Here is a 228,554-nt window from a genome sequence, read left to right as displayed (position 1 = left end):
TTCAGTCGCAGCAGTCGCAACAGCACTTGCACGGGTTGCAGCAGCCCCCGCCACCGCAGCAGCCGTCACCCGAGCCACCACCGGAACCACCCGACCCCCGACCGCCCCCGCCCGAACCGCCGGAGGCGCCGCCCGAATTGCCGCCGCTTGGTCCGCCGAACCAGCCGTCACCCCCGGAACCGTCCTGGCGAGAGCCGCCGTTACGGTTGCCGTCGCCGAACTGCCAGGGCTCTCCGTCATCCTGGCCGGCGTCCTCGTTGCAGGAGCAGCAGTTGAAGCACAACCTGCAATCGCGGCACAACTGGCGCCACTGGCCACACCGCCGGCACTGCCCCTCCGAGGGCCGGCCCGACGCCATCGAGGCGCCCGCCGGGGCCGCGCCCGTGAGCGCCCCGACGCCGCAGTCCGTGCCCGTGCCGGTCCCCGAGAGCGTTTCCGTCGCCGTACGGCGTCCCAGCCAGGGCAGCATGCGCGGGCCCTGTGCCTGGTGGCGGTGGTGGTGACGATGCCGGGGGTCGAAGACGCGGTCGACAGCACGCTCCAACTCGCCGCCCAGCAGCGCCCGTGCCAGCCGCCCGTCGACGAACTCGGCGTCGGACAAGGCGAGTCGGATCCCATGGACTGCGTCGTCGCAGAGCCGACGCACCTCGGTGCGGTCGGCGCCGGTCACGGTGATCGGGTTCCACGCGCCGGTCGCCTCGTCCGCGTCCAGATCCTCCACCGCGTCGAGCAGATGCGCCAGCCGACCGAACAGACGGCCGGCCTCCGCCAGCGGCTCGGCGTTTCCCGGGCGGTCGGCGAGCACCGCGGTGTGCGCGAAGGCGGCGGCGGTCGCCGTCTCCGTAGGTTCCGTGACCGTCAGCAGCGAGTCGCCGGGGCCGGTCAGCCGTTCGATCTCCGACTGCCGTTCGACCGCGCCGAGCAGCACCGCGGTGTCGAAGCCGAGCCGTTCGCCGCCCGCGGCACCCGCACGGTCCCAGCCGTGGGCGATCCGCCGCGCCGCCAGCGTTACCGGGCGGCGGCCCAACAGGCCGTCGCCGTCGGCGACATGGTCACGTACTTTCGCCGCGGCCAGCACCAGCGACACCGTCGCCGCCAGCCGGGCGCCCTCGCCCTGCGCCACGTCCGCCGACCGCATCCCGCGCAGCGGACACGGACCGGCGCCTCGCCGCCAGTCGCCGGTACGCTCCGACTGCGCCTCGGTCAGCACCGAGACGATCAGGCCGTCGTAGTTGGTGGCCACCCGTGCGAACTGCCCGTACTCGCCACGCAGCGCCAGACACAGCCCGCACAGATGCGCCATCCACTCGGTACGCATGCCCTCGCCCAAGCGATGACGGCATGGCCTGATGATTCCGAACATCGAAGTTCTCCCCCGTAGACACAGCTGCCAAGACACACAGCCCGACGGGCGGCAACGCCGCACACGAGGCACGACCGCACATGACGCACGACCGCCCGTCACCCAACGGGCGACATGCTAAAGCCTGTCCCGACCAAACGCGTGACCTGCGGCCTCGCCGACAGTACGTTCACGGGGTGAGGTCCAACCTGCCGCCGCATCCACACCGGTGAACGGTCCGGCCTGACGCCCTGGGGCAGCAACGGTCCCAGCCGGCCCACACCGGCCCCACGGCGCCATGGCGGGACGCATCGAATGCTCCGGCGATACCGGGCGATGATGCCGGCCACCACCGCGAGGAGCAGCACAACGACCCCCGCCATCACGATCCGGAGGAACTGACCAAGAAGCACGCGGCAGTTCGTCCAGTGGGGCAGCCCATCCCTCCCGCAAGAGGGCGGTAAGGGTGGAGCCTTCAGTGGCGCGTCCCGGGCACCGGGGCCCGGGACGGACCGCCGATCCGGGCCGGCCCGCCCGGGCCGGTGTACTGACCGCCCGCGCGATGCGGAGTCCGACAAGACACTCAACCAGATCCACCGGGCACCACCCGGCGCCGGTCACCTCAAACGCCTGGATGCACCCGACCCCGGCACGCCCCGTCGAGGCCGGCGCCCACCGCATGGCCCTGCTCAAACGGCACGCCGACCTGAAGAACGAGCTGTACCAGCGCGTCCGCACCGAAACCGCACAGGTCCCGGAGTCCGGCGGGTCACGCCCAGCTCATCCCGATAGCGGACAGCCGCTCCACACCCTCGGCGAGAGCGTCGCGGCCCTGCACCGCTGGCTGCAGATCCAGGCACCGAGCTTGATGGGCCGCTCCATAGTTGGCCAGCGGCTGCTGCCCGGAACCGCGGGTCGGGCACAATCAGTAGCTGTGTCCATACCTCCTGAGCCTGCCGTCCTTTATCCCGACGTTGCGGCCTGCGGCAGTCTCGCCGTAGCGCTCCGGGTCGCGGCGGAAGGCTGCCTTGACTCCGTCCCCGTCGAGTCGCCCGGCTCCGGTTCGCTGCTCCACGAAAGCGTCGCGAGCACCCTGCCGCACCGCGAGCCGCTGCAGATCAGCGCATGGACACACGAGCGGCGGTGGTCGATCCGCGGCGAGGAGCCGTTCCAGAGCTCATGCCTCATCGACGGCGAGACGGACGACCTGGCCCAGGTCGCCAAGGCGGCCCGGGCCTGGCACGACGGAGAGTCCCTCGGCGACATCCGCCGGGCGGCCCCGTTCGTGCACCTGACCGGCCGCTTCGAGGTGCCCGACCTCGATCCCGTGCGTCTGGTGGAATCCGAATGGCAGAGCATGCTCCAGCAGGCGCGTGAACTGGAGTACTCCTGGCAGGAGCAGTACCAAGCCCTGATCGAGGCGGCATACGCCGAGCCGGCCCTGCGCGCCCTCTACCCGTTCACGAGCCACTGGGCGCTGCGCTTCTCGATCACCACCCGCCCGCGCCTGACTCTCGGCAGCCCGTGCCTGACCGCGGGCGGCGACGGCACGTACGGGGTGGGAAACGGCTTCGTCACTCCGAACCTCGGCGCGTTCACCACGCCGCACGAAGCCGTAGCACTGGCCGTACGCCATCTACCGCCCGGCCTCTGCCCGATCTCGCTCGGCCTGCCGCTCTAGAAGATTGCTGAAAATCTCGGGCCGGCGGACAGGCGAGGCAGACCGGCCGGGTCCTCGATCCCTGGGTATCGGTGGACCTTTCGCCTCGCCTGCGGCGCACGCCCGTGGTGCGATGAAACAGGGGGTCGGGAAGGAGAGAGCGATGGCCCCACCGGTAGGGGAGCGCAAGAGTGGCACGGGCCCGTTGTCGGTCCGCCCGCTGGGTGAGGCGGACCTGGATCGGGCCGACGAGATCTTCAGGGTCGCCTTCGGGACGTTCCTCGGGGCTCCCGAGCCGAAGACGTTCTTCGGGACCGCCGACTACGTCCGCACCCGCTGGGCGGCGGATCCGCAGGCGGCCTTCGCAGCGACGGTCGAGGGCGAAGTCGCCGGATCGAACTTCGCCGCCAACTGGGGCAGCGTCGGGTACTTCGGCCCGCTGACCGTGCGTCCGGACCTGTGGGACCAGGGCGTCGGCAGGCGCCTCATGGAGCCGGTCATGGACTGCTTCGACACCTGGGAGAACCGCCACCTGGGCCTGTTCACCTTCTCGCACAGTCCGAAGCACCTTGAGCTCTACCGCCGGTACGGTTTCTGGCCCCGATTCCTCACAGCCATCATGAGGAAGCAGGTCGCAGGCAGTGCCGCGGTCCCCCGCCGAGTGCTGTACGGCCAGCTGCCCGCCGCCGAGCAGCCCGACGCCCTGAGCCTCTGTCGCGCACTGACCGGGGCCGTGTACGAGGGCCTGAGCCTGGAACGCGAGATCGTGGCCACGCACGCGCAGGGACTCGGTGACACCATCCTGCTCCAGGGCGCCGGCTCAGAGCTCGATGGCCTGGCCGTCTGCCACTGCGGAGCCGGGTCGGAGGCCGGCGAGGACGTGTGCTTCGTCAAGTTCGGCGCCGTACGCCCTGGCCCGGAGGCCGCCGACCGGTTCGAACGACTTCTTGACGCGTGCGAGCAGCTGGCCGCCGAGCGCGGACTGGGCCAACTGGACGCCGGGATGAACCTGGCCCGCCAGGATGCCTACCGGCGAATGGTCGACCGCGGTTTCCGCACCTGGTTGCAGGGCGTGACCATGCACAGGCCCAACGAACCCGGCTACAGCCACCCCGACGCCTACGTGATCGACGACTGGCGCTGAGACCCCGCCACACTCGGCCTGCGAGGAAGGCCCGGTGCTGCCCGAACCCGTGAACATTCCGCGTTGGCTTTGTTCACGGGACCGAACAGCAGTTGTTCAGCACTTCCGACAGCACCCGGTGCCGTCACTGTTCGATTTGAGGGTGATGGCAGACAGGCACAGCCGACTGGGCAGGTCACTTGGTGAAAAGGCCATGGCTGAGGGGGGAGGCGGAGGCAGACGTCTGTAGATGCGAATCTTGCATCTCTCCGACACCCATCTCGACCGGTCCGCCGGACCCGACGCCGACGGGGCCGACGGCACGGCAGCGCTTCAGCGCGTGCTGGCTGAGCTGGGCCATCTGCATGACCTCGACGCCGTGGTGGTCACCGGCGATGTCGCGGACGACGGCTCACGCGAGGCATACGTGCGGGCGCGTGATCTCCTGTCCCGCTACGCCGGAGGAAGGGGGGCAAGCATCTTCTACGCGACCGGCAACCACGACGATCGGGCCGCGTTCGCCGATGTACTCGGCAGCGGCCATGCTCAGCCTGAGGCGGTGTACGAGGGCACTGCGGGTGAACGTGCGGCGGCGAGCACCATCGGCGGATGGCGGCTGCTCACACTCGACACGCTCGTACCGGGCAAGGGACACGGTCAGCTGGGGCGCGGCCAACTCCACTGGCTCGGGGAACAACTGGCTTCGCCGGCACCGCTGGGCACCGTCCTGGCCTTCCACCACCCACCGGTCGCCATGGACGTGGACGTCCAGCGCGCGCTGGGTCTCCAGAACAGCGCGGAACTGGCCGAGACGATTCGCGGAACGGATGTGCAACTCATCCTGTGCGGGCACTTCCACCTCCAGATACTGGCACGTCTGGAACAGGCGACCGTATGGGTCACGCCCGGCGTGGTCAGCCGCATTGACCTGACTGCGCCCCCCGGCACCGAGCGTGCCGTTCACGGCCCGTCGGCGTCCCTGGTCGACCTCGGAGCACCCCACGGGCCACTCATCCACACCCTTCACGCCCGAGACCCGCGTATGGGCGAGACGGTCTACGAGGCCGATGAGGAGGAGATGCGCGAGGTCATCGAAAGGCTCGGTCCATCGCCAGTGAGCTCGAACTGAGCCAGCCATCGCTGCTCGGCGCCCATGCCATCGCGGGTGCCGGGCGGCGCACCGGCGCTGACTGTTCGAATCGAAAACTCGCCGGGGTGCTGTCGGAAGTGCTGAACAACTGCTGGCGGTCCCGTGAACAAAGCCACTGCGCCAACCGGACGAGCAGCACCCCGCCGACGGCAAGCTTCCCACGCGTGCGTGCGCGGACCTGCGCAAGTTGAGCAATCCGGCGGCGACGTGTCCGAGTCGGTCTCTGCCACACGCAGCCCTGCCGGGCGAGCTTCCCGGTACGCGAGCCGACGCCCTGATCTACGAGGGCGGCGACCTGGTCGCACAGGTCAGGCTGCGTGGTCTGCTCGTCAAGATCGGCAGCAATGGGTGGACCGTGCGCCTGACCTGCGCGAGCATCACCGTCGCGGCGTTCGTGACCGGGTTCGGTCTCCTCGCCGCGTACCTCGGCGCACCGGTCTGGGGGTCACTGCTGGCCTGCGGGGTCGGGCGCGCCAAATGTTCTGCCGCGCACCCCCCTTTGACCCGGGAGCCGGCGGCGGATCGGTACGGGCGCCGGCGGCATGCTGATGCGCCCGCACGATGGTGGATACGACCGAGATGTCCCAGTCGATCTCACCCGCCGCGTCACCCTCGGCCTGGACCTGCTGGAGCAAGCGTTCCCAAGTTCCGTCAGCCGACCACAGCCGATGCGTTCGTGGACCGCCTTCCACGGCCCGAACCGTTCGGGTAGATCACGCCACTGCACGCCGGTCCGAACCCGGTGCAGAATCCTGTCGATCACCTGCCGACGATCCCGCCACCGGCCACAACACCCGTTACCCACCGGCAGGAACGGCCGCAGCCGTTCCCACTCAGCATCAGTCAGATCACCCCGCGCCCCATGCCCCTGCTCAACGAGCAGCCAGGCATCGCACCCGCTCAGCCGGCCGAAGTGTTCTGTGTCGCCTCGCGTGCCTCGGTGAGGGCTCGCTGCCTGAGGTTGCCGCTGAACAACTGAATCGTGGTGGCGGCCAGGATGTCATCCCTGCCGATGGTCCGCCCGTCCCCCCTGCGGGCCCGGAGGGAATCCTTGAGGAACGGGGGTGGGGCCGGTTCGCCCGACATCACTAGGGTGACCGTACCGAAACGTTTGACCCCGCCCTCGCGGACGACCATGGCCGCGTCCCGGGCGAGGTCCGTCAGGAACACGCTCGCGATTCCGTCCAGATCGCGGACCATCGCCGGGACGGCCGTCGCGCCCTGGCTCCACAGCAGCTTCTTGACCCCGGCCTCGAACCTGTGGGCGCCGACCACAGCACTCGGTTTGCGCGACCTGCTGCGCTTACGAGAAGGCACGATGACACCCTCGGCGTCGTACAGGACACCGGTCAGGCCTTGAAACGTCGGGCTGTGGTCATACCACTTGTCCCCCACCTCGAGCTCGACGTTCCGCTCGATCGCCGAGAGAAGGTCCCCGGGAATCAGCTTCTTCCGGGCCTCCGCCGCCGCCGCTCTCCTCGCGCCGTCGATGATCTCCGTCAGCACTGTCCGCGTCACCGACGCGGCGGCCCACGCGGCCGACCGAGAGACGTGCATCGGGGTCACGTCCCTGAACACCGCTTTGACGAGAGAAGGCTTGAACGGCGAGACGTCCATGACCGAGGCGGTCTCGGGACCGCTGCGCTCAGGGCGTGCGGGCTGTGCGGTCATCGGAAGAAACGCTCCCTGCTGTCGGAGTTATCAGAGGCCCACACTTCACCACGCAGACCCGCTCTCTTCCCCCATCCTCCGTCGAAGCGGCACCCGGTCAAGGGCCTGACGGGCACATCCGACGGCCGGGCCGATGATTAGTCACCTCCCGCACGCCCTCGTACCGTGGCACCTGCGTCCCCCGTCCGGCTGTACCCCGTTCTCCCTAGGGCCTGTGTGATGTCGTGATCAATTTTGTCGATCCGGGTCGGTCGGGAAAGCGGATCCGGTAGGAAGACGGTCGTGACGCGTAGGCAACTCGCCGACGAGCAGTGGAATTTGATTGAGCCGTTCCTGCCGATAGGCGAGTACGGCCCGTACCCCGAGCGGCTGCGGGATCAGTTCGAGGGGGTGATCTGGCGGTTCAGGACGGGCGCGCAGTGGCGGGAGATGCCGGGAGAGTTCGGTCCCTGGCCGACCGTCTACGGGCGCTTCAGGGTCTGGCGGAACGCCGGTGTCTTCACCGCCTTGCAGGAGGGCCTGATCGCCGATGCCGCCCGCCAGGGCAAGGCAGACTTATCCCTGGTCAGCGTGGACTCCACGACCGTCCGTGCTCACCACGACGCCGCCGGGGTGATCGTCGGCAAGGACGTCATGGAGGCTCTCGAGGAAGCCGCCGCCGAGCAGGACCAGGTCCGGCAAAAAGGGGCGACGAGGCGGAACAGAACGGGCCAGACGCCAAAACGGACCTGAGCGGGCCGAACGGCGACGCGTCCGCCGCCGGCACAGACTCCGTCTGAAGCAAGCCCTGCTCGGAAGGTCCCGCGGCGGACTCACCAGCAAGATTCACCTCGCCGCCGACCGCAAGCGCCGGCCGCTGTCGTTCGTCCTGACCGCCGGACAGGCCGCGGACAGCCCCCAGTTCATCGTGCTGAAGAAGATCCGTGTCCGTGTGCCGGTCGGCCGGCCCCGCACCCGGCCGGGCGCGGTCGCCGCGGACAAGGCGTACTCGTCCCGCGCCAACCGCGCCCACCTGCGCAAACGCCGCATCAAGGCAGTCATCCCGGAGAAGAAGGACCAGGCCGCCAACCGCAAGAAGAAGGGCAGCCGGGGCGGCCGTCCGGTCACGTTCGACGCCGATCTCTACCGTGACCGCAACACCGTCGAGCGACTGATCAACCGGCTGAAGGACTGGCGCGGCATCGCCACACGCTTCGACAAGACGCCCGAGAGCTACCTCGCCGGCCTCGAACTCCGCGCCTCGATGATCTGGCTCGGAGACCTCTTGCAAGCAGCCGATTGATCACGACATCACACAGGCCCTAAGGGCACCCTTGCCCTGAACCAGCTGATCGCGGCGAGGCCGGCGGCGGCGAGCCGGCGGAGCCGGTGCCGGCGGTGGACCTGATGGCCGCGCTGGAGGCGAGCGTACGAACAGCACGGGCCGAACAGAATCACAGTTGAGGCGCCCTGGGCCAGGCACGGAATCCGGCTCGGACACCAGGCCCGACGTCACACGCGCGCCCCGACCGCCTGGCCGATCCCACCCATCGACGCCGGGCAAGCCTCCGTTCGGGCGGCTGGGCAAGCCTCGCCCGGTGCCCGCTCGTCGGGCTGGTCATGATGCAGTCGCAGCAGTACGGAGTTCTCGTGCACGCCGGATCCGTACAGGCCGTCCAGGTCTCCCGTAAGTGGGAACGTGTGCCGTTCGGGACGTATCTCCTGCCGGAGCTGCAGCGAGAGTTCACGGCGCGCTGTGCACTGCTCGGCATGGAGACGCAGGACAGCATCGAGCAGGCGATCCGGTCCTGGCTGGGGCGGAAGCAGGCATGACTGAGGCGGTGCCGCCCGCACCGTCCCGGCACGACAACCGTCCAGGCCTGTTCCCGTACAGCCACCGCCAGGTGACGTCTGTGCCCATCCGCCCTGATCAGGAGGAAGAACGCCCGAGGCTCCGGCTCCTGACCGCCGCAGCCCCCGGACCAGCACCTGGCTCCCGGCCGGCTACCGGCAGAACCTCTGGAGAGCCGCTCAGACAGCTCTCGGATCAAGGTCCCGGGAGACGTACGGTAGGAGAGTGAAGCTGCGTCGGGCCGACGGCGGGGTGATCGCGGTCGAGGTGGTGGGGGAGCCGGACGCGCCTGCGGTGCTGTTCTGCCACGGGTTGGCCGACTCCCGGCTGGCCGCGTACGGCTTCGCGGGCGCGGCTCACGCGCTCGGACTGCGCCTCATCGCCCCGGATCGCCCCGGCATCGGCGACACCGACGCCCGTCGCCTGCCGCGGGTCGTGGACTGGGCTGCGGAAGCCACCGTGGTCCTGGACGCGTTGGGCGTCGGCTCGGTGGCACTGCTCGGCGTCTCGGGCGGCGGAGCGTTCGCGACCGCATGCGCGTCCGAGCTGCCTGACCGCGTCCGCAGCCTGGTGCTCATCGCGCCCCTTGGCCCGCCTGCCTGGCCCACCCTCGGGATGGCAGCCGGGCAGCGCGCGTCCTTGCAGATCGCCCGGCACACTCCGGCCTTCGGTGGCTGGTTCCTGGGCCGCCTGGCCACGCTGGCGCGCCGGGCACCAGGGCTGTTCATTCGCCTGGCGACCAGCGAGATGCCCGCCAGCGACCGGCGTGCCCTCGCCCGGTCGGACGCGCGCGCGGCCTTCCTGACCAACTACCTGCGAGCGTTCCAGCGCGGCAGCTGGGGAGTCGCGCAGGATCTGCGCGTACTGACCCGACCCTGGGGTTTCGACCTCGAGTCGATCACAGTGCCCACGTCGATCCACCAGGGGGACGCCGACACCACCGTCCCGCTCGCCCACGCCCGCCGCTTCGCCGCGGCGATACCCGCTGCACGCCTTCACATCCATCCCGGCCAAGGCCACTTCTCGATCCTCACCGCGCCGGAACGGACGCTGGCGACACTCGCCGTATAGCCGGTCGAGGTTGCCGCCGGAGATCACGGCGACGGCGCGTCCGGTACCCGGAGGCCGTTGAAACGGCGCATGCCGACTTCGCTGCCCTCCAGCACGCGACTGCAGCCCCAAGTAGTTGCTCAGCACTACACGCCACCTGGCGGTAGCCATACGAGAACAGGGCCGTGAGCCTTGCCGAGCTCGGGAGCCGGAGGGCGTGGTGGTGTCCGTTGCGCAGCGCCCTGGCGGCGGGCCCGCGGCCACGGCGTGCTGCGACGCGCTGAACTTCTTCGCGTCCAACGTCTCCGCCCAGGCTTGGACGGAGGACCACCAGGCTATTCCTGGTCGTGTCGCCGGCCAGAGGCAGGCCGAGGAGATCGCGGCGCAGACCTTCGGCCTCTTGCTCGCCCTTTGAGCCGGTGCTGTTGCAGGTCAGGCCGCGCCGGCGTGCGGCAGGCACGCACGCTCGCCGCGCTGCGTGCGCTTCGGGGCGTTGACTCATCACCTTCTCCGCGTCAGTCCCGCAGGACCGCTGCTACGGATGGAGGCCCGCCTCGCCCTCGATGCGGACGCCCGTCTTCTCCCCGGGCCGGAACGGCAGCGGGCCTACTACGCGGATGCCGACGGGGGTGTCGTAGCCTTCGACTGCCACGGTGACCATGGCATCGTGGCCGAAGTACGAGACGTCGGTGACCGTACCTGTGACCGCGCCCTTGGAGTCCGCATCGGTGAGGCGGAGTTGTTCGGGGCGGAGCAGGACCGTGCCGGCGCGCAGGCCTTTGGGCGGGGCGGCGAGGGGTACGGCGCCCAGGGCGGTCAAGGCCGTGCCGTCGCCTGCGAGGGTGCCGGGGAGCAGGACGGCGTCGCCGACGAAGCCGGCGATCCAGGGGTCGGCGGGGTGCCGGTAGAGGTCCTGCGGGGTGGCGCACTGGGCGACCTGTCCGTCTCGAACGACGGCGACGAGGTCGGCGGTGGACAGGGCCTCCTGCTGGTCGTGGGTGACGAGGACGGCCGTGGCGCCGGTCGCCCGGAGCGCGGCCCGTACGTCCGCCCGCACTCCTGCCCGCAGTGCGCTGTCGAGGGCGTTGAAGGGCTCGTCGAGCAGCACGAGTTGGGGTCGCGGGGCGAGTGCGCGGGCCAGGGCGACGCGCTGTTGCTGGCCGCCTGACAGCTCGTGCGGCATGCGGTCGCCGTAGTCGGCGAGGCCGACCAGTTCGAGCATCTCCGCGGTGATATGCAGCCGTTCGGCCCGGTCGACGCCGATGAGTCCGAAGGCGACGTTGCGGGCCACGCTCAGGTGCGGGAAGAGGGCGCCTTCCTGGGGCATGATGCCGATGCGGCGCCGCTCCGGGGTGAGGTGGACGCCGGGCCCCGTCAGGAGCCGGTCGCCAAGTCGGACGGCGCCCGCGTCGGCACGCAGGAATCCGGCGACGATCCGCAGCATGGTGGTTTTGCCGCAGCCGGAGGGGCCGAGGAGCGCCGCCAACGCGCCTGCGGGGACGGCGAGTTCGAGGCCACGCAGGACCGGCTCTCCAGCTCCGTAGGACTTGGTGAGCCCCTCGACGTGCAGTGCGTTCGTGTCGTTCATGTCCGGTGCCTGCCTAGGAGGTAGGAGGGGACTGCGGCGAGCAGGATCAGCGCGGAGGCGTAGGGGGCGGCTGCCGCGAAGGATCCGGCGCCGGTCTCGGTCCACAGTCGGGTGGCGAGGGTGTCCATGCCAGTGGGGCGCAGGAGGAGGGTCGCGGGGAGTTCCTTCATGCAGACCACGAAGGTGAGCGCGGCCCCGGCGGCCACGCCGGGCGCGGCCAGCGGCACGGTGACCTCGTGCAGCACCTGCCACGGCCGTCGTCCGAGCGAGCGGGCCACGTCCTCCAGGAGGGGCGGCGCCTGGAGCACGGCCGCGCGGGTGGCGGCCACCGCGACCGGCAGGAAGAGGACCGCGTATGCGCAGACCAGCAAGGGGAGTTGCTGGTACAGCGGGTACGCGTAACGCACGGCGAAGAAGACCAAGGCGAGCGCGACCGTGATGCCGGGCAGTGCGTGCCCCGCGTACGCTGCCTGCTCCAGCAGGCGGGCGCCGCGGCCCCGGTGCCGGGCGGCGATCACCCCGACCGGTAGGGCGAGGAGCGTAGTGAGTCCGGCGCCCGCCGCCGCGACCCCGAAGGTAGCCCAGGCCGTCTCCGCGAGCCCGCCCAGATCCCAGGTGGCCGAGCTCCCGACGGCCAGCCAGTACCCGAGGGTGCCCAGCGGGAAGGCGACGGCGACGGCCGCCACCGCCCCGCACCACAGCAGGGCGAGTGGCCGCCATCGACCGAGGGCGACCGGGACCGCCGTTCGGGCGGTGCCCGTTCCGGTCCTGGTGTGCCCGGCGCGTCCGCGCGTACGAGCCTCGGCGGCCACCAGCGCGATGGTCATCACGACCAGGACGACGCTGAGGGCGGCGGCCGGAGTACGGTCGAAGGAGGCACGGTACGACGTGTGGATGGCCCGGGTGAGAGTGTCGTACCGCATCAGTGAGACGGCGCCGAAGTCGGAGAGCACGTACAGCGCGACGAGCAGCGCCCCGCCCGCGGCCGCCGGTCTCAGCTGTGGGAGCGTGACACGGGCGAAGGTCCGCAGCGGGCCGTGGCCGAGGGAGCGCGCGGCCTCCTCCTGCGCCGGGTCGATGCCCCGCAGCGCGGCGGCGACCGGCAGTTGCACATAGGGGAAGCTGACCAGCGTCAGCGCGAGGGCGGCACCGCCGAAGCCGGCGAGGCCCGGCTCGGCCGACAGCCAGGCGAACGCGGCCACATAACTCGGCACTGCCAGCGGCAGCGTCGCCAGCACCGACCAGACGCGGGCCCCGGGCAGCGCGGTGCGCACTGTCAGCCAGGCCAGCGAGACACCCAGCACAAGACACGCTGCCACGACCACGGCGGTCAGGCCAAGGCTGCGGCCGAGGAGGTCGAGCGTCCGCTCGTCGGCGACGACCTCCCAGGCGAAGGCCGGGCCCCGTTCCAAGGCGCGAACAGCGAGGTAGCCGAGGGGAAGCAGGGCGAAGAGGGCGGCGACGCAGGCGGGGATCAGCAGGATCAGGGGCGGTCTGCGATCGGGCCTGCGGGCCTTGACCGAGGTACGGAATGCCCTGACCTGCGTACGGAGAGAGCGTGCCGTACGGCCCCCGCTTGCCTCGCGCCCGGGCGAGGCCGGGGCTCCGGTCGGGCGCGAGGTGGACGGCGATGTGTGCACGTTGGTCAGACCAGTCCGACGTCCTGGAGCATGGCCAGCGTCTCCTGTAGGGACTCCAGCTTGCCGAGGTCGATGTCAGGGGACTCGAGCGACTCGAACGCAGGCAGGCCCTCCACGGTGCTGGTGATGCCGGCGGCCAGCGGGTACTCCTTCGTGTTGTCCGCGAAGTAGGTCTGTGCCTCCTTCGACAGCAGGTAGCCCACGGCCTTCTGGGCGGTGGCGCTCTGCCCGCTGTCCTTGAGGATGCCGGCACCGGCGACGTTAATCAGCGCACCGGGGTCCTTGCCGGGCAGGAAGTGCAGCTTGGAGTTGACCTTGTCCTCGCCCTTCTCGGCGACCCGCTCGTACCAGTAGTAGTGGTTGACCAGGCCGAGGGAGACCTCGCCGGCCTCAACGGCGTCCAGGGTGGCGAGGTTGTGGGCGTAGGTCTTGGCACCGCTCGCCTTCAGGTCCTTGAGCCACTTGCGGGTGACGTCGTCACCCTTGAGGACCCGCATGCCGGTGACGAACGCCTGGAAGGAGGCGTTGGTGGGCGCGAAGCCGACCTTGCCCTTCCACTCCGGCTTGACCACGTCGAAGACGCTGTCCGGGACCTTGTCCTCGGCGACCTTGTCCGGGTTGTAGGCGATCACGCGGACGCGCCCTGAGAGACCCACCCAGTCACTCTCGGAGCCGCGGTACGCCTCGTCGACCTTGTCGAGCGTGGCCGTGGGCAGCTTCTGCAGCATGCCCTCCCTGGACAGGGCGCCCAGTGCTCCGGCGTCCTGGGAGAAGAACAGCCCGGCCTTGGTGCGGTCGCCCTCCTCCAGGATCTGCGCGGCCAGCTCGGCACTGTCGCCGTAGCGCACCTCGACCTTGGTGCCGACGGCCTTCTCCAGCTTGTCCAGAAGAGGCTTGACCAGCTTCTCGTTGCGGCCGGAGTAGATGACGAGGGAAGAGTCGCCGCCCTCGCCCCCGCCGTCCTTGCCATCGGAGCCGCACGCTGTGAGGGCGGGGAGCAACAGGCCAGCCGCGACCAGCGCAGTGATCCGGCGAACCGAGGGGCGTCGCATGGTGTGTGCCTTCCTGCGGGGCTCGCCTTTACGCCGCCGCCGTCACGGCGGTGCAGAGCGAGGGGCGAAGCGATCTTGTGGCTTTGCTGTGGCTTGATTATGACCATGCTATGAATAAGGTAAAGCTTGCCTAATCGTCAAGGGCTCACAGCGGACGTTGCCGCGGAAAGGGCGCGCCCCGTGATCCACCTCTCCGGATCCCTCCCGGCACCTGCCGTCCCGAACTCACCATCAGTACCGTGGCCGAAAACCGTGCCCTTCGCGCGCGGCCTCGCGGCGTACGGCGACCGCGTCGCACTCATCACGCCGGACGAAGAGCTGACGTATCACCAGCTGGCCGAGCGGGTCGCCGCCACCACCGAGCGCCTCGGGCCCGTACGGAGGCTGGTGCTGCTGGCCGGTGCCAATCGCGCCGACGCGCTCGTCACGCACCTGGCGGCCCTGTCCGCCGGCCACCCCGTCCTGCTCGTCCCCGGCGACAGCGAGAGCACGCTCCGCTCGCTGACCGAGGCGTACGCCCCAGACGTAGTGGCCCGCCCGAACACCGACGGGACGTGGGCCCTCGACGAACGACACCCCGAGAGCGCCCACACACTTCACCCGGACCTCGCCCTGCTGCTGAGCACCTCCGGCTCGACCGGCTCGCCCAAGCTGGTGCGCCTCTCCCACGACAACCTCCAGGCCAACGCCGAGTCGATCGCCACGTATCTCGGCATCGACGACACCGACCGTGCGGCCACCACGCTCCCCATGCACTACTGCTACGGCCTCTCCGTCATCCACAGCCACCTGCTCCGCGGCGCCGGCGTGATCCTCACCGAACGATCGGTGTCCGACGCCTCCTTCTGGGAAGAATTCCGTGCAGGGCACGGCACGTCGCTCGCCGGAGTGCCGTATACGTTCGACCTGCTCGACCGGATCGGCTTCAAGCAGATGGAGCTGCCGCACCTGCGCCGCGTCACCCAGGCCGGCGGCCGACTGGCACCCGAACGTGTCGCCCGGTACGCCGAGTTGGGGCGCCGCTCCGGTTGGGAGCTGTTCGTCATGTACGGCCAGACCGAGGCCACGGCCCGCATGGCCTACCTCCCGCCGCGCCTTGCCGCCGAGCGCCCCGAGGCCGTCGGTGTGCCGATACCCGGCGGCTCCTTCCGGCTGCAGCCGACCGACGGCCACGGTCCGGACGTAGGTGCACTGGTCTACTCGGGGCCGAACGTGATGCTCGGATACGCCGAGAGCCCGGCCGACCTCGCTATGGGCCGGACCGTGCAGGAACTGCACACCGGGGACCTCGCCCGGCGCGCTTCTGACGGGCTGTACGAGATCGTGGGCCGCGGCAGCCGCTTCGCGAAGATCCTCGGACTGCGGATCGACCCGCAGCAAGTCGAGACCCTGCTGGAGGGGCACGGGGTCACCGCGTTCTGCACGGGGGACGGGGAGGCGCTGGCGATGACCGCACTCGGTGGTGGCGACGGCGAGGAGACACGGATCCGGCGGCTGGTCGCAGAGGAGTGCGGGCTCCCGGCACACGCGATACGGGTCCGGGTCGTCTCCGAACTCCCCCGACTGGCTACGGGAAAGCCCGACTACGAGGCCGTAAGACACCTGACGCGCCCAAACCTGGAGGAGGCGCCCGGCGCCAGTGAGGATCTCCGCCGCCTCTTTGCGGAGATCCTCGATCGCGCCGACGTCACCGAGGACAGCAGCTTCGTCCGCTTGGGCGGCGACTCCCTGTGCTATGTGGAGATGTCCCTGCGCCTGGAGGAGGCGCTGGGCTACCTGCCCACCGACTGGCACACGAGGTCCATCCGCGAACTGCGGGCCTTGGCGGCACCTGTGACAGGGAGTCCGGAGGGACAGGACGGGCGGCCGGAGCCCCGGCGGGCCCGCGCGGCGCCGGGACTCCGCGGGGCGCTGGGCTCCTGGACCACCCCGCAGTCCTGGCGGACGCGCCGCACCTTGGAGACCGGCATTGCGCTGCGCGCGGTCGGCATCGTCCTCATCGTCGGCTCGCACGTGCAGGTCTTCGAGATCAAGGGCTTCGCCCACATCCTCATCGGCATCGCGGGCTACAACTTCGCCCGCTTCCAACTGACCAACGCCGCACGCCGCGAGCGCGTCCGGCACCTGTGGCGCAGCATCGCCCGCATCGCGATACCGAGCATGGTGTGGATCACCGGCGCGGTGGTCTTGACCGACTTCTACGACCCGGCCAACGCAGTGCTGCTCAACAGCCTGCTCTCCCAGGGGAACGACCGCTTCGACTGGGCTTACTGGTTCGTGGAGGCCCTGGTCTACTACCTCGTCGTCCTCGCCGCAATCATGGCCGTACCGCTGCTGGACCGCCTGGAGCGGCGATACGTCTTCGGCGTGCCGCTGGCGCTCATGGCCGTCGGCCTCGTCGGCCGCTACGACCTGCTGGGGCTGGCATCCGCCCGTCCCCAGCTGAGCCCCTCAGTGGTCTTCTGGCTGTTCGCACTCGGGTGGGCGGCCGCACGAGCCGGCAGCGTGCGGCAACGGGCCCTGCTCACAGCCGTGCTGCTGCTCACGCTGCCCGGCCTGTTCCAGGACCAGCCCCTGCGCACGGCACTCGTGATCGCCGGGCTGGGGCTGCTGATCTGGGTGCCGACCCTGCCCAGCATCAGCCCGCTCAGCGCGCTCGCCGGCGTCCTCGCAAGCAGTTCCCTCTACATCTACCTGACGCACTACCAGGTCTACCCCTACCTCCAGGAGGACTTCCCACTCACGGCCCTGTTTGCCTCTCTCGTGCTCGGCGTCGGCTACGCGGCGGTCGTGACCCGGGCTGCGCGCATGGTCCGGTGGCTGTGACTGCGGCCCTCCGGCACGAACAGCCCGGCGTTGAACAGGCTCTTCCGATGACTCATCAGCGCCGGCCATTAGGGCCACCTGGCCAGTGAGGGCGGCTACCACCCACTGGTTGTCCCACCCCCATGCAGCCTTCGGGTCAAGCAGCGGGCGCGAGCGGGGCTGGTGCGGGTGTGCTGAAGGTGATTACCCCTTCGTCTTATGGGCTACCGGGCTTCATCTATCGGAGGCCGGCTGTCAGGTCATCGAACCCGAAAGAAGGCTCCGGCGCCTGTTTGCTGCCTCGAGGTCTCCACGGCCTGGCGGTGGTGGGGGATCATCCCCTGGGCGAAGGCGACGTCAGCAGCATTGTGCTGGCTCTGCGAGGCCGGCGCCGAGGCGGACGGGGACTTCGTGACGTGGCCGTCGTGTCCGGCCGAGCTGTCGCCGCCGTCGCCGCAGGCGGCTAGGACGAGCCCCGCCGCCGCTGCGGCAGCCACGGCGGCAGTACGGCGGATGAGGGAACGCGTGTTGTGCATGATGGTGCAACTCCTTCACGCGCAGCCACGACTGGGCGGCGCGGACTTCGCAGACATGAGGGCGTGCGAAAGCGCGGCACCACTCACCGGAACATCCGGGCAAGGGAGTGCCGTGCGGGCCGCTCTATATCCGCAGAAGCTGCAGCTCAGAAAGGTCGGGCGGTGCCCGCCCGCTCTCGGCGGCCGCCGCAACCCTCGCCGCCGGAGCAGAAGCGAAGGGCGTATCCAGCACAGCGCTGGTCAGCGCGGGCGGAGCGTACGGGGAGCCGATACCGGCCGCCGCGCACGCCTCATCCGCGTGATCAAGATGACCCGGCCCGCCATCGGTGTGCGAGCATCCCTCGCTCGCATGCGGTGCGCCCGCCATCTGCGCCATCACCATGTCGTGTCCGGCGTTCCGCTGCGCGGACGGCGTCCCGAGGGGACCCAGGGCGTGCATGCCCAGCATGCCGGTAAGCACCGCCATCACCAGCAGCACGAACAACGGCCCCGCGGGGCGGCGACTCCCTGTGGTGCTGCTGGTCATGGGCTCATCGTACGGGCCGCTCACGGGATCTTGGCCGGGCTGCTTTCGAGCTGGTGCGGGACGGCGCCGCGCGCAGTTCCCTCAAGTCCGGGATGTGGTTGCAGAGGGTGCCCGGGGAGACGCCCAGCAGCTTCGCGATTGAGGTGATCGAGCGGCCGGGATCGGGCAGCAGGTCGCGGGCGATGGCCCGCATCCTCATGAACGCTGACCGGGACCCCAGTCCCGGGCATCGCCCGTCAACGCCCCTCACCGCCCCGGCCTCCACGCACGCAAGACGGCTACTCAGTCGCGTCGGAGAAGCTCACCCGAACCGCGACCACAGCACCCGACGCATCCAGGTCGGCCGACACGGGAAAGTAGCCGTCGCCCCAGCTCGTCATCGCGCAAAGCAGTCGGGCGTCGCCGACATCCACAGTTCCGGCCTCGACTTCAGAGGCGCGAACCTGCCGCATGACCTGCCAATGATGGGAATGAGGCCGGAAGTCCACCATCATGCGGCGCCCGGTTTCCTCCTTCCAGCTCTGCATAGCGAGAGCCTTCTCCATCGCCTCCACCACGGCCAGCCCGGTCCACCCGCGGACACCGTCCTCGCCGGGTTCGCCCAGTTCCGGTGCTGCGAACGTCGCGGCGGCTTCCTCTGCGGCAGCACCCCAGAACGCGACGTCGGCCAAGCCGTCCACAGGCTCGTCGTGCTGCCAGGCGTTTAGGGCATCGGCATCGCCGAAGAGCACTCGGGCCCAGTCGACGCGGATGTCGCCCAGCAGCACGGATGACTCCGCTTCGACTGCGCTCATGCGAACCGATATCTCAGACCAGCGCGGTCCGACACCGTCTCCGAAGTCGGCCCGCGAAGCAAGCACCGGCAGATGACGATCGCTGGGCACCCCTCCCACCACAACGACAGGCACCCCGAACATCAGGAAACTGCCGCCGTCTTCAACGGCAGTACGACGCGCGCGTTGTGCATGTGGTTCGCGGTTCGGCAACGCTTCCAAGCGAGCGTCCAGACCAGCGGCCAGACAGTGCTCTGCGAACATCCTCCCAAGCTCCACTGCCCGAGAAACCGGGATGTCGTAGAGCATGACACCTGGCTGCCGGTCGAAGCTGCGGGCCGCTGACAATGCGTCCGGGCCGACCACGGCAAAGTCGACCGAGGTGTGCACTTCGGCAGCCATCGCCGGGTTGTCAACGCCAAGCAGAGCAGGATCGATCTCCGCCGGCGACCGCTCTCCGCTCCACAACCCCAGATGACCGCCGTCAACGATGACCAGGGTCCCCGATGGGCAGCTGATCTCTCCGAGCCTGAAGATCTCTTCCATGGCGCGCGAGTCTACGATCGCCCCTCCGGCCGCCGACATGCGCACCAGGACGATCCCGAGACACGAATGCCCGGGCTTGAGTGAGACGCATCGGCTCTCAGCGTCTCGGCCGAGTCCGGGCACTGCGGTTCAGGGACCTGTCAATGCCCGGACTTACCTGAGGACGGGACAACCACCTATGAAACGCCACGTCCGGGCCGAGTCGCGCGGTCACGGACCGGTCTTCACGCTCGGGCGCTGGGTGAAGGCGCCGCGGTAGGCTGCCGGGGTCATGCCGATCTGGCGACTCAGGTGCTGGCGGAGCGACTCGCCGGAGCCGAGACCACTGCGCCGGGCCACATGGTCGATGGTGAGATCGGTGGTCTCCAGCAGCTCGCGGGCCCGCAGCAGCCGCTGCTGGAGCAGCCATTGGAACGGGGTCACACCAGTCTCGGCTGTGAAGCGGCGGGTCAGGGTCCGCACACTGACCTTGGCCTGACCGGCCAGGTCGTGCAGAGAGATTGGCCGGTCCAGGTGCTGCAGTGCCCAGATGCGGGCCGCATCCAATGAGGAATCGGTCTCGGCCGGTAGTGGGGTCTGCACGAACTGCGCCTGCCCGCCGTGGCGCACCGGGGTGACGACAGCTGCGCGGGCCGCCGTACTGGCCACGGCCGCGCCGTAGTCGGAGCTGATCAGGTGCAGGCACAGGTCGATCCCGGCGGCCGAGCCTGCACCGGTGAGGATCCGTCCGTCCTCGGCGAACAGCCGGTCGGCGTCCACGCGTACCGCAGGGAAGGCGCGCTGCAGTTCCTCGGCCAAGGCCCAGTGGGTAGTGGCGACACGGCCGTCGAGGAGCCCGGCCTGGGCGAGGACGAAGGCACCGCTGCAGATCGAGGCAACACGCTTTCCCGCGGCGGCCGCCTCCCGCAAGGCGTCCAGCGCGGCCGGCTCCGCGTCGTGCCGGCTCGCGGTCGAGGGAACGATCACCGTGTCCGCCGCCGCGACCATCTGAAGGCCGTGCCGGATCACCACCTCGATACCACCGGAGGCGGCGACCGTACCGGGCATGGCGGTGCACACCGTCACCTCATAGCCGGGGCGTCCGCCGAGTTCGGCGGCGCCGAGCAGCGTCGACGGCATGGACAAGTCGAAGGGCTTGACCGCAGGGACGGCCAGGACGGCGACACGATGCATGGCTAGATCCTTGGATCTCGTGGCTTTCAGGCCACTGACCCTACCGCGCGTCCGCACGGCACAGTTGGGCGAGCGGTCGGGCCCCCGCGAACCACGTTTCCCTTCCAAGGAAGCGTTCCATTCTTGAGGAAAACGGAGACAACGTCATGGCTGAAACAGTCGTCATCGGGGCAGGCGCGACCGGGGTCGCGACCGCCAGGCAACTGGCCGACAGCGGCAAGCGGGTCCGCCTCATCACCCGCAGCGGCAGTGGCCCTGACCACCCCGGCATCGAACGGATCGCCCTGGACGCGGGCCACACCGGCGAGCTCGCCGAGGCACTGGCCGGAGCGACCACGGTCTTCAACGCCGCCATGACCGCCTACCAGACCTGGCCAGAGACCATGCCGCCGTTGTTCGCCTCGATCCTCGCCGCGACCGAGCGGGCCGGGGCCGACTACGTGATGCTCGGCAACCTCTACGGTTATCAGCAGACCACCGGGCCGGTCACCGAGCGCACCCCGATGGCCCCGCACACCCGAAAGGGCCGGGTGAGGGCCCAGCTGTGGCAGCAGGCAAAGGATGCCCACGACGAAGGGCGGCTGCGGGCCACCGAAGTGCGAGCCGGCCAGTACCTGGGCCCAGGCGCAGTCTCAGCGTTCACGCTGCTGGTCGCGCCCCGGGTCCGCGAGGGTGAACTGGCTCTCGTCCACGGCAACCCCGATGCGGCACACTCGTTTTCGTACACCGAGGACGTCGCAGCGGCGCTGGTGGCGGTCAGCGGCGACGAGCGGGCCTGGGGACGGGGCTGGCACGCCCCGGTCATCACCACGACCCTGCGCCAGGCCGCGACCGACCTCGCCGAACTCCACGGAGCGCCCGAACCGCGGTTGGAGCCGCTCACCGAACGGGATACGGCGCTGCTGTCCTTCACCGACCCACTGTGGCGGGAGTTCGCCGAGATGAGCTACATGTCCGAGCGTCCGTTCCTCGTGGACGACAGCGATCTCCGCGACACCTTCGGACTCAAGCCCTCAACACTCCGCGAAGCGCTGGCGGCCTGATGCCGCGGTGGGCGGGCCGGGGCTCCCGGCCCGCCCACGCCGGACATGAGGTGCGCGAGGTGCTCGACGATCGCCGCACGGTCCCGTGCTGCGTAGGCGCGAATCAGGCCGAGGGCCCGCGTCGCGGCCACGTTCGTCCGAGGTCGGTGAGACTGGAAACCCTGAATAGCTTCTCCGTCCACGACGTCGCTGCCGCGCTGAGGACCAGCTGACCGACCAGCCCTGGCAAGTACGAGGGCTCGGTCGGGCTCAGGTGACGGTAACCCGAAGCTCGTACGGCTCCCCCGCGCAAACCAAGCCCTCTTCACCTGCCGGAACTGCGGGGTCGTTGCCCACGCTGACCGGAACGCTTCCCGCAACATCGCCCGCAAGGGCGAGGCTGCGTGGACTGCGGGGCGTGAGTCACGCGTCCCTGCCACCCCACAGGGGTGTCTGGACGGAGGAGGCCACGTCACCGCCAGTGGCGCCCTACCTCCAAACCCGGCCCTTCAGGGCTGGGTCAAGTTGACTCGAGAAGCGGCCAATCCGACTCCGGGAGTTCATCCTCCGGCCAGAAGAACTGAATCGTGGGCGCGAGGCCCAGGTGCAGGAGCGCAGTCTCCAACGCGGACGCTCGGGCCGCCGGTGCCACTTCTTCCTGCCGAAAGGCGATCGTGCACTCTTCGGGGCCCAGCAGGAACGTCTGCTCCACCACCAATTCCTCGCCGGCGCCGGCCAGCCAACTGAACGCGTAGTACAAATCATCGCCGCGTTCCATGTCGTGGTAGTACGCAACCGGATGCTCACAGTCGGCCAATGTGCGCAGCAACCCGAGGCACACAGCTGGCGGCCAGATGTCATGCAACCAGCCGAACCGCGACCATGCCGCGGAGAAGTCGGCACCAGGACGTGCCCTCCCCCACGCGTCCACATGTTCGAAGACCGGGTCCCGTCGGCGGCCGCCGTCCACCCCTGCAGGGGAAGCCCACGCCTCGTCCGGCAACCGTGCGACGAACAAACCCCCTTGCGGCAGCGCGAGGCCCCGTACCTCCTCGAACCGGTGCACACGCCCGGACAGCGCCGGCGTGTCGGCCAACGCCCGAGCAATCGTCTCGGACAGGGTGAAAATTCGTGCTCGCTCCGGCATAGACGGACCGTACGGCACACCCCGGCCGGTCCTCACATGAATTTCCGCCCCCTCGACCACGCTTCCACCACCGCCGACAGGGCCGAGGCAGCTCAAAGGTCCGGGGCGTCCTTCCGCGCCGCAAGGCGCATGAGCTGTCGTGCCCCTGCGGGGCGCGACCACGGGCCCGGTGCCCGGCGGTGCCGGCCGCAGCGAAGCGAGGACCGGGCACGGCGGAAACGCGGCCACCGTCGACCGGCTGACTTTCGACGGCGCCATCATCCAGACCGGCACCGAGTCCTACCGCCTGGCCCACACCAAGGCACAGGTTGAACGCGCCGCGGTCGGCTGACCAGAGCGGAGCAACGGGCTCTCACTTCCCTGACCTTGACGTGCTGGACAGGGCCCGCTGGACCTCAGCCGCGGGGAAGGGAGCGTGCTTGCTCTGAGTCAGCAGTCGATGATGGAAGCCGTCCAGGACGATTGCGTGCGGAGCGTGACGGTCGATGATCGCGCCGATGTCGAACGGAACGTGGGCGGGGCGACGGCCATCGACCCATGCACGCAGAAAGGCCCCGTGTTCGGTACCACCACGCACGCCGTCCGGCAGGTGGTGGCGAAGCAGGTGGTTCGGCGCGTAGGAGGGTCGTACACGAGGTGATCAGCGAGGAAATCGCACTCCTCCGCCGAGAGTTCGAAGCCGCGGCTCAACGCGAGCCCGAAGTCCGCAAAGTCCACCGGCTGGCCGTCGGCGAGCAGATTGGCGAAGTGCGCGTGGAAGTGGACCAGTCCGCGCGCGCTCATGAACTCTGTTCCCCGCAGCAGCGCATTCTCCGCTCACCCGGCCCGACGCCGCATCAGCCCACCAAGGGGAGGAGAGAATTGATGTCCGACGAACAGACGACGGCATTCCACCGGATCAAGATCCGTGTCGCCGCGCTGATCTTCGACGGCGACGACGTGGCACTCATCCGCAGAACGAACGACCGCGGCGTGGACCACTACTCACTGCCCCGCGGCAACGTCGAACCCAACGAGTGGCTGTGATCAGCACGTGTCGCTACAGCTCGTAGTCCTGGGCCAGCTCCTCCCAGTGAATGCTGCGAAGAGCAAGATCAGCGTCCTCGCCCGACGGCACATCCGGGACGGGCTGGAACCAGGCGACGGTGAGGGCGGAATGGTGCAGTACCGGGTCGAGCTCAGGAGCGAGTGTTGTCGAGCGGAAGACGCCAATGCAAGCCACGGAAGGCAGCACCTCAACAGGGCCGAAGGGGCCGGCGGTCTGGTCCGGGTACTCGCGATAGGGCGGAACGAGATGGACCGGCGCGAAGGAAAACGCGCGTTCGGCCTCCCGCTGGAGGCCAGTGACCTTCATGTCGTTGATGCGCTTGCACGGGTAGCCCTCCAGCATCCCCCCATAGGTCGAAGACATCCGCAGCTCGGTGAGCTCGATCGAACGACCAGACGAGAGGACTATGTGGCTCAGCGACATGCCGACACCCTATGCGCACGATTGACTTCCGATACACGCCCGTACGCCCATTGCGGCGCGCAGCGCGGGCTCTCCCCCGGGCCGGCGCGGAATGGGCCGGCCCGCCCCGAGGCGCGAAGCGGCCGGCCAAAGCTCGCCCGCGCCGGGCAGGAGACCGGTGATCCGCGTCCGGACCGTCCTGGCGTCCACGCCGACGAAGCGGCCCGGCGGGAGGCCCAGCCCTCCCGACCCCTGCAGCAACAGTTGGCCCGCGGGCGCCCCGGGGCGCCCGCGGGGCGGACGGCGCCCTGGGAGGTGGGAAGTGCCTGCTGTGGTCGGGCTCCTGGCTAGTCGGCGATGATGCCGCGGGCGCGGAGGGTGTCCTGCAACTCCGCGCCCAGGAACTCCGAGCCGACTACGCGGCGGAGGTTCGGGAGCAGTTCCAGGTCATCGAGTGAGGCGATGTCGTACAGGTCGTCCTCGCCGTCCCAGATCGGCGAGCACTCGGTGTACACCTCGTTTCCGCCGTCCATGACCAGCTCTTCGACGGTGGCCAGGAGTTCGTCGCCGATCTCCAGCGACTCGAAGTGGCTGCGGGCCTCCGGCACCACCTTGTACGCCAGCCCGTGCCGGTAGGCGTAGTCCCAGGGATCGTCGCCGAGTCCCTTCTCCCGCAGGAGGTCGGCGAGGTGGAACCGAGGCGTCAGCCTCTCGTCGGTGTACATCAGCTGCTCGACGACGACGAGCTTGAAGTTGAAGTCCTTGAAGTCGGCCATGGGGGCAACCTAGATCACAGCACTGACACGAGCGGCGCCGCGATCCGCTCATGGCCTGCCCGTACTCCCAGTACTCCAGCCGAAGATCGTGATTTTGCGTAGTGGGTGTGACTCAGTGGTGGACGGGCGCTCCGGTTGGCGGGTCATGCGCTCAGCGCACGGGGTGAGGGGGCAGAGACGGTGGCCGCCGGCCCCGCCCGGGCGGGCCTGTGGTTCGAGTTCTGGTGGGCCGAGGGAATGGTTGACCGATGCAGCCCTCTCCTCGCTGTTCCTCGATGTCATCATTGCGGGTGTGAGCTCCCCCGACGCGACACCCAACGCCGACCTGGTGCATGACCGTTGGCGTGCCCGGGAGGCGCCCCACGGCGACTTCATCATGTTCTCCGACGGATCCCTGTCGGTAATGGAACTCGTGCGGTTCTCCCCCGCAGGTCGGCTCCATGACATGCGGGCCGAGGACTGGCAGTGGTGGGAGGTCCTACGGGCCACCGCGTGGACCCCCGGCAAATGGATGGACGTCGATACGACGTTTGCCTCATGCACCTACGCCGGAAGCCGTGCCCTGGCAGGTGAATCATCGGACCACGGCAGTATCGGCTGGGTTGCCCTGACTCGGGACGATGACCACAACACCTTGGAATGGATCGCGGTCTCCTGCTCGTCCAATCCGTTCACCGAAGTCACCTTGGACGCAACCACGGTGACCGCCACCAGCACCCTGGGCCGCATCTGGACCTTCCCTAGAGTCACCCCCCAATTGGTGAAGATCACTGGGGATCCGACCTGTCCCTGACCCTCGCCATCTCGGACAGTCGGTAGCATCGAGAAGGGGAGCCGCAGCCGGTCGACCACCTCCTTCTGGTAGAAGGTGTCCTGGCTGGACAGGCCGAACACGCGGGCCACGCGCCGGCGGTGAGGTCGTCATGGTGATTGCGGAAGTCGCATGCCTGGCTGGTGCACCCGCGCGCTCCGGGGATGTTGTCCCAGCCTTCGGGCAGGTCTGCGTCGGGGCGGCCGGTGAGCGGGTAGCAGTAGACGATCGACCGGCCCCCGCCCAGGGCATGCAATGCGATGGTGTCGTCCGCGGTGCTGGGCAGCTCGATGTCCGGCACCCGCCGACCCGGGACATGAGCGGCCGCGCCGTCGTCCTCGGGGACAGGCAGGTCCTGCGGGGAGGCGGGTCAGTGGCTCATGGTGCTCCCTTCAGCACCGGGCCGGTCGGCGCGGCTGTGGCGGCGGCATGGTGCAGATGCCGGATCAGCACCGCCCGACGGGCGGTGAGCTCCTCGATCCGCAGGGCCAGGTCGTCAATGGCCTCGCGGTAGCCGGCCAGCGAGGACGGACAGTCGTCCGCGTGCTCCCGGCCGTCGGCCAGGCATTCGAGGAGCGGACGTGTCCGCTCGGCCGGAATCCCCAATCGGTTCAACTCCCGGGCCTCGCGCACCATCCGCGCTTCGTGCTCGGAGTACTCGCGGTAGCCGTTGGCGAGCCGAGCAGGAGTGATCAACCCCAACGACTCGTATAGCGAACCGTCTTCGTCGTCACACCCGCGCGTCGAGCGACTTCACTGATCATCATGGTGCGATCAACCTGAACCTTGCCCCCAGGGGCAACGTCAAGCCACATCTGGCACCACCACGTCACGACGCCGAAGGAAGGCCGCTCCCGCCCACCCCTTCGTCAACCACCCGACCGACCGGGCAAGCAGAGCGACCTCGGGGAACTCCACGAAGCCCCATCAGGTGACGGCGCTCGGTACGCCGGCTGTGGTGGAGATCCGCAGAGACCGGTCTACCGTTGCGCTTGTAACCCGGGCGGACCTGGGCCGGGTGACGGTCAAGCCTTCGCCCGGACTCCGCGCCCGCAAGCGTGTGGGGGACGCCGACGCCGGGCCAGCAGCTCCTCCGTGACCGTCACACATGCACGCCCCAACCCTGAAACCCCTCACTCAGTTGAACGCCGGAGCGAGTGGGGCGACGGGCGGCACCGGCCGATCTCGTCATCACCAGAACGGCATATCGCGCGGCAGCGATCGGGGGCTGCCTCGTTCGGCCCAGACTGCGGCCGTGTTCACGGTGTCCCGGCCGGCGACAGGGCAGCGTGGGGAACGGAGTCCGCCCGGGAGTCCTTCGCACGTCGACCGGGCGGACCGCTCTTCGTGGTCCTCACACAGTGCGCAGGACGGCGGCCACCTTGTCGAGGACGGCCGCGTCCGGCCACGACAGCGGCACGCCAATATCGGCGGCAATTCTCGGGCTGGAGGCCTGCATGGACGCCACAGCGGTACTCGCATGGGCACCGGGGCTACGACCTACCCGACCGGGCGTCTGGAACAGGGAGAGGTGCCACTCTCGCAGGGCCGGCAGCGTGCTCATCAGGGGTGCAGCTCTGCCCAGCGGGTGGCGCCGCCTGCGTGTGTAACCGTGCCGTGGCGAATCGCCATGGCGGCCACGATCTGCATGCCACGACCATGTTCCCCTTGCTCGTCGACTCTGGGCGGTGGATCGGGTTGCGGGCCGCCGTCAGTGACTTCGATTCGCAGGACTTGTCGCTGGATGCAGCGCACTCGCAGAGCAGTCGGTGGCAGGGCGTGGAGTACCGCATTGGTGACGAGCTCGGAGATGATGAGGAGAGCGTCGTCGCGTGCCGCAGGCGACAGTTTCAGGTCGGTAAGGAATTCCTTCGCAAGGCGTCGCAGCCGGCTGACGTCCCGGGCACCGGCACTCACCAGTGCGAGGTGGGGGTCGCGCGGGTCGCCTGCCGCGTTCCCGTGACTTTCGCAGAAGAGCTGGTCGGTCCTTGTGGCCCCGCAATCCGGGTTCAGTGCGTGCAGTTCGACCGGCCCTACTGGTTCAGGGGGTGCTTGAGCAGTCATCACAACCTCGGGTTTCCGCGGATGCGACGAGCGGTCGTCGCGGCCGCCGAGCGATGGCCCATAAACTGGTAATTACCAGATATGACCAGTTTGGGCCGCGGTGGCGGGGTTGTCAATTTCGATTTCGCGGAAATCGGCCCGAATCTTGTGCGTAATTCGTGGCGGAGCGGGCACGTCGCTGCCGATCCTGTTGCGCCTTGCGGCAGCACCGTGGGTGGACTTCCCGGGAAGGACCGTTGCGGTGTCCCGGGCTGCGTATGCCGAGTCACCGTGGTGAGCGCCTGTTCCTGGCCCTGAACGCCCGAGAGTGCCATTCCTGGACCTCTTGCAGGGGGGCGCCGTCCAGTTCCCAGGGCCAGGAGGCGGCGACCGCTGCGGTTGCCTCGAAGACCGGCCATGCTTCCTGCAGGCGTGCGGCTTTCGCCAGCACGTAGGCGAGAAGGTTCAGGTCGAGAAGGGCTGTTGCATGCCTGAGAAAGCCGGGCTGTATCCAGCTGGCCAGGGCATCGTCGACGAGGGCGCGTTCGTGGGGCTGGTCCCAGTGTCGGCGTGCGGCGAGTGCCGTGATGCCTCCTGCTGACAGAGCCCTTCGGTACCGGCTCAGGCCGGCAGTGAGGCCTACGGCTGCTACGGGAGAGCCCGCGGGAGCGGAGACAGCCACTGAGTCCGTGAACTGAACGGTCAGAACATGGGACCCGCACTCCTCCGGGGAGACGTATTGCAGCATCTGCCAGTGAGCTTCCCGGTTCCATGGATCGCGCGATTTCACGGCGTTCCATATGGGCTGCACTTGGGCCCCGGGCGCCCGCACCAGCCGGTAGTAGCTCAGCATGGCCACCCATGGGGCAGGGTCCTCAGGTGCCAGTTCAGCGGCATCCCTGCACAGGGCGATCGTGGTGCTGAGATCGCCGGTGGGGCCGCCTGAACGGGCCTGGGCGATGCCGGCGAGGGCCTGCAGGAGCATGGCGTCGGCACTGGCGGGATTCCAGGTGCGCCAGTGGCCGGCCAGGACGTGCGCTTCGGGGAGGTTGCTGAAAACGAGCAGGCGGTGCATCCGCCGGTCCCAGTCCTTCCCCGGGTCGCGCAGTGCTTGCTCTATCGGATAGGTGAGGGCGCCGCGGTCGTTGCATTCGGCCAAGTTGTTGCCCTGGGCCGCTATCTGGGCTCCCAGATGTGTCAGGGCGCGGGCGAGGGGCTCGTCGTCGAGCTCGGGCTGCAGCCTCCGGGGAGGTCGGTGGCTGCGTTTTCGGGGCCACACGGGTGACGTGCTCCTTTCATGCGGGGCAGGCGTACAGCTGCGATGTCGGCACTGCCGGAACCGGCGGTCGCACCGGGCGGGACCGGCCGCGGGCCGGGCTCAGCATGTGCTCCGTAGGAATGAGCGTGCGCCTGCAGCCTCGGCGGCCCGTAGAGCCGCGCCGAGGAGTCCCGCGTCCGCGCCCAGCGGCGAGATGTCGACCGCGGGGGCGGTGCGCCAGGCGAGTCCGCTCTGCAGGGAGTGCCGGACGGGCTCCGCGAGCGCATCTCCGGCAGCGGTCATGCCGCCGGCCAGGACGATGCGCTGCGGGTCCAGCAGGACTGTCGCGGTGACGAGCGCTCTTCCCAGAGCGTCGGTTCCCTCGGCCCAGAGCCGTGCGGCCTCGGGATCGGTGTCCCTTTGTGCGGTGATGTCGGCGGCGTTGTCGGCGGTGCCTCCGGTGCGGCGGTAGCGGCGGACCAGGGCGCCGGCTGCTGCGTACGCCTCTACGCAACCGTGTTGACCGCAGGCGCAGAGCTCACCGTCGGGGTGGACAGGGATGTGGCCGAATTCGCCGGCGAAGCCGTGGGCACCCTCCACGAGTCGTCCGTTGCTGACGATCCCTGCGGCGATGCCGGTGCCGAGTACGACGACGAGCAGGTCCTGTACGTCGGCGCCGAGTCCGAGCCGCTGCTCGGCGAGGCAGGCTGCCCGCACATCGTGTTCGAGTGTGACGGGGATACGGAGCTTGTCTGCGACCGCCGCGGCAAGGGAGGTGTCGCGCAGTCCCAGATTCGCGGCGTACCGGACGACGCCGGCGCGGGCGTCGATGAGCCCTGGGGCGCACAGGCCGACGGCTGCGGTACGGGCACGCACGAGAGCAGTGGCCGCCCGCACGACCGCCGCGACCACCGCTTGAGGCCCTTGGCTGGACGGGGTGGCCAGCCGGAGGGTCTCCTCGGTCACCCCTTGCGCGTCGAACCGCGCGGCTTTGATGGTGGTGCCGCCGAGATCGACGGCGACCACATCGGCGGGGCGGCTCATCAGTACCCCTGGCCGGCGGGCTTGCAGCGGGCGACCTCACGGTAGTAGGGCTGTTGTTCCAGTCGGGCTGCGGCGAGCTCGTCCACGACCACCGTGACATGCGGATGCAATTGAAGGACGGAAGCGGGGCACATCGCGCTGACGGGTCCTTCGACGGCGGCGGCCACCGCGTGGGACTTGTGCGGGCCGGTGGCGATCAGTACGAGGTGGGATGCCGCGCCGATCGTGGCCAGCCCCTGGGTGATGACATGCCTTGGCACCTCGTCGATTCCGCCGAAGAAGCGTGCGTTGTCGCGGCGGGTGGCGTCGGTGAGGGTCTTGATCCGGGTGCATGAGACGAGCGAGGAGCCCGGCTCGTTGAATCCGATATGGCCGTTGACGCCGATCCCGAGGATCTGCACGCCGACCGGGCCCGCTGCCGTGAGGGCGCGCTCGAAGCGGCGGGCCTCCTGGCGCGGGTCCGATGCCGTTCCCTGGGGGGCGTGGACCCGGGCGGGATCGAGGTCGACGTGGTCGGCCAGTTCGCGGCGGATCACCTCGAGGAAGGACTGCGGGTGGGCGGGTCGGAGCCCTATGTACTCGTCGAGCAGGAAGGCGTCGACGCCGGCGAAGCTGAGGGCCTCGTGGCGGTGGCGGCGGACCAGGTCGCGGTAGATGCCCAGGGGTGAGGAACCCGTGGCCAGCCCCAGGGTCCTGGTACCTGCGACGATCGCGCGGTGGATGATGCCGGCGACGGTGCGGCCTGCGTCTTCGGCGTCGGGGCGGATCACCACCTCCACGTCAGGCCTCCTGCCGTTCGCTCGCTGCGCCGAGGAAGGTGCCACTCATCCGCCGTGCTGTGCGGGGTTCCCCGGCGCTGAGCGCGCCCGTGGCCAGCTCTTTGCACTCGTGCAACGTGAGCCGGGCGAGCGCATCGCGCACGGCGGCAACAGCCGGGGCGGCCATGGAGAGGCTGCTCACGCCCAGCCCGGCCAGGACGGGGGCGAGGAGCGGGTCGGCGGCCGCTTCACCGCAGACACCGACGGGGCGGCCGAGTGCCCTTGCGGCGCTGCACACCTGGGAGATGAGGGTGAGAAGGGCCGGCTGCCAGGGGTCCAGAAGGTGGGCGAGGGTGTGAGCCGTGCGGTCTGCGGCGAGGGTGTACTGGGCCAGGTCGTTTGTGCCGATACTGGCGAAGTCGACGTGCCGCAGAACCTCGTGCGCGAGAAGGGCTGCCGACGGTACTTCGATCATGATGCCGACGGTCTGTACTCCGTGGCCGCGGGCCAGGTCGGCGAACTGTGCGGCTTCCTGCGCGGTGGAGACCATGGGTGCCATGACCTTCATCTGCACGCCGGTCCTTTGCTGTGCCGCCACGAGTGCCTTGAGCTGGGTTTCGAGGATGCCGGGCTCGATCGTCGAGGTGCGCAGGCCCCGGACGCCCAGGGCGGGGTTGTCCTCGGCAGGAAGCCGCAGGAAGGGCAGGGGCTTGTCGGAGCCGGCGTCCAGGGTGCGGACGGTCACGACGCGGCCCGTGAAGGCCGTGAAGACCTGGGTGTAGGCGTGGATCTGCTCGTCGACGGTGGGCGCCTCGCGGCGGTCCAGGAAGAGGAATTCGGTACGGAACAGGCCCACGCCTTCGTTGTCGGCCCTGGCTGCCCGGGAGGCATCGCGGGGCGTGCCGATGTTGGCGAGGAGCGCGATGGCGTGCTGGTCCGCGGTGCGTCCGGGGCCGTGTGTACGAGGTTGCTGTCGGGAGCGCGCGTGTTCCAGGGCTTGCTGCCGGCGTTCGGACGAGGGGTGTGCTTCGACGGTACCGGCTTCGCCGTCGAGGATGACGGGAGTGCCGTCGGACAGAGTGGCGGCTTCGCAGCAGCCCACGACGGCGGGTAGTCCCAGGCTGCGGGCGAGGATGGCTGTGTGACTGGTCGGGCCTCCCCTTTCGGTGAGCAGCCCCACCGCTTCGCTGTCGGCCAGGCCCGCGGTGTCGGCCGGGGAGAGGTCTTCGGCGGCCAGGATGAAGGGGTGGCCCGGTCGTGGGATGCCGGGCATGGGCACACCCAGCAGGAGCGCGACGGCGCGGTTGCGTATGTCGCGGAGGTCGGTGGCTCGTTCGGCCATGTAGCCGCCGAGGCTCTCCAGTTGACTGCAGTAGCCGTCGACGGCGAGGGAGAGGCTGTGCGCGGTGGGCAGGCCCTGGCCGATGTGGTCGGCGGCGGCCTGGACCAGGGCGGGGTCGCCGGCCATGGCGGCGCCGGCCTCCAGGATGGCGCCGGTCGTTCCGCTCGCCTCGATCGCGGCCAGCTGTTCGGCGACCTGGGCCAAGGCTTGCCGCACACGCTGCACTTCGTGCTCGGGGTCGTCGCCCGGGGTCCCGCAGGGGTCGGTGATGACCGGCGGCGTCATACGGATCAAAGGTGCCGACGCCAGTCCCGTGCTGACGCCGTAGCCGGTCATCGTGGTGGAGGCGCTCACGCGTCGAGCTCCTTGCTCAGCAGGGCTGCCAGCTCTTCCAGTACAGCCTCCGCGCCGTCACCCTCTGCGGTCAGGGTGACCTGGTCGCCGTAAGCTGCGCCGAGCGTCATGACGCCCAGCATGCTGTCGGCGGCCACCGGGGGCTTGCCGTCGACAGCCACGGTCACGCGGACCGTTTTGTGGGCGGCGGCCTGGACGAAGGTAGCGGCGGGGCGGGCGTGCAGGCCGCTGCGTGAGCCGAGGATGACGACGCGCTGTGCCATGGACGGTTCCTTTCGACGGGTGGTTCGGGGACGTGGCGGTCAGATTGCGGGTTCGGGACGGCGCTCCTCGGCTGCGTCCGGGTTTTCTTCCTCACGGCCTGGGGTGCGCAGGTTCCAGCGGCGGATGACGAAACGGAACAGGACGTAGTAGAGGGCGGCGTAGGCCAGGCCGATCGGGATGAGCAGCAGGGGGTTCGTGGCCTTGCCCCAGTTGAGGACGTAGTCGATGAGTCCGGAGGAGAAGGTGAATCCGTGGTGGATGTCGAGGGCGTTGACCAGGGCGAGGGAGGTGCCGGTCAGCACGGCGTGCACGAGGTAGAGGGGCCAGGCGACAAAGAGGAAGGCGAACTCGATCGGCTCGGTGATGCCGGTGAGGAAGCTGGTGAGTCCGGCCGAGAGCATGATGCCGCCGACGGCTTTGCGGTGCTCGGGGCGGGCTTCGCGCCAGATGGCCAGGGCTGCGGCCGGGAGGGCGAACATCATGATCGGGAAGAAGCCGGTCATGAAGATGCCGGCTTCGGGGTCGCCTGCGAAGAAGCGGTTCAGGTCGCCGTGTGCACCGTTGTAGTCGCCGATGATGAACCACACGACGGAGTTGAGGATGTGGTGCAGTCCAAGGGGGATGAGCAGCTTGTTCGCGGTTCCGTAGATGCCGCCGCCGACGATGCTGTTCTCGTCGACGGCCTCGCCGACGGCGGTGAGGCCGTTGTTGAACAACGGGTAGACCAGGCTCATCAGGACGCCGACGACGAGTGCGGTCACCGCGGTGAGGATGGGGACGAGTCTGCGTCCGCTGAAGAAGCCCAGATAGGGCGGGAGTGCGGTGCGATAGAAGCGCTGCCACAGCATCGCCGAGAGCAGCCCGATGACGATGCCGCCCAGGACCCCGAAGTTGACCAGCGCCTGCTCCCCGGCCAGGTCCTTCTGACCTTCCAGGACGACCGGAGACATGGCCTTGAAAACGCCTTCCAGCACGAGATATCCCACCACCGCGGCCAGGGCGGTGGAGCCGTCGGCCTTCTTCGCGAATCCGATGGCGATGCCGACGGCGAAGATCAGCGGCAGATGTGTGAAGAGCGCTCCACCGGCGGCGGAGATGACGTGTGCGGTGTCCTGCAGTGCGGGGAAGCGGCCCAGGACGTCGTCCTGCCCCAGCCGGAGCAGCAGGCCTGCTGCGGGGAGCGTGGCGATCGGCAGCATCAGGCTGCGGCCGAGTTTCTGCAGGCCTGCCAGGCCCGGGCGGCGGCCGATGGATGGGGATGTGCTGGTGCTCATGACGACCTCAAAGGTGTGCAGGAGGGGGCAGGAGAGCAAAGACGAGCCGGGCGGGGACACAGCCCGGGGACGGCTTCAAGAGAAGCCAGTGGACAGGACCGGTACTATCTGGTCATGACCAGTTGGCCCTCAATATGGTCCCGCCGTCACGCAGGTGTCAATGCCTATGGCGTCAGACATGGGAAAACCCTCACCTGCAGGCCGCCACCAACCCCCCGGGCGACCATCCCGCCCCGGCGAAAGGACGCGTGAGGCATACTGGTCATAACCAGTGGGGTCGCAGACACACCCCCGGATCGAGATTGGGGCCGCAGTGACCGCACAGCAGATTGCCGCCAAGGGCATGGTGCCCAAACATGCACAGCTCCGCGCGATCCTGGTCGACATGTGCACCAACCAGCTCTCCCCGGGCGACGCGCTGCCCAGCGAGCGCCAGCTGTGCCTCGACCACGGAGTCAGCCGCGTGACGGTACGCGAGGCGCTCGGCCAGCTCGTGGCCGACGGCCTGGCGGTCCGCGTCCACGGGCGCGGGACGTTCGTGGCCGAGCGGGCGCACCGTTCGGAACTCCGCCTGGCCTCGTTCCACGAGGACATGCGCCGCCTGGGCCTGGAGCCGGGCACCGTGGTGCTGTCCATCAACCAGGACGCCCCGCCACCCGCCACCGCCACCGCGCTGCAGATGAACGAGAAGCAGCAGGCATGGCATGTGCGCCGCCTGCGGCTGGCCGACGGGACCCCCATCTGCGTCGAGGACGCGTGGTACAGCGCCGACCTCCTACCGGAGCTGGACAGCGTGGACTTCACGATCTCGGTCTACGACACTCTCGCCTCGCGCTTCGGTCATCCCATCGACCGTGCGGAGCAGACGGTCGGGGCCGGGCCGGCCTCCTCGGAGACCGCCGCACTGCTGGGCATCCGCCCAGGCGCCTCCGTCATGATCTTCGACCGCATCGCCTACAGCGGGGACCAGCCCATCGAGCACGCCTACTCGTGGTTCCGCGCCGACCGCTACCAGCTGCACATGACCCTGACCGACCAGTGACGGAGCCGCCCCCGGGAAACCGAGGGCGGAGGTTGCAGAATTGACATGCACATGGCATTCAGTCATTGCACGCCGGCGCGGGAGTGAGGTATCTTGTGGTCATGACTGGTAATAACCAGTAGCACTGAGTCGCAACGTGATCCATTCGGAGGGGCACCCATGTCCAAAGCGCAGCTGATCGTCGAGGGGCTCGGCGGGGCCGGCAACATCGCCGATATCGAGGCCTGCATCACCAGGCTCCGCACCGAGGTGAACGACACGGGCGCCGTCGACGTCGATGCCCTCAAAAAGGCAGGAGCTCTCGGGGTGCTCGTTTCGGCCGGCGTCGTGCAGGTCGTCGTCGGCGCCGAGGCGGACGCTCTGGCCGAGGACATCAAGGAGATCCTGTGAGCCTCGCCGTATACGCCCCGCTGACCGGTGATCTTGCAGCACTCGGCAAGGTGCCCGACCCGGCCTTCGCAGCTCAGATGCTCGGCTCAGGACTGGCGATCGAACCTTCCCAGGAGCCCGGGCCCCTCGATGTCGCGGCACCCGTCGCCGGCGTAGTGGCCAAAGTGCACCCGCATGCGTTCGTGATCAAAACCCGCTGCGGCACAGGTGTTCTGGTGCACGTGGGCATCGACACCGTTCGACTGAACGGAGAAGGCTTCCGCACGCATGCGACCGAAGGAGAGCAGGTCGAGGTAGGCCATGCCATGCTCACCTTCGACCCCGCCGTGGTCCGAGCACATGGCCTGTCCGCGATATGCCCTGTCGTCGTGCTCGACAGCCGGCCCGGCTCGTCGCAGCCGCCCGCCGTCACCGGCCCGATCCGCGCAGGCGCACTCTTGTTCAGTTGGACCGCGTCGTGACGGGCGTGCGCAGCGGCCTGCGAAAAGGGCTCGCCGGCACGGCCTGCAAGGCAGTCCTGATGGATCTGGACGGGACGTTGGTGCTCAGCGAGGACGTGCACCGGCGTGCCTGGCAGGCATTCTTCGACGCATGGGCAGTGAAGATCACCGAAGCCGAGTACGAGCAGCACTACATGGGGCGACGCCCCGCTGACGTCATCACGGGCGTGCCAGGACCTTGGACGGGGACAGACTCGGTCGCCGCGCTGGCCACCATGACAGCCTTCACACTGGATCACGCCGACAGCGTTCAGGTGGTGCCCGGCGCCACAGAGCTCATCCGGCAGCTGCGCACGAAATACCTCCTGTCCGTGGTCACCAGCGCCGGAGCCCAGTGGGCCCGGCGCATCCTCGAAAACGTCCTCGACGTGCGCGGCCTGGTCGACGTCGTCGTCACCTCCGAGGACATCACCTGCGGCAAGCCGTCGCCGGAGGGCTACCTGAGGGCCTGCGCTGCCCTGCGGGTCCGGCCTGAACAGTGCCTCGCCTTCGAGGACTCGCCCTCGGGGGTCCGCTCGCTTGTAGCTGCCGGAGTACGGGACATCGTCGGTGTCACAACGACCGCCACCGCGGCCGACCTCACCCACGCCGGAGCGCGCTGGACCGTTGCCGATCTCACCCCCCGCAGCATGCAGCACATACGCGGCTCCATCAGTACGAGGACAGGGGCCCCGGCAAGCAGTGACACGGAGGCCGAAGCGTGAACAGACTCGACGTGGCCGTGATCGGTGCCGGCTTCATCGCACGCACCCACCTGCCCGCCTGGATCGCCCTCGGGGCACGGGTGCGCATCTTCTCGACCGACGGCCAAGCCGCCCAGCTCGCCGAAGAGTTCGCAGCCACCGAGGCTTCCACTTTGGACGAGGCACTGGAGTGGGCCACGGTCGTCGACATCTGCACTCCCACCACCACCCACCGCGACATCGCTCTGGCCGCCTTCGAGGCGGGAGCGGACGTACTGTGCGAGAAACCCCTGGCGCTCGCCCCAGCTGACGCCCTGGAGATGGCGTATGCCGCACAAAAGGCAGGCCGTCAGCTGTACCCCGGACACGTCGTCCGGTTCTTCCCCGCCTACGTACGGCTCCGCCACGCCCTCAACTCCGGTGCGCTGGGCCGTGTCGCGATGGCCCGCTTCACCCGCACCGGCCGCTATCCGACATGGAGCCCCTGGTTCGCCGACCCCACACTCTCCGGAGGCATCGTCACCGACCAGATGCTCCACGACATGGACATCGCCAGGTGGCTGTTCGGAGAGGTGGTCAGCATCCACGCCACCCAGCGCGGACACCTCAACGCCCAGGCGCCCGAGAGCCCCGTGGCCACCGGCAGCGCCACCCTCACCCACGCATCCGGCGCCATCACCCAGGTTCTGGGCGTATGGGGCCCACCTGCCACACCCTTCCGCTACACCTTCCATGTCGCCGGCTCCAACGGCACCCTCACCCACGACTCCCTCGCCCACCCGTCACTGCGCCTGGTCGGGCAGCAAGGCACCGAAGCCGACGGGGTACCCACCGGCGACTTCGGTGAAGACCCGTTCACCACCCAGATACGCGAGTTCGCAGCCGCCTTCAAGGGCGGGCCCGCCCCAAGGGTCGACGCATCGGACGGAGTGGCGGCCGTCCGACTCGCCGCAGCCGCCCGCCAGTCCGTAGCAACCGGCCTGGCCGTTGCAGTCGAAGGCTCGTGTCAGCAAGAGCCCCTGGAAGGAAACCGCCCATGAAGGTCGCCGTCCTGTCCTTCGCCCACGTCCACGCCGCAACCTACATCGAGCTGCTGCGCGACCGCACAGACATCGAACTCGTCACCACCGACCCCGATGCCCCGCCCGGCGACCCGGCCCGCGGCAAGACCCTGGCCGATCAACTCGCCGTCACCTACCGGGCAGGATATGAAGAGGTCTTCGCAGAGCGCCCCCAGGCGGTCATCGTCACCAGCGAGAACGCCCGGCACCGGCAACTCGTCGAACAGGCCGCCGCCGCCGGCGCACACATCCTGTGCGAAAAGCCCCTGGCCACCACGGAAGAAGACGCACGAGCCATGATCGACGCCTGCGAGCAGGCCGGCGTCAGCCTCATGACCGCCTACCCCGTGCGCTTCCACCCGGCCTTCACAGCCCTGCGGCACACCCTCACCGACGGCACCCTCGGCCGGCTCCTCAGTGTCCACGGCGTCAACAACTCCAGCCCCCCGAGCCTGGAACGGCCCTGGTTCGCCGACCCGGCCCTCGCGGGTGGCGGCGCCATCATGGACCACACCGTCCACATCGCAGACCTCCTCGACGTCCTCCTCGACGGCGAACAGCCCACCCAGGTCTACGCCGTCGCCAACACCCACCTCACCCCTGACGGCGCCGACGAACCGGCTGTGGAATCAGCCGGTCTGCTCACCCTCACCTACGCCCGCGGACTCGTCGCCACCATCGACTGCAGCTGGAGCCACCCGTCCTCACACCCCACCTGGGGCGGCCTCACCCTCACCTGCATCGGCGAACGCGCCCTGGCCGAATTCGACGCCTTCCCACCACTGCTCACCGGCTACGACACCACCCAAGCCACCACCCGCTGGGAACCCGCCGCCACCGACCTCAACGCCGCCATGCTCGACAGCTTCCTCACCGCCGCCCGCACCGGCCAAAGAGCCCACCCCGACGGACACACCGGACTACGCACTCTTCGAAACGTCCTGGCCGCCTACGAATCGCTCCGCACCGGCCAACCCACCACCCTCACACCATCCTGACCGGTCCACGAAGGACCGCCACCCCCACCGTCCAGGCCGGCAGCGCATGTCCCCACATGCTGGCGCGCCGGCCACTACAACCACCCTCGCAAACCAGCAGTCACCACGCCCACAGGACGGGGAAGCTCTGGGACGGCACGGTCCGGATGTGGGACCTCGCCACCCGCCGGCAGACAGGCGAACCCCTGAACGGTCACACGGACGCGGTGGGAGCGGTGGCAACAGGCGTGGTGGACGGCCGGCCCATCGCCGTCACCGGCAGCTTCGACGCGACGGTCCAGGTGTGGGACCTAACCACCGGCCGGCAGGCAGGCCGTGAGCTGGTGTTCCCCTCGGCGGTGCAGGCGATGGCGGTGGCCTCGGATGGGCGGCTTGTGGTCGGCTTCGGCTGGGAGGTCGCTGTTCTGTCCTCCCGCTGACCTCACGACAAGTCCCCCCGCGACATCGCGAACCAGATCAAGGACGAGAGACTGGATCGCGCGTCACCGGCCTGTCCGGCGGTGAGAACAAAGACCAGGGGCCGGCAATGGGGATCGGACGCGAGATGGATCTTCGTCGTCGGTCCGCCGCGGGACCGGCCGATGGCGTGGTCGTCCGGCTCACCGGCCGGAGCCCCCTTTCCTTCAAGCCGGTCACCGCCTCGAGCAGGCGGCAGCCGCCGACACCATGCATGAGTACGAGACATAGCCGGATCCTTCTGTTTGGTCACCTGCGCTCAGACACCTCCTGGCGGCCGGCCATGAACAACCGCAGTGGGAAGGAGATACAGCGTGTGGAAAACAGTCGGGTTCGCCATCGGCGCCGTCCTCTTGGCGGCCGTGGTGGTGTCTATTCTCGTTCTGATTGACCTCATACGTGAGCGGATCGTCGACAACGCGGCATGGCAGGGGGCCGGAACGAGGCGGCCGGCTGCCCCCGACGAGCCGGAGCGGCCGGAGTGAAGACCGCGTCCCCCGACGGAGCTCTCCGGGGCGTACCGTCCGTGCCCCGTGACGGCTGTGTCCCGGGTACGTGACATCAGGTTGTGCGGAGCTGCGTCGCGACCGGGCCGCTGCTACGTTCCCGGTCCGGGGTGCGGCCGGTGTGCGGCCGCCTGTGAACAGGGGGAAGTCCAGATGCACGCCGATCGTTTCAGACCCGCCGTCATCGCTCTCGCAGCCGTCGCACTGGCCGCGGTGCTCACCGGATGCCAGGAGGACGGTTCCGCTGCCGGCGCCGAAACACCGAGCGTCGGCACCACGGCCGTCGCGACGCCCGGCGGTAGCACCCCTGCCGGGAAGCCGGGCACCAAGCCGACCGGCACGCCTGCCGGTAAGCCGGGCACCAAGCCGACCGGCACGCCCGCCGGATCGGCCGCGCCCAGCGAGCCCGCCACCAAGTGCGCCAGCGAGCCGCCGGCCCCGGACGACTACGACCCGGACGAGATCGCCCTCTACCGTATCGAGGAACTCGACGGCAGCACCGGGAAGGTGAACCTCGTCCTGCAGCACGGGGCTTGGGGATGCCCTGAGAAGGACACGGACGGCGCGCCCTTCGTCGTGAGCGGGGAGGAGAGCCGCTGGGCCCTCGACCAGGCCGCCTACGTCACCGCCACCACGCCCATCGTCCACAGCACCGAGAACCAGCGGATCGGCGTGCAGGAGTTGATCGACTGGATCGACGCGCATCCCGACTCCGGCCTGGTGTTCAAGTACGAGACCGGTGACGACGGCGCCATCCACCGCCTGGAACAGGTCTTCACCCCGTAGGAGACGGTGCACGACACCGACGGAGACCGGGACTGCTGCACGGACGGTTGCCTCGATACCCATTAAGAGCCCCGGTACGGCAAGGAGGGAACGTCTGAGGGGCGCCGGCAGATCAGACGGCCCCGTCCGGCAGTTGGCCATTGAGCCAGCGGCGGTGACGATGTGTTCCCGCACCTCAGGTGCCCACAGGACCAGGTCGTGCACCCCTCGTCCTGAGCACGCACGGTTGTGTGGCCCGCGAGCCCTGGCGCGGGGCGAGGCGGGCGATGTCGTCGGCGGCACACCTTCCACGGGATCCCGTCGACAACCCGCCTCCGGTCCGGGACGGGACGACCCGCCGGGGTGGGGCAGGAGACGGCTCGATCACCGCTCACCCCTGTTCAGTCCCGCAGGACGACGCGCAACGAAGAGGGCAGCGGCCGACCGACGTTGCGGACACGGCCTATGACGGACTGGGCGCAGGCCTGTCCGCCGTTCCGGCGTCGCTCGTCGCGCCGTTCGTCCCGGAGGGCCCCGCGCCCCGCGACCGCACGGCCTGTCTGACGTTCCAGGCCCCGACGAGGAGACAGACCAGACCCGTGGCGCCCGGTATCAGCCAGACGCCGTTCTCGTTCTTGACGGCCCCGGCCGCCGAAGGTCCGTCAACGGTGACGGCCACCGGCTCCGTCGGCTTCTCGTCGAAGGTGGTGTCGACCTCCACCTCCGCGATCCGGAAGGAACCGTCCTCGGCCTCGAACGGACCGGAGCACGTCAGACCGTCGTCGTCACCGTCGGTGTCGTAGATCTCGCAGTGCTCGGCCCGGAAATGACCGGGCGTTCCCGTCAGCTGTGTCTCCAACCGCAGCAGGCTGCCGCCCAGCAGGAACATCCCGCCGCCCAAAGCCACGACAGTGGTGAGAATCCGTCCCGGTTTCATTCGTCCCATCCCCCCCGCTCCCCATGCACCACGCATGTGGTCGGCGGGCAGCGTAGCGCCTCACCTTCGGGGGCCGGAGGCCGGGGCCGTCGGCGACCCAGGTGGCTCGCCGACCGCAGACCGCCGTCGTGTGCGGGGGCATCAGGGGCTCGGGACGGAGGACCCGCCCGAGGCGATCCAGTGACACTCGTGGACGACAACCGGGTCGCTACCGCTCGGTCCCGAAACGGCAGGCATGCCGCGAGCGCCGGGCGGAGCTGGGGCTGTCCGCAGACGACGACAAAGACCGCGCCAAGGCACAGATGCTCACCGGCGCGGCCGTCTTCATCCTCGTACACCGGTTGCGCGCCACACGCACAACGTCGTCACGGAACTCTTGGGGATACGGGACAGGCACAGCAACATCCTTCCAGGCCGCCCCAAGGGCAAGCCAGATCAAGATGTCACCAGACCGTGCAGCAGTCCCATTCCATTTTGCGGCCCAGTCCGTGGGCTTCGCTGTTACCGGGCAGTGCCCGCTTTACTGTGAGCGGCTGAGTGGTCGTTGCTCCAGGACAGGCCGCCGATGTCGAGGCGGGCTTGGGCTCGGGTTACGGCTACGTAGGCGAGGCGTGCTTCGGTGTCTTCGATGGGTCCTGGGACGGGGCGGCCGTCGGCGTCTCGTTCGTCGGTGTCCTTGGGTGGGGTGAAGGGCCTGCGGGGTCGGTGTCCGCGTATGCCTGGAGTTCGCCCCAGGTGGGGAACAGGATGAGTTCGGGGTGCCAGGTGCGGCGTCCTTCTTGGAGGTCACGGCCGGCAGCACGACGCAACAAGGCGCGCAGGACGGCATCGGTCAACTCGTCGGTCAGGCGACGACCACCCGGCCGGCGTACCGGCGTACCGCCGCGCCGGGCCGACGCGCACCCAGCAGCCAGTCACGCCACCAACACCGTCGACCCGACAATCGGCCGCCAACCAAGCCCCCTGTGACCGACCATGCAACCCGGGCTCGATCCGTTTCCACGGACATCGGAGATCAGCGGTTCTGCCCCGGGTGGCCGGACATTTCTGCCGCATCGCGTTCCGCAAGCCTCTTCAGCGTCAGCAGCTGCTTGCGCATCATGACGACATCACCCCAGGCCAGTAGCCGGCGCTGCATCCTGTGAACCGGTCCGGGCCGTTTCTCGACATCGACGGCAACGACCAACCGGCAACCCCGCGGCGCCGCTTCGAGGAGATAGGTGACGGCCATCTGCCCGTATCGCCGTGCGGGCTCCTCCGGCAGTACCCCTGTGATGTGCCGACCGGCCTCGAACCGGGCGATACGGAACGGCATGAAGGGCTGACCGGCCTCGAGGGGAACCACGTGGTCGGGCAGCCGGTCCGGACTCCTGTTCCCCCGGAAGTCGATCCAGTCGTAACTGTAGGGCGCCTGGCGCAGCTGCTCGACCCAGCGGAAGACAAGCTCCGGCGATGCGGCCACGTGCACGGCCCGCGTCCAGCGCTCGTGCGGACCGTCCATGAACTCGTCACAGGGGTAACGCGCGTGCCGCTCTTCAGGGGAGGCGCCCCACACCATTCCGGTCAACTCCATGTCCCCGAGCGTACGCTGCCCCTGACCGCCACCCCTCAGGGGGCAGGGGAATCGACACAACCCCGGCCCGAAGCCCCTCGCAGGACCAAAGAGCATTTCGTCCCGGCGCGAGTGTCACGGGGGGTGGTGTTCCTGGCCGGAGCGTTGCCGGGGGCGGCCGCCGCCACGGCGGCTTTCGACCACGGGGACAGGCAGAAGGTGCGGCACTCCGCCCGAGCACGGTCCCCGGCGTCGTCATCACCACCGCAACGAGTGCCACGCTCCCGATCCTGCAACGGGAAACTGCCTACCTCCAGAGGTGGTTCCGGGCCGTGGCCGGCCCCCGTGGTCCGCTCCGGTCGGGCGATAGGGCACCTCAACACGCACAAGGCGCGGCAGGCAGTCGCCCACCCGAGGAGCCTCAGTGATGGCCGGCCCGGGAACAGGCTTGGTGGCGGCGATTCCCGGGACATCAGGCAAGCGGCTCACGCAACTTGTGGATCTCGGGGCGGGCCAGGTCCACGAGGTCGTCTCTCAGCATCGTGTTGAAAGCCCGACGAGCGGCCAGCGCTTGCTCATCGACTTCCAGGCCGCCCCGCAGCTGACGCACGTAGGTCTGCCGCACCAGGTGCTCCGCCGGAAGGTAGGCGTCCTTCAACCACCGGTACAGGTCGTCCGAGGCCAAGAGCAGCAACCGCCGATACGCTTCGTCGCGATCAGCTTCGGACCAGCGCGCTGCCTGCTCTTCGAGGTTCGCCCGGATCAGGTCTTGGGCGCGAGGGCAGACGGGTGGGCCGCAGCGTGGGCGTGACGAGCTCATGTGGGGCCTGGCGTGCGCTCTTCATCGGCCCCTGGCTGGTCGGTCCCGAACGCCCGGGTGCCTGCGCCGTCACTCCCGCCGTGCCCGGCCTCCACAAGGAAGGTCGCCCGCGACGGCGGCCCAGCCTGTTGAATGGCAGGCCGAACCTTCAAGGCACGCGGTGACGGAGGAGTCATGGGCGAGACCGAGAACACTCGACTGATGCAGCACATCTTCGCCGGGCTGGCGGAAGGGAACGGCCGCCCCCTCGCCGAGAGCCTCGCCGACGACTTCCGCTGGACGATCATCGGTACGACGAAATGGTCTGGGACCTATGAGGGTAAACAGGCCGTCCTCAACGAACTCTTTCGGCCGCTGCTCGCCCAGTTCGCGGACACATACACGAACACCCCACAACGTTTCATCGCCGCCGGCGATTGCGTGGTCGTGGAGTGTAGAGGTCGCGCCACAACCACGGAAGGGGAGCCCTATCACAATACGTACTGCTGGGTTTGCCACATCAAAGAGGGAAAGCTGCAGTCACTGACCGAGTACTGCGATACCGACCTGATAGCAAGAACACTTGGGGAACCGGGCGAGGCCAAGCCCCGATAGCCACGGCGGCCGAGTGGGGAGCCGGCTTTCACCGGCTCCCCACCCCGAGCAGTTACTTCACGCCAGAAAAGCGCTCACATTACTGGCGCAGAGCACTCATTCCCGGCTTGCGCCATTCCCCCGGCGCGCGGCCGACCGTTACGAAATACCCGAAATGCCCTCAGCTTGAGTGCTGGTGCCACGGCGTCGGCGAGCCATGTCAGTCGAGCATCCTCAACATCGAGACCCTCCCGCGCCATGTCGCACCAGTCCCCCTGTTCGAGCAGGGCGAGGTGTGACAACCGGATCTGCTCCCAACACACCTTGAGGCCGGGCTCGTCGGATCGGACAGGAGTGTCCTTGGTCAGGTACTGGGCGATCGTCGCCGCGGCGACGCAGCGCTCGGCTGTCGGCCCAGGATGCCCGAGCTCGCGGACGTGCGCCTCCAGCACCGTGATCGCGTCCGGGTAGCGGCGGAGAGAAGTACCCATGCCTTCGCAGTACGTCATCGCGTGGAGAAGTCGGGTCGTGCGGTCGACCAGTTCTGCATCGGCGATCGGAACACCACCGCGTCGGCGGGGCGGACTGCCTCAGGACGGGAGCAGCGCAGCAGTCTTGGGAGTGTCCCGGGTGGGTCCGAATCAGGTTCCGGCGTCGTCATGTCCCATGGCGCGGACGTATGCGCCGGGACGGCCGCGTGCCGGTCGTCGCTGCCGGCCCGCGTCAGGCCGTGTCGTACGGGACGACCGCCGCCGAGTCGTCGTCGGCGGGCGAGATGTCCAGGCGGCCGCGGGCGAAGTGGAAGGCGAACTCGACGGCGCTGCCTTCGAGTACCAGCGTAGTGACGGGCTCCTCGGCGTACGGCGGCGTGTCCGGGCCGATGCGGTAGGCGGTGCGGATCACCTCGTCGTCGGGGTCCGTGCTGTCCACGGTGGCGAAGCCCGAGGTCTTCGAGTCCCAGGTGCCGCTGATCCGCAGCCCGTAGCGGATCTCCAGCAGGCCCGGCCCGGGGCAGCTCCAGCGGAAGCGGCCGATGCTGAGGACCGAGGTGATGCTGTCGAAGCGGCTCCACCCCCGCCCGTCGGGGAGGAAGTCCAGCTCGCTGGTCTCCATGGCCCCCACGTCGAAGGGGCTGCTGCACCAGTGGCCGAACAGACGCTCGTCGATCATGTGTGTCACACGCCGATTGTCCCCCGCTCACAGCGCGTACTCCGCAGCCTCGACGAGGACGGGCCCGACGCAGTCCATCAGGCACCGGCAGACCTCGCGGGCGGCGTCCTTGACGACGAACAGGATCACGGGGGGGAGAGAGAACCGCCACCGGCAGAGTCTCCGACTCCCTGAGACGCAACACCCCCGCGCCGGCAGGGAGCACCAAGCCGCGTCGGCGCCGGGGAGGGCTGGGCGGCACGGGGTCTCGCGCAGCGGCGCACGCGGACTCGGGGCCTCCGCGAACGGACCGGCGTCCTGCCTGGACCAGCTCGGGAACCGTTCCCCCGGATCCTGCGTGACCTCTTGACGTGTCGTCGGCTGGTGATGGGGGACCCGAATGAAAGCTCGGACGATGGTGAGCGTGGCGGTATCGGCCTGTGTGGCGCTGGTGGCGTGCGCGTGCGGTCCGGAGAAATCGAAGGAGGACACGGACGCGAAGCCTTCGCAGCCGTCCGCGTCCACGCACGCCGAAGAGCCGTCGGCCACGCCGTCCGTGTCCGCTCGGACCGAGAAGCCGTCGGCCCAGCCGACCGGCGACCAGCCCGCACCCAGGACGAAGGAGGGCGCGATCCAGCGGTACGAGCAGTACCTCCACGCCCTGGGCCGTGAGGACATCGACACGGTCTGCGAAGTGGCCGGGCCCGCCGCGAAGAAGGCACAGGACCAGGGGGCCGGCCCGTGCACGTCGACGTACACCGTCGTCTTCCAGATGATCTCGCCCGCGCAGAAGAAGGCCCTGCAAACCGCGACGGTCGACCCGCAGCGCATCGTCGTGCGCACGCCCGACAAGATCGAGATGCCCGTCGAAGCGGTCAGGGCCTCCGCAACCTTCTCCGAGAGCGACCTCGGCAGCTACACCCTGGAATACCTCAAGAACGATTGGTACATCACCGACTGAACCCGACGCGCCGTACGCGGAGCCGCCCGACGTTCCCCGCGCACGCAACCCGGTGGCCGGTCGTCCGGCCACCGGCGAGCCCAGTGGTCGCCGATTACCGTTCCCCGAACACCCTCCTACCGAGTGAGCCTTCCACCGAGCCCGTGCACCACACGAGTTGCACCGTCATGGACGTTCTGACCGCTCGCCCTGGCGACCACATCGCAGGGGAAGAACGGCAGCGGAGGCAACTCAGGGGATTCGACGGTCGGCGACAGCCAGCAGATCGCCACCGTGCCCCTCACTGACGCCACCAGCGCGGTTACCTCGGCCAAGGGCGTCGACCTACCCGGCGTCAGGCAACTCCTCCGGTGGCTTTGGCGGCTCCGGACCTGTCTGCCGAGCCGCCCACCGCGCATTCTCATCCCGCAGCGTCGTCAACCACGGCCACAGATCCGGCAGCGACCGAGCCGGGCACGCCAACCGATGCTCGATCCGACACGGTTGCGACGGATCCGGCGGGCAAACCCCGTACACCGTCACTCGGCCATCCGCCAAGGCGATCCACCGGTGCTCTGCAGGCACCGTGTGCGCCAGCGGCACCATGTCCGGCTCCAACAACACCCAATCCTGCTCCAGCGTCGCCACCCGATCCGCCAGCATCCCGCAGAACGGGCAACGCGACCGACCGCCCCCTAATCGCCGCGGGCCCTCGTTGAAATCCCCCATACCGTAAGGGTCGGCGGCGTGACGGCACATGCGTAGAGCACGAACCAGTCGGGACGAAGGGGGAGCCGGCGTCAGACGAGACCGGAGACAACACGGCAGGTGACATCAGCAACCACCGACAGGCATCGCACGGCCGAAACACGACGACACTGCCCACTCGGGGGCCAGGATCGGCCCGTGTCACCCCCACACCGACGGAGTCCGCTGCCCCGCCTGCTCCACCAGTAGTGACGCACGGGCCCTGAAGCCGCGACACTGGTCAGGGACGCCCGACGGGCTGTGCAGGTGATGTTCCGGTGCAGCGCAGGCTTTCCGCCGTGACAGGCGCGCCTTCGGCGACATTGCGGTCGTAGGTGACGGTCTTGATCACGACGGGTTGCGAACCTACGGCGACGTCGAACGCGGCGTTGCGGTCGTTCACGACCCGTAGGCGCGAGCCCGGCAGTGCGGCGGCAAGGGTGGACGCGTCCGCTTCCCGGCCAACGGGGTAACTGATGACCGGGGGGCCAGCGGGGCGGACGGGCGGGGCGGAAGCCGAAGTGTCCGTCACAACGAAGCCGCTGCGCCGCAGACCCTCGGCGAGAGTGGCATCGTCCACGCGCACGTGGATGGCGGCAGGATTGGTGAGGGCGGGTGTTTCCGGGACGGGCTGGATCCGCGGATCGCCGGTGATCGGGCGGTCTGCGCGCAGAGCTTCCCACAGCGCGCGGGAGCGGGCTTCATGCCAGACGAGTGTGGAGCCCACGCCGGGTACGCGGTGGTCGAAGTCGGCGATCGGGACAGTACTGAACTCGGTCCGGTCCGCCGACAGCCTGCCCAGCGCCCAGCCGATGCGCACGAGGTCGTCCAGTCCGGTCCGGTCGTCGGTGCGAACGGACTTCAGCAACTCCTGCACCGTGCGTACCGTGTTGACCGGGTCGGCGAAGGCCCCTTCGCTGCTGAGCTGCGCAAGCATGCCGGACACCATGCGCTGCTGGCGTCGGACACGACCGAGGTCCCCCGCCCGGTTGATGTGGCGGGCCCGGACGTAGCGCAGGGTCGCGTTTCCGTCGGTGCGGTGGGTGCCGGCGGAGATGTCGAGACCTGAGTTCTCGTCCTTGAGCGGCTTATCGGTGCACACGGTCGCCCCGCCGAGGTTGTCGACGGCTTGCTCGAAGCCGGTGAACCCGGTCTCGAGGTAGTGGTCGATGCGAAGGCCAGTCGCCTTTTCGACGGTGCGTACGGTCAGCGGACCCCGGCCGATCTTGTAGGCGCCATTGATCTTGCCGCGGCTGGCAGGGCCGACGGCGTCACCCGGCACGGCGTACTCGACGTACGAGTCACGCGGGATGGAGACGATACTGGCGCGCCGCTGGTCCTCGGACAGGTGAACCAGCATCATCACGTCCGTGCAGTCGCATCCTTCGCCTCCCACATGAAGCCGTCGCTTCTCGGCAGCCGACAGACCGGTGCGGCTGTCGACCCCGACGACCAGGATGTTCGTACCGCGACCGCTGGTGCGGCCCGACGGTTGACTCTCGGCCGAGACAGTCTGGCTGCCCAGGTACGAGCCGGAGGTGAGGGTGACGATCAGGGTGAGCCCCAGGACAAGACGACGCATCACGAACCTCTGGATAGGAACGGATCTGATCATTTCCGACGCTATCCGGCTCTGATGTCCCTGGTGGCGTTACGCGCCGGTCGTGGACGTGCCTTCCTCCCTTGGGCGGCAGGGAAGCACTCCCCGAACGGCACCTGGGCGGGTGATCCTTTGCGCGGCAGTGGTGCTGGCGGGACAGGCCGGCGGGGCGCCGTTCTCGTACACGGTGACACGGACCTCGGGGCCCTGCTTGGTCAGGGGCGCGGCCCGTGTGCCCCGGGACGGCCGGCGCAGCACCTCGGGACGGGTCAGCTGTTCAGCCCGCGCTCTGGATGACGTATCCCCAGGTGCCGCAGCGGCCCGCGCGTACCAGCGGCCGACTGGCCGCCCAGATGCTGGGCGTCGACTCCTTGGCCGGCTCATGGGTGCGCTCGCGGACCGTCTGCTGCACAACTCCCCGACGCAGAAGGAGATCGTGAGAATCGATGCCCGATACGAAGACCAGATCGGGCTGTTCGGGCACGTGACCCCCTCCAATCTGACCGGGCGAGGCATGGTGCGGCCGCGCCCCCGTCCCGTCCAGTTCCCGGGGGCGCCGCACAGCCCAGCAGCGTGACGATGGAAGTCGTCCGGCACGCGGTCGCCGAAGAGGAACACCTGTATCCGGCAGTGCGCGACCAGGGTGGGGCAGCCCCGAGGCCGGGATGGAACAGATGCCTCCAATGGGGGCATCTTGACAGGCGCATCGGTAGGTTCTATGCCGGTAGTGGAGGAGGTTAGTTCCATCTCAGCAGGTGAGGGCGCTGCGCGGTGAGGCCCGGCGGGCCCCGCCTCTCCCTTCCGGGCGCTCGGTCCAGGGTTCGGGACCTGCTGTGGAAGTGGACCGCAGGCTGAGGAGTGGACCATGACACGTGCAGTGGGGATCGACCTCGGTACAACGAACTCCGTCGTCAGCGTTCTGGAGGCCGGCGAGCCCACCGTCATCACCAACACCGAGGGTGCACGGACCACCCCGTCGGTGGTCGGTTTCGCGAAGAGCGGGGACGTGCTGGTCGGTGAGGTTGCCAAACGGCAGGCCGTGACGAACATCGACCGCACGGCGCGGTCGGTCAAGCGGCACATGGGCGAGGCGGAGTGGCGTTTCCCGGACAGCGGCGCCATCGACGGCAAGCACTACGCCGCGCAGGAGATCTCCGCGCGGGTGCTGCAGAAGCTGAAGCGCGACGCCGAGTCCTACCTGGGCGAGGACGTGACGGACGCGGTGATCACCGTCCCGGCGTACTTCAACGACTCGCAGCGCACCGCGACCAAGGAAGCCGGGAAGATCGCAGGTCTGAACGTCCTGCGCATCGTCAACGAGCCGACGGCCGCGGCGCTCGCGTACGGACTGGACAAGGAGAACGAACAGACGATCCTCGTGTTCGACCTCGGCGGCGGCACCTTCGACGTGTCGCTGCTGGAGATCGGCGAGGGCGTGGTCGAGGTGAAGGCCACCAACGGCGACACGCACCTGGGCGGGGACGACTGGGACCAGCGCGTCGTCGACCACATGGTGAAGCAGTTCAAGAACGCGTACGGCGTCGACCTGTCCAAGGACAAGATGGCCACGCAGAGGCTGAGCGAGGCCGCGGAGAAGGCGAAGGTCGAGCTGTCGTCCTCGACCGAGACGACGATCAACCTGCCGTACATCACGGCCTCCGCCGAGGGCCCGCTGCACCTGGACGAGAAGCTCACTCGCGCCCAGTTCCAGCAGCTGACCGCGGACCTGCTCGAGCGCTGCAAGCACCCGTTCCACAACGCGATCAATGACGCGGGCATCAAGCTCTCCGGCATCGACCATGTGATCCTGGTCGGCGGTTCCACCCGTATGCCCGCGGTGACCGAGCTGGTCAAGGAGCTGACCGGCAAGGATCCGCACAGAGGTGTGAACCCGGACGAGGTCGTCGCCATCGGCGCCGCGCTGCAGGCCGGTGTCCTCAAGGGTGAGGTCAAGGACGTCCTGCTCCTCGACGTGACCCCGCTGTCCCTGGGTATCGAGACCAAGGGCGGCATCATGACCAAGCTCATCGAGCGCAACACCACGATCCCGACCAAGCGGTCCGAGATCTTCACGACGGCCGAGGACAACCAGCCGTCCGTGCAGATCCAGGTCTACCAGGGCGAGCGTGAGATCGCGGCGTACAACAAGAAGCTCGGGATGTTCGAGCTGACCGGTCTGCCGCCGGCCCCGCGCGGGGTCCCGCAGATCGAGGTCGCCTTCGACATCGACGCCAATGGCATCATGCACGTGACCGCGAAGGACCTGGGCACGGGCAAGGAGCAGAAGATGACCGTCACCGGCGGCTCCTCGCTGCCGAAGGACGAGGTCGACCGGATGCGCCAGGAGGCCGAGCGCCATGCCGAGGAGGACCGCCGCAGGCGTGAGGCCGCCGAGACCCGCAACCAGGGCGAGCAGCTCGTCTACCAGACCGAGAAGTTCCTCAAGGACAACGAGGACAAGGTCCCGGGCGATGTGAAGACCGAGGTCCAGAGCGCCGTCGGCGAGCTGAAGGAGAAGCTCAAGGGCGAGGACACGGCCGAGATCCGCACCGCCACCGAGAAGCTCGCGGCCGTCTCGCAGAAGCTCGGCCAGGCCATGTATGCCAAGGCGCAGACCCAGCAGACCGCGGGCGGTTCCGCTGACGCCGGTACGACGAAACGAGAGTCCACGGACAGCGCCGACGACGTGGTGGACGCCGAGATCGTGGACGACGACAAACAGGAGGGAGGCACGGGATGAACCGCCTGACTGATGTCCGCAGCCGGGCCGATTCCCCGCTGATGATCGCCCCGGCCGAGCCGGTCGGTCGGACCGGCCCGGCCGCCGTCACGCCCTCCGCCTTCGCGCAGGCGACCGCACAGCCGCCGGCTGAACCCGGGCTCCGGACGGAACTTCAGGAACGCACGGCTGACCTGCAACGTCTCAAGGCCGAGTACGACAACTACCGCAAGCGGGTACGCCGTGACCGTCTTGCGGTCCGTGAGATCGCAGTTGCCAATGTGCTCCGCCGGCTGTTGCCGGTCCTCGACTCCCTCGCCGAAGCGGAACCGGGCGAGGCAGGCGGCTTCCAGCGCGTGGCCCAATCGCTGCGGACAGAACTCGCGGGCCTGGGTTTGCACCCCGTCGGCTCGGTGGGCGACCCCTTCGACCCGGTTGTGCACGAGGCCGTCTCATACGACGTGTCCGACCGGTTCGAGCGGCCCACGTGCACCGTGATCGTGCGCCCGGGCTACCGGGTCGGCGGCCACCTGCTGCGTCCGGCGCAGGTGATTGTCGGCGAACGGCCGACTGATGAGGGAGGCATCCACTGACCTCGCAGCACACTGGGGCCGGCATCGCAGCGGACCGGAGCCCGACAGGAGTGCCATGACGACGCGCCCGAGATCTGCCACGACATCCGCCTGGGTGGTCGAACGCCCGGCTCCGATCGCCTCGGGTCCGCTGCGGCTGGTGCGGCGGACCACGCCCGAGCCCGGCCTGCACGAGCTGCTGCTGACCGTCCGTGCGTGCGGTGTGTGCCGCACGGACCTGCATCTCGCCGAGGGGGACCTGGCACCGCGCACACCACGCTGCACGCCTGGCCATGAGGTGGTCGGCGAGGTGCTCGCCGCCGGGCCGGACGTCGAGGGCCTGCGCATCGGTGACCGGGTGGGAGCCGCCTGGCTGGCGCGCACGTGCGGCCATTGCCGCCACTGCCGTACGGCACGGGAGAACCTGTGCCGCGACTCCCGCTACACCGGCTGGGACATCCACGGCGGATTCGCCGAACACATGCTCGTGGACGCCAGATTCGCCTACCGCCTCCCGGAAGGGTGGGACGACGAGGACGCCGCTCCACTGCTGTGCGCAGGCATCATCGGCTATCGGGCGCTTCAGCGGGCCGACGTGCCGCCGGGTGGTCGGCTCGGCATCTACGGGTTCGGAGCCTCTGCGCACCTGACCGCCCAACTGGCGATCGCCCGGGGTGCCGAGGTCCATGTCGTCACCCGCTCGTCGCAGGCACAGCGGCTGGCGCTGGAGCTCGGCGCGGCGTCCGCATCGGCCGGTGTGCCCCCGCAGCCGCTCGACTCGGCGATCCTGTTCGCACCGGCCGGGAGCCTGGTGCCGGCGGCACTCGATGCCCTGGACCGGGGCGGGACTCTGGCGATCGCCGGGATCCACCTGAGTGCAATACCCCCACTCGACTACGACCGGCACCTGTTCCAGGAACGGACGGTACGCAGCGTCACCGCCAACACCCGTGAGGACGGGCGCGCTTACCTCGCGGAGGCGGCCCGACTACGGCCCGCCGTACGGGTCTTGCGCTACGGGATGCAGCGGGCCGACCAGGCCCTGACGGATCTGGCGGGCGGACGGATCAACGGGGTGGCTGTGCTCATCATGCAGTGACTGCGTCGTGGTGCGGTGAGGGATGCCCGGCTATTCGTGGCAGACCTGTTTCTGCGCAGCCTCATGTCGATCGACAGACTCTCGCGGGCGCCGCCGGTGCACTCGGAAGCTGGTTGCCCGCCCGGCGTCACATCGATTTCTCGAGCCGTCGTCGGGCGGCGCGGATCGAGCAGGGGTGCTGGAGTACGTTTCCCCACGGGTCGGCGTCCAGGCGCCCGGCAATCGAGTCGGTGGTGAAGCTTCGGGCATCGATGCCCGGATCCTTGACCTCGGACCAGGCGAGGGGAGCCGCGACCGGGGCACCCCGGCGTGCGCGGACCGCGTAGGGCGCAACTGCGGTCTGAGCGTATGCGTTCCCGGTGCCCGGTCCGTGCGCCGACTTGCCACAGTGTTGACTCATGCTGGTGCGCGAGGTTGCGCCGGGTCACGCTGAGATTCGGTGCCGGGGGAGCCGGGGCGTGAGCGGTGGGCCTGACGGTCCCAGTCAGCAGGCGCCGGGCCGCGCAAACACTGTGATGCGGGCCTGGCCCACCTCACGCCTCCCCTCGCACTCCTCGAAGTAGCTGTGCAGCACCGCACGCTTCATCTCCTCACCCGACGCCGTGTCCAGCGGCTGCCCGGCCAGGTCGCGCACCACCACGATCCGGCGGCTCGCCAGCATCCGAGCCCGGATCTCCGCAGGTCGCGCCTCCCTGCCGAACAGCGTGTCCGAAGCGCGCGGAGCGCCGTCCAGCGACAGGTCCGTCAGCTCCCGGAAGGCGGCCGGCTCGACCAGCGTCCATACCCGCCGCCGTGCGGGCGTGAACAGCAGCCCGTCGCCGGGGTCGGCCGTGTCCCGTATGGCGTGGGCGACCGCCCTCACATCGTTCTTGCGGCTGTCCGGCGAGCGCAGAAACGGGCCGTGGGCGACGAGAGTGAGCATTGCTGCCGCGGCCGCGGACAGCGCCAGCGCCCTGCTCCAGTACTGGTCGAGAACAGCGCCCAGAAGGAGGGCGAGGCCGATGACGTACGGCAGTACATAGCGGTCCACGAACAACGGATGCACGAACGAGACCGCCATCAGCAGCCCCATGGGCAGGATCAGCAGCGGCAATGCGACGGACCGAACGGCCTGCCCGGACGGCGTCCGGGCGCACGCCCACCCCAGCAGCGCCAGCGCACCGAACACCGCAAGCTGCCCGGCGCCGGGCCGACCGATCCATTCCACCTGCCCCGCCTGCGTGGTGCTGAAGGCGGCGAGCGGCGCGAGCCCGACGGCCACAGCCCCTGCCGCAACAGTCCAGCCCCGGGCGCGTGTCTTGCCCAGCCCGAGTCCCACGCGGCGACCTGAGCGCGCCGTCCCCCGCCGGTCCGGGACCACCTCCGCGCAGGGCCATCGGCCGAGCACCGTGACCCCGTGCGCGAGCAGGGCCAGCACCGCGAATTCGTGCAGCAGGCACGCCACCAGCATCACCGCCCCGTAGACCGCCCAGCGCCGTTCCAGCAGCAGCCATGTCCCGCAGGTGACCAGCCCGCACACCAGCGCGTACGACCGGCCTTCCTGGGCGAACCGCTGCACCGTCGGCAGCAGAGGCAGCAGCAGACCAGCAAGCAGTCCCGCGCGCGGTCCCGCAAGGCGGGCGCCGATCAGCGTCACACCGGCGGCCGTCACCGTCATCCCCACGGCGGACGGCAGACGCAGCGCCACCAACCCGCCCTCCCACACGGTGAACAGGGCATGCATCAGCAGGTAGTACAGGCCGTGCACGGCATCGACGGAGCCGAGCGTGCGCCAGATCTCGGGCACGGTGCGGTGCGCGATCTCATAGGTGACCGCCTCGTCGCCCCACAGCGTGCCATCGCGCCGTATCCCCCACAGCCCGAGGGCCAGTGTCAGCGCTACGGGCCCGAGGATGAGCAGGACCGGCGACAGGCGCGATGCGGTGCGTGCAGGGGGCGATTCAACAACCGTGTCGATCATGGAGCGAGTCCACCGGCCGGCGCATTGATGGGCAGGCCCCTCGCCCCGCACCAATCAATTACTCTCCGGGCCAGGGGAACGGAGACATCAAATGGGACGCCGTGAAAAGCCGTTGGACCCGGCCGCCGGGCCGGTGCAGCGCTTCGCACACGAACTGCGCCAGCTACGTCGCGCGTCGGGCAGCCCCACGTACCGGGATATGGCCAGGCACAGCGACTACTCCGCGCCCACCCTGTCCGGCGCCGCCGCCGGCGAGCGCCTGCCGTCGCTGCCCGTGTCCCTCGCCTATGTGAAAGCCTGCGGCGCCGGCCCGGACGGCTGGGAGAAACGCTGGCGGGCCGCATCGGCCGAGCTGGCCGAACAGCCCATGGCCCCCGACGACGCCCTCGCGGCTCCGCCCTATCCGGGCCTCGCCCGGTACGGCCCCGAGGACCACGCTCACTTCTTCGGGCGCGACGAACTCGTCGCCGACCTCTTGGAGCTCACCTCCCGCCGCCCGTTCGCGGCGGTCGTCGGCGCGTCCGGCAGCGGCAAGTCGTCCCTGCTGCGGGCGGGGCTGGTGCCTGCGCTGCGGGACGAGTCAGCGGCCTGTCCCGTGCCCCGGCCATCGGTGATCCGCATCCTCACGCCCGGCCCACGCCCCGCCCGTACGCACAAGGATCTGCTGACCGAGGGGGTACTGGTCGTGGTCGACCAGTTCGAGGAGGTCTTCACTCTCTGCCGTGACACTGCCGAACGCGACGAGTTCATCGGTTTGTTGCTGCACTCGGGGGCACGTGTGGTCATCGCCGTACGCGCGGACTTCTACGGGCACTGCGCCGAACATCCCGGCCTGGCCTCGGCGCTGAAGGACGCGGCGCTGCTCGTCGGCCCCATGAACGCGGCACAGCTGCGGGAAGCCGTGGTCGGACCCGCGTCGGCACAGCGGCTGATCGTGGAGCGTGCGCTCACCGCCCGTGTCGTCGCCGACGTCGCGGACGAGCCGGGCGGGCTGCCGCTGATGTCCCACGCCCTGCTGGAGGTGTGGCGCAGACGGCGCGGCCGGACGCTGACGGAGTCGGCGTACGACGCGATCGGCGGTGTGCAGGGTGCCATCGCCCACACTGCGGAGAAGATCTACGCCGGCCTGAGCGAGCCGGAAGCGCGGGCGGCCAGGGCGCTGCTGCTCCGGCTGATCTCCCCCGGCGACGGCACCCCGGACACCCGCCGGCCCGCCGAGCACGCGGAGCTGGTCGCCTCGGCGCGCGCCGGCCGGGTGCTGGAGCGGCTGGTACGGGCCCGCCTGCTGACCGCCGACGACGGCGCCGTAAACCTTGCCCACGAGGCACTGATCACGGCCTGGCCCCGGCTGCGTACCTGGGTCGACGAGGACCGCGATCGGCTGCACCTGCACCGCAGGCTCACCGAGGCGGCCCGCGTCTGGGAGGACCTGAACCGCGACACGGGCGCGCTGTACCGGGGTATGCAACTCGAGGCGGCACGCGAGGTGTTCAAAGACGGTACGGACGATGGTCTGACCTCCTGCGAGCAGGACTTTCTCGATGCGTCCTTCGCCGCACACGTTCAGGCTCAGCACGCCGCCGCCGGCACCACCCGGCGGCTGCGGACTCTGGCCGTCGCCCTCTCCGTGCTGCTCTGCCTCGCCGCTGTCGCCGGACTGACCGCCTGGCAGCAGGGCCGGGTGAGTGACCGGCGGGCGACCGAGGCCGAGGCGAGGCGGATCGCAGGCGTCGCGGACACACTGCGCTCTTCCGAACCGCGGACCGCGATGCAGCTCGCCCTCGCCGGGTGGCGCGTCGCCGATCTGCCCGAGACGCGGGCCGCTCTGTTCGGGGCTGCGGCGCAGCGGGAGCTGGACAGCTTCACGGCGCCGCCTCTGGTCGCGTTCGAGGAGGACAAGAACGACTCCTGGCGCCGTCTCGACCGCACCGGCAGAACGCTGACGAAGACCGGGCCGGAACGGGTGGAGCGCTGGGATCTGGTCACGCGTCGCCGCCTGTCGCCGTATCCGGGGCTGGGACGGCTGGCCACGGCTGTGCAGGACATCAGCCCCGACGGACGTACGGTCGCCGTCGGAACCGGGGACGGTGTACGGCTGTGGGACCTGGCCAAGGGGCGGCTGACGGGGAGCCCGATCGCCGACGGCGACGCCATGGAGGGCATCTTCGGGCCGAGCGGCCGCACGTTCGTCGTGCGGCGCCGCACGGGAGCCGACAACGGCTTCGCCGGCCTACAGGTCTGGGACGCAGCCCGGGCGCGGCTGCTGCTGAACATCCCCCTGTCGCGGTACGGCGCCCGCCACGCCGCGGTCGGACCGGACGACCGGCTGTTCGCGTATTGCCCCGCAACCGGCCCTCTCCAGGTGTGGGACATACGGGAGCACCGCAGGCTGCCCGTCGACTGGCCGGGCAGCGCCGAGAGGGACCTCTGCACCGATTCCACCTGGGCGTTCACGCCGGACGGCCGGGGGATCTATTACCCGGCGGAGTCCGGCATCCGCAGCTGGGACGTGCGCACGGGCCGGGAGCGGCCCCCGATACCGGTGCCGTCCGCGTGGGAGGTGACGTTCAGCGACGACGGCATGTTTGTGGCGACCGCATCGCAATCCGCCGTACAGCTGTGGCGGACCGACGACCTGTCGGCGCCAGTCCTGAACCATCCGGTGACCGGCGTGGGCCTGTCCAACCTGCGGCTGGATCTTGCGGTCGGCGTGCTCCGCTACCAGGAGGGCTCCGACCCTGCGGCAGTCCTGCGGACGCTGTCCCTGGACGGAGTTGTGCCCCGACAATGGCAGCAACAGCCGTACGCTGCAGCTCGGTTCGCCCCGGGCGGCGCCATGCTCGCCACGGTGACAGGGCGCCGCATCCAGATCCGGGACGGCGGCAGTGGTGAGCTCAGGAGCACGCTGCCAGAGTCGGTGTGCGAAGACTGTCCGCCACTGGTGTCGTTCAGCGCCGACGGCAGGGCCTTCGCCCATCTCACCGGCCGCGACCGGGAGACCGCCACAGCAACGGTGCGGCGGCTGAACTCCTGGGGCCGCGCGGTGACTGTCGGGAAAGGCGTCAACGGCATCGTGTTCGGACCGGACGGCCGGTCCATGGTCCTCACCCAGTCCGTCACCGAAACCGACCGGTGGACGCTCGACGGGGAGAGTCGTACCGCGGTACGCAGGGCTCCCGACGGCGATGCCCTCGCCATGTCCCCCGACGGCCATGTCCTCACCACCGACCGGCAGTTGATCCATGTGCCCTCCGGCCGGTCCAGGCGCGTCATGACCGCAGAGAGCCTGGGCGTGACGGCCGTGTTCAGTGCGGACGGTCGGTTCCTCGCGATGGGCGACATGGACGGCCGGGTCACTCTCTGGGACGGCAAGGGGCAGCGGCGCCTCGCCGTACTCGTGGCCGGCTCGAGCAACAGAGGCGACCTGCACCGGCCTCCTCCCGCACTCGCCTTCTCGGCGGACGGCACCACGGTCGCGGTCGGCGGCGCGGACGGTTCACTGCGCCTGTGGCAAACCGGGGCGCCCGCCGGACCCTCCGCACCGCTCACCTCGGTGGACGGCCCGGTGCTGGCCGTGGCCTTCGCCGAGCACGACACCCGGCTGCGCATCACGACGCGGCATGTCACGGTCCATTCGTACGGCCTGGAGCCGCGGCGGACCGCTGAAGCGGTGTGCCGCCGGACGGGCAGTGGGCTGTCCCGGGCAGCCTGGGAAAGGTACCTCCCCGCCGTCCCGTACCGCGCTACCTGCTGACTGGCTGCCCCGAACGCGCCTGGAGTCCACGGAACTGCAGCTCAGGAGTCTCATCGCATGCAGTCGAAGCCGAGAATGCACAATGACACAGTGTCGGTGTCCGCCACAGACGGCGGTGGAGGCATGTACGCCTCAGTCACACCACCGAATGCGTCTACCACCTCACCGCGGGCGCCTCACCGGCACCGCCTACGACCTCGACCGAGAGGGGCTACCGCATCGGCGCCGAGTGGACCGCCCGGGTCACCGACGTGCGGCGCTGGTTCGTTTTCTCCGCCAGCAAGCTCAATCGCCAGAACGACAGCGAGCACGATCGGCGGCGGTGGCGTTCGACTCGGGTGTTCTGGCCCGTCCGCCGCACGGCGAAGTACCGGTGTGCGCACTGGACTTCGGCACTACTGTCAACGGCTGGGGACCGGTCAAGCAAAACGCCAGCAACGGCAGATGGCACCCCGACGCCTGAGGCTCAGGGTCACTGACAGCGGCGACGGATGGGGGCACGAGCAGGCCGATCGGGCGGCGGCCACGGTGCACTGCGAGGAGCGATGACTCGTCGGCCGCTGTCTGTGACGCGCTGTGTGCGCCTTCTCGTCAGACGCGCGGCAGCCGGGTGGAGAGGCGCTGCTCCAGCCGGCCAGGTCCTGGAGGGCACTGGGGCGCGCAGTCGGGGCAGACGTACACCGCCCTGGCGGGACCGGAGGGGGACTCGATGATGCGCACGAGGACCGGCGCCTCGGTGCTGCGCTCGCAACGGCAGCAGTTGAGTGCAAGCGGGCGGGACAGCGTGGTCGCGGCCAGCGCCGAGTGCAACCGCTCGGTGCTCGTCCAGTACCCCTCTCGCGTCGCCAGAACGTGCCAGTGGAGCCCCGGCCCGGACGTGCGATGCTGAGGCGGAATCGCCACATGGCAGTTCTGTCCGAGCACTTGGACCTGCGGCAACTGCCAGTGGTCGGCGCTCCCTTTCCGGATCAGCCAGTAGAGGATGCTGCCGTAGTCGTCCTTGATCACAGCCCTCGCATCGCCTCCGAGGTACTCGAGGGCACGGACTCCGAGGCTGAGCGGCACGCGTACGGCGTCCCACCACTGCCCTGCGGGCAGTGCCTGTACCTCCCGGTCACACCGTTGCACCCATTGCGGGACTCTGTTGATCATCATGGGTCCTCACCGGTCTCTCCTGTCGGATGCCCATGACAGTAGGACCGTACGAGAAGGGTCACTTGTGTGCACGCGTAGGGAAGTTGTCGTCGCACGCAGCATGCGGGAGGCGTTCTCGCTCCGCGCTGCTACCACGACGTAGCGTGATGCCACCGGAGTTGTATCGGAGTTCGAACCAGGGAGTCTCAAATGGCAGCCCAGCACCCTGCGGTGATAGACCCGACCGGTCGCGACATCCATGGCGAAGCCACCCGCATACGTGAGCTGGGCCCGGTGACACGTGTGGAGCTCCCCGGCGGGGTGGAGGCGTGGGCAGTCAGCAGTCCCGGCCTGCTGAAAGGACTGCTCACCGATCCGCGGGTCTCCAAGGACCCCCGCCGGCACTGGCCCGCCTGGATCAATGGGGAGATCTCCCCGGAGTGGCCGCTGTTCACCTGGGTCGCGGTCCGGAACATGTTCACCGCGTACGGCGGCGAGCACAAGCGGCTGCGGACGCTGGTCGCCAGGGCGTTCACCGCGCGCCGGACCACCGCCATGCGGCCGCGCATCGAAGAGATCACCGCAGGTCTGCTGGACCGCCTCGCTGCGGACGGGCGGCAGCGAGGTGTGGTGGACCTGCGGGAGCAATTCGCCTATCCGCTGCCGATCAACGTGATCAGTGAGCTCTTCGGCCTCCCCGAGGAAAGCGGGGAAGAACTGCGGCACCTCGTCGACAGCATCTTCCACACCTCCGCGGATCCTACGGAGGTCACCGCCACCTATTCACGGCTCTACGCCGTCCTGGGCGACCTCGTCGCCGCAAAGCGAAAGGCGCCCGCCGATGACCTGACCACCGAGCTGATTGCCGCACGTGACGACGAGAGCAACACCCGGCTGAGCGAGCAGGAACTCCTCGACACGCTGGTGCTCATGATCAGCGCCGGTCACGAAACCACCGTCAATCTCATCGACAACGCCATCCACGCCATGCTCACCCACCCGGAACAACTCGCGCAGGTACGTGCCGGCCGTGCCTCGTGGGACGACGTGATCGAGGAGACACTGCGCTTCGACGCCCCGGTCGCCAGTCTGCCCCTGCGGTACGCCGTGGAGGACATCGCGCTGGACGGGATGGTGATCCGCAAGGGCGAAGCGATCCTGGCCGCGTACGCCGCCGCCGGCCGTTGTCCCGAGCGGTACGGGAAGGACGCCGACCGCTTCCGCGTCAGCCGCGCGGACAAGGAGCATCTCGCCTTCGGCCACGGGGTGCACTTCTGCCTCGGCGCTCCCCTGGGCCGTCTGGAGGCGTCCATCGCGCTCCCGGCACTCTTCGAGCGGTTCCCCGGTCTCGCCCTTGCCGTGCCGCAGGAGGATTTGGAGCCTGTGGACTCCTTCATCTCCAACGGTCACCGCGCCCTGCCCGTACGCCTCTTCTGACTGCTCCACGGGCCGCGTCGCGGCACCGGTTGCCAGCTGCGGAGAATCCTGCGGGGTCCTGGGACTTCGGCAGGCCCCTCGATCCCCGGGCGGCTGGGGGCAGGAACCGTCCGGCAGGGCGTGGCATGGCGCGCATGGTGGAAGGGGCCGGGCTGTCGGGCCCGGTTCGTCGAGGTGGCCCGCCGGCTCCCTGCCCGGAAGCGGCCGAGCAGCTTCCCGAATGTCACTTGCGGTTAGCAGGCCGGCCGCCTGGCGTATTGCCCCCACACGCAAGGAAATTGCTGCAAAGCGCAGAGCCGGCAACGACGCACAAACATGTGCGGTTCACGAAGTCTGCGGAGATCAGGAGCCCTGTATTACACTCCGCACTCAGGCAACTACCGGAATTTCCGGCTTAGTTGAGGATTCGCACATCGCTGACGTCAGGAAGCGGACACAGCGGAGGGGGTCTGGGTGCCCGGGGGAACGTACAGCGTGGAGTCGTTGTCGACCGGGGAAGTGGAGCCTCGTGAGCGCGCCGAGTTCTGGCGCGAGCACATCGCGTCCTATCAGTCCAGGATGGACTACAGATACGCACGTACGGACAACTTCCGTGGGGAGACGGTTCGCCAGCACACGGAGACCTATCAGCTCGTCCGCTTCCGGTCGGACGAGATCGAGTACACCCGGACGGCACGTCAGGTCCGGCAGGACCCGGACGAGGACTACCGGTTCCTGCTTCCGCTCAGCGGAGCGATCGTGCTGCGGCAGGATGACCAGGAGGCACGGATGACGCCGGGGACCGGGACTCTGGTCACCTTCGGATCACCCTTCGAGTGCATCCAGGAGCAGGCGAGCGATGCGTTCATCCTCACGATCCCCGCCCGCGAGGTGGACGGCCCGCTGAACCGGAAGTCGCCGCTGGCCGTCGGGCTGGATCTGAGCAAGGGCCTGGGCAACGTACTGAGCGCCATGCTGAACAGCCTGTTCAAGGAGCGCGACAGCCTCACCGACCCCCAGTTCAACGCTGTGTCCGACCGTATCGTCGAGCTGCTGTGCATGCTCGCGATCGGTGATGACCGCCCGGACGCGCCGGAGCATCTGGTCGAGGTGGAAGCCATGGTGCGCCGCTTCGTACGCGGACACGCGGCCGATCCGGAGCTGACCGGGGCGTCGATGGCACAGGCGCTGGGCTGGTCACTACGGCAGGTGCAGCTGGCACTGCAGCGGGTGGGGACCACCCCCCGGGACCTGATCAGGGAGGAGCGGCTGCGGCTCGTGCGGGACCGGCTGCAGTGCCCCGGGTTCGAGCACATGACGATCACGGATCTGGCGTACGCGTCGGGCTTCTCCTCCGCGAGCGTGCTCAGCACCGCGTTCCGGCAGCGCTTCGGGGTAAGTCCCCGGGAGATGCGGTACCGCAGCCGCTTACCTGTTGACCGCTCCGCGGACCCGGACCAAGGCTGACGGGCGTCTGTCAGCCCTGCCTTCATGCGCGTACAGCCGGAAGATCACCCGACCAGGACCTCCGTTCGACCCACATCCCCCTAGCTGCCGACCACCAGGTGGACCGGGCGGTCGCGCAGCGAGTGGAAGGGCGAGGGCCCCAGCCGACGACCGCTTCCGGCGCGGCGTACTCGACCGCCCCGGGGTACGCACCTTGATCATCCACACGAGACGAACGACATCGACGCCCCCGAGATGGGCGACCGCATGGGATCAGCACCCCGCGTGACCGCACGTCAGCTCATCGAGGTCCACGAGAAGCCGACCGTGCGGCCCACGCGCGCGGCATCAAGACCGTCGGGGATACCATCCTGCCCCTCCGCCGTGGACCTGGATGCCCTCCGAGGCGGTGAAGCGGGGTGTTCGCCGGGACGCCGGATGTGTCGGGGGCCGGACGCCGAGGGGGCGGTGTCAGGTCGTGTACTGGTATGCCGGGTAGGTCAGATACCCCGCATCGCCGCCCTGGTAGTACGTGGCCTCGTCGACGGGAGCGAGCGGCACTCCGGTGCGCAGCCTCTCGACCAGGTCGGGGTTGGAGATGAAGGCGCGGCCGAAGCTGATGAGCTCGGCCCCCAGGTCGAGCCAGTGGTCGGCCTCGTCCCGGCCGGTGTGCTTCGGTCCCATCGGGAGCACAGGGTTCATGATCAGGGTGCCCTGCCATGCGCGGCGCAGGCCGGCCAGCACCTCCTCCTCGGCGGTGGCTTCGAGGTGGATGTAGGCCAGTCCGAGGCGGGACAGTTCGGTCAGTAGCGCGGTGTAGAGCTCGGGGACGTCGGTCTCCTCGACTCCCCAGAAGGTTACGCCTGGGGACAGGCGGATTCCCGTCCTGGCCGCGCCGACGGCCTCGGCGGTTGCGGACACCGCCTCGACGGCGAAGCGGATCCGGTTGCTCACCGAGCCTCCATAGCGGTCGGTGCGCAGGTTGGCGTTGGACGAGAGGAACTGCGAGATGAGATAGCCGTTGGCGCCGTGCAGCTCCACGCCGTCGAAGCCGGCGTCGATGGCGCGGCGGGCGGCCTGGGCGTACGACTCGGCGTGCTCGGACACCTCGGCGGTGTCCAGAGCGCGCGGGATCGGCGCCGGCTGGAGCCCGGTCGGGGTGAACACCTTCCACCCTTCGGCCGCGACTGCCGAGGGACCGACCGGCTGAATACCGGTGGTGTCGGGGTGCGAAACGCGTCCGCCGTGCATGATCTGGGCGAAGATCCGTCCTCCGTTGGCGTGCACCGCATCAGTGACCGGGCGCCACGAGGAGACCTGCTCGTCGGTGTGCAGTCCCGGCGTGCCGGGGTTGGATTGCCCGACCACGCTCGGCTGCACCCCCTCGCTGACGATCAGTCCAGCCGTGGCCCGCTGCGCGTAGTAGGTCGCCATCGACGGCGTCGCCAGACCGCCCGCGGCGGCCCGGACCCGTGTCATCGGGGCCATCACCACCCGGTTGGGCAGCGACAGGTCCCCCAGCGGGTACTTGGTGAACAAGGTCGTCATGTCATGGCTCCTTCGTGATCGGCGCCGGACAACCGGGCGCGGCGGCTACGCTAGAACCTGACACTGACGTCAGAGGCAAGGGTTGTGCCTCAGCTCACAGCACAGAGGGAGACGGCGTGCGCATCGGGGAGCTGGCCTCACGGGCCGGAGTCAGCGTCCGGTCCCTGCGCTACTACGAGGAGCAGGGACTGCTCACCAGCACCCGCAGCCCCAGCGGACAGCGGCACTACACGGAACACGAGGTCGAGCGGGTCATGTTCATCCAGCGGCTGTTCGCCGCAGGACTGTCCAGCCGCACCATCACCGAACTGCTGCCGTGCGTCGATTCTCCCAGCGAGGAGAACTCCGACGCCGCGCTGGAACGCATGGCGCAGGAGCGCGACCGGCTGTCCGAGCGTATCGCCGACCTTGTACGCACCCGTGACGCCCTCGCCAGGCTGATGACCATGGCGCGGGAACATCGGGAGCGCGTGCGGTCGGCGGTCGCCGACTGATGTCTGCGGCGCGGCAGCGAAGTCCTCGGTGTCGAGCATGAGATGGAGGCCGCTGGGCAGGTCGCAGGCGGCGTGGGTGGGCATGAGTTCGTCGATTTGGAAGGTGAGGCCGAGCCGGCCGTAGATGGCGCGGGCGGCACCCATGTCGGCGACGACGACGCCAAGGGCGCTCATCCGGGGCCGGGGGGATCCACTGCCGGTCCACCCGCCACAGTCGAGGCGCGGAGGCACGGAAGGGGTTCCGTGGCCGCAAGGCTTGGAAATTAACTAAGCGACTGCTTAGTATCTAGTCGGGGCCTGCCCGTGCCGCCCCTCCCCCCTTAGGAGTCCACCGTGAGCTCTCTGTTCTCCCTCTCCGGCAAAACCGCCCTTGTGACCGGCGGTTCCCGCGGCATCGGCCTGATGATCGCCCGGGGCCTGGTCGAAGCGGGAGCCAAGGTCTACGTCAGCTCCCGCAAGGCGGAAGCCTGCGAGGAGGCCGTGCGCGGGCTTTCCGGTCCCGGCCAGGCGGTCGCGCTGCCCGCCGACCTGTCGCGCGAGGAGGAGTGCCACCGACTCGCCGAAGACATCGGCGAGCGGGAGGAGCGGCTGCACATCCTGGTGAACAACGCCGGCGCCACCTGGGGCGCGCCCCTGGACGAGTTCCCGGTCAGCGGCTGGGACAAGGTGATGGACCTCAACCTGCGCAGCCCCTTCCTGCTCACCCAAGCCCTCCTGCCGAAGCTGCGCGCCGGCGGGTCGACGGAGGACCCTGCGCGGATCATCAACGTCGGATCCATCGACGGCCTGCACGTCAGCCCGGTCTCGGCCTACTCCTACGCGGCCAGCAAGGCGGGCCTGCACCACCTGACCCGCGTGCTGGCCAAGGAGCTCGGGCCGCAGGGCATCACGGTGAACGCCATCGCGCCCGGCCCCTTCGAGTCGAAGATGATGGCCGCGACCCTGGACGCCATGGGCGAGGCGATCGCGGAGGCGGCTCCGCTGCGCCGGATCGGGCGGCCGGACGACATGGCGGGCGTCGCCGTCTATCTGGCCAGCCGTGCGGGCGCCTACGTCACCGGCGCCGTCATCCCCGTCGACGGCGGCCTCGGCACCACGGTCTGACCGGTCGGCGACAGCTCCCCTCCCCCGCACAAGCAACCCGAACCCGAGAAGAAGAGGACCATGGCCTCCCTCCTGCTCTCCCGCCGAGACCTCGACTTCCTGCTGCACGAGTGGCTCGACGTTGAATCCCTGACCGCCCGCCCCCGCTTCGCCGACCACTCACGCGAAACCTTCGATGCCGTACTGGACCTCAGCGAGACGATCGCCGCCCGGCACTTCGCCCCGCACAACAAGAAGAACGACACCCAGGAGCCGCACTTCGACGGCGAGCGGGTGCACATCATCCCCGAAGTCGAAGAGGCCCTGAAGGTCTTCGCCGGGGCCGGGCTGATCGGCGGGGGCATGGACCACGAGGTGGGCGGCATGCAGTTGCCCAGCGTGGTGGCCAACGCCTGCTTCGCCTGGTTCCAGGCAGCCAACGTGGGAACGGCCGCCTACCCCTTCCTCACCATCGGCAACGCAAACCTGCTGCTGGCCCACGGCACCCCCGGACAGATCGACACCTATGTCCGCCCGATGGTCGAGGGCCGCTTCTCCGGGACCATGTGTCTGTCGGAGCCACAGGCGGGCTCCTCGCTGGCTGATGTGCGCACCCGCGCGGAACAGGCCGACGACGGCACCTACCGCCTGTTCGGTAACAAGATGTGGATCTCGGGTGGCGACCACGAACTGACAGAGAACATCGTCCACCTGGTCCTGGCCAGGATCCCCGGCGGCCCGCCCGGAGTGAAGGGACTCTCGCTCTTCATCGTCCCCAAGGTCCTGGTGGGCTCCGACGGGACGCTCGGCGAGCGCAACGATGTCGCCCTGGCCGGCCTCAATCACAAGATGGGGTATCGAGGGACGACCAACACGCTGCTGAACTTCGGTGAGGGCGCCTTCCGGCCCGGCGGGGCCCCCGGTGCCGTCGGCTTCGTGGTCGGGGAGCCCCACCACGGACTGTCCTACATGTTCCACATGATGAACGAGGCCCGCATCGGTGTCGGACTCGGTGCCACAGCACTCGGTTACACCGGCTACCTCCACGCCCTGGACTACGCGCGCACCCGGCCCCAGGGGCGCCCGCTCATGGCCAGGGACGCCACCACCCCCCAGATCCCGATCGTCGGGCATCCCGATGTCCGGCGCATGCTCCTCGCCCAGAAGTCGTACGTCGAAGGCGCGCTGGCCCTCATCCTGTACTGCGGGCGGCTGCTGGACGACGAGCGCACCGCCACGACGGCCGACGAGCGGGCCAGGGCCGGGCTTCTGCTGGACATGCTCACCCCGATCGCCAAGAGCTGGCCCTCCCAGTGGTGCCTGGAGGCCAACAACCTTGCCATCCAGGTCCACGGCGGCTACGGCTACACCCGCGAGTACAACGTCGAACAGTTCTACCGGGACAACCGCCTCAACCCCATCCACGAGGGGACACACGGCGTCCACGGCCTCGACCTGCTGGGCCGAAAGGTCGTCATGGACGGCGGCGCGGGGCTCCGCCTGCTCATCGAGACCGTCTCCATGACGACCGCCCGCGCGGCCGCCGCGGAGAAGCAGGTAGCCGGCTTCGGACGGCAGCTGGACGCCTCCGTCGCCCGCGTCGCCGCCGTGACGCAGCGCCTGTGGGAGGCCGGGGACGCCGAGACCGCCCTCGCCAACGCCTCGGTCTACCTGGAGGCCGTGGGACACGTCGTGGTTGCCTGGATGTGGCTGGAGCAGATGCTGGCCGCCGCCGGACGCAGCGGCGCCTTCTACGAGGGCAAGCGCCGGGCGGGTCAGTACTTCTTCCGGTACGAACTGCCCAGGACGGAGGCGCAGTTCGCACTGCTGGAAAGCCTCGACCGCACCACCCTCGACATGCCCGCGGACTGCTTCTGAGCTTGCCCTACCTTCCAAGCGTGGGTCCGATCCGGTCATTCGTAAGACCGGCGACCCCAGGGGTTCTGGGTACGGCTGTGAGCTTGTCGCCGTTGGATGCTCAAGGAACTCGGCCGCCCGGAGCCCCGCGACGACTCGACCGCTCACTGGGACACGCGAATCGATCGCTGTGTAGGACAACGTCGGCGAGGTCGTCTGCGGGACCGTGTGCGACGACGAGCTGGCGAAGGTGACCCGTGCCCCCGGATCTGGGCCGGAATGGACATCGGCAAGCCGGGCCGATCACGGCGATAGCAGAAGAAGTCCATGACCACAGACTCTTCCCCGACATAGGGCACCATCTCAACCGGCGTTGGCGACGATGACCACGCGTGGCCGTTGTCTTCTCGGCTGTTGCCCTTTCGCCGGTGCAGCCCTCGGTCTCAGCGATGCGCGAGAAAGGGGAAGCGCGTTACCCCTCCATCCAAGTCCTGGTTCCCTGGCAACTCTCAGGCGTCAGGGATAGCCTGACGACATGAACGAAGAACACGACGAGCGTCCGCGCCCGCGGGCGCTCGCACCGCTCGACGAGGCGTACGTCGCCCACGCGGACGCCCTCAGCCGCCTCGCTGCCGACGCATTGCGTGACGTCCCGCTGGAGCTGCGCTCCCGCGACCGTGAGCACGGCGGCTTTCTGCGCGCTGCCCTGCACCTGCGCCACCTGTCAGATGCCCTGGTGGAGAAGGCCGTCGTCGTCGAGAAGGAACGCGGCGCCAGCTGGAGCGACATCGGCACAGCCGCAGGAATGACCAAGCAGTCCGCACACGAGAAGTGGGGCACCCTGATCGCGGACTGGACAGTGACCAACCAACGCCGCCACCCCACCAAGCTCGGCGCCGCCCACATCGCCCGCAGCATCGACGCGTGGTACGCCGAGATGCACCCGGACGAAGAGCACGCCGTCACCGCGGGGCTCACCTCGACCAAGCCCATGAGCAAAGTCGCCGAGGCCCGGTCCGCCGCCGCCCACCGAGTCGCTGCCCGGCTGCTGTACGCCCGGCTGGAAGAGCTGCAGAAGGAGAACACCCAGGCGTTCAACGCCGCATTCGCAGCCGCGGGAACCGACGGCCATGCCGCCGCCCGCCGGCGCTGGGCGAACACACACACGGCTCAGGCCGAGGTCTATGACCAACTGGCCGTCGCTGAGCCCACGATCGCCGACAAGCACCGTGCAGGCGCCGAGAAGCAGCGGGAGCTGGCTGCCTCTGTCCCCACCCCTGGACCGAGCAGGTCCACCGACGAGCAGACCGGCCAGTGAATGCCTGCTTTCGGATGCCGGGATTTGGAGGGTGCGGGAACCGCGGAGGGAAGCGGCTCGCAGTTCTTGAACTGCTCCGCACCTGATGGTCGCGGGTGGGAACCAAGGTGCCGTCCAAGACGAGCACGGTGTCCTTGCCGAACCGCCTACGTTGCTGGAGAGCGAGCGACGGCCCGAGGTGGTCAATGATGCGGTCGGCTGCTGACTCGGACACGCCGAACAGGGGCGCCAGTTGGCGCAGGGGCAGGTTCGTGCGCCAGTAGGCGGCGACCAGCAGCACTCGATCCTCCGGTGGCAGGCTCCAGGGCCGGCCCTTGCGCACTGGGGCCACGCCCTTCGCGCGGCAGCGCGGTGATGAGTTTGCTGAACTGGCGTGGGCTCGGCCCGTTGAACGGGACTGTCCAGGACGGCTCCGAAGCCGTGATCACACCAGTCACTGCGAGATGGTTGCACGGGCCTCACAAGTGGCTGGCCTGCGGTGTTCAGGAGGGGTCTCGCTGCGGTTCCACAGACTTGAGCAGGCACTCGCGGTCGTCTGCGCCAATCAGTCCATCCGGAAGGGTCTCGTCCTCCAGCAACGCGCGCAGCGCGGAGGCGTGTGCGGCGAACGCGGCCCTGCACCATTCGCGTTCCGGGTGATCGCAGTCGTCGCCGAGTAGCAGCACCTGGCGTTCGTTGTCCGCGTCGACAGGTTGAGACAGCTCTGCGGCAATGACCAGGAGGTCGACCAGGCCGGGGCGCATCGCGATGTCAGGGGCGTCTGCCAGGCGATCAGGACGGGCAAGGCAGCCGACATCGCCACGCTCGCGTGAAAGACGCTGTCCATCAAGCCCGACACCCACGATGCCCGCGAACCCAACGCGAAGCTCCGGGCCGACGGGCTCTGGTGAAGCACCGTCACGGCCAGGACCGCCACGACCAGTGGCTGCGCCGCACTCAGCGTGGCGGCCACCCCGCCGGGGAGCCGTGCGGCGGCGACGAACAGCGGCGGGAAGAACAGGCGACCACCGCCGCTAGCCGAACGGCCCTGCTGCCACAGGAGCCAGGCAGTGCGGCGGTGACGGGCTGCGGCATGGCAGGCATGCCGGCCGAGATGGCAGCGCGGCGGTGGCCAGTGCGGTGATGCGCCGTGTGAGTGAGGCTGTTTCCCGCTTCGCCCTTCGTGCGGAGGGGGCTGGGCACATGATGGTTGTGGATGAGTGCGGCGGCCTGCTGGTGGCTGCGGGACGTGATCCTGTCCTCGCAGCCGTATCACCTGTGCAGTAGCGGTCGGCATGTTGGGGGGAGCATGGAATACGCGGGAAGCATCGGTGAATTGACGGCGGGGCAGGAGACCGTTCTTGGTGAGGTGAGGAAGCACTGGGCAGCGGTCGGCGGGGCCACCGGGCCGGGCGACACAGCGGCTGCGCAGGAGGGGGTCCGGGCGGCTTACCGCGCCGTAGGACTGTCACCGCCGCGGTTCATCGTCTGGCTCGAATCCCCTTGGGCCGGTGTGATCGGGCAGGCGATCCTCCCCACCGTCATCGCCCAGGTCACCGGAGGTCTGCCTGCCCGGGTGCGTGCCCGGTTCCGTCGCCGGCTGCGCGGGCAGCTGCCTGCCGACGCCCGAGGTCTGATCTGGCCCGGGATCGACTCCCGGATCGAGGCGCAGGTGACCGATGCGGTCAAGGAGCGGGTGGACGAGGCGGTGCTTGCGCCGGAGCTGTGGCAGAGCGGTTGGCGGCGGCTGACACACCAGCACATGCAGAGCCAGGTGAACGCGCAGCGCCTCGGAGCCTTCGAGGAACTGATCCAGAACGGCGATCCGCCGGCCCGGCTCGACCTGGAGGTGCTGCCGCGCGTCCACGCCGAACTGACTGCTCAGGTGGCCGCCCAGGCAGGCGTGTGCGGCACTGCCAGGGAGGTTGCGGTCAGGCTGCCCCGGCGCTGGTGGCGCGGGACCCCCCTGGCCCACTGGAGCGTGGCGCCCCATGCGCGGGCTGACGCCATGGAACGCATCGGCGTGACCGGCATGGCCGCCGTGCACGGTGAGCAGCAGGTCGCACAGCACGCCGGATGGTGGTGGGCCTTCCGCGACTACGCGATCCTCACCCCCCGTCCCGATGCCTTCCGGCGGGATGCACAAGGGCGGCCCCACTGCCCCGACGGACCGGCGGCGGTATGGCCCGACGGCTGGGCTGTCCATGTCTGGCACGGCACGAGGGTCCCCGCTTCCCTGATCCGGGGCGACTGGGACACCGACCGGATCCTGCGGGAGCCCAATACCGAGGTGCGCCGCTGCGCGATCGAGAGAATGGGCTGGCCGGAATTCATCACCGCGGCAGGCCTTCGGCAGGTCGGGGACAGCGCGCCCGACCCGGGCAACCCGGGACAACGGCTCACCCTGTACGACCTTCCCACCGCGATCTACAACGTCCCCGTACGCGTCCTGCTGTGCACCAACGGCACACCCGAGCGCGACGGCACTCGCCGCTCCTACGGGCTCACCGTGCCCGCCCAAACCCCAGACCCTGTCAGCGCGGCAGCCGGCCTCCTCGGTCTGACCCGCGAGCAGTACCTCACTCTGTCCCGTGCCACCTGAAACGGAGAGTCCATGGCCAAGCAGCAGCCCACGCTCCAAGACGTCACCGCACTCGCCGGCGTCGACGTCCTCGAACACCTCGACCGGCAGGCGGCCATCCCTGTGTCCTCGGGCCTCCAGCGCCAGGGTGACGTCGGACTCATCCCGGTCGGCCTCATCGGTTTCGACCCGCCGCAGGGCGGCCAGCCGGTCCCCGCCACCGGAATCGCCCTGGTGACCTCAGGCGAAGGTGGCCACGTCCACCTCCTCGTGGCCGACGGCCCGGTCACCTGGACACCGATCGACACCGACGGCGCCGACGTCGGCTGCTTCACCGTCCACGAAGGTGCCACGGCCTACGTACTGCATCCCGAACACGGAGCCATGGGCCATGCCTCCGGCACCTACCTCGTGCGCCGCCAGACCGAACAGGCCCACGACAAGCGGCTCGTCATCGATTGACCGTGAGCCGCCCCGCGCTCGTCGTGGTGCCAGTGGCAGTACCGTCCCGCTTCCACAGCCCCCGAGGAGTGATCCCGTACTTCGAGCCCTTCCGACGGGCACCCTTGGCGAGTGCTGAACGGTGCAGTCCAGGTCTTCGTCGTCATGACCGTAGCTGTCCGGCACCGAACTGCGCTGGAGGGTGCCGAAGCTGATCGCCGAGCGCGCGGAGCTGGCCGCAGTTGACGCTATCTGCACCTGCGGGGCGAACACGGCCCGGCAAGGGGGCTGCTGGAACAGGCCCTCGATGTGGAGTCGTCGCGGGCGGAACCAGACCGGCTGGCGAGCGCCATGGTGCTCGCCGCGCTCGGCCGCGTCTACTACCACCAGGCAGAACTGGCGGATGCGCGCCGGGTTACCGAGCAGGCCATCGCGGCGGCGGTCGGCGAACTCGGCGAGCAGGACCACTTCGTGGGCAGGCTGCGACTCCATCTGAGCCGCGTTCTCAGGGAGTTGACCGCATTCGAGGAGGCCGAGCAGCTCGCCGTGAGGTACTGGAGCACGTGCTGCAGTCGGACGGCGAGCGGCATCCGGATACAACGGCGCGACCGTCGACCGGGCGCTCCTTGCGCCAACCCCATTCCGAGCCAAATCGAATTCAGCGCGTTCGGCAACAAGAGCTTCAGCTTCTCCCACAGCCTGGAGAACCCCGCCGGCAACGTCCGAACCGACATATAGCATCGGCGCAGAACTGCCTTGGAGGACTTGCGTGACCCGCACGACGCCACCGCGCCCTGTCGACGTCGAGGGGGTCTTCCCCGCACTCGCCGCCCACCGGCGGACCGCGACACGGCTGCACCCTCGCCCTGGTACGCCGAAGGCGGAGGAGAGTTCGGTCGCCGGGCCGCTGCTGTGGCCGGCCGACGAACCGTGGCCGGTCTGCACCGCGGTCCACCCCAAGGGCACCGGCCGCCTCCTGTCCGACGTGCACCTGCGGCGGCGCATCCAGGACGAGGCGCGAGGACGGGACTACACCGACGAGGAGCAGCTGCTCCTGGAGGGCATGACGTCCGGACTCCACGTCCCGGATCTGGGCGACGCCGCCCCGTTGCCGCTTCTGGCCGTGGCCCAGCTCTGCACACGCGACGTGCCGGACCTCGTCGGGCCCGACGGATGCGACCTGCTCCAGGTGTTCTGGTGCCCCTTCGAGGTACACGGCCCGGACCGCACGATCGACGTGGTCCTCAAGTGGCGGCGTGCAGAGGATGTCGGCACCGTACTGACGCCGCAGCCCGAACCGCCGGTTGCCGGCCGCGAGGAGTGCGTCCCGACCACGTGCGTCCTCCACCCGGAGCAGGTCGTGGAGCACGAGTACCTCGGCCTGCTGGGTGAGGACCTCCAGGAGGAGATCGCCGAGTGGGAAGAGGGCCTCCTCGACGAGGAAGACGCTGAGGACGCCTACGACTCCTCAGCACCGGCGAGCTATGCCACCTACGAGGAGTACGAAGCGGCCATGGCCGCCGCCCGCGCCGAGGAACTGGACGAGATCGACTACATGAGCGACCTCTCCATCGCTCCCGGCTGGAAAGTCGGCGGCTACGCCTCCTGGCACCTGACCGACCCCGCCCCCGTCGACTGCCCCCGGTGCGGGACCCCGATGCCGCCGCTGCTCACCGTCGACAAATGGGAGTGCGACGGCGGCTCACGGAGCTGGCTGCCTGTCGAGGAGGGCGCCGACGATGACCCGGGAGTCATCGATCCCGTCGGTGTCCATCTCGGCCGCGGCCAGATGCGCGTCCACACCTGCCCGACCGACCCAACCCACCCGCACCGTCTCAGTTTCCAGTGAGCCCCCATCAGGCCGCATGGCAGCAAACGGACGCTTGACCCCGGCCAGAAAGAGGTGGAAGGGCCCGACAGCCGCCGTCCCCGCCGAAGGTGCTCAGCCGACGTCCCGACGGCCCTGCCCACAGGCACTGTCCCGGACTCGCCCCGGGTGGGGGTCCATTACGCCCCCTCATCCGCAGGCGCCAATGTGCCCGGAAGAGATCATGCCGATGGAGGCAGGCCTGTCGTGGCATCAGTGAGAGCAGTGCCGATTTGGTCGGCGTTGTGCCCCTTGGCTTCGCGTAGATCGGCGCCGCGCAGGTCCGTGTCTTGCAGCCGAGCGTCGGCGAGCACGGCGCCACAGAAGGTTGCCTCTCGCAGATTGGCTCTGCTGAGAACGGCCCTCGTGAGAACTGAGTTGGTCAGGTCAGCCCCAGGGAGCCAAGCGTTCTCCAGGTTGACGTCTCGCAGATCAGCTTGACTGAGGTCGCAGCCGGCCAGGCGGGCGCGACTGAGGCGGGCGTTGGTGAGATCCGCGCCTCGAAGGATCGTGCGGCGGAGGTCCAGCCTGGTGGGCTCTGCCCGTGCTGGGCGTCTGCCCAGCACCGTAAGGGCAGCTTGGATCTCCTCGGCGAGGGGCTGGGGGTCCGGTGTGCCGCCCTCCGGTCGGTGCGCGTGCTGCCTTATGAATCCGGCGAGCACCGCGACAACCGTCGTATGGTCCTTCTCCGAGTCCCGCATGATCCGTTCAAGGCTGTAGATGCCGCCGAGGCGCTGGGTTGGGTGGTCAGCACTCAGCAGCTTGATGGCTTCAACGTATCGGTCCGTTACTTGACCTTCGCGAGCGAGTTCGGCCTGCTCTTGATCTCTCGCGCGCGTGTGCTGAAACGAGTGGTGCGTGTAGTACAGGCCCAGGCAGGCTATGACTCCAGCCCCGATTGCGACCAGGGTGGTCCTGAAGCCGGTGACGATCACACCGTCGGCCGGTTGGAGATCACGTGTGCGCAAGTGGCTGCCGTCGATCATCCATGGGCCGCGCCACATCAGGAGCATGTAGCCAGCCGCGACGATGACGAGGGCGGCTATCTGGAGGGTGCGCTTCATGCGGCGAATCATGTCCACGCACGCCGGAGCCAAAGCGTGGCCGAAGCCACGGTGCTCTGCGGGGGTAGTCACGCAGTTGGTCACACACAACGACGCAGGGCCGGTTACCACGGAAGGAAACCGGCCCTGACCTCCTACTACAGCATCGGGGTGGCGGGATTTGAACCCACGGCCCCTTCATCCCGAATAGTGTGCGGAAAGATCGCTGGTCAGGAGCACTTGACTCCTGCGCAGTGACCTGCGCCGAGTTTTGTAGCGGCCGATCTTGCATCACACGCCGTGCGCGCGCAGTCCGTCGGCGTCGGTGAAGCGTAACTGGGTGCCGGGATGGGGTCGTTCCTTGCGTACGCGCGGCCCTGCTGCATCTGTGCGGCGTACGCGGCTGAGCCGATTCGGGCAACCGCTCAGGCGTTCAGGGGGTTTTCGCGTCTTCGCTGAGGTGACCACCGCAGAATCCTCCGCGAAAGCCGCAGACGCCACAGACGCCACACAGTCCGCAGAGACCACAGGCACAGCATCGCCCGCAGACGCCACTGGCCTCGAGAAGCCGCCCGTCAGACTGCCCATCCGGGAGACCTGGCGGGCGTTGTACGCGCATTTTCGCCCGCACCGCTGGGTCGTCGCTCTCGGCGCCACCCTGACCCTTGTCGGCACGGTCACCGGTCTTGCCCAGCCGCTCGCCGCCAAGACACTGGTCGACCGGCTCGGCGACGATCAGTCCATCACCGGGATACTGGCGCTGCTCACCGCGCTGGTGGTGTTCGGCACCGCGATCGAGGCCGTCGGCGCGTACATCCTGGAGCGCACCGCCGAGTCCGTGGTGCTGGCCGCCCGCCGCAGCCTGATCGGGCGGCTGCTGCGGCTGCGGCTGCCGGAGGTGGAGCGGACCCAGCCCGGCGATCTGATGTCCCGGGTCACCTCCGACACCACTCTGCTGCGTGCGGTGACCACCCAATCGATCGTCTCGGCGGCGACCGGCGGGCTCGCCTTCGTCGCCACGATCGTGATGATGGGCCTGATGGACCCGGTGCTGCTCGGTGTGACGCTCGGCGTGATCGTGTTGGTCGGCGGCTGTGTCGGGCTGCTGATGCCGAAGATCGCGCAGGCGACGCAGCGCTCGCAGGAGGCGGTCGGCGAGATCTCCACCGTGCTGGAGAGGGCCTTCGGGGCCTTCCGTACGGTCAAGGCATCGGGGGCCGAGGAGCGCGAGACGGCGATCGTGTCGAGGGCGGCGCGGGAGGCGTGGCGGCACGGCATACGGTCCGCGAAGTGGCAGTCGGCGGCCTGGTCGTCGGTGGGCCTGGCCGTGCAGGTGTCGTTCCTGGCGGTGCTGGGGATCGGCGGGGCGCGGGTCGCCTCCGGCGCGATCTCCGTATCCACGCTGGTGGCCTTTCTGCTCTTCCTCTTCTATCTCATCGACCCGGTGTCGAGGCTCGTGGAGGCGGCCTCGCAGTACCAGGTGGGCTCGGCGGCGATCGCGCGGATCGTGGAAGCGGAGCGGCTGGAAACGGAGACGCTGACGACGCTGCGGGGGGAGGCGGGCACGGGTCCGGCGTCGGTGGTTTTCGAGGACGTCACCTTCCGCTACCGCGACGATCTTCCGTACGTCCATCACGGAGTCTCCTTCGAGGTTCTCGGCGCCGGGATGACGGCCTTCGTCGGCCCGTCCGGGGCCGGCAAAACGACCGTCTTCGGGCTGATCGAGCGGTTCTACGAGGCGAGTGGCGGACGGATCCTCGTCGACGGCAAGGACGTACGGGACTGGCCGCTGGCCGATCTGCGCGCCGCGATCGGCTATGTCGAGCAGGACGCTCCGGTGCTGGCGGGGACAGTGCGGGAGAACCTGGTGTTTGCCGCGCCGGACGCGAGCGAGGAACAGCTCCGGGACGTGCTCGTACGCGCCAGGCTCGACGCGGTCGTGGAGCGGCTGCCGGACGGCCTGGAGACGGTGGTCGGGCACCGCGGCTCCAAACTCTCGGGCGGCGAGCGGCAGCGGGTCGCGATCGCCCGTGCGCTGCTGCGGCGGCCACGGCTGCTCCTCCTGGACGAGGCGACCTCGCAACTGGACGCGGTCAATGAGATGGCGCTGCGCGATGTGGTCGCGGAGGTGGCCCGGGATGTGACGGTGCTGGTGGTGGCGCACCGGCTGTCGACGGTGACGCTGGCGGACCAGATCGTGGTCATGGACGCGGGGAAGGTACGGGCGGTGGGCACGCACGGCGAGCTGGTGGCAGCGGATCCGCTGTATGGGGAGCTGGCGGCGACTCAGTTCCTGGCGTCGGCCCCCTGATCGGATGCCCAACGCAGGCCAGGCCCTTGGGAACACGGCTTGAAGGCGGGGACGCCCGGGACCCGCGGTCCCGGACGCCCAGGAGCCGGCCCGGGCGGACCCGGTGCGTGCCCGCTACCCCCTGCGAAACCGCAAGTCGGCGACATTGCGCACGAACCGGCGGACCGGTCCCTTGTCACGGGTCTCCAGATAGCGCTCGTCGCCACTGGCCTTTCAGCGTCCCCTGGTTGCCGAAGCCGCGTGCCCTTGGTTCGACGGGAGGGCCTGCTGCACAGTGCGCGGCCGCAGGGCCTGCTGCCCGGGCTGGTGTGCCCGGCCCAGCGGGAGCAGAATCGGGCGGGTGGACGCGGGGGTAGCAGCAATCCTGGGCTCGACGGTCGGCGTCGCGGGGACAACGGTCGCGGCGGTTGTGGCAGCGTGGTCTACTCGCTGGCAGGTGCGGTCACAGGCTCACTTCGATCACCATCGATGGCGCCGGGAGGTTCGCCAGGCCGCGTACAGCACGCTTATCAGCGAGGCGGTAGCGGCCGAAGAAGGCTTCCAGAAGGCTTGGAGCGCATTGGGCGACGGCGGTCACGCTCCGAACCTCGACGAGGCGATGGAACAAGTGAGGGTGGCCGAGAACCTGGTGAGAGCTGCTCGGCGTGCCGCCTCCACCGTGGCGGTGGAGGGGCCCGCCGCGGTCGTAGAGGCCGCCGACACTCTGATGACAGCTCTTGGCGCGGCTCTGTCGGATCTCTACTTCTGGCACGCGGACCGCCTACGGGAAATCGAAACCGACACGTGGAAAGACAGGCACGCGACGCATGTGCTGGCAGCCAGGGCGCGGTTGAAAGAGTTCTCCGGGGCAGCGCGAGAGGCTCTCGACGACGAAACCCATTTGTCGGTCAACTGACGCGCGGTCATTGGTTCTCGTTCTGAACTGCCTGCTTCAAACCAGGCACTATCTGTTCGATCGTGGTGTAGCCGGACCCGTCAGTGAAAACCAGTCCCTTGTCCTCCTCCATCGGCTTGACCCCGTACACCTCGTACACCGTCTCGCCGTCCAAAGATACGGCGAAGTCCAGGTCCTCCACCCGGGCGAATTCGTATCGGGATGTTTCGTAAGTGAGGAATCGGGCCCGCCTGACGACCAGTCGGGCGAGCAGACGGGCCCGGATGAGGCGGCCGGTCCTCGGTTCGGACGCCGCGAATTCGCCGCGGAAGGCCAACAGGACACCAGGCGTCACCCACTCGCCCTGGTACGTGGCCCTTGAGCGGAACTGCAGGCACCGCCTCGGCGCTCGGAGGTCGACTGACAACCGCAGTGGGTACTTTTCGGGGCTGAAGCCGCATAGTTTCCCCTGGATCAGGAACGGCCCGGTCAGATCCAGCGACTGGCGAGCAGCGCCAGACCCAGAAGCAGCAGGATGACGGCGGTAAGCGCTGTGGGAACCGTCGCTGCCCGCCACCGGGCTTTTGGGATGCCGGCGACGACCTCCGGACGCAGCTTTGGAAGTGCCTCGGCCCGCATCGCGGGGTCGCCGACCATGCCGCCTTCGACGAGTACGGCAAGTGGCCCGGGTCCCGGGGGCAGCGTGGTGATGTCCTCCGCGGAGGAGACCAGGTTGAGCAGATGTGCCTGCCCGTCCTCGTCGGACAGCAGCGAGGACAGCCGAGCCAGGAAGGCCGCGTTGGCGCCCGGTGCCGTCCGGCCGGCGATCCAGCGCTCCCCCAGAAGGGCGGGGACGCCGCTGTGCTGTGCAGGCGGGGCGGGGTTCAGGGATGCCAGCGCGGTGGCGAGCCGGGCGGTGAGCTCCTTGCGCTCGGTGGTGAGTTCCGAGGGGCGGGCGGCCAGCAGGCGGTCCACCTCAGTGCTGGAACAGATACCGTCCAGGACATCGGCCAGCACCCCGCGGCCCTCCGGGTGACCGGCGACGTCGTCCAGCCAGCGGGACGCGAGCGCCAGCACCGCGGGCCGGTCCTGCCCGGCCCCCACCGTGCCCCTCGGGCCGGGGGAGCCTTCGAGGACCAGGGTGTAATAGATAAGGGTGCCCACGGAGTCGGTTCGGGTGGAGGGCACCCCGCTGATCAGTATTCGCCAGCGGCCGTTCGACGTGACGGCGAGCAGGCAGGGCCGCTCGGTGGCGGTGTACTCCGAGTATGCGTCCCACCAGCGGCTTTCTGGTGCGGGGCCGAGGAAGCCGTAGTCCAGCCTGCGCGGGGCACCCCGGGTACGAAGATAAATCTGCACGGCAGTCCCTTCGGCGGTCAGCTCAGATGGTGCAGACGGGGTCCGCTCTCCCGCCCGGCCAGGGCGGTGAGCACGTCGAAAAGCGACTGGGTGGTGCGCTGCGACTCGGCGAACAGCCTCTCGTCGCTGTCGGCGGCGCGCTTGCGACGGTCGCGTTCGCCGTTGAAGTTCAGCCACAGGTCGCGGAAAAAGCCCTCCCTCAACTCCGCGTAGCTTCGGGAGTGCAGGGCAACCGTCTGCCTTGTGGCCGTCGTCCGCTCGCTCTGCGCCCGCGCGGTGTCGACCAGTTGCCGGCACAGCAGGGCGATGAGGTCGTCCAGTCCCTTCCGGACGATCTGGCCCGGTGGCCGGACCCGGTACTTGGGCACGAGGATCTCGCCGCCGGGAGATGCCTGGGCGTGGAGCCAGCGGGCCGAGACCAGCTCCACACAGCCGAAGGTGTCGATCGGGAGGTAGCGGACCGCCGCGTGCGGGGCGGCGTCCCGGACCGTCTTGAGCACATCGCTGAACTGGTCGACCACCTTCTCCCGGAGCGCGCCCGCGTGATCCTGGAGACTGCCGCTGTCCGACAGATACGTCTCGCACTTGACCGGGCAGAACACGATCATGGCGGGCTCACCCGCCAGCTCCCGCCGGTTCTTCGCCCATCTGAGGACGGCCTGGTTGATCTGGAATACGGAGAGGTGAGAGGCGAGCAAATGCGCGTGGTCGTCACCGGCGTCCATGAGCAGCACCGAGTCGATCGGGAGGATGAGCACGGAGCTGTCGGCGAGGAACGCTTCGCATTCGTACCACTTCTGCTCGTCCTCGGTGCCTTCGCCGGCTCCCTCCAGCCATGCGCCCGGATAGTCGAGGATGTTGAACCGGATCTGCAGGCCTTGTCCCCGCGCTTCCAGCAGCAGCCGGAACCAGGAGGGATCGCTGGTACTGGGCACCAGGCCCGGCTGGAACACCCGGGCCTTGAGCGCTCCGGAGACCAGGTTGTAGGTGGAGGCCAGCCGGTGAGCGGTAGGCCGGTCCGCGGTGAGCAGGTGTACTGAGGAGTCCTGTGCCAGCAGCTGCTGGCCCTCGGTGAGCAGGCTGGCGATCAGCGTGCTCTTGCCCACGCGGCTGGGGGCAAGCAGGCCGATTTTGTAATCGAAGACCGGGCGGTCGTCCGTCACAGCTGCTCCTCCTCGATGACGCTCGAGATGTCCTGTGCAACGCGGACCACGCGTGCGAAGCGGCTGTTGGCCTCGTCGATCCCCTGAAACTCCTCCGGCCACAGGTCGTTGCGGTACGAACGGACGAACCGCCGGAATTCCGGAACCGAGGTGCCGGATCGGATCAGGGTGTCCTCGAACTGCTCCACCAGCGCGTAAATCACGGCCGCCGGAACCGCGGCTTCCTGCGACAGCGACTTCTGGATCCGGAACGCAGCCTGCTCGGCGAGACCGCTGAACAGCTCGTGCAGGTCCTCGGCGCCCTCCTCGGTCAGAGGGACCGCCACCTGCTGCATCTGCTCGCCGGTGTCCGGGTGGGTGACCTGGAGATTCAGCGGGGCGAGGTCGGGGCGTACCCGGGGGTAGAGCAGGGTGCGGTACTCCAGCCGTACGTCCAGCAGGCTGTTGACTGCGGAGGCCAGGCCCGGGCAGGGCTGGGAGGAACGGGCGAACAGTTCGGCCAGCTCGGCGAGGACATCGCGTCCGGGCCGGGCGACGGGAGAGACGGTGGTGCCGTCGGAGCCGGAGGCACTGTCCGCATGCCTGCCCTCGTCCGGTTTGAAGAGCGCCCCGCACTCGGCCTCGAGTACCGAGGCTGTACGGTCCCAGGCAGCGGTGAGCCGTGCCGTGAAGAAGTCGTCCAGCGCCGCGAACCGGCGGCTGATCTCGACCCGGATCCTGCTGAATTCCGGCCCTGCGAACGCCGCCGCATGGCCTTCGGTGATCATGCAGGTCAGCGCCTCCTCCCGCCATGCGTCAGCGCCCTTGCCGAAGCCGTCCTGGATCCATTCGAGTACGCCCTCGTAAGCCTTCTCAACGGCCTCGCTGAAGCCCGGATCCACCATTGAGCCGTGCGCCTCCGCCGCCAGCTCGGCAACCAGCCCGCGCAGCCGCCTGGCGATCGCGCTGCGCAGCTGCGCGGCCTTGGCGTCGTTGACTTCCTCCGGCACTCCGGCCCGCCGTGCCACCTGGTCGAGCGCCCGGCGCAGATCGGTGAGCTGCAGGCGGGTACGGTCACGCACGGCCGAGGCTTGGGTCCGGGTGCCGGCGAGCACCTCGGTGTCCATGACCGGAAGCCCCTCCGCCATTCGCTTCAGCAGGGGGCTGAGCAGCTCCCTGCCGACCCGCTCCGGGTCGCGCACGTCGGTCTCGAAGACGGTGAAGAAGCGGTCCGGTTCGCCCCCGTTGACATTGCGCAGCAGGTCGCCGCGGAGGTTCTCTGCGAGATGAGGCTTGTCCGGATCGACGTTGTGCACCAGGTAGGTGAATTCTCCGGTGCTACGCACGAACCCTCGTACCTCGTCGAGAAGGCTGAGTCCGGCGGTGTCCGTCTCGTCGAAGAACGAGGAGGTGTCGGAGGACCGCTTGACCACCAGCACCGCGTCAACCTCGTTGCGCAGACCCGCCACATGCCGCCGGTCGGCGTCAGCGGCCACCTCGCCCAGGCCCGGCAGGTCCACGATGCCGATCCTGGCCACGTGCTCGTGCGGGAAGGCGCACTCGATGCGGGCCTCGCGCACGGCGGCATAGGCCCGCCCCACCCGCCCGGCCGCCTTGGTGATCTCTTCATGGGTCGGATAGGCCACGAACGGCCGTACCTCCTCCAGCGGCACCGTCTTGACCCCCCCGGTCAGCAGCGGCTTGTACGACTCCAGGGCACTGTGAAGTTCACGCAGCCGGGTCAGCAGCACCCGGTCCCGGGTGTCCGGCAGAGCTTCCGGGTAGACCCAACGGCCGAATTCGGCGACCGTGCGCGGCGCGGGGGAGAGATCGAGCGCCACGTGCAACGGGGAGATCACCTCGGCGAGGAAACTCTCCGGAGTGTGCATCTCCAACTCGGCCCGCCGCACCGCAGGTGAGTGGAAGATCCGGCTGCGGACCGCGGTGACCGGGATGCCGTGACCGGTCGGGATCTGGTTGTCGTCGAGGCCTGAGATCGACTGCAGCAGGGTGCTTTTGCCCATGCGCGCCGCGCCGCTCACACCGATGTTGACTGTTGTCCGGGTGAAGCGGGAGGCGATCACTCGGAATGAGTCCGCTGCTTCCGCCACAGCCAGCCGGATCTCTGGCAGTTGAGGAAGTGTCAGGGCCGCTGCCAGATCGGCGTCCATGGTCGTGTGCACCCGCAGATCGGCGAGTGCGCCCTCCAGCTCGTCCAGGCGCTCGCCGAGCGTGCGCCAGCGCGTACTCTCACGTTCCACCTCGGGTAACTGCTGCAGCCGGGCTCGCAGTAAAGCGTCAATCACCGTCGATATTTCTGACATGTACCCCCCAATCGCACAGTGGCATTATTCGTCCCCATGCACACGGGTTCGGTACTGCCACTCCCCATCTGGCAGGCAACGTACCGGTGCGAACATGCCTCCGTCCGGCGTTCCCCGATTACCGCACGAAACAGAACAACTACACCCGGTCCAGCATCCACGCCCAGCGCTGTGGAACGGCGGGCTTCAGCCGCCCTCGCGCCCAGCCGGCCTCCTACTCGGGAGCGCCGGCAGCCAGGGAACCACCAACGTCACCATCTGCGCCGTCAGTATCTGCGTCTGCCCCGAACGCACCCGCAGACGGTCCACCCGGGACACTCCCCCGGGCGGGCCGTCCCGCACCGAGGGCAGCGCGATCCTGGGCATAGCGACAGTGACCAAACCGGGGTCCTGTGCCTACATCGCGATCCGGGTCCGTCGTCGGCGCCGTGACCGACGACGGACCGGCGCGAATCTCGTCAGGAAGTGATGCAGACGTTGCCCGCCGACGGGTTGAGCATGCCGATGACGTTGACGGAGTTACCGCACACGTTGACCGGGACATGGACCGGCACCTGAACGACATTGCCCGACAGCACTCCCGGCGAGCTCACCGCCACGCCATAGGCCCATGAGCCGGCCGACGCACTGCCGGTTGATTCCCCGTTGGCGCAGACGTTGCCCACTGACGGGTTGAGCATGCCGATGGCGTTGACGGAATTACCGCACACGTTGACCGGGACATGGACCGGCACCTGAACGACATTGCCCGACAGCACTCCCGGCGAGCTCACCGCCACGCCTTCGGCGCCGGCGTCGGCCGCCGCGGACGAGGCACCGCCGATCACTGCCACCCCGACGGCCAGCGCCACCCCTGCGCTATTGATGAGACGGAACATCGCTACCTCCACAGTGCCTGATCCGCCGACCGCGGCTCTCACGTTCGGCTACAGCCCGCAGTTGGGCTGTCACCACTATTTCGGCATGACAACAAAAGAGGATTGCACCAGAAACCGGAATTCCCCTGATCGGACCATCGATGGATGCCGTGCCTGAAGCCGGGTTGCGACAACACTGGAATCCCGGTTCATGGGCAGCTGGCAGGCCCAGGCCGACGGGCGGGGACCGGTCACCATCACGCTGTCCCGTTCGAATCAGCGACGTCACTTTGAGTAGCAAGAATGTCGGCAACTGATGCGAATGCGGCAATACGGAAGAGGCAGGTGGACGACGGATGCGTGGGACACGACGCGCGGCGCGGGTGCTCGGAGCGTGCGCGGCGGCGCTGACGCTGGCGCTGACGGCGCCGGGCACTGCGCAGGCGGCCAACGGCGTGCTGATCGTCGACGGGGCGCTGCACACCGACCCATCGGGTTGCCACCCGCTCGGGGATTTCGCGCCCTCGGAGGTCGCCAACCGCACGGACGAAGTGGCCTTCGTATGGTCGGGGCCCTTCTGCAACGGGCACGTGACGGGCGCCATCCTGCCGGGTCAGTTCGTGCGACCGGCCCCCGGCATGAGCCTGTTCATCGCCTGACGACGCGGCGCCGCCCCCCGGACCGCCGTGCGCCGGGAGGGGGCCGCTCCGTGACGGGCCTACGCGGTTGCGGGAGACGGTGTGGCCGACCCCGCGCCGTAGCCGACCGGGATACTTCCTGAGCCACGCAATGGACTCCCGGATGCCGACGGTCGACTCGGCCTGCTCGGTCCGTCCCTGCGTCTCCTCCCGAGCAACGAGGATGTCGTCGGCGAAGTCGTCGACCATGCGCGATTCGTCCCCTCCCCGCAGTGACGAGAGCTGTTCCGGGCAAGTTGCCGCCGTTGTGGCGATATGCGATATGTGGTGAGAAGCCTTTCACCGCTCGCCGGGGAAGCCTGCTGGCCGTCCTGGAAGAGGGAGCGCCATGACAGGAGCGAACGAGGGCGCCGGGCGTGTGATCGCCGGGCGCTACCGGCTCCTACGTCGGCTCGGCGCTGGCGGCATGGGACGGGTGTGGTTGGCCTACGACCAGGAACTCGCGTGCGAGGTTGCTCTCAAGGAGATCATCCTGCCGACCGTCGTCCCGGAACGCGTGGTCGGCACCCGGATCGCGAGGGCCCGCGGTGAAGCGCGGCACGCTGCCCGACTGCGCAACAACCCCCATGTCGTGACCGTGCACGACATCGTGGAGGACGACAGTCTGCCGTGGATCGTCATGGACTTCGTCCCCGACGCCATGGACCTGGAGTCGGTGGTGCGCGAGCAGGGGCCGCTGCCACCAGGCGACGTCGCCCGGATCGGGCTCGCCGTGCTCGACGCCCTGCTGGAGGGCCACCGGCTCGGCGTCCTGCACCGGGACGTCAAGCCGGCCAACATCCTGCTGACCCAGCCCGGCCCGCAGTTCTCCAGCCCTGCGGAGGGCAGCGGCGGCCACGTGCTGCTGACCGACTACGGCATCGCGCTGGAGCCGAGCTCCGGAGAGGCCCGGCTGACCGCCAGCAGGGAGATCCTCGGGACCCCACGCTTCATGCCCCCGGAACGGACCCGCAGCGTGGCGCCCACCCCGGCCGGCGACCTGTTCTCGCTCGGCGCCACCCTGTACTTCGCCCTCGAGGGGACCGGCCCCTTCGACCGCAACTCCGCCCTCACGACGTTGAGCGCTCTGTTGTTCGAGCCTCCCACGCCGCCGCGCCGGGCGGGGGAGCTGACCCCGGTCCTTCTCGGGCTGCTGGCCAAGGACCCCGAGGAGAGGATGGGCGGCGACGAGGTCGCCCAGCGGCTCACGTCCATCGTCGGCCAGCCACTGCCCCCACTCCCTCCTTCGCGCCAACCGGCCCTTCCGCCAGTGGTGCCGTCGAGCGAGCGACCCACCGCCTCGGAGCCGCCGCAGACTCGGGAAACGACCCCACCGACCGAAGACGTGCCACACTCCGAGGCTGAGAAGCCGTCCGGCCCACCGCTGGGCCCCCTGCCGACGTCAGTGGGCGAGGCACCGCCGCGGCCCGCCCTGCGGCCCGGACGCCGACGAGTCGGGCTCATCGTGGGGGCGGTGCTGGTGGCGCTGGCCGCACTGGGTAGCGGCATCTACCTGGCACAGCGCGGCCCTCCGGGCGCGGAAACGCCCGCACCGACGTCCGTGGTCTCGATCAAGGTCGGGGACTCCCCGCAGGGGATGGCCGTTTCCCCGGACGGGCGCCGGGGCTACGTCGCCAACTTCAACTCGGGCTCGGTGTCGGTCATCGACACCGCGACGAACCGCACGGTGGGCAGCCCCATCCCCGTCGGCGCCACCCCCGAGGGAATCGACGTCACTCCGGACGGCCGACGGATCTACGTGTCGAACAGCTCCTCGGGTTCGGTGTCCGTCATCGACACCACGAGTAACCGCACAGTGGGCAGCCCTATCCCCGTCGGCGCCACCCCCGAGGGAGTCGACATCACTCCGAACGGGCGCCGCGTCTATGTGGCCAACGGAGGCTCGGGATCCGTGTCCGTGATCGACACCGCCACCAACCGCACCGTGGGCAGCCCCATCCCCGTCGCCCCCTTCCCGGAAGGAGTGGCGATCACCCCCGATGGCCGCCGCGTCTACGTCACCAGCCTGGGCTCCGACTCCGTGTCCGTGATCGACACCGCCACCAACCGCACGGTGGGCAGCCCCATCCCCGTCGGCCGCTCCCCGGAGGGGGTGGCGGTTTCGCCCGACGGCCGCCGCGTCTACGTGACGAACGCAGGCTCCGTGTCCGTGATCGACACCGCGACGAACCGCACGGTGGGCAGCCCCATCCCCGTCGGCTCCCGCCCGGTCGGGACGGCTGTGTCGCCCGACGGCCGCCAGGTCTACGTGGCCAACAGGAACTCCGACTCGGTCTCGGTGATCGACACCGCGACGAATCGCACGGTGGGCAGCCCCATCCCCGTCGGCTCCCGCCCGGCCGGGGTGGCGGTCTCCCCGGACGGGCGTCAGGTCTACGTGGCCAACGGGAACTCGAGGTCGGCGTCGGTGATCATCCTTTAGGTGCACACGGTCATGGCGGGGTGCAGCCCGGCGGATCCCAAACGCGGTTGTGGTTCTCGTCGTAGTGGTACCCCGTACAGGGATCGTGCGGTGCCGCGCTCGACGACTCCGTGACGTCCTGCGTCGTCCGAGGTGCCGCTGCGGCGCCCGCCACTCCCATCGGTCCGGCGAGCAGCGCAGCAGCGCAGGACGCGCCGGCCAGAAGCCAGATGCTCTTCCGGGTGCATACCGACATGATGATCTCCCTTTGGGTGAATGGAGCCACATATCCCACCAGCGTGGGATTCAGACATAGCGGTGTCAAACGGCTGTCACGGACTTTTAGATCAAAGGCCCAGGTCAAAACAGTCGCGAGGTGGTGTCGGACGTCGGGCCCGACGGCGGGGTGCACCTGGGCGAGCGGGCGGGTGCCGGGGCGGTCCGGTGGTCCGCCGTCAGCGGGGCGTACGTGGCGTGGCCGCGTCACGCCACGTACGAACACGGCAGCGTCCGTGTCGGCGGTGAACTCGGCGGCCGTCATGATGTCCGCCGAGAGTTCGTCGGCGTCGACCCCGGCGGCCATCGCCCCGCCCGCACCGTCCTCCCCGCCGACGCGGGGGTGTTCCGACGAACGCCCCCGGTCCAGTGACCTCTCGCAGGACGAGGTCGGTCGTGGCCAAGCCATGCCCGCTCCGACCGGCGGGTTGCGCGGGCCTACTCGCGGGCGAGGCCGATCGCGATGAGGACGTGGGAGGGTTCGCCGCCTCCGGTGTTGCAGGCCGAGCCGGTGGAGGCGGCGATGCCGGGGAGGCGGTCGAGGAGGTCGGTGGCCTCGATGCCGGGAAGGGTGAGGCTGAGGTTCCCGGGCAGTCGCCGGTGTGGGTGGCCGTTGAGGCTGGCGCCGGGGATCGCTGCCAGGGCGGATCCCTGTCACGGGCAGCGTGTCGACCAGGTTCAGGATCCCGAGGTGACCGAGATCATTCTCGCGAGCAGCACTGTGGACTGGGGGGCTGGCATCGGCAACCCCGCTGCACTGCAGCGCCACTGGGACCGCCTGCTGCTCCCACTCGGTTGCACCCTGGCCAACGGCTGAGGCTCCGGCCCGGAAACCAAGCCCGAAGTCAACATCTTCGGAGTCCTAGCGATTCTTCGGAGCCGGTGTGAGGGCGGGAGAGCCCCCCTCACCTCGTCCACCTTCCCGACGGACGAGCCCACAACTGGTCCGCGATCTGCTGCTCGCCGCCATTTCAAGACCTGCCGACGCAACTCAAATGATCCCTGACCTGGGACCAGGGCGCTGAGATGAGGCGCCGTCACGAGTTCGCCACGGCGGCGGTGCAGTTGTGGCACGGGCTGACCTCGCGATGCGAACCATCGGCAGGACTCCGCCAGCCTGCCCGGCCAGCTCCTCAGGTGCCTGAAGGTCTGCCGCGGCCGGCGGGCTTGCTGTACTCCGCTGCTGAACTGCACGCCCAACGCCCCCGCCTTGGGGGCGCGGTGGAGCCAACTGGTCCTCTCGCTGCGAGCTATGGCCGTGGGGCTGCAGATAGTGGTTGGTGGTGAAAATGAACCCGTTGCCAGCCGATCATTGCCGTTGTCGCGGCCCCGGCGAGGCGGTCGGACTCGATCAGCGCGCGGAGACGGACTGGCGCACTACGCTGCCGGACTCGCGAACCATTCGGTGGTCACCAGCAGTTCGAATGGCTTTCGAAGTCCAACTCGGATGCGCGTGCGAGGACAGCTCCGCCAACGCACTGCTGATCCTCCGTGCCCGCGGCACGTGCGCGCTCTTGGCGAGCGACTGCCGCCGAGCTCAAGAAGTGATGCGATGACCCACCTCCCCACGTCACGCTCAGCCCCAGCTGCATGGTCCCCTCGCCCGCACTGCATGCGTTCGCAACGGGATCTGAAACACCGATGAGAAAACCGGACAGCGCCTCGTCCGGGCTTCACGACAGCGGGATGAGGGCACCTACCAGCACCACTGCCGACACGATCGTGAACCCAACGACCACGCCACGCAGCTGAGAATCGGGGGAAGGCTTGTCCCGCACTTCTTTGCGGGCCTTCGCGAGTGCTGACGGTGGGCGGTCAGCGCCTCTCCACCAGTGTCGAGTAGGCCCTCTCAAGGCCCCGGGCGTAGTCGGCCCCCAATTCGACGTAGACGTGCCCGCTGGCCGCACAGGCTTCACGCAGGGCAGTGCTTTGTTCCCTGACCCACGCGGCGATCTCCCGATAGGTGGTGTCATCGGCTCCGTCGAGCCAGTCCGGGGCGGCCCTCAAGTGTTCGGTGGTCAGCTCCGCGTTCCCAAGGAAGACGCAGCTCAGTGGCATCCCGAGACCAGCGGCGGCTGTGGCCGCCGCCGGCGTGACGATGTCGCCCTCGACCACATAGCCGTCCAGGGGATCAGAGTCGTCGAGGCTCTCCGCGGTGGCTCGGATGAACTCAACGAGGAAGGGCTGCGCCGGTACGGCCTTGTCCGGGTGCGTGCCGTGGCGCACGCCATGCTGAGGCGCGGCGCGCTGCAGCATCGAAACCAGAGCATCGGTCGGGCATCCCGGGATGCCGTCCCGTTCCAGCAGCATCCACGCGAGGGAGCTCTTGCCCACCCGTGGCGGGCCACCTATCAGGTAGATCACGTGCAGACCGTACCCCGGGCGGCAGTTCGGGTGATCTCGCGGTGGCAGAGTCGTGACCACACCTCCAGATCGGGCAGGTGAACGCGCCATGGGACGATCTCGGCCGTGGCTGGTGTGATCACGGCGTCGCAGCCGTCCTGGACAGCCCCGTTCACCGGGCTGAGCCCCGGCTGTTTCGGCAAGTTGGAAAATCCTCCGCCATTGCCGTTTGAGGGGCGATGGCGTACACCACGCCATGAGCGGCATCGCCCGACTGCACAACCTGGCCCTCGCCGAATAGGCGAACAGCCGTGCGGGCCAGCGGTGCTCGCGACCCTCAAAAGATCATGCGGGACAAGCCTTAGGCAGACAGGGGTTCCTTTCACGACCACGAGATGGTGAACGGACCGTCCGCTCCGGGTGGTTGCCGAGTGGCGTCATGGGGGATCGTGTTCGACTGTGGTGACTGCGCGGCTGTGGTGTGCAGTCGGATGTGCCTTCATTCGTCGGGTCAAGGTCCGTCTGCAACTGCAGTCCAGGATCCGTGACTCCATTGGCAAGGAAGACAGTTCGTCTGCAGTGGATCAGCAAATCCGCAGCGTCCTTAGCAATGACTACGAGCAGTAGCGGTCGGTTGTACGGCACTTCCGTCAGCCTGCGGGTCGCCGGTTCGACACGATGGTTCGGCGGTGGCGGCGAGCAGGGCGGTGTCGTCGTCGACCCGGTCGGGGGTGTTCAGCAGCTCCAGCGCCCGTTCGGTGATCTGCTGGGGGTCGGTGCGGGCGGCGGCGGGCAGCGCGCCGCAGGTCTGGCACAGGGCCGCCAAGCAGCCGTCGAGGGACAGCGCCCGGTTTTCCACCAGGCCGTCGGTGTACAGCAGCAGGCTGGTGCCGGGCGGGAACGCCACCTCGCGGTCGACCGGCGTGCTGCCCAGTCCCAGCGGCAGCGCAGGGGGCAGCTCCAGGTAGGCGGTGTCGGCGGCTACCAGCAGGGGCGGCAGGTGCCCGCTGGCGGCGTAGCGCAGGCTGTGGCGGTGTGGGTTGTAGACCGCGTACAGGCAGGTGGCGAAGCGTTCGGTGGCGAGCGACTGCAGGTAGGCGTCCAGCCTGGCCAGCACCTGGGCCGGGCCGGCGCCCTCCATCGCGAGGCTGTGCAGGGCGGAGCGGAGTTGGCCCATCACGATGGCGGCTTCCACGTCGTGGCCCATGACGTCGCCGATGGCCAGCCCCACGGCACCGTCGGGCAGTGCGAGCACGTCGTACCAGTCGCCGCCGACCTCGGCGCCGCGGTTGCTGGCCCGGTAGTGGGAGGCCAGGCGCACCCCGGGCACCTGGGGCAGGCGGTGGGGCAGCAGGGCGCGCTGCAGGGTCAGGGCGAGGCGGCGCTCGTTGTGGTACCGGGTGGCGTTGTCGTAGGCCAGGGCCAGGCGGTGGGCGAGGTTCTCCAGATACTTGTGTTCGACCGCGGAGTAGTCGGTGTGCCGGACCAGTACCAGGGCTCCCAGTGTCTGGTCGTGGGCGTGCAGCGGCAGGGCCAGCACGGCGGCGGGCGCCGGGTGCGGGCCGGCTGGTGCTGGGGAAGTGCCGTTGATCGCGTGGGTGGCGGCGAGGGCCAGGGCCTCGCGGGCAAGAAGGGGTGCGCCGGCGATGTATGCCGGGGGCGACTGCGCCGGGGCGGGTGAGCCGGCGGTGAGGTGGATGCTGATCTGGTCGGCGAAGTCGGGCAGCAGGATCTGGCCGGCAGTCTGCAGTATCTGGTCCGGGTCGAGGGTGGCGGACAGCCGCAGGCCCGCGTCGGACAGGGAGGCCAGCACGGCCAACTGGTTGCGGGTCTCGGTCAGGACCTGTTCGCGCAGCCGGGACAGCTCCAACCCGCTGCGGACGCGCGCCAGCAGCTGGCGCGCGGAGAAGGGTTTGGCCAGGTAGTCGTCGGCGCCGGCCTGCCGGCCCTGCACGGATTCCTCCTCGCCGGCGCGGGCGGTGAGCAAGACGATGGGCAGGCGGGCGGTGCGCGGGTCGGCGCGCAGCGCCCGGACCAGCTCGAAGCCGTCCATGCGGGGCATCATCACGTCGCTGAGCACCAGCTCCACCGGCTGCGCCAGGGCCATCTCCAGGGCGGCCCGGCCGTCGGCGGCGAGCAGCACGTCGTAGTCGGGCTGCAGAAGCTGGGTGAGGTGGGCGCGCATGTCGGCGTTGTCGTCGACGACCAGCAGGCGGGCCCGGTGGGGGCGGTCGGTTTCGTGCGGACCAGGGCCGTGGGCGGCATCGTGGCTCGCGGGGGCGTGCGGGGTGCGTGCCGCGGGGGTGGCCGCGGCCGGGCCGGGGTCGGCCGCCAGCCAGCCCAGCGCCTCGTCCACATAGGCCGCGGCGCGGCCGGGCCGGCCGCCTCCGCCTTCCCTGGCGGTTTCCCCGGAGGATCCGGCGTCGGCCGCGGGCGGGTCCGGGCGGGGCCGGTGGGCGGCGGCGAAGGGAAGGTCCACGGTGACGTTGGTGCCCTGGCCGAGCCGGCTGTCCACGCCGACGGTGCCGCCGTGCGCTTCCACCAGGTCCTTCACCAGCACCAGGCCGAGACCGCTGCCCTCGTGGGAGCGGGAGCGGGCGCCGCGAACCCGGTGGAAGCGCTCGAACAGGCGCGGCAGCTCGTCCGCGGGGATCCCGGTGCCGGTGTCGGTCACGGTCAGCCGGGCCCGGTCGCCGGCCACGTCCACCTGCACCCGGGCGCCGCCGGTGAAGGTGAACTTCAGGGCGTTGCTGAGCAGGTTGAGGATGATCTTCTCCCACATCTCCCGGTCCAGGGACACCGGCTCGGGCAGCGGCGGGCAGTCCACCTCCAGCGTCAGCCCGGCCGCCTCGAAGGCGGAGCGGAACACCCCGGCCAGCTCGGCCGTGGCACCGGCCAGGTCGACCGGCTCGAGGGCCGGGCACATCTGCCCGGTCTCGGCCCTGGCGACGTCCAGGAGGGTGTTGACCTGCTTCAGCAGGCGCAGGGCGCCGCGCTCGGCCAGTTCCAGCTGCTCGCGCCGCTCGGGCCGGTCCTCGTCGGCCAGAGCCTGCTGGAGCGGGCCCAGGAGCAGGGTGAGCGGGGTGCGGAACTCGTGGCTGACGTTGGCGAAGAACGTGGTCTTGGCCCGGTCCAGCTCGGCCAGCGCCTCCGCCCGCCGACGCTGCTCGTCGTGGGCGAGCGCGGCCGTCAGCGCCCCGGCCACGGCGGCGGCGAGCACCTCCAAGAAGTCCCGGTAGGACCCGGCCGGCGGAAAGCAGGGGTTGACGCCCACCACCAGGACGCCCTCGACCTGGCCCGCGCAGTCCAGCGGCAGGGCCAGCGCCTGCTCGACTGGGAGCCGGGTGGCCGCGGCGTGCTGCCCGGCAGTGTTGCCGCCGGTGAGCGCGGCGGCCGGCAGCATGGCAGGGGCACCGTCGGCGACCACCTGCGCCAGCCGGGCCGCGACCTCCGACCCGTCGGCCGCACTCAGCGAGACGGCCTCGGGCATCGGCCCGAGCCCGGCGGAGGCCGCCGGCCGCAGCACGCCCGGCTCGGTGGCCAGGTACAGGCCCAGGAACGGGATCTCCTCGGGATAGGAGCCCAGCACCTCCGCGACGACGCGGGCGACCTCGCCCGGGGTGGGCAGCCCGGCGGTGCGGGCGCCGGTCTCGCTCAGCAGCCGCAGCCGGCGCTCGCCCAGTACCCGGCCGGTGGTCTCGGTGATGATCTGCAGCACGCCGCCGGCGGTGCCGTCGTCCAGCAGCACGGGCTGGAAGGCGGAGTCGAAGTAGCACTGTTCCGGAAAGCCATGGCGCTCCATGATGAGCGGCTCGTCGGGGATCAGCAGGGGCTTGCGGGTGTCGGTCACATAATGGAAGTGGGAGCTCACGGGGTCGTCCCAGACCTCGGGGAACACATCCTTATAAGGCCTGCCGAGCGCCCAGGGGTGTTTGGCGCCGACAATGGGTGAGGAGCCCAGGTTGTACAGCGTGGCGTATTCGGCGCCCCAGTACAGAGCCATCCCGTGCTCAGAGGTGAGCATGAGGCGCAGGGAGTCCACCAGGGGCCCCGGCCAGGACTCGGGGGGCCCGAGCGGCGTCGCCGCCCAGTCGATCCCGGCCAGAAGCTCGCCGAACGCGCCGGCCTCGGCGAACATCCGAGCCGCCGCGGTGCGCGGGTCATCGGGCCGGGTCATCGAGAAATCTTCCTCCTGGCGCCTATGTGATCCGCCCGCGGCCGCCAAGGCTGCCGACGGCCACTCACTGTGGACCTTCCGGGCAGATCGGACGCCGGATCCGACGGTTCTGAACTACACTCATGCCGGAATTGCAAGATTAAAATATCTGAAAGGGTGATTTGATCAGCAGTTTACGCCTGCAGCCGCACGCCGACGGCGGCAGCGGCGACGGACCCGGTCGCGCAGGCCGAGCTTCGCGGCGTCCTGCCCCGGACCGCAGCGACCGCCTCATCGAAGACCTGTTCCATGTCGACCGTCCCGTTGCTGCGGACCCAGGTTTCCGTTGCGATGGCGGAACAGGCCAGGGCACAGGCGACGAGCGCGCGGGCCCGCACCTCGGCCAGGGCCTCCTCCGCGGCACCCAGCCTTCGGGCGATGTCCGGCACGAGCAGGTCCATCCACTGCTGCTGCTTGTCCAGCTGACGGCCCGGAGAGAGGGCGACGCGTGGAGCATGCTCGTGATCTTGAGGAAGTCCTCCGGGGAGTAGGGCAGGGACTCGACGAGTGCCTTGAGGGCCGCCGGGAGCGCTTCCCATGGGGCTCGTCCGCCGGGCGGGCTTCCAGTGCGGCCTGCAGGACCCTGCCGCATCAGCCGGGCGTTCATCGAGCCGTTGCGGGCCGCCGGCACCGGGGTGTTGATCAATGTCGCAAGCATGGCCGCCTACCTGCCCGTCCCCAACATGGCCGTCTACGCGGCAGCCAAGGCGTTCGTGCTGAGCTTCACCCAGGCCCTGTGGCAGGAGTCCCGCGGCACCGGGTTGCGGGTGCTCGCACTGTCTCCCGGCGCGACCAACACCGAGTTCTTCGACGTCATCGGCACCAACGCCGCGGACGGCAGCTCCAAACGCCAGTCTCCCGGGGAGGTCGTGGCAACGGCGCTGCGGGCCCTTGATCGCCGCACACCCCCGCCCAGCGGCGTCTCCGGCCGACTCAACCGCCTGATGGCAAGCCTGGACCGGGGATTGAGCAGGCGTCGTGCGGTCACACTCATGGGATCCATGACCGCCGCACACTAGGGTCGGGCTTTCGATCGGGTAACTCGGCGTGTTGCCATGCTCAGCGGGGGATTTGGCGACGACGACAACGCTTCGGTCCGTGGAGGACCATTCCACGTGCGGCACCTGCTGTGGTCGGGCGACGGCTCCAGAGCCTCGCCAAAGCCGGAGGTGGCATCGACGGAACATCAGCGCCGAATACGCCGCCACGCTGCCCACCAGCACGCCCCCGAGCCGCGAAGATCCCGCGCACGCATCGCCCCCGGCCCGTCAATGAGAGGCGTGCGGTCGGCGGTTCACCCCGCGCCGGTGCTGTCGGTACCGCCTGGGAGACTCCCATCATGGACACCACACCCGAACAGATGAGCTCCCGGACAGCGGCCGGATGGACCGTCGCCCTCGCGGCCCTCGGAGCAGTCGCCGGCTTCGTCTGGGACGGGCCGTTCCTCGCCGTCGCCTGCGCCCTGTCCCTGGGAGGCGGCGCCGCCCTGGGCACGCTCCTGTCCCGCCGTCAAATGATCGCAACCATTCGGGAAGGCCAGGGGAAGGCCGCCGCGCTCGGGTACGCCGACGGAATCGCGGACATGGTGGTGCTGGAGATATCCGCGTACAGGACCTCCGTCTTTCCGCTGTCCGGCCCCGATGCAGTAGACGCCACCGAGCGCAGGGCGCGCCGTAAGGCGGCCTACCGCCTCACGGCCGCCGACGGGCTTGCCCACCACATTCGTGAGGCCGCGGCCACCGCTCTCGAAGCAATCGACAACGCGCGTGACCGCGACGCCCAGTCCGCCATCGAGGACCTCATGAAGGCCGTCCAGGAGCAGCGCCGCGGCACGTGACCGCAGCCACCGCCGGCCCTCTTCGTGGCCTGCACCCCATGCAGGATGACCCGCCGTGTGCGGAAGCGGGGCAGTGGCCGGGATCGAGCCCGCGGTGTCCGCGACCAGCCGAGCCGACTGCAGCCCGAGGGCAAGTCCTCTTCAGTGTCGGCCCGGGCGCCATCAGAACGGTGGCAACGGCTCGATCCGCGCCCACTGCGGGTCAGTCAACGGCAGCTCCGGACCGACGACCTGCTGACTGGCGCAAGGGAACTGCGCAGTCGTGGTCAGCTGTCTTGAGGATCCAACTCGAACGTGAAATAGATGCTCAGGCAGTAGGGCTCGTCCTCGTCGTGAAAGAAATCCCATGACACGTCTACCAGGCGGATTCTTTGCTCCCGCACCCACTCATGGGCTTTCTTGAAGGCTTCCGCGGCAGTTGTGGCGGGGAACAGTTTCCTGGCCATGGGATGCACACCGGTCTCAGCGTCCGAGTCGTCGAAACCCTTTGGAACATCCAGGCAGAAGTTGGGATCCAACACCATGGAGTGCGTCCTTCCCAGTCGGTTCACCAGTACGAGTCGACAGAGGCCGGTCCTCTGAGCACGACGGCCAGTAAGACCGCCGCACACCCAGGAAGGGTTGCTTCTGCCGACCATGCGGCGAGGTGACGCAGTCAGTGACCGAGGCCGCCCCGATCGCCACCCCGTGCCCGCGCGCTCGTCAGGGGCAGGGGCGACCCGTCCCTGAGCCTTACGCGCCCACCGGGTGCGCTTTACTCACGGACACCCCGGGTTCGAGGGCCCGGCGGTCACCCGGCCCGGCCGTTTGCAGGGAGGCTGCCGGGCCGGTCGCCGCCTGTGTGCCCGGGCGGGGGGCGCTGCACCACCGGTACACGACCGTGCCGGTTCACGGCATGCCGGACACCGACCGGTAGGCGCGGCCGGTCGCCAGGCCGAGCCCGCTCCCGCGCATCCGGGGCGAGAACTCAACACGGTTTCCCTGCTGGTCGAGAAAGGTGATGACCGGCCCTCAGGCGTACCTGTCGGCAGCGTCGACGCGCAGGTCGTCGACCACGGCACCCTCCGTGCGGATGCCGTCCCGCCGCAGCCGCCGCACCACCACCGCATGCCGCAACGCGAAGCCCAGAAGCAGCACGACACCGCCCGCGCACGGCACCGCACACCTCAGGCCGTTCGGCATGGACCGCCTCTTTCGTCGCCCCGTCCGTGATCAGCCCTCGGCCACCGGTCCCCCTACGGGACTGCCGAGGACTCTGGCGGTGAAGATCGCCAGCTGCCTGCGCATCTCCCCGTGGGCCATGCTCTCGTCGGCCAGCTACTCGACGAGGTCGGCCCGGGTGGCAGCGAGCAGTGGATGGGCGGCGAAGTCGCTGTCGGTCAGACCAGGGATCTGCTCCAGCAGGTCGCGGAGCAGGGTGTGCCATCGCTTGTACTGATCCCCGGAGAGCAATGTACGGCCGGGCATCCTTCACGCTCCTGCGGGACCGGGATCCTCACCCGCTCATGAACGATGTTGCGCTACTGACGATGAGCCGGCCGACCGGCTCTGCGTATAGTGCTCTGACCGGGAAGGTTCGCCGGGGCAGTGGTCGCTTCGACAGTCTTGGAGCCAGCCGTGCATTCTCCTTTGGGTGTAGCTCGTCCTGAGTGACGGCATGCCCGATGCGAGTGGGCTGCGACGGCTGCTGGTCAGCAACGAAGTGTCAGTACTGTCTTCTAATATCCGCACCATGCGTAGGTTCTTCATGGCGGGTGGGCGGAAGCTGTCGTATCTGGACTTCGGGGGTCCGGGAAGGCCGCTTCTGGCCCTGCACGGGCATTACAACGAAGCTTCGGCGTTCGCGCCGTTGGCTGCGGCACTGACCCCACGGTGGAGAGTGATCGCGCTCGATCAACGCGGGCATGGAGAGTCCGACCGTGCTCGCAGTTACGAGCGGGACGAGTACGTGGCCGATGTGGCTGCCTTTCACCGGCATCTGGGAGTCGGCCCTGTGGCGGTGCTGGGCCACTCACTGGGCGGAGTGAACGCCTACCAGTTCGCGGCCCGGCACGCGGACAAGGTCAGCGCGTTGATCGTCGAGGACATCGGTGCGGTCGTGGACTGCGACTGGTCGTTCACCACACGCCTTCCCGGCGTCACGCCGTCCCGGGAAGCGCTGGTCGCGGCTCTGGGCACGACGGCGCCCTATCTGGAGTGTTCCTTCCGGCAGACAGCCCAGGGCTGGGGGTTCTCATTCGACATCGCTGACACCGTGGCGTCCCAGAAGGCTCTCAACGGTGATCACTGGAACGACTGGATATCGGTGTCCTGTCCCACGCTGCTGGTCCATGGAACGCGCAGCGACGAGTTGGCGGCCGATCACGCCAAAGACATGGTCGCCCGCTGTGCCGGCAGAGTCCGCCTTGCCGAGCTGACCGCCGGTCACGTCGTGCATCACGATGTTCCAGCGCAGTTCGCCGATGCGGTCACCGTCTTTCTCTCCGAACTCTGCTGAACCACAGTCCCTCAGGCTGTCAGGCGATACCTGTCCTGGTCATGGTCCTCATGGGTTCGGTGGTGTTCGCGGGCCAGGTGATAACGCCAGTACGCTGGGAAGTCGCCGTTGCTGATGAGTGCGCGCAGCTTGAGGACGGCTTCGGCGCCTGTCAGGCCCCAGCGGGCGCCGGTGATATCGAGGCAGTCGGCGATGAGGCTGATAGGCCGTCGGCAGCACCGACGCGTCCAGCCCGGGCCGTCACGCCGGCACGGTCTGCACCCCGATCACCGAACCAGCACCCGGCGCCGTGGCCTCATCCGCCTTGCCGGCCTTGTCGACCTCGGCAGCACCCGCACCCGCATCCGGGGTGGTCTCGGCGAGGACCTCGTCCACCGTCTCCCGCGTGATCTGCAGCCGCGTCAGCCGTTCCTCGGCCGCCGTGAGCAGCTGCTTCAACTCACGAAGGGCCACTGCGTCCGAACGTGCTGTACCGAATCGCGCGTGGTGTGAGGGTCTGACGCTCTCGGCTCGGTCGCTTGTCAGGCTGTGGCGGGGAGCGGGCGTCCGCCCCCGCGGATGCCCTTCTCGCTGCGGATGCGGGCGCGTTCGCGACGCTGCGCCGCGAGGACGTCGGGGTGGCGGGCGTTGGTGTTGCGCCAGCGCAGGTAGGCATGCAGGGCCCGGGTCTGCACGCGGTGGTTGCGGTGGTTGGAGTTGGCGATCGTGAACTGCCGCAGTGGCCCGAAATGGGCTTCGATTGGGTTGGCCCAGGAGGCGTAGGTCGGGGTGAAGCACAGCTCGACGCGGTTCTTCTTCGCCCAGCCACGGATCTTGTCGCCCTTGTGGGCGGACAGGTGGTCCAGGATGACGTAGATCGGGGCGCCGTCCGGACGCGCGGCCCGGATCGACCTCAGTGCGGCCAGGGTGTTCACCGCACCCTTCTTGCGGCGGTTGACGCCCCACAGCCGGTCGTCGCCGACGGAATAGCAGCCGTGGAAGTACCGCACCCCGTGGGTGCGGTGGTAGGTCGCGGGATGGCGCTCGGGTTGACCGATGGGAGCCCAGCCAGCCCCGGCGGTGGGGCGGATGCCGAGCGGCCCGAACTCGTCGAACGCGAACACGCGGTCCGGGAAGGGTTCCAGCGCCTCCTCGATGCGGCCCAGCTTGGCGTCGCGCTCGGGTCGGGCGACTCCTTCCAGGTCTTGGTGCGTTGGAAGGTGACGCCGCGGCGGGCGAGCAGGCACCGTAATGCCTCGCGGCCGACCCGGATCACTCGGCCGTGCACTTTCCGCAGGTAGGCGGCGAGTTTGCGGATGGACCAGCGGGTGAAGGGCCGGGCCGAGCTTGGTCGGGCGGGTAGTGGCCGTCTGGACGACGAAGTCCTCGTCGTCAGGACTGAGCAGGCGGGGACGGCCTCCCGCCCAGCGAGGGTCCAGGCAAGCCAGGCCGATCTCGTTGAACCGGTGGATCACGTCGCGGACGGTGTCCTCGTCGGCCTGGACCAGCTTCGCGATCACCGGGACCCTGTTTCCACCGGCCGAGGCCAGCAGCATCATCGCGCGCCGGTACCGCACCGAGCTGGTGCTGCCCCGGCGCACGATCTGCTGCAGCTTCTGCCCTCCTGGTCGGTCAACCTGCGCACACGGACAGGCTCAGCCACCACACCCCCAACGGTCGGATCGGACGTCTGCGGACATCCAACCGCTGGAACCGCCGGCCCGGCGAACCTTCCCGGTCAGAGCAATAGACACGCCGAGAATCTCGTCGACCTGCACTCCTACGACATCGAGGAGCCCCTGCCCGAACAGACATAGCGACTCCTCCCAGGGGTGCCCGACGCTGCCGATCAGGAAGTCTTCCGTGAGGTAGACGTAGTAGTCGCTGAGGTCGACAGGACAGGCCCGGAGAGCAGCACGTGCGGCTGGTCGTGTGCCCACACGGGCCGGGAACGAAGTGGCCCCGCGCCCGCCGGATGGCGAGCGCGGGGCCGGAGGTACGGCACGAGACCGGGACAACGGGTACGCCTAGCTCAGCGTCTTCAGCGCCGCCCCGTCGTACGGCTTGAGCTCCTCGAGCCGGTCCCCCAGGACCTTTGCCGCCCACTGCGGATCCTGGAGGAGGGCGCGGCCGACGGCGACCAGATCGAACTCGTCGCGCTCCATGCGGTCGAGGAGGTTGTCGATGCTGCCGACCTCGGCGCCCTCGCCCGCGAACGCGCGGATGAAGTCGCCGTCGAGGCCGACCGAACCGACGGTGATGGTGGGCCTGCCGGTGAGCTTCTTGGTCCAGCCTGCCAGGTTCAGGTCCGAGCCTTCGAACTCCGGGAGCCAGTAGCGGCGGGTGGAGGCGTGGAAGGCGTCGACGCCGGCCGCGGCGAGCGGGGTGAGGATCGCCTCCAGCTCCTCCGGTGTCTCGGCGAGCCTCGCGTCGTAGGCTTCCTGCTTCCACTGCGAGTAGCGGAAGATCACCGGGAAGTCGGGCGAGACGGTCTCGCGGACGGCGGCCACGATCTCGGCCGCGAACCTCGTGCGGGCCACCTGGTCGCCGCCGTAGGCGTCGGTACGGCGGTTCGTCCCCGCCCACAGGAACTGGTCGAGGAGGTAGCCGTGGGCGCCGTGCAGTTCGACGCCGTCGAAGCCGATGCGTTCGGCAGCCGCGGCAGCCTCGGCGAAGGCACTGATGACGTCGTCCAGGTCGCGCCGGGTCATCGCCTTGCCTGCGTTCTCGGTGCCGTCGACGCGGATGCCGGAGGGGCCGATGGCGGGGGCCTCGGCGTAGGGCGCATCGCCCTGCTTGCGCACCATGCCGATGTGCCACAGCTGCGGCACTATCGTGCCGCCCGCAGCGTGAACGGCCTCGGCGACCTTCGTCCACCCCGCCAGCTGCTCCTCACCGTGGAACCGCGGCACACGGTTGCTCGACCCGGCCGACTCGTGGCCGACGTAGGTCCCCTCGGTGACGATCAGGCCGACACCGGCAGCGGCGCGACGGGCGTAGTAGGACCGCACGTCCTCACCGGGGACGCCGCCCGGGGAGAACATGCGTGTCATGGGCGCCATCACGATGCGGTTCGGGACGGTCAGGCCGTTCAGCGCGACAGGCCGGGACAGGATCTCGGCCGCACGGGAGGCGGAGGACGTAGTGACGGTCATGGGGGGGTGCTCCTTGTCAGTATCAGTAGGTATGCGCAACGCGCATTGAATGGGTGCAGGGGTCGACCGTCCGGGCGGTCACGGCATTCCGCCTGTCCGGCGAGCTGCCCTGTGGTCCAGGACACCGCCGCCTACTGCGTAGCGGGGTGCGCCAGTGCCCCGCGGCCCTCGGCGACGGCCGGCGTCGACGCCACGGGCGGGTAGCCGCCGGCGATGAGCGAGTACTCCCCCGCGGTCAGGTCGGTGAAGGCGTACGCGCCGTCGGCGTCCGTGCTGGTGGTGCGCACCACGTTCCCGGCGGCGTCCACCAGCGTCAGCCGGGCATCGGGCAGTGGGCGGCCGCCCTCCCCGGCACGTACGGTGCCTCGAACCTGCAGACCGGCCGGTCCTGTGGCGCGAGGGAGCCTGACGCCGTACGCAACCGGGGTGGCCGCCGCCATGACCGTGGCGGCCTGTGGCTGATGGCCGTCGGCGGCCGCGATCAGGACGTACGGGCCACCGGTCGGGGCGTACAGTGCGTACCGGCCGTCGGGTTGGGAGATCGTGCGGCCCACTTGCCGTCCGTCCGGCGAGACGAGGGCGAGGGCGGCACCGCCCAGCACCTCGCCGTCGGCGTCCCGCACCAGGCCGTGGAACCCGGCCCCGGCCGGCACAGCAACGGCCGTCTCCACGACCGGAGTTGACGAGGTGCCCGCGCTTGCCTCACCCGCCTCGACGACCCGGAGGCCGTGCTGTCCGCGCAGGCCGAGCCAGCTGATCACCGCGACCAGCGCGAAGGCGACGGCTCCGATGCCGAAGGTGAGGGTGAACCCGGATTCGGCGGGCAGTGGCGGAACGCCCGCCGGCAGGTGCTCGATGGTCTTGGACGCCAGGATCGTGGTGACGACGGCGCTGCCGATCGCGCTGCCGGTGGAGCGGGAGATCGAGTTGATGCCGTTGGCGATGCCGCTCTGGTGGTGCGGGACGCTCGCCATGATGACGGCGGGCATGGCGGCGTAGCCGAAGCTGACGGCCGCGCCGGTCATGAGGCCGGCTCCGATGACCGAGGCGGTGTGGGCGTGGTCGAGGGCCAGCCAGCCGAAGCCGGCGGCCCCGAATGCGGCGGCCATGCCGAGCACGTACCGGGGGCCGCGGTGGCGGACGAGCCTGCCGCCGATGGGCGAGGTGAGCAGGGAGACGATCGCGCCGGGCAGCAGGAACTCGACGGATGCGCGCAGGATGGACGCGTCGAAGCCGAAGCCGGTGAGCGCCTCGGGCATCTGCACGAGGTAGGAGACCCCGAGGAAGTTGGCGAACATGCCGAAGCCGACGAGGATGCCGGCCAGGTTGGCCATGAGGACCGGGCGGTGGACGAACATCCGCATGTCGACGAGGGGCTCGCGGACCTTGAGTTCGACCAGGACCCAGATCGCGGTCATGACGACCGCGCCGACGAAGGTGCCCAGCGTGCGGCCGGAGGCCCAGCCCCACTCGTGGCCCTGGGAGATCGGCAGCAGGAGCAGCAGCAGGGCGATGCCGAGGGTCAGCGCGCCGAGGAAGTCGGTGCGTCCGCCGGTCTTGTGCCGGGTCGCCGGGACCAGGGATACGACGGCGAGCAGGGCAAGGACCGCGAATCCGGTCGCCATCCAGAAGGCGTTGCGGTAGTCGGCTTCTTCGCCGGAGGTGAGCAGGCCCGTGGCGACGAGCGCGAGCCCGCTGCCGAACGCGAGGGTGCCGCTGACCAGTGCCATGGCGCCGGGTAGCTTCTGTGGCCGGATCTCTTCACGCAGGACGGAAAGGGCCAGCGGAAAGATCGCGGTGGCGGCACCCTGGAGCACCCGGCCCAGGATGAGCAGCGGCAGTGAGCTCGCGACTGCGGCGATGACGGAGCCCGCGACCATGACGACGAGCACGGCCACCAGGGTGGGCTTCTTGCCGTGCTGATCGCCGAAGCGGCCGAGCAGCGGGGTGAAGACGGCGGCGGACAGCAGGGTGGCGGTGGTCACCCAGCTGACGTTGGCGGTCGAGGTGCCGAGGTCGCCCTGGATCAGGCCCAGGATCGGGACAGGCAGGGTCTGCATCATCGACACGACCATGGCGGCCAGGCTCAGGGCGAAGACGATGACCGTCTCGTTCCGTTGCCCGGGGGCGGATACGGCGTGGCTCATGGGTGGCGGGACCTTCTCAATGCTTCAGATCTTTGATGTTTGATGACCTCAAGTACTCCCCTGGACGGTAGACCTTAATACTTAAGATAGTCAAGTAAATAATTGATGATGAGAAGCATCTTGAGTATGCTCCAGCCATGAGCGCCACCACCCCGCAGGCACCCACCAAGCTCCAGCTGCTGGAACTGCTCGCCGCCATCGGCACCGCCCAATGGCGCGATTTCGCCGCCGCCGCCGCCCAACACGGCCTCACCGCCATGCAGGCCAAGGTCCTCGCCCAGCTCGACGGCCCGCTGCCGATGCGCGGAATCGCCACCCTGCTGGTGTGCGACGCGTCGAACGTCACAGGGATCGTGGACCGCCTGGAGGCCCGCGAGCTGGTCCGCCGCGAAGCCGACCCCGCGGACCGCCGGGTGAAGAACGTCGTCGCGACCGACGCGGGCCGCGAGATCATCCGCCGCGTGCGCGAGGAGATGCAGGAAACCCACGGCGCCCTCGACGCCCTGGGCGAAGCCGAGAGCGCGACGCTCTACGCCCTGCTGCAACGCTTGCGGCCGACGATGGACCAGGACGCCTGACAGGTCCGAATCCTCATGGGCAGCGAAGCGAGTCATCGCTGTCCGAATCCGGAGTGAGACCTCTTTCGACGGACCGCGGGGTTCGCTTCAGCAGCGGTTCCGGCCGGGCGAAGATCTCATCCGCCACCTGGGCAGGCAGTCCTTTGCCGAGAGCGATCTGGCCCCGGCCGGAACCGTTCCAACCTCTGAGCATTCAGATCACCTCACCAGGCGGTACGACATCACGACCGCATGGCCGTCCAACGAGAGATGCCGGCGGTATGGTTCGCCGGGCCTGGTGAAGACCGTTGCCGACGCGCCCACGGCATGGCGGAGGCTCGGCCCGGCGGGGCGGGCTCCATCCCGCGCACGCTCCGCGTCATCCGAGTCCTTGCATGTGCATTTCCTCGAGGTAGGTGGGCTGCTCAGGCCGCGCGCGGATCACTCGGGAGTAGCGGCTGGAGGTACGGCACCAGTCGTGACAGGCTCTCATCTGTGCCTGGAGGTCATCGACGAAGACGTAGGCGCTTTCCCTGTCGGGCAGGGGAAGGGCAGCGGCATCGAAAAGTGCCGGGAGCTGCGATTTGAGGTGCAGGAATTCATCGGTGTGGCGGCGAACTATCGACCTGGTCTCCGTGAGGGCTTCCTGCCGTGAACAGAGCCGGTGGTGCTGAAGTACGAGCACCAGGTTGTGGAAGTCTCCTCTGGCTTCTTCTTTGGCCACCGAGAACGCGTCCTGAATGATGTTGACGACCTGGACCGTCGCATTATGCATCTTCTGGATTTCCGGCATGGAAAAGACGGTTTCAGGCAATTCGTAATGACCCATGCGTTCGGCACAGTCGATCAGTACATTTTCCAGCCCTGCCTTGTGGCGCAGGCGGAGGTAGGTCTCGACGTCGGGCACGATACCGCTTCGGCGGTTGATGGTCTCGCTGGTGTAGGCGTTGAGGAAGTCTTCCCAGTTCCGGGCCGACCGCTGCTGCCACGACGCTGACATCCCGCGGACCTGACGAGACCGTATCGACGCCAGCCCGCTTGCCGCGGGGGTGAGATTCTCCTTCGGCACCGCTCCGGGAGATGAGTACACGATATCGATGAGTTGTTGAATGATCTGTGCGACCCTGTGGGGCTGTATTCCCAGGGGTCCGTCGAACTGGTCATCCACCAAGAGGAACCAGCCTGCGATATCCATCCCTAATTCCAGGTCAGCTCCCGTCGCGTGCGGCCAGAAGCGGGCAGCAACACCCGGCACGTCCCATCGGTGGTACTCGCGGAGGGATCCTCGGCTCAGCAGTCCGTGCTCTTGAATCCAGGCAATATGGTGAGCCGCTGCGGATTCAACGGCCTGACTGATCCGTGAAGGGAAGGGGAGGTCGAACGAGAATTCTTGCATGGTGCGCTCTCCTTGCCCGGCTGACTTCATGCGGATCTCAAGTGGCGAAACCTCGGGCACACCGTCCCCCCGACCGGTCGCTCGGTACGATTATCAGAGCGCGAACCGGTGACCGGGTCCAGAGTGGAAGCACAACCCCGGCGTGAGGATGCACCGCACAATCCGGCCCGCGCCCCTCACACCCGAAGTCGTTCGTCACCGTGTTGACGTCCCTTCCTTCGGCGCGACGCCGCCGGCGCGGGTCCGGCGCCTCGGCGAACAGAAGACGCCGACACCGATGCCAACTCCCAGCCGCAAAGCCCGTCCACACGTTCCGCACTCAGGATGCGCTTGGCGAGAAGGTCCGGTTTCTTCGACCGGATCACCCTTTCAGGTGCCCGGTTGATCGCGTCTCCGCACGACGGGCATCGTGGTTCTAGGCTGATACCTCGTCAAACAGCTCTCATGAGACGTCGTTGCCTACAGCGGGGAGTGACCGGTGACAGAGGTCGGATTCCAGTCCTGTCCGAGCGGCCTCAAGGGCAGCGCAGGGGGCACCACTTCCGCGCTGCCCTCCCCCGCCCGGCGGACGGGCGAGCCCGGCGCCAAGGACACCGGCACGGACCACCAGTCGCCGAACTCCCCGTTCCAGCCGAGCGCCGACCCGGTCCAGGCAGGGTTCTTCTGCTGGGACGTCGCCACCGGAGAGATCAACTGCGATCCGCCTACCTTCCAACTCCACGGCCTTCCCGATGGCAGCCCTCCTCATCTCGACACCTTCCTGTCGAGGATCCCGGAATCCGATCTGCCCGAGTTCGTGGATGCGCTGCAGTCGATGGCGGAGGCCGGTGGCACCTACCAGATCGCCTACCGGATCGCGGCGGGTGAGGGCGTCTGGCGCTCGCTGGAGGCCCGAGGGCGTGTGCTCGCCGATGCGGCGGGAGTGCCGACAAGAATGGTCGGGGTGGTGATGGACACCACGGCCGCACATGAGCGTCAGGAAGCCGAGAAGCGACGGCTCTACGAAGGGGCGACCCGCAATCGTCGGATGCAGCAGCTCACCGCCGCGTTGGCGGCGGCCGTGACGGTGAAGGACATCATGGCCGCCACGCAGGTGGGGCTGCAGGACTTTGGCGCGAACGGGCTCGCCGTGGTGGCGTCGCAGCGCGATGGGCTGTCGGTCGTGGCCTCCTGCGGCTGTCCCGACGAAGAGCTGGTCGCCGTCTGCGATGCGGACACCGGCGCGGGCTCTGTGGTGCAGGACGCCCTTGCGCGCGATGCTCCGGTGTTCGTCGCCTCCGTCACCGATCTGGCCGCCGCGTACCTGCTGCCGCAGCAGGCCGCCGAAGGTTCTCGCCGCCGGGCGTGGGCGGCGATTCCCATGGCGGATTCCCGGGGGCCGATCGGGGTCTGCCTGATGGGATTCCCTTCGCCCCAGGAGTTCGGTCCCGAGGAGCGGGCGCTGCTGGTGGCCCTCGCCGGACTGCTCGCCCAGTCGTTGGAGCGGGCGGGGATGTACGAGTCGCAGCACGCTCTGGCCACGGAACTGCAGCGCGGAATCCTGCCCCCGGGCCCGCTGTCGGCGCCAGGCTTGACCATTGCTGCCCGCTACCAAGCGGCCACGTCGGGCATGTGGATCGGCGGTGACTGGTACGACGCCATCTGTCTTCCCGACGGCGCGGTGGCAGTGGTGATCGGAGACGTCCAAGGCCACAGCGTGCACGCGGCCTCCCTGATGGGCAAGCTACGCACGGCCATTCATGCCTATGCATGCGAGGGCCACGGTCCGGCGGCCGTGCTGGCACGGACGAATCGGCTGCTGGCCGAGTTCAACCCGGACCCGGACCGGGCGATGCTGGCCACGTGTTGCTATCTGCTGATCCGCCCTGCCGAGGGGACGCTCGAAGCCTGCACAGCGGGCCATCTGGCTCCTGCCCTGATCGCTCCAGGTGAGCCACCGCGCCTCCTCGACATCGCCGGCGGCCTCCCGCTCGGCGTCGACCCGCAGGCCCAGTACCCGACCGAGCGGATACCCGTCCCCCCTGGCAGCGTGCTGGCGGTCACCACCGACGGGCTCCTGGAAGCCGCGGGGGGAGACATCGGCGTGGCCATCGAAGCTTTTCTAGCAGGGTTGGCAGGAGCCGCGACAGCCGACCTCGAGGTCCTTGCCGACGAGCTCCTTGCCGGGGTCCAGCGGGCACCGCGCCGCAGCGACGACATCGCCCTGCTGTTGGCCCGCCTCGCCGGCCCGCCGGTGCGCTGACGGGCCGTCTGCGACCCGGAGTACGGCGAAACCTACTTCGGTCTGCTCGCGCAGCTGAAGGCCGGTGGGCTCACCACCAAGGATGTCAAGGTCCAGCACATCGGCTTCACCCAGCAGGCCGCACTGGCCGGCAAGAAGGTGGACGCGGTCATGGGCTACCTGAACAACGACGCCGTCCAGTTCCAGCAGGCGGGCATCGAGGTCCGTCCGGTGGAGGGCACTGCCGGCACGACGGCGCTCCCGCTGGTCGCGGCCGGGCTCGGCGCCGCGGAGAAGACGCTGGACCAGCGCGGCGACGAGGTGCGCAAGTTCGTCGCCGCCACCCTCCGCGGTGTGCAGTACACCTGGAGCACCCCGACGAGGCGGTGAAGATCAACAAGACCTACATACCCGGGATGAACAACCAGAAGCAGCAGGACTCCGCGCTCGCGGTCCTCAAGGCCACCGCGCCGCTGATGAAGCCGCCGGCCTCCGGCAAGCCAGGTCACAACGATCCGGCAACCTGGACCAGGATGGCGAACTTCATGAAGGAGCAGGGTCTGCTGGACAAGCCGGTGACCGCCACCGACGCCTTCAGCAACAACTACCTTCCCTGATCCGTCACCCGGCCGGTCCGGCGGGGACACACCGTGTCCTCGCCGGACCGCCACCCGGCCCCCGCGAGCGGGGCGCGGCCGACCGGACGGCGGCGCGCACCGGCCCCCGGCGTGGGTGCGTCGGTTCTCACCTCCGTGCGCGGGCGTGGCGGGCCTGCTGGGCTCAGCGCGCGAACGACACGTCGTAGTAAGTGTCGGCCAGCGTTCCGGAGGCGGTGTAGCACCGTACCTGGATGCCCGTGCTCGGCGTCCAATAGTCCACCTTGCAGTGCTTGGAGTCGGCTCCGTAAGCCGTCACCTGCACGTTGCCGTACCCCAGTGGCATGTTCGGGGTCCAGACGCGGTAGACGCCGACACCCTGCCGCGTGATTCGATTGGTGCTGCCGCTGGAGTTGTACTGGTACGCCAGGGCCGGTGAGTACGCGGCTGTGGTCGGCTGGTTGGCCCACGCGTACGCTGCGGGTGTGGTGCGCAGGATGCCGGTGCCGCGTGCGTAGGTGAACGAGAACCTGGTGTCGCGCAGTGCCCCGCCGAGGGTGAAGCAGCGGACGTCGGCGATCTGCGCGGTCCCCGACGGGTACCAGTTGACGACCTTGCAGCGCGCTGTCACGTCGCCGTATGCAGTCACCTGCACATGGCCCGCTGCGGAGCCGATCCCCGGGAGCCGCACCGAATACTGGCCTACGCCGCTTCGCGTGATGGTGTTGGTGGCACCGGACGAATTGAACTGGTAGGTCGTGGAGGGCGTGTAGGAACTCGAGCTGGGCTGGTTCGCCCACAGGTAGCCGAACCTGCCGCCGAGGTAGGCGGTGTTCACGAAGCTCGCGGTGAACCTCGTGTTGGCGCGAGATCCGCTCGGCGTGAAGCACCGTACCCGCACATCGAGCCGGTCACCGACCGGGGCCCAGCCGGCCACGTTGCAGGAGTGGGAGGTCGCTCCGTAAGCGGTGACGTGCACAGTGCCGCCCGACAGCCCCAACTTGGGCAGCCGTACCGTGTACTGCCCGACACCGGTACGGACGACGGTGTTCACGCCGCCGGTCGAGTTTCGGCTGTAGGAACCGGCAGGCGTGTAGGGCGTGTTGAGTGCGGAGGACGCCTGGTTCGCCCATACATAGGCGAAGCCTCGGCTCCCGGCCGCGTGCGCGTTGGACGGCACAAGAGCGACCATTCCGGCGGTGACCACAAGTGTCACCAGGGTGCCCAATGTTCGGGCCCCCCACCCTCTGAAAACCCTAAAGAATCCTGTGTGCATGCCATTACCCTTCTTTCGCCCGACCGGCATCGGATCGTGCCGGACCAGGGACAGTGGAATGTGGGGAGAAGCGCTTGATGCGCTGTTCTCCTGAATCGGTTCCGAGCGGAACCCAGCAATGACGTCTTCGCGCTCGTAGCACGGGTCGCGGGCACAATGATGTTGCGTGCACGTCGGCGCAGAGGCCATGGACACCGGCAGAGACGCTTACGTCGGCCGGTCCCCCTCGCCGCTTCTGCAGGGCCGGCAGAGCGCCTGTGACAGTGATTCCTGCGGTGATGACCAGCCGGAAACAGAGTCCGGTCCGGTGTGGGCGTCATCGACTGCGTCATGGGTCGCGGCGACGCGTCACGTCGACATCGTCGTACGCACTCTCCAACACCCCTCGGGCGACATCGCCGGGAATCAGAGCCAGCCGGTCGAGCTGGCTTACCCCCACCTCTTTCGAACACAAGGTTATTTGACTGCCGGCGGATTCTGTCGAGATCATCCGCCTGCGCAGACAGAGAATTGCATACCCTGAGCCGGACAGCCACTCCCAGAAAGAGATGAAGAGAGGCGAAGCGGCGCAATGGAGCGCGCGCCCCGGCTCACGCTCCCCCATCTCGGCCAGCGTGCAGGCTCGGCGTCTCCCCTTTCCTTTTCCGCGTCTCGAACAAGCCATCGAGCATTGCCTGAATCGGTTTGTTCACCGACTGACTTTTCTTCCGGGAGGCGGGGCCGACCAAGGCCGGGAAAGGGAGCCGGGTCGGAGCGGGGACGGGTGCCGGGTCACGGCGGACCAGGGCAGGGACGGGAGCCGCCGCTACGCGGCCCGGCCCGGCGGAAACAACCCTCACCGGAACCCCGTTGGCGACGCAATCCGCAGAGGCCGCAGGCACGAGGCATCACCACTGACCAGGAGCCGTGTCACCGCTGGCGCCTGGGGCTCGCGACCAGCGCGATCCCCTTCATTACCGCGTGGCCCATTGCCATAGCAGGTCCCACACCCTTGAGGTGGGTGGTGCCTGGCCGGCTGAAGTCCGGTTCGCACTGCGGGCGCTGCGGGCGCTGCGGCGGCTGGCACGGCCAGGCACAGTCCGCATGGTCCGGCCCCTGCACCGGCCCGGTACAGCACCGTCAGCGCCGTTGCACGGCAAGGGGATTGTCGCCGATGAGGGGTGGGTACGTCACCGAGATCCAACGGAGGGGCTCAGGAGTGAAGCGGAGTCCGACGGAGTCGGGGGCGGAGGGTGTCAGCGACAACAGGCATCCTCTCGCGGCCTGTCGAGACACGGGGGAAGCAGTCGTGAGTGACCGTTACACAGAATTTGTCGTATCCCCGGACACGAGCCGGTTCGGCCGCGTGGCATGGGCGATCGTACCGGCCGCCATCCTGCCGGGCATCAGCTTGACGCTCATGCTCGCGGGCGGGCACGGCACCAGCGAGGGACTCGGGCCGACGGCCGTACCGGCGGCCATCGTCCTCGTCGCGCTCCCGTTCCTGTGGTACGTGACCTACGCAGTCCTGCACACCGTGAACGCGTATGTGGCACTCGTGGGCGGCGCCGTTGTGGTGCGCAACTGGGCGCGTCGGCTGACCACCGTCGAAGGGCCCGGCTTCCTTATTCGCACCCATATCGACTCCAGCGGCATCGCCGGCGAGGTACTCATCGTGGGTGATGACCATGCCGCCGTGATGCTCAATCCCCGGCAGTGGCGTGAAGCCGAACTCAATCGGGTGTGGCGTAATGCGGCTCTTCAGCAGCAGCCCGGGGGCATGCCAACTCCACGTGAGCTGCGCAGGCGTTACCCGACCATCCGGATACCCCTCTACATCCGGCACCCCGGCATCGTCTACACCTTCTGGACCCTCCTCGTCGTCCTCTACATCGGAATAGTGGTCAACGTCTTCGCCCGCATCTGAGGAGGCGGCGACCGGGCACAGCCGGCCGGGCCGCGCACCGATGTTCGGCAGTCAGGCGCCTGGATGAGTCGCAGGGCGGGGGGCCTGCGCGGCGGCGTCGAGCGGTGGCGATCCTGCGGGTGCATCAGTTCCATTTCCACGCCGCGCAGCACCTGCTGAAGGAGTCGTTGGAGAGGCCGATCGCGTGACCGATCACCGAAGAGGCGTGACCGATCCGGGCGCGCGCACCACCAACGCCCACGTCAGCTCTGTGAACGATCTGTGCAACCCTTGCCTGCCGAGGGCATGGGCCACCGTGTCGCGGAGATGTCCGGCCCTACGGCAGCCCCCGGCGTGGTTGTCCCAAACGTCGGCGGACTCGTCAGGCGGTCAGCGGATTCGTACCGCCGTGACGGTGAAGCGTTCGACTTCGGCGACGTGCCCGCCGGTGGATGCGACAACCGTGAGCACGGGGTCGCGTGCCCCGGAGAAGGCCACCGTCACGTTCCAGGGCTGATCGTCGCCGCCCGCGGACGTACAGCACGGGGAGGTGCCCAACGGCGCCGCGGACGACGGCTGGCGCACCTGGACGCGGATGCTCTCATCCACTCCGGAGATCCGCCCGCCGGTCACCAGCGGGGACCGCACGAGCGACCCGTACCCGGGCTTGGTCAACGAGAACGTCGTGTCGTCGGTGCCCACGACCTCCCACGGGGCGTCCGGTCCTGCGCCGAACCGCACCAGGTGAATCACCGCTGCGGTGCCGCCCTCAGGACCCGACGGTGCGACTCCGATGCGGGCGTGTCGACCGCTGACCTTGCGCGAGGAGACGCGGTCGATCTCTTTGAAGCCCAGATAGTCACGAGTGAAGGACAGCGCGGTCTGATCCGGGTCGAGATGCCAGGGCTGGTGGCCGCCGGACCGGTAGGTACGTTCCCACGCCTGGGCCTGGGCGAGCGTGGCGAACGGCCACACCGGCTGGAGGCTGCGGGAGCCGAGCGGTGGTGTGGGCGTGGTCGGGGCTTGCGTGGCCCCTGGGGTGGCCGCCGACGATGCCTCGGGCCGGGGCATTGTGGGCGACTGCGACGGCGCGGACGTCCCCGGTGCGGCGGATGCCGACCCCGATGCATTCGGCGATCCCCCGGAAACGCTGCACGCGGTGAGCATCAGGCCAGTCGCGGTCCCTACGGCGAAGAGCCTGAATGGGAGCCAGATGTTCATAGGTGCCCCAGAAGAGGTGGAAACCGAACGCCGATCGGCCTGTGCGGCTATCGTGCCATCAGTCCGGTCCGGGTCACAGAGGCTGCGCCGTACTGCTCAGAGGACTTCCCTGTCAGCATCGCCACGCCGAAGCGCCTCACGCAGGTCATGCGCTGACGACCGACGGTATACCTCACCCCCACCGACCGGCCAGAGGGCCGGAGCGGGGGCAACAACGCCTCGCACAAAGTGCCGAAGTGGTCCCACTCCATCCGGGCATCCACCTGCGGGGGCTCCATCCGCAGTCATGCCAGGCCGATGGGGGCAGGAAGCGGGCCTGGCGCGGTGTGGCCGAAACCGCCCTGCTGGGCGTGGTGCCGGTGTACGGGGATCGGTGATCGTCCTGTCCAGGGGCCGGGTGCGGGCCATAATCTGCCGATGGACAGCGAGCAGGCGATGGGCCACCAGGATCAGGGCCCGGCAGGCCCGTTACCGGCCGAGGGGGGCGGAGCGGGCTGGCCCAGGTGGCGCGGCGACGAGCCGGTCACCGCTCCGGGCGGGCACCCGTATCTTCTTGCTGCCGTGAGGATGACGGTTCCCGCGGGCCGGATGTGGCAGCGTCACCGCCTCGTCGAGAACGAACAGCTGCATACCCGGCTCGTGCCGCTGCTCGGCAGCCTGCCTCTGAGTCACTCCCTGCTGCAGGAGCCGCACGGCGGTCTGCCCTGCCGCTTCCATGACCGAACTCTCGCCCTGTGGCAGGACCCCGACCCCGGCCACTGGCCCAACACCCTCTACCGCCTCTACACCGAACAGGACGGCCCCCGCCTGGGCATCGGCGAAGTCACCGTCACCCTGCGCCTGGAAACCAGGACCGGGCAGCTTCAGCAGCACCGCCGGACCGTCAGCGAGTGCAACGTCCGCGCCGATGCCCGTCTCATCCTCACCCAACTCCCCCACCACCACCTGCCCCGTCCCTGAACCCGGAGACGACGCGGGTGCGGACAACCGCCAGGCCAAAGCGCAGTCAGGGTCAGCTTCGGGTGTGTGCCACGGCACCAGGCGCAGCAGGAGATCGAGGGGGCTGCCGGCGGCGGTGCGGGTGGCGGGCTAGGAGGCCAGTGAAGATCTTGCTCTGGCTGCCCGACTCCCCCCCTTGCCGCTGAACTCCTTGGCCGCGGCGCCCGTGCTCTCTTCGGCCTTGTCAGCGGCGTTCTTGGTGTCGGGCTCGAGATGCTTCTCGATGGCGTTGGCCGCCGCCTTCTTCTGCGCGGGAGTCGAAGCCAGGTGGGGGGCGCCGTCCCCGCCTCCGCTCTCAGAGGCAACCTGGTTTAGCCGCCGTGCTGTTGAGCCGGATCTGCCTGCTGGCGGTTCGCCGTGCCGGCCGCTTGCCGAGCGCACCCGCGCTGTGTCCGGGGCGCCCGCCGCCATGCCCGGCATGTACGAACGCTGCAAGGCAAGGTTCCCTGCCCGCAAGAAAGGCATGTCTAGGCACCGGGAACGCGGAAGGAACGCCGAGACCCGGAAGTGAGACTCCCGGTCGGGCACATGAATCCAGGGACCGGTCGGACCCGCAGCGGCACGCCGGTGCCCTCGCTTCGGGTCGGCATGTCCGCAGCTCGCGGCAGCCGGACCGCGGGACCGTCCTCGGAGTACTCGCACGACGAGCCGTGCGGCCGAACCAGGTCAGGCACCGCCCGCCGGTCCTCGGCCAAGCCTGGTGGCCGGCCGCCACGTTGTGGCCCAGCGGAAGACCTGGCGGATTGTTTGCCGGGCCCGCTGCGGTCCCGCTTGGCTCCCGGCAGCCGCCAAAGCCGTCCTCACCCTGGAGAGCCACCGCTGGACATGCTCAGTCAGGCTCCGGGATTGAGGTCCTGCAGGACGGCCTGTCCCGCCGCACGGTGCTCGGCGGCCGCAGTGGGATCCCTCTCGACGAGCACGATCGCGATCCCCTCGTGGGCCAGCGCTTCCTCGTGCCGGTATCCCAGTGCCGGGGCCAGCTCCAGCGCCTGCCGGTGCAGCCGTAGCGCCTCCTCGGGCAGGCCTGCAAGCCGGCAGGTCTCGCCGTAGCCGTTGAGGAAACGGATCTTCCAGTGTTCTTCGAACAGCTCGTCCAGCAGCGCGAACGCCTTGCGATGAGCAGCCAGTGCCTCCTCGTACCGGCCCATCTGCCGCAGCGCGACGCCCAGGCAGTTGAGGCACCACGCCTCGTTGTGCAGGTGCCCGTCCTCGCGGGCCAGCGCCAGCGCCTGATGCAGGTGCTCCGCCGCCTCGTCGGGTTCCTCACGGGCGATGGCCACACCGAGGGTGATCCGAGCCGTCAGCGTGGCCGGCCATGCGGGGTCGGCGTGGGGGAAGTCCAGCACCTCCCGGGCCCGCTGTGCCGCCTGATCGCGATGTCCCAGCTGCAGCATCGCCCAGGCCTGGGCCGCGGCCGCATGGGCCACGCCCGTCGGGCAGCCGGCCTTCTCGTACAGCCTTTCCGCCAGCCTGAAGAGTTCGAGCGGCTCCTCGACATACCCCTCGTCCCACTTCAGATAGCCGCGGCGCATGGCCAGTTCGGCTTCCGGCCCCATGTCCTGCGCCTGGGACAACTGCGGCCTTGCCGCCTCGTACGCGGCGTCGGCCTCCGCCGTCCTGCCCGCGTTGTAGCGCGCGAAGCCCAGATCGCTGTGCGCCTCGGCCAGTTGCAGCGGATCGCCCAGGCGCTCAGCGGCGGCCAGTGACCGCTCGAAGAGGGCGTTGAGATGCGTCGTGCCGCAGCGCCGCGCGAAGTACGCCCGCAAGAAGCGCGGCAGCTCGCACACGTGCGCGTCCGCCCCGACGGCGACCGCCGTCTCGAAGGCACCCACCAGGTTCTCGTACTCCGTGACGAGCCAGGCAAAGGCCGCGTTCTTGTTCGCGAACTGCGGCAGCTCGGCCGGGGGCCGGCCCACGGAGGCCGGGCGGGCGGGCGACAGGAACGGCATCGCGGCATCAGCGGCGGCCGCCGCGTGCACGTAGTAGTCGAGCATCCGGCCCAGCGCCCGTTCCCGCTCGGCCGGCGGGTCCTGCTCTGCGCCGGCCCGGCGCGCGTGCTGGTGGACCAGGTCGTGCAGCCGGTAGCGGCCGGCCACCGGCTGCTGGACCAGGTGCGCGTCGAGCAGGTCCTCCAGCATCGCCCGGGCGCTGCGCAGCGGCACGTCCGCCAGCGCCGCCGCCAGGTACTCGTCGAAGTACGCCCCGGGAAGCAGGCCCAGCATCCGGAACAGGCGGGCCTGGGCCCGGTCCAACTGCCGCACGGACATGGCGAACGCGGTGTCGAACTCGCTCGCGCCCTGCGCCATCCGCTCGACGAGGATGCCCACGGTCCAGCCCGGCCGGTGCCGCAGCCGGGCCGCGGCCAGCCGCAGGGCCAGCGGCAGATGCCCGCACAGCCGCAGCACCTCGGCGGCGGACTCCGGCTCGCGGGCCAGCCGGCCGTCGGGCCCGCCGGCCTCGCCGCTGGCACGGGCCAGCAGCTCCGCGCTTTCCTGCGGGCTCAGCACGTCCAGCGACACCGGGGGCACCTCATCCAGGCCCAGGAGCCGGTTGCGGCTGGTGATCAGTGCGACCGAGGGGCCGGCGCCGGGCAGCAGCGGGCGGACCTGGTCGGCGTCGGCGGCGTTGTCGAGGACCAGGACGACCCGTCGGCGGGCCAGCTCCGACCGCCAGCAGGCGGCCAGCTGTTCGACGCCCTCCAGCGGGACCTTCTCGGAGGGTACGTCGAGCGCGGCGAGCAGCATCCGCAGCGCGGACTCGGGATCGAGCGGATCCCGGCCCTCGGTGAACCCGTGCAGGTCCACATAGAGCTGTGCGTCCGGGTAATCGGCGGCGAGCCGGTGCGCGGCGTGCATCGCCAGACAGGTCTTGCCGACACCGGCCATGCCGTCGACGGCGACCACCCGGTGGCTGTCCACCGCGGCGAGAAGGGCGGCGAGCTGGGCCTGGCGCCCGGTGAAGTCGCTCACGTCGCGCGGCAGATCGTTGCGGGGCCTCGGCCGGCCCTGGCGGCTGGACTTCGGGGGCGCGGGAAGAGGGCTGGAGGAGCGTTCCCACAGGGGGCGCAGTGGACGGGGGTCGCGCTTGACGAGTCGGCACAGTGCGATCACCGCGGGCCAGGGCGGCACGGTCTGGCCGCTGAGGTAGCGCGACAACGACGAGGAGCTGAGGCCGGTGTCCCGCGCGAGGGCCCGTACGCCGAGCCCGGACAGTTCCTGGAGCAGACGCAGCCGGGCCGCGAGCTCGTTCTGCGGGTCTGCCTTCGCCGTTTGTTGCCGCACATCCATCAGATGCCCCCCGTGTCCCGTCCCGTCAGAAACCTACCGGGCCAAGTCGCCGCTGCTCAAGGCTGTTTCAGCTGTCCCACGGTGTCCCACCGCCGTGGCCGTGGTGAGCGGATCCGGCTGATATGGACCCACACCCCGAGGGAACCGGGGCACCGACCCGAAACAAGGAGCAGACCAGATGCAGTCCCGTATGCAGAACCCCGCCGTCGTCCTGCCGGACGCGATGCCGGCCGTCCAGACGCTCTTCAAGGCCGTGCACTCCGGCGGGGTGGACGCCCAGACACTGGAGCTGGTGCACCTGCGCGTCAGCCAGATCAACGGCTGCAGCGCATGCGTCGACGGCGGCGCGAAGTCGGCCCGCAAGGCCGGTGTGGGTGACGAGCGGCTGGCCGCGGTCGCCGCCTGGCGCGAGGCTCCGTACTTCACCGAGCCGGAGCGGGCGGCACTCGCGCTGGCCGAGGCCGCAACAAGGCTGGCCGACCGTCCCGACGCGGTGAGCGACGAGGTGTGGGACGCGGCCGCCACCCACTTCGACGAGAAGCAGCTGGCCGCACTCGTCCTGATGATCGGTGTCACCAACCTGTTCAACCGGCTCAACGCGACGACCCGCCAGATCGCGGGCGCCTGGGGATGACAGCAGCCGGCCCCCAGGCACGGAGCCTTCAGGGGCGACACGCCCCGTGAACGTCAGTCCCGGGGGCCGCCGCGGCGGCGGCCCCCGGGACTGACGACGCTTCCCCTCACACCCCGTACAACCGGAAGGAAACCCGCAATGAAGGACACGAAGAAGCCCGCCCGGAGCACCACCGCGACCGGCAAGACGTTCGAGGGATTCACCGACGAGGAACGAGGCGCGATGAAGGAACGCGCCCAGGAGCTGAAGACATCCGCGCGCCGCGGACCGCGCGCCGGCAAGGTGGACGAGGAAGCCGCCGTGCTCGCGAAGATCGCCGAGATGCAGGAACCGGACCGGGTCATGGCCGCACGGCTCCATGCCGTGATCAAGGAAAGCGCGCCGGGCCTCTCCCCGAAACTCTGGTACGGGATGCCCGCATACGCCAAGGACGGCAAAGTCCTCTGCTTCTTCCAGAGCGCGCAGAAATTCAACGCCAGGTACGCGACGTTCGGCTTCAGCGACAGGGCAAACCTCGACGAAGGCGCCATGTGGCCGGCCTCCTACGCCCTGAAGGAACTGACCGCCGAAGCCGAGGCAAGGATCCGCGTGCTGGTGAAGAAGGCGGCGAACTGAGCAGGGCCGAAGACCGGGGCGCGTCGTGGTCGGCGGGCGGGTCCCCGCCCGCTCAGCCCCCAACCGGCCTTCGCAGCCCGGCTGCCCGTGCCCCATACGAGCGCGCCGCCTTTCGTCCGGCGCCGGACAGGGAGCATCACACTGCTCTACGACTCCGCGGACATTGGGCCTCACCGATACCCCCTGCAGTGCAGGGAGTTGCCTTTATCCGGGTGCCCGACCCTGGAATTCTGGCGACAGATGCGTGACTCTCCCGGCATTCAGCGCGCCACTGCCCGGCCGACCGAAAGCCGGAACCTGCGCACCGTCGCAAGCGCCCGGCCTGCCGCCGTCCCGGCCTGCACCGTCACGCCCGCGCCGCCATCCGCCCGGACGCCTGATCTGGCGCAGAGGGAAGCGGCCGCATTCCATCAATGTGCTGCTGGCCCGGCGGCGCCCGGGAGTTCGCGCAGTGCCGCCCTTCGTGGACATGACGCCCGTAGCGGCGGAGGTCCGGTGCTGCGGGTTCATCGCGCAGAACGACGGGCGGCGAGCAAGAGCTTGACCCGCCGCGGCGCGGCGGCAGGACACCCCACGGGTGGCGACTGCGGCGCAGACCTCATGCAAGACCGGGAAATCCTCCGTGACTTGACTGCCGGCCAGAGCGTGCGGGGTGGGCCCCGGGGGCTCGGCCCGACCCGGTTTCCCGGTCGCAGAGGATGCGAAAGGAGCGTTGCCGTGCCCCTTTCTCCGAACCAGGGTTCCACCGGCGGATGCACGCTGGTGACCATCACGGGTACCAACCTCTCCAACACCAGCGCGGTGAAGTTCGGCACCAAGCAGGCCACGAACGTCACCAACGTCTCCCCGACCCAGGTCACCGCCCTCGCCCCGGCCGGCGCCGCAGGAACAGTCACCGTGACCCTCACCACCACCGCCGGCGTCAGCAACGGACTGACGTACACCCAGGTCACGGGCCCCGCCATCTGACCCTGCCCGGCGCAGGAGACAGTAGCGGCAAATACCGCACCGGCTGCAGCCAGACCACCCCGACCGGCCACCGGCGCCCCGTCAGGCGCCCACCACCCGACAGCAACCGGGGGCGCACCCGGTGCAGGCGCGCGAAGGCCACGAGCACGACGGACGCGGCCGGCCCGGCATCTGAGTAGGAGCGCTCAGGCGAGAACCGGGCCGGCCCGCAAAGCTGTACGCATGACGACACCGCCGCTCACCAGGCACCCGCACAACCCGCCCGGCCCTTACCCCGGCAACGCGCCGCACCCGCATCCGGCACCACCACGCCCACGGCGGGCGCGCATCGTCGCCATGGTGGTGACCCTCACCCTGCTGCTGACCGCCGCAGCCGCCACCGCGTGGCGGCTGAGCCGCGACGACGACGGCTCCCCACTGGCCGGCCGGCCGCGGGTGAACGACACCCGGGCCGGGCTGACCTACGCGATACCCAAGGGATGGGAACACGACGAAGCGAAGGACAAGGACCTGATCAGCGGCTTCACCTCACAGATCACCAGCAGGACAGAGCAGGACAGCGAGACGGGCAAAACAGTTCTCGCCGGCCGGGCCCCGCAGGTCATACGCCCCTCCGGCCTGCAACGGCAGGCAGAGTCCGCGGCCAGGTCGAACGCCGAATTCTTCTTCCCGGACCAAGCCGCCACGCTTGAGGAATCCCGGCCCGCAACCGTCAGCAGCCACCCGGCCCACACCGTGACACTCAACGTGAAAGAAGAAGACGGCGGCACCGCGCAACTGATGATGACCCTCATCACCGTGGACGACAACCGCACCTCATTCCTCCTCGGAGTCACCACAAACACACCAGGCACGAACGCCGGCCACGACATCGAAGCAGTCATGGAAAGCGCGAGGACGACATGACCCCCACCCCTGACGGGGCGGGAAGTGCGGGGCGCAGCCGGGGGGCTGCGCCCCGGCGTGTGCCGGCCGGCCTGCACAACCACAGCACAGCGCGGACAGCACGCCCGCAACACCAGTGCCGGTAACGGTGACCGTGTCGGTGACCAGTCCGATCCACCAGTGAACTCACACGTGCCTCTCGAACCGAGCACCCACCGATCCACGACCAAGGGCAGGACCTGACCGAACACCGCGAGGCCGGACACGCCTCGGGCAGCAGGCGTGCCCTGCCGCATACGGAGCGGCACCATGCGCTCCGGTCTCCCCAACAGCTCGCCCTGCGAGTTCCGGCTCTGAGGCATCGCGGCTCCACAACACGACAAGATGCCGACCCACGGGCGCCGTTCGGCGACCAGCCCGGCAAGGCCGCTGCCCAGCAGACCAACAGGGAAGGCCCCCGGGAGTCCGCTGTGGGCGGACTCCCGGGAGCCTTCGGTGGGGTGCCGTGCGGGAGGTCAGCAGGTGCCCGCCGGACGCTCGCGGACCACCAGGTCGGTCCAGCCTGTGGTGCCGTCGATCCAGGCCACCTGGCGCTTGTCGCCGGCCGCCGGGTAGCTCTGCTCGCCGCGGTTGCAGGAGACCCGGCTCTTGCGCGAGCCGTCCGTGCTGAACTGCCACAGCTTCGGCAGGGTCTCGTTGCGGTACTGGGTGTCGGGCGTCTGCGCCGTCACCGTCAGGGCGTCCTGCGAAACGGTCAGCTCCGATGCGATCAGCGCGCCCGGCTTGTACTCGTTGCTGAGGCTGACGGTGCCGGTGCCGTCCAGGTCCGAGCGCAGAATCGTCATCTGACCCTGGTCGGAGCCGTTGATGTCGGCCAGCCAGAAGACGTTGCGGCCGTTGACGCCGGTCTGGCCCAGGCCCTGCGCCGCATCCAGCTGGTCGACGAGGGCCGCCTTGCCGGTGGCGAGATCCATGATCTCCACGCCCAGGCGGTAGTCACCGTCCTGCGGGTACAGCTTCGCGTAGACGAGCTTGTCGCCCTTGACCGACGGGAGGGCGGTGCCGAGATTCCAGTCGCGGCCGTCGACGAACGTGGGCGCCTTGTCGGCGGGCCGCAGGTAGGCCACGTGGCGGCCGCCGAGGAAGTCGTACTCCTCGAACACCGTCACGCCCTTGTCGACGCGCAGACCGGCCACGCCCGTCGCGGAGCTGTGCAGCTTCTTGATCGGACCGCCCGCGACGGGGCGGGACAGGATGTCGACCGAGGTCGGCCCGTACGCGGCCCAGACGACGGTCTTGCCGTCGGTGGCGGGCGAGGTGTGGTAGCGGCCGTCGTTGGGGCTGATCACCTTCGGCGCTCCGCTGCCGTCCAGCCGGCCGGCGTACACGGAGTACGGCTCCGAGCCGTCGTCGTTGGACTTGGACGTCGTCCACCAGCCGCCGCCCGCGCCGACACCGGAGTCCGCCGTGTTGAGCCTGCCGAACAGGGTGTCGGAGTCGACACCGAGGGCGTCCTCCCAGCCGGGCACGACGCCATGGGCGTTGAAGGACCGCTTGATGACGTTGCTCTGCCCGGCCTTCACCCCGAGGTCCCCGGCAGCGGCGAGGACGGCGTTGCGGGCCTCGGTGAATCCGTCCAGCGGGGTCATGTACTCGGTGAGCGCCTTGTAGACGATTCTGTCGGCCAGGTCGCCGCCGAGGTCCTCCCGCATGTCCCACAGGGCCCCGGAGAAGATGGTGGAGTTGAGGTGCACTCCGCCGTTGTCGGTGGCGAAAGAGACGCCGAGGAAGCTCTTGGACGTGGTGGCCCCGTCGTTGAGGTCCCGCAGGGCGCAGTCGGCAGCCGTCTTGGTGCGGCACAGATCCTCGCCGATGAGGCCCGCGTCCGGGTCGTCCATGGACGTCCCGTTGGCGATGACGTCGATGGCGTTGCCGAAGTAGTCGGCCAGGGCCTCGTTCAGGGCGCCGGGCTGACCCGCGTAGACGAGGTTCGCCGAGTTCTCGACGACGCCGTGGGTCATCTCGTGGCCGACCACGTCGGTGTCGGCGGAGAGCGGCTTGTACTCCTTGTCGCCGCTGCCGTACACCATCTTCTGGCCGTCCCAGAAGGCGTTGACGTACGGGAAACCGTAATAGGTCACGCCCACAAGCGAGTTGACCGTCATGCCCTGGCCGTCGAGGCTGTCGCGGCCGTGGGACTTCTTGAAGTAGTCGTAGACCTGGCCCGCGTTCCAGTGGGCGTCGACGGCTCCGGAGTCGGTGGCGGCGGCGTCGAAGTCCGCGTTGGAGGACGAGAACTCCTTCACACCGCGCGGCCACACACCCGACGCCTCGGACACGAACCGGCCGCGTGCGTCCCAGGTCGACAGCGCGTTCTTGCTGGTGCCGCGCATGCGTGAGCGGTCGGTCATCAGATACCGGCCCGCGGCGGTGTCGTGCGACAGCTCCAGGTCGGCCTTCCTGCCGTTCAGCCGGATACCGGTCCCGGTTGCCAAGGGCAGATCGGCGGCAGTGACAGGCTCGTCCCCTGTCTCGGCCTGCCGGCCGGCCGAGGCGGCCTCTGTTCCAGGAGCCGTCAGCGTCTTCAGGGCGCTGTACTGGAGCACGGGGTAGCCGGCGCGGGCGTCGATGTACACCTCGCGCACGATCGGCGCGCCACTGCCGGGCGTGGTGCCGCTCACGGTCACCCGGTAGGCGAGGACACCCTCGCCCTTGGGCAGCACCACCAGTCCGTCGGCCTCGCCGGACAGTGCGGCGACCGAGGGTGTCTGTTCGCCCTCCGCGCGGGCCACGTCGTCCTTGCCGAGTTCGGCGGCACCGAGTTGCCGGGCGGTGGCCGCGACCGCACGCCGTACGGCAAGGTCCTCACCAATGGACGGAGTGGCGGTCGTCGTCAGCCCTGTGAAGTAGTGGCCCGACGTACCGGTGACGACCCGGCGGCCGTCCTTCTTCTCCATCCGCACCATGTACTGGCCGCCGAATACCTCGACGCCCTTGTGCTTCTGCTGCAGGCGGACGGTCTCGTCCACCCCGCTGCGCAGGGTGGCCACGGGGGTAAGGTCCGTGCCCGGCCGCGCGATCCTGTAGCGGCCTTGCTTCGCGGCCAGATGGTCGCGGGCGGCGTCGGCCGGACTGGCCTTCGCGTCGACGGGCTCGCGTATGCCCTCGACGAGTGCCGGAGTTGCCGTCTCCTTGCCGGGGACTATGTCCACGGTGGGATTGCTGGACTCGGCTGCCTGAGCCGGGCCGGCGGCCACCAGCAGAACGGTGGCGAGCAGGGCCGCCAGTTGGCCGCCGTTGCTCAGGGAACCGGACATCCCCCCGGATGTGCGTCCGGCCGGTGCGAATGAACGTGATCTGTGCTTGCGCAAGGCGATTCCTCCACGGGCTGTGCCTGAACGCGTGCGTTCGGTCACGACCATGCAAACCCTGTGGCGCCTCACTGCCAACACCGCCGACGAACTCACAAGTGGATACGCGCACTTGTGGGGAAACTGTGCGGAGGGCAAGAATTCCGCGCATGATCGATACCGAACTGCACGGCCTCGGGCTGGGAAAGACGGAGGAACAGGCCTACCGGGCCCTTCTGTTGGCGTCGGCAACCGACGCCGCGGACCTCGCCCGATTACTGGCCGTCCCCCGGGCCCGGCTCGACGAAGCACTCGCCTGTCTTGCCGACCACGGCTTCACCGCACCCGACCCCGCGGCCGCACCGGACGCTCTGCCTTCCCCGACCGCCCCCGCCGCCGCCCTGCGGATCCTGATCCACCGCCGCCAGGCGGCACTTCACCACCAGTCGGCCGAACTCGAACGACTGCGCACCCACGCCGACCGCATCGCCGGCCGCCTCATGTCCGGCTTCCCCGAAGCCGCGCTCGGCGACTTCGAGGTCGTCACCGGCGCCGCCGACATCGCCGCCCGGGCCGACGGCCTGCTCGCCTCCGCCGAACGGGAGGTGCTCATCCTCGACCGCCCGCCGTACGTCAAGGGAATCACCGGTGAGCCATCCTCCGGAACCAACCCGCCGGGACTGGAGATCGAGGATCTCCTCGAGCGGGGCGTCACCGTGCGCGCGGTCCTGGACCGCAGAGGCCTCGACTGTCCGGGGAAAGTCCGCTGCCTTACCGAGCTCACGGAACGCGGACTCCAGGCCCGCGTGGGAACGGCCCTGCCCACCAAGCTCATCGCCGTCGACAGCCGTACGTGCCTCCTGCCACCGACCGAGGCCGTCGACCCCACCATGTCCGCACTCGTCCTCGGAAACTGCCTGCTGCGCAATGCCGTGCTGCCCCTGTTCGAAACGGTGTGGGACCGCGCGACACCGTTCGGCAGCCCCGGGAGCCCGCTCGCGAATCCTCAGCGGGAACTGCTGGGACTGCTCGCAGCGGGCCTCAAGGACGAGGCCATCGCCCGGCGGCTCGGCGTCCATGTGCACACCGCCCGCCGGCGGATCAGCCAGCTGCTCGCGGAACTGAACGCCGACACACGGTTCCAGGCCGGGGCCCAGGCCACGCTGCGCGGCTGGCTGCACGACAGTCCTGTGAGAGGCGTCGCCTGAGTCCCCTCATCAAGGTCCAGGCCGCGGGCCCGCCGACCGCCGCTGCGACCTCCTCCGGACGAGGACGCGCCGGGCGCCCCCAGGCCCAGCGCTCGTCCTGACGATTGCCGCTATGGCACAACGCGTAGCCGACCGGGCCGCGAATCGTCGGCGTTAGGCGTGCGGCAGGACGGGCTCGTGTGGCTCCGGGTCGCTCAGATGCCACGGGCTCCGCTCAGGAGCCCGGCCCGGGGTCGGGGTGAACCGGGTCGACGATGCCCGCTCTGGCCGCCTCGAGCTGGGCGGCGAAAGCAATGCCCAGGAACAGGGCAACGCCGGTCAGGTTCGCCCACAGCAGCAGCGCGACAAATGCCGTCAGGGGCCCGTACACCGTGCCGAACGAGCCACTCTTGGCGACGTAGAAGGCAAGGAGCCAGGTCGTGCCGACCCACAGGATCAGGTGAACGGCGGATCCGAAGGCAAGCCAGGTGTAGCCGGGCTGGTCGCGCCGCGGGGACCAGCGGAAGATGGCGGCAGAGGCCACGACGGCGAGCAGCACACCGAGGGGTATTCGCAGCGGCCCCCACCAGCCGAGCCTGGACCGGGACCAGCCCAGGGCCTCCACCATCGAGTCACCGACCGCCTCGCCCGCGACGAGCACGAGAAAGCCCAGTACCAGCGGGAGGCCTCCCGCCAGCGCCAGCAGCAGCCCGCGGCCGTATTTACCGAGGAAAGGGCGGTCGCGCTCGATGCCGTAGATACGGTTGCAGCCCCGCTCGATCTGCCCCATCGCGGAGGCAAGATTGAGCACGGCGAAACCGAGCCCCAACCACATGGCGAGTGCACCGGCCGCGTCCGCTTCGGCACTGCGTCGTGTGTCTCCCAGGGCCTCTTGCACCAACTCCGCACTGGCTCCCGGCACGATCCTGCCGACCGTCAACTCGATCACACGGCTCAGACTCTCCGTGTGCACGGTCGTCGCCACCCCGACAAGAGCGATCGTGAACGGCACTATTCCTACGACGACCTGGAATGCCAAGGAGCGTGCGAAGCTGAATCCGTCCGCGTAGCGGAAACGGGAGAAGGCATCGAGAAAGAGCTTGCGCCCGCCGTAGCGGCGCAGCGCGGTGAACGCTTCGTCTCCCGAGAGTTCTTCCCCGAGCATGTCCCGCGTCTGCGGCACGTGCACCACGGTCCCCATGCGCCCCTCCTCCACCTTCCTGACAACATTTCTGCGCCTGCTGGGCGCGTCTGCCCGCTGTCCGGGCAGCCGCACCCTCCGAGCCCACGCTCATTCCACCGGGAGGCCGATGACGCATGTGTCTGTCGTCGTCGGTGTTGGCCCTGCTGTGGGTCAGCAGGCGGTCCAGCCGCTGTTCCAGCGATCCGGCGGAAACACTCGCCGTGGCGGTCAGATGCTGGAGTGAGTCGTGGAGTGAGGAGTTCCTACTCTCGGCTGAACCGTCCGTGTACATCAGCAACGTAGCGCGCCCCGAGCCGCGCTTCGCCTTCCGAGCAGTATGCCCTGAATGAGCGGCAGGGTCGTGCCTGCTCTTCGCTGACCAGGAGAGTCGGCAGGTGACCGGCACGGGCCCAGCGATCGGCGCTGGGAGCGGTTGGCCCGGTAGCCGGCCGCGGCACACCGCATTCGTTTCTGACAACCCCGTCCCATAACCTCGTGCATGGAGACGTCAGATGCCATGTGTATCCACGTTGAGGAGGAGATGGTGCTCGGAAGAGGCACGCGGTTGCTCGCGGGCGCCATGATCGTGGCCTGCATGGTGCTGGTCGGCCCCAGTGCTCCGAGCGGTGCCCTCTTCGCCAGGCCGCTGCCCGTCGAAGCCGTCAGGGATGTCGTACCGAACCGGGTCATGACGTGGAACATCTGCAACCCCTGCGAGGAAAGAAATGTTGACCGGGCAGCGGAGATCGCCACGTATGCGCCCCAGGTCATCGGCCTGCAAGAAGCATGCGTCCGCGACGTCGAGATGATCCGGGACTATCTGAAGAGCCGTTACGGGCTGGTCTACCACGTCGAGTACGGGGTGGTCCTACGGAATTGGGGCCGCTGCGGTGGGGAGCCGTGGAGGCCGGGAGCCTTCGGCCAGGCGGTCCTCTCAGCGGCACCGATGACAGACCGCGTCAACGTGGAATACCCCGACGGAGGGTCCGAAGACCGTGGCTACGTGGCAGTAACCACCATGGTGGGCGGCCGGCCTGTCCGGGTCTTCAACACACACCTCGCCCAACGACGTCAAGAAGCAGTCCGAGCAGACCAGATCGCCGTACTCTCCGCAGACGTCGCCCGGCATGACCGCGCGATCGTTCTCGGCGACTTCAACGCCGTGCCGGATGCTCCCGAACTCACCGGGATATGGGCACTGGCCGCGGATACAGACCCACAGTGTCATCCCTTGCCCGCCGGCACCTGCAAGCCGACCACCGACTGGCAGAGCAAGTTCGACTACATCTTCCTGCGAGGCATCGTCCCGCTCGAGCACCGTGTGCATCCCACCCCGTACTCGGACCACCACCTGCTGCACACCGACCTCGAGCCGCGCAGCCGGTAGTTGAGCAGATGGGCGAGGCCCAGCGCGACGAGCAGTTGCGGCGCGGTGGACATCAGCCCCATGGTGACCGTGTTCCGCAGCGCGTTCCCGGGGCGCTCCGGGGCGGCAGGGCCTGGCGGCTCACCAGGAGCTGACGCCGCAGCACGGCGAGGCGGCCGCGATCCGCTGCGCGATCAGTCGGCGCCGGACCTGGCCGGTGGCCGGAGTACGGGGCAGCTCGTCGACGACGCGGAGCAGGCGCGGGTGCTTGTGGGCGGCCAGCCTGCCGTGGAGGTGGCGCCGCAGGTCCTGCAGGCTCGGCGGACGTCCGGGGTCGCGCGGTACGACGACTGCACAGACCACCTCGCCCCATGCGGGATCGGGCAGGCCGACGACGGCGGCGTCGGCCACGGCCGGATGGTCCGCGAGCCGGGCCTCCACTTCCTGTGGGAGGACGGTCTCGCCACCGGTGCGGATCAGCTCGCCGAGCCGGCCGGTGAGGGTGATGCGCCCTGCGGCGTCGATCTCGGCAAGGTCCCCGGTGCGGTACCAGCCGTCGTCGAAGGCCGCGGCGGTGGCGGCCGGGTCGTCGAAGTAGCCGTCGAAGAGCAGCGGGCCGCGCACTTGCAGCTCTCCGTCGGCGCTCGTGCGTACCTCGGTCGAGGTACCGGGCACGCCGATGGAGTGCGGGTGATCGCGGAGGCCGTCGCCGTCGAGTGCCGCGACGTTGCCCGTTTCGGTCGAGCCGTAGAAGACGCGCAAGTGGGCGCGTGGTGCGGCGGTCCGGACGGCGTCGAGGAACCCGGCGGTGACGGCGGAGGTGCCCGTGTCGGCGAAACGCAGCGTGGCCAGCGCCGCGTGGTCGCCGTCCAGTACCCGCTGCCAGACGGCGGGCACGCAGTAGAGCCGGGTCGCCCGGTGGGTCTGGACGGCCGCCCGGATCGCCTGCCCGTCTGCGTGGTCGAGGTACACCACCGTGTCGCGTGCCTGCCACTGCTGCAGGGAGATCGTCCAGGCCGCCATGTGGAACAGAGGGAACGAGCAGACCGCGGCGCCGCGCGGTTCGAGCTGTGATCCGGGGTGGGAGCGCAGGAAGCTGACGCGGTGGGACAGCACGATGCCTTTCGGCCGGCCGGTCGAGCCTGAGGAGAAGAACAAGCAGTGCGGGTCGGTCTCCAGGAGACTGGTCGAGGTGTGCGGCTCCGTGTCCCGTGCTGCGGCCGCCCCGTGTGCCTCTGCGTCCGCTGCGACCACGGCCGTCAGGTCCCGTACCGGGGCGCCGATCGCAGCGCCGAGCCGCGCGGTCTCGGCCGGTGTCCGGTCCGCCGTGACGACGAGCGCCGGGCGGACCGCGGCGGCGAGTTCTGCCGCCTCGTCGACGCCGAGCGTTCCTGGGACGGGCGCGTAGAGCGCGCCGAGTCTGGCGAGCGCGGCGAAGAGGGGGACTGCGTCCAGTGTCGTGCCCGCCCAGCAGACGACGCGCTCGCCGGGGCCGATGCCGAGTCCCCGTAGGGTGCGGGCGACCGTGTCGGCGCCGGTGTCGATCTCGGCGAAGGTGAGTGACCGGTCGCCGAGCACGGCCGCCGTGCGGTGCGGCACGGCCCGCGCGGCGTTGGTGAAGACATCGCCGATCAGCAACTGGTGCGCGGGTACGGGCATGGGTACGGGCCTCCTGCCTGCGGCGGCCCGGCGCGCCGGGCCGCGCCTCAGTCCTTCAGCTCGACGATGATCTCGTGGTAGTCGCGCTCCCCGGTGTTCACCGCCGTCTCCACGCCACCGCGGGTGACGTAGATCGCTGCGCCGGGCACCACCTCGGCCTCCAGGAAGTCCCGGTAGGGGCCCTCGGTGTCGGGCTCGGGCCGTACGGCGATCCGGTCGCCGGAGATCTGGACCAGGATGTTGTCGAGCTCGTGGCGGTGGACGTCGCTGTGCTCGCCCGGCGCGAGCCGCAGTTCCCAGATCCGCACCCGGTCGTTGTCGAACAGGACCTTGCTGCCGATGCGCCCGAGCACGCGTTCCTTGTCCACAGTCCGCTCCCGTCGTGTCCGTAGCTGGTACCGGGCTGCCGGTACCGGTCAGTACCCGATCGTCGTGTCGACCTCGTTGATCAGCGCCTCGCCCGCGAGGTAGCGGGCGAGGTTCTCGCGCAGGAGCCGGAAGACCCCGGCGAAGTGCGCGCCCGCGGCGGAGGCCGAGTGCGCCGAGATCGCCAGATTCGGCGCGTGCCACAGAGGGCTCGCGGCGGGCAGTGGTTCGAGGCGCGCGACGTCGACTGCGGCGCCGCCGAGCCGCCCCGACCGCAGGGCCTCCACCATGGCCTCCTCCACGACGCACGAGCCGCGGCCCACGTTGCAGAAGAACGCTCCCGCAGGCATCGCGGCGAACGCGGCCCTGTCCATCATGTCCACGGTCTGCGGTGTCTCCGGCAGGGCCGCGACCACCGCGTCGCACTCGGCCAGCATCGAGCGCAGCCCGTCGGGGCCGTACAGCGTGTCGGCATGCGGCGCGGGGCGTCCGACGCTGCGCCGCATCGCCGAGACCCGCATGCCGAAGGCCCGGGCCCGTACCGCGACCTCGGTGCCGATCGCGCCGAGGCCGAGCACGCCGAGGGTGCGGCCTGCCAACGGCTCGCCGTAGTAAGGGGTCCAGCGGTGCTCGCGTTGCGCCCGGTCCAGTTCGGCGAACCGTTTGAAGTGCCCGAGCACCCTCGCGAAGGCGAACTCCGCGACCGGCACGGCGTTCACCCCGGACGCGGTGGACAGCCGGATGCCACGCGCGTCGAGGTCCGCGGGCAGCAGGTGCCCGACACCCGCACCGATGGCCTGGACCCAGCGCAGCCGGGGCGTGGCCCGCGGGACGTCCGGCGGCAGGCGCAGCCCGACGAGGATGTCGAGCCGGGCCAGCGCCGCGGGGGTGGTGGCGCCGGGCGGGCATCGGACGACCTTGACGCGCGAGTCGACCGCCCGTAGTGCAGCGATGTCCCGCTCGATCACGTCGGCGGCACGCTGGTCCCAGGACGGGGGGTAGGCAAGGCCGACGACGACCGCGGAACGCTCCGTCACTGTGCCACGTCCTTCCCGCCTTCCAGGTCTTTGAGCACGCCCATGGAGTGCACCGCGGCATGGTGTTCGGCCAGGTAGATGGGGGCCTGCGTCGTCTCCACGAACCAGCCGGTCGGGCACATCGTCAAGATCTCGACGAAGGTGAAGCCCAACTCCTGTGCCCGCAGTGCTCGCAGGACCATCCTCTTCGTGCGGTGCACATTGACCGCGGTGTCGACCGCGCCGCGTGCGACGTACACGGCCCCCTCCAGCTGGGCGAGCAGGTTCGCGAGCCGGATCGGATGCCCGTGGCGGGTGCTGTCGCGGCCTTCCAGGGTGTTCTTCGTGCGCTGGCCGAGCACGGTCGTGGCCGTCATATGGCCGCCGGTCTCGCCGAACACGCCGTTGTTGAGCATGAAGCAGGTGATCCGCTCGCCGCGGGCCGCCGCGTGCAGCACCTCCTGCAGGCCCTCGTCGGCCATGTCGCCGTCGCCCTGCACGGTCAGTACGGCCAGGTCGGGCCGGCTGCGCTTCACGCCGGTGGCCACCGAAGGGGCCCGCCCGTGCAGTGCCTGGACGACTTCGATGTCGAGGTTGTTGGAGAACGCCGTGGAGCAGCCGATCCCGAACACCGCGACGCAGGAGGCAGTGCGGCCGAGTTCCGCGACGGCTTCCACGATGGCGCGCATCGCGACCGGCTCGCCGCAGCCGGGGCAGAGTTGGTGGGCCCCGATGTCGACCAGGGCGGGTGTGAAGTCGTGGACGAGTTTCGCGCCGCAGGCGGGGGGCTCGTCCGTGGGGACGATGGGCAGGGCTTTGCGTCCGGTCATGTCGCCACCTCCGTGATCCGCTCCCGCAGAACCCGCACGTCCAGGTCCGGTGCGATACCGAAGCCGGAGGGGTCCATCGAGAGTCCGCCGATGAACTCGACCGGCAGCGCGCCGTTCACCGCGAGCCGCACGTCCTGCACCGCCTGCCCGGTGTTGTTCTCGTACACCGCGACGGCACGCGCGCCCCGGACGCGCCGTGCGATCTCGGCGTACGGGAAGGGGACCAGCGTCACGGGCCGCACGAATCCGATGCGCGCCCCCGTGGAGCGCAGCTCGCGGACGGCGGCGCGCAGGTACTTGGCCGGGGTGCCGTAGCCGACGACCACGAGCTCGGCGTCGTCGAGGAACATGGACTCCACCCGGGGTGGGATCGCGTGCAGCATGGCCTCGGTCCGCTCGGCGCAGGCGCGGTAGTGGACCGCGAGGTCGTAGCCGGCCTGGCCGCCGAGGCCGTCGCGCTGCTTGGCGGTGCCGAGCGGGGAGACCAGCTTCGCGCGGCCGGTGCCCCCGCTGCTGCCGTTCAGCGCCCACCCGGGGCGCGCAAGGGCTCCTTGCGAGGTTCCTTCCGGCCCCTGCGGCCCTTGCGGGATCGCCACCGACTGGTGCGTGTGCGCGAGGTAGTAGTCGCCCAGGACCATGACCGGGGTGCGCCACGCCTCGGCCCATTCGAAGGCGAGCGAGATGTGCGCGACCGCCTCCGGGACGTCCGACGGCGCGAGCACGGGCAGCCGGTAGTCGCCGTGGCCCCCGCCGCGGGTGGTCTGGAAGTAGTCGCCCTGGCCGCGGGCCATGTTCAGCACCACCAGGGGCAGCCGCGCGAGCGTCATCTCGGCCAGCGACTCCTGCATGAGCGCGAGTCCCTGGCCGGTCGAGCCGGTGGCGGCGCGCGTACCGGTCGCCGCGGCTCCCCAGCACATGCCGATCGCCTCAAGCTCGCTCTCCGCGTTCATGCAGATGCCGCCGGCCTCGGGCAGCCGCGCTGCCATCGACTCCAGGACCTCCGTGAACGGCGTCATCGGGTAGCCGGCGAAGAACCGGCAGCCCGCGGCGACCATCGCGGCCGCGAGGGCTTCGGAGCCGGCCAGCAGCCGGGCGGGCCCGCTCACCGGCCGGCCGGCCGGTGGTCGTAGCGGTACACCTGGAAGACGAAGTCGGGGCAGATCGCCGTGCACGCCGTGCAGGCGATGCAGCCGGGCAGCAGCTGCGGATACCGGTGCCCCCGGCTGTTCACCTGATCGTCGGTCATCACCAGGACCGACGGCGGGCAGGCGTCGATGCACAGCTCGCATCCCTTGCATGCCTCGACGTCGATGACGAGCGTGCCGCGGCTCATGCGACCGCCTCCGGCCAGGCCGGCACGTACGTTGCGGCCGCGCGGGCGAACCCGGTTCGCAGAGCCCGCTCGTTCACGGCCAGCAGGCGGCTGCGGTAGGGCGGCAGAACATCGGGCAGCGTGGCCACCAGGTGGTCGATCCCGACGATGCCGGTGCCCCGGACGTACGCGCCGAGGGCGACCAGCATCGCTGCGCCAACCGCGCCCAGCTCATCCGCGACGCCCGTGGCCGGGACCTCCAGCACCCGGATGCGGTCCGGCCACGGACAGGCAGTACAGAGCGTGCTGTTGACCACTGCGAGACCGCCGGGCCTGACGCGCTCGGTGACCTTGTCGGCGTATGCCTCGTGCATGACCAGGCACGACCACGCACGGGAGACGGTCGGCGGGCTCTCGATCGCGCGATCGCCCACGATCAGCGTGGCCTCGGTGTTGCCGCCGCGCATCATCCCGCCGTAGCTGCCGAACATCGAGACAGCGAGTCCGGCGTTCGTCAGCGCCTGGGCGAGCAGCCTGGCGCCGAGTTGGATGCCCTGCCCTCCGATGCCTGTCATCAGCAGTTCACGCTCCACCGGCCCTCCCTCCGTCCGAATCAGAGACTCAGCGATCTGAGACCCCGTCAGAACAACGTTCTCAGAATAGGAATGAGCGTTCCCACACGCCAGAGGCTGTGGCAGGATTTCTTGCACAGGACGGGGAAGGCGGGGAGGGCGGATGACCGACGGGGCGCCGGATCTGGTGGAGCGCGCGGTCGCCCGGCCGCTCGCCGGACGCTACGAGGTCTCGGCGGCCGAGGTGCAGCGGCTGATCGAGGCCACCTACACGGTGATCGAGAGGACCGGGTCGCTGGACCCCACGGTGCGCGACATCCTGCACGAGTCGGGCCTGTCCAACCAGGTGTTCTACCGGCACTTCCGGTCCAAGGACGACCTCCTCATCGCCATGCTCGACCACGGCCGGCGCCGGATGGCGGACCATCTGCGCCACCGGATATCCGCCGCCGCAGGTCCGCTCGACGCGGTCCGGGCCTGGATCGAGGGGGTACTCGCCCAGGCCGCCGACCGGCGCGCGGCCGCCAGGACCCGACCCTTCCTGGCCCATGTCGACCGGCTCGCCGCACGCTTCCCCGACGAACAGCGGGCCTCCGAGGAAGCGATGATCCAGCCGCTGGCCTTGGCACTTCGCGAGGCCGCCGCGACCGGCGTGCTCAACGGCGCGGGCGAGGGGGCCGATCACGACCGCGATGCCCGTACCGTCTACCTGCTGACCATCGCGGTCCTCCACGAGCATCTGCGCACCGGCACCCGGCCGGAGACGGCGGAGACGGACCACCTGGTGCGGTTCGCGCTCGCCGGCCTCAGCGGCAGCCGCTGACTCACGGCACTCGGCACACAACTGCCCCGACCGCCGAATACCGGCACCCGCACACCACCACGAGCACCTGGCGGGTGCAGGACCAAAGGCGGGTGAAGCCAACCTCTTTCAGTGCCGGGAGAGGGTGCGCGGTGAGCGGGACGGGACTGGCCGTGGAGGCGCAGGCACGCTCACACCCGAGTCGGCCATGTCGGTCTCGTGCAGGGAAAGGTGAGCGGTGCGACGGTGTGGTTACTGGAGGGGGTGATGGGGAGGTCGGCCCAGGCGCGCGCATCGTGGTCGGTGTTCGGCGTCGAAGCCATCGGCCCTTGTTACCGTGCAGGTCCCGCGCGTTCGAGCTGATGAATCGGAGAGCCCACGATGACCTATGAACTCGGCGAGGTTGTAGCAGAGCGGCGGATAGACACCGTCGCTGAGGACGGAGGCGGCATGTCGGTGGTGGTGAGGATCGGAAAACCGCAGCCGGACACTCTGATGGACGGGGTGTCACAGACGAAGCCGCACACCGATTGGTACTGCCCCCATCAAATTGTGGGCCTGGGCGAGGAAAGCGTCCACGTGTCCTTCGGGGTCGATTCTCTGCAGGCATTCTTGCTCGGCGTGTACAGCCTGCAGCTGAAACTGGCCGAGCGCGCAGAGGCAGCGTCGGTCCGGCTGGATTGGCTGGGGATGCCCGACCTTGGCCTGAAGGTCGACCCGGAGGTGCACAAGCTCCCCGGCCGGCCTCCCGGCGTCCCGCGGACAGGCTGACCCGTCCCCCGGGTCTGGCGAAGTTCGCCGGCAGGTCGAAGCGGCCACCCGCGCCCACTTCGACGGACCCGCGGCGCGTGAGAGCAATGCGGTCAGTTCTCCGGACAATTCTCGCCCGTCAGGCAGCGAGGGCCGTAGAGCGGGGGCCAGTTGGTGCGCCGGGCCAGGAGGGCCGCAGTATCCCCGCAGGCCCTCGATCTCCCGGAACATCCAGGAGCAGATCATCTGCCCGGTGAGCAGGAGAGGGTTCACCTCCTCCGCGAACCCGGGAAAGCCGGCAAGTGCCCGGGAGGCCGCCCAGCAGGTCGGACCGGCCCTACCCGTACGGCGCGTCCTGCATGGCGGCGAACAGCGGGGCGTCGGTGACACCGGTCAGGGCCTCCACTTGGTGAAGGAAGGCGTCCGTCAACTCGCTGTCTGTGTCCAGGGATTCGTCGTGCAGCCAGTGGATCCGTTCGAAACCGTCCCCCATGCCGAGGGTGCTCAGCCGATGGGGCCGTGAGGCGGCCCCCTTCCTCGGACACGGGTGGGTAACGAGATACCCGACACCTTGTCAGTGCAATGTCACATTACTATGTTACGGGTCACATTCCAGTCCTAGGCTGTCCGACTGCTTCCGGAGTGACCACTCATGGACAAGCACGCCTGCACCTCTCTCGCCGCAGCGCTGGTGGCGACCCTCGCCCTCGGCTTATCCGGCTGCTCCGGCGGGCCGGAGGCAAGCGGCACCCGCAACGGCAAGAATCCCGCAACGACCAACAACGGCCAGGTGGTTGGCGGGACGCCGAAGAAGGGTGGCACCCTCACCGTCCTGTCCAACCAGGACTTCACCCACCTCGACCCGGCCCGTAACTGGGTGATGGGCGACATGGACTTCGGAACCCGGCTGCTCTACCGCACCCTCGTCACGTACAAGGCACAACCGGGCGCCAAGGGCGGGGAGCTGGTACCCGACCTCGCCGAGGACCTCGGCGTCTCCTCCAACGGAGCCAAGACCTGGACTTTCAGGCTCAAGAAGGGCCTGAAGTACGAGGACGGCTCGCCGATCAGCGCTCAGGACATCAAGTACAACGTGGAGCGGTCCTTCTCCCCCGACCTGCCCGGCGGCCCCGACTACGCGGCCCGCTACCTTGCCGGCGCGGAGGGCTACCAGGGCCCGGCCCAGGGCAAGCACCTCGACTCCATCAAGACCCCCGACGAGCACACGATCGTCTTCGAACTGCGCAAGCCCTTCGCCGAGTTCCCCTACGCGACGGTCCTGCCCACCTTCGCCCCGGTGCCGAAGGCGAAGGACAAGGGGCCCCAGTACGACAACCGCCCCTTCTCGTCGGGGCCGTACAAGATCGAGTCATACGACCGGGACAAGCAGCTCCTGCTGGTCCGCAACACCCACTGGGACCCGGGCACCGACACGGTGCGCAAGGCGTATCCGGACAAGGTGGTCGTGGTGATGGGGCTCAAGGGCAACCAGATCGACGACCGGCTCATCGCAGGCCGGGGCCAGGACGCCTCCGCCGTGCCGTGGGGCAAGCTGCGCCCCGAGAGCACCCCCAAGGTGCTGACCAAGGACGATGTCAGAAAGCGGCTGCTCGCCGAGTCCACCAACTGCACCGAGATGGTGCAACTGCACACCGGCCGTGCGCCGTTCGACAGTGTCAAGGTGCGTCAGGCCGTGCAGTACGCCCTGGACCGCGAGAGCATCCTGACCGCCTCCGGCGGGCCGGCCCTCAACGACGTGGCCACCGCCTACATGCCGGGGTCGCTCTTCGGCGGCAGCCAGCCCGACACCCTGAGGATTCCCGCAACCGGTGACGCGGTGAAGGCGAAGCAGCTGCTGAAGGAGGCGGGCAAGCCGGACGGCTTCTCCACCAGCATCACCGTCTCCAACGGCGACAAGGGGGTCGGCGAGGCGATCCAGCAGTCCCTCGGCCGAGCCGGGATCAAGGTCACCATCGAGACGGTGGACCCGTCCGCCTTCTACGACACCATCGGAGACACCAAGAACCGCACGGACCTTGTCTACACCGGCTGGTGCCCCGACTACCCCTCCGGTTCCACCTTCCTGCCCTTCGTCTTCGACGGCCGCTACATCAAGGAGAAGGGCAACTCCGGCAATCACTCGCTCTTCCGCGACGAGGCGAGCATGAAGCGGATGGACGAGATCGCCGCCATGACCGATGCCGAGCAGGCGGGCAAGGCGTGGCGCGAGCTGGACGGACAGATCCTCGCCAAGGCCCCGGCGGCACCCGCCGTCATCGAGCGCATGCCCCTCCTGCTCGGTACCAACGTCGCGGGCGCCTTCGGCCACACATCCTTCGGCGGCCAGATCGACTACGCCACGGTCGGCCTCAAGGACCCCTCCAAGAGCGGCAACTGAAGGTACGTCACCTCATGGCTTCCACAGTCTCCGTTCCGGTGGGCAGCAGCCCCTGGCAGCTCGCCCGCGCGGAACTGCGCCGTCGCTCCTCTGTGAAGGTCTCGCTCGTCGTGGTCGCGCTCTTCGCGGTCATGGCAGTGGCCGCTCCTCTGCTCAGCGCGCTGGGCGGCTGGTCCCCCGAGGAGTTCGACAAGTCCGCCGTCGACCCCTATCTGGGCGGACAGCCCATCGGTCCGTTCGGCGGCGTCTCGGCCGAGCACTGGCTCGGCGTCGAACCCGTCACGGGCCGGGACCTGTTCGCCCGTGTCGTGCACGGCGCCCGGATCTCCCTGCTCATCGCCTTCGCCGCCACCGCGATCGTCGTCATCGCGGGGACGGTGGCCGGGGTCGCAGCCGGCTACTTCGGCGGCCGCACCGACGCCGTGCTCTCCCGCCTGATGGACCTCACCATGTCCTTCCCGTCCCTCATCTTCATGATCGCGATGATGTCCGTGGCCAGGGACGTCAACCGGGTGGTCCTGATGACCGCCGTGATCGGCCTGTTCGGCTGGCCGGGAATTGCCCGCGTCGTGCGCGGCCAGACACTGTCGCTGAGGCATCGCGAGTACGTGGACGCGGCGCGCGTCGCCGGATCGGGGCCCTGGCGGATCATCGGCCGGTCCATCCTGCCGGGCGTCGCCGGGCCCGTCATCGCGTACACCACTCTGATCATCCCGGGGATGATCGCCACCGAGGCGGCCCTGAGCTACCTGGGCGTCGGCGTCCGTCCGCCCACCCCCTCGTGGGGGCAGATGATCGCCGAGAGCGTCGCCTTCTACGACACCGATCCGATGTACTTCGTCATCCCGAGCCTCTGTCTGTTCCTCACCGTGCTCGCGTTCACACTGCTCGGCGACGCGCTGCGCGACGTCCTCGACCCGAGAGGAAGCCGCACGTGATCGTCTACCTCGGCCGCCGGATGCTCGGCGTCATCGGCGTCCTGATCGCCGTCGCGGCCGTCACCTTCACCATCTTCTACGTCCTGCCCGCAGACCCCGCTGCCGCGGCCTGCGGCAAGTCGTGCAGCGCGGAGCGACTGGAGGCGATCCGCGCCCACATGGGCCTGGACCAGCCGCTGTGGCGGCAGTTCGCGGACTTCGTCACCGGCATCTTCACCGGCCGCACCATGGGCAGCGGCCAGTACGCGCTGCACTGCGACTTCCCCTGCCTGGGCTACTCGTACGAGAACAGCCAAGGCGTGTGGGACCTGCTGACGGACCGGCTCCCGGTCTCCGCTTCTCTCGCCCTGGGGGCCGCGGTGATCTGGCTGTTCCTCGGCCTGACCGCGGGAGTCACCGCCGCCCTGCGCAAGGACACCCTCACCGACCGCGCCCTGATGGTCGGCGCGGTCGCCGCCGCCTCCCTGCCCGTCTACTTCACCTCGGTGATGCTCATCTACGGGCTGATCCGGACCGCCGGCCTCCTCCCCTACCCGCAATACGTGGAGTTCACCTCCGACCCCCTCCACTGGGCCTCGAACCTGCTGCTGCCCTGGCTGGCCCTGGCCATCCTGTACGCGGCCATGTACGCGCGGCAGAGCCGCAGTTCGATGATCGAGACGATGGCGGAGCCGTACATCCGCACCGCCCGCGCCAAGGGACTGCCGCGCCGCACGGTCGTGGTCAAGCACGGGTTGCGGGCAGGTATGACGCCCATCCTCACCATCTTCGGGATGGACCTGGGCGGGCTGCTCGCGGGCGCGGTGATCACCGAGTCCATCTTCGGGATCCCGGGCATCGGGCGGCTCTTCTACGGAGCGCTGTCCACCGGCGATCAGCCGGTCATCCTCGGCGTCACGTTGCTCGCCGCCACCTTCATCGTCGTCGCCAACCTGGCCGTCGACCTGCTGTACGCCGTCGTCGACCCCCGAGTGAGGTACTGATGGGCGACCTTGAACCCGCACTCTGCGTACGGGACCTGACGGTCACTTTCACCACCACTCACGGTCCCGTGCGGGCCGTGGACAGCCTCGGTTTCGAGGTGCGGCACGGAGAGACCCTTGGCATTGTCGGCGAGTCCGGTTCCGGCAAGTCCGTCACCTCCCTGGCCGTGATGGGCCTGCACACCGGCGCCTCCGTCTCCGGCTCCATCGTCCTGGGCGGCCGGGAGCTGACCGGTCTGCCGGAGCGCGAACTGAACCGGCTGCGCGGCAGGAAAATGGCGATGATCTTCCAGGATCCGCTCTCCAGCCTCCATCCGTACTACACCGTGGGCGAACAGATGGCCGAGCACCACCGCGTGCACTTCGGCAGCGGCAGACGAGCCGCCCGTGAGCGGGCCGTGGAAGCGCTGGCCGAGGTCGGCATCCCCGAGCCGAGACGCCGGGTGCGGGAGTACCCGCACCAGTTCTCCGGCGGCATGCGCCAGCGCGTGATGATCGCGATGGCCCTGTCCTGCGAACCCGAACTGCTGATCGCGGACGAGCCGACCACCGCCCTGGACGTCACCGTCCAGGCGCAGATCCTGGAGCTCATCGCACGGATCCAGCAGGAACGGGGGCTGGCGGTCATCATGATCACACACGATCTGGGAGTGGTCGCCCGCGTTGCCCACGAGGTGCTGGTGATGTACGGGGGCAGGGCTGTCGAAAGGGCCGACGTGGACACCCTGTTCACGGCACCGGCCCACCCCTACACCCGCGGCCTGCTCGACTCCCTTCCCCGCTTCGACGACAGCGACGACGAACCCCTGAGAGCGATCCCCGGCACCCCACCGTCCCTGCTCACCCCGGCCCCCGGCTGCGCGTTCGCGCCCCGCTGCCCCAGGCTCGCCCGCGCCTCCGACCAGGAGCGCTCCCACTGCGAGAAGGAACTCCCCCTCCTCGACGGCCCGGCCGGGCATCCGGCCGCCTGCCACCTCCCCGCGTACGAAGGCATCGCCTCATGACGTGCATCGAACCCCTGCTGGCTGTACGGAACTTGACGATGACATTTCCCGGACGACGGCGATCCGCCCCGGTCCGGGCCGTCGACGGCATCACATTCGACGTGGCGGCGGGCGAGACGCTGGGACTTGTCGGAGAGTCCGGTTGCGGCAAGTCCACCACCGGCCGCCTGATCGTCCGGCTTCTGGAACCCACCGCCGGCTCCGTCACCTACGACGGACGCGACATCAGCCACCTGTCACAGCGGGAGCTGAAGCCGCTCCGCAAGGACCTGCAGATGGTCTTCCAGGACCCGCACTCCTCCCTCAACCCCCGTCAGACGGTGGCCCGGATCATCTGCGACCCGCTGCTCGTACAGGGCAGTTCCGCAGCGGACGCACGCAAGCGCGCCGCTGAACTGATGGAGCTGGTGGGGCTCATCCCCGAACACATCGACCGCTACCCCCACGAGTTCTCCGGCGGGCAGGCCCAGCGCATCGGCATCGCCCGCGCACTGGCCACCGGCCCCCGGCTGGTCGTCGCCGACGAGCCGGTCTCGGCCCTCGACGTGTCCGTCCAGGCCCAGATCGTCAATCTGATGGAGCGGCTCCAGGGCGAACTCGGCCTGGCCTACCTCTTCATCGCCCACGACCTGTCGGTCGTCAAACGGGTGTGCGACCGGGTCGCCGTGGTGTACCTGGGCCGCATCGTCGAGATCGGCGCGAAGGAACAGGTCTACGCCGCCCCGGCCCACCCGTACACGCGCGCGCTGCTGTCCGCCGTACCGCTGCCCGACCCGGCCGCCGAACGGTCCCGCGAGCGGATCACCCTGCTCGGTGACCCGCCCAGCCCGGCAGCTCCCCCGCCCGGCTGTACCTTCCATCCGCGCTGTCACAAGGCGCAGGAGATCTGCCGTACCGAGGAACCGTCCCTGCGAATCACAGCGCCGGGGGCGGTGCGCCAGGTGGCCTGCCACTTCCCCGAAGCGGCCTGAGCCGCCTGAACACGGCCGTGCCCCGGCACCCTTTCGTCACTCCACGAACCGCCTATCGTCAGTTCCCCTCCGTTGCTGACATAGCATCACGGGCTGGAATCAGCGATCCAACCTCGAGCTTTCGTGAAGGCTCGCCAGTTCAACTGGTGGATTTTCGGCCTTGGTGGTCCAGAGGTACCTTCCATGTTCGTGATCATGATCCGGACAGCCCGCCACGCGAAAGCCCGAGGCTGGATTTCAGTGTCGGGACCGGTCAGTCGTCGCTGGGTTTGCCGAACTCTTCGATCAGCACGGGATACTGCTCCCCTCCGTGTCCGGCTGCGATCGAACGGTCGGCCATCGCCTTGATCAACTTCGGCAGTTCGGCGTTGACACCCACCGCCTCGCTCTCCTCGACCAGGTGCGCCATCGACCGCACCTCGGTCTCCAGGGCCGACACCTCGGCCGGGAAGGAGCCGCTGTCGATCTGCTCGGCATATCCAGGCAGCCATTCGGCCACACCGGCAGCGATCTGCTGGGCAAACGGCGCATACGTTGCGGCGTCAACACCGGCCGACCTGAGCAGGGCAGTGCCCTGGAGCCAGGCGTTCAGGACGCTCCACATCATGGCCAGGCCGGCCACGTCGTACAGGGACGCCAGCCCATGGTCCGCGCCAAGGTAGGTGACGGTGCCGAGTGCTTCGAGTATTGACTTGTGTGCCTCGAAGTCCGACTGCGGCCCGCTGTGCAGAATCACCGCCTCGACGGTCCCGATCGCCGGCGGGATGGCCATGATGGCGCCGTCCAGGTAATGGGCGCCTCGCTGGTCGGCCCATTGGGCGGCTTGCCGGGCCTGGGCCGAGTCGCCCGAGGTCAGGTTGATCAACATCGTGCCGTCCAGCTCGATATCGCTCGCGCCGAGCAGCTCGTGCATGGCCTGGTAGTCGGTGACGCAGATGATCGTCAGGGAACCTGCCTTGAGCGCGTCGCCAACCGTTGGCGCCAGCCGTGCACCCTCGGCCACCAACTGGTCGGCCTTGGAGGTCGTACGGTTCCACACGATTGTGGGATGCCCGGCCTTCAGGAACGCGCCGGCGAGTGCCTGACCCATCCGTCCGAGTCCGATGACTGTCACGGGTGTATCGGTTTTGTTGTTCATGGCAGCATCGTCAACGTTGATACCGGTGTGAAGGTCAAGCGAGGTTGCGATGCGGATCGGGGAACTGAGTCGTCGGACGGGCGTCAACGCCCATCAGTTGCGCTACTACGAGGCCCAGGGCCTGCTGGAGGCAGACCGCGGCGCGAACGGTTACCGCGAGTTCGACGAGAACGCCGTGTTACGGGTGAAGCAGATCCGGCACCTGCTCGGCGCCGGTTTGTCCTCCGAAGACATCGCGTACCTGCTGCCCTGTGCGGTTGGAGAGGCCCCGGAGCTGCCCGGCTGTTCCGAGTTGCTGGCCGCGATGCGGTCACGGCTGCGGCGACTGGACGATCAGATGGAGAGGCTCGCTCAATCCCGCGACGCACTTGCCGACTACATCGATGCGGCCGAGCGAATGGGCAGCGTGAGCTATCCACCCTTCGACGATGCTGACCTGGAACCCGTCCCCGCCTGAGCAGACGGGGTGCCCCACATTGCCGACCGTCTCGACCAGCAGCACCCCACCCGCCTGCGAGACCACCGCCGACGCCCCTGCCTGGACACGAACACGCGGAGGCAGAGCCGCACGCTTCACCTGGTGAGTGCGTTCCCCGTTGGACGGAGCCTTGGACAAGCCCATCTCCCCAGTCAGGAGCACCCTCTACTCATTCGATCAAAGATCCGCGCCGATCCCCTCAATCGCCAGTGCACGGGCGGCGTGCGCGTCGAGCACGGCCTGGAACTGCTCACGCGCCTCGTGGACGCGGCCCGTCGCCAAGTAGGCGTGGCCCAGCCGACTGCGGATGTCCATCTCCAGCCAGTGGTAGCTGGGGTCGGTGATCGGGGACAGCAGCTGGTGGTGGAGAAGGGCCTGGTGATGGAGGGCTACGGCCGCGTTCAGGTTTCCCTCGCCCAGCTCCGCCGTGCCCAGCCGGGTCAGACTGCGCGCGCAGAGGAAGATGTCCCCGACCTGCTCACCCAGTTCGACCGCCTGACGGAACCGGCTCTTGGCCTCACCGTAGTGGCCGAGCCGGAGGTGGACATCGGCGGCGCAGGTCAAGGTCCTGCCCAGTACGCGCGGTCTGCCGTCCGTCTCGGCGTGCGTGTGGGCGTCGGCAAAGCAGGCCAGCGCCTCCTCGTTCCGTCGCCGGAATTGGTGGGCGAGGCCGAGGGTGACGAGTGATATGGAGGCGATCCAGTCGTTGCTCAGATGTCGGGCCAGGTCCACCGCCGCAGTGAGATGGCGAATAGCCCGGTCGTCCTCGCCCACACTCAGGTCGACAGCCCCCAGCGCGGCGAGAGCCCGGGCCTCTTCGAACGGGTCGGTGCGGCGCCGGCTGAGGTCCAGTGCCTCGGTGACGCAGGTGCGGGCCTGTCGGTACCGGCGTTGGTACACGCCGGTGTAGCCCAGGCAGTTCCGCAGGGCGAGGGCCATCCGCTGGTCGGTGGCCTCGTCCACGTGCGCGAGTGCGATCTCAAGGGCCGTCTGGCACTCGTGGTAGCGGCCCTGGCGTACGAAGTAGTCGACCAGCGCCTCGGCGATCCAGCAGGCATGATCGGCCTCGCCGAGGACCGCGGCGTGTCCGACGACATCGGCGAGCTCGCCACCGGCCGCGTCCAGCCAGGTCTCCGCGTCCTGCCAATGTGTGAACGGTGCGTCGGCGGGCCGGGGTCCGGTGGGGAAACCGGCAGAGCCGAAGTCACTGGTGATCCGGGCGGCGTCCAGATAGAGACGGAGCGCGGCTGTGCGCGCGGCGGCGGCTTCGGCGGGCGTGGCTTCCGCGAGGCGTCGTGCGTGCACCCGAACCAGGTCGTGCAATCGGTAGCGGCCCGGACGCGGCTGCTGCAGGAGACTCGTGTCGACCAGGCTTTCCAGGATCTGCTCGGTGTCGCAGGACGGCCGGTCGAGCATGGTCGCCGCCGTCAGTACGTCGAACTCGACCGTCGGTGCCAGACCCAGGGCGCGGAATCCGCGCTGCTGCTCGGGTGCGAGCTGGTCGTACGACAGGCGGAAGGTCGCCTCCACGCTGCGATCCCCGACGCTCAGTTCACCGAGCCGGTGCTCATCGCCTGCCATACGGCCCACCAGGTACTCCACCGTCCAGGTACGGCGGTTCTGCAGCCGCGATCCGGCGATGCGCAGTGCCAGCGGCAGCCCGTCGCACAGCCCGACCAGCTGACGCGTCGCCTCCGGCTCCCTGCTCGCGCGCTCCTCTCCGATGATGTGCGAGAGCAGGGACACCGCATCCCCGCTCTCCAGAGGCTCCAGGGAGACCCGTCGGTCGGCGTCCAGTTCGGCCAGCCGTCGTCGGCCCGCCACCAGCACCGTGCTTCCCGCTCCTGCGGGAAGCAGCGGTCGTATCTGGTCGGCGTCCAGGGCGTCGTCCAGCACGAGGAGCAGTCGTAGCGGGCTGGTTGCCGCGCGCCAGACGGCGGTGAGTTCTTCGAGGTCGCTCGGCAACTCGCCCTTGGGTGCGCCGAGCGATCGCAGCAGTCGCTGCAGCGCCTGCTCCGGCGATTGCCGCCGCTGCCTGCTGTGCGCGCGCAGGTCCACGAACAGACAGCCGTCCGGGTGACGGGCGCTGAGCTCACGGGCCGCGCGGACGACGAGCGCGGTCTTGCCGACCCCGGCCGTACCGTCCACCGTCACGATCGATACGGATCCGGGCACAGAAGGCACGATCAGCTGCGCCAGCTCCACCTCCCGCCCGATCAGGTGGCCCGCATCGCCCGGCAGTTCATTGACTGCGCGGCGCAGCCCCGGCCGGGTGGGCAGCGCGGCGGAGCGCGCCATGGCCGGACCGAGGAGGCGTTCGTCGTCCCGGCGCAACACCGCTTCATGTACGCGGCGGAGTTCATCACCAGGACCGACCCCTAGCTCGTCGCGCAGGCGCTCGAGCGTGTCCTGATAGACGTTCAGCGCCTCCGCCTGGCGTTCGCTGCCGTACAGCGCGCGCATGCGCAACGCCACCAGCGACTCGTCGTACGGACTGGACAGCGACAGGGCGGCGAGGTCGTCCAGTGCGTCGGCGAAGCGGCCGAGCAGAACCAAGCACTCGAGCCGCTGGGTTCGAACCGTGCGCAGGCGCTCCGACAGTCGCTGCCGTTCGACGTCGGCGAAGGGTCCGGGCAACCCGGCCAGTGGCTCGCCGCGAAACAGGGCGAGCGCCTCGGAAAACCGGTTCATCGCGGTGGTCAGGTCGCCGGCCGCCTTCGCGCGCTGAGCGCCGGCGACCTGCTCGGCGAGGTCCGCCACGTCGAGCTGGATCCCGTCCACGACGAGGCGGTATCCGCCTCGTTCCCCGCGGATCACCGAGTCCGCCGGCCCGGTGCCCTCCGTGTCGAGGAGCTGCCGTAACGCGTAGACGTAGCTGGGCAGTACCTTGCGGCCGGACTTCGGCGGCTCGGCCCCCCAGACCCCGTCGAGCAACTGCTCGTGGCTCACCAGGAAGCCCGGGCGCAGCGCCAGCGCGGCCAGTACGGCCTGTCGCCGAACGGGCCCCAGGTCCAACGGTGTTACCTCACGCCAGGCCCGGACCTCTCCGAGCACAGCGAGCCGAAGCCTCTGAGGGTCCCCGTTCACCCCGAAGCCTCCACTCCGCCGCGCATCATCGAAATTTCACCTGCATTGCAGCGCCTTCCGTGAAGGTTTGCAAGTGACGATCGAGAACACCGCTGGGAACCGGTGGTACGGGCCGTCGCCGGCCGCCAGGCACGGGTTCCCGGCCGGTCAACGCCCTCGCGGCGGGCTACGCCAACGTGTTCGTCCGCGCTGAGGACGGCGCCTCGGCACTCGACGCGGAGACCGGCGGGAGCCCCTCACGGACGACGGGCCGTGTACATCAGCCCCGCACATCACGCCGTGGTCAGCGTGCCTGCCCGCCGCCCGGACGGCGCGGACGGCGTGGCCCCTGGTTCGGCCGGCGTCGCGGGGGGTCGCCGTCGGCTGGGGCGGACGGGGAGGAGAAGCCGCCCGGTACCCCGGCGCGTGCGGTTGCCGGGACATTCGCTGCGGGCGGGGGTGTCTCGGTTGTGGCGGGCCGCGGTCGCGCGGCGCGGGCGAGGGTTCTGGCATGGGGGATCAGCGGGGCGCAGGTCTCGCAGACCTCTTCGACGCTCCACACCCGGCCGATCGTCGCATCGTGGCGCAGGATCAGCACGACGGCGCCGGTGCAGTGCACCTTGGTGTCCTCGTGGGCGGCGCAGCGCTCGGCGCGGCAGTGGCAGGCGGCGTTGGGCCGCAGGGTGGCCGCCTTGGCGTGTGCGGCGGCGTGCTGGGCGGCGAACGAGCGCAGCGTGACCAGGTCCTTGGAGCGGAGCGGCATCCGGCAGGCGGCGGTGGAGCACGTGACGGCGGCGGTGCGGTCGCCGTGGCCGGTCAGACGCACGGTCCAGGACCGTCCCGGGACGCGTTCGGCGCCAGGGGCACGATTGGTTTCGCTGTAGGCGGTCGTCACAGGGCCGTCCGTTTCGGTTGATCAGTAGGATGTCCGCTCCACTATGAGCTACCCAGCAGCCGGTTGGGCAGCACGTTTTTGTGCCTAGCAGTGCGGTCCCGGGCGGTGAGTCGGCCCGATGCGGTGGTGTCCCGTCAGACGGCCCGCCGAGGTGGGGTCGTCCTCGTGGGCGACGAGTGCCGGCCTCCCACCAGATGGCTCCGGTCGTGCGCAGGTAGTGGACGGTGGCGGGACGCTGGGGCGTCCCCGCAGCACAACGTTGCCCGCCTCGCACAGCAGGGGCCCGGGGCCGGCCGGTGGCGGTGCTGACCGTGGCCGTGGGCAGGGCGAGCCGCGCCAGCCGTCGCCGGGGATTGGCCGGGCGACGAAACTCTGTGACCTGCAATCTTGTTGTCCTCCAGGGACGGCGATCCCGTGATGGGATCTCTCCGTGCTCCACGGCCCGGCGGCTCACCGGCGCGGCGACCCCCACCTGATCGGCCAGTCGACGAGCGGACACGGCGGGCATGGGCGTGGACGGCCGAACGTCGGCTCACTTCCTCGGTGACGGGGTGTGGCCCGGTGGCCACGGGGCAGACGGATGGCACGTCAGTAGCCGTGACAGGTGGCGCAACTGCTTAGGGAAGCGGGAGGCAATGAGCCAGGAGAAAGCGCAAGGCGAAGCGAAAGAAGCCATTTGGTGGACCGAAGCCACGCAGGTCCGAGTCGGCACGCTCCTTCCCATCCCGACCTCCTTCCAATACACGGTCCAGGACCCGTATGCGGTGCAGATCACGTTCCATCCGGTTCCCGACCGCGGCCTCGGCATCTCCTGGTACGTGGAGCGGGGCCTCCTCGCACGCGGCACCCGGACCCGGGCCGGAGACGGCGATGTGCAGGTACAGCCCGCGCCCGGCCCGGCCGGCCCCTCCTACACGCTGCTGCAGATCGGCCCTGCCACGGAGCGTGCCCTGTTCCGCATTGACACCCCGCCGCTGCTGGAGTGGCTCACCCTGACCCACTCCCTTGTTCCTCCAGGCACCGAAGACACCCGCCTGAACTGGAAGCCCTTCGAGCGGCTACTCGCTGACACCTGAATCGCAGACCGCCCGGAACCTCGACGACGGCACCAACGACCACATGTGGCAGCGCGCCGTCGAGTGACTGGTCCGCCTGCGCGTACGCGCAGGCGATGCGTCGGGCTCGCCGCGGTTGAACGTCGTCGCCGACCATGCCCGAAACCATCTGCTGGACGCGGCCGATTCGCACCCTGCCGCCCGCCTCGACGCGGCGGACGACGACCTCCTCTTCCGGCAGGGGCCGGCCAGGGGCCTCGGCTTCATTCGGTTCCACGACTGGCGCACCGTCTACGCCGCATGTGCCGGCGTGCCCAACGTCGGGCGGTTTTTTCACTCCACCTGGAGGCCGATGACGCATGTGTCGTCGTCGGTGTTGGCCCTGCTGTGCGTCAGCAGGCGGTCCAGCCGCTGTTCCAGCGACCGGGCGGAACCACTCGCCGTGGCGATCAGATGCTGGAGCAAGTCGTTGAGGGAGGAGTCCTTGTTCTCGACCAAACCGTCGGTGTACATCAGCAACGTGGCGCCCGCTCCGAGCTGTACTTCGCTTTCCTCGTAGTCCGCGTGTGGGACGGCGCCGAGCAGCATGCCCCGGATGAGCGGCAGGGTCGTGGCCTGCTGTTCGCTGACCAGGACAGGCGGAAGGTGACCGGCACGGGCCCAGCGCAGAATACGGCGGCCGGGATCGTAAAGACCGCAGACGGCAGTGGCGGTGACCGGCTCGGTCAGATGGTGCGCCAGGTCAGAAGCTGTGCGGGGCCCGCGCCGGTGACAGCCAGGCCACGTAGGGCGTTGCGCAGGACGATCATGCTGGTCGCTGCCTCGATGCCGTGGCCTGCGATGTCACCGACTTCAGCGCGTTGGGTACGCCCAGGGGGCCGATGACCGCCGCTGTGTGCGCTTCCAGCGTATGGGCGCACAGTTCGGCGAGAGCCTCCACCTGACGCTGGATCTGGGGCGGTTGCGGCGCAAGGCGCTGAGGCCAGCAGATGACACCAAGGACCTGGTCCTCGACGAGAATCGGCAGCACGATCAAGCTGCCCCGTGCGGTGTGGCCGAGGACGGACGAGAGGGTGACGTAGCCGGCCGGAACATCGTCCGCGGCGATGACGCGGCGGCTGCGCGCGGCTTGGCCGACCAGAGATTCGCCCAGCTTGAATCGTGTGTCCCGGGTGGATCCCGCGGGGCGGCCGTAGGAGCCGACAAGCCTCAGTTCCACGCCCTGGTCGCCGTCCTCGGCCAGATAGAAAGCTCCGTACTGAGCCGCCACCAGAGGGGTCAGCTCATCCATGATGGTCTCGGCCACGACAGTGAGGTCCCGATGGCCCTGCATCAGGCCGGAGATGCGCGCCAGGTTCGTCTTCAGCCAGTCCTGCTCGTGATTGGCTCGGGTCGTTTCCCGCAGCGACCCCACCATCGAGTTGATGTTGTCCTTGAGTTCGGCGACCTCACCGGAAGCGTCCACGGTGATGGAGCGGGTCAGATCGCCCTCCGCCACAGCGCTGGTCACCTCCGCGATGGCCCGTACCTGCCGCGTCAGGACTCGGCCCTGCCGATGGTGGCCGGCGGTCGATGCAGGGTCGGCACATGCATACGACGTCGGGCGGTCCCGGACATGGATGTCCGGGACCGCCCGACGTTTCAGGCCGGTGCTGTTACCAGCGGTACCAGCGGCTGCGACTTCCTCCCGTTCCGGCGGAGCGCATGACGAAACCGAGCAGCCACACAGCGAGCACGACGGCCGCCACGATCCACAGTGCCTTCAGGGCAAATCCGGCACCGAAGAGAATCAGGGCCAGCAGGAGAACGAGTATCAGGGGAACCATAGTTATCAACCTCCAGGACCTCATGTGCCCCTCGATTAACCTTCCATGTGCTCGTTTCCATGTGTTTCGTACGTCGCTCCGAGGGAATTCGGGTGGCCTGCGTCCAGCGCTCCGCAAAGGACTCGTACGAGACGGACCACAGGAAAGTGGCCGCATGAAAGTGGGGGTGGGGCCGGATTGCCGGCCCCACCCCCACGTCTCCCGTGAATGTCAGCTGCCGTAGCGGCTGTAATAGTCGCCGGTCTGCTGACGGTGCCCGAGGTCGCTGAGGTGCTTGTCCTTGTCGAATTCGGGGGCGTCCTTGATCTGGTCCTTGGTGCATTCGACGTAGATCTTTTCCTCGGCGGCGTCGACGCGGGTGACGGTGCCGGCGGGAAGCAGTACGTGCTTGCCGAAGATCCAGACTCCGGTGTCGACGACCAGGTACGACGATCCGACCTCATCGGAATGCTTGTCGACCTTTCCGATGCTTCCGTCGGTCGCCTCGACCTTGAAACCGACCAGGCTGGTGCCCGCGGTGTAGCCGGTCGTCGGCTGGTAGCCCCAGATGTCGCTCATGAAGTATGACTCCTCTGTCCACGATGTTGTAGCCGCGAGAACGTCCGCCGCAATTCGGCGCTCGCTCCTCGTCCGTTCGACTGCCCAGCATTACGGAGCCAACACACAGCACTCGAAGTTCTCTTCGGACGGAACCGGGACGGCCATCGTGGGAGGCGTGATTGCCTGCGCGTCTCGAAATCACTCCCGGGCACAATGTACGCCCGTCGCCACAGCCGCCGAAATCGCAGGGGAACCGTGGTCGACAACCTGGAGAAGGGGAAAGTACATCCCCGTGATGGTGACGGCATGTCGTGGGAGGCGGGGGGTAGCCGGGGGACAACCCGCTCTGCTGCGGCAATTGCCTTGAGGAGGCCCTGTGCTGATGGCTCATCCTGTCGTCCTGCGCAATCTGATCGAGCAGTACGACGCGCTGCGTGTGCTGCGTGCCGAGGAAGGGTCATCGCAGGCGCGACAGCGCATGGACGATCGCGCGTACATCCTGTGCGTATCGACCGGCACCGGCGACATCGACACCGCTCTCGTCGCGGCCCGCCACGGGCTCCCTGGTGTCCGCCCAGATGACGACTCCTGGCTCAGCGCGTGACCGGCCCAGCCCGGCTGCGGAGCCGGCCGCAGCGCGGCGGGTATCGGAACGCCCCGGACACAAGGACACCCAAGCCCAAGGACAACCGGTGAGCGGGCCTGGCCCTCACCATATGTGGAGCCGACCGCCCACCCGCTCAGCCGGCACCGCATCGGCACCCCCTGTGAGACGACGTCGAACGAGGACGTCCTGATCGTGCAGTCGCCGCTGTCCGTCGGCCAGTTCGCAGGCAGGTGGGCCTCGTACAACGCGCCGCCGGACCGGCCCTACGACCAGCGGGAGGAGGACGGCCGCTCACTGGTCTTCGACCCTGACGAACTCACCGAGCGCGTCGAGATCCTCGGCTCTCCGAGCGTCGAACTGGAGCTGTCGGTCAGCGAACCGGTCGCCATGGTCGCCGCCCGGCTGTCGGACGTGGCCCCCGACGGCAGCGCCACCCGCGTCACGTACGGCCTGCTCAATCTCACCCACCCCAACGGGACCGGCCCCCCACCCCCTGGAACCCGGCGCGCGGTACCGGGCCACGGTCCACCTCAACGGCGTGACCCAGGCATTCCCCCGGACACCGCATCCGGCTGTCGCTGTCCACCCCCTACTGGCCGCTCGCCTGGCCACCGCCGCGGCCGGTGCTGTTGAGCGTGTACAAGGACCCAAGCGCGCTGACGCTGCCGTTGCGCCCGACAAGGGGGCCCGATCACCTTCCCCAGCGCCCGTTCGGCGAGCCCGAGGGCACCGCCCCCCGGCCACCACCCAGCTGACCTCTCCGGAGCAACGCTGGGAGGTCAAACGAGACCTGGTCGGCTACAACTCCGAGCTCGAGATCGTCAAGGACCGCGGCAGGGTGCGCGACGACGACATCGGCCTCGAGGTCGGTCCGCGGGCTTACGAGCGGTACGCCGCCGTCGCCGACCACTTCACCTCGGTCGGCGGGGAAACGGCTTGGGCCGTGCGGTTTTGTCGGGACAACTGGGACGTGCGGGTGGAGACCCGCACCGCGCTGACGTCCAACGAGACCGAGTCTTCGTCGATGGCGCCCTGGACGGCTTTGAGAACGGCCGCCGGGTCTTCTCCCGTACCTGGAACGAGACACTGCCTCGCGACCTGTTGTAGGAGCACGGGGCCGGCGTGGGCGCTGACGGCGACGATCCCGAGGTGTGCAGCCGCCTTCAGCCGGCGGTCCGTAACAGTGCAGAGGAGGGTACCCACCCCGCCAGCTGTACGCCCGCGAACCGTGGCGTCGGCCAACAAGGTTGCGTTCCGCCCAGCTTCCGACGTGGAAGCGGATCGCGGTGCCGTCCGGGCCGGTGTGGGCGCGTACCAGGTCGGTCAGGTAATTGACCATCAGAAGCCCTCGTCCGCCGAGTTGGTCGCGCGGGGGTGGGCGACCCTCCGCCAGTGTCACTCAGGTGCCCCGCTTATCTCACCTCGCACAGGATCTGTCCGCTCTCTTCCCAGAGCCACACGGCGCCTGGTCCACCGCCGTGCACCACGCTGTTGGTGGTCAGCTCAGCGACAGCAAGGGCGAAGTCGTCCAGACGCCCGCCAGACCCAGGTGCGGGCCAGTGCGTCCGGGAAGTCCCGGACGCCGGGCAGGCGTTCGACTTCAAAGTGGCGGCACCTCGCGGCCCCCCTCCGGATCGAACTCGTCGGGCTCCAAGCGGATCTCGTAGTGGCTGGTGGTCAGGCCGCCTCGGCTGCACATCCGCCCGCGGAGGCCGGTCGCGCCGTCGGCGCGCACCCACCTGCCGGACAATCCACACGGGCAGCACCAGCAGTCCGATCACGATCAGGCTGAAGACGATGGCGGCGGGTGTTCCCACCCCGGCCGCGAGGTCGGCGGCGAAAGTCCCCCGGACGTGGAGTTGATAGTGACCATGCAATAGCGGGTACTCGTTTCATCCTGCGGCGCGAAGGCGCCGCCGTCGCCCGGATCACCGGCGGCGCTGTCGAGGCGGCGCCGGATCCCCAGGTCCGTCCCCGCTGGCACGTGCACTTCCTCGTCCGTGACGTCCATTGCGCCCTCCGCGCTGCCACCAAAACGGGGGCACCGCCGTCTCGGCCGTAGAAGCGTCCCGCACCGACACCTGGGTCACGCTGCGGGACCCGGACGGCGGACTCTTCACCGTCGTGGAACGCCACTCCACCTGAACTCCGGCCTGCCTGGAAAAGCTGGCGCTGCTGCGGCGGCAAGATCGGCAGCAGCGGCCGGGCCACGTTGGCCGCGCCGGACTCGACTCCCGCGGGGGACCTGCCGACTCGCCCACCGCGACGCACCCAGCCTCGAAACACCGCATCGGCTTGCCCAGCTGCTGTGCGCAGGCGGTGTTGGTCTGCGTCCCGCGTCGTTGAGCCGACCGGATGCACCACGGCCCGGGAAGGACAGCAGATGGCGGGCCGCGAGAGGTTCGGACACCAGCCGGTGCCCTGCACCGTCCGGGCATGCGCTCGATGCCGCTTGAGAACACCGCAGTTCCTCATCCGGGCCCGGGCTCATCCAGGTGCGGGCGTGATCAGGCGGTGCCCGGGGCACGCGAAGTGCCATGGCACCTCTGAAGCAGTGGGAACAGGCACTCGAAGACTGGCAGGACGCCTTGGTCGCGAAGTTCTTCCGCAGCGAACCGGTCGAGCTGCTCGACGAGCTCCGGGGCGAGTGCGACAACCACGTGGTGGTGTGCAGCCGCACCCGGGTGGTGGCACCCAACGCGTACGAGATCGAAATCGAGAGCGGCCTGCACAAGGAACTGTCCCGGCACGCGCGGCAGGTAGGGCAGGCGCTCATGGACAGTCTCGCGCGGCATGGCGAGCGCCGAGGATACGAATGGGCCGGCCCGCTGACGGTACGGGTGACGTCGGCGGCCCATCTGCCCAACGGCCGGTACCGCGTCGCCAGCCGCGCCATGGCCCACATACGTGCCGATGCGTTCCCTTCGGCGAGCGAGTAGGCACCCGACGCGGTCGAACGCTTCAAGGCCCGACCCGACCGCGCCGAGGTGTCCCTGCCGGCTACGGGTTCCGCCTCTCGTCTCTGCGGGTTTCACGCCCTCGTCAGACGTGCCGGTGGGAGCGCCTACTTCCGGCGAAGAGCCGGTAGAGGGCGAGAAGGATCAGGGAGCCGACGATCGCCGCGACCCACGTGGAGAGATCGAAAAACCCGTCGATCGAGTCGACGCCGAAGATGACCTTGCCGAGCCAGCCTCCCAGAAGGCCTCCTGCGATACCGATGAGCATGGTGATGACGATGCCGCCTGGGTCCTTGCCAGGCATCAGAAGCTTCGCGATCATTCCGGCAAGCAAGCCGATGAGTATCCAGGCGATGATGCCCATGATGATCCTCTCCCGTATCGGGATATACAACGGAGTCAATTAGCGACTGCGCCGCGTAATCGGATTCAAACCTCCCGATCAGGCCCACCGAGTGACGCAGTCCGGGACTCCGCGCCACCACCACCGTCCTCGCCTGATTTGGCGGCGCCTATCTCGTGACCGGACGAGGGCGTGGACTTCTCGCCGGAGCAGTCGTCGAGCAGCTCACCGAACGACCGCGGGTGACCCCAATGTCAGGGAACACCCGTCGAGCACCTGGCCAGCGCCCCCGGCTTGGGCGCGTCCGGGCCATCGGCGGGTTTCCCTGTTATCGAACTGCAGCCAGCACTGAAAGAGCACAGCTCCTACCCGACCGCGGAGGCCCAAGGGGCCCACTCCTTGCCTAGAACAAAATCCCCCGGCCCCGAACCGCAAACGCGCCTGTGCAGTCAGAGCGGCGCCCTGTCGCGCCGACTGAGCCGCTTCCCAGACGGGCGGAGGAGCACAACGCCTTCCCGGCTGGCACCGCATTCAGCCAACAGGGGGAGGCGAAATGGATGACCGACCTCCGAGACCGTTTGCAGACGTCCGTACGCCGACACCTGACAACCCAGCCCGTGGCCCAGGACCGCGATCGAGAGCTCGCCGAACTCGCTGACGCTCTCTCATCCCCGCATGTGGCCCTTCACACATCCCGGGCCCTGCCGACGCACCGGACGATCTGCGCTGACAGGTGGCCATTGGCAGTGATCGCGGTGCAATGCCCCTCCTTCCTCGGTCTGGTACTGGCGCTCGACCAATACGAAGAACACCCGTTCACTCTCCGCGACGGTCACCGACAGTGACGTTCCCAGCTCCCCAGCATTCCCGCTGGACACCCTGTGTACCGGCCGCGGTCGATTCCCAAACCCTCCCCGGGCGACCATTCTCTGCCGCCTGACTGCGGTCAGTGATTGCATGTCCACAGAATCGAAAAATGAGGTCTCAATAGCTTTTCCAACTCCAGGGGCGAACATATGAAAATGGGACGTTCATGACACGAGGTTTGCGGTTACCCGTAGCGGCATGGCACCGATGTGGCAGCGGAAGCGGGATGACCAGCACCAGCAAGGCAGCCGGCAGCGGAGCGTTGGCCGCAGGTTGGATGATGAGCGCGGCGGCGTGGGGCCGGATCCGCCGGTGGAGCGGAATGCTCCGGATCGACCTACGGAGATGCCCAAGAAGTCGTGGGGGGCGGTGCTGAAGCGGACGGTCGCCGAGTTCAAGGACGATGAGCTCGCCGACCGGGCGGCGGCGCTGACCTACTACGGCATCCTGGCCCTATTCCCAGCCCTCCTGGTACTGGTGTCCCTGCTGGGTATCGCGGGCGAGTCGGCAACGAAGAGCGTCTTGGACCACCTCACGAAGCTCACGCCGGGCTCGGCCCGGGACATCATCACCAATGCGGTGACCCAGCTGCAGTCCAGCAGCAGCACCGGATCGGTCCTGGCAATTGTTGGGCTGGTGGTGGCTCTGTGGTCGGCCTCCGGATATGTTGCCGCGTTCATCCGCACCTCCAACGCCGTCTACGACGTCTCCGAGGGCCGGCCGGTCTGGAAGGTCACCCCGCTGCGGCTGGGTCTGACGCTGGCGCTGATGATCCTTGCCTGCATCAGCGCGCTGATCGTGGTGCTCACCGGCCCCCTCGCCAAGCAGGTCGGCACCGCTCTGGGAATAGGCGATGCGGCGTTGACGGTGTGGTCAATCGCTAAGTGGCCGGTCCTGGTCCTGCTCGTCACTATCATGATCGCCATCCTGTACTGGGCGTCACCGAACGCAAGGGTCCGCGGATTCAGGTGGATCACTCCTGGCAGCTTCCTGGCTCTGGTGATCTGGATGATCGCTTCGGCGGGCTTCGCGCTGTACGTGGCGAACTTCGCGTCCTACAACAAGACCTACGGCACCCTGGCCGGGGTGATCATCTTCCTGGTATGGCTGTGGATCACGAACCTGGCGATCTTGCTCGGCCTGGAGTTCGATGCCGAGCTGGCGCGCGAACGCGCGATCGTCGGCGGGCACCCCGCCGAAGAGGAGCCCTATGTTGAGCCCCGGGACACCCGCACATGGAGTGATGCGAACCGCAGCGAGACGGGCGATTCGTGAGGCAGCCCATCGACCCGCGCAGCCTGTGAGCTGCGGCGCTGGAGGGCGCAGGAGGGGAAGCAGGTGATCATGCGCCTCGTCCTCCGTCGCCACGACCGCCAGCTGACGTGCCGGGCCGCCTCCTTGGACCCGCCCTGGGCGCGGCCGCTGCTGCCAGCGGTCGAGGCCACGGCCCAGGGAAGCAAACTCTGATTGCGCCCGCCATGACCATGGCCGCGACCGGAGAGCTCACCCAACGCGGTGTGCAAGCGTCTGTCCGAACGGCGCAGGCCGCCAGAGCAGTTGGTCCCGCACCACGACGTCGAAGACCTGCCGGGCAGCTCTTCCCTCCCTCCGGGCACACCGTGGCCATAGACTTCACCGCCGCAGTAGCCCCACCTCACTCTGGTGGCCATCGAGCGCGTCCACACCACAGCCCACTACCCAGCGACATTCGCGGCCGGCGCCGTCATCGGCATCGCCAGTGCCTGGCTGGTCCACCACGCACCCCGACCAAAGGGATCCTTCTGCGACTGAGTGCGGCGATGGGGTTCGGGTACCCGCCTGGAAACGACCCGTACACGACACGAAGGTCTGAAGCCCCGGGCGCCAACAGAGAGGGGCAGGTGACAATGATGACCAGGTCAGTGGGCCCGCCGGGCTCGGACACCGAGGAATCGGTGGGCGAGCTGGTCAAGCAGGCATCGGAGCAGATCTCCCGGCTGATGCGCCAGGAGTTGCGTCTGGCGCAGGCGGAGATGCAGCAGAAGGGCAAACGGTTCGGGATCGGCGGCGGCCTGTTCGGCGGAGCCGGGGTGATGGGCTTCATCGCCCTGCAGGCACTCGCGGCCACCGCGATAGTGGCGCTGGACCTGTTGTGGCCGCTGTGGGTCTCGGCGCTGACCGTGACCGCCGTCTTTGCGGCGGTAACCGGCGTGCTCGCCGGCGTGGGCAAGAAGCAGGTCAGCCAGGCCGGCCCACCCGCACCCGAGCAGGCCGTCGACGGCGTCAAGGCAGACGTGGCCGAAGTCAAGGAGAGGGCACACCGATGACGGACCAGTCCCAGAACAACGACTCCACCCCCACTCCCGAGGAACTGCGGGATCAGGTGAAGGAAACCCGCGAGGAACTCGGCGAGACTGTCGCGGCTCTGACCGCCAAGTCCGACGTCAAAGCCCAGGCACGGCAGAAGACAGCGAAGGTCAAGAGTCAGATCCAGGACAAGGCCGCCCGCGCTCTGCATGTCGCGCAGGACAAGACTCCCCAACCGGTACGCGAGAAGGCAGCCCACGCCAGGCAGCAGCTGACCGAGACCGCCCACGTCCTGGGAGACAAGATCCAGGACAGGGCGTCGGAGCCGACCCGGGAGAAGGTCTATCAGGTGGCCCAGTCCGCGCGCAGCGGACGCAGCCTGCTGATCGCCGCGGCTGTGGGCGCGCTCGCCGTCGTCTTCTTCGCCAGGCACAGCAGGAGGTGCTGAATGAAAGCGTCCAAAGTCGCCTACAAGCCGGTCGGCCTGGCGCTCGGCGCCGTGAGCGGTGCCGTGGCCGGCGCAGTCTTCAAACAGGCGTGGAAGGTACTCGGTCACGACGACGATGCCCCCGACGCCACCGACAGGGACCGCAGCTGGCCGGAGGTCCTGACCGCCGCCACCCTCCAGGGTGCGATCTTCGCCGGGGTCAAGGCGGCGGTCGACCGCGGCGGCGCCGCCACCCTGCACCGTCTCACCGGCGCCTGGCCCGACTGACATTCCACACCACCGGCAGCAGTAACGCACAGCGCGCGCATGGTTGTGTTGGTGCCGGCGGGCGCGGTGGTGTAGCCGAAAACGGAGCCCGGGTTTGCCGCGGTCTTCTTCGCCGATTCGGCTGTGACGGTGACCGCCGCGGCGGTCACCGTCACAGCACGACGCCCGCTTCAGCCCCCGATGGTCGGGTGTGCCACGGTCTGTCGATGACCCAGAGGGCGCGACCAATGCGCCCCGGCGGAGTCGTGCGGTGGCGAAGCCGTTGAAACCCGGCGACCATCGACCCGCGTCCCACTCCTTCACGGGGAGACCACCTGCTCGTTCCTCGCCGGTACGGCGAGTGCCAACGGACTTGAACTCCCCAGTTGGACAAGGCGCTTCACCGATAGCCGCTTGCCCGGCCGTGCCCTGGCAGACGTCCGTCCCAGACTCTCAGGAGGTCCTCTTCAGTGCCGACGCGGTGACCTGCCTCGCCGCCCTGGTCGAGCGGGAGGCGGAACAGCTGCGTCGCGCTCTGACGGCTTCCACGGCGACCGTTGCTGAAGTCCCGGGCGCGGCTCTGCGCGTCACCACGTGGCCCTACGGCGACGGTTGTCGGCGTACAGGCTCGGCTGGCCCTGGCAAGATTTCCGTGGAGCTGGAGTGTGCCACCGTGCGCCGGTGACGCTCCGTCACAGGTGGCGGCGTCGGAGCAGGGCCATGAGGATGACGCGGTGGCGGAGCAGCGGGACTCCCCGCGGCCGGCCATGATCCGTTTCTGGAGTTTCAGGTCGGTGATGCGGCCTTCGTTGACGCCGGAGTTGAACGGGGTGGTGATGCCCTGCACGACTGCGGGCTGGTCCTCGCGGATGGCGTTGGCCAGGCTGGCCAGGGTTGGGAGGCGGGCGGTCGTGAGTTGCTCGAGCCACTCCGCCGGCGGGGCGGCGTCGCGGGCGTCGAGCATGGCGGCGAATTGACGCACCAGGTCGTGGGTTCGGTCCAGTTCCGGGCAGTGCTCGAGCAGCCGCCTGGCAGTCCGCCGCGTGAGCGTCCGATGGCATGATCGTCCCGCTCGTCGGCCGGGGCCCCTTTTGGCGGGCTCCGGCGGCGTGTCGGTGGGATCGGACGATGGTGGAGTCGACCGAGACGACCCAGTCGAGGTCGCCTTCGGCGTAAACAGCGAGCTGGGCATCCCCTACCGTGAGGCCGGCCTCATCGCCTCCTACCGACAAGCCCTGACAAGCCTCCACCGGGCAGGAGGCCCTCTCCGCGACGCACGCCACCGCTCAGCCAGAGTTTCATCCGCGTCCTGAGCTCCCTACGTCTGCAACCAGCATTGACTGACAGAGTGAAGGGAGCACCCCACTGGCCGCCTCCCGCAGTAGTGAACTACAGGGCTGGAACATCCGGCGCCTGCGGGTCGCTCCCCGGATTCGTCATGAGGGTCGGTGATGCCCTCACGGCACGGCATCGGTCGTCAACGTGGTTAGCTGCTGCCGCCGTTCACGGTTCGCATCCTCATTCCTCCCGGTCCTCATCGACGGCCTCGTCCTCCCATTCGTCTTCCTCGACGTCCCCTTCCTCTTCGTCCTCAGCATCGCCCTCTTCGTCTTCCGCGGCTTCGTACTCGCCGTCACTCTCCGGCCCCTCGGCCTGTGCTGCTTCTTCCTCTTCCATCGCTTCGTCGTGCGACATGACGACTTCGCCGTCCCGGATCTCGCCGCGCCAGCCTTCCGGCTCTTCCTCGGTGAGAGTGACGTACCGCTGGAAGTGCTTGAAGTCCAGCCGAACCCGGCGGCCCTGGGCCCGCCAAAGATTGCCGGTCTTTTCGAAGAACCCGGACGGGTAGTACTCCAGGACCAGGACGATCCGCGTCAGCGTCGGCGCCAGTTCGTGAAAACTCACGGCACCGTTGGTCGTCCCCTTGGCGCCTTCGGAGGTCCAGACGATCCGGTCGTCCGGGATCTGCTCATGAACAGTCGCCTTGAAACTGCGGGAGGAGGGGCCGACCTTGACCTTCCAGTCGCTGGTCATCTCGTCGCTCATCGAGACGTTGTGAACGCCCTTGGTGAAGCTGCTGAACTCCTCGTACTGGGTCCAGCAGTCGTAGGCCGTGCGCAGGGGCACGCCGACGTCGAGGACCTCAATGATGTTCATGCTCTTGTTGCTGCTGGACTTGCCCTTGCCGCCGCCGAACGCCTCCTTGGCCTTGTCCACGACACTGTCCCTGAGGCCTTTGGCCTTCTCGGACAGGAACGCCTTCACGGGGGACTCGCCCTCGAGGATGCGTGAGCCGATTTTGAGCAGTGAGCCGCCGTTGTCCGCGACATCGGTGAGCTGCCCCGTGACGTCCGTGAGCTTGTCGCCGGCCTTCTCCGCGAGCCGTTCCACCTGTGAACCGACGAAACCCGACAGCGCCTCACGCAGTCCGCCCACCCCCGACTCCAGCGTCTGTGCCTGCTTCGTCTCCTTCCCTGCCATGGCGGGCTACCTCCGGTGATCGGCGCGCTTGGAGGTCTTCTTCGCAGCCCGCCCTGAAGACGCCGCCTTCTTTGCGGGAGCCTGCTTCCTGGCGGCAGACTTCTTGGCTGGGGCTGCTTTCTTCGCGGCCGGCTTCGTCGCAGAGGACTTCCTCCTCCGGGATGGTTCCTTCGGCCCGGAGGAACTCCGGGCAGAGGGGGCCCTCTCTCGCCTTGACGCGCTACCCCTCTCGGGCCGAGCCGGCCTCCGGGAGCTTCTCCGGCGCTGCGGGCGCTCGGGTTCAGGCTCCTCCTCTTCCTCCTCCTCCCCTTCCTCTTCCGTGTCCTCCTCTCCCTCGTACTCCTCCTCCGGCTCTTCCTCTTCCTCGTACTCCGGCTCTTCCTCCGCCTCCTTGCCGAGGCTGGCCGTGCGCTCACGGAGCGTGTCCGCGAGCGTCCCCATGCCGCGAGTGGCCGCAGCCGTCACTGCCTTGCGGCCGGCCTCGAGGAACTCCCCCTTCAGCTGGTCCTGCAGTTCGGCGACCTGCGGAATCTCCCCCAGCCTGCGCATCCCCTCAGCAGCAAGCTGGCGCGGCTCAAGACCGAACCGCCTGCCCGCCAGATATGTCGCCACGCTCAGGGCGAGCTTCCCCTTCTTCGTACGGCCCAGCACGTAACCGCCTGCTATGGCCCCTGCAAGCGCCATCTTGGTCTGATCGTCCATGCGCACGTCACCTCTATCGTTCCCGCGGGACCCGCCTGTGCCGCGCAGACTGCTGCTGTCAGTGGTCTCTGCCCCAACGGCGGCCACTGGGGACGATTTTGGGAGCGCAACGAAGGGGGCACCTGATCCTGCTCACTTCGGGCGGGGCCGGCCATCAACAGCCCGGAGATTTCAGGCCGCGAGGGGCGGCCGCCTCGGCATGAGAGCCACCGCCCAATGCCGGTCCTGTACTCACCAGTCTCGCCCGAATCGTGTCGGTCGCATCCTGAGAAGCGCCCACGGCCTTCGGGCAGCGTTAGCGCAGCTACGGGCAGACGCATCGTTTGTGGGCCGGCTCTACGGGACCACGGCCAACGGGTGCCCGAACATCGTCCGCCACGCAGATCCGTCGCGGAAGCTGACCTGGACAGTCGCGAAACCGCCCAGGCGGCTGGATCGTCAACGGCCGCAAACGTCATCTCGTGGTCGCAGGACGAGCATTCCTGGGCGCACCGGCCCGCCGTGGGGCCCAAGCCAATGCACGCGTCGAACCCACCAACGCGGCTACGGCCGGGAGGACACGGCCCGCGTCAACGTGCTGGCATGGCTTGTGCGATGAGGATCGCGACGTCGTCGTGGTCGGCGGGGTGTCGCGCAGGAGCCACCGGCAGGTGTCGTTGAGGACCGGCGCGGTTCGTCGAGAGTGTGCAGCAGCGTGTTGAGGCACCAATGGGGTGGTGGCGGGTTTCGACGAGGCCGTCGGTGTCGCTGAGCCCCTCGACCCGAGTCCCACAGCCCACGACGGCAGAAGACGGTGCCAGGGACCTGCGAGCGGTGCTCGCCGCAGCGGGTGAACGACCCCCTATGTGGTCGTCGAGGCCTCTTGGGGCGCGATGACCGCACTTCTGCTCGCGCGCACCGACTTCCCCCAGGTCGCCGGTCTTGTCACCGTCGACGGCGCTTCGGATTTCCTCAAAAGGCGCTGTCGCCTGCTCAGTGGTCCTACTCGGTGCCGGTGCGGCTGATCGGAAGGCGGGTGCGGGTGATGCTGCACGCCTCTGATCTGGTGGTCCATGACGACGGAGTCGAAGTCGCCCGGCACGAACGGCTGATGATCAAAGCCGGCGTGCGTCTGGTGCTGGACCACGATCTGAAGGCGCTGGTCCGCAAAGCCAGGAGCCCTGCCCGGGTCGACCGCGCTGAAACAGGTGTCGGCGTACGCCTGAATCCGGCTCTGGCAGGATTCGCCGATGCACTCGGCGCCGGCTGTCATGATGTCTCGTGCCATCGTCATGGCCGGATCCTTAAGATCGCGAATCGTTGGCTTCGCTGGCTCGAGTTCCCCGTCCAGGTCGCCTCACGCACCCGCGGTGGCGGCGGTCGGGGATGGCACCCTCTCGGGACCGGAAGGGATCGGCACTGGTCGGATGGGGCGAGGCGGCCTTGGTCTCCTTCGTCAGCGGCCCGTCCCGCCTTCAGCGCCGACCATCCCTCGGACGCTGAACCCGCCCTGGAGCCGGCGGCCGCTGGCCGGGACGGGACCGCCCATGCAGTCTGTAACCGCTGCGTATCGCCGAGTTGCCACGCTGGGCCCTGTCGGCGTGACCTGCGCACACTGGATGCATGAGCGGAATGACCATCGGCGTACCGGTGGAGCGTGAGGATCTGCTCGCCGCGGCCGTCGTCGAGGCCGTCGAAGGAACCGGCGCGTACGCGGGGAGCATTTTCCTCCGCTCCCGCGACCGCCGGTCGATCGTGCTCGCCGCGACGTGCGGGACGCCGCCGTCCCTCCTCGGTGGCTGGCGCCTCATCCCGGTGAGCAGTCCCATTCCGGTCGCCGTGGCATACAGCTCTGGGCGCACCGTCCATCTGGCCGACGCGGAGGAGACGATGCGGCGGTATCCCCAGCTCGCGGTGGCTCTGCCGTATGCCTTCGGTTCCTGCTCCGTGCCAGTGGGTGCGCGTGGGAAGACTTTCGGTTCGCTGGCGGTCGTCTGGGCGGCTTCACCGGGCAGTGAAGGGCTGTCCAAGGCCCAGCGGCGCCAGATGCGGACCGTCGCGAACCGGCTCGGGGGCTCCCTTGCCGCCCTGCGCGCCCGTACCGGTGATCCGGTCGAGTGCGAGCCGGGGACGGTTCCCGTCGAGACCCCGGCTCCCTCGGCAGCGGCCGTGCGGGTCGGCTTGTTCGACTGGAACCTCGCCTTGGGCACCTTCACTGTGGACGACGAGCTGTGTGCGATCTTCGGTCTCGACCCCGATGCTTTCGACGGACGGGCCGAAACGCTTGCTTCCTGCCTGCACCCGGGCGATCGTGTCGCCTTCCGGGCCGGGGCCAGGGAGGCAGCCGACGCGGGCCGGATCACCGCGAGGCGCCTGCGCGTACGGGACAGCCGGGACGGCGGCAACGGCGAGGGGTGTCGCACGGTCGAGTTGTGGGGCCGCGTGCCGGCGGCCGACGACGCGCGGGCAGGCACCCACCTGGTGGGCGCGGTTGTGGACGCCCGGGCCGGCCGTGCGGCTGTAGCTGCGGTCGAGCGGTTGCGGGACGGGCTGTTCTCCCTCGCTCCCGACGGGCGGGTCACCTATGCCAATCGCAGCGCCCTGCGACTGTTGGGCGTTTCTGGTGATGAGGTGCTGGGCGGGTTTCTCTGGGACGTGCTGCCATGGCTGTCCGACCCCGACATCGAGTACCGGCACCGGTCCGCGATGATCTCGCAGACGCCGTCCTCCTTCCTGGCCCGCCGACCGCCCGACCAGTGGCTCGCCTTCTCCCTCCACCCGGAGGCCGACGGGGCGACCGGCCGGGTGGTGCCTTTGGGTCAGCCGCACCCGACCCCGACACCATCCACCTTTACGGCCGAGGCAGCACCCACCGCTCCGCCGGCGCGACTGGGCGTCATGTATCACGTCCTGCAGCTGGGGAGCGCGTTGACTGAGGCGGTCACCGCACGCGAGGTCTGCGAGGCCGTCGGCGACCAGCTTCTGCCGGCCTTCGGAGGCCAGCAGATGGCGATCTACGTGGTTCGTGACAAAGCGATGCACCGGCTCTTTCACACCGGCCACCACGAAGACTTCCTCGACTGGCTGGAGGGCATGCCGCTGCACGCCCGCCTGCCCGGCACCGAGGCCCTGACCTCTGGCGCGCCGCTGTTCATCGAGTCGCAGCAGGACCTGTCCCGGGGTTATCCGGGCATCCCCACGGGCGAAGTGAGTTCCTGGGCATATCTGCCGTTGATCGCCTCCGGCCGTCCTGTGGGCACCTGCGTCCTCGGCTTCGACGAGGTCCATCGGTTCACGGAGAAGGACCGCGGCGTCCTGACTGCCCTGGCCGGGCTGATCGCCCAGGCGTTGGAAAGAGCGCGGTTGTACGACTCGGAGTTCGCCGTCGCGCGCGGCCTGCAGCAGGCGCTCCTGCCGCACCGGCTGCCGGTAATCCCTGGAATCCATGTCGTTGCGCGCTACCTGCCCGGCACCAGCGGAATGGACATCGGCGGCGACTGGTACGACGTCATCCCCACCGACAACGGGACCTGTCTCGTCATCGGAGACGTGGAGGGGCACAGCATCGCCGCCGCGGCCACCATGGCCCAATTGCGCAGTGCGGTACGAGCCTTCGCAGCAGTGGGCCATACACCTGGGGATGTGATGGCGGGCGTCAACCGAACCCTCATCGACCTCGACTCCCCCCTGCTGGCCAGCTGCTGCTACATCCGCCTCGAACCCCACGGTCACCACGCCCACGCCGTCACCGCCGGCCACCCCCCACCCCTGCTTCGCCATCCCGACGGCACGACCGACGCCCTCGACCTGGACATCGGCCCCGTCCTCGGAGTGGAACGCGCAAGCGCATATCCCACGACCCGGATCACTCTCCCGCCGGGATCCGTCCTCGCCCTCTACACCGACGGCCTGGTCGAGGAACCCGGAGTCGACATCGACGTGGGGATCGACCGCTTGCGAGCATCCCTGGCCCACGCCCGCGCGGACACGCTCGACGAACTCGCCGACCGGCTCCTGCACAACGCCCGCGGCTCCTCCTACCGAGCGGACGACATCGCCCTGCTGCTCACCGAATGGGGCCCCGACCGTGGCCTGCGTGCCGCCGACGGCGGCGCGTCACCTGATGCCTGAGGCCGTCAATGAGGGGAATTTCAGTTCCCACCCCCAAGGACTGCGAGCCCCTGCCGGTGGTCGTGCTCGACTACGACCTGCCGCTGAACGAGCTTAACCAGGCGCGGGCGGGCCTGCCCTTCACCCTCACCGTGGACGGCACCAGGGCCAAGGGCGGACCGGCTCCACCGCGATGGCCGGCGCCAAGGTGTCGGTGTCGTACGACGACGGAGCCACCTGGAAGTCCGCCAAGGTGCTGCGCAAGGACAGCAACACGTTCCAGCCCTGCTGTGGCACCCGAAGCTCGCCATGTGGTTCGATCAGTCTGCGGCTCACCCGCAGGCCCCCGCTCCGTCGCCCACCGCGGTCGTTGCGGTATGCGACCGGCGGCCGGGGGTAGCCGGGTCGTATGACGGTTCAAAAGATGAGCGTCCTGGTTCTCGACGCCGCCGAGCCCACCGAACTGGCCGAGTTCTACGCGGGGTTACTCTCCGCCGAGGTACGGGTCGGCAGCGACCCCGACTTCGTGGAAGTGCTGGGACAGCAGGGCGTCCATCTGGCGATGCGACGCGACCACGGGTACGCCCCGCCAAGCTGGCCCCGGCCGGAGGACGCGCAGCAGGCACACCTGCGCATCCTGGTGGCGCGGGGCGACATGGACGAGGCGGAGCGGGAGGCGATCGGCCTCGGCGCGCGGCCGGTTTCGGCAAGGGACAACCACGGACCCCGCGACGAGCGCGTGTACACGGACCCGGCGGGCCATTCCTTCTCGCTGGCGGTCTCCCCCGACACGTCGGGAGAATTACGGCTGTGACGGACGTCAGGCAGCCAGGATCTGCGAAGCAACCTCCTTGAGCTTTCCGGCCGCCCACCGGATCTGCCGCTCGGTCTCCTCGAAACACGACCGCGCGAGAGCGAGCAACTCGGCGTCCTTGACGGCCTGCGCCCCCTGGATCACCATCTCCCAGCCCAGCCGCACGCCCGTGACATCCGTACAGATCTGCCGCAGGTTGTACAGGAGCATGATTTCGGCGTGCTCACGTCGTGCGCCGAGTTCGCCCGCCCTGTCCTGTCGATGGTCGAGGAAGGCGGAATGGCGCCCGGGGCCGGGTCCACGACGTAGCGGGTGGCCGCTGCGGCCAGTTCCCTGACGCGGCGATGGGACCAGTCGGCCAGGCCCTGCCCGAGCCGGTGGATCTCAGGGCCTCGGCGATCCGCTGGCGGGAAAGCCCCTGGCCGAGAAATAGGTGCCGGAGCCGCTCGAGTGACTGGTCGCCCTTTCGCTGTATGAGCCGCCGTTTCGGGCGTTGCGGACGAGTGCGGAGCTTATGAGCCGGTCGATCATCCTGCGGCCGCGGCGTGGGTGTTGTGGCCGAGGAATTGTCCGGCCTGAGAGAAGGCGAGACGGTGCCGGGGATGAGCAGGTAGGTGCTGCAGGCGGCCCGGAAGGCGCGAGGAAGAGTCTGGTCCGGTGAGATCCGTGGCCAGCAGGCGCATGGTCCAGGACGGCCCCAGCAGGGCCGGGTCGCTCTCAGCGGGTCGCACGGAGCGGTCGTCGCCGAGCCGCCTGCAGGCGAGACCATGGACCGGGAGGCGATCCAGTGGGCGGCGGCCGTCGCGGCACGGGAACTGCTCCGCGACCACCTTCGCCCGCCGCAGGAGGAGCGGTAGAGACCAACCACCAGTGTGTCCCCTCACGGCTCGGGGAAGCCGATCGGTGCCGGGAGAAACCTAGCGGAAGGCCGTTGACACGACCGGCAACGCATCGCACGGCACAAAGGGATCCGGCGGACTCCGGGTCGTCGTCATCGGCGCGACCGGCAACGCAGGGACGAGCGTCGTCCAGGCCCTGGCCGAAGATCCCTGTGTGGCGTCGGTCCTCGGCGTCGCCCCCCCCCGGGCGCCGGGCTGGCAGCCCGAGGGAACCGCATGGGTGGCCGCGGACATCGACCCGGGCGGCGGCCCCGAGCTCGTCTCCCTCTTCGCCGGAGCGGACGTTGTCGTTCACCTGGCGTGGAAGTTGCCGGCCCACGCACGACCCGACGACCACGTGGCGGACGAACGTGCTGGGCAGTATCCGCGTCTTCGAGGCAGCAGCAGGGTCAGGCGAACCCGCGCTGGTCCACGCCTCGTCGGTCGGCGCGTACTCCCCGAGCCCGAAAGACCGTCCGGTGGATGCGAGCTGGCCGGGAGCGGCCTACTGCCGTGAGAAGGCCTACCTCGAACGCTTCCTGGACGCGTACGAGCAGCGCCACACCGCCATGCGTGTGTCCGCATGCGACCGGGGTTCCTCTTCAAGCGGGAGTCCGCGTCGCAGCGGCGACGGATCTTCGCACGGCCGCGTCCAGCGGAAGGTCCGCAGCTCCCGCACCCGTGCCGAACTCGACTGGGAACCGCGCCGTACGGCGGCTGAGGCGGCCCAGGAGTTCCTGGACGGGCTCCACGCCCAGGCGGGCATGAACACCGCCCCGCTCGCGTCCCGATCCGCTCGGGAAGCCGCCTGAGCCTTCGGGGGCGCATGCTGGGAGAACGTTCATCACCGCGACAAATGCGACATGTGTCACATTCGATTCCCGGGGCAGGCGCCCTTGGACGGGGCGGAGCCAGCAGATGGGCTCGGCCGCCCACGGTCACGGCGAAGGGACGAACGTGCCCACCAGCAGCCAGGCTCTTCTCTCGCGCGCAGCGAGCAATCCGGTCCTGGGCGGTATCGGGCTACTGATCGCACGCATCGTCACCGTGGCGGTACTCATCGGTGTGATTCCGTGCGCCAACAGGCGCCGTAGGACACAACCACCGCGGCCGCGGCCCGAGGAACAGCCGACCGCACCTGGGCACCGTACGCACATCGAGCACAACCGCGAGCCGGTCGGTGCGTCCTTTCCCGACGCCGGCTCACGCCTGACGCGGCACGAGCTCAAGCCCCACAGCAGTCGGCCTGGATCCGAGGAACGGCGCACGCACGACCAGGACAGCGGTGCCTTCGGCAGCGGATCGCTTGGCGGCTGTGCGAAGGAACCAGCGGAGGAACCATGCGTGCACTGACATGGCACGGAAAGCGTGATGTCCGGGTCGAGACCGTGCCCGACCCGATCCTGAAGGAACCTTCGGATGTGATCGTCCGGATCACGTCCACCGGGATCTGCGGCTCCGACCTGCACCTCTACGAAGTGATGGGCCCGTACCTCGATCCGGGCGACATCCTCGGCCACGAGCCGATGGGCATCGTCGAAGAGGCGGGCGCCGACGTGACCGCACTCACCGTCGGCGACCGGGTCGTTGTTCCGTTCAATATCTCGTGCGGCCGTTGCTTCATGTGTGACCGGGGGCTGCAGTCGCAGTGTGAGACTACGCAGGTCAAGGAGCGGGGCATGGGAGCCTCGTTGTTCGGCTACACCAAGCTCTACGGCCAGGTGCCCGGCGGCCAAGCCGAGTTCCTGCGGGTTCCGTTCGGCGACACCTTGCCCGTCAAGGTTCCCCACAGCCCGCCCGACGAGCGTTACGTCTTCCTCTCGGACGTGCTCCCCACCGCATGGCAAGCGGTCGAGTACGCGGCCCTTCCCCCTGACGGCACCCTTACCGTCCTCGGACTCGGTCCGATCGGCGAGATGGCTGCGCGTATCGCCCTGCACCGCGGTGCCCGCACGGTGATCGGTGTGGACCTCGTGCCGGAACGACTCGAACGGGCGAACGCCCGCGGCGTGACCACGCTCGACCTGCGCAACCACGGCAAGGACCTCGCGGAGACGGTCCGAGGGCTGACGGACGGGCGTGGCACGGACGGTGTGATCGACGCGGTCGGAATGGAGGCCCACGGGGCCCCGGTCGCCAAGGCCGCCCACTGGGCGATAGGGCTGCTGCCCGACCCGGTGGCCCAACGCCTCATGGAACACGCAGGTCTCGACCGGCTCAGCGCCCTCTACACGGCGATCGAACTCGTGCGCCGGGGCGGCACTGTTTCAGTCGTCGGCGTGTACGGCGGCACCGCCGACCCCCTGCCGCTGATGACCCTGTTCGACAAGCAGATCCAACTGCGGATGGGTCAGGCGAACGTCAGGAACTGGGTAGACGACATCCTTCCCCTCCTCAACGACCAGGACCCCCTCGGAGTCGAGACCTTCGCCACCCACAAACTCCCTCTGGAAGAGGGCCCGCAGGCCTACAAGACCTTCCAGGCCAAGGAAGACGGCATGATCAAAACGCTGTTGAAGCCCTGATGGCGTGCGACGCGACGCAGCCGGAGCGGCCGAGTAGGCCAATGAGCCATCAGGAAGCCGTGCTGGTCAAGGAAGGGAGGCCTCATGTTCCGTACGGATGATGACGTAGCGGAGCAGACGTACGACGCCACACCGTTCCTGCCCGGGCGACGAGCGGGGCTTCCGGGCCTGCGGAGGGCCGCGGCCGAATGCCGGGGTTGCCCACTCCACGAGGACGCCACCCAGACAGTGTTCGGGGAGGGAGACCGCTCCACGCGCGTCCTGATCGTCGGGGAGCAACCAGGCGACCAGGAGGACCGCCAGGGCCGCCCGTTCGTCGGTCCGGCCGGCAAGGTCCTGACGCGTGCGCTGGAGGACGCGGGGATCGATCCGCGGCAGACCTACGTCACCAACGCGGTCAAGCACTTCAAGTTCACGCCCCCCGAAGGCCGCAAGCGCCGCATCCACAAGGCACCGACCTGGAGAGAGATGACGGCATGCAGGCCATGGCTCTTGGCCGAGTTGAAGGTGGTCGCCCCCGAGGCGGTGGTGGTGCTCGGGTCGACGGCGGGCAAGGCGCTCCTGGGACCGTCCTTTCGGGTGGGCGAACAGCGAGGCGCCCTGTTGCCCTGGCCCTCAGACCACGACCCCGATGGTTCTGAAGCGCTCGCCGGGGGGTTGGTGGCGACGCTCGGGCAGCGGGGCCTTCCCCCTGCGGCAGTCGATCACCGCTGCCGACACCCCTCCCCTCGCCTGCGGCAGTTCCGGTTCCCGCTGGTTGGTACCCATGACCTACCTCTACCCCGATCCCGTCTCCTCCTTGCGACCCTGACGCCGTCGGGTCCTCGCCGAAGAGCCAGGGGCGTCGTGGCGGGTAGGGATGCTCCGTGGACCAGCACCGCAGCCCGTTGATCGTCTACGCGAACTTCTTCTCCGACGTGGCAGTCAGCCTCGCCGCCCACGACGTCCTGACCCAGTGGGCAGGGCAGGCGCCCCGCAAGATCTGGCTCCTGCGGCCCGGAGACGCGCTCGTCACGCCCGTTGCGCCGAGCGAGACGTTCCGCCGCTACGCCTGCGGGCTGCTGGGGGTGCCGTACGGGTCGCTGACGGTGATGACGGCGCCTGCGGTCGAGGGACTGCCCATGGCGGAGGCCCTGGACCGGTCAAGACTGATGGACGCGCTCTTCGATCTGGTGGCCGCGCGGCCCGGGGCGGAGCTCCTGCCCATCGTCCTCGATGCGTCCACAGCCGCCCTCGCACGACGGTTGGGTGTGACGGTGGCTCCCTACGGCCCAGGAGGCCCGAGTGCGAGCGCGGTGGACGCGGTGCACCGGCTCAACACCAAGACCGGTTTCCGCGCCCTCGCCGCCGAACTGGGCATCCGCATTCCTGAGGGGCAGGTGTGCAAGGGGCACACCCTGGAAGCCACTGCAACCGCGATGCTTCGGGAGTATGAGCGCGTCGTAGTGAAGCCGGACCGCTCAGCAGGCGGCCACGGGCTGTGCTTCCTCGCGCGTGCGGACACAGCGCCGGCACCACTTCGGAACGAGCCCGCCGGGACGTGGGTGGTGGAGGAGCGACTCGATGTCGTCCGGTCGGTCAGCATCCAGATGCACCTGGACGCATCCGGGCCGCGAGTGGTGTTCTCCGGAGAGATGCGCGTCCAGCAGGGCTCCTACACCGGCTATGTCTCACCGCTGGCCGGGTCCGGCGGGGCCGTTGCTGCAGAGCTGGAACGGTGGGGCATGGCCTTGGGGGGCCACCTGGAGCGATCGGGCTACGCAGGACCGTACGGGGTGGACGCGATCCTCGCCGCCGACGGAAGGCTCTACGCGACGGAGAGCAATGTCCGCCGCACCGCCACCACCACGACGCAGTTCATGGCGGTCCGTCTGGCCCGTGCTGCGGGCCTGGACGCTCCGGCCTGGCTGCTCGGCAGACGACGCACACGTGCGCCCCACGACTTCGAGGACGCCGTTTGCTTGATGAAGCGTGCCGGCCTGTCCTGGCCGGGGGATCTGGCCGGGAGAGCCGCGGGAGTGGTGCTCTACGAGGATGCGCCCTCCGACGGCCGCACGTGGCGCTACGCCGTGCTCGGTTCCACCCGGACTGCCGTATTCGAAACAGAGGAAGCCCTCGCCGCCGTCATGGAGTTCGAGGAGCCGCAACAAGCCTGAGGTGCCGAGAACACCACAAGCCTGAGGGAACCGAGGCCACAGGCCGGACACGCGGCTTGCGTGCGAGATCGAGGACATCGTGCAAGTCGGCACGATCGGCCTGATCAAGGCCATCGACCGGCTCGACATCAGCCGAGGGTGGCCTTCACCTCCTTCGCCCTGCCGTACATCCGCGGCAAAATCATGCGCTGCTTCCGCGACGCCTGCTGGGACATCCACGTCCCTCCGCCTGCAGGAACTCCGCGTAGAACTCGCCAAAGCCAAAGAGCACCTCGCCACCCGGCTCGACCGCGACCCCACTCTCGACGAATTGGCCGCCCACCTCAAGCGCAGCGAAGGAGAGGTGAGAGACGGCCTCATCGCCGCCGCCGGGGTACAGCGCAACCTCCCTGGACAGCCCCAACCTTGATCAGGACACCGACCCGCCATGCTGGCCAACGGCCGCTCCTGTCTGTTTCGGGTCCTCGGCTCAGGACTCCTAACACAATGAGCTACCGGGAATGACTGTCTGTCAGCCTGTGCTTTCCTCGTATCGGTGTCGGCGGGGTGCGGGGGTGTGCGACGGCTTCTGGGGCGGTGAAGCGCAAGCCGTGGGAGGGCGAGGACGGGCTGCGGGAGCGGATTGAACCGCTGCTCCCGGCAGCGGAGCGGCGCTACCGCTATCCCGGACGCAAACGGCTTGACCAGCGCAGGGCCATGTGCGGGATCCTGTTCGTGCTGTACACGGGGAGCCGGTGGGAGTCCTGCCGCAGGAGCTGGGCTTCGGCTCCGGGATGACCTGCTGGCGGCGACTGCGCGACTGGAAGGAGGCCGGCGTGTGGCAGCAGTTGCACGAACTCCTGCTCGCCGAACTCCGAGCTGGCGACGCCTTGGACCTGTCCCGCGCCTCCGTCGACGGCTCCCACCTGCGGGCCCTGAAGGGCGGAGACGCCACCGGGCCCTCGCCAGTGGACCGGGGCAGGACGGGCAGCAAGCACCACGTCATTGTCGACGTCCACGGCATACCCCTGGCCGCCACCGTGACCGGTGGCAACCGCAACGACGTCACCCAGCTCCTGCCCCTGATCCACGCCGTACCGCCCATCCGCGGCAAGCGCGGACGACCCCGTCAGCGCCCCCGACGTCCTCTACGCCGACCGCGGTTACGACCACGACGTCTACCGCCGCCAGGTCCGTGAGCTGGGCATCCGTCCGCTCATCGCCCGGCGCGGCACCGAGCACGGAAGCGGCCTGGGCAAGAACCGCTGGGTCGTCGAAGCGGCCTTCGCACTTCTGCGCTGGTTCCGCCGACTGCGTATCCGCTGGGAAATCCGCGCCGACATCCACCAGGCCTTCCTCACCCTCGGCTGCGCAATCATCTGCTGGCGGCGCATCAAAAAACAGTGCTGATCTGAGCCCTCAGCCCGAACCGCCGACCAGTGCCTCGCCGAGCGGGGTGCGCCGGTAGAGCACCGACCGTCCGGACCGGGCGCGGACGCGTCCAGCGCCACCAGCAGCCGGGCTCGGGCCCGGCCGACCAGAGCGGTCAGCGCGTCCGGTTGGGGGACAGTCTCCTGTTCGCCCCACAGGGCGGCGGTGCCGCGGGCAGGATAGACCAAGGTCCTGGGCCAGGGGTCTTCCAGGTGGGCGGCGATATTCCCGACGAAGACCGAAGGGATCAGCAGTAGCCCGTCGCCGGCGAGACGGACTGTTCCGCCTCGGAAGAAGCCGAGCTCGATACCGCCGGCGCGCCAGGCGATGCCCGGGTGCAGGCTCTCGATGGTCGTGGCCCATCCGTGTTCGCCGATCACACCCACCCGGTGCACGACATCGCGCTCACAAATCGTGCGCAGTTGCGGCCAGTCCGTGGCGAGCAGCTCGTGCCACGCCTGGTCCATCGCCTCGGCGATCCTGGAGACGGCGTCCGTCGAGTCCAGCACTGCGCGGTAGTCCCGTTGTTTGCGCTGACGGGACTGCCGCTGGTCGGCTTCGCTACCGAGCCCGGAGTGGGCGTCTCGTCCTGTCTGCTGCTGCTCTGCGGCTTCGGATTAGCCTTCGGTCTCGGCCTGCAACGGCCGTTCCTGGACGCCCTGCCGCAGGATGGCCAGGGCCAGGCCTTCGGTCTGCTCGGCTCCGGCAGCATGACGCTGCAGGGCGTCGGGCCGGCCTGCTTCGGCTCGGTGGCCGCAGGCATCGGAACAGGCGGCGCAATCGCCCTGGCAGGCGGCGCGGCGGTGCTTACCGCCGGCTGGATTCTCACCTGGCACCCGCCCACCTCCCCGGTCCCCGTCCCGAACTACTCAACGGGATCAGAGAACGGCACCGAACAGCATGCGTGTAGTTCTCCTGCGCAGTAAACGTCGCAGGTCGGGTCGGCCGCGAGCCGTCACGCACCCCACCCCCCACCCCCACGTCTCTCTGCCCCCAAGCTGGTGACCGGCAGATCACCGCCACCGCGACGCATTCGAGGTCGGCGCTGCCCTCACCGTCCGGAAGGACTGGTGGGCGGGTCCTGCGGGTCGACCCCGGTAAAGGCCGAGGAGTCTTTGGAACCGCTGGGGCGCTGGGAGCGGCCGCGGCGGCCTTTGTCCTGCATTCCCTTCTCCTGAGACTTCCCACCGCGGTCCTCGCCACTGCGGGACTCGCTCTTCACAGGCGTGCCGGAGAGAGAGGCTTCCTTGTCCTGCTGAGAAGACGGGGCCGACCCCTTGGGGCCAGGTGCATGCTCATCGGGGTGGAAGGACCGGTGGCCGCTCGGGTTGTCCTGATTGGCATCGTCGACGTCTTCGGACCATCCGTGCTGGTCACGTCCCTTGTATCGGCTGGGCCCCTCGCCGTGTTGCGGATGCTTCCTCGACATGATCGCCCTCCGTTCCAGGTTTCAGCGATAGGTGGTGGTATGCCCAACTATTCGCCGTTCATTCGGATGGTGCATCGATGGGTCAGAGCCGCGGAGTCGGGTAGCCGCCCAGAGACGGGCCGGTGCACACACGGCGATAAATCAGAGCCCAGTCCGCACGGAACCGGGAGGTCCAGCAATGACCGTGTCCGGACAACCAGGGGGATCCCTCTGGACGGAGCACGACCCGGGGCCCGGGTATCCGTCCCTGAGAGGCGCCATCCGAGTAGATGTCGCCGTGATCGGCGGCGGGATGGCCGGGCTCTGCACGGCGCGGGAGCTGGCGCGGTCAGGCCGTACCGTCGCTCTTCTGGAGGCGGACCGCATCGCGTACGGGGTGAGTGGTCACACCACGGCCAAGGTGTCGGCCCTGCAAGGGTCGGCCTACAGCAGGATCCGCAAGACACGCGGCGACGATGCCGCACGGCAGTACGCCGAATCCCAGCAGGACGCAGTCGCACACGTACGACAGCTGGCGGGGGAACTCGGCATCGACTGCGATCTCGAGCCGGCCGCGGCGTACACGTACGCCACCGATCCGCAGCACTGTGAGGAACTGCGCCGGGAGGCCGACGCCGCCCAGGCAGCGGGCCTCGACGCACGCTACGTGGAAGAGGCACCGCTGCCCTTCCCCGTCTCGGGAGCCGTGCGCCTGGACGACCAAGTACAGTTCCACCCGCGCAAGTTCCTCCTCGGCATCGCCGCCGACCTGATACGCAACGGAGGGAAAATCCTCGAGCGCACTCGGGTGACGGACCTGAGTGAGGGAAGCCCCTGCAGGCTGACGTCGAGCGCCGGTCACACCGTCGAAGCGACCGACGTGGTGGTGGCCACGCACTACCCGGTCTTCGACCGCGGACTGCTCTTCACCAGGCTGGAGCCCAAACGGGAGGTCGTCGTCGCGGGACCACTGCCCCCGGAGGGCCTCGCACCGGAGGGAATGTTCCTCACCGAGGAGAACAACACACGGTCGATCCGCTCCGCCCCGCACGACGAACACGGGCGCATGCTGATCATCACGGGCGAGAAGTTCACACCGGGGGACCCGAAGGACCGAGGTGCGGCCTGGCACTTCCAGGTCCTCACGGACTGGGCGCACCACCATTTCGCGGACTTCGCCGTCACCCACCGCTGGGCTACCCAGGACACGTTCTCCACCGACCATGTTCCCTTCGTGGGCCGCCTCCACCCGCGAGCCGACCACGCTTACGTGGCAACGGGGTTCGCCGGCTGGGGACTGAGCGGCGGCATGATGGCAGCGCGGCTCCTCACCTCCCTCGTCACGAACAGCCCGTCCCCCTGGGCAGACCTGTACGACCCGGCCCGCTTCCACCCTCTGGCGGAGGGGACTTCCATGCTGCGGCTCGGCGCGAAAACCGCCCGGCATCTCGTCGCCGACCGGCTCCCCGGTGGACGCGCCGACTCGGTGGACGACATCGCACCGGGCCAGGGGGCGGTGATCCGTGGCGATGGCGAAGGGCCCCAGGCGGTCCACAGGGATACCTCCGGCACCCTGCATCGTGTGTCGGCCCGCTGCACCCACCTCGGCTGCATCGTCCACTTCAACGAAGCCGAAGCCGCGTGGGAGTGCCCCTGCCACGGCTCCCGCTTCGACATGAACGGGTCCGTTCTCCAGGGGCCGGCGGTCCACCCCCTGGAGTCGTACGACGAGGAAGGCGAGGGAGGATGACGAAGCACGAAGCAAGGTCGGACCACTCAGAGGTCCTCGTACTGCAGGCCCCGGAAGATTCCCGCCGCAGGGGAAACGCGGTCCACGGCCCGCCCAGCCACAAACAGGGGCATCGACCCTCGCGTCCTCCACGTGCTCGGAGCAGACCTCTTCCGGGCCACGTCCCGATGCTCGACGGGATCGATGACCGGCAACTCGCCCAGCGCGCTGGACGGGCGGAGGACCTGATGGCAGATGCCGTCCGCGCGGAGCACGCCTTCTTCTCCACCTGTGGCAGTTCTCTGCCGGTCAGGACAGCGATGATCACGGTCGCAGGCCCCGGCGAGAAACTGCTGGTCTCCCGCAACACCCACAAATCTGTGAGCCGGCACAGGCCGGCCCCCTGATGATCGCCTGACAGAGGCGAAGCCCCACGCTTACGAGCAGCGCGTAGCTGCGCACACGATCACATCGATATCCATGCCTTCAGGAGTTGCCATGGCTGCGCAGGACCGCCAGGAACAGAACCCTGTCACGGCCCACCCCCGGCCCGACTTTCCAGACCAAGAACAGCCCCACCCCGGGTGGACCGGGCCGATGGACCCACCGCCCGACCACGGCGAGTTCTCCTACGAGGGACACGGTCTGCTCAAGGACCGGGCCGCGATGATCACCGGCGGCGACTCGGGCATCGGCCGGGCTGTGGCGCTGGCCTTCGCCCGTGAGGGCGCCGACGTGCTGTTCACGCATCTGACCGAAGAGACCGAGGACGCGCTGGAAACGTCCCGGCTGGTCCATGAGGCGGGACGGAAGGCCGTCGCGGTGCCGTGCGACATCAGGGAGGAGCGGGAGTGCAGGGCGCTGATAGAACAGGCAGTACGCGAGTTCGGCCGGATCGACATCCTGGTCAACAACGCCGCCTACCAGATGTCCCAGCCCGACGGCATCCTGGCCATCTCGACCGAGCAGTTCGACCGGGTGATGAAGACCAACCTCTACGGCATGTTCTGGCTCTCGAAACTGGCACTGCCACACATCCCCAAAGGGGGCAGCATCATCAACTCCGCGTCGGTTCAGGCCTATAAGCCCAGCCCACATCTCCTCGACTACGCGATGACAAAGGGCGCCATCGTCACGTTCACGCAAGGCCTGGCGCAGATGGTCGCCCCGGACGGAATCCGGGTCAATGCCGTAGCACCAGGGCCCGTCTGGACGCCACTTATCCCCGCGACCATGCCCGACACCGTCGAATTCGGAAAGCAGTCACCACTGGGCCGCCCCGCACAGCCCGCTGAAATGGCCCCTGCCTACGTCTTCCTCGCCTCCGGCCGAGCCAGCTACATCACCGCGGAAATCCTCAATGCAACCGGAGGGACCCCGCTGCCCTGACCCAGCCCGGGACGACCGAAGGAAGACGGGCGGAGCTCCGCCTCTCAAAGCCCTCCTGCCGTGGCGCCCGTTGAAGGCGTACGTGTGGACTGGTCGATCGCGGAGGTGGCCCGGATGTCGGGCGTGACCGCCCGGACCCTGCGGCACTACGACGAGATCGGTCTCCTCCCGCCGGCCCGGAACGGCCGATGGCAGCCTCTCTCCGCAAGGCTGTACGCCGGAGGGACCACCGAGCCTCTCGACCGGCTCAGCTGACGTTGCGACGCCACCAAAGGCAGGGGGGACATTCAGGGACAGCGCTGCTCGTCGACCGCCGCGTGCAGGGCCTGCACGGCGTCCTGGGCACCCTGCCGGTCCTGGCCGTGGTCGATCGCCTCGAGAGCGGCGGCCGCCGCGGTGCGCACGGTGTGTGGAAGACCGTCGTCGGCAGCAATCCGATACGCAATGGTGCGGCGCGCGAGCCGCTCCTCGCCGGAGACGCCGGCCGGGCCGGTGAGCGGGAAGACGGCGGCCTGGTACATAGCGATGCCCAACAGCACGCCCTGGGACAGTCCCTCGGCGTAACCCTGGACGTTCGCGTCCCGCTCCGCCTGCCCGAGGTCGGCGAAGACGCGACGGCGCACCAGAATCGATCCGCCCCATGCTCCGACACCGGTCACGACACCGGAGAGGACCGCGGCCGCGGGCCCGGCCACGAGGTAGCCGCCGCATGCCCCGAGCGCTGCGGCGCCGATCGCCAGTTGCGCGGTGATCAGCACGTGGGCGCGGGTGACCGCTCGGGTGTCCATGCCGGGCAGTATGCCGAACGGCACCGAACACGCCGGGCCCGCCCCCGACCGGACCGGACCGGCGGCGGGAGCGGGGCAGCGACCACGGCGGTCACAGCGGCGGTCTGGGTAGAGGCGTTGCGGGGCGTACCCGCTGCCCAAAGGGCCACTGAGTGAAAGCCGTTGGGCCGGACCCGCCCTCGCCCGTCTGCCGCCGTTCTGTCAGTCGATCAGGACGCCTGGGTTGAGGATGCGATGGGGGTCCAGGGCGTCCTTGGCGGCGCGCAGGGCCAGCGCGAAGGGCTCCGGGCGCTGGAGGTCGTAGCCGGGGCGGTGGTCGCGGCCGACGGCGTGGTGGTGGGTGATGGTTGCGCGGTAGCGGTGCAGGACGTCGCTCGCGGCGGCTTTGATGTCGTCCCAGGCCTCGGCCTCTTCGCCGGGTCGGCCGGCGACGGCCACGGTGAAGTAGGGGGCGGCGCCGTCAGGGTAGACGTGGGTCAGGCGGCAGTTGATGGTGGCCGGGTGTCCGGTGGCCTTCAAGGCGGCGGTGCCGACCTGGGTGCGGACAGCGTCGATCAGGGCGGGAATCTTGTCCCAGGTGGCGGCGGTCTCGAAAGTCTCGATGACGGCGCCCATGCGGGCCAGGCCGTCGCGTAGGTAGGGCATGCGCAGGAACGCCGAGCGCCAGGCGCTCACGGCCGTGTCGGCCGGGGCGTTGCGGTCCGCCGTCGGCGCACCGCCGCGGCCTCCGTGGGCGCGGGCCAGGTCCAGGGCGCTCGTGAGGCGGTCGTCGACGCGGGTGGTGGCGGATTCGAAGCCCAGGACCAGGACGGCGGAGCCGTCGTGCGCGGCGCCGGACAGCGCGGCCTCACCGGAATCGAGCAGGCGGCAGTTGGCTGGGAAGAGGTCGGATTGGGCGATGGCACGCACCGCGTCCAGCGCCTGGTGGAAGTCGGCAAAGGCCACGGACGCCGAGGCCTTGTGCCGGGGGCGCTCCTGCAGGCGCATCCACGCCTCGGTGATGACGCCGAGTGCGCCTTCGGAGCCGAGGAACAGCCGGTCGGGCGACGGTCCGGCACCGGATGCGGGCACCCGCCAGGACCTGCCCGCTCCGGCGGGCGTCACCACGTGAAGGGCCTGCACGAAGTCGTCGATGTGGGTGTGGACGGTGGCGTAGTGACCTCCGGCCCGGGTGGCCAGCCAGCCGCCGAGGGTGGAGAACTCGAAGCTCTGCGGGAAGTGGCGCAGTGTGAGGCCGTGGGGCCGCAACTGCTCTTCCAGTACGGGACCGAGCGCGCCGGCCTGGATGAGGGCTGAGCGGCTGGCGGTGTCGATCGCCAGGACCCGGTTCATCGAGGTCAGGTCGAGCGACAGCACGGCGCGGTGGGCGTCGCCGCGGTACTCCACGCCGCCGACCACCGAGGAGCCGCCCCCGAAGGGGATGACGGCCACGCCGTGCCCGCCGGCCCAGTCCAGCAGGTCGGCCACCTCCTGGTCGCCGGTCGGTCGGGCGACCAGGTCGGGGATCCGGCCGGGCCGGCCGCGCAGGGCCCGGATGACGTCGCGGTAGGCCTTGCCCATGGCGTGGGCGGCGCGCGCTTCGGGATCGGCGGTGACCAGGTGCGCCAGTGCGGGCGGGGGTGTCGCGCCGGGACGGGCGATGGGCAGGTCGGCGACCCGGGGTATCGGCAGCGGGCGGGCCAGAGTGCCCGGCAGCAGGGCGCCCAAGGCGGCGCATTCGGCGTCGTCGGGGTGGGCGTCGGCGTAGCCCCAGCCCCACCAGGCGCGGGTGCGGGAGGTGCCGGGGTCGGACGGGGTGGCAGGCATGAGTGTGCTCCCAGCGAGGTCCAGGTAACTTACCCAACGGAAAATTACCCTAAGGTAATATCAGGACCATGACAACGCTCCCCTCCAGGGCCGGCACCAAGGGCGTGCCCAGGGCCGCGCGCGAACGACAGGTCCTGGCCGCGGCCACCGAGGAGTTCGGCCGCCACGGCTACGAGGCCACCACCGTGGCCGCCATCGCCGCCCGTGTGGGCGTCACCAAGCCACTGCTGCACCAGTACTTCGGCAGCAAGCAAGACCTCTACCTCGCCTGCCTGAACCCGGTTGGCGACCGGCTGCTGGACGCCATCCGCGCCGCGATGGCCGAACAGGCCTCCGACGCGCCGCCCACCGCCCTGCGCGTGCTGCTCGCCCTGTTCACCGCCCTGGACGGACAGCGCGAGGCGTGGTTCGTCCTCTACGACGCCACGCTGCCGCCCGACAGCGACGCCGCCCATCGCGCGGGGTACTACCGCGGCGCCATCGACGACCTCGCCGCGATCGGCACCGCCGGCCTCCTGCACGCGGCTGGATCCAACGACCCGCTTGACGCCGACGCCCTCAAATACGCCTGGCGCGGCCTGTGCACCGCCCTGGTCCGCTGGTGGGTCAACCACCCTGACCAGTCGCCCGAAGCCATGGCGCAGCGCTGCGCACGGCTCTTCGCGGCCTGCCGCACCATCCTCGCCACCGGAGACGAGACCACGTGAGCCGGACCGACACCCCGCCCCTGCTGTCAAAACAGCGTGAGGCCGGGGCCTTCGGGCTGCGGCTCGGTGGATCGGGACCAGCGAGCCAACCGCCGGCGGCACGGGAGCCGAGGCGGTCGCCCCACTGGTTCCGCCCGGGCGCAGTATGTCCGCGGGAACGAAGTTGAGCGGTGCATCAACGCGCTCAAAGGGTCCAGCGCCGTGGCGACTCGGTATGACAAAAGGGCCTGTGTTTTCCACGGCACGGTGACTCTTGCCGCGCTTCGGCCGTGGCTCCGTTCCTGACCTCTCAGGCGTCCTTCCGTGGCATCTCTGACGATCGACTCAGTCGTCAGCCGCAACGAGGAGTGCGATCTGCCCAGCCGAACGGTCGATGAGCACGAATTCGTGGAAGCAGCCGTGCACACGCCCCCAGTCATGAATGGCCTCGTCCCCGAGCTCGCCCAGGTAGTAGATGTGGTCGGCCGCGGCCAAGCGGTCGAACACCGCGTGCTGCAGATCCGCCTCCAACTCGGCGGGCACATCCCCAAACTGGTTCGCCCACTCCCGGAGGATGCGCGCGCCCCTCTCCCGGCTGACGGCTTCGTAGACGTCGGGGGTGACCAGCCTCAGCCAATACGGGCCGTGCCTGAGTCCCTCCGGCAGCACTCCACCACCTGCATAGTCGTCCCGGAACTGTTCATGCCCGATGAGTGCCGCGAGCAGCCCCCTGTCGTCGACGGACCCTGCGGGGAACTGCAGATGCTTGATATCGACCCACCTGAAGCCATGCGACGTCGAACCCTGGAACTTGTAGTCCCGAAAATTGATGAAGGCGCTGCCCTCGTGAGTGAGCTTGTTCCCCATGGCGCCACAGCTTAGGAGCCGGACACGGCACACCCTGCGGACCCATCGGACAGGCCCTGGTTCACGAGCAGTACGTGGCCTTCCGTGCGCACTCCGACGGCGCCATCGTCCGCGCCTCCAACGGCCTCGCGCCGGAGCTGTACCGGGTGCGGGTCCACCGGGGGGCAGCATCATGCCGGTGACCCAACTCCTGCTGGAGTGCGGACTGGATGGCACGGACGAGGACGCAAAGGCCCTCCATGGCCAGAAGCATCAAGGTCTCCTGGCATTTGCAGTACTTTCCGTTCAATATCGGACGCTACCGGCCATCACGACGGTCTTCGTCGATCCGCCGCGGTCGGCAGAGTGCCCTGGCCCACCGCCAAGAGCCTCTCCCGGTGAACCGCCAACATAATCGCGATGCACGGAACTTGAACGTGGAGACAGCTTCCAATGGGGAGGTAGGGGATGAGTTTCCGGCTCGCGGCGTATGCCGTGTGCATCGAGGACGGGCAGGTGCTGCTCGCACGTCACGTACCATCGAAGGGCGAGACCAACTGGACCCTTCCGGGCGGCAGAGTCGAGCATGCGGAGGATCCGTTCGATGCCGTGATCCGGGAGGTCGCTGAAGAGACTGGCTGCGACGCGATGGTCGACCGCCTCCTGGGCGTGGACTCAAGGGTGATCCCCGCAGTCGAACGCACCATCCCCGGCGGACCGGAACACCAGAATGTCGGCATCTTCTACCAGGTCTGTATCACCGGCGGCCAACTCCGACCTGAGCCGAACGGCGAAATCGCCGAGTCGGTTTGGACTCCGATTGCCGACGTCGCCGGCTTGCGCCGGTCATCGCTGGTCGACATCGGCCTCGCCCTGGCGCAGACCCTTCCGGCAACCGGCCACGTCGCTCCCGTCCCGGTCGGTGGCCTGATCCAGCACTGAGGCCACCACCAACATCTACTGCGATCGGGAACGCATTCCAGGGTGCCTTCCACCGCATGGTCCACCGCTTGCGGCCCTTGGCCCCGCATACAGCCCCCGTCGGTCGGCCACCCTGGCGACGTCACCCGCATGACGAATGAATCAAGCGGCTGGACGCTCCCTGAGATGACAGGAGTCAACCCCCCTATGCTCCCGTGAGATTGGAGGTCTACACCACTTGACGCGCCAAGCCCGGTGTTGCATGCAGCGGCTTTGAACAAGTGAGAGCAAACCTGTGACGGGACCGGCCGTGGCGGAGCGGAGCAGGACGCCTGGCGAGCGGTCGTCCTCGACCGAGTGCGAGCGGGCCGAGGACGACCGGCCCGGTCGACGGCCGCCGGAGTCAGTCCCCGCGCGGCGCCCGGAAGTCCACCGAGGTGACGAGGGCGTAGTCGAAGTAGATCGGGTCCCCCTCCTCGTCCATCGGGTGTTCGAATGTGCTCTCGTTCGACAGGATCACCTTGAGGTCGGGAAGGGTGTCCACGCCGTCGTCGTTCTGCTCGACCGTGTGGCCCCGTTCCTCAAGGCGCTCCAGCAGCTCTTCGCTGGGAGTCCGGAAGACGTCGAGCCCGTCGAGGACGACCGACACATCCACGTCCTCGACTCGGAACCGATACACATGGATGTCGGTCAGCGCGCCCTTGGTGAAGCCGAGAGTGAACTCCGTCTGGTACTCCCCGTGCTCGCAGAGCAACTGTCCAGGCTCGTCGCCGTAGTCCGGGTCGCACGGGGCGAAGCCCAGTTCGCGCGCCGCCCCGACCGCCTCGTCGGCCGACATCCCGAGCCTGAGCGTGGCCACTCCCACCTCCGGCAGCAGCTCCAGAATCATCGGCATCCCTTCCAACCGTCCGATACGTACCGCCGCCTACTCTGCCCATCCCCCCGCGCGGCCCTCTGTGGCGCCTGCCGCTCCGGGACCGCCGATTCTCGCTGGCCCCGGGTGGATTGACGCTGTCACAACCGGTCGCACTCCGGCGCTCCGCGCCTCCGGGCCCAGGATCGCGTTCCTGCCCGGACCGAAGGCCGGGATTCCCTGCGAAGAACAGGGACGGCACTCAGCCTCGTCGCGAGAGCACCGCCCTCGCGTCGGCGATGCCCGCCTATCTAGGTGATGACCACCGACGCGTACGTAGTGCCGGCACGGTGAACGTTGGTCCATGAACGCTGTCACGGATCACGCGGAGATCATTTTGTGGGTACGGCATGCGAACGGCCGGTGGTCGGCCAGGACGGTCTGGGTGGTGCTGCTCGACGGGGAGGCGTATGTCCGCTCGGCTTTCGGACGGCGCAGTGCCTGGTACCGCCGGGTCCTGCGGCACGCGGACACGGAGGTGGAGGTGGCCGGGGTCCGGCTGTCCGTCACCCTCCGGCCGGTGGACGACCGCGAGCTCGTCCAGCGTGTCTCCGGTGCCTACCGGGCCAAGTACGGTCTGAGCTGGCCCGGCCCCGTGGAGTCGATGACCGGGCACGAGGCCGCGGCCACCACCATGCGGCTAACGGATGTCGGGGAGGTCTCGCAGTTGCCTGCGTGAGGTGAGCCCGAGCTTGCGGAAGATGTTGCGCAGGTGCGCGTCGACCGTCCGTGGGCTGAGGAACAGCTTCGCCGCCACCTCCTTGGATGTGGCGCCGTCGGCGACCAGGCGTGCGATGTGCACCTCCTGCATCGTCAGCTGGTCCGATGCTTTCGACGTGCGGCTGCGGGCCTGCTCGCCTGTGGCGCGCAACTCGCCCGCGGCGCGCTCGGCGAACGCTTCCATACCGAGGTCGGACAGCGACTCGTGCGCCAGCCGCAGCGCGGACCGGGCGTCACGCCGTCGGCCCTGGCGGCGCAGCCACTCCCCGTACAGCAGATGTGCCCGGGCGCGGTAGACGACCAGCGCGCTGTCGTCGAGCAGGCAGGTCGCCTCCTGGTAGGCGGACTCGTCCTCGGTCACCAGGGCCCGCGCACAGGCCTCGACGCCAAGCCCCCACGCGTGCAGGCCCGCCTGAGTGCGCTCTTGGAGGGACGCGAGGGCCGCGGCGGCGACCTCGGTCTCGCCGCACCGCATGGCCGCCTCGACCAGCTCGGGCAGGGCGAGGCCCGCCGTGCCGACGGCGCCGTACTCGACCGCCTGCTTCGCCGCCTTCAGCGCGGCCGGGTAGTCGGCCAGGCCGTTGCTGAGCACGGCCGTCGCCCACTGCACACTGAGGCTCATCCGGTGATCGACCGACGCGAACAGTTCGACGGCATCCTTGCGCCGCCCGCGCATCGCGGCCAGGTGGAGGCGCGGGTAGACCAGCGGTGCCGCGCCGGTGGCGTCGGCGATCGCCTCCTCCTCGGAGATCAGCTCCATCGCGGTACCGAAGTCGCCCGTGTGCACGGTCGCGGTGGCCTGCATGGCCAGTGCGATGGGCAGCGCGTGGAAGGAGCCGGACTCGCGGCCGGCCGCGACGGCACGGGTGGCGATGCCGTGCAGGGCGTCGAAGTTCCACAGCTCGGTGGCCACCATGAAGCCCAGTGACGGCCGCCTGGCCCACACCTCGTCGTCGGCGTCGCCGACGACCGGCCTGAGGATCTCCCCTGCCGCCGGATGCCCGTCGCCGACCAGGCTGATCAAGCCGGCCAGGACCGCTGCCGCGCCGGATTCCGGCTCGCCCGACGGCGGGGCCTTCCTGGCGGCTTCCACGACGTGGTCGAGGCCGCCGAGCAGTAGGCCCATCTCGATGGCGTCCAGATAGCACTCCCGTGACCAGGCTGGGTCGGTGGCCGCCAGCCGGGCGGCGGCACGCAGGAGGTACGCCGTGGGGCCTTCGTCCCCCCGGCGGCGGACGAACGACAGCCTGCCGCGGAGCAGGTCGGCCCTGGCGGCCTGGCTCGGAGCGTCGGTCGCCACGGTGGTGAGCAGGTCGGCCGCCGTGTCGAAGTCGCCCACCGAGAGCTTGGCCTGGACCGCGGCGAGGACCCGCTCGGCACGTTGGACCGGACTGATCGTGAGCGCGGCCGAGCGTTCGAGGAAGGCCGCCGCCGCCGCGACACCGCCACGTTCCTGGGCGCGGGTGGCGGAGGCTTCGAGCTCGGCGGCGACCTGCTCGTCCGGGCCGGCACTGGCCTGGGCGCGATGCCAGGCCTGCCGGTCCGGGTCTGCGACCGGGTCGGTCACGGCGGCCAGCGCCTCATGCGCCCTGCGCCGCTCCTCCGGCGCCGCGGCGCGGTAGGCGGCCGAGCGGGCGAGGGGGTGGCTGAACCGGATCCGGGTGCCGAACTCGACCAGCGGGACGGACGCCGCGGCGGCAGCCGCGTCGATGCCCAGGAGTTCGGCCGCACGCCACAGCAGGCCGGGGTCGCCGATCGGGTCGGCGGCAGCGACGGTCACCAACAGCCGGGCCGCCGGCGGCAGGAGCTCCAGCCGGGACCGGAAGCTCTGCTCGATCACGCCGGGTACCGAGTCGGGCTGGGCGAATCCGCCCGCCATCCCGGCGAGTCCGGCGGTCCTGGGAAGCTCCACCAGCGCGAGGGGGTTACCGCGCGCCTCGGCCAGGATGCGGTCGCGCACCCGCTCGTCCAACGGGGCGCGGATCGCCGCGGCCAGCAACGCGCGGGCATCCGATTCGCCAAGACCCTGAAGCGAATGGCCGGGCAGGTCGTCCAGCTCGGGCAGGCGGCTCGGCTCGCGCGCCGCGAGCACGAGGGCGATCGACTCGGCCGAGACCCGGCGGGCCAGGAAGGCCAGCGCCTTGGCCGACGCCTGGTCCAGCCACTGTGCGTCGTCGACGACGCACAGGAGCGGGCGTTCCCGCACGGTCTCCGCCAGGAGGCCCAGCGATGCGACGCCGACCAGGAACGGATCGGGTGTGCCGGTGTCGAGGCCGAAAGCGATCTCCAGCGCCTTGCGGTGCGGCGCAGGCAACGCCGTCAGCCGGCCGGTGACGGGAGCGAGCAACTGGTGCAGCGCGGCGAACGGCAGCTCCATCTCGAACTCCGCACCGGACGCCCGCATGACGAGGAATCCGGTCGCGGCCTCGTCCAGATGCCGCAGCAGCGCGCTCTTGCCCATGCCCGGCTCACCGCGCAGGACCAGGGCGCCGCCCCGGCCCTGGCGTGCCGCCTGGAGCAGGGCGTCGAGCCGGCGTATCTCGTCCTGACGGCCGATCAGCACATCCGTGTATGTCTCGGGCATGTCCGAAAACCTATGCGGTCGTGCGCCGTAGGGGAATCCGGGGCCGGCCCCGGTCGCCCAAGGGTCTCCCGCAGGGAGTCGTATAGGTGATGACTACCGACGCGAGCGGTGGGCGCCCGCTGCGAGTGTCGAGCCATGACCCGCACCGCACCGCAACGGACCACCACCGGCTGGACACAGCTGGCTGTTCTGGCCACGGCCCAGTTCCTGGTCGTGCTGAGCACGTCGATCGTGAACGTCGCCCTGCCCCAGATCCGGTCCGGGCTCGATCTGTCGGACACCGGCCAGGCGTGGACGGTCAACGCCTACGTACTGGTCTTCGGCGCGCTGCTGCTGCCGGGCGGGCGCGCGGGCGACGTGTACGGCCTTCGCCGCGTGTTCCTGCTCGGCATCGGCCTGTTCGCCCTCTCCTCCCTGGGCGCGGCACTGGCGCCCACGGCAATAGTGCTGATCGCCTGCAGGGCAGTGCAGGGAATCGGCGCCGCGCTGCTGGCGCCCACGGCGCTGGCCCTCGTGCTGACGCTCTATCCCGACGGGAAGCGGCGTGGCACCGCGCTCGGAGTGTGGGGCGCGGTCTCCGGTGCCGGCGGGGCGGCGGGCGTGCTGCTGAGCGGGCTGCTCACCGGCCTGTACGGCTGGCGTGCGGTGTTCGTCGTGATGGTGCCCCTCGCCCTGGCCGTCCTGGTGGCCACCCGGCTGCTGGTCGGGGCCGACCGGCCACGCGGCGGAAGCCTGGACGCGCCGGGCGCGGTGACGGTGACGGCGGGTCTGGTCGCGCTCACCTACGGCCTGTCAGGCCCTTGGCCGCTCGCCGTGATCGGTCTCGCACTGCTCGGCCTGTTCGTGGTGCTCCAGCGCCGAGGCGCCGACCCGCTGCTGCCGGCGCGCATGAGCGTGGTGGCGGTGCCCAACATGCTGATGGCCCTACTGGGCGCGGTCTGGCTCGGCCTGTTCTACTTCCTGCCCCTCTACCAGCAGCGCTCTCTCGGCTACTCGCCCTTGGAGTCCGGGCTGACCCAGCTTCCCCTCGCTCTCATGATCACCCTGTCGTCATGGGTCACAGGAAAGGTCTCCGGCCGCCATGCGCTGCCCATGGGCCTGCTGGCTCTCGCGGCCGGACTGGCCTGGCTGTCCCGAACCCCGGCCGATGGCACCTTCCTTGTGGACCTGCTGGGCCCGACGCTCCTCATCGGCACCGGCCTTGGGGTGGCCTTCGTCCGGCTCACCGCGATGTCCTCCACGGGCGTCCCGGCTGCCGACAACGGCCTGGCCGGCGGTCTGGTCAACGCCACCCGGCAGATCGGCGGAGCCATCGGCCTGTCCTTCCTGACCCTGCTCCCCTCCTCCGGCGCGGCCTTCCTGGCCTGCGCCGCCCTCACCTTGCTCATCTCGGCCCTCTCGACCCGAAAGGCATGACCATGACCCTGGAAAAGCCCTACATCAGCGGCCACTTCACGCCCGTCACCGACGAGATCACCGGACGCGAGCTGAAGGTGCGCGGCACCCTCCCGCCCGAGCTGAACGGCCGCTACTTCCGCAACGGCCACAACCCGAAGCCGGGCGTCACCCCCACTCACTGGTTCCGTGGCGAGGGCATGCTCCACGGGGTCCGCCTCAAGGACGGCCGGGCCGAGTGGTACCGCAACCGCTGGGTGCGCACCCCTTTCCTGGACGGCGTGCCGTTCACCGGTACCGAGCTCGAAGTCAGCGCCGCCGCCACCAACATCATCTTCCACGGGGGCCGTTACCTGGCCCTGCAGGAGGCAAACCTGCCCTGGGAGGTGAGCGCCGACCTCGACACGATCGGCGCCTACGACTTCGGCGGCAAACTCACCAGCTCGATGACCGCCCACCCCAAAGAGGACCCGGAGACCGGCGAGCTGCACTTCTTCAGCTACAGCCCGTTCCCGCCGTACCTGACCTACTACGTGGCCGACGCCTCCGGCGCCATCGTCAGGTCCGAGATCGTCGACGGCTCCGGCCCGTCGCTCATGCACGACTTCGCCATCACACGCGAGCATGTCGTCTTCATCAACTCGCCGGTGGTCTTCGACCACGCCGAGCACTCCGGCATCCCCTACCGCTGGCACGACGACGTCCCGCTGCGCATCGGCATGATGCCGCGCGCCGGGGGCAGGGCCACCTGGTTCGAGGTGGCCGACCAGGCGGCGCTGTTGCACGTCGCCAACGCCTACACCGACGCGCAGGGCCGGATCGTCCTCGAAGCACCGCGCTTCGACCGTTCCGCCTGGGAGAACTCGTGGAAGTGGTGGGTCGGCGCTCCCGGCTACGGCACCAGCCCCGACGCCGGCTCGACCTTCCACCGGTGGATCGTGGACCCGGCCACGGGCAAGGTCACCACCGAGTCCCTCAACGACCTGGCCACCGAGTTCCCGTCGATCAACGACGCCCACACCGGTTCGGACTACCGCTACAGCTACGCCATCGCCTTCCCCGGCGCGGGCCTGTCGGGCTACCACACCGTCAAGTTCGACACGCAAACCGGCCAGGAGAAGCTGCTCGCGCACGGCGAGGGCCGGATGCCCGGCGAGGCCGTCTTCGCGCCCGCCGAGGGCGGGACCGCCGAGGACGACGGCTACCTGCTCACCATCGTCAGCGACCTCAGGGCCGACGCCTCGGAGCTGCTGGTCCTGGACGCGAGCGACCTGAGCACCGTGGCCGCCGTCGAACTCCCCCGCAGGGTGCCCGCCGGGATCCACGGCCACTGGATCCCCGACACCGAGATGCCCGCCTGACCCACCTCGGCCGCCCGGCCCGCGGCCTCGTTGCGGCGCCCGGGCACCGTACCCGTCCGGCATCCACGGCCACTGGATCCCCGACACCGAACTGCCCGCCCGACCCACCTCGGCCGCCCGGCCCGCGGCCTCGTTGCGGCGCCCGGGCACCGTACCCGTCCGGCATCCACGGCCACTGGATCCCCGACACCGAGATGCCCGCCTGATCCGCCCCAGCCGCCCGGGCCGCCGTGACTCCCCCACGACGGCCCGGGCCCCGACACCGAGGACACGCCATGACCTACCCCACGACCATCGACGAGAACGCCCCCGTCGTCGCCGACCACACCATCCGGATCGGCGCTCTTCTCGAGCGGGTCTGGCAGCTGCACACCGGGATCGGCTTCTGGCCCGACTGGCAGTCCGACATCACCGAGGCCCGGCTCGACGGCCCCATTGCCCCCGGCACCACCTTCCACTGGGTGACCGCGGGCCTGTCCATCGACTCCACCATCTACGCGGTCGACGGCCGGCACCGCATCCTGTGGGGCGGTCCCGCGCACGGCATCACCGGCGTGCACGAGTGGACCTTCACCGAGGACGGCGACGGCGTCGTCGTCCGCACCCGGGAGTCCTGGGCGGGCGCACCGGTCGACGCCGACCGGGACAACCTCGCCGCCGCGCTGGACGACTCGCTCAGCGGCTGGCTCGACGCCCTGAAGAAGGCGGCGGAGTAGTGGCCGAGCCGCTCTTCCTCACCGATCTGGTACTGGCTCGTGCTGGCGGTCACCGGCGGCCTGCTGGGCCGCCGGGCCGGCCGCCGCCAGGCACAGTCCCCACCACAGCAGGGCGAGGCACGGCGAAATCCGCTCGTCCTGTACGTCACCGCCGCAGTCGTCGCCGCCCGGCTGGCGGTCGCGGTGCTGCTGCTGGCGACCAGCGGGGGGGCAGCTGGTCACCCACCGCTTCCTGCTCGGCCTGCCCGTCGTGGTGCTGCCGCTGGTGTGGGCTCTCGTGCGGTCCAGTCCCGTCGCCGCGCACACCACGGCGATGGGTGCCTGGCTGTCCTTCTACTTCCTGTACGTCCCGCCCGGTCCGCAGGGTCTGCCGGTCGCAGCCGGGGCGTCGGCGCTCGTCCTGGCCACGACTATCGGAGCCTCCCTCCTGCTCGACGACCTGCGCTCCCGCGGCGGCCGCCTGGCCCGGCTGCCCTGGCTCTCCGGGGTCGCCGCCGTGGTCACCGCGGCCGCGCTGGGCAGCCTGTTCCTGGTCAGCGAGTCCGCGACGACGGACTGGGGCGGTGGCCCGGAGCGCGCCGGGCACTCCGTGCACGCCATGGGCCGTGGGCACGGCGCCGGGACCCCGGCCATGCGCTCCGTGGACGAGCTGACCGGCCCGCGCGACGGCACCCCCGACGCCCGCTTCACCCTGACCGCCGCGCACGGCACCGTACGGCTGTCCTCGGGCAAGAAGATCGACGCACTCACCTTCAACGGAATCAGCCCCGGCCCCGAACTACGAGTCGGGAAAGGTCAGTTGGTTGAGGTCACCCTGGTCAACAAGGATGTGGTCGAGGGCGTCACCCTGCACTGGCACGGCGTGGACGTGCCCAACGCGGAGGACGGGGTGCCGGGCGTCACCCAGAACCCGGTACGCCCCGGCGAGAGGCACGTCTACCGCTTCGTACCCGACCGCACCGGCACGTACAACGGCGAGGCGGTCACCGGCAGCACCTGGTGGACCGACACCCTCAATGTCGCCCCCGGTGAGAGCTATGAGATCGACTTCAGCGCCGACAATCCCGGTGTGTGGATGGACCACTGCCACAACTTCGAACACGCCGAGAGCGGCATGATCATGCATCTGGCCTACGACGACGTCACCACTCCGTACCACGGCCCGGCGCACTGAGAGTGCACAACGGCGACGCACCAGAGCCAGGCCGTTTCGTTCGGATCACCGAGTCCGACTGCATCAAGATGCGGCGCACTGTTCGCGGCGGGTCATGCACCGCTCGTCGCTGTTGCGATGCCGGCAGTTCTCACGATCGGGCACGTGTGTGGCTCACCGAGGTGAGCCGGATGGCCGAGGCCGCCGGAAGGGACGGCCGATGAGTTTCTCCGTGATCCGCAGTCAGAATTCACGGTTGGTGCACCGCAGCCACGAATATGGTCGAAACGCGCACCGACCGAACCCGCTGAGAAGCAGACACGAGACACCGAGGAGACTGAGATGCGTACCCTGATCAGCACCGCCTTCATTTCGCTCGACGGCGTTGTGGAGGCCCCGGGCGGCGAGCCCGGTTACCGGAACGCCGGGTGGACCTTCAAGGACGTCGAGTTCCTCCCCGAGGCATTCGACATCAAGGGCCGGGAGCAGAAGGAAGCCACCGCGATGCTGATGGGCCGGACCAGCTACGAGGCATTCAGCCCGGTGTGGCCCGATATGGAGGACTTCGCCGACTACAAGGCGATGCCGAAGTACGTCGTCTCCACCACCCTTACCGAGGACGATCTCGTGTCGAACTGGGGCGAGACGACGATCCTGCGCTCACTCGACGACGTCGCCGCGCTGAAGGAGACCGAGGGCGGCCCGATCATCGTCCACGGCAGCGCCTCCCTGAACCAGGCCCTTTCGGACGCCGGCCTGATCGACCGTTACCACCTGCTCGTCTTCCCGCTCCTCCTCGGCGCGGGCAAGCGGCTCTTCAGCGCCACGGACAAGGACACGCAGAAGCTGAAGCTGGTCGAGCACGAGGTCTACGCCAACGGTCTGCAGAAGAACGTCTTCGACGTCGTCCGCTGACAGGCTCCCGCGCCCTGCCCTTGCGGCGCTCGTCGGGATGACCTGGTCGGCGCGGTGGCTCACCGCCCGCTGCTTGTATGCCGCACGGTCGACGGTGGGTGGCCTGCCGCCACGGCTGCCTCGACGTAGTCCCCGATGATCCGCGGAGACAGGAATCGCCGCGCGGATACCGCGCCGACGCAGGTGCTCGCGGATGGCGCGCGATGAGTACGGCTCGTCGGTCAAGACCATGTCCGGCCGGGTTCGGGGCCGTCCGCGTCGGCGCGGGACGCGTAGGCGAGCCATCGCGTCCGCGAAGGCGGGTACGTCACCGGCCTGTCCGGCGGTGAGGACGACGGCCAGGGGGTGGCAGTTGCCGTCGGCTGCGAGATGGACTTTCGCGGTCAGCCCGCCGTGGGAGCGGCGGCACCACCGCTGGATGTATCGGGACGGTGGAGCTCTCGCCGACGGTGCGCGGGACCACGTCCGGACCCAGGAAGTCGTACACCGACGGTCCCGATTCTTCCCAAGGTGAGCGCACCAGACGATCGCAGGACATCAGGAACATGCTGTAGGCCCGCAGGGAGGTGAACCAGCGCGTTCACCCAGCTGCGCAGCTCGTCGTTCGAGGTGACGACAACGGGCGCCGTTCGCATCGGCGGCAGCGAAAGCACCCCCCTTTCGCCTCCGTGACGGACTGAGACCGCTCTACGTCGGACGACCCTTCCAGCGGGGCGTACAACCTTTGACGAACTTCGGATGTCTTCTCGGTAAGTGCAATACGGGCATTGCCCTCACCACTACCCAACGGGGGCGTTCCGTCGGGGAACCGAGCATGCACCTCCGCCGACCGCCCCACGCACAATCCACCGCGGCTGAGCGGGACGCCGTAGGCAGCCTCGGAGACCAAGGAGGTTCTCCTGTGCGTCACATCAGAAGCGCGGCCGTCACGGCCGCGGCACTCCTCACCCTCGGTGGCGGCGCCGCTTTTGCGGCGCCTGCCGCACAGGCCGCAGTGCCCTTTCCGTCCATCGGCTGGCAGCAGCGCAATTGCGACTACGACGGCAACGGTTTCGACGACGTGCTGACCGGCGCCCCGGGCGCCACGGTGAGCGGTGCGACGGGCGCCGGCTACGTCACGGTGCAGTACAGCTCGTCAAGCGGTCTCAGCACCACCAAGAAGAGCGTCATCCACCAGAACACCTCGGGCGTCCCGGGCGGTGCCGAGGCCGGCGACGGCTTCGGGCGAGCCGTGGCCTCCGGCGACCTGGACAACGACGGCTACGACGACGCGATCGTCGGCATCCCCGGCGAGGACCTGGCAGGGCTGTCCGACGCGGGCGGCGCCATCGTCTTCTGGGGCTCGCCGACCGGGCTGCATGGGGCCGACAGCACCTGGCTGGAAAACCCCGACGAACTGCGGGCCGGCGCGAACTTCGGGCGGGCGATCGAAGCGGCCAGGTACTTCGCCCCGGACCCGGCGGACCCGAACGCCAACCCGCGTGACTCGATCGCCGTCCTGGAGGACGAAGCCCTGCTGTTCTTCACCGCCCCGCCCGGCGGGACGGCGCAGCAGCAGCTGAAGATGTCGGACCGCAGCATGCGGGCGCGGGACTTCTCGCCGCAGGACGCCGGCTTCGAGTTCCGCAACCTCAGCCACGGAAACTACAACGAGGACTCCTGGGCCGACCTGGCCATCTCCGGGGTCACCACCGGCGACCAGCCGGGCGTCGGCTCGGTGCAGGTGCTGCACGGTGCGCCGGACGTCGACGGCCTCGGCGACGGCGGCACGTTCCCGGGCGGCCCGGCCATCGTCTCCGGCGACTGGGACGGCACTGGACAGGACGACCTCGTCATCGGCGAAACGGGCGTGGGCTCGCCGCCGGGCGGCGGGATCACCCTCTACGTGGGCCGCGGCGACCTGTCCGGCCTCGAGCCGGAGCCGGTGCAGTACTGGACCCAGGACTCCGTCGGCATCCCGGGTGTCGCGGAGTCGGGCGACCAGTGGGGCGCCGAGCTGTCGGCCGGCGACACCGACGGCGACGGCCACCCGGACCTCGCCATCGGCGCACCCGGCGAGGACATCGGCAGCGTGTCCAACGCGGGCGCGGTGTGGGTGCTGCGCGGCGATCCGACCGGGTTCACCAACGTCGGGGCGAAGAGCTTCGACCAGCAGCTCGCCGACATCCCCGGCGTGGCGGAGACCTCGGACCGCTGGGGCGGTCAGGTCCGGCTGATCGACGCCAACAAGGACGGCCTCTTCGGCCTGCTGGCGGCGGCACCGGGCGAGAACACCAACGACGGCTTCGTATGGGTCATCCCCGCGTCGTCGTCGGGGCTGGTCGCAAAGAGCACGTGGACCTTCGACGGGGCACGCCTCGGGGCACCGGTGGCGAACGCGCAGTTCGGGGCGGCGATCGACGAGTAGCGGAAGCCTCAAGAAGGTCTGGGAACTCACCGGGAATCAACAGCAGTGCTGGGTCCCGCTTTGGTCAGGTGTCCATCCTGGTGGCGGGCACGCTCGCCAAAGACCCGTCGCAGCGCTGACGGCATCAATGGCCCGGCCGCTGCTGGTTGCCGCCGAGCGCCCCGATGCACTGACCTCATGTGGACTCGCGCCCGGCGCTGCGTGCGTGGAGCGTCCGCCCACCGCTCTTGCGGGCGGACGCGCCCAGTCCTGTCCGGCCCCAGACACCGGCCCGACTCAGGTCGTCTCGTTCGGTACCGAAGGCACAGGAGCTGAGCCCGGTGGGTTCAGACATTCAGGGGCAGGGCGGGCCGTCAACGTGCGGCGTAGGGCGGTTGAGCCGCCAGACCACGTCGATCCCGCTGCCTGAGGGTGCTACGGGCGGCGTTGCCTGTTCACGCATGGCTTCGGTGAAGCCCAACCGGCGTGGTATTGCGGCGCTGGAGGTGTTGGCCAGGTCGTGCGCGATTTCCAGGTACTCCACGTCCGGCAGGGTGAACATCTCGGTGACCATGGCCGACGTCGCTCTCGTGGCGACGCCCTGGCCAGTGGCGGCAGGGTGCAGCCAGTACCCCATGCGCCGACTCTGCGGTTCGGCCCCGCGGTAGGTCTGGCACATGCCAATGAGAGTGCCCTCTTTGGCGATGGCGTAGTTGTACCCGTCACCGCTTGCCCACTTCGACTCGGTCTTCGCGAGGAAGTCTCGGGTGCTCTTCTCGCTGTGCCGGGCGACCCACGGCTCCCAGGGGCGCACGTGGTCCAGAGACTCCTCGATCAACTTGAATGCCGCAGCGAAGTCGCTCTGCCCCGCCAGCATCGCAGGACGAGTCTCCGCACTCGATGATCTGCCTCGGCCGCTCCATGACGGCCATGATTGATCGCAGAACGGCTCGCTGCAACGGAATAAAGAAGAACCGGTGGACCATGTCCCGGCCGGCTGAGAACGGCAGCGGCACGGTCATGCCCTGCGAGGACAGCAGCACCATCCGGGCTCGCCGCCAAGTCACCACCGACCCGGTGCCTCTGCGGATGATCCGCAGCAGCCGTCTGCCCTCATGGTCGTCGATCTCACGCACCCGCACTCGCTCAGCCATGTGCAGACTGCGGACGATCGCTTCGACCGCAGCCGGACCGCCGCCCATCGGCGCGACTGTTGCGGACGCCGGCCGGTGCGACCCCGCCCTATCCGGCGCGGGTGATCGTGAACATGTAGCACCCCCAGGCGACGTTGCGGCTGTGGACCTGCACCACGTCAGGCTCCGCGAGCAGCTCAGCGATGGCTCCCTCTGGATCCTGGCCGTCGTGCACGCTGGTCGCGTCGTGGATCCAGCCGCGAGCATCGTATGCCCGCAGCACCTGCGGACGTCCGCGCCAGTCCGGCGGATAGCTGCTGACGTCGGCGGGTCCCGCGCAGGGGGCAGCGTGCGCGAGCACGGCGCCGACCTCACGGTAGGGGCTGGCAGGGAGCGGCGGCTGGTAGCCGAAGAGCAGCAGGTCTTCGCCGGACTCGGCGTTGCGCAGACAGCAGCGGAGGGGATCGCCGCCCTCGGCGGTGATGCGCTCCACACGATTCCCGAAGGCGTCGACTCCAGTGGTGCGCACCCTGTCCAGCACCTCAGCGGGCAGCGCACGGACCCGGAAGGCGACCGTCGATGTCGTAGTCATGCACCCAGACTCTCGACTCGGCATGGATCGCGCTGGCGGATATCCGACGTCACGTTCGCAGCAGGACGCGCAACCCCGCCCAAAAGAGCAGAGGTTGCCTGACGCGGCACCAGGAAGTGTGCGGCCTTGCGCTCGTAGCGGCGGTGCAGGCGGCGACACCCGGCCGGCCACGCCACCTTGCGCTCCACGGTCCAACGGAGAGGGCCCAGCCGCTGGGAGAGGTCTATGCCCTTGCGGGCGATGCGTGGAACCGGGGTGGGACAAAAAGCGTTTCACCCCATGTGGGGGTGGCCGGCCCGCGCATCGACGAAAGAGACGGGGACGACGGGATGAGTGACAAGGCTCGCAAGCTGTTCGAGGCGCTCGATCTGGACAACAACGGGACCCTGACCCGCGAGGAGGTCATCACCGCCATGCGGAAGAAGGGCCCGCACCTGGCCGCGTCGGGGGACCTGCCGTTCTGGGCGCTGGGAGACGCCGATGCCTCCTCAGCACTGTTCGACGCTGCCGACCAGAACGGGGACGCCGTACTGACCCTGGAAGAGTTCGAGGTGGTGGTGAACCGCCGCTTCGGCTGGCGCTGACAACGGGCCGGCAGCGCCGGTCGATGCATCCGCCGCCGTCCCCCGACAGGGCGGGCGAGGCGCATCGGCCGCTGGTGCAGGGGCGCCCTGCATGAGGCACGCATCTGCGACGGGCGTGGCCCTGACATTCACTGACCGCCACGCCCACCCGTTGAATGGTCAATAGCAACCGCTTTCACACTCCGGCGCACGACTGGTCGCTCTTCCCGGCCTTCCCCGACCGGGGCGCACCTCCCGATCCATCACGACGGGTCGAGCACTCCGGTAGTGGTCATCGGGTCCGTCACCTGGTGGACGCGCCGCCGATCCGGTCGGCTGTGCGCCCACCAGCCGGCGTTCCATCGCCCCGTTTCCCCTACTCGCCCCCTTCGCCACGCCGGGCGAACGAAAGGGGCAAAAGCTAAAATTCCGGTTATGGGAGAGCCTCCGGCAGCGCCGACCGCACCCGACCTCATCCTCGAAACAGACGGGGGCTCGACGCTGATGAATCCGGGCCGCGTGTACCACGTCGGACGCGACCCCCTGAGCGAGATCGTGCTGGACGACGCACGGGTGTCCTGGCACCACGCCGTCCTTCGCTCCGAGGCCGGGCGGTGGACGATCCAGGACGAGAACAGCACCAACGGCACCTACACCGAAGGCCAGCGCATCCATGAGTGGGGCGTCGGTCCCGGCAGCGTCGTACGGTTCGGTAACCCCGCGGACGGGCCGCGGGCCATGTTCACCGGGCTGCCCGAACCCGAGCCCGCTCCCCCACGCCCCGCCACCGAGGCAGAACACGGACGACCCTCCGCCGTCTCCACGCCCTCGGCCACCAGGACCTTCCGTCGGCCCACCACCGTGCGCCCCTTGCCCACCCGCACCGTCCACATCGGCCGCGCCGAGGACAACGACCTCGTCATCAATGATCTCATCGTCTCCCGCAGACACGCCGAGCTGCGCCACCTCACGGACGGTACGTACGAGATCGCCGACGTGGGCAGCCACAACGGCACCTACCTCAACGGCCAGCGCATCGACCGGGCCCAGATCTCCCCCGGGGACATCGTCGGCATCGGCCACTCCGCGTTCTGCCTCGTCGGCGACGAGTTGCAGGAGTTCGTCGACTCCGGGGAGGTGTCTCTCGACGTCCAGGATCTCACCGTCACCGTGGACGGTGGTCGCAAGATCCTCCTGGACCATGTGTCCTTCCCGGTCGGCGAGAAGTGTTTGCTCGCCGTCGTGGGACCGAGCGGCGCCGGAAAGTCCACCCTGCTCAATGCGCTCACCGGACTGCGCCCCGCCGACGACGGCACCGTCCTCTACGACGGCCGTGACCTTTACCGCGACTACGCCGAACTGCGGCAGCGCATCGGACTCGTACCGCAGGACGACATCCTGCACCTCCAGCTCACCGTGCGCGGGGCCCTTGGATACGCGGCCGAACTGCGCTTCCCCGGGGACAGCTCGCCCGAGGAGCGCGAGGCGCGGGTCGAGGAGGTCATCCGTGAGCTGGGCCTGGAGCAGCGTGCGGACCAGCCCATCCACAGTCTCTCCGGGGGCCAGCGCAAGCGTGTCAGCGTCGCCCTGGAGCTGCTCACCAAACCGTCGCTGCTCTTCCTCGACGAACCCACGTCCGGCCTCGATCCCGGCATGGACCGCTCGGTGATGCACATGCTGCGCGGGCTCGCCGACGACGGCCGCACCCTCATCGTCGTCACCCACAGCGTGCTCAACCTCGAAGTCTGCGACCGGTTGCTCGTGATGGCGCCCGGCGGCCGGATCGCCTACTACGGCGTGCCCGAGGATGCCCTTGCCTTCTTCGGCTTCGAGAAGTGGCCCGAGGCCTTCGAGGCGTTCGAGAACGACCGCGGCCGTGACTGGGGGGCCGAATACCGCGCATCGCCTTTCCACCGCCAGTACGTCGCCACAAGCGCGCAGCCCCGCCTCGTCCGCGAGCGGCGACCACAAAGTTTCACGCCGCCGCCCAAGTCGCAGAGCTGGTTCGCCCAACTGCGGACCCTCGTACGGCGTTACGCGACCGTGCTGAGTACCGACCGGACCTTCATCATCATCATGGTCGGGCTGCCGTTCGGGATAGGTGCCATGGCCCGGGTCATGGCCGGCAGCAAACTCACCCTGGACACCGTGAACAAGGCCCTGCTCGTCCTGTGCGTGGGCGCGGTCCTGACCGGAACGGCGAACGCGGTGCGCGAACTCGTCAAGGAGCGCGTCATCTACCGGCGGGAGCGCGCCGTCGGGCTCTCCCGGTTCGCCTATCTGATGTCCAAAGTGGTGGTGCTGGGCCTGGTCACGGTCGTCCAAGCCGTCGTCATGACCCTCGTCGGACTCCTCGGCGTCGATCTCAGCGCGCCCGGTGGCAAGGGCGTCCTGCTGGCGCCACTCATCGAAATCACTCTGGCCATCGCGCTGTTGTCGTCGTGCGCGATGCTGCTTGGCCTGCTCGTCTCCGCACAGGTGCGCAGGGAAGAAGTCACCATGCCGATGCTGGTGCTCATCACCATGGTCCAGCTCGTCTTCTGCGGCGCCCTGGTCAAGGTGTACGACGTGGTGGTCCTGGAGCAATTGGCGTGGCTGGTACCGGGCCGGTGGGGCTTCGCGGCCACGGCGGGGACCGTCGATGTCGGCCGGATCGTGCCGAAGAAGGAGTTCGCCGACCCGCTGTTCGAGCACTCCGCCGGGGTATGGCTGCTGAGCATGGGCATGTTGGTCGTGTACTCCGCCGTGCTCTGGTATGCCATCGCGCTGCTGCTCCGGCGCCACGAGCCCGCGATCATGCGGAAGTAAAGCGTGGCAGTCCGGCCTGTTCGGGTGTGATCTTGACTCGCCGCGAGACGACGCGGAACTCGCGGACTTCCTGGCGATTGTCCACATCACGACCGTATGCCGCGTGCGCGTGCCTTGGGATGTACCGCCGGTACACCCTTAGAGAAGAACTCCCTGCCGGCCGGAAACGGCGGTTTCCTTGCTTTGCGGTGGCAGTCCCCGGCCGGGTTCCGGCCCGGAGGGACAGGGGCCACCAGGTCCGTGCGCGGGCCCGGCGCGCCCGCGGCTGACATCACGGTCGACACGCTGCGTGCACGTCGGGGACGTGCCGGTCGTCGCCCTTGACCCCGTGACGGTCCGGGCACCCCGTGCGAGATCTGGGGGCCGGCAATCGGTTCTCGTGTGTCCACCAGGAGCTCGTGGGCGGCGCTCGGGCTGGGCTGCTGCGGGTCCCGCCGGCCGACTGCACGCTCGTCGCCACGCCCGGTGTGCCCGCCGATGATCCGATCCCGAGCTTCCTCGCCGCCTCCGACGTGCTGGGCACCGGCTGGTTCGGCGCGTTCGCCGCGCAGGCCGGGCCCGGCAAGACGGTCGCCGTCGTCGGTGACGGCGTGGTCGGCCTGCTCGTGGTGCCCGCCACCGAGCGGATCATCAAGATGAGCCGCCACGAGCCGTGGCAGAAGCTCGCCCGCGAGTTCGGCGCCACCGACACCGTCACCGAGCTCGGCGGCGGGGCATCGCCAAGATCAAGGAACTCATCGGCGGACTCGGCGCCCGCTCCGTCATCGAGTCCGTCGGCACCCAGAAGTCGATGCTCCGGGCCATCGGCTCCACCCGCCCGGGGGCACGTCGGCTGCGTCGGCGTCGCCCTCGACGGCCAGGAGCTGTTCTTCTCCCACGTCCACCTGCACGACGGCCCCGCCGCAGCTGATCCACCTGATCCGGAACCGCCAGATCAACCCCGGCAAGGTCCTCGACCTCGACCTCCCCTCGACATGGCCTCCGAGGCGCAACAGGCCATGGTCGAGTGGCACGCCATCAAGGCACTCCTGCGGTGCAGCCCGCCCTGACCGGCGAGCTGCCCGCATGCCGGCGACTATCTGGCCACGAACTGCGTCAGGATCGCCTGCACCTCGTAGATGTCGACGCCTTTGGTGAAGGTCTTCTGGATCGGCGTGGCGCTGCCGGAGATCCAGAGCTTGAGCTCGGCGTCGAGGTCGAAGGTGCCGGCGGTCTCCACCGCGAAATGCGTGATGCTCCGGTACGGGACGGAGTGGTACTCCACCTTCTTGCCGGTGATCCCCTGCTTGTCGATGAGGATCAGCCGGCGGTCGGTGAACATGACGACGTCGCGTATCAGCTGGTACGCGGCGTGGACCTGCTCGCCCTGGCCCAGCAGCCGTGCGTACTCCTGCTGCGCCGAAACCGGGTCTACGGTGTGCGCGTTCCCGAACAGCCCCATGACAGCCCCCCACTTGTCGAGTCATACGATCTTCGAACTGTATATCGGCCGCCCGCCGCACGGCAGCCTCATGAGTTCATACCTCATGCCGCTCTCGCGTGTCTCTGCTCGTCCCGGACCTGCCCGCACAACTCCACCCGCGCCGCGGGCGACCGTCCTGGCGCGGTGGACCAGAACGGCGCCCCGGCTTCACCGAACCCTGCACCTCCGGTCCCGGACGGCTGATCTACAGGGCGGTGGTCCACGCCGACCACAAGGGGCAGCGTCGATGCCTGTCCCAGCCGCCGAGCACCCTGCTTCCGGCCTTCGGCAGCGGATACGACAGCCCGTTGGCGTCCTCCTCCGCGGCAGGGTGCTGTGGGCCGGTCATCCGTGCCGGCTCAGGTCGTGGAAGAAGTCCTCGATGACGTGGAGCTGCCCGGAGCGGACCGTCTCGTCGTGGACGAATTTGCCGACGGCGAGGTCGAGTACTCCGAGGCCGAAGGGTGAGAACACCAGTGGCCGGTCGGTGGGGGGTGTCACTCGTCGGCTCATGACGTCGGCGAGTGTGCCGTTCAGGAAGTCGCGGTTGCCGGTGAGCTGTTCGGCGAGGTGCGGTGAGGTGTTGGCTTTGAGGCAGTGTTCGACGTCGTCGACGATGTTGGTCGAGGCGAGGATGATCTCGGGCGCGAGGTCGCGCAGGGAGACGTGCAGGACAAGGGGGTTGTGGTCGAACCATGCCGGGTCGCTGATGTGTGGCTCGCCCGCGATGGTGGCGAAGACGACGAGGTCGCTGGAGCGGATGAGCTCCTCGGCGCCGTCGTACACGGTGATCTGCCCGCCGGCGCCGGTCTGCTGGACGTAGTCGCGGAAGCCGGCGGCACTGTCGGCGGACAGGTCGTGGACGCCCGTCTCGTCGAAGGACCAGCCCACGGCCGTCAGGAAGGTGTGGATGTAGCGGGCGATCAGGCCCGTGCCGAAGAACCCGATGCGGGTGGGGCGTTGCCGGTTGCGGGTGAGGTGGTCGGCGGCCAGTGCCGCGGATGCGGCGGTTCTGGTGGCGCTGATGATGGAGCTTTCCAGGCAGGCGAAGGGGTAGCCGGTGTCGTGGTCGTTGAGGATGAGCACGGCCGAGGCGCGCGGGATGCCGGCCTGGACGTTGCCGGGGAAGCTGGAGATCCATTTGACGCCGTCGACGCGCACCTGGCCGCCGATCGAGGCGGGCAGGGCGATGATCCGGGAGGAGGGACGGTCGGGGAAGCGCAGGAAGTAGGAGGGGGGGTTGACCGACTCTCCGGCGGCGTGCAGCCGGTAGGTGGCCTCGATGAGGTCCACGATCTGCTTTTCCCGGTCCTTGAGGGCGTGCTGGACCTGGGCGCCGGAGATCACTGCGAACGGTGGCACGGTGGGCGGCTGAGGCATGGGGGGCTGCGTGGCGGGAGGGCGCTGGGCGGTCATCGGGGGCTCACTTCGGGGGTCGGCGTGCAGTCGGTCAGGTGCAGCGGCTCGGCCATGGCAACGAGTACTTCGCGGGGTCCCTCGTAGGCCTCCCTGCTGTGGGCGGTGCGCAGGTTGTCCACGAGCATGAGGTCGCCTGGCTGCCATGGTTCGCGGGTGGTGTGGGCGGTGTAGGTGTCGCTCAGGAGCCGGATGATGTCCTCGCCGATCGGGTCGCCTTCGCCGAAGCGGGTGTTGAACGGCAGTTGGTCGGGGCCGTGGATGTCGATGAGGTACTCGCGGATTTCGGGTTCGATCGTCCACTCGTTGAGGAAGGCGATCTGGTTGAACCAGCAGCGGCGGCCGGTGACCGGGTGGGCCGTCACGGCGGGGCGGCGCTGGCGGGTGCTCAGGCTGCCGTCGCTCTGCCATGCGAAGTCGATGGCGTGGGTGCGGCAGTAGTCCTCGATGGCGGTGCGGTCGTCGGTGCCGAAGGCCTCGGCGTAGGAGATACCGATCTCGTCGTTGTAGGTGCGGGTGAGCAGCCAGCCTTCCTGTTCGAAGCGGCGGACCAGCTCGGTGGGCAGTGCTTGAAGGACGGTGGAGGCGTCGGCGATGGCAGTGGCTCCGCCGGCGGTGGTGGCGGTCAGGCAGGCGAACAGCATCAGGCCGGGGGGCCGGAGGGCGTAGCTGAGTTCGTGGTGCATGCACATCTGCTGGTTCGGCGGCCATGCCGAGGAGGAGTACACGCCCGGGGTGTAGGTCTGGCGGGACGCGAAGGCTTCCCTGTCGGTCATCGGGGCCGGGGCCAGGTGGTGGAGGACGGCGCCGGCCTGTTCCGCGTCGCGCAGGTGCAGGCCGCGGATGAGGAGTGCGCCGTGTTCGGTGACGAGGGTGCGCAGCGCGTGGTGGTGTTCGGCCGCCCAGGCCGGCGCGTCGTCGGGGGTGACGGTGTGCAGGATCGGGGGTTTGCCGGGGTGCAGGTCCGCCTCGAGCAGGGACGCCGGCATCGGATACGGCATGGTGCTTTTCCTTTCGATGTGGTTCAGAAGGTGGTCAGTGGTCCGGTTGCGTGGCGCTGGGTCCGTTGTCGACCAGGGCGGCGAGGTCGGTGAGCACCGGATGTGCGGTGACGTCCCCCAGGGTCACGGCGCGGTCCATGGCGATGGCGAGCTTCACCGCCGAGAGGGAGGTGCCGCCGCGGTCGAAGAAGTGGTCGCGGCGTCCGATGCTCTCCGGTGGGACGCCGAGGACGTGTCCCCAGGCGGCCGCCAGCCGCTGCTCGGTCGGTGTGGCCGGCGGCTCGTGGTCGTCCTCGGTGGTGCCGAGTTCCGCGGCGAGCGCCACCAGTGCCTTCTTGTCGATCTTGCTGTTGGCGGTCAGCGGCAGGCTTTCGCTCCAGTGGAAGGCGGAGGGGACCATGTAGGCGGGCAGCGACGCGGCGAGCCGGTCGGTAAGGGCCTGGGTGTCGAGGGGCTCGGGGCCGCAGTAGAAGGCGACGAGGTGCTTGCTCCGGTCGGCGCGTTCGGCCACCACCACCGCGCCGTCGCGGATGCCGGGGAGGCGCAGCAGGGTGTTTTCGATCTCGCCGATCTCGATCCGGAACCCGCGGATCTTGACCTGGGCGTCGCGGCGGCCGAGGAACTCCAGCTTCCCCGAAGGGTGCCAGCGGCCGTAGTCGCCGCCGAGGTAGAGCCGCATGCCTTCGCGGTGCGGATCGGCCAGGTAGGCCGCCTGTGTGCGTTCGGGGTCGTTGATGTAACCGCGGCCGACACAGACTCCGGAGAACGCGATCACACCCGGGGCACCCAGTGGCACCGGTGTGAGGTGTTCGTCGACGACGTAGATGTGCACGTTGTTCACCGGGCGGCCGAGCAGGATGTGCTCCGGCGCCCGGTCCATGACGTCGTGGTTGGTGTCGTCGGAGGTCTCGGTGAGCCCGTAGGCGTTGACCAGCTGGATCTGGGGCTGGGCGGTGAACCAGCGCTCGGCGAGTTCCTTCTTCAGCGCCTCGCCGGTGACCGACACGTACCGCAGGCCGGGCAGCGTGCGGGGGCGCTGTTCGAGCTCGGTCAGGAGGGCTTCGAGGTAGGAGGGCACGACCTGCAGGACGTTGACCTTGCCGTCGGTGATGGTGTCGAGGAAGCGGGGGGCGTCGAGGATGGCGTCCTGTTCAACCAGCAGGGTCCGTCCGCCGACCAGCAGCGCACAGAGAAGTTGCCACAGGGAGATGTCGAAGCACTGCGGCGCGGTCTGGGCCACCACCTGTCCCTCGCCGACCTTGAGGTCGTCGATCTTGGCGTAGAGGTGGTTGAGCATGCCTGCGTGTTCACACATCGCGCCCTTCGGCGCGCCAGTGGAGCCGGAGGTGAAGTAGATGTAGGCGAGCTGGTCGGGCGTGACGTGGATGCCGGGATCATCGGCGGAGTGGTCTTCTTCGTAGGCCGCCTCGACGAAGAGCCTCTCGACTGCGGGCAGAGAGTCGAGTGCCTGGTCGAGGGTGGTGGTGCTGCCGGGTTCGGTGAGCACCAGGGTGCATTGGGCGCGGGAGAGGGTGGCAGCGATGCGTTCGGCCGGGAAGTGCGGCTCGATGGGGAGGTAGACACCTCCGGCTTTGAAGACCGCGATGACGGCGGCCAGCCAGTTGAGGTTGCGTTCGGTCACCACCGCGACGACGTCCTCGCGGCCGAGGCCCCGCGCGAGCAGGGCGCGGGCCAGTGTGTTTGCCCGGGCGTTGAGCTCCGCATAGGTCCACTGCCTCTCGGCGTGCACGGCGGCGACAGCATCCGGATGCATCCGCACCCGGTCCTCGAACAGCTCATGCACCCGCGCACTCGGCAACTTGCGGACCGGTCCGGCCAGTTGCTCGAGCTGGAACCGCAGCTCTTGGTCGGACAGCAGGCTCTGACGTGCGTGTTCGGCATCGGGGTCGGCGGCGATCAGCGCGAGCGCGGTCAGGTGATAGCCGGCGATACGGGCGGCGCTGCCGGCGTCGAGCATCTCGGTGCGGTAGCGCAGCCGAAGTACGAGCCGGCCGTCGTGGTGAACGATGTCCACCCGCAGTGCGGTCTCCCCGGTGAGGTCGCCGCCGGCGCCGGTGGGATCGAAGACGGTCTCGAACGACGGCCCGGTCAGGCCCAGTTCGCGCCTCAGGGCGTCGATGTCCTTCGCCGGGACGTCCTGGTGTGCCAGCAGTTCCGCGACGGCCTGGTGGGTGTGGTGCAGCAGTTGGCGCCACGAGGCGGGTGCGGTGGTCAGCCGGCACGGCAGCAGGGTGCCGCCCTCAGTGGTGTAGCCGGTGGTGATCTCCTGTTCGCCGGACAGTGCCGCGATCACCTTGGCGTGCGCGGCCAGAAGGACCGAACTGAGCGGCACCGCCAGCTCGCCCGCCAGCCGGAGCAGCCCGGTCACGGTGTGGTCGGGGGCCGGTGTCTCGTACTGGCCCACTCCGGTCACCGGGTGGGGGGTGAAGCGCGGGGCGGGGGTGAAACCGCCGGCTTTCAGTACGCCGCGCCAGTACTCCCGGTCCATCTCCCTGCGCCTCGGTTGCGTTGCCATCGGGCTCGTTTTCCTTTGCTTGTTGCCGGTGTCGCGGTGTCAGTTGCCGCGTGCCGGGGCGGCGTGGGCGGGGTTGTGTCCATGGCGGGTCTCAAGGCGGGTCTTGCTGTCCGGCATTTCCCGGGCCGGGTTGCCTCCCCACTGGGCGTTCGGGGGGATCTCCTCGCCCTTCATGAGGAAGGAGTCGGGGGCGAGCAGGACGCCGTCGCCGATCGTCACGCCGTAGTGGACGAAGGCGCCGACCCCGAGGGTGCTGCGGGCGCCGAGGGCGCTGCGGTCGGACTTGAAGGCGCCGTCCTCCTGCGAGTGGCACTGGATCACGGTGTTGGCGTTCAGCGTGCTGTCGTCGCCGATGGTGACGAGGGTGCGCTCCACCAGTGAGCAGCCGTCGTCGAAGACCCGCTTGCCGATCCGGGCGCCCAGCAGCCGCCAGACCGTGTTCTTGAACGGGGTGCCGTTGAAGATCTGGAGGTAGTTGCTCGAAGCCATCTTCCAGAAGCGCTCATGCCGCCAGAAGGAGGGCTCGTAGATCGAGCAGTACAGCGGCTTCTGGGGCTTGAATCCCGTGACGGCCCGTTCGAACAGCGCGAAGTGAACGACCGTGAACGCGAGGGTGAGGACACTGGCCAGCGCGAACGCCGGAGCACCGATCGCGGGCTGGAGGTGGACTGCGGCCATCGTGAGGAGAGTGATCACGAAGACATGGGTCCACCGCACCAGCAGAAACAGGCCGGCGGTGGTGGCATTGTGCTTGTTCTTGGCGCCCAGCCGGCGGCGCAGCTCGTCGCCGGTCTCAAGGTGGCTGAACTGGTTGTCACGCATCACCGTGCGCGGGATCTCGAAGCTGGGTGAGCCCAGCAGGCCCACGCCCTCTCGCACCGGTCCGTCGATGGGGACCATGACCTTCGTCGCGAGCAGGCAGTTGTCGCCGGTCCTGCCCTGCGAGGGGTAGGCGATGTTGTTCCCGAGGAAGTTGCGGGGCCCGATCGAGGTGCGGGACACGCGGAAGGACGTGCTGGAGAAGTCGGCGTTCATGATGGACAGCCCGTCGGCGACCATCGTCTTGCTTCCCACAGAGCTCAGGTACGGACTCTCGTGCTTGACGATCGTGCCGAAGTTCGACCCGGTCTGCTCGACGCGGGACAGGTCGTATCCGAGGTAGCGCAGGTAGTGCACGATGCCAGAGCTGTCGCCGAAGAGGGTGGTGAAGAACTTCCTGTTGGTCAGCAGTGCGATCGCCCGGTGGATGCCGTAGTGGAAGCCGTACAGGGGATAGACCTTGCCGGGCTTGATGGCCCGGTTGAGCAGGCGCGGCACGGTGCTCACGACGAGGAGGCCGACGAGCATGGAGCCGAAGAAGACGACCAGGGAGGCGGCCAGCGCATCGGCGTAGAACGCCGCGCTGGTGAAGGGGGCCTGCTCCGGGTTCACGAGCGCATGCAGCTGCGGGATCTCGGCGAGCAGTACGCTCGCGCCGCCCAGCGCCAGCGGCAGGTACACCACCAGGATGTTCAGCAGTTGCAGAACGCAGTAGACGGCCCTTTTGGAGGTGGAGCAGTCGGCGGGGGCGACCCTCCGGTAGTCCACCTCGGTCGGCTGCGCCGGCGAGCCGTGCCGGCGTTCGCCGGCAGGCACCACCTGGCCGGTGTGCAGGGAGGAGGCGTGGCCCAGCTGGGACCCGTCGCCCATCGAGGTCTCGATGTCGATGACTGTGTGCTCGCTGACGAGCACGTTGCTGCCGAGGGTGACCGGGCCGGTCTGGATCAGGCCGGCGTGGGCGCGATAGCCGGAGATGAGCACGTCCTTGCAGACGAGCGTGCCCTCCTTGATGGTGAGCAGGTCGGTGCAGACCGGGATCGTGCGGGAGAGGAACGTGACGCCTTTCCCTATCCGCGCGCCCAGTGCCCTCAGGTAGAGCACGTAGAGCGGCGAGCCGGCGAACAGGCGCAGGGGGCTGGTGCGGATCAGGGTCTTGACGACCCAGAAGCGCAGGTAGCCCATGCTCCACACAGGGATTTCCTGGGCCTTCCAGCGCCCGATGAGCGTCCACTTGGCCAGGATGGGCAGGGCGCACAGGCCCAGGAAGCCCGCACCGGCGGCCAGGACCGAGCGCAGGTAGGAGTCGAGCAGGCCGGAGCCGCCGGAGATCCACTCGTAGCCTGCGACGGCGCCGAAGGCGGCGAGGCAGGAATAGCCCAGGAAGATCAGGAACTGCAGCGTTCCGCAGACGATGTAGCGCCGTGTGGCGGCCGATGCCGGCACCTCGGCCCGCGCCGCCGTCCCGGTCGGTGCCCCGACGTCGGTCGGTGTCTGCGCCGGTGCCGGGGCCGGGGAGGGGACGGGGATGGGCGCCGCCTCGGCGAGCGCGGTGGCCAGGCTCCGGATGGTGGGGTGCCGGTAGATGTCCTTCATCGACACCGTCGGCAGGTCCGCCCGCTTCCTGACTCGGGCGCAGAACTGGGCCATCACCAAGGAATCGGCGCCCAGGTCGTTGAAGAAGTGGCTGTCCGCCGGCACCTGCTCGACGCGCACGACGCCGGCCAGCACCTCGGCCAGAAGCCTCTCGGTTCCGGTCGCCGGGCAGGCCGCCCCGCCGTCCTGGTGGGTCGAAGTGTCAGCCGGATCGGCCGTCAAGACCTCGGCAGATTTCCCTGGCACGTGAACTCCTTGAAGACGTTTCGGTCGGCCGGTCGGCCGGTCGCGGACGGATTCGTGATGCCCGCCTCTCCAGTAGGCCCGGCCGGGGAGTTCCTGTCCTGCCCCTGAATTTCGGGGCTTGACGCAACACACCGGTCTTGATAGCCCGATCGCTGTGCCGGTCATCGCCCTGGGTTCCCTTGCTTTCTGTGCGCGTCGCCCGGCCTACGACCGCGTATCACAGGCGCCCGTTCAATCCGCGGGGAAATCGCCCGGGAATTGCGTTGACCGCCCCGTCCGGCCCAGCGTTTTCCGGGCGGGGAGCAGATACCCCGATGGGGCAGGAAGGGGCGGGACACGGTTGTGGCCAGGCCCGGAAGCTGCGGATGACCCTGGTGCCGGTGGTCGGCTCAGCCCCGCCCCCGGACACGGCAACGGCCCTATATGTGCGAACAGGGGGCGTGTCAAGTCCCGAATTTCGGTGGCATGACAAGGCTGCTCCCATTCGGGCGTACTGGAGGTGTTCCGGCGAGTCGCAACTCGCCGCCGAAATCCCTCCCCGGGCCGCACCGCGACGGATCAGCGGCCGGGAGACACTTCGCCCCAGCCGAGGAGACGACCATGCCCGTCATATCCGTTCCCCAGGCCTTCAACGAGGACGACCTCTACGTGGACCTTGAGGGAATCTTCGGGAAGTCACTGTTTCTCAAGTGCGAGGGCTTCAATTTCGCCGGCTCGATCAAACTCAAGGCCGCCACCGAGATGGTCGAGGCCGCCGAACGCGACGGCCTGCTGACCCCCGACTCGGTCCTGGTCGAGTCGTCCTCGGGCAACCTGGGCGTGGCCCTGAGCATGATCGCAGCCAGCAAGGGCTACCAGTTCCTGTGCGTGACCGACTCCCGCTGCAACCTGTCGACCAGGATGATGATCGAGGCTCTGGGCGGCCAGGTCCACATCATCACCGAGCCCGACCCGGCCGGCGGCTTCCTCGGCGCGCGCATCGACCACGTCCGCGCCCTGTGCGCCTCCGACGACCGCTACGTGTGGCTCAACCAGTACACCAACCCCAGCAACGGCATGGCCCACTACCGCAGGACCGCCCCGGCCATCGCCCGGCAGTTCCCGGACCTGGATGTGCTGTTCGTCGGGGCCGGCACAACCGGGACCCTGATGGGCTGCGCGCGCTACTTCCGCGAGTGGCACCGGCCGGTGCGCATCGTGGCCGTCGACAGCGTGGGCTCCGTGACCTTCGGGGGCGCCGCGGGCCGGCGGATGATTCCGGGCCTTGGCACCAGCAGGCGTCCGCCGCTGCTGGACGAGTCCTATGTCGACGATGTGGTGTGCGTGGCGGAGGCCGACACCATCCGGGCCTGTCACCAGCTGGCCAGGCGTGGGTTCGTGTTCGGGGGTTCCACCGGCACGGTGGTCAGCGGCGCGATGGACTGGCTGGCCCGGGAGGAGGGACGGGAACTGACCGCGGTGGCCATCGCCCCGGATCTGGGTGAGCGGTATCTGGAGACCATCTACCAGACCAACTGGGTGCAGGACCTGTACGGCGAGGACGCCCTGGTCCCCCGGACCCTGGCCACCGCATCCCAGGCAGCCTGACCCGTTGCTGAGACCCGCGCACGGTGAAGCCTTCGCACTTGCCCTTCGCGTGGATGTGCGGGCCCTGGTCCTCACCGGCCTACGCGCGGCCGCGGGCCTCTTCGGCCGCCGGAGGCGCCGCCTGCGCCCATTCACCGGCCTTGATGCGCCACTTCGGTGACGGCTTGTCCCGCCCTGTGCGGCGGTGGGGAGGGCACCGACTGTGCGCCCTCGCGGTACACACCGGGTTCCTGCGCCGTTTGTCCCGTTGAACGTCCTGCCGCCGGAGAACCGCGCGCACGCGGCGCCCGCAGAGGCAACAGCGGGTCGCATGTCGGCATGCGCGCCTGCCGTTCTGCCCACCGATGTCGTCCGGCAGCGGCAGGAGACGTCGCCGGGGCGCGGGCCGGTGTTGCCCTGGCCGTGCCTTGGTCGTACCGGGTCTGCCGCGCGGCCACCCGCGGGGCCGAAGTACGTACTTCCCGGCCTCTCGTCAAGAGACGGTGAGCCGGGACCGCTGCCTCGCGCACACACCGGGCACGGTGGCGATCGCCCGCCCGCTGCGGCCGCAGGAGCGAAACGCCGACGAGCCGGAGGCTCGAATGTTCCGCTGGACAGGAGAGGCTGCGACCCGTCGTCCCCGACTCGTCCTCCTCGCGGCGCTCGTTCTCCTCATGCTGTCCGTGGTGCTCGGTGCGGGAGCGAGTGGCCGACTGAAGACGCAGGGGCACGACTGTCCTCGTTCCAACTCAGCTTCGCGGCCCACGTGACGGGCGAGCGCTTCGGAGCGTTGCCGAACCTGGTCGTCGTCGGGCGGGCAGGTGCGGGGTGGCTTTGTTGACGACGCCGCTTCCCGGGGCGCGGGCGAGAACCTGGCCAAGGCGCCTCAGAGCGCAGCCACACATGTGCGCCGTGACCTCGTACAGGACGGGTGCGGCCCGGTTGCGCAGCCGGGCGTGGCCGCGCGGCCGTGTTGCTCGCGCCTATGGACGGCGATGGCGAGCAGCCCGGTCCGCGGGTCAAGCGGGCGCGTGAGGCGCCGGCGACTCCCGGCTCGTCCGCTGCCGACCGTCCGCCCGGTCGGCTGCGGACGCGAAGGTGCCCCTGAAGGTGCACGTGGGCGGGCCGGCTCACCGATGCCGGGATCCAGGACCTCTCGGTCTCCGACCTGAAGCGGGCCGAGGCCCTGGTGCTGCCCGAGACAATGATCCTGCAGGTGCCGGCGTTCGGCGGCGTGTGGCCGCGCTGATGCCCTGCTGATCGGGGTCCTGGTCATCGCCGGGACGCTGCTGGTGCCGGGCGTTCTCGGCGGTGCCACCGGTGTGCCGCTGTTCGCGCTGAGCCTGACCACGGCGCTCGGCCTGGGTCTGGGTATCGGCTACGGGCTGCTGATCGTCTCGCGGTTGCGTGAGGAGATCGCCGAGGGGGACGGTCCGCGTCACGCCGCCATGCGCACCGTGCGCACCGCGGGCCGCACGATCGTCTTCAGTGCTCTGACGATCTGTGCCGTGCCGGCGACGCTGCTGGTGTTCCCGCCGAAATCCCCCCGGACCTTCGCGGTCCGAAAGCGGTGCCACCGCCCTGGCGTACCGCTGCTCACCGGTCCGGGCCGAGGTGGGGAACTCGGCCCGGGCCGGTGAGCAGCCGCGGTGCAACGCGGCGTGTGCAGGGGCGCCGGATCGCCTTCCTGGCGGTCTCCCGCTCGGGTGGGTGGGCGTCACAGTCCCAGGGAGATGGCCAGTCGGGTGAGTTCGGCCGTGCTGTTGATGTTCAGCTTGGCTCGGATACGGCGCAGATAGGCGTCGACCGTGTGCTTGGAGAGCCCCATGTGGCGGGCCGTTTGCATGTAGGTGCGCCCTGCGGCGATATGTCGCAGTGTCTCCTTCTCACGCGGAGCCAGCGCAGATGCGGGGGCTTCGGCGTACGGCGTGGTGAGTGTGAGGCTCATGGGATTTCCTCCGACGGATCGGCACGGTCATCACAGCTCACAAGCCCAGAAAGAAGATATATGCCTGATTGCTGCCTTTTGTCCGTTTCCAAAAAGCCTGCCGGGGTGACTTCATGACGGTGTCCCCCACCTGTCACAGACGTGTCACAGGGCACGTCCACCCGCGCGCCGCAGCGCGATGGCAGCAAAGAGCCGTAGGGCCACGGAGATGATCTGCCGCCCCGGACAGCTCCCGTGGGCCTCCCCAGGGGACACACAGCTCTTTCGCGCAGGGAGGCCGGGGTTCGGCGCGGGCGCCTGATCGCCGCCGGGGCCGCAGGCGCACTGCATGCCCGCTGCCGGGCCGGCTTGTGAGCCGCCGACCGCCTCCTGTGGCCTTGCCGGCAGCGGGGGCCGGGGCAGGGAGCCCGTGACAGCGCTGCGTTGGTGCTCCGTGCCCCTCAGGATCATGCTTGTCAGGAGGGCCCCGGCCGTGCAGGTTCCCGAACGGCGAGATGAGCGGCGATGGAGCGACTTCCCACCCCTTCTGGTGAGCGGCCGAACGAGTCGGACGCCTCCCCCGAGTCGGCATACACGGCCACGGCCACCATCAATGAGCAGGGCATCGTGACGGAGTGGAGCGAAGGTGCCCGGCGGCTGCTCGGCTACGTGCACTCGGAGGTCGTGGGGCAGGCCGCTGCCCGGCTGCTCGCCGATGACGTCGGCGAGAGTGCGCGGCCGGATACGGCCGGGCGGGAGAGGTGGAGCGGCACCGTGGCGCTGCGGCACCGGGACGGCCACCGGCTTCAGCGGGGACTGCTCGCGCACCGCCGGACATCGCCCGGCTCGGTCACCGAGTGGCTCGTGGTGTCGGCCGTGGCGGGCGAGGCGCGCACGCCCGGGGGCGAGGCGCTGAGTGAATGGGTGTTTCGCCAGTTCCCCGGCATCCTGGCGGTCTTCGATGCGGACCTGCGGCTGTTGCGGGCCAACGCCGGCATGGAGCGTGCGCTTTCTTTCACCGAGGGCCAGATGCGCGGGCTGCGCCTGCCGGAAATCGCGCCGCATCCCGTGAGCCAGGAGGCCGAGACGAGGATGCGCCTGGCACTGGAGAGCGGCGAGCAGCAGCACGTGGAGGCCTACATCGGGCCCACGGGTGTCAGCGCGGAGCGCGGCTGGTCGACCTCCCTCGCCCCGCTGAAAGACTCCGGCGGCCGGGTGCTCGCCGTGTGCCTGACGGCGCACTCCAGGTCCGGGGAGAACCTCGCCCGGCAGCGGATGCTCCTGCTGAACGACGCCGACGCCCGCATCGGCACCACCTCGGACATCCGGCGCACCGCGCAGGAACTGGCCGACGTCGCCGTCCCCCAGCTCGCGGACTTCGCCGCCGTCGACCTGCTGGATGCCCCCCAGCACGGCGACAGGCCGCCCCCCGTCCCGTCGGCAGGGCCCATAACCATGGCCCGTACCGCTGTGCGGTCGGTCCTTGAGGACAGCCCCGCGTCCTGGCTCGCGGCGGGAGGAAAGACCCTCTACCCGGCGCTGTCACCTGTGGCCCAGTGCGTGGCCCAAGGACATGGCGCCCTTTACGAGGGGAGCGACCCCGCCATCGCCCGGTGGGCGGCCCAGGACCCCCAGGCCGCATGGATCCGCGACGTGGGGCCACACTCGGTGATGGTGGTGCCGATGCGTGCCCGCGGCATCACGCTCGGCGTGGCCTTCTTCAGCCGTCACCAGCGGCAAGAGCCCTTCGGATCGGACGACCTGTGGCTGGCCGAGGAGCTCACGGCCAAGGCGGCCGTCAGCATCCACAACGCCAGCCGGTCCACCCGGGGGCGCACCACCACCATGACCCTGCAGCGCAGCCTGCTCCCCCATGCGCTGCCCGATCAGGCGGCACTCGAGATCGCCTCCCGCTACCTGCCCTCCACTACCCAAGCCGGTGTGGGCGGCGACTGGTTCGACGTGATCGGGCTGTCCGGCGCGCGGGTGGCTCTCGTCGTGGGCGATGTGGTCGGCCACGGCATGCGCGCCTCCGCCACCATGGGCCGGCTGCGCACCGCGGTGCGCACCCTCGCCGACGTCGACCTCCCGCCCGACGAGCTGCTCACCCACCTCGACGACCTCGTCATCCATCTGTCCGCCGACGAGGGCGGCACGGAAGGCGCCGCCGAAACCGCCGGAGGCATCGGCACCACCTGCCTGTACGCGGTCTACGACCCGGTCTCCCGGCGCTGCACCTTCGCCCGGGCCGGCCACCCCCCGCCCGCCGTGGTCACACCGGACGGCGCCGTTCGCTTCCTCGATGTCCCGGCCGGCCCGCCGCTGGGCCTGGGCGGCCTGCCGTTCGAAGCCTTCGAGACCGAACTGCCTGAGGGCAGCCTCCTCGCCCTCTACACCGACGGTCTGCTCGAAGCCCGCGACCACGACATCGACGAAGCCCTGGACAAGATGTTCCAGGCCCTCGCCCACCCCGCCCAGACCCTGGACACGGTCTGCGACAGAGTTCTCGCGGCCATGCTGACGCACCGCCCCGACGACGACATCGCCCTGCTCATCGCCCGCACCCGGGCCCTGCACGCCGACCGGGTCGCCGCCTGGGACCTGGCCTCCGACCCGGCCATCGTCGCCCAGGCCCGCAAGAACGTCACCGACCAGCTGACGATCTGGGGACTGGACGACGCCGCCTTCATCACCGAACTGACGGTCAGCGAACTGGTCACCAATGCCATCCGCTACGGCCAGCCGCCCATCCAGCTACGGCTCATCCACGCGGACAGCACCCTGATCTGCGAGGTCTTCGACTCGAGCAATACATCCCCGCACATGCGGCGCGCCCGGACCTTCGACGAAGGAGGGCGAGGCCTGCTGCTGGTCGCCCAGCTCGCCCACCGCTGGGGCATCCGGCATTCCGAGATCGGCAAAACAGTCTGGTCCGAGCAGTCCCTTTCCGGGAACTGAGAACCGTCCAGGCCCCATCGCGTTGCCGGGCCTACCCCGCAAAAGGACCACCACCTCCACCCAAAGGGACGCCGGAGCCCGTAGAAGCCCATTACGGGATCCGTCGTGCCCAGGCGGCGTCTCTGCGTGGCTACGAACTGGAGACGATCGGACAGCTCGCAGGAATGCACCCCGAGCCACAGCCATGCGGATCTTGAGTGGTCGACCGTGAGGCGAGCTTCACGAGCGGGCGAAAGGCATCGACAGAATGGTCATCGTGCCGGGCGGGTCCCGACCGGATTACGCCACCCAGGAAGCCATGGCACGCGGCAATGGACGCCGTCAGGCGGCGCGATACTTCATGGCGACGTCAAGAGGCCCGGAGTCAGCGGCCCCTTTCCTCCATGAGGACGCTGTCTCTGTCAAGTCCCGAAAGGTAGTGGCGTGACGCGATGACAAGGCTCGGGCTTACTCGAGAGGCGGGCTTCGACAAAGCCGGTGGCCTCATGATCCGCGCCTCCCGGACATGGAGCGATAATTGGCCTTAGGAAGGCGAATGAGAATGGTTTCTATCTCCGCAATATTTATGCGGTTGAGGAGAGTGCCGTGAGTTCCCTGCCTCCTTCGTCCGAACGCCCCACCGGCCCTCCCTCCGGCCCGCTGTCCGGCGGTGAGCAGCAGCTCCCTCTGCCGCCGGCCGGGCCACCGCCCCCAGCCGGGCCACCGCCTCCACCGGGGTCCACGGGTCCGCCCGGCGGACCGGATGAGCCAGGTCGGCGCCGCGGAGGACTGTCGCCCCGATGGCGGACACGGAGAACTTTGCTGAGTGCCGGCACTGTGGTCGTCGGTGCCGCGATGGCGATGATCCTCACGGTCACCCTCCCCAGCGGGAAGAAGGGCGGTGGGGAGATCTTCCTCCAGACCGCCTCCGCGGCCGGCCCTGATCCGTTCACCCCGTCGACCAGCATCCAGGACAAGGATGCCGCGGCCTCGTCCGCAAGTACGTCATCGGCCGGTGCGGAGGGCGGCACAGGCACCCTCGTCGTCAATGGTTCCCACCCGGGACTGTACGGCGGTACGCGGAACGTCGCGAGCTGTGACGTCGAGAAGCAGGTCAAGTTCCTCACGCAGAACAGCGACAAAGCGCAGGCCTTCGCCGGCGCCCTCAACATCCGGCAGTCCGAAATCCCCCAGTACATGGGGTCTCTGACGCCGACTCGGCTTGTCTGGGACACGCGCGTTACGAACCACGGGTACAAGAGCGGCGCGGCCACCAGCTATCAGGCCATCCTGCAGGCCGGCACGGCCGTCCTCATCGACAACCGCGGCGTTCCGCGTGTCCGCTGCGCATGCGGCAACCCTCTGACTCCGCCCGTCGCCGGCGAGGGCAAGCAGAAATACACCGGCAGGCAGTGGTCGTCGTTCCAGCCCTCCAACCTCGTTGTGGTCACACCTACCGAGAAGCCCATGAAGGCCGTGACGATGTTCGACCAGGAGCGCAAGGGCTGGTTCCAGCGCCCGAGCGGCGACCTCTTGGGCAAGAGTGACGAAGAGGTTCCCACCCCGAAGGGCCAGCCTGCCGAAACGCCGTTCCCTGTCCTGCCCCCTCCTGCATCGCCAGAGGAGCACCACGACAAGAAAGAGGAGTTTCCGGAGAAGGACCACCAGCCGAAGGACGACGACACGAAGAGGGACAAGGACCAGCCGAAAGACCAGCCCAAGGACGACGACACGAAGAAGGACAAGGACCAGCCGAAAGACCAGCCCAAGGACGACGACACGAAGAAGGACAAGGACCAGCCGAAAGACCAGCCCAAGGACGACGACACGAAGAAGGACAAGGACCAGCCGAAAGACCAGCCCAAGGACGACGACACGAAGAAGGACAAGGACCAGCCGAAAGACCAGCCCAAGGACGACGACACGAAGAAGGACAAGGACCAGCCGAAAGACCAGCCCAAGGACGACGACACGAAGAAGGACAAGGACCAGCCGAAAGACCAGCCCAAGGACGACGACACGAAGAAGGACAAGGACCAGCCGAAAGACCAGCCCAAGGACGACGACACGAAGAAGGACAAGGACCAGCCGAAAGACCAGCCCAAGGACGACGACACGAAGAAGGACAAGGACCAGCCCAAGGACCAGGACCAACCACCGGCGCCGGTTGAGCCGCCCGGCCCGTATTCGCCGCAAAGCTGAAGCCGCTCCCACCTGCACTCGGCTGCAGCAGGCCAGGCGGTTCAGTATTCCTTTCTGTGGAATCTTCCGCGAGCGGGTGGAGTGGGAGGGGCGCCGGTCATGACCCCGTGTGTGACAGGTGCGCGGGTGGCACAGCCGCCCCGCGATGCTTGATGTCGACGGCCGAAGCCTTGGCCAGTGCCACAGGGTTCAAGAAACGCATTGGACCGATCAGGCGGGATGCAAACAGATGCATGTGCCGCGCCACCGACTCATCGCGCGCTGCCGCCGAATACATCAGCCGCTCCAAGGGATTGAACGGACGGGCCTTGGCGAAGTCGACAGCCAGGTACTGGTGTCCGCGCAGTCGGCGCCGGTGTCTGCGTGCGTACACCACGAGCGACCTGTTGAGGTCGCCCGGACCGGTTGCGGCCGACGCAACCGCCTCTGCCAACCATTGCGCGGACTGCAGAGCCCACCCGCACCCCACCCCCCACAGGGGATCGCCGGTCAGGGCCGCGTCGCCGATGAAGGCGCCGATCTAAATCACCGGTATTGCATCTAGTGCCGAACCGCTTGGTTTGATCAGGCCGCAAGCGCTGCAGGCTCACCCAGGCGCTGCGCAGCGGTTCGCCAGGCAGCGGTGACTGCATGATGGGCGGCCGCGGTCGCGGCGGCTGTTCCCGAAGGCAGCTCGATCGGAGCGCCGACGTGCACATGCAGGCGGGGACGACGGATGTGGGCCGTGAGGAGCCCTGCGACCTGCTTGGCAGGGCTGCCGGAGGTGACCCGGCGGGCTCCCGCCTGGCCGATCGGAATGATGGGGGCGCCGGAGGCGGCAGCGAGGCGTGCAGGACCGCTGCGAAATGAGTCGGGAGCGGCCTCGGCGGCGTCCCTGCGACGAGGCAGGCGCCCTTCGCCGTAGATGAGCACCAGGCGCCCGGCGTCGAGTGCTGCCGCAGCCTTGTCCAGGGCGTGGGCTGCGTGGGTGGTGCCGCGGTGGACGGGAACATGGCCTTCGCGGTCCAGGAGATACCGCAGGACAGGGATGCGCCACAGACCGGCGGTGGCCAGGATGACCGGTTCGACGTCCATACGACGCAAGGCGGCGAGCACGATAGCCGGATCCGCCAGGGACGTGTGGTTGGCGACGAGGATGCCGGTGGCTGGGACGGTGGTCAGTTCAGCAGACGTCGTCAGGCGGCCTACGGAGGCGACGAAGTCGGCGGCGATGCGACTGAGCACGGGACTCCTGGGGTCGGGGCGGCGAGGCGATCTTCATCCTCGCGCCGAGGGGAGCCTGAGGTCCTGAGTCCGCGTACTCACTTCTCTGTGGTGCCGTGACCAGGTGCTCGGTCCGATTCAGTTCACTCCCCGCCCACACGCCTGCCTCGTCGTCTTCGGACGCGGGGGCCATTTCGTGTTTCCGGGGATCGTCGTCGACTCGCACTGGATCCAGTCCTTCAGGGCGAGGCCTTGAGCGGACGGGCATCGACCCGAGCGCACACCCACGGCTCCACACCAGCCAGGTCCTGGCACGCCTTGCGCATGATGTAGGGCCCGCGTCTTCATACGTGCTAAGTCCTGCGGAACCGCCGGAACCCGGGGGGTGATGCGCAGTCGCTGTGTCGGCGGACCCTGCGCAATCGCTGACTCTCCAGGCAGAGACCAGACCGTAGTGAACACGCGGTCATGAACGTGCACAGGCGCATCGCTGCGCGGCCCACCGGGCGACGGCCCCGACGATCTCCTGAGCGTCCTGGGCAAGCATCCGAACCTGCGTGGTTTCACCCTGGGATACCACCCGGACCGGGCTGCGGAGTTCGGCGAGCAGTTCCGTAGCTGGCTGCGCGAGGGATCGATCGTCTATGACGAGACCGTCGTCGACAGCCTGGCGAGCGCGGTGCAGGCGCTGAACCCTTCCGAGCAGCCTCACGGGCTGCCGCGGCCCGCGCGGGTTTGTACCGGCGCACGATGATGCTGCTGGCCTCGGCCGGTGGAAACAGGGTCCCGGTGATCGCGAAGCTGGTCCAGGCCGACGAGGACACCGTCCGCGACGTGATCCACCGGTTCAACGAGATCGGCCTGGCTTGCCTGGACCCTCGCTGGGCGGGAGGCCGTCCCCGCCTGCTCAGTCCTGACGACGAGGACTTCGTCGTCCAGATGGCCACTACCCGCCCGACCAAGCTCGGCCCGGCCCTTCACCCGCTGGTCCATCCGCAAACTCGCCGCCTACCTGCGGAAAGTGCACGGCCGAGTGATCCGGGTCGGCCGCGAGGCATTACGGTGCCTGCTCGCCCGCCGCGGCGTCACCTTCCAACGCACCAAGACCTGGAAGGAGTCGCCCGACCCGAGCGCGACGCCAAGCTGGGCCGCATCGAGGAGGTGCTGGAACCCTTCCCGGACCGCGTGTTCGCGTTCGACGAGTTCGGGCCGCTCGGCATTCGCCCCACCGCCGGGGCTGGCTGGGCTCCCATCGGTCAACCCGAGCGCCATCCCGCGACCTACCACCGCACCCACGGGGTGCGGTACTTCCACGGCTGCTATTCCGTCGGCGACGACCGGCAGTGGGGCGTCAACCGCCGCAAGAAGGGTGCGGTGAACACCCTGGCCGCACTGAGGTCGATCCGGGCCGCGCGTCCGGACGGCGCCCCGATCTACGTCATCCTGGACCACCTGTCCGCCCACAAGGGCGACAAGATCCGTGGCTGGGCGAAGAAGAACCGCGTCGAGCTGTGCTTCACCCCGACCTACGCCTCCTGGGCCAACCCAATCGAAGCCCATTTCGGGCCACTGCGGCAGTTCACGATCGCCAACTCCAACCACCGCAACCACCGCGTGCAGACCCGGGCCCTGCATGCCTACCTGCGCTGGCGCAACACCAACGCCCGCCACCCCGACGTCCTCGCGGCGCAGCGTCGCGAACGCGCCCGCATCCGCAGCGAGAAGGGCATCCGCGGGGGCGGACGCCCGCTCCCCGCCACAGCCTGACAAGCGACCGAGCCGAGAGCGTCAGACCCTCACACCACGCGCGATTCGGTACAGCACGTTCGGACGCAGTGGCCCTTCGGGCGCGGTGGGGTCGTCGAAATCGTCAGCCGGGTTGCGGGTCATGCCGATCCGGTGCATCACTGCTTGGGAACGGAGGTTGGTAGCAGTCGTCACTGCAAGGATCTCGGGGAGTTCAAGCGTTTCGAAGCCGAAGGCCAGGCCAGCCAGGGCGGCCTCGGTGGCGTAACCCTGGCCCCAGGCCGAGCGAGCGAGCCTCCAACCGATCTCTACCCCCGTGAACGGCATGCCATCATCCACCTGGTCCAAGCCCGCGAAGCCGATGAACTCGCCCGTGGTCTGCAATTGAACTGCCCACCATCCGTAGCCTCGCTGGTCGAACTCGGCCTGGAACTGCGCCACGGAGGCATCGCTCTGTTCACGGGTGAGTAGGTCGCCCAAGTGCTCCCGAACCTCGGGATCAGCATTCATCGCCGCCCATGGTTCAAGGTCGGAGTCTTGCCATCGACGGAGCACGAGGCGATCGGTACGCAGTTCAGCCATGCTGCCCAGCCAACGTGAGCGCTGCCCCCAAGGCAATCCATTTTCTTCGGGACTGCTACCGCCACTCAAAAGGAGAATGCACGGCTGGCTCCAAGACTGACGAAGCGACCACCGACCCGGCGAACCTTCCCGGTCAGAGCACTAGCAGCGCCGGATGACCTCCGCAGCCTCCTCGGTGCTCAACCGCGGCCCGTGAGCAGCCGCTTACGGATCGCGGGCAGCAGCTCGGCCGGGGACGGTTCCTCGGTCGCCAGGAGGTCGCCTGGCGTCTGCGCAACTGCAGTGGCTGGACAACCTGCTCGACCGCCGGCCGGGGATACCGCGGAGAGGGCCAACCGCATGTAGCCCCAGCCCGGTGTATCGGGGCCATCCAAGTCGTCCATGCACTCATCGCGGAGCGCTCGCTCGGGCGGCCCGTCAGTCCTTCGGCCTCGCCGACGCCTTGGCGCAGAGGTACGGACGCGCGAGCAGCAGGCCGGTACCGCTCAGGGCGATGCCGAAGTAGACCGGCGCGAGGTGGATGAAGTCCGTGTAATGGATCGCGCCGTGAACCACGACAGCCGGGAGGAAGCCTGCGGCCGCCGCCGCGGCCAGGGTCCAGAACACCCAGGCCTCACCCCGGCGCCAACCCCACACGCTGAGCAGAGTGATCGCCACCGCGGCGGCCATCAGGGCGCCTCCGAACCCCGCGCGGTCGTGGGCGACGAAGGGCACGAGCCGGGGGTTCACGGCTTCCAGCGCCTGCGCGCTGGTTCCCAGGAAGGCCAGGTCGGTCGGCACGAAGACACCGGTCAGACCGACCACCGAGATCACCGCACCGCCGGCGAACAGCCCCGCTCCCGTGACGATCAGCAGCAGCTGCCCGACCAACGCTCGCCGGCGCTCCGGCTCCGGCCCCTCGGGCGCCAGGCGCCACCGCGGGGCGTACGGGGTCCGACGGACCGCGGCCACGAACATGGGGAACAGCACGATGGTGGTGGCCGTGTGCAGGGGTTCCACGAAGCCGGTGGCCAGGAAGTAGAACAGGGTGGGGAAGCCGATCGCCCCGGAGAGCAGATACACCTCGCGGGCCCAGGGCCAGCCGCGTCTGATCCCGCCCACGGCCAGACCGGTGTAGAGGGCGCCGATCGCCACCATCGTGCCCGCCATGGTGATCCGGTCGTGCTGGAGGAAGTGCACGAGGTGGTGGTTGGCGGCATGCAGTTCGTGCAGCGTCATCCCGAGGTAGTCGCGGTCGTACCAGAGCAGCACCGGCCCGAGCGTGATCGCCGCGGCGCCGAGTCCGGCGCCCGTCATACCGAGCCCGACGAGCAGCGCCCACCACCAGGCGGGCCAGCGGCGGGGATCGCGGCCGACGTCCTGTAGCACCGGAGCGGGTGCGGTGGGCGTGGCTGCCTCCGTGACGCGTGCGAACCAGCCGGGTCCGGCCTCGACGAGCACCCCGGGCCGGGCGAGCACCACGGCTCCTGGCTCCTCGAGAGCGGCGGCCGCGGCGGTGACCGACGGGTCGGACACATGGATCACGCGCGGGTCGTCACCGTTGGTGAAGCCGTCGACATGGGGCTTGAGGGCGGCCTCGGTCTCCGGGTCGCAGGCGCGGACGACCATCGGGATCGAGCGGTCGGCAGCAGCCTCGCGTACGGTCTCCGCGTCGGCCGCCGAGACGGGCACCACCTCGACGACACCAGCCCCGAGCGGGGCCAGGGCGCGTACCGCTTCGCGGGCGAGCGAGGGCGGGACGGATATGCCGAGGCGGACGGTCACGGGCACGCCGGCGATCTCACCGGCGAGCCGCTCCGGCGGATGACGGTGGCCGAACGCCCGGGCGATCAGCCGAGCGCCGGCGGGACGGGAGCCGATCGAGGCCAGCAGCCGCAGTGCGGTGCGCTGCGAACGGTGCCGGCCAAGGACGGCAGCGGCCGCGCCGCGCAGCGGGTGGTACGTCCAGTCCGGCATCAGCGGCTCTCGTTCTCCGTCACGGTCACGGGGTCAGCGGGCGCGGTCCAGCCGAGCACCGGCGTCATGGAACGCAGCGTCGCCCGCGTCGGCGTCAGCCGGGCGGCCGTGTCGCGCAGCAGTACCGCGGGCGGCCACGACAGCTGGCCGACTGCGCCGAGCCGGGCGGAGCGGCGCGTGATGGCCCGGGTCCGCGGGCGGCGCAGCAGGTCGTACGAGCGGAGCGCGGCGGCCATGTCCGGGGTGCCGTCGAGGCAGTGGGCGAGGGTGACCGCGTCCTCCAGCGCTTGGCACGCGCCCTGACCCAGATTGGGGGTCATGGCATGGGCCGCGTCGCCCAGCAGCGCGACCCGGCCGCGGACGAAGGAGGGCAGCGGCGGCAGGTCGTACAGGTCGTGCCGGAGCACCGCGTCCGCCGGGACAGCGGCCAGCAGGGCGGGGATGGGATCCGGCCAGGACCCGAACCGGCGCAGCAGTTCGGCGTACTCGGACGAGCCTGAGGCTGCTCCCGCCGGCAGCGACGCGGTCGCGAAGCAGTACATCCGCCCGTCCGGCAGCGCCGTGTAGCCGAACCTCGCTCCCCGGCCCCAGGTCGCCGCGCCCTCGGAGGGCTGCTCGGCGAGGGGCTCCGTGACCATGCGCCAAGCCGTGTAACCGGCGTAGCGGGGGCCGGCCGTGTCCGGCCACAGAGCGTGGCGGACCGCACTGCGCAGCCCGTCGGCGCCGACCACGAGGTCGGGCCGGGACTCGCCTCCACGGTGAACGACGACCGGGCCGTGGCTGTCGTCGCGGACCGCGGACACCTCGCTGCCCGACCGCAGGCTGCCGGCGGGCAGCGCCTCGGTGAGCGCCCGCAACAGGTCCGCGCGGTGCAGGACGACCAGGGGATGGCCGAAGCGGCGCGCCAGCTCCGCGTTGTCCGTACGGGACAGCCAGCGGCCCCGGCGGTCGCGTACGCCGCCTGCTGCCTCGACGGCGCCGAGTGACCGGACGGCGCCGGCCAGGCCGAGCGCCTCGAGCGCGTGCAGCGCGTTCGGCCACAGGGAGATGCCGGCGCCGATCTCGGTGAACTCCGGGGCCCGTTCCAGCACCTCGACGCGCCAGCCCCGGCGGTGCAGAGCGATGGCCGCCGCGAGGCCGCCGATCCCACCGCCGACGATGGTCGCGGCGCGCTGCGGCATGGGTCCTCGCTCTGGGTTCGGGGGCGCCGCCCCCGGTCAAGTGGCCGTCGATCCGGTGCCCGAGCGGCATGCGACGCGGCGCAGGTCCAGCTGAGCGGCGCCTCATAGCAACATGTCGACAGACACCTGTCAACGCCCCTAGGGGCGGAACCACCAGCAATGGTAGGGGCTGATCAGGGTGGTATCGATGTGGCTATGTCGCGGTGACAGGTGAGGCAAGCGCCGGTCCGGACAGCGAGGGTAACTGCATCTCGCGGACGATCTGGTAGTCAGGACCGATTCTCTTGGGGCCGAGCCAGTCGCTGCAGTGTGCGGAAGGCGTGGGCAGCAAAGACAAGCGGGGACATCGATGCCCCAGGACCGGATCTCGCTCATGTCCAGCGCCAGTTGCCACTTCTCGACATGGCCCACGTCCGCCGCGAGGCCGCACCGCCCGCGGCGACTCTGCCGAGTCGGTGCACAGGCGGCAGGGCACTGGCCACAGGAGCTGCCAAAACAGGATGAACCTGCGGGTCGGCCCCGCCACAATCCAGGGCATGACAAAGAAACGAGACACCGTACGGCCGGACTCCGCAGACGCCGACCGCATCCTGAAGCGGCTCGACCAGGCCGTGCACACCGGCAACCTGGTCCGGATCCACCGCTCGATCCGGGGAGCCGAGAAGATCGAGGGCTTCGCCGTCGCCACGACGCCTTCCTGGACCCTCATGGCGCCCTGCTCGGACATCCAACTCGACGGCTGGGCCGCGGTCCGCACCGCGGACATCGTCAAGGTCCGGCGTAAGGGCGACAAGACATGCCTCACCATCAGGGCACTGCACCGCCGGGGCCAGTGGCCGGTGATCATGCCCGGCCACACGCTTCCCCTCGACACGCTGCCCGCCCTGGTGGAGGCCGCGCACAGAGCCTTCGGACTTGTCGCACTCCATGCCGAACGTCATGTGGCGGACGCCTGCTGGATCGGCGCGGTGACGGAGGTGCGGACCAAGTCGGTGCGGCTGAGGGAGATCGACCCGAGCGCGTGCTGGCACGACGACGTGACCAAGTTTCCCGGCAAGGACATCACCCGGATCGATTTCGGTGGCCGTTACGTACGGACCCTGGACGAGTTCGCCGGACCGCGCACCGACGCCTGACAGTCCCGGCACGAAGTCCGCCGGCACACCGCGCACGCCCCTGCGTGTTGTGCCCAACGCGCCGGGCCGCCCACAAGGCGACGGGACGACGGACAGCCGACGATCGCGGTGTCCTTCCCGCGACCCGATGGATTGCCTCATCGGGCCGAGGGTGTGGCCGCCCGACGGCAAGCGCTTCAACTGCCGTTCGGACAGTGGCAGGTACGAGACGCCGTGCACCACGCCATCTCCATGACCACACCGCTGCACCCGCCGGCCCCGCCGCACCGGATCGGCGTCCCGTTGCAGGCCGAGCACCGGCAGCGACAGCAGCGCCCTCCCCTGCCTGACAGTCAGTCAACGAGACCGCAAAGCGGCTCCTGACCAGTAGCGATACCGAGCTGCGACCGGGGCACCAATAGGGTGATCCCATGCCTGCCACGTTGAGTTCCACCAAGACCGCCGCCGCGCTCCGAACATCGGCACGTGTCTCCGTCGAGTTGCTGCTGATACTTGTGATGGCTGCGGTGGCCCTGTGGATCCTAGGCCGGATGTGGTCGGTCGTCTGGCCGCTCATAGTGGGCCTGCTTCTCACCACGCTGACCTGGCCCCTGGCGCGTTTCCTGCGTCGGCGCGGCTGGCACCCCGCCCTGGCCGCGTCGGTTGTGACCGTGCTGTTCCTCCTGGTTGCTACGGGCATCGTGGCGCTCATCGCGGTGCCGGTCGCGTCCCAGTCCGGCGAGCTGGCCGACGGCGTGGTCGACGGCATCCAGAAGCTGCGCGAGTGGGCCGCCGGGCCGCCACTGAACATCGGCGACGACCAGATCTCAGATGCCTTCGACGCCGCGATCGACCGCATTCAGAACAGCGTCGGCAGCATGGTCACCGCTGTCGTCACAGGAATGGGCACCGTGTTCAACGGCGTGGTCACTGCCGTCCTGGCGCTCTTCCTCATGTTCTTCTTCCTCAAAGACGGTCCGCGGTTCCTGCCGTGGCTCACCCGTCAGCTCCCCGGTCGACTCGCCACCGACGTCCCGATCGTGGCCGCGCGCAGTTGGAACACCCTGGGCGCGTTCGTGCGTTCCCAGGCATTCGTCGGCCTGCTCGACGCCGTCTTCATCGGCATCGGCCTGTGGATTCTGGGGGTGCCACTGGTGCTCCCGTTGGCGGTGCTGACCTTCGTGTCCGCGTTCGTACCGATCGTGGGTGCCCTGTTCGCCGGCTTGGTCGCGGTGCTCATCGCATTGGTGTCGAACGGCCTGACGGACGCGCTGATCGTGCTGGCTATCATCGTCGTGGTGCAGCAGCTCGAGGGCAACGTGTTCCAGCCGATGATCCAGAGTCGCGGACTGGGCCTGCACGCGGCGGTGGTTCTGCTGGCGGTGACGTTGGGCGGCAGTCTGGCCGGCGTCGTGGGCAGCCTCCTCGCGGTACCGGTAGCCGCGCTCATTGCAGTGGTCTGGAACTATGTGCGCGAGCAGCTCAGCGACCCGCCGCAGGAGCCGGAGAGCGATGAGTCGTACGCGGGTGCCGCCATCCCCTCGTAGCATCGCCCTCCGCACGGCCGCGCCTGACGCGGTCCGGTACGAGGAGGAGGCCGTCGTAGCCGCCCGCGATCAGTGCCAGTACCTCAATCACTGGAGCAGCCCGCCCTCGCCGGTCAGCTGAAGGCCCTCGGTCTGAGCCCGGCCCACCAGCTCGTCGATCAGCCGGTCATCCACAGACTTCGCCGGCGCCGCCTCAGACAGTTCGACGGACTCGGCCTCGGTCACGTTGTTGCTGGTCATCGATGCATCTTCCATGATCGGGAGTTACACCGAACGTTTGGCCCTGTCTCACTTTCGGTGGTGACGGAGCGTCGTGATGGGTCGTTGACATTCGCGTGAAGGATGTCAACGAGCTCGTGCAGACGGTCTTTTCGGGTCTGTCCCCGCTGGTCATCGCGGATGTGGTCGACGAAGGTGAGCGGATCGTGGTGCGGGCACGGACTCCGCGGGACACTGCGGTCTGCCCGGTGTGCGGGGCCCCGTCGGAACGCGTGCACGGCTATCACTGGCGGACAGTCGCGGACCTGCCGGTCGATGAACGACGGGTGGTGGTCCGTGTGCGGGTGCGGCGTCTGGTGTGTCCCACGCGCGGCTGCCGTCACACCTTCCGCGAACAGGTGCCCGGCGTCCTGGACCGGTACCAGCGACGCACCGCTCGTCTGACCAGGCAGATCAAGGCCGTGGTCAAGGAGTTAGCGGGCCGGGCCGGGGCACGTCTGCTGGCGATATTGGCGGTGAGCCTGTCGCGTCACACGGCCCTGCGCACCCTGCTGCGGATCTCGTTGCCCACCGGGCGGGTGCCCCGTGTGATCGGCGTCGACGACTTCGCCCTGCGCCGGCGGCACCGCTATGCCACCGTGATCATCGATGCCGAGACCCATGAGCGGATCGACGTGCTGCCCGACCGCACGGCCGACACCTTGGAGGCGTGGCTGCGCGACCATCCTGGCATCGAGATCGTGTGCCGCGACGGCTCAGCCACCTACGCCGAGGCGATCCGGCGCGCCCTGCCTGACGCGGTGCAGGTCGCGGACCGGTGGCATGTGTGGCACAACCTGTGCGAAGCCGCCTTGAGCGAGGTCAAGGCACACAGCACCTGCTGGGCCGCCGTGCTGGACGCGCCCATCTACGACGGGCCCCGTGCCCAGACCACCCTGGAACGCTGGCACCAGGTCCACGGCATGCTCGAGAAGGGTGTGGGCCTGCTCGAATGCGCCCGCCGTCTGCAGCTGGCCCTGAACACCGTCAAACGCTACGCGCGAGCCGAGAAGCCCGAGCGCATGCTCCGCGTCCCCAAATACCGCGCCAGCCTCGTCGACCCCTACCGCGAGCACCTGCGCAAACGCCGAGCCGAAGACCCCAGCGTCCCCGTCAAGCACCTCTTCGAAGAGATCAAAGCCCTCGGCTTCGCCGGCTGCCTCAACCTCCTGCACAAGTACATCAACCAAGGCCGCGCGGACGCCGACCGCAGCCACATCTCCCCACGCAGGCTCGCCCGGATGCTGCTGACCAGGCCCGACAACCTCAAGGCCGAGCAACACGAGCTCCTGGCCAAGCTCACCGCCGCCTGCCCCGAGATGACCCAACTGGCTGCAGATATCAGGGACTTCGCCCCACTCCTTGCGCCTCACACCGACAATGCCGATGCGCTCACGCGCTGGATCGCCCAAGTCCGAGCAGCCGACCTGCCCCATCTAATGCCTTCACCCGAGGCCTGGACCGGGACATCGACGCCGTGATCGCCGGGCTCACGCTTCCGTACAGCAACGGCCCCACCGAGGGCGTCAACACCAAGACCAAACGGATCGCACGCCAGATGCACGGACGAGCAGGCTTCACCTTGCTTCGGCACCGCATCCTCCTCGGATAGCAGCACGCTCCGTCACCACCGAATGTGAGACAGGGCCGAACGTTTTACAGTCCCAGACATCGAGGTGTCCGGCGGCTTCAACCTCTAGGTGTATTGTCCGGCGGATCACGCCTGGGCCGTGATGGTCTGGCACGCACATCTGCGGCGTTGTCGTCCGGTGAGGGAGGAGAATTAGCGGCATGACCATGGTGAAGGACATCGATGCCCGCGGTATGCAGCACTGCGAGACGACGGCGCTGGGCGTTCTGCTGCGCCATGAGGGACTCGACTTGTCCGAGCCCATGCTGTTCGGGCTTGGCTCCGGGCTGTCCTTCATCTACTGGGACAGCAAAGGCATGGGCTTTCCC

General features: G+C 69.2%; 194 protein-coding genes and 34 pseudogenes (1 of these 228 only partly in view). 114 read left to right on the top strand and 114 right to left on the bottom strand.

Annotation, left to right across the window (positions count from 1 at the left end; all coding sequences use genetic code 11):
- Window position 1: 1 nt before the first annotated feature.
- Window positions 2–1,318, bottom strand: coding sequence for a DUF5685 family protein (locus tag OHS70_RS37905; RefSeq protein WP_443062712.1), 1,317 nt, complete (start codon window positions 1,316–1,318; stop codon window positions 2–4).
- Between the two features lie 892 nt (window positions 1,319–2,210).
- On the opposite strand from OHS70_RS37905, the gene OHS70_RS37900 reads away from it, so the two are divergent.
- The 3 genes from OHS70_RS37900 (at window position 2,211) to OHS70_RS37890 (ending at window position 5,254) form a co-directional block, all read left to right on the top strand.
- The gene (locus OHS70_RS37900) at window positions 2,211–3,023 is read left to right on the top strand and encodes a DUF6193 family natural product biosynthesis protein (protein WP_328406175.1); all 813 of its coding nucleotides are present in this window, start codon (window positions 2,211–2,213) and stop codon (window positions 3,021–3,023) included.
- A 142-nt stretch (window positions 3,024–3,165) separates the two neighbouring features.
- Window positions 3,166–4,146, top strand: coding sequence for a GNAT family N-acetyltransferase (locus tag OHS70_RS37895; protein WP_328405273.1), 981 nt, complete (start codon window positions 3,166–3,168; stop codon window positions 4,144–4,146).
- Window positions 4,147–4,375: 229 nt separating this feature from the next.
- Window positions 4,376–5,254 carry a metallophosphoesterase family protein gene (locus tag OHS70_RS37890; RefSeq protein ID WP_328405271.1) on the top strand — a complete coding sequence of 293 codons (879 nt, stop codon included), beginning with the start codon at window positions 4,376–4,378 and terminating at the stop codon, window positions 5,252–5,254.
- Between the two features lie 548 nt (window positions 5,255–5,802).
- Here OHS70_RS37890 and OHS70_RS37885 read toward each other — a convergent pair.
- Window positions 5,803–6,158, bottom strand: a pseudogene (locus OHS70_RS37885) (IS5 family transposase); the annotation flags it as partial.
- Window positions 6,159–6,175: 17 nt separating this feature from the next.
- A complete protein-coding gene (locus tag OHS70_RS37880; RefSeq protein ID WP_328405269.1) occupies window positions 6,176–6,946 on the bottom strand; it encodes a hypothetical protein in 771 nt (256 codons plus the stop codon).
- Between the two features lie 282 nt (window positions 6,947–7,228).
- Between OHS70_RS37880 and OHS70_RS37875 the strand changes: the two are divergent.
- The 4 genes and pseudogenes from OHS70_RS37875 to merB all read left to right on the top strand — a co-directional run bounded on the left by OHS70_RS37875 (window position 7,229) and on the right by merB (window position 10,242).
- Window positions 7,229–8,228: pseudogene (locus OHS70_RS37875) on the top strand (IS5 family transposase).
- A 347-nt stretch (window positions 8,229–8,575) separates the two neighbouring features.
- A complete protein-coding gene (locus OHS70_RS37870) occupies window positions 8,576–8,758 on the top strand; it encodes a hypothetical protein (RefSeq protein WP_328405267.1) in 183 nt (60 codons plus the stop codon).
- A gap of 244 nt (window positions 8,759–9,002) precedes the next feature.
- Window positions 9,003–9,848 carry an alpha/beta fold hydrolase gene (locus OHS70_RS37865; protein WP_328405265.1) on the top strand — a complete coding sequence of 282 codons (846 nt, stop codon included), beginning with the start codon at window positions 9,003–9,005 and terminating at the stop codon, window positions 9,846–9,848.
- 115 nt (window positions 9,849–9,963) lie between these two features.
- Entirely contained in the window at window positions 9,964–10,242 is a 279-nt protein-coding gene (gene merB, locus OHS70_RS37860) for an organomercurial lyase (RefSeq protein WP_328405263.1), read from the top strand.
- 120 nt (window positions 10,243–10,362) lie between these two features.
- Here merB and OHS70_RS37855 read toward each other — a convergent pair whose 3' ends face one another.
- From OHS70_RS37855 to OHS70_RS37845, 3 genes are all read right to left on the bottom strand, one after another.
- On the bottom strand, window positions 10,363–11,415 hold the full coding sequence (locus OHS70_RS37855; protein ID WP_328405261.1) for an ABC transporter ATP-binding protein: 1,053 nt from the start codon (window positions 11,413–11,415) through the stop codon (window positions 10,363–10,365).
- Entirely contained in the window at window positions 11,412–12,902 is a 1,491-nt protein-coding gene (locus OHS70_RS37850) for an ABC transporter permease (RefSeq protein WP_443062781.1), read from the bottom strand. Before OHS70_RS37850 ends, OHS70_RS37855 begins: the two co-directional genes overlap by 4 nt.
- A 158-nt stretch (window positions 12,903–13,060) precedes the next feature.
- Window positions 13,061–14,107 (bottom strand): iron ABC transporter substrate-binding protein, encoded by a 1,047-nt coding sequence (locus OHS70_RS37845; protein ID WP_328405257.1) that lies wholly within the window; start codon window positions 14,105–14,107, stop codon window positions 13,061–13,063.
- Window positions 14,108–14,359: 252 nt separating this feature from the next.
- Between OHS70_RS37845 and OHS70_RS37840 the strand changes: the two genes are divergently transcribed.
- Window positions 14,360–16,933, top strand: coding sequence for an AMP-binding protein (locus OHS70_RS37840; protein WP_328405255.1), 2,574 nt, complete (start codon window positions 14,360–14,362; stop codon window positions 16,931–16,933).
- A gap of 287 nt (window positions 16,934–17,220) precedes the next feature.
- Here OHS70_RS37840 and OHS70_RS37835 read toward each other — a convergent pair.
- The 5 genes and pseudogenes from OHS70_RS37835 to OHS70_RS37815 all read right to left on the bottom strand — a co-directional run.
- A pseudogene (locus OHS70_RS37835) lies at window positions 17,221–17,448 on the bottom strand (DUF305 domain-containing protein); the annotation flags it as partial.
- Between the two features lie 124 nt (window positions 17,449–17,572).
- Complete coding sequence (locus OHS70_RS37830; protein ID WP_328405251.1) at window positions 17,573–17,974, bottom strand: DUF6153 family protein; 402 nt, start codon at window positions 17,972–17,974, stop codon at window positions 17,573–17,575.
- 4 nt (window positions 17,975–17,978) lie between these two features.
- Complete coding sequence (locus OHS70_RS37825; RefSeq protein WP_328405249.1) at window positions 17,979–18,167, bottom strand: hypothetical protein; 189 nt, start codon at window positions 18,165–18,167, stop codon at window positions 17,979–17,981.
- 85 nt (window positions 18,168–18,252) lie between these two features.
- Window positions 18,253–19,293 carry a hypothetical protein gene (locus OHS70_RS37820; RefSeq protein WP_328405247.1) on the bottom strand — a complete coding sequence of 347 codons (1,041 nt, stop codon included), beginning with the start codon at window positions 19,291–19,293 and terminating at the stop codon, window positions 18,253–18,255.
- A 210-nt stretch (window positions 19,294–19,503) separates the two neighbouring features.
- The gene (locus OHS70_RS37815) at window positions 19,504–20,466 is read right to left on the bottom strand and encodes a GlxA family transcriptional regulator (protein WP_328405245.1); all 963 of its coding nucleotides are present in this window, start codon (window positions 20,464–20,466) and stop codon (window positions 19,504–19,506) included.
- Window positions 20,467–20,612: 146 nt separating this feature from the next.
- Between OHS70_RS37815 and OHS70_RS37810 the strand changes: the two genes are divergently transcribed.
- Window positions 20,613–21,509, top strand: coding sequence for an NAD-dependent epimerase/dehydratase family protein (locus OHS70_RS37810; RefSeq protein ID WP_328405243.1), 897 nt, complete (start codon window positions 20,613–20,615; stop codon window positions 21,507–21,509).
- 499 nt (window positions 21,510–22,008) lie between these two features.
- On the opposite strand, the gene OHS70_RS37800 is transcribed toward OHS70_RS37810, so the two are convergent.
- A complete protein-coding gene (locus OHS70_RS37800; protein ID WP_328405241.1) occupies window positions 22,009–22,635 on the bottom strand; it encodes a hypothetical protein in 627 nt (208 codons plus the stop codon).
- Window positions 22,636–22,855: 220 nt separating this feature from the next.
- On the opposite strand from OHS70_RS37800, the pseudogene OHS70_RS37795 reads away from it, so the two are divergent.
- Window positions 22,856–22,966, top strand: a pseudogene (locus OHS70_RS37795) (IS21-like element helper ATPase IstB); the annotation flags it as partial.
- A 98-nt stretch (window positions 22,967–23,064) separates the two neighbouring features.
- Here OHS70_RS37795 and OHS70_RS37790 read toward each other — a convergent pair.
- A complete protein-coding gene (locus OHS70_RS37790; protein ID WP_328405239.1) occupies window positions 23,065–23,418 on the bottom strand; it encodes a hypothetical protein in 354 nt (117 codons plus the stop codon).
- Window positions 23,419–23,499: 81 nt separating this feature from the next.
- Here OHS70_RS37790 and OHS70_RS37785 point away from each other — a divergent pair, with 81 nt between their 5' ends.
- Window positions 23,500–23,661 (top strand): NUDIX hydrolase, encoded by a 162-nt coding sequence (locus OHS70_RS37785; protein ID WP_328405237.1) that lies wholly within the window; start codon window positions 23,500–23,502, stop codon window positions 23,659–23,661.
- A 13-nt stretch (window positions 23,662–23,674) separates the two neighbouring features.
- On the opposite strand, the gene OHS70_RS37780 is transcribed toward OHS70_RS37785, so the two are convergent.
- Entirely contained in the window at window positions 23,675–24,106 is a 432-nt protein-coding gene (locus tag OHS70_RS37780; protein ID WP_328405235.1) for a hypothetical protein, read from the bottom strand.
- A 326-nt stretch (window positions 24,107–24,432) separates the two neighbouring features.
- The gene (locus tag OHS70_RS37775; protein ID WP_328405233.1) at window positions 24,433–24,861 is read right to left on the bottom strand and encodes a DUF6892 domain-containing protein; all 429 of its coding nucleotides are present in this window, start codon (window positions 24,859–24,861) and stop codon (window positions 24,433–24,435) included.
- A 241-nt stretch (window positions 24,862–25,102) separates the two neighbouring features.
- On the opposite strand from OHS70_RS37775, the gene OHS70_RS37770 reads away from it, so the two are divergent.
- Window positions 25,103–25,654: a hypothetical protein gene (locus OHS70_RS37770; protein WP_328405231.1), complete on the top strand. Its 552-nt coding sequence runs from the start codon at window positions 25,103–25,105 to the stop codon at window positions 25,652–25,654.
- Window positions 25,655–26,050: 396 nt separating this feature from the next.
- Here the strand turns inward: OHS70_RS37770 and OHS70_RS37765 are convergent, their stop codons facing one another.
- The 8 genes from OHS70_RS37765 to OHS70_RS37730 form a co-directional block, all read right to left on the bottom strand.
- Entirely contained in the window at window positions 26,051–26,368 is a 318-nt protein-coding gene (locus OHS70_RS37765) for a MerR family transcriptional regulator (protein WP_328405229.1), read from the bottom strand.
- 867 nt (window positions 26,369–27,235) lie between these two features.
- Window positions 27,236–27,589: an ATP-binding protein gene (locus OHS70_RS37760; protein WP_328405227.1), complete on the bottom strand. Its 354-nt coding sequence runs from the start codon at window positions 27,587–27,589 to the stop codon at window positions 27,236–27,238.
- 412 nt (window positions 27,590–28,001) lie between these two features.
- Entirely contained in the window at window positions 28,002–28,994 is a 993-nt protein-coding gene (locus OHS70_RS37755) for a hypothetical protein (protein ID WP_328405225.1), read from the bottom strand.
- Window positions 28,995–29,093: 99 nt separating this feature from the next.
- Window positions 29,094–30,017, bottom strand: coding sequence for an ROK family protein (locus OHS70_RS37750; RefSeq protein WP_328405223.1), 924 nt, complete (start codon window positions 30,015–30,017; stop codon window positions 29,094–29,096).
- On the bottom strand, window positions 30,017–30,796 hold the full coding sequence (nagB, locus tag OHS70_RS37745; protein WP_328405221.1) for a glucosamine-6-phosphate deaminase: 780 nt from the start codon (window positions 30,794–30,796) through the stop codon (window positions 30,017–30,019). The genes OHS70_RS37750 and nagB overlap by 1 nt, the downstream gene beginning before the upstream one ends.
- A 1-nt stretch (window position 30,797) precedes the next feature.
- The gene (gene ptsP, locus OHS70_RS37740; RefSeq protein WP_328405219.1) at window positions 30,798–32,471 is read right to left on the bottom strand and encodes a phosphoenolpyruvate--protein phosphotransferase; all 1,674 of its coding nucleotides are present in this window, start codon (window positions 32,469–32,471) and stop codon (window positions 30,798–30,800) included.
- On the bottom strand, window positions 32,468–32,734 hold the full coding sequence (locus OHS70_RS37735) for an HPr family phosphocarrier protein (RefSeq protein ID WP_328405217.1): 267 nt from the start codon (window positions 32,732–32,734) through the stop codon (window positions 32,468–32,470). The genes ptsP and OHS70_RS37735 overlap by 4 nt, the downstream gene beginning before the upstream one ends.
- Before the next feature lie 39 nt (window positions 32,735–32,773).
- Window positions 32,774–34,009 carry a PTS transporter subunit EIIC gene (locus tag OHS70_RS37730; RefSeq protein ID WP_328405215.1) on the bottom strand — a complete coding sequence of 412 codons (1,236 nt, stop codon included), beginning with the start codon at window positions 34,007–34,009 and terminating at the stop codon, window positions 32,774–32,776.
- A 313-nt stretch (window positions 34,010–34,322) separates the two neighbouring features.
- Here OHS70_RS37730 and OHS70_RS37725 point away from each other — a divergent pair, with 313 nt between their 5' ends.
- From OHS70_RS37725 to OHS70_RS37695, 7 genes are all read left to right on the top strand, one after another.
- Window positions 34,323–35,051, top strand: coding sequence for a GntR family transcriptional regulator (locus tag OHS70_RS37725; RefSeq protein ID WP_328405213.1), 729 nt, complete (start codon window positions 34,323–34,325; stop codon window positions 35,049–35,051).
- Window positions 35,052–35,210: 159 nt separating this feature from the next.
- On the top strand, window positions 35,211–35,441 hold the full coding sequence (locus OHS70_RS37720) for a glucose PTS transporter subunit EIIB (RefSeq protein ID WP_328405211.1): 231 nt from the start codon (window positions 35,211–35,213) through the stop codon (window positions 35,439–35,441).
- On the top strand, window positions 35,438–35,902 hold the full coding sequence (locus OHS70_RS37715) for a PTS sugar transporter subunit IIA (protein ID WP_328405209.1): 465 nt from the start codon (window positions 35,438–35,440) through the stop codon (window positions 35,900–35,902). The genes OHS70_RS37720 and OHS70_RS37715 overlap by 4 nt, the downstream gene beginning before the upstream one ends.
- Window positions 35,887–36,645 carry an HAD family hydrolase gene (locus tag OHS70_RS37710; RefSeq protein WP_328405207.1) on the top strand — a complete coding sequence of 253 codons (759 nt, stop codon included), beginning with the start codon at window positions 35,887–35,889 and terminating at the stop codon, window positions 36,643–36,645. The genes OHS70_RS37715 and OHS70_RS37710 overlap by 16 nt, the downstream gene beginning before the upstream one ends.
- Complete coding sequence (locus OHS70_RS37705; RefSeq protein WP_328405205.1) at window positions 36,642–37,664, top strand: Gfo/Idh/MocA family protein; 1,023 nt, start codon at window positions 36,642–36,644, stop codon at window positions 37,662–37,664. Before OHS70_RS37710 ends, OHS70_RS37705 begins: the two co-directional genes overlap by 4 nt.
- Complete coding sequence (locus OHS70_RS37700; RefSeq protein ID WP_328405203.1) at window positions 37,661–38,683, top strand: Gfo/Idh/MocA family protein; 1,023 nt, start codon at window positions 37,661–37,663, stop codon at window positions 38,681–38,683. Before OHS70_RS37705 ends, OHS70_RS37700 begins: the two co-directional genes overlap by 4 nt.
- Window positions 38,684–38,739: 56 nt before the next feature.
- Window positions 38,740–39,102 (top strand): WD40 repeat domain-containing protein, encoded by a 363-nt coding sequence (locus tag OHS70_RS37695; RefSeq protein ID WP_328405202.1) that lies wholly within the window; start codon window positions 38,740–38,742, stop codon window positions 39,100–39,102.
- Between the two features lie 62 nt (window positions 39,103–39,164).
- On the opposite strand, the pseudogene OHS70_RS37690 reads toward OHS70_RS37695, so the two are convergent.
- Window positions 39,165–39,275: pseudogene (locus OHS70_RS37690) on the bottom strand (IS5/IS1182 family transposase); the annotation flags it as partial.
- 178 nt (window positions 39,276–39,453) lie between these two features.
- Here OHS70_RS37690 and OHS70_RS37685 point away from each other — a divergent pair.
- Both OHS70_RS37685 and OHS70_RS37680 read left to right on the top strand, forming a co-directional pair.
- The gene (locus OHS70_RS37685) at window positions 39,454–39,624 is read left to right on the top strand and encodes a hypothetical protein (RefSeq protein ID WP_328405200.1); all 171 of its coding nucleotides are present in this window, start codon (window positions 39,454–39,456) and stop codon (window positions 39,622–39,624) included.
- Window positions 39,625–39,798: 174 nt separating this feature from the next.
- Window positions 39,799–40,431, top strand: coding sequence for a hypothetical protein (locus OHS70_RS37680; RefSeq protein ID WP_328405198.1), 633 nt, complete (start codon window positions 39,799–39,801; stop codon window positions 40,429–40,431).
- A gap of 442 nt (window positions 40,432–40,873) precedes the next feature.
- Here OHS70_RS37680 and OHS70_RS37675 read toward each other — a convergent pair whose 3' ends face one another.
- The 4 genes and pseudogenes from OHS70_RS37675 to OHS70_RS37660 all read right to left on the bottom strand — a co-directional run bounded on the left by OHS70_RS37675 (window position 40,874) and on the right by OHS70_RS37660 (window position 43,719).
- On the bottom strand, window positions 40,874–41,356 hold the full coding sequence (locus OHS70_RS37675) for a hypothetical protein (RefSeq protein ID WP_328405196.1): 483 nt from the start codon (window positions 41,354–41,356) through the stop codon (window positions 40,874–40,876).
- A gap of 492 nt (window positions 41,357–41,848) precedes the next feature.
- Window positions 41,849–42,168: pseudogene (locus OHS70_RS37670) on the bottom strand (DNA helicase); the annotation flags it as partial.
- Between the two features lie 194 nt (window positions 42,169–42,362).
- The gene (locus tag OHS70_RS37665; RefSeq protein ID WP_328405194.1) at window positions 42,363–42,920 is read right to left on the bottom strand and encodes a hypothetical protein; all 558 of its coding nucleotides are present in this window, start codon (window positions 42,918–42,920) and stop codon (window positions 42,363–42,365) included.
- Window positions 42,921–43,371: 451 nt separating this feature from the next.
- Entirely contained in the window at window positions 43,372–43,719 is a 348-nt protein-coding gene (locus OHS70_RS37660; protein WP_328405192.1) for a hypothetical protein, read from the bottom strand.
- 174 nt (window positions 43,720–43,893) lie between these two features.
- On the opposite strand from OHS70_RS37660, the gene OHS70_RS37655 reads away from it, so the two are divergent.
- Entirely contained in the window at window positions 43,894–44,313 is a 420-nt protein-coding gene (locus tag OHS70_RS37655; protein ID WP_328405190.1) for a nuclear transport factor 2 family protein, read from the top strand.
- A gap of 74 nt (window positions 44,314–44,387) precedes the next feature.
- On the opposite strand, the gene OHS70_RS37650 is transcribed toward OHS70_RS37655, so the two are convergent.
- Window positions 44,388–44,783, bottom strand: coding sequence for a hypothetical protein (locus OHS70_RS37650; protein ID WP_328405188.1), 396 nt, complete (start codon window positions 44,781–44,783; stop codon window positions 44,388–44,390).
- A 232-nt stretch (window positions 44,784–45,015) separates the two neighbouring features.
- Window positions 45,016–45,471 (bottom strand): hypothetical protein, encoded by a 456-nt coding sequence (locus tag OHS70_RS37645; protein ID WP_328405186.1) that lies wholly within the window; start codon window positions 45,469–45,471, stop codon window positions 45,016–45,018.
- 394 nt (window positions 45,472–45,865) lie between these two features.
- Here OHS70_RS37645 and OHS70_RS37640 point away from each other — a divergent pair, with 394 nt between their 5' ends.
- Entirely contained in the window at window positions 45,866–46,402 is a 537-nt protein-coding gene (locus OHS70_RS37640) for a hypothetical protein (RefSeq protein WP_328405184.1), read from the top strand.
- Between the two features lie 324 nt (window positions 46,403–46,726).
- Here OHS70_RS37640 and OHS70_RS37635 read toward each other — a convergent pair whose 3' ends face one another.
- The 3 genes from OHS70_RS37635 to OHS70_RS37625 form a co-directional block, all read right to left on the bottom strand.
- Window positions 46,727–47,110: a DUF6083 domain-containing protein gene (locus OHS70_RS37635; RefSeq protein WP_328405182.1), complete on the bottom strand. Its 384-nt coding sequence runs from the start codon at window positions 47,108–47,110 to the stop codon at window positions 46,727–46,729.
- 259 nt (window positions 47,111–47,369) lie between these two features.
- Complete coding sequence (locus OHS70_RS37630; protein ID WP_328406173.1) at window positions 47,370–48,710, bottom strand: LCP family protein; 1,341 nt, start codon at window positions 48,708–48,710, stop codon at window positions 47,370–47,372.
- Window positions 48,711–49,005: 295 nt separating this feature from the next.
- Window positions 49,006–49,212 carry a hypothetical protein gene (locus OHS70_RS37625; protein WP_328405180.1) on the bottom strand — a complete coding sequence of 69 codons (207 nt, stop codon included), beginning with the start codon at window positions 49,210–49,212 and terminating at the stop codon, window positions 49,006–49,008.
- A gap of 381 nt (window positions 49,213–49,593) precedes the next feature.
- Here OHS70_RS37625 and dnaK point away from each other — a divergent pair, with 381 nt between their 5' ends.
- From dnaK to OHS70_RS37610, 3 genes are read left to right on the top strand one after another with little or no spacing between them, the layout of a single operon-like run.
- Window positions 49,594–51,468, top strand: coding sequence for a molecular chaperone DnaK (dnaK, locus tag OHS70_RS37620; protein WP_328405178.1), 1,875 nt, complete (start codon window positions 49,594–49,596; stop codon window positions 51,466–51,468).
- Window positions 51,465–52,040, top strand: coding sequence for a nucleotide exchange factor GrpE (gene grpE, locus OHS70_RS37615; protein WP_328405176.1), 576 nt, complete (start codon window positions 51,465–51,467; stop codon window positions 52,038–52,040). Before dnaK ends, grpE begins: the two co-directional genes overlap by 4 nt.
- 55 nt (window positions 52,041–52,095) lie before the next feature.
- Complete coding sequence (locus tag OHS70_RS37610; protein ID WP_328405174.1) at window positions 52,096–53,118, top strand: zinc-dependent alcohol dehydrogenase family protein; 1,023 nt, start codon at window positions 52,096–52,098, stop codon at window positions 53,116–53,118.
- Between the two features lie 127 nt (window positions 53,119–53,245).
- Here OHS70_RS37610 and ligD read toward each other — a convergent pair whose 3' ends face one another.
- Window positions 53,246–53,518, bottom strand: a complete 273-nt coding sequence (gene ligD / locus OHS70_RS37605) for a non-homologous end-joining DNA ligase LigD (protein WP_328405172.1) — start codon at window positions 53,516–53,518, stop codon at window positions 53,246–53,248.
- Between the two features lie 84 nt (window positions 53,519–53,602).
- Window positions 53,603–55,078: a glycosyltransferase family 39 protein gene (locus OHS70_RS37600; RefSeq protein WP_328405170.1), complete on the bottom strand. Its 1,476-nt coding sequence runs from the start codon at window positions 55,076–55,078 to the stop codon at window positions 53,603–53,605.
- Window positions 55,079–55,169: 91 nt separating this feature from the next.
- Between OHS70_RS37600 and OHS70_RS37595 the strand changes: the two genes are divergently transcribed.
- Window positions 55,170–58,832: an nSTAND1 domain-containing NTPase gene (locus OHS70_RS37595; protein ID WP_328405168.1), complete on the top strand. Its 3,663-nt coding sequence runs from the start codon at window positions 55,170–55,172 to the stop codon at window positions 58,830–58,832.
- 591 nt (window positions 58,833–59,423) lie between these two features.
- Here the strand turns inward: OHS70_RS37595 and OHS70_RS37590 are convergent.
- Entirely contained in the window at window positions 59,424–59,987 is a 564-nt protein-coding gene (locus OHS70_RS37590; RefSeq protein WP_328405166.1) for a hypothetical protein, read from the bottom strand.
- A gap of 189 nt (window positions 59,988–60,176) precedes the next feature.
- Here OHS70_RS37590 and OHS70_RS37585 point away from each other — a divergent pair, with 189 nt between their 5' ends.
- Window positions 60,177–61,403: a cytochrome P450 family protein gene (locus tag OHS70_RS37585; protein ID WP_328405164.1), complete on the top strand. Its 1,227-nt coding sequence runs from the start codon at window positions 60,177–60,179 to the stop codon at window positions 61,401–61,403.
- Between the two features lie 453 nt (window positions 61,404–61,856).
- On the top strand, window positions 61,857–62,849 hold the full coding sequence (locus OHS70_RS37580) for a helix-turn-helix domain-containing protein (protein ID WP_328405162.1): 993 nt from the start codon (window positions 61,857–61,859) through the stop codon (window positions 62,847–62,849).
- 450 nt (window positions 62,850–63,299) lie between these two features.
- On the opposite strand, the gene OHS70_RS37575 is transcribed toward OHS70_RS37580, so the two are convergent.
- Complete coding sequence (locus tag OHS70_RS37575; protein WP_328405160.1) at window positions 63,300–64,376, bottom strand: alkene reductase; 1,077 nt, start codon at window positions 64,374–64,376, stop codon at window positions 63,300–63,302.
- A 116-nt stretch (window positions 64,377–64,492) separates the two neighbouring features.
- Between OHS70_RS37575 and OHS70_RS37570 the strand changes: the two genes are divergently transcribed.
- The 4 genes from OHS70_RS37570 (at window position 64,493) to OHS70_RS37555 (ending at window position 69,128) form a co-directional block, all read left to right on the top strand.
- Window positions 64,493–64,870 carry a MerR family transcriptional regulator gene (locus OHS70_RS37570; RefSeq protein ID WP_328405158.1) on the top strand — a complete coding sequence of 126 codons (378 nt, stop codon included), beginning with the start codon at window positions 64,493–64,495 and terminating at the stop codon, window positions 64,868–64,870.
- A 333-nt stretch (window positions 64,871–65,203) separates the two neighbouring features.
- A complete protein-coding gene (locus tag OHS70_RS37565) occupies window positions 65,204–65,974 on the top strand; it encodes an SDR family oxidoreductase (protein WP_328405156.1) in 771 nt (256 codons plus the stop codon).
- Window positions 65,975–66,034: 60 nt separating this feature from the next.
- Complete coding sequence (locus OHS70_RS37560; RefSeq protein ID WP_328405154.1) at window positions 66,035–67,831, top strand: acyl-CoA dehydrogenase; 1,797 nt, start codon at window positions 66,035–66,037, stop codon at window positions 67,829–67,831.
- A gap of 514 nt (window positions 67,832–68,345) precedes the next feature.
- Window positions 68,346–69,128: a hypothetical protein gene (locus tag OHS70_RS37555; protein WP_328405152.1), complete on the top strand. Its 783-nt coding sequence runs from the start codon at window positions 68,346–68,348 to the stop codon at window positions 69,126–69,128.
- A 64-nt stretch (window positions 69,129–69,192) separates the two neighbouring features.
- Here the strand turns inward: OHS70_RS37555 and OHS70_RS37550 are convergent.
- Together OHS70_RS37550 and OHS70_RS37545 are read right to left on the bottom strand one after the other, a co-directional pair.
- Window positions 69,193–69,565: pseudogene (locus OHS70_RS37550) on the bottom strand (helix-turn-helix domain-containing protein); the annotation flags it as partial.
- 45 nt (window positions 69,566–69,610) lie between these two features.
- Window positions 69,611–69,970 (bottom strand): hypothetical protein, encoded by a 360-nt coding sequence (locus tag OHS70_RS37545; protein ID WP_328405150.1) that lies wholly within the window; start codon window positions 69,968–69,970, stop codon window positions 69,611–69,613.
- Window positions 69,971–70,416: 446 nt separating this feature from the next.
- On the opposite strand from OHS70_RS37545, the gene OHS70_RS37540 reads away from it, so the two are divergent.
- The 4 genes from OHS70_RS37540 (at window position 70,417) to OHS70_RS37525 (ending at window position 73,978) form a co-directional block, all read left to right on the top strand.
- Window positions 70,417–71,709 carry a DUF6745 domain-containing protein gene (locus OHS70_RS37540; protein WP_328405148.1) on the top strand — a complete coding sequence of 431 codons (1,293 nt, stop codon included), beginning with the start codon at window positions 70,417–70,419 and terminating at the stop codon, window positions 71,707–71,709.
- A 12-nt stretch (window positions 71,710–71,721) separates the two neighbouring features.
- The gene (locus OHS70_RS37535; RefSeq protein WP_328405146.1) at window positions 71,722–72,150 is read left to right on the top strand and encodes a hypothetical protein; all 429 of its coding nucleotides are present in this window, start codon (window positions 71,722–71,724) and stop codon (window positions 72,148–72,150) included.
- Between the two features lie 330 nt (window positions 72,151–72,480).
- Window positions 72,481–72,867: a hypothetical protein gene (locus tag OHS70_RS37530; protein WP_443062711.1), complete on the top strand. Its 387-nt coding sequence runs from the start codon at window positions 72,481–72,483 to the stop codon at window positions 72,865–72,867.
- Between the two features lie 31 nt (window positions 72,868–72,898).
- Entirely contained in the window at window positions 72,899–73,978 is a 1,080-nt protein-coding gene (locus tag OHS70_RS37525) for a hypothetical protein (protein ID WP_328405144.1), read from the top strand.
- Between the two features lie 200 nt (window positions 73,979–74,178).
- Here OHS70_RS37525 and OHS70_RS37520 read toward each other — a convergent pair whose 3' ends face one another.
- Window positions 74,179–75,060, bottom strand: a complete 882-nt coding sequence (locus OHS70_RS37520; protein ID WP_328405142.1) for a pentapeptide repeat-containing protein — start codon at window positions 75,058–75,060, stop codon at window positions 74,179–74,181.
- A gap of 559 nt (window positions 75,061–75,619) precedes the next feature.
- On the opposite strand from OHS70_RS37520, the gene OHS70_RS37515 reads away from it, so the two are divergent.
- Complete coding sequence (locus OHS70_RS37515; protein WP_328406169.1) at window positions 75,620–77,350, top strand: ABC transporter ATP-binding protein; 1,731 nt, start codon at window positions 75,620–75,622, stop codon at window positions 77,348–77,350.
- A gap of 126 nt (window positions 77,351–77,476) precedes the next feature.
- Here OHS70_RS37515 and OHS70_RS37510 read toward each other — a convergent pair.
- Window positions 77,477–77,563 (bottom strand): annotated as a pseudogene (locus OHS70_RS37510) (DUF3043 domain-containing protein); the annotation flags it as partial.
- Between the two features lie 127 nt (window positions 77,564–77,690).
- On the opposite strand from OHS70_RS37510, the gene OHS70_RS37505 reads away from it, so the two are divergent.
- Window positions 77,691–78,245, top strand: a complete 555-nt coding sequence (locus OHS70_RS37505; protein WP_328405140.1) for a hypothetical protein — start codon at window positions 77,691–77,693, stop codon at window positions 78,243–78,245.
- Between the two features lie 7 nt (window positions 78,246–78,252).
- Here OHS70_RS37505 and OHS70_RS37500 read toward each other — a convergent pair whose 3' ends face one another.
- From OHS70_RS37500 to OHS70_RS37480, 5 genes and pseudogenes are all read right to left on the bottom strand, one after another.
- Complete coding sequence (locus tag OHS70_RS37500) at window positions 78,253–78,579, bottom strand: hypothetical protein (protein ID WP_328405138.1); 327 nt, start codon at window positions 78,577–78,579, stop codon at window positions 78,253–78,255.
- A gap of 134 nt (window positions 78,580–78,713) precedes the next feature.
- A complete protein-coding gene (locus OHS70_RS37495; RefSeq protein WP_328405136.1) occupies window positions 78,714–79,583 on the bottom strand; it encodes a hypothetical protein in 870 nt (289 codons plus the stop codon).
- A 17-nt stretch (window positions 79,584–79,600) separates the two neighbouring features.
- The gene (locus OHS70_RS37490; protein ID WP_328405134.1) at window positions 79,601–80,746 is read right to left on the bottom strand and encodes a hypothetical protein; all 1,146 of its coding nucleotides are present in this window, start codon (window positions 80,744–80,746) and stop codon (window positions 79,601–79,603) included.
- Window positions 80,743–82,986, bottom strand: coding sequence for a hypothetical protein (locus OHS70_RS37485; RefSeq protein ID WP_328405132.1), 2,244 nt, complete (start codon window positions 82,984–82,986; stop codon window positions 80,743–80,745). The genes OHS70_RS37490 and OHS70_RS37485 overlap by 4 nt, the downstream gene beginning before the upstream one ends.
- Window positions 82,987–83,519: 533 nt before the next feature.
- A pseudogene (locus OHS70_RS37480) lies at window positions 83,520–83,927 on the bottom strand (chaplin family protein); the annotation flags it as partial.
- Window positions 83,928–84,262: 335 nt separating this feature from the next.
- Between OHS70_RS37480 and OHS70_RS37475 the strand changes: the two are divergent.
- Both OHS70_RS37475 and OHS70_RS37470 read left to right on the top strand, forming a co-directional pair.
- Window positions 84,263–84,565, top strand: a complete 303-nt coding sequence (locus OHS70_RS37475) for a hypothetical protein (RefSeq protein WP_328405130.1) — start codon at window positions 84,263–84,265, stop codon at window positions 84,563–84,565.
- A gap of 367 nt (window positions 84,566–84,932) precedes the next feature.
- On the top strand, window positions 84,933–87,026 hold the full coding sequence (locus OHS70_RS37470; RefSeq protein ID WP_328405128.1) for a protein kinase domain-containing protein: 2,094 nt from the start codon (window positions 84,933–84,935) through the stop codon (window positions 87,024–87,026).
- 10 nt (window positions 87,027–87,036) lie between these two features.
- Here OHS70_RS37470 and OHS70_RS37465 read toward each other — a convergent pair whose 3' ends face one another.
- Window positions 87,037–87,261 carry a hypothetical protein gene (locus OHS70_RS37465; RefSeq protein ID WP_328405126.1) on the bottom strand — a complete coding sequence of 75 codons (225 nt, stop codon included), beginning with the start codon at window positions 87,259–87,261 and terminating at the stop codon, window positions 87,037–87,039.
- A gap of 120 nt (window positions 87,262–87,381) precedes the next feature.
- Between OHS70_RS37465 and OHS70_RS37460 the strand changes: the two genes are divergently transcribed.
- Together OHS70_RS37460 and OHS70_RS37455 are read left to right on the top strand one after the other, a co-directional pair.
- Complete coding sequence (locus OHS70_RS37460; RefSeq protein WP_328405124.1) at window positions 87,382–87,654, top strand: hypothetical protein; 273 nt, start codon at window positions 87,382–87,384, stop codon at window positions 87,652–87,654.
- A 318-nt stretch (window positions 87,655–87,972) separates the two neighbouring features.
- The gene (locus OHS70_RS37455; protein ID WP_328405122.1) at window positions 87,973–88,098 is read left to right on the top strand and encodes a hypothetical protein; all 126 of its coding nucleotides are present in this window, start codon (window positions 87,973–87,975) and stop codon (window positions 88,096–88,098) included.
- Window positions 88,099–89,096: 998 nt separating this feature from the next.
- Here the strand turns inward: OHS70_RS37455 and OHS70_RS37450 are convergent.
- Entirely contained in the window at window positions 89,097–89,645 is a 549-nt protein-coding gene (locus tag OHS70_RS37450; RefSeq protein ID WP_328405119.1) for a hypothetical protein, read from the bottom strand.
- A 105-nt stretch (window positions 89,646–89,750) separates the two neighbouring features.
- Here OHS70_RS37450 and OHS70_RS39255 point away from each other — a divergent pair.
- Both OHS70_RS39255 and OHS70_RS37445 read left to right on the top strand, forming a co-directional pair.
- Window positions 89,751–89,831, top strand: a pseudogene (locus OHS70_RS39255) (IS5/IS1182 family transposase); the annotation flags it as partial.
- A pseudogene (locus OHS70_RS37445) lies at window positions 89,827–89,925 on the top strand (IS5/IS1182 family transposase); the annotation flags it as partial. The pseudogenes OHS70_RS39255 and OHS70_RS37445, both read left to right, overlap by 5 nt.
- Window positions 89,926–90,228: 303 nt before the next feature.
- Here the strand turns inward: OHS70_RS37445 and OHS70_RS37440 are convergent.
- Complete coding sequence (locus tag OHS70_RS37440; RefSeq protein ID WP_328405117.1) at window positions 90,229–93,801, bottom strand: SpoIIE family protein phosphatase; 3,573 nt, start codon at window positions 93,799–93,801, stop codon at window positions 90,229–90,231.
- A 173-nt stretch (window positions 93,802–93,974) separates the two neighbouring features.
- Window positions 93,975–94,241: a hypothetical protein gene (locus OHS70_RS37435; protein ID WP_328405115.1), complete on the bottom strand. Its 267-nt coding sequence runs from the start codon at window positions 94,239–94,241 to the stop codon at window positions 93,975–93,977.
- A 165-nt stretch (window positions 94,242–94,406) separates the two neighbouring features.
- On the opposite strand from OHS70_RS37435, the gene OHS70_RS37430 reads away from it, so the two are divergent.
- Window positions 94,407–94,859: an SDR family NAD(P)-dependent oxidoreductase gene (locus OHS70_RS37430; RefSeq protein ID WP_328405113.1), complete on the top strand. Its 453-nt coding sequence runs from the start codon at window positions 94,407–94,409 to the stop codon at window positions 94,857–94,859.
- A 320-nt stretch (window positions 94,860–95,179) separates the two neighbouring features.
- A complete protein-coding gene (locus OHS70_RS37425; RefSeq protein WP_328405111.1) occupies window positions 95,180–95,677 on the top strand; it encodes a hypothetical protein in 498 nt (165 codons plus the stop codon).
- A 266-nt stretch (window positions 95,678–95,943) separates the two neighbouring features.
- Here the strand turns inward: OHS70_RS37425 and OHS70_RS37420 are convergent, their stop codons facing one another.
- The 3 genes from OHS70_RS37420 to OHS70_RS39250 all read right to left on the bottom strand — a co-directional run bounded on the left by OHS70_RS37420 (window position 95,944) and on the right by OHS70_RS39250 (window position 97,144).
- The gene (locus OHS70_RS37420) at window positions 95,944–96,201 is read right to left on the bottom strand and encodes a hypothetical protein (protein ID WP_328405109.1); all 258 of its coding nucleotides are present in this window, start codon (window positions 96,199–96,201) and stop codon (window positions 95,944–95,946) included.
- 487 nt (window positions 96,202–96,688) lie between these two features.
- Window positions 96,689–96,859: a hypothetical protein gene (locus OHS70_RS37415; RefSeq protein WP_328405107.1), complete on the bottom strand. Its 171-nt coding sequence runs from the start codon at window positions 96,857–96,859 to the stop codon at window positions 96,689–96,691.
- A gap of 135 nt (window positions 96,860–96,994) precedes the next feature.
- A complete protein-coding gene (locus tag OHS70_RS39250; protein WP_443062710.1) occupies window positions 96,995–97,144 on the bottom strand; it encodes a hypothetical protein in 150 nt (49 codons plus the stop codon).
- A 190-nt stretch (window positions 97,145–97,334) separates the two neighbouring features.
- On the opposite strand from OHS70_RS39250, the gene OHS70_RS37405 reads away from it, so the two are divergent.
- The gene (locus OHS70_RS37405) at window positions 97,335–98,174 is read left to right on the top strand and encodes an alpha/beta fold hydrolase (protein WP_328405105.1); all 840 of its coding nucleotides are present in this window, start codon (window positions 97,335–97,337) and stop codon (window positions 98,172–98,174) included.
- Between the two features lie 11 nt (window positions 98,175–98,185).
- Here OHS70_RS37405 and OHS70_RS37400 read toward each other — a convergent pair.
- The 7 genes and pseudogenes from OHS70_RS37400 to OHS70_RS37380 all read right to left on the bottom strand — a co-directional run.
- Window positions 98,186–98,371, bottom strand: a pseudogene (locus OHS70_RS37400) (ISKra4 family transposase); the annotation flags it as partial.
- Window positions 98,372–98,414: 43 nt separating this feature from the next.
- Window positions 98,415–98,627 (bottom strand): hypothetical protein, encoded by a 213-nt coding sequence (locus OHS70_RS37395; protein ID WP_328405103.1) that lies wholly within the window; start codon window positions 98,625–98,627, stop codon window positions 98,415–98,417.
- Between the two features lie 68 nt (window positions 98,628–98,695).
- Window positions 98,696–99,754, bottom strand: coding sequence for an IS630 family transposase (locus OHS70_RS37390; RefSeq protein WP_328405101.1), 1,059 nt, complete (start codon window positions 99,752–99,754; stop codon window positions 98,696–98,698).
- A gap of 54 nt (window positions 99,755–99,808) precedes the next feature.
- Entirely contained in the window at window positions 99,809–100,093 is a 285-nt protein-coding gene (locus OHS70_RS39245) for a DUF2716 domain-containing protein (RefSeq protein WP_443062709.1), read from the bottom strand.
- An 87-nt stretch (window positions 100,094–100,180) separates the two neighbouring features.
- Window positions 100,181–101,308: an NADH:flavin oxidoreductase gene (locus tag OHS70_RS37385; RefSeq protein ID WP_328405099.1), complete on the bottom strand. Its 1,128-nt coding sequence runs from the start codon at window positions 101,306–101,308 to the stop codon at window positions 100,181–100,183.
- 131 nt (window positions 101,309–101,439) lie between these two features.
- A complete protein-coding gene (locus OHS70_RS39240) occupies window positions 101,440–101,931 on the bottom strand; it encodes an MSCRAMM family protein (protein WP_443062780.1) in 492 nt (163 codons plus the stop codon).
- A 96-nt stretch (window positions 101,932–102,027) separates the two neighbouring features.
- Window positions 102,028–103,455 (bottom strand): annotated as a pseudogene (locus tag OHS70_RS37380) (MFS transporter); the annotation flags it as partial.
- Window positions 103,456–103,592: 137 nt separating this feature from the next.
- Here OHS70_RS37380 and OHS70_RS37375 point away from each other — a divergent pair.
- A complete protein-coding gene (locus OHS70_RS37375; protein WP_328405095.1) occupies window positions 103,593–104,033 on the top strand; it encodes a MarR family winged helix-turn-helix transcriptional regulator in 441 nt (146 codons plus the stop codon).
- A gap of 358 nt (window positions 104,034–104,391) precedes the next feature.
- Here OHS70_RS37375 and OHS70_RS37370 read toward each other — a convergent pair whose 3' ends face one another.
- Window positions 104,392–105,408: a terpene synthase family protein gene (locus OHS70_RS37370; RefSeq protein WP_328405093.1), complete on the bottom strand. Its 1,017-nt coding sequence runs from the start codon at window positions 105,406–105,408 to the stop codon at window positions 104,392–104,394.
- 478 nt (window positions 105,409–105,886) lie between these two features.
- Between OHS70_RS37370 and OHS70_RS37365 the strand changes: the two genes are divergently transcribed.
- From OHS70_RS37365 to OHS70_RS37355, 3 genes are read left to right on the top strand one after another with little or no spacing between them, the layout of a single operon-like run.
- A complete protein-coding gene (locus OHS70_RS37365; RefSeq protein WP_328405091.1) occupies window positions 105,887–107,650 on the top strand; it encodes a SpoIIE family protein phosphatase in 1,764 nt (587 codons plus the stop codon).
- Window positions 107,651–107,692: 42 nt separating this feature from the next.
- The gene (locus tag OHS70_RS37360; protein ID WP_328406167.1) at window positions 107,693–108,019 is read left to right on the top strand and encodes an ABC transporter substrate-binding protein; all 327 of its coding nucleotides are present in this window, start codon (window positions 107,693–107,695) and stop codon (window positions 108,017–108,019) included.
- Window positions 108,016–108,246, top strand: a complete 231-nt coding sequence (locus tag OHS70_RS37355) for a hypothetical protein (protein ID WP_328405089.1) — start codon at window positions 108,016–108,018, stop codon at window positions 108,244–108,246. The genes OHS70_RS37360 and OHS70_RS37355 overlap by 4 nt, the downstream gene beginning before the upstream one ends.
- Window positions 108,247–108,409: 163 nt before the next feature.
- Here OHS70_RS37355 and OHS70_RS37350 read toward each other — a convergent pair whose 3' ends face one another.
- On the bottom strand, window positions 108,410–109,441 hold the full coding sequence (locus OHS70_RS37350; RefSeq protein ID WP_328405087.1) for a hypothetical protein: 1,032 nt from the start codon (window positions 109,439–109,441) through the stop codon (window positions 108,410–108,412).
- A gap of 1,348 nt (window positions 109,442–110,789) precedes the next feature.
- Here OHS70_RS37350 and OHS70_RS37345 point away from each other — a divergent pair.
- On the top strand, window positions 110,790–111,407 hold the full coding sequence (locus OHS70_RS37345; protein ID WP_328405085.1) for a hypothetical protein: 618 nt from the start codon (window positions 110,790–110,792) through the stop codon (window positions 111,405–111,407).
- Window positions 111,408–111,776: 369 nt separating this feature from the next.
- Here OHS70_RS37345 and OHS70_RS37340 read toward each other — a convergent pair whose 3' ends face one another.
- A complete protein-coding gene (locus tag OHS70_RS37340) occupies window positions 111,777–112,361 on the bottom strand; it encodes a hypothetical protein (RefSeq protein WP_328405083.1) in 585 nt (194 codons plus the stop codon).
- 663 nt (window positions 112,362–113,024) lie between these two features.
- Here OHS70_RS37340 and OHS70_RS37335 point away from each other — a divergent pair.
- On the top strand, window positions 113,025–113,567 hold the full coding sequence (locus OHS70_RS37335; protein ID WP_328405081.1) for a hypothetical protein: 543 nt from the start codon (window positions 113,025–113,027) through the stop codon (window positions 113,565–113,567).
- 872 nt (window positions 113,568–114,439) lie between these two features.
- Here OHS70_RS37335 and OHS70_RS37330 read toward each other — a convergent pair.
- Window positions 114,440–116,893, bottom strand: coding sequence for a tetratricopeptide repeat protein (locus tag OHS70_RS37330; protein WP_328405079.1), 2,454 nt, complete (start codon window positions 116,891–116,893; stop codon window positions 114,440–114,442).
- A 178-nt stretch (window positions 116,894–117,071) separates the two neighbouring features.
- Between OHS70_RS37330 and OHS70_RS37325 the strand changes: the two genes are divergently transcribed.
- The 4 genes from OHS70_RS37325 (at window position 117,072) to OHS70_RS37310 (ending at window position 120,017) form a co-directional block, all read left to right on the top strand.
- The gene (locus tag OHS70_RS37325; protein ID WP_328405077.1) at window positions 117,072–117,527 is read left to right on the top strand and encodes a carboxymuconolactone decarboxylase family protein; all 456 of its coding nucleotides are present in this window, start codon (window positions 117,072–117,074) and stop codon (window positions 117,525–117,527) included.
- A 138-nt stretch (window positions 117,528–117,665) separates the two neighbouring features.
- Window positions 117,666–118,142: an iron chaperone gene (locus OHS70_RS37320; protein ID WP_328405075.1), complete on the top strand. Its 477-nt coding sequence runs from the start codon at window positions 117,666–117,668 to the stop codon at window positions 118,140–118,142.
- 717 nt (window positions 118,143–118,859) lie between these two features.
- Window positions 118,860–119,111: an IPT/TIG domain-containing protein gene (locus tag OHS70_RS37315; protein ID WP_328405073.1), complete on the top strand. Its 252-nt coding sequence runs from the start codon at window positions 118,860–118,862 to the stop codon at window positions 119,109–119,111.
- Between the two features lie 222 nt (window positions 119,112–119,333).
- Window positions 119,334–120,017 (top strand): hypothetical protein, encoded by a 684-nt coding sequence (locus OHS70_RS37310; protein ID WP_328405071.1) that lies wholly within the window; start codon window positions 119,334–119,336, stop codon window positions 120,015–120,017.
- 494 nt (window positions 120,018–120,511) lie between these two features.
- Here OHS70_RS37310 and OHS70_RS37305 read toward each other — a convergent pair whose 3' ends face one another.
- Entirely contained in the window at window positions 120,512–123,313 is a 2,802-nt protein-coding gene (locus tag OHS70_RS37305) for a M4 family metallopeptidase (RefSeq protein WP_328405069.1), read from the bottom strand.
- Window positions 123,314–123,516: 203 nt separating this feature from the next.
- On the opposite strand from OHS70_RS37305, the gene OHS70_RS37300 reads away from it, so the two are divergent.
- Entirely contained in the window at window positions 123,517–124,554 is a 1,038-nt protein-coding gene (locus OHS70_RS37300) for a TrmB family transcriptional regulator (RefSeq protein ID WP_328405067.1), read from the top strand.
- Between the two features lie 214 nt (window positions 124,555–124,768).
- Here the strand turns inward: OHS70_RS37300 and OHS70_RS37295 are convergent, their stop codons facing one another.
- Window positions 124,769–125,734 (bottom strand): YihY/virulence factor BrkB family protein, encoded by a 966-nt coding sequence (locus OHS70_RS37295; protein WP_328405065.1) that lies wholly within the window; start codon window positions 125,732–125,734, stop codon window positions 124,769–124,771.
- Window positions 125,735–126,215: 481 nt separating this feature from the next.
- On the opposite strand from OHS70_RS37295, the gene OHS70_RS37290 reads away from it, so the two are divergent.
- Window positions 126,216–127,103, top strand: a complete 888-nt coding sequence (locus OHS70_RS37290) for an endonuclease/exonuclease/phosphatase family protein (RefSeq protein WP_443062708.1) — start codon at window positions 126,216–126,218, stop codon at window positions 127,101–127,103.
- Here OHS70_RS37290 and OHS70_RS37285 read toward each other — a convergent pair.
- From OHS70_RS37285 to OHS70_RS37250, 8 genes and pseudogenes are all read right to left on the bottom strand, one after another.
- Window positions 127,085–127,189 (bottom strand): annotated as a pseudogene (locus OHS70_RS37285) (sugar ABC transporter permease); the annotation flags it as partial. The gene OHS70_RS37290 and the pseudogene OHS70_RS37285 sit on opposite strands and share 19 nt — an antisense overlap.
- Before the next feature lie 34 nt (window positions 127,190–127,223).
- A complete protein-coding gene (locus OHS70_RS37280; protein ID WP_328405061.1) occupies window positions 127,224–128,741 on the bottom strand; it encodes a class I adenylate-forming enzyme family protein in 1,518 nt (505 codons plus the stop codon).
- A 47-nt stretch (window positions 128,742–128,788) separates the two neighbouring features.
- The gene (locus tag OHS70_RS37275; RefSeq protein WP_328405059.1) at window positions 128,789–129,109 is read right to left on the bottom strand and encodes a hypothetical protein; all 321 of its coding nucleotides are present in this window, start codon (window positions 129,107–129,109) and stop codon (window positions 128,789–128,791) included.
- A gap of 48 nt (window positions 129,110–129,157) precedes the next feature.
- Window positions 129,158–130,144 carry a D-2-hydroxyacid dehydrogenase gene (locus OHS70_RS37270; RefSeq protein WP_328405057.1) on the bottom strand — a complete coding sequence of 329 codons (987 nt, stop codon included), beginning with the start codon at window positions 130,142–130,144 and terminating at the stop codon, window positions 129,158–129,160.
- Entirely contained in the window at window positions 130,141–130,953 is an 813-nt protein-coding gene (locus OHS70_RS37265) for a thiamine pyrophosphate-dependent enzyme (RefSeq protein ID WP_328405055.1), read from the bottom strand. The genes OHS70_RS37270 and OHS70_RS37265 overlap by 4 nt, the downstream gene beginning before the upstream one ends.
- Window positions 130,950–132,059 carry a hypothetical protein gene (locus OHS70_RS37260; protein ID WP_328405053.1) on the bottom strand — a complete coding sequence of 370 codons (1,110 nt, stop codon included), beginning with the start codon at window positions 132,057–132,059 and terminating at the stop codon, window positions 130,950–130,952. Before OHS70_RS37260 ends, OHS70_RS37265 begins: the two co-directional genes overlap by 4 nt.
- On the bottom strand, window positions 132,056–132,286 hold the full coding sequence (locus OHS70_RS37255) for a 4Fe-4S dicluster domain-containing protein (RefSeq protein ID WP_328405051.1): 231 nt from the start codon (window positions 132,284–132,286) through the stop codon (window positions 132,056–132,058). The genes OHS70_RS37260 and OHS70_RS37255 overlap by 4 nt, the downstream gene beginning before the upstream one ends.
- Window positions 132,283–132,858 carry a 2-oxoacid:acceptor oxidoreductase family protein gene (locus tag OHS70_RS37250; protein WP_328405049.1) on the bottom strand — a complete coding sequence of 192 codons (576 nt, stop codon included), beginning with the start codon at window positions 132,856–132,858 and terminating at the stop codon, window positions 132,283–132,285. Before OHS70_RS37250 ends, OHS70_RS37255 begins: the two co-directional genes overlap by 4 nt.
- 142 nt (window positions 132,859–133,000) lie before the next feature.
- Here OHS70_RS37250 and OHS70_RS37245 point away from each other — a divergent pair, with 142 nt between their 5' ends.
- On the top strand, window positions 133,001–133,660 hold the full coding sequence (locus OHS70_RS37245; RefSeq protein ID WP_328405047.1) for a TetR/AcrR family transcriptional regulator: 660 nt from the start codon (window positions 133,001–133,003) through the stop codon (window positions 133,658–133,660).
- A 360-nt stretch (window positions 133,661–134,020) separates the two neighbouring features.
- Window positions 134,021–134,410 (top strand): DUF6968 family protein, encoded by a 390-nt coding sequence (locus tag OHS70_RS37240; RefSeq protein WP_328405045.1) that lies wholly within the window; start codon window positions 134,021–134,023, stop codon window positions 134,408–134,410.
- A gap of 316 nt (window positions 134,411–134,726) precedes the next feature.
- Here the strand turns inward: OHS70_RS37240 and OHS70_RS37235 are convergent, their stop codons facing one another.
- On the bottom strand, window positions 134,727–134,882 hold the full coding sequence (locus OHS70_RS37235) for a hypothetical protein (protein WP_328405043.1): 156 nt from the start codon (window positions 134,880–134,882) through the stop codon (window positions 134,727–134,729).
- A gap of 159 nt (window positions 134,883–135,041) precedes the next feature.
- On the opposite strand from OHS70_RS37235, the gene OHS70_RS37230 reads away from it, so the two are divergent.
- Genes OHS70_RS37230 through OHS70_RS37210 form a run of 5 tightly spaced genes read left to right on the top strand, consistent with a single transcriptional unit; the run spans window position 135,042 to window position 140,683 of the window.
- Window positions 135,042–136,787, top strand: a complete 1,746-nt coding sequence (locus OHS70_RS37230) for an ABC transporter substrate-binding protein (RefSeq protein ID WP_328405041.1) — start codon at window positions 135,042–135,044, stop codon at window positions 136,785–136,787.
- A gap of 14 nt (window positions 136,788–136,801) precedes the next feature.
- Window positions 136,802–137,725, top strand: coding sequence for an ABC transporter permease (locus tag OHS70_RS37225; RefSeq protein WP_328405039.1), 924 nt, complete (start codon window positions 136,802–136,804; stop codon window positions 137,723–137,725).
- The gene (locus OHS70_RS37220) at window positions 137,722–138,708 is read left to right on the top strand and encodes an ABC transporter permease (RefSeq protein WP_328405037.1); all 987 of its coding nucleotides are present in this window, start codon (window positions 137,722–137,724) and stop codon (window positions 138,706–138,708) included. Before OHS70_RS37225 ends, OHS70_RS37220 begins: the two co-directional genes overlap by 4 nt.
- Window positions 138,708–139,712, top strand: a complete 1,005-nt coding sequence (locus OHS70_RS37215) for an ABC transporter ATP-binding protein (protein WP_328405035.1) — start codon at window positions 138,708–138,710, stop codon at window positions 139,710–139,712. Before OHS70_RS37220 ends, OHS70_RS37215 begins: the two co-directional genes overlap by 1 nt.
- On the top strand, window positions 139,709–140,683 hold the full coding sequence (locus OHS70_RS37210) for an ABC transporter ATP-binding protein (RefSeq protein WP_328405033.1): 975 nt from the start codon (window positions 139,709–139,711) through the stop codon (window positions 140,681–140,683). Before OHS70_RS37215 ends, OHS70_RS37210 begins: the two co-directional genes overlap by 4 nt.
- 253 nt (window positions 140,684–140,936) lie before the next feature.
- Here OHS70_RS37210 and OHS70_RS37205 read toward each other — a convergent pair whose 3' ends face one another.
- Window positions 140,937–141,821, bottom strand: coding sequence for an NAD(P)-dependent oxidoreductase (locus OHS70_RS37205; RefSeq protein ID WP_328405031.1), 885 nt, complete (start codon window positions 141,819–141,821; stop codon window positions 140,937–140,939).
- Window positions 141,822–141,870: 49 nt separating this feature from the next.
- Between OHS70_RS37205 and OHS70_RS37200 the strand changes: the two genes are divergently transcribed.
- A complete protein-coding gene (locus OHS70_RS37200) occupies window positions 141,871–142,278 on the top strand; it encodes a MerR family transcriptional regulator (protein ID WP_328405029.1) in 408 nt (135 codons plus the stop codon).
- A gap of 198 nt (window positions 142,279–142,476) precedes the next feature.
- Here the strand turns inward: OHS70_RS37200 and OHS70_RS37195 are convergent, their stop codons facing one another.
- Both OHS70_RS37195 and OHS70_RS37190 read right to left on the bottom strand, forming a co-directional pair.
- Entirely contained in the window at window positions 142,477–145,314 is a 2,838-nt protein-coding gene (locus tag OHS70_RS37195) for an AfsR/SARP family transcriptional regulator (protein ID WP_328405027.1), read from the bottom strand.
- Between the two features lie 355 nt (window positions 145,315–145,669).
- Window positions 145,670–146,260, bottom strand: a complete 591-nt coding sequence (locus OHS70_RS37190) for a hypothetical protein (RefSeq protein WP_328405025.1) — start codon at window positions 146,258–146,260, stop codon at window positions 145,670–145,672.
- A 635-nt stretch (window positions 146,261–146,895) separates the two neighbouring features.
- Between OHS70_RS37190 and OHS70_RS37185 the strand changes: the two genes are divergently transcribed.
- Window positions 146,896–147,336, top strand: a complete 441-nt coding sequence (locus tag OHS70_RS37185) for an SsgA family sporulation/cell division regulator (RefSeq protein WP_328405023.1) — start codon at window positions 146,896–146,898, stop codon at window positions 147,334–147,336.
- Between the two features lie 312 nt (window positions 147,337–147,648).
- On the opposite strand, the pseudogene OHS70_RS37180 reads toward OHS70_RS37185, so the two are convergent.
- From OHS70_RS37180 to OHS70_RS37165, 4 genes and pseudogenes are all read right to left on the bottom strand, one after another.
- Window positions 147,649–148,166, bottom strand: a pseudogene (locus OHS70_RS37180) (PP2C family protein-serine/threonine phosphatase); the annotation flags it as partial.
- A pseudogene (locus OHS70_RS37175) lies at window positions 148,121–148,855 on the bottom strand (GAF domain-containing protein); the annotation flags it as partial. The pseudogenes OHS70_RS37180 and OHS70_RS37175, both read right to left, overlap by 46 nt.
- A gap of 115 nt (window positions 148,856–148,970) precedes the next feature.
- Window positions 148,971–149,141, bottom strand: coding sequence for a hydrophobic protein (locus OHS70_RS37170; protein ID WP_328405021.1), 171 nt, complete (start codon window positions 149,139–149,141; stop codon window positions 148,971–148,973).
- A 210-nt stretch (window positions 149,142–149,351) separates the two neighbouring features.
- A complete protein-coding gene (locus tag OHS70_RS37165) occupies window positions 149,352–149,699 on the bottom strand; it encodes a PRC-barrel domain-containing protein (protein ID WP_328405019.1) in 348 nt (115 codons plus the stop codon).
- A 358-nt stretch (window positions 149,700–150,057) separates the two neighbouring features.
- On the opposite strand from OHS70_RS37165, the gene OHS70_RS37160 reads away from it, so the two are divergent.
- Both OHS70_RS37160 and OHS70_RS37155 read left to right on the top strand, forming a co-directional pair.
- Complete coding sequence (locus OHS70_RS37160; RefSeq protein ID WP_328405017.1) at window positions 150,058–150,285, top strand: DUF5133 domain-containing protein; 228 nt, start codon at window positions 150,058–150,060, stop codon at window positions 150,283–150,285.
- Between the two features lie 78 nt (window positions 150,286–150,363).
- A pseudogene (locus OHS70_RS37155) lies at window positions 150,364–151,395 on the top strand (CocE/NonD family hydrolase C-terminal non-catalytic domain-containing protein); the annotation flags it as partial.
- Between the two features lie 160 nt (window positions 151,396–151,555).
- Here OHS70_RS37155 and OHS70_RS37150 read toward each other — a convergent pair.
- Both OHS70_RS37150 and OHS70_RS39235 read right to left on the bottom strand, forming a co-directional pair.
- Window positions 151,556–151,832, bottom strand: a pseudogene (locus OHS70_RS37150) (ATP-binding protein); the annotation flags it as partial.
- A 168-nt stretch (window positions 151,833–152,000) separates the two neighbouring features.
- A pseudogene (locus tag OHS70_RS39235) lies at window positions 152,001–152,069 on the bottom strand (hypothetical protein); the annotation flags it as partial.
- Window positions 152,070–152,825: 756 nt separating this feature from the next.
- On the opposite strand from OHS70_RS39235, the gene OHS70_RS37145 reads away from it, so the two are divergent.
- The gene (locus OHS70_RS37145; protein WP_328405015.1) at window positions 152,826–153,227 is read left to right on the top strand and encodes a DUF3662 domain-containing protein; all 402 of its coding nucleotides are present in this window, start codon (window positions 152,826–152,828) and stop codon (window positions 153,225–153,227) included.
- 103 nt (window positions 153,228–153,330) lie between these two features.
- Here OHS70_RS37145 and OHS70_RS37140 read toward each other — a convergent pair whose 3' ends face one another.
- Window positions 153,331–153,609 carry a GlsB/YeaQ/YmgE family stress response membrane protein gene (locus OHS70_RS37140; RefSeq protein WP_328405013.1) on the bottom strand — a complete coding sequence of 93 codons (279 nt, stop codon included), beginning with the start codon at window positions 153,607–153,609 and terminating at the stop codon, window positions 153,331–153,333.
- Window positions 153,610–154,653: 1,044 nt separating this feature from the next.
- Between OHS70_RS37140 and OHS70_RS37135 the strand changes: the two genes are divergently transcribed.
- The 4 genes from OHS70_RS37135 (at window position 154,654) to OHS70_RS37120 (ending at window position 157,456) form a co-directional block, all read left to right on the top strand.
- Window positions 154,654–155,730 carry a YhjD/YihY/BrkB family envelope integrity protein gene (locus OHS70_RS37135; RefSeq protein WP_328405011.1) on the top strand — a complete coding sequence of 359 codons (1,077 nt, stop codon included), beginning with the start codon at window positions 154,654–154,656 and terminating at the stop codon, window positions 155,728–155,730.
- A gap of 614 nt (window positions 155,731–156,344) precedes the next feature.
- Window positions 156,345–156,761: a phage holin family protein gene (locus OHS70_RS37130; RefSeq protein ID WP_328405009.1), complete on the top strand. Its 417-nt coding sequence runs from the start codon at window positions 156,345–156,347 to the stop codon at window positions 156,759–156,761.
- Window positions 156,758–157,189 (top strand): DUF3618 domain-containing protein, encoded by a 432-nt coding sequence (locus OHS70_RS37125; protein ID WP_328405007.1) that lies wholly within the window; start codon window positions 156,758–156,760, stop codon window positions 157,187–157,189. Before OHS70_RS37130 ends, OHS70_RS37125 begins: the two co-directional genes overlap by 4 nt.
- Window positions 157,190–157,456, top strand: a complete 267-nt coding sequence (locus OHS70_RS37120; protein WP_328405005.1) for a DUF4235 domain-containing protein — start codon at window positions 157,190–157,192, stop codon at window positions 157,454–157,456.
- Between the two features lie 379 nt (window positions 157,457–157,835).
- Here OHS70_RS37120 and OHS70_RS37115 read toward each other — a convergent pair whose 3' ends face one another.
- From OHS70_RS37115 to OHS70_RS37100, 3 genes are all read right to left on the bottom strand, one after another.
- Entirely contained in the window at window positions 157,836–158,417 is a 582-nt protein-coding gene (locus OHS70_RS37115; RefSeq protein ID WP_328406209.1) for a hypothetical protein, read from the bottom strand.
- Between the two features lie 536 nt (window positions 158,418–158,953).
- Complete coding sequence (locus OHS70_RS37105; RefSeq protein ID WP_328405002.1) at window positions 158,954–159,916, bottom strand: SRPBCC family protein; 963 nt, start codon at window positions 159,914–159,916, stop codon at window positions 158,954–158,956.
- A 6-nt stretch (window positions 159,917–159,922) separates the two neighbouring features.
- Complete coding sequence (locus OHS70_RS37100; RefSeq protein WP_328405000.1) at window positions 159,923–160,618, bottom strand: histone protein; 696 nt, start codon at window positions 160,616–160,618, stop codon at window positions 159,923–159,925.
- A 1,024-nt stretch (window positions 160,619–161,642) separates the two neighbouring features.
- Between OHS70_RS37100 and OHS70_RS39230 the strand changes: the two genes are divergently transcribed.
- The 3 genes from OHS70_RS39230 (at window position 161,643) to OHS70_RS37090 (ending at window position 165,521) form a co-directional block, all read left to right on the top strand.
- Window positions 161,643–162,224: a hypothetical protein gene (locus OHS70_RS39230; protein WP_443062779.1), complete on the top strand. Its 582-nt coding sequence runs from the start codon at window positions 161,643–161,645 to the stop codon at window positions 162,222–162,224.
- Window positions 162,221–164,728, top strand: a complete 2,508-nt coding sequence (locus OHS70_RS37095; protein ID WP_328404997.1) for a SpoIIE family protein phosphatase — start codon at window positions 162,221–162,223, stop codon at window positions 164,726–164,728. Before OHS70_RS39230 ends, OHS70_RS37095 begins: the two co-directional genes overlap by 4 nt.
- A 388-nt stretch (window positions 164,729–165,116) precedes the next feature.
- On the top strand, window positions 165,117–165,521 hold the full coding sequence (locus OHS70_RS37090; protein ID WP_328404995.1) for a VOC family protein: 405 nt from the start codon (window positions 165,117–165,119) through the stop codon (window positions 165,519–165,521).
- Between the two features lie 6 nt (window positions 165,522–165,527).
- On the opposite strand, the gene OHS70_RS37085 is transcribed toward OHS70_RS37090, so the two are convergent.
- On the bottom strand, window positions 165,528–165,731 hold the full coding sequence (locus OHS70_RS37085) for a hypothetical protein (RefSeq protein WP_328404993.1): 204 nt from the start codon (window positions 165,729–165,731) through the stop codon (window positions 165,528–165,530).
- Window positions 165,732–166,135: 404 nt separating this feature from the next.
- On the opposite strand from OHS70_RS37085, the gene OHS70_RS37080 reads away from it, so the two are divergent.
- The 8 genes and pseudogenes from OHS70_RS37080 to OHS70_RS37045 all read left to right on the top strand — a co-directional run bounded on the left by OHS70_RS37080 (window position 166,136) and on the right by OHS70_RS37045 (window position 172,469).
- Entirely contained in the window at window positions 166,136–166,378 is a 243-nt protein-coding gene (locus OHS70_RS37080) for a hypothetical protein (protein WP_328404991.1), read from the top strand.
- Window positions 166,379–166,514: 136 nt separating this feature from the next.
- A pseudogene (locus tag OHS70_RS37075) lies at window positions 166,515–167,069 on the top strand (NAD-dependent epimerase/dehydratase family protein); the annotation flags it as partial.
- Between the two features lie 248 nt (window positions 167,070–167,317).
- Window positions 167,318–167,752, top strand: coding sequence for a DUF6479 family protein (locus OHS70_RS37070; protein WP_328404989.1), 435 nt, complete (start codon window positions 167,318–167,320; stop codon window positions 167,750–167,752).
- Window positions 167,740–168,924 carry a zinc-dependent alcohol dehydrogenase gene (locus OHS70_RS37065; RefSeq protein WP_328404987.1) on the top strand — a complete coding sequence of 395 codons (1,185 nt, stop codon included), beginning with the start codon at window positions 167,740–167,742 and terminating at the stop codon, window positions 168,922–168,924. The genes OHS70_RS37070 and OHS70_RS37065 overlap by 13 nt, the downstream gene beginning before the upstream one ends.
- 84 nt (window positions 168,925–169,008) lie before the next feature.
- Window positions 169,009–169,626, top strand: a pseudogene (locus tag OHS70_RS37060) (UdgX family uracil-DNA binding protein); the annotation flags it as partial.
- A 164-nt stretch (window positions 169,627–169,790) separates the two neighbouring features.
- Window positions 169,791–171,080 (top strand): ATP-grasp domain-containing protein, encoded by a 1,290-nt coding sequence (locus OHS70_RS37055; protein WP_328404983.1) that lies wholly within the window; start codon window positions 169,791–169,793, stop codon window positions 171,078–171,080.
- 64 nt (window positions 171,081–171,144) lie between these two features.
- A pseudogene (locus tag OHS70_RS37050) lies at window positions 171,145–171,496 on the top strand (sigma factor); the annotation flags it as partial.
- 160 nt (window positions 171,497–171,656) lie between these two features.
- Window positions 171,657–172,469: pseudogene (locus OHS70_RS37045) on the top strand (IS5 family transposase).
- Window positions 172,470–172,478: 9 nt separating this feature from the next.
- Here the strand turns inward: OHS70_RS37045 and OHS70_RS37040 are convergent.
- Window positions 172,479–173,005 (bottom strand): annotated as a pseudogene (locus OHS70_RS37040) (ArsR family transcriptional regulator); the annotation flags it as partial.
- Here OHS70_RS37040 and OHS70_RS37035 point away from each other — a divergent pair.
- From OHS70_RS37035 to OHS70_RS37015, 5 genes and pseudogenes are all read left to right on the top strand, one after another.
- A pseudogene (locus OHS70_RS37035) lies at window positions 172,928–173,416 on the top strand (hypothetical protein); the annotation flags it as partial. The pseudogenes OHS70_RS37040 and OHS70_RS37035 overlap by 78 nt on opposite strands.
- A 681-nt stretch (window positions 173,417–174,097) precedes the next feature.
- Window positions 174,098–175,648, top strand: a complete 1,551-nt coding sequence (locus OHS70_RS37030) for an FAD-dependent oxidoreductase (protein WP_443062707.1) — start codon at window positions 174,098–174,100, stop codon at window positions 175,646–175,648.
- Complete coding sequence (locus OHS70_RS37025; protein ID WP_328404979.1) at window positions 175,645–176,034, top strand: hypothetical protein; 390 nt, start codon at window positions 175,645–175,647, stop codon at window positions 176,032–176,034. Before OHS70_RS37030 ends, OHS70_RS37025 begins: the two co-directional genes overlap by 4 nt.
- Window positions 176,035–176,125: 91 nt before the next feature.
- Window positions 176,126–177,016 (top strand): SDR family oxidoreductase, encoded by an 891-nt coding sequence (locus tag OHS70_RS37020; protein ID WP_328404977.1) that lies wholly within the window; start codon window positions 176,126–176,128, stop codon window positions 177,014–177,016.
- Between the two features lie 84 nt (window positions 177,017–177,100).
- A pseudogene (locus OHS70_RS37015) lies at window positions 177,101–177,202 on the top strand (MerR family DNA-binding transcriptional regulator); the annotation flags it as partial.
- Window positions 177,203–177,303: 101 nt separating this feature from the next.
- On the opposite strand, the gene OHS70_RS37010 reads toward OHS70_RS37015, so the two are convergent.
- Window positions 177,304–177,804, bottom strand: coding sequence for a hypothetical protein (locus OHS70_RS37010; protein WP_328404975.1), 501 nt, complete (start codon window positions 177,802–177,804; stop codon window positions 177,304–177,306).
- 201 nt (window positions 177,805–178,005) lie between these two features.
- Window positions 178,006–179,610 carry an FAD-binding oxidoreductase gene (locus tag OHS70_RS37005; RefSeq protein ID WP_328404973.1) on the bottom strand — a complete coding sequence of 535 codons (1,605 nt, stop codon included), beginning with the start codon at window positions 179,608–179,610 and terminating at the stop codon, window positions 178,006–178,008.
- A 68-nt stretch (window positions 179,611–179,678) separates the two neighbouring features.
- On the opposite strand from OHS70_RS37005, the gene OHS70_RS37000 reads away from it, so the two are divergent.
- Window positions 179,679–180,317, top strand: a complete 639-nt coding sequence (locus OHS70_RS37000; protein WP_328404971.1) for a TetR/AcrR family transcriptional regulator — start codon at window positions 179,679–179,681, stop codon at window positions 180,315–180,317.
- Between the two features lie 72 nt (window positions 180,318–180,389).
- Window positions 180,390–180,602: pseudogene (locus OHS70_RS36995) on the top strand (IS5/IS1182 family transposase); the annotation flags it as partial.
- A gap of 39 nt (window positions 180,603–180,641) precedes the next feature.
- Here the strand turns inward: OHS70_RS36995 and OHS70_RS36990 are convergent.
- Window positions 180,642–181,163 carry a hypothetical protein gene (locus OHS70_RS36990; protein WP_328404969.1) on the bottom strand — a complete coding sequence of 174 codons (522 nt, stop codon included), beginning with the start codon at window positions 181,161–181,163 and terminating at the stop codon, window positions 180,642–180,644.
- A 447-nt stretch (window positions 181,164–181,610) separates the two neighbouring features.
- Between OHS70_RS36990 and OHS70_RS36985 the strand changes: the two genes are divergently transcribed.
- Entirely contained in the window at window positions 181,611–182,084 is a 474-nt protein-coding gene (locus tag OHS70_RS36985) for an NUDIX hydrolase (RefSeq protein ID WP_328404967.1), read from the top strand.
- A 382-nt stretch (window positions 182,085–182,466) separates the two neighbouring features.
- On the opposite strand, the gene OHS70_RS36980 is transcribed toward OHS70_RS36985, so the two are convergent.
- Window positions 182,467–182,958, bottom strand: a complete 492-nt coding sequence (locus OHS70_RS36980; protein WP_328404965.1) for a hypothetical protein — start codon at window positions 182,956–182,958, stop codon at window positions 182,467–182,469.
- A gap of 322 nt (window positions 182,959–183,280) precedes the next feature.
- On the opposite strand from OHS70_RS36980, the gene OHS70_RS36975 reads away from it, so the two are divergent.
- A complete protein-coding gene (locus OHS70_RS36975) occupies window positions 183,281–183,655 on the top strand; it encodes a DUF2255 family protein (protein ID WP_328404963.1) in 375 nt (124 codons plus the stop codon).
- Here OHS70_RS36975 and OHS70_RS36970 read toward each other — a convergent pair.
- On the bottom strand, window positions 183,617–186,280 hold the full coding sequence (locus OHS70_RS36970) for an AAA family ATPase (protein WP_328404961.1): 2,664 nt from the start codon (window positions 186,278–186,280) through the stop codon (window positions 183,617–183,619). The genes OHS70_RS36975 and OHS70_RS36970 overlap by 39 nt on opposite strands.
- A gap of 135 nt (window positions 186,281–186,415) precedes the next feature.
- Here OHS70_RS36970 and OHS70_RS36965 point away from each other — a divergent pair, with 135 nt between their 5' ends.
- The 3 genes from OHS70_RS36965 (at window position 186,416) to OHS70_RS36955 (ending at window position 189,752) form a co-directional block, all read left to right on the top strand.
- Window positions 186,416–187,696: an MFS transporter gene (locus OHS70_RS36965; RefSeq protein ID WP_328404959.1), complete on the top strand. Its 1,281-nt coding sequence runs from the start codon at window positions 186,416–186,418 to the stop codon at window positions 187,694–187,696.
- Entirely contained in the window at window positions 187,693–189,036 is a 1,344-nt protein-coding gene (locus tag OHS70_RS36960; protein WP_328404957.1) for a carotenoid oxygenase family protein, read from the top strand. Before OHS70_RS36965 ends, OHS70_RS36960 begins: the two co-directional genes overlap by 4 nt.
- Window positions 189,037–189,311: 275 nt before the next feature.
- Window positions 189,312–189,752, top strand: a complete 441-nt coding sequence (locus OHS70_RS36955) for an SRPBCC family protein (RefSeq protein ID WP_328404955.1) — start codon at window positions 189,312–189,314, stop codon at window positions 189,750–189,752.
- Window positions 189,753–189,770: 18 nt separating this feature from the next.
- Here OHS70_RS36955 and OHS70_RS36950 read toward each other — a convergent pair whose 3' ends face one another.
- A complete protein-coding gene (locus OHS70_RS36950) occupies window positions 189,771–189,974 on the bottom strand; it encodes a hypothetical protein (RefSeq protein ID WP_328404953.1) in 204 nt (67 codons plus the stop codon).
- 28 nt (window positions 189,975–190,002) lie between these two features.
- On the opposite strand from OHS70_RS36950, the gene OHS70_RS36945 reads away from it, so the two are divergent.
- Window positions 190,003–190,926, top strand: coding sequence for a multicopper oxidase domain-containing protein (locus OHS70_RS36945; protein ID WP_328404951.1), 924 nt, complete (start codon window positions 190,003–190,005; stop codon window positions 190,924–190,926).
- A gap of 321 nt (window positions 190,927–191,247) precedes the next feature.
- Window positions 191,248–191,820 carry a dihydrofolate reductase family protein gene (locus OHS70_RS36940; protein ID WP_328404949.1) on the top strand — a complete coding sequence of 191 codons (573 nt, stop codon included), beginning with the start codon at window positions 191,248–191,250 and terminating at the stop codon, window positions 191,818–191,820.
- A gap of 51 nt (window positions 191,821–191,871) precedes the next feature.
- Here OHS70_RS36940 and OHS70_RS36935 read toward each other — a convergent pair.
- Window positions 191,872–192,348, bottom strand: a pseudogene (locus OHS70_RS36935) (transposase); the annotation flags it as partial.
- 373 nt (window positions 192,349–192,721) lie between these two features.
- Between OHS70_RS36935 and OHS70_RS36930 the strand changes: the two are divergent.
- A complete protein-coding gene (locus tag OHS70_RS36930) occupies window positions 192,722–194,227 on the top strand; it encodes an FG-GAP repeat protein (RefSeq protein ID WP_328404947.1) in 1,506 nt (501 codons plus the stop codon).
- Window positions 194,228–194,561: 334 nt separating this feature from the next.
- Here OHS70_RS36930 and OHS70_RS36925 read toward each other — a convergent pair whose 3' ends face one another.
- The 4 genes and pseudogenes from OHS70_RS36925 to OHS70_RS39225 form a co-directional block, all read right to left on the bottom strand.
- Complete coding sequence (locus tag OHS70_RS36925) at window positions 194,562–195,083, bottom strand: GNAT family N-acetyltransferase (RefSeq protein WP_328404945.1); 522 nt, start codon at window positions 195,081–195,083, stop codon at window positions 194,562–194,564.
- Window positions 195,084–195,177: 94 nt separating this feature from the next.
- Window positions 195,178–195,360, bottom strand: a pseudogene (locus tag OHS70_RS36920) (IS630 family transposase); the annotation flags it as partial.
- Between the two features lie 88 nt (window positions 195,361–195,448).
- Window positions 195,449–195,931 carry a DUF1203 domain-containing protein gene (locus OHS70_RS36915; RefSeq protein WP_328404943.1) on the bottom strand — a complete coding sequence of 161 codons (483 nt, stop codon included), beginning with the start codon at window positions 195,929–195,931 and terminating at the stop codon, window positions 195,449–195,451.
- A pseudogene (locus tag OHS70_RS39225) lies at window positions 195,928–196,182 on the bottom strand (hypothetical protein); the annotation flags it as partial. The gene OHS70_RS36915 and the pseudogene OHS70_RS39225, both read right to left, overlap by 4 nt.
- Before the next feature lie 78 nt (window positions 196,183–196,260).
- Here OHS70_RS39225 and OHS70_RS36905 point away from each other — a divergent pair.
- From OHS70_RS36905 to OHS70_RS36895, 3 genes and pseudogenes are all read left to right on the top strand, one after another.
- A complete protein-coding gene (locus OHS70_RS36905; protein ID WP_328404941.1) occupies window positions 196,261–196,515 on the top strand; it encodes an EF-hand domain-containing protein in 255 nt (84 codons plus the stop codon).
- A 414-nt stretch (window positions 196,516–196,929) separates the two neighbouring features.
- A complete protein-coding gene (locus OHS70_RS36900; protein ID WP_328404939.1) occupies window positions 196,930–199,302 on the top strand; it encodes an ABC transporter ATP-binding protein/permease in 2,373 nt (790 codons plus the stop codon).
- A 362-nt stretch (window positions 199,303–199,664) separates the two neighbouring features.
- A pseudogene (locus tag OHS70_RS36895) lies at window positions 199,665–200,351 on the top strand (zinc-binding dehydrogenase); the annotation flags it as partial.
- A gap of 26 nt (window positions 200,352–200,377) precedes the next feature.
- On the opposite strand, the gene OHS70_RS36890 reads toward OHS70_RS36895, so the two are convergent.
- The 6 genes from OHS70_RS36890 to OHS70_RS36865 form a co-directional block, all read right to left on the bottom strand.
- A complete protein-coding gene (locus tag OHS70_RS36890) occupies window positions 200,378–200,743 on the bottom strand; it encodes a PH domain-containing protein (protein ID WP_328404937.1) in 366 nt (121 codons plus the stop codon).
- 226 nt (window positions 200,744–200,969) lie between these two features.
- A complete protein-coding gene (locus OHS70_RS36885; RefSeq protein WP_328404935.1) occupies window positions 200,970–201,113 on the bottom strand; it encodes a hypothetical protein in 144 nt (47 codons plus the stop codon).
- A complete protein-coding gene (gene sbnB, locus OHS70_RS36880) occupies window positions 201,110–202,144 on the bottom strand; it encodes a 2,3-diaminopropionate biosynthesis protein SbnB (protein ID WP_328404933.1) in 1,035 nt (344 codons plus the stop codon). The genes OHS70_RS36885 and sbnB overlap by 4 nt, the downstream gene beginning before the upstream one ends.
- A gap of 32 nt (window positions 202,145–202,176) precedes the next feature.
- Window positions 202,177–203,181 carry a TauD/TfdA family dioxygenase gene (locus OHS70_RS36875; protein ID WP_328404931.1) on the bottom strand — a complete coding sequence of 335 codons (1,005 nt, stop codon included), beginning with the start codon at window positions 203,179–203,181 and terminating at the stop codon, window positions 202,177–202,179.
- A gap of 34 nt (window positions 203,182–203,215) precedes the next feature.
- A complete protein-coding gene (locus tag OHS70_RS36870) occupies window positions 203,216–205,717 on the bottom strand; it encodes a non-ribosomal peptide synthetase (protein ID WP_328404929.1) in 2,502 nt (833 codons plus the stop codon).
- Window positions 205,718–205,756: 39 nt separating this feature from the next.
- Window positions 205,757–208,375 carry a Pls/PosA family non-ribosomal peptide synthetase gene (locus OHS70_RS36865; protein ID WP_443062706.1) on the bottom strand — a complete coding sequence of 873 codons (2,619 nt, stop codon included), beginning with the start codon at window positions 208,373–208,375 and terminating at the stop codon, window positions 205,757–205,759.
- Between the two features lie 600 nt (window positions 208,376–208,975).
- On the opposite strand from OHS70_RS36865, the gene sbnA reads away from it, so the two are divergent.
- Window positions 208,976–209,962 (top strand): 2,3-diaminopropionate biosynthesis protein SbnA, encoded by a 987-nt coding sequence (gene sbnA / locus OHS70_RS36860; RefSeq protein WP_328404927.1) that lies wholly within the window; start codon window positions 208,976–208,978, stop codon window positions 209,960–209,962.
- 1,232 nt (window positions 209,963–211,194) lie between these two features.
- Window positions 211,195–211,581 (top strand): MMPL family transporter, encoded by a 387-nt coding sequence (locus OHS70_RS36855; RefSeq protein ID WP_328406163.1) that lies wholly within the window; start codon window positions 211,195–211,197, stop codon window positions 211,579–211,581.
- Window positions 211,582–211,658: 77 nt separating this feature from the next.
- Here OHS70_RS36855 and OHS70_RS36850 read toward each other — a convergent pair whose 3' ends face one another.
- On the bottom strand, window positions 211,659–211,889 hold the full coding sequence (locus OHS70_RS36850) for a response regulator transcription factor (protein ID WP_328404925.1): 231 nt from the start codon (window positions 211,887–211,889) through the stop codon (window positions 211,659–211,661).
- A 504-nt stretch (window positions 211,890–212,393) separates the two neighbouring features.
- On the opposite strand from OHS70_RS36850, the gene OHS70_RS36845 reads away from it, so the two are divergent.
- Both OHS70_RS36845 and OHS70_RS36840 read left to right on the top strand, forming a co-directional pair.
- Window positions 212,394–214,826 carry a SpoIIE family protein phosphatase gene (locus tag OHS70_RS36845; protein ID WP_328404923.1) on the top strand — a complete coding sequence of 811 codons (2,433 nt, stop codon included), beginning with the start codon at window positions 212,394–212,396 and terminating at the stop codon, window positions 214,824–214,826.
- Between the two features lie 834 nt (window positions 214,827–215,660).
- Window positions 215,661–217,007, top strand: a complete 1,347-nt coding sequence (locus OHS70_RS36840; RefSeq protein WP_328404921.1) for a DUF6777 domain-containing protein — start codon at window positions 215,661–215,663, stop codon at window positions 217,005–217,007.
- A 564-nt stretch (window positions 217,008–217,571) separates the two neighbouring features.
- On the opposite strand, the gene OHS70_RS36835 is transcribed toward OHS70_RS36840, so the two are convergent.
- A complete protein-coding gene (locus OHS70_RS36835; RefSeq protein WP_328404919.1) occupies window positions 217,572–218,231 on the bottom strand; it encodes a lysophospholipid acyltransferase family protein in 660 nt (219 codons plus the stop codon).
- A 729-nt stretch (window positions 218,232–218,960) separates the two neighbouring features.
- Here OHS70_RS36835 and OHS70_RS36830 point away from each other — a divergent pair.
- Window positions 218,961–219,977, top strand: coding sequence for an IS630 family transposase (locus OHS70_RS36830; RefSeq protein ID WP_328404917.1), 1,017 nt, complete (start codon window positions 218,961–218,963; stop codon window positions 219,975–219,977).
- A gap of 21 nt (window positions 219,978–219,998) precedes the next feature.
- On the opposite strand, the gene OHS70_RS36825 is transcribed toward OHS70_RS36830, so the two are convergent.
- From OHS70_RS36825 to OHS70_RS39220, 4 genes and pseudogenes are all read right to left on the bottom strand, one after another.
- Window positions 219,999–220,538, bottom strand: coding sequence for a GNAT family N-acetyltransferase (locus OHS70_RS36825; protein WP_328404915.1), 540 nt, complete (start codon window positions 220,536–220,538; stop codon window positions 219,999–220,001).
- Between the two features lie 417 nt (window positions 220,539–220,955).
- Entirely contained in the window at window positions 220,956–222,494 is a 1,539-nt protein-coding gene (locus OHS70_RS36820) for a hypothetical protein (RefSeq protein WP_328404913.1), read from the bottom strand.
- A complete protein-coding gene (locus tag OHS70_RS36815; RefSeq protein WP_328404911.1) occupies window positions 222,494–223,675 on the bottom strand; it encodes an FAD-dependent monooxygenase in 1,182 nt (393 codons plus the stop codon). The genes OHS70_RS36820 and OHS70_RS36815 overlap by 1 nt, the downstream gene beginning before the upstream one ends.
- A 330-nt stretch (window positions 223,676–224,005) precedes the next feature.
- A pseudogene (locus OHS70_RS39220) lies at window positions 224,006–224,131 on the bottom strand (IS701 family transposase); the annotation flags it as partial.
- Window positions 224,132–224,211: 80 nt separating this feature from the next.
- Here OHS70_RS39220 and OHS70_RS36810 point away from each other — a divergent pair.
- Together OHS70_RS36810 and OHS70_RS36805 are read left to right on the top strand one after the other, a co-directional pair.
- A complete protein-coding gene (locus OHS70_RS36810; RefSeq protein ID WP_328404909.1) occupies window positions 224,212–224,811 on the top strand; it encodes a hypothetical protein in 600 nt (199 codons plus the stop codon).
- A gap of 410 nt (window positions 224,812–225,221) precedes the next feature.
- Window positions 225,222–226,337 (top strand): AI-2E family transporter, encoded by a 1,116-nt coding sequence (locus tag OHS70_RS36805; protein WP_328404907.1) that lies wholly within the window; start codon window positions 225,222–225,224, stop codon window positions 226,335–226,337.
- A gap of 90 nt (window positions 226,338–226,427) precedes the next feature.
- Here the strand turns inward: OHS70_RS36805 and OHS70_RS36800 are convergent.
- Window positions 226,428–226,577, bottom strand: a pseudogene (locus OHS70_RS36800) (IS256 family transposase); the annotation flags it as partial.
- Window positions 226,578–226,672: 95 nt separating this feature from the next.
- Here OHS70_RS36800 and OHS70_RS36795 point away from each other — a divergent pair.
- A pseudogene (locus tag OHS70_RS36795) lies at window positions 226,673–228,207 on the top strand (ISL3 family transposase).
- Between the two features lie 179 nt (window positions 228,208–228,386).
- Window positions 228,387–228,554, top strand: the 5' end (the start) of a protein-coding gene (locus OHS70_RS36790) for a BtrH N-terminal domain-containing protein (protein WP_328404903.1). The gene runs 816 nt beyond the window's last position; 168 of the gene's 984 nt are visible here — the first part of the coding sequence; it begins with the start codon at window positions 228,387–228,389; its stop codon lies beyond the right edge, outside the window.

The organism is Streptomyces sp. NBC_00390, assembly GCF_036057275.1.
In the GTDB taxonomy this organism is placed as follows: Bacteria; Actinomycetota; Actinomycetes; order Streptomycetales; family Streptomycetaceae; genus Streptomyces.
Note: the sequence above shows the minus strand (reverse complement) of the source record. Positions and strands in the feature narration are given on the sequence as shown.

Bases quoted from the DNA above. Each gene is read 5' to 3' on its own strand.
- OHS70_RS37905 (WP_443062712.1), bottom strand. From the start codon at position 1,318: ATGCGTACCGAGTGGATGGCGCATCTGTGCGGGCTGTGTCTGGCGCTG.
- OHS70_RS37900 (WP_328406175.1), top strand. From the start codon at position 2,211: ATGGGCCGCTCCATAGTTGGCCAGCGGCTGCTGCCCGGAACCGCGGGT.
- OHS70_RS37895 (WP_328405273.1), top strand. From the start codon at position 3,166: ATGGCCCCACCGGTAGGGGAGCGCAAGAGTGGCACGGGCCCGTTGTCG.
- OHS70_RS37890 (WP_328405271.1), top strand. From the start codon at position 4,376: ATGCGAATCTTGCATCTCTCCGACACCCATCTCGACCGGTCCGCCGGA.
- OHS70_RS37880 (WP_328405269.1), bottom strand. From the start codon at position 6,946: ATGACCGCACAGCCCGCACGCCCTGAGCGCAGCGGTCCCGAGACCGCC.
- OHS70_RS37855 (WP_328405261.1), bottom strand. From the start codon at position 11,415: ATGAACGACACGAACGCACTGCACGTCGAGGGGCTCACCAAGTCCTAC.
- OHS70_RS37845 (WP_328405257.1), bottom strand. From the start codon at position 14,107: ATGCGACGCCCCTCGGTTCGCCGGATCACTGCGCTGGTCGCGGCTGGC.
- OHS70_RS37830 (WP_328405251.1), bottom strand. From the start codon at position 17,974: ATGACCAGCAGCACCACAGGGAGTCGCCGCCCCGCGGGGCCGTTGTTC.
- OHS70_RS37825 (WP_328405249.1), bottom strand. From the start codon at position 18,167: ATGCGGGCCATCGCCCGCGACCTGCTGCCCGATCCCGGCCGCTCGATC.
- OHS70_RS37820 (WP_328405247.1), bottom strand. From the start codon at position 19,293: ATGGAAGAGATCTTCAGGCTCGGAGAGATCAGCTGCCCATCGGGGACC.
- OHS70_RS37815 (WP_328405245.1), bottom strand. From the start codon at position 20,466: ATGCATCGTGTCGCCGTCCTGGCCGTCCCTGCGGTCAAGCCCTTCGAC.
- OHS70_RS37810 (WP_328405243.1), top strand. From the start codon at position 20,613: ATGGCTGAAACAGTCGTCATCGGGGCAGGCGCGACCGGGGTCGCGACC.
- OHS70_RS37800 (WP_328405241.1), bottom strand. From the start codon at position 22,635: ATGCCGGAGCGAGCACGAATTTTCACCCTGTCCGAGACGATTGCTCGG.
- OHS70_RS37790 (WP_328405239.1), bottom strand. From the start codon at position 23,418: ATGAGCGCGCGCGGACTGGTCCACTTCCACGCGCACTTCGCCAATCTG.
- OHS70_RS37785 (WP_328405237.1), top strand. From the start codon at position 23,500: ATGTCCGACGAACAGACGACGGCATTCCACCGGATCAAGATCCGTGTC.
- OHS70_RS37780 (WP_328405235.1), bottom strand. From the start codon at position 24,106: ATGTCGCTGAGCCACATAGTCCTCTCGTCTGGTCGTTCGATCGAGCTC.
- OHS70_RS37775 (WP_328405233.1), bottom strand. From the start codon at position 24,861: ATGGCCGACTTCAAGGACTTCAACTTCAAGCTCGTCGTCGTCGAGCAG.
- OHS70_RS37750 (WP_328405223.1), bottom strand. From the start codon at position 30,017: ATGAGCCGCCCCGCCGATGTGGTCGCCGTCGATCTCGGCGGCACCACC.
- OHS70_RS37735 (WP_328405217.1), bottom strand. From the start codon at position 32,734: ATGGCACAGCGCGTCGTCATCCTCGGCTCACGCAGCGGCCTGCACGCC.
- OHS70_RS37730 (WP_328405215.1), bottom strand. From the start codon at position 34,009: ATGAGCACCAGCACATCCCCATCCATCGGCCGCCGCCCGGGCCTGGCA.
- OHS70_RS37720 (WP_328405211.1), top strand. From the start codon at position 35,211: ATGTCCAAAGCGCAGCTGATCGTCGAGGGGCTCGGCGGGGCCGGCAAC.
- OHS70_RS37700 (WP_328405203.1), top strand. From the start codon at position 37,661: ATGAAGGTCGCCGTCCTGTCCTTCGCCCACGTCCACGCCGCAACCTAC.
- OHS70_RS37695 (WP_328405202.1), top strand. From the start codon at position 38,740: ATGCTGGCGCGCCGGCCACTACAACCACCCTCGCAAACCAGCAGTCAC.
- OHS70_RS37680 (WP_328405198.1), top strand. From the start codon at position 39,799: ATGCACGCCGATCGTTTCAGACCCGCCGTCATCGCTCTCGCAGCCGTC.
- OHS70_RS37675 (WP_328405196.1), bottom strand. From the start codon at position 41,356: ATGGGACGAATGAAACCGGGACGGATTCTCACCACTGTCGTGGCTTTG.
- OHS70_RS37665 (WP_328405194.1), bottom strand. From the start codon at position 42,920: ATGGAGTTGACCGGAATGGTGTGGGGCGCCTCCCCTGAAGAGCGGCAC.
- OHS70_RS37660 (WP_328405192.1), bottom strand. From the start codon at position 43,719: ATGAGCTCGTCACGCCCACGCTGCGGCCCACCCGTCTGCCCTCGCGCC.
- OHS70_RS37655 (WP_328405190.1), top strand. From the start codon at position 43,894: ATGGGCGAGACCGAGAACACTCGACTGATGCAGCACATCTTCGCCGGG.
- OHS70_RS37650 (WP_328405188.1), bottom strand. From the start codon at position 44,783: ATGGGTACTTCTCTCCGCCGCTACCCGGACGCGATCACGGTGCTGGAG.
- OHS70_RS37635 (WP_328405182.1), bottom strand. From the start codon at position 47,110: ATGGGGGATTTCAACGAGGGCCCGCGGCGATTAGGGGGCGGTCGGTCG.
- OHS70_RS37630 (WP_328406173.1), bottom strand. From the start codon at position 48,710: ATGCGTCGTCTTGTCCTGGGGCTCACCCTGATCGTCACCCTCACCTCC.
- dnaK (WP_328405178.1), top strand. From the start codon at position 49,594: ATGACACGTGCAGTGGGGATCGACCTCGGTACAACGAACTCCGTCGTC.
- grpE (WP_328405176.1), top strand. From the start codon at position 51,465: ATGAACCGCCTGACTGATGTCCGCAGCCGGGCCGATTCCCCGCTGATG.
- OHS70_RS37610 (WP_328405174.1), top strand. From the start codon at position 52,096: ATGACGACGCGCCCGAGATCTGCCACGACATCCGCCTGGGTGGTCGAA.
- ligD (WP_328405172.1), bottom strand. From the start codon at position 53,518: ATGAGTCAACACTGTGGCAAGTCGGCGCACGGACCGGGCACCGGGAAC.
- OHS70_RS37600 (WP_328405170.1), bottom strand. From the start codon at position 55,078: ATGATCGACACGGTTGTTGAATCGCCCCCTGCACGCACCGCATCGCGC.
- OHS70_RS37595 (WP_328405168.1), top strand. From the start codon at position 55,170: ATGGGACGCCGTGAAAAGCCGTTGGACCCGGCCGCCGGGCCGGTGCAG.
- OHS70_RS37590 (WP_328405166.1), bottom strand. From the start codon at position 59,987: ATGATGATCAACAGAGTCCCGCAATGGGTGCAACGGTGTGACCGGGAG.
- OHS70_RS37585 (WP_328405164.1), top strand. From the start codon at position 60,177: ATGGCAGCCCAGCACCCTGCGGTGATAGACCCGACCGGTCGCGACATC.
- OHS70_RS37575 (WP_328405160.1), bottom strand. From the start codon at position 64,376: ATGACGACCTTGTTCACCAAGTACCCGCTGGGGGACCTGTCGCTGCCC.
- OHS70_RS37560 (WP_328405154.1), top strand. From the start codon at position 66,035: ATGGCCTCCCTCCTGCTCTCCCGCCGAGACCTCGACTTCCTGCTGCAC.
- OHS70_RS37555 (WP_328405152.1), top strand. From the start codon at position 68,346: ATGAACGAAGAACACGACGAGCGTCCGCGCCCGCGGGCGCTCGCACCG.
- OHS70_RS37540 (WP_328405148.1), top strand. From the start codon at position 70,417: ATGGAATACGCGGGAAGCATCGGTGAATTGACGGCGGGGCAGGAGACC.
- OHS70_RS37535 (WP_328405146.1), top strand. From the start codon at position 71,722: ATGGCCAAGCAGCAGCCCACGCTCCAAGACGTCACCGCACTCGCCGGC.
- OHS70_RS37530 (WP_443062711.1), top strand. From the start codon at position 72,481: ATGGTGCTCGCCGCGCTCGGCCGCGTCTACTACCACCAGGCAGAACTG.
- OHS70_RS37520 (WP_328405142.1), bottom strand. From the start codon at position 75,060: ATGAAGCGCACCCTCCAGATAGCCGCCCTCGTCATCGTCGCGGCTGGC.
- OHS70_RS37475 (WP_328405130.1), top strand. From the start codon at position 84,263: ATGCGTGGGACACGACGCGCGGCGCGGGTGCTCGGAGCGTGCGCGGCG.
- OHS70_RS37470 (WP_328405128.1), top strand. From the start codon at position 84,933: ATGACAGGAGCGAACGAGGGCGCCGGGCGTGTGATCGCCGGGCGCTAC.
- OHS70_RS37465 (WP_328405126.1), bottom strand. From the start codon at position 87,261: ATGTCGGTATGCACCCGGAAGAGCATCTGGCTTCTGGCCGGCGCGTCC.
- OHS70_RS37440 (WP_328405117.1), bottom strand. From the start codon at position 93,801: ATGACCCGGCCCGATGACCCGCGCACCGCGGCGGCTCGGATGTTCGCC.
- OHS70_RS37435 (WP_328405115.1), bottom strand. From the start codon at position 94,241: ATGGACCTGCTCGTGCCGGACATCGCCCGAAGGCTGGGTGCCGCGGAG.
- OHS70_RS37425 (WP_328405111.1), top strand. From the start codon at position 95,180: ATGGACACCACACCCGAACAGATGAGCTCCCGGACAGCGGCCGGATGG.
- OHS70_RS37420 (WP_328405109.1), bottom strand. From the start codon at position 96,201: ATGGTGTTGGATCCCAACTTCTGCCTGGATGTTCCAAAGGGTTTCGAC.
- OHS70_RS37415 (WP_328405107.1), bottom strand. From the start codon at position 96,859: ATGCCGAACGGCCTGAGGTGTGCGGTGCCGTGCGCGGGCGGTGTCGTG.
- OHS70_RS39250 (WP_443062710.1), bottom strand. From the start codon at position 97,144: ATGCCCGGCCGTACATTGCTCTCCGGGGATCAGTACAAGCGATGGCAC.
- OHS70_RS37405 (WP_328405105.1), top strand. From the start codon at position 97,335: ATGCCCGATGCGAGTGGGCTGCGACGGCTGCTGGTCAGCAACGAAGTG.
- OHS70_RS37385 (WP_328405099.1), bottom strand. From the start codon at position 101,308: ATGACCGTCACTACGTCCTCCGCCTCCCGTGCGGCCGAGATCCTGTCC.
- OHS70_RS37375 (WP_328405095.1), top strand. From the start codon at position 103,593: ATGAGCGCCACCACCCCGCAGGCACCCACCAAGCTCCAGCTGCTGGAA.
- OHS70_RS37370 (WP_328405093.1), bottom strand. From the start codon at position 105,408: ATGCAAGAATTCTCGTTCGACCTCCCCTTCCCTTCACGGATCAGTCAG.
- OHS70_RS37335 (WP_328405081.1), top strand. From the start codon at position 113,025: ATGGACAGCGAGCAGGCGATGGGCCACCAGGATCAGGGCCCGGCAGGC.
- OHS70_RS37330 (WP_328405079.1), bottom strand. From the start codon at position 116,893: ATGGATGTGCGGCAACAAACGGCGAAGGCAGACCCGCAGAACGAGCTC.
- OHS70_RS37325 (WP_328405077.1), top strand. From the start codon at position 117,072: ATGCAGTCCCGTATGCAGAACCCCGCCGTCGTCCTGCCGGACGCGATG.
- OHS70_RS37320 (WP_328405075.1), top strand. From the start codon at position 117,666: ATGAAGGACACGAAGAAGCCCGCCCGGAGCACCACCGCGACCGGCAAG.
- OHS70_RS37310 (WP_328405071.1), top strand. From the start codon at position 119,334: ATGACGACACCGCCGCTCACCAGGCACCCGCACAACCCGCCCGGCCCT.
- OHS70_RS37305 (WP_328405069.1), bottom strand. From the start codon at position 123,313: ATGTCCGGTTCCCTGAGCAACGGCGGCCAACTGGCGGCCCTGCTCGCC.
- OHS70_RS37300 (WP_328405067.1), top strand. From the start codon at position 123,517: ATGATCGATACCGAACTGCACGGCCTCGGGCTGGGAAAGACGGAGGAA.
- OHS70_RS37295 (WP_328405065.1), bottom strand. From the start codon at position 125,734: ATGGGGACCGTGGTGCACGTGCCGCAGACGCGGGACATGCTCGGGGAA.
- OHS70_RS37290 (WP_443062708.1), top strand. From the start codon at position 126,216: ATGGAGACGTCAGATGCCATGTGTATCCACGTTGAGGAGGAGATGGTG.
- OHS70_RS37280 (WP_328405061.1), bottom strand. From the start codon at position 128,741: ATGCCCGTACCCGCGCACCAGTTGCTGATCGGCGATGTCTTCACCAAC.
- OHS70_RS37265 (WP_328405055.1), bottom strand. From the start codon at position 130,953: ATGACCGGACGCAAAGCCCTGCCCATCGTCCCCACGGACGAGCCCCCC.
- OHS70_RS37255 (WP_328405051.1), bottom strand. From the start codon at position 132,286: ATGAGCCGCGGCACGCTCGTCATCGACGTCGAGGCATGCAAGGGATGC.
- OHS70_RS37245 (WP_328405047.1), top strand. From the start codon at position 133,001: ATGACCGACGGGGCGCCGGATCTGGTGGAGCGCGCGGTCGCCCGGCCG.
- OHS70_RS37240 (WP_328405045.1), top strand. From the start codon at position 134,021: ATGACCTATGAACTCGGCGAGGTTGTAGCAGAGCGGCGGATAGACACC.
- OHS70_RS37235 (WP_328405043.1), bottom strand. From the start codon at position 134,882: ATGGGGGACGGTTTCGAACGGATCCACTGGCTGCACGACGAATCCCTG.
- OHS70_RS37230 (WP_328405041.1), top strand. From the start codon at position 135,042: ATGGACAAGCACGCCTGCACCTCTCTCGCCGCAGCGCTGGTGGCGACC.
- OHS70_RS37225 (WP_328405039.1), top strand. From the start codon at position 136,802: ATGGCTTCCACAGTCTCCGTTCCGGTGGGCAGCAGCCCCTGGCAGCTC.
- OHS70_RS37215 (WP_328405035.1), top strand. From the start codon at position 138,708: ATGGGCGACCTTGAACCCGCACTCTGCGTACGGGACCTGACGGTCACT.
- OHS70_RS37210 (WP_328405033.1), top strand. From the start codon at position 139,709: ATGACGTGCATCGAACCCCTGCTGGCTGTACGGAACTTGACGATGACA.
- OHS70_RS37205 (WP_328405031.1), bottom strand. From the start codon at position 141,821: ATGAACAACAAAACCGATACACCCGTGACAGTCATCGGACTCGGACGG.
- OHS70_RS37200 (WP_328405029.1), top strand. From the start codon at position 141,871: ATGCGGATCGGGGAACTGAGTCGTCGGACGGGCGTCAACGCCCATCAG.
- OHS70_RS37185 (WP_328405023.1), top strand. From the start codon at position 146,896: ATGAGCCAGGAGAAAGCGCAAGGCGAAGCGAAAGAAGCCATTTGGTGG.
- OHS70_RS37170 (WP_328405021.1), bottom strand. From the start codon at position 149,141: ATGGTTCCCCTGATACTCGTTCTCCTGCTGGCCCTGATTCTCTTCGGT.
- OHS70_RS37165 (WP_328405019.1), bottom strand. From the start codon at position 149,699: ATGAGCGACATCTGGGGCTACCAGCCGACGACCGGCTACACCGCGGGC.
- OHS70_RS37145 (WP_328405015.1), top strand. From the start codon at position 152,826: ATGGCACCTCTGAAGCAGTGGGAACAGGCACTCGAAGACTGGCAGGAC.
- OHS70_RS37140 (WP_328405013.1), bottom strand. From the start codon at position 153,609: ATGGGCATCATCGCCTGGATACTCATCGGCTTGCTTGCCGGAATGATC.
- OHS70_RS37135 (WP_328405011.1), top strand. From the start codon at position 154,654: ATGGCACCGATGTGGCAGCGGAAGCGGGATGACCAGCACCAGCAAGGC.
- OHS70_RS37130 (WP_328405009.1), top strand. From the start codon at position 156,345: ATGACCAGGTCAGTGGGCCCGCCGGGCTCGGACACCGAGGAATCGGTG.
- OHS70_RS37125 (WP_328405007.1), top strand. From the start codon at position 156,758: ATGACGGACCAGTCCCAGAACAACGACTCCACCCCCACTCCCGAGGAA.
- OHS70_RS37120 (WP_328405005.1), top strand. From the start codon at position 157,190: ATGAAAGCGTCCAAAGTCGCCTACAAGCCGGTCGGCCTGGCGCTCGGC.
- OHS70_RS37105 (WP_328405002.1), bottom strand. From the start codon at position 159,916: ATGGCAGGGAAGGAGACGAAGCAGGCACAGACGCTGGAGTCGGGGGTG.
- OHS70_RS37100 (WP_328405000.1), bottom strand. From the start codon at position 160,618: ATGGACGATCAGACCAAGATGGCGCTTGCAGGGGCCATAGCAGGCGGT.
- OHS70_RS39230 (WP_443062779.1), top strand. From the start codon at position 161,643: ATGCTGCACGCCTCTGATCTGGTGGTCCATGACGACGGAGTCGAAGTC.
- OHS70_RS37095 (WP_328404997.1), top strand. From the start codon at position 162,221: ATGAGCGGAATGACCATCGGCGTACCGGTGGAGCGTGAGGATCTGCTC.
- OHS70_RS37090 (WP_328404995.1), top strand. From the start codon at position 165,117: ATGACGGTTCAAAAGATGAGCGTCCTGGTTCTCGACGCCGCCGAGCCC.
- OHS70_RS37085 (WP_328404993.1), bottom strand. From the start codon at position 165,731: ATGCTCCTGTACAACCTGCGGCAGATCTGTACGGATGTCACGGGCGTG.
- OHS70_RS37070 (WP_328404989.1), top strand. From the start codon at position 167,318: ATGGGCTCGGCCGCCCACGGTCACGGCGAAGGGACGAACGTGCCCACC.
- OHS70_RS37065 (WP_328404987.1), top strand. From the start codon at position 167,740: ATGCGTGCACTGACATGGCACGGAAAGCGTGATGTCCGGGTCGAGACC.
- OHS70_RS37030 (WP_443062707.1), top strand. From the start codon at position 174,098: ATGACCGTGTCCGGACAACCAGGGGGATCCCTCTGGACGGAGCACGAC.
- OHS70_RS37025 (WP_328404979.1), top strand. From the start codon at position 175,645: ATGACGAAGCACGAAGCAAGGTCGGACCACTCAGAGGTCCTCGTACTG.
- OHS70_RS37020 (WP_328404977.1), top strand. From the start codon at position 176,126: ATGGCTGCGCAGGACCGCCAGGAACAGAACCCTGTCACGGCCCACCCC.
- OHS70_RS37010 (WP_328404975.1), bottom strand. From the start codon at position 177,804: ATGGACACCCGAGCGGTCACCCGCGCCCACGTGCTGATCACCGCGCAA.
- OHS70_RS37005 (WP_328404973.1), bottom strand. From the start codon at position 179,610: ATGCCTGCCACCCCGTCCGACCCCGGCACCTCCCGCACCCGCGCCTGG.
- OHS70_RS37000 (WP_328404971.1), top strand. From the start codon at position 179,679: ATGACAACGCTCCCCTCCAGGGCCGGCACCAAGGGCGTGCCCAGGGCC.
- OHS70_RS36990 (WP_328404969.1), bottom strand. From the start codon at position 181,163: ATGGGGAACAAGCTCACTCACGAGGGCAGCGCCTTCATCAATTTTCGG.
- OHS70_RS36985 (WP_328404967.1), top strand. From the start codon at position 181,611: ATGAGTTTCCGGCTCGCGGCGTATGCCGTGTGCATCGAGGACGGGCAG.
- OHS70_RS36980 (WP_328404965.1), bottom strand. From the start codon at position 182,958: ATGCCGATGATTCTGGAGCTGCTGCCGGAGGTGGGAGTGGCCACGCTC.
- OHS70_RS36975 (WP_328404963.1), top strand. From the start codon at position 183,281: ATGAACGCTGTCACGGATCACGCGGAGATCATTTTGTGGGTACGGCAT.
- OHS70_RS36970 (WP_328404961.1), bottom strand. From the start codon at position 186,280: ATGCCCGAGACATACACGGATGTGCTGATCGGCCGTCAGGACGAGATA.
- OHS70_RS36965 (WP_328404959.1), top strand. From the start codon at position 186,416: ATGACCCGCACCGCACCGCAACGGACCACCACCGGCTGGACACAGCTG.
- OHS70_RS36960 (WP_328404957.1), top strand. From the start codon at position 187,693: ATGACCATGACCCTGGAAAAGCCCTACATCAGCGGCCACTTCACGCCC.
- OHS70_RS36955 (WP_328404955.1), top strand. From the start codon at position 189,312: ATGACCTACCCCACGACCATCGACGAGAACGCCCCCGTCGTCGCCGAC.
- OHS70_RS36940 (WP_328404949.1), top strand. From the start codon at position 191,248: ATGCGTACCCTGATCAGCACCGCCTTCATTTCGCTCGACGGCGTTGTG.
- OHS70_RS36925 (WP_328404945.1), bottom strand. From the start codon at position 195,083: ATGCTGGCGGGGCAGAGCGACTTCGCTGCGGCATTCAAGTTGATCGAG.
- OHS70_RS36915 (WP_328404943.1), bottom strand. From the start codon at position 195,931: ATGACTACGACATCGACGGTCGCCTTCCGGGTCCGTGCGCTGCCCGCT.
- OHS70_RS36905 (WP_328404941.1), top strand. From the start codon at position 196,261: ATGAGTGACAAGGCTCGCAAGCTGTTCGAGGCGCTCGATCTGGACAAC.
- OHS70_RS36900 (WP_328404939.1), top strand. From the start codon at position 196,930: ATGGGAGAGCCTCCGGCAGCGCCGACCGCACCCGACCTCATCCTCGAA.
- OHS70_RS36890 (WP_328404937.1), bottom strand. From the start codon at position 200,743: ATGGGGCTGTTCGGGAACGCGCACACCGTAGACCCGGTTTCGGCGCAG.
- OHS70_RS36885 (WP_328404935.1), bottom strand. From the start codon at position 201,113: ATGACCGGCCCACAGCACCCTGCCGCGGAGGAGGACGCCAACGGGCTG.
- sbnB (WP_328404933.1), bottom strand. From the start codon at position 202,144: ATGCCTCAGCCGCCCACCGTGCCACCGTTCGCAGTGATCTCCGGCGCC.
- OHS70_RS36875 (WP_328404931.1), bottom strand. From the start codon at position 203,181: ATGCCGTATCCGATGCCGGCGTCCCTGCTCGAGGCGGACCTGCACCCC.
- OHS70_RS36870 (WP_328404929.1), bottom strand. From the start codon at position 205,717: ATGGCAACGCAACCGAGGCGCAGGGAGATGGACCGGGAGTACTGGCGC.
- sbnA (WP_328404927.1), top strand. From the start codon at position 208,976: ATGCCCGTCATATCCGTTCCCCAGGCCTTCAACGAGGACGACCTCTAC.
- OHS70_RS36850 (WP_328404925.1), bottom strand. From the start codon at position 211,889: ATGAGCCTCACACTCACCACGCCGTACGCCGAAGCCCCCGCATCTGCG.
- OHS70_RS36845 (WP_328404923.1), top strand. From the start codon at position 212,394: ATGGAGCGACTTCCCACCCCTTCTGGTGAGCGGCCGAACGAGTCGGAC.
- OHS70_RS36840 (WP_328404921.1), top strand. From the start codon at position 215,661: ATGGCGATGATCCTCACGGTCACCCTCCCCAGCGGGAAGAAGGGCGGT.
- OHS70_RS36830 (WP_328404917.1), top strand. From the start codon at position 218,961: ATGATGCTGCTGGCCTCGGCCGGTGGAAACAGGGTCCCGGTGATCGCG.
- OHS70_RS36825 (WP_328404915.1), bottom strand. From the start codon at position 220,538: ATGGCTGAACTGCGTACCGATCGCCTCGTGCTCCGTCGATGGCAAGAC.
- OHS70_RS36820 (WP_328404913.1), bottom strand. From the start codon at position 222,494: ATGCCGGACTGGACGTACCACCCGCTGCGCGGCGCGGCCGCTGCCGTC.
- OHS70_RS36815 (WP_328404911.1), bottom strand. From the start codon at position 223,675: ATGCCGCAGCGCGCCGCGACCATCGTCGGCGGTGGGATCGGCGGCCTC.
- OHS70_RS36810 (WP_328404909.1), top strand. From the start codon at position 224,212: ATGACAAAGAAACGAGACACCGTACGGCCGGACTCCGCAGACGCCGAC.
- OHS70_RS36805 (WP_328404907.1), top strand. From the start codon at position 225,222: ATGCCTGCCACGTTGAGTTCCACCAAGACCGCCGCCGCGCTCCGAACA.